The sequence below is a fragment of the Burkholderia sp. LS-044 genome (assembly GCF_004803625.1).
Taxonomy (GTDB): Bacteria; Pseudomonadota; Gammaproteobacteria; order Burkholderiales; family Burkholderiaceae; genus Burkholderia; species Burkholderia cepacia.
Genome location: NZ_SSWO01000002.1, coordinates 340,965 through 570,960 on the forward strand (window position 1 = coordinate 340,965; position 229,996 = coordinate 570,960).

Sequence of the window (229,996 nt, forward strand, 5' to 3'; positions counted from 1 at the left end):
CCGATACGGCCCATGCAATCGGCATGGCCGCTGCGCACGTCGCACACCCCACATCGGAATATCGGAGACACCTTCATCATGCAGACGAACCTGAAGATTGCGATCGTCGGCGCCGGGATCGGCGGGCTGACGCTCGCGCTCGCGCTGCGCGAGCACGGCATCGACGCGCAGATCTACGAACAGACGGAGGTGCTGCGCGAAGTCGGCGCGGCCGTCGCGCTGTCGGCCAATGCGACGCGCTTCTACGAACGCATGGGCCTGCGTGCGGCCTTCGACGCGGTGTGCGCGGACATCCCGGGGCTCGTCTATCGCGACGGCCGCAGCGGTGCGGTGATCGGCCATCATCGCGGCGAGCCCGACTATCGCCGGCAATTCGGCGGCGCGTACTGGGGCGTGCATCGCGCGGATCTGCAGGCCCTGCTGTCGAAGGCGGTCGGCCTCGACAGCATCCATCTCGGCCACCGGTTGACCGATCTCGTGCAGCACGCCGATCGCGTCACGCTGGCGTTCGACAACGGCGTGCGCATCGACGCCGATCTCGTGATCGGCGCGGACGGCGCGCGCTCGATCACGCGGCGCTGGATGCTCGGCTACGACGATGCGCTGTATTCGGGCTGTTCGGGTTTTCGCGGCGTGGTGCCGGCCGCGCGGCTGAGCCTGCTGCCCGATCCCGAAACGCTGCAGTACTGGATCGGGCCGCACGGGCACCTGCTGCACTATCCGATCGGCGACGGCGGCGACCAGAATTTCCTGCTGGTCGAGCGTCATCCGTCACCGTGGCCGTCGCGCGACTGGGTGATGCCGTCGGAAGAGGGCGAGCAACTGCGTGTATTCAGGGACTGGCATCCGGCGGTGGTGCAGATGATCACCGCGGTGCCGATCAGCCAGCGCTGGGGCTTGTTCCATCGGCCGCCGCTCGGCCGCTGGAGCCGCGGGCGCGTGACGCTGATCGGCGACGCCGCGCATGCGCTGGTGCCGCACCACGGGCAGGGCGCGAACCAGTCGATCGAGGATGCGGTGGTGCTGGCGGCGCAACTGGCGAAGGCCGGGCCGGGCAACTGGCGAGAGGCGCAGGAAGCGTACGAGCGGCTGCGTCGCGGCCGCACGCGCAAGGTGCAGTACGCGTCGATTTCCGTGGCCGATGTGCTGCATCTGCCCGACGGGCCGGCCGCGCAGGCGCGCAATGCGCGTCTGGCCGAGCGCGACAGCGTGCTGCATCACCTGGACTGGATTCACGATTTCGATGCGCTCGCCGGGGAGCCGGACGAGCGCCAGGGCGGCACGTGGCTTTGAGCCCGCCGTCAGGCCCGGGCGCGCCGGGACGGCGTGCGCAGCGCATGGGACGGGGCGACGGCCTGCGGCCGGCCGGTCACCGTCGCGCCGGGTGAAGACGGGCGGGGTAGCGCCCGCCCGCCGTCACTTCACGCACTCGAGCGCGTACTTCAGTCCCGTCCCGAGCAGCCCGCGCCATACGTCCCACGTATGCCCGCCGTCGACGATGCGCAGTTCGGCCGGGTTCTGCGCGCGGCGCAGGTGCGTGTACAGCACGCTCGATTCGGCCTGGATGGTCAGGTCGTCGTCGCCGGCCGCGATGAACATCGGGATTCGCCAGCTGCGCGCGAAATAGCCGCGCATCAGCGCCGGGTAGTTGAGTTCGTGCCACACGCGCGGGTCGAACTGCCGGTCGCCGAACACGCCGACGTAGCGCGCGGCGGAATTGAGCGGCGGCTCGTTCGCGTAGATCGCGGGGCTCAGCAGCATCGCGCCGCAGAACAGCCCCGGTTCGAGCAGCGAGAAGCGCAGCGCGCCGAACCCGCCCATCGACACGCCGCCGATCGCACGGCCCGCGCGCTGGTTCGACACCGCGAAGTGCGCTTCGACTTCGGGCAGCAGGTCGTTGAGAAACGCGCTCTGCATCTTCTCCTTGCGGTCGACGTACCAGTCGGTGCCGCCCTGCGGCATCACGATCACGACGGGCGGAATCTCGCGGCGCTCGATCAGCGTGTCGGCGGTGGCCTGCAGCCGGCCCTGCGTGACCCAGTCGTTCGCGTTGCCGGCATTGCCGTGCAGCAGGTACATCACCGGGTAGCGCGCGCCTTCCGGGTTGTAGCCGGGCGGCAGGTAGACCGTGTACGACCAGTCGCGCTTCAGCGACGCCGACCGGAACGTGCGCAGCACGACGCTGCTGCCCGGATTGAGCGCGGGCTCCTGGGCGGCCGACGGGGTCGTCGCGGTCTGGACGGCCGGCGGCGGCGCGGGCGATACCGCGGGCGCGGGCGGCGTGGCGCGGGCGGTGGCGATGGAGCCGGCGATCAGGGCGAGGGCGAACGGAAGGGCGAGTCGGCGCATGTCGAATCGTTTCAGGAGAGGCGCCGGCTATCGTAGCAGCGGCGCATGACGGCGCGGCGCGTCATCGCCGCGATCGGAACGGCAGCCGCGCGACGAGCGGCCCGTAGAGTTTGGCGACGAGATACAGCAGGCCGATCGCGACGACGTCGGCGGTCAGCCCGAGTTTCACGTCGAGATAGCCCTCGGTCGCCTGGTAAAGCAGCGAATCGACCGCGAGCGAGATGCCGGTGCCCGCGACGAAGCACAGCAGCCCCTGCCGGCCGATCGTGCCGATCCACGGCATCGCGTGCGCGACCTTCTTCATCCAGCCGAGGTGGACGAGCTTGGCCGCGAGCCACGCGATCGCGAGGAAGTTCGCGAGCCGCAGCGCGCCGAGGTTCTGCTTGATCGACGGATCGGTCGGGAACGGTTCGATGCGCAGCCGGTAGTACGCGCCGGCCGCGACGATCGCGAGCGACACGGCCGTCAGCAGCCAGCCCTGCGGCTTGGGCGCGAGCGTCTGGTAGACGGGCTGGCAGCGCGCGATCACGCCGAGCACGAACAGGAACTGCCACGCGAACGGGTTGAAGTCCCACGGCGCGCCTTCGACGGTCGGCAGGAAGCGCGCGACATGCGGCGCCGCGAACCACAGCGAGCCGCTGAACGCGAGCAGCAGCCACGGCTGCGTGCGTGCGAGCGGCAGCGTGAGCGGGACGAGCAGCGCGAAGAACGCGTACATCGGCAGCACCGACGCGAGGTACGGCTGGCGGCGGAACAGCAGGATGTCGCGCAGCGCGGCGAGCGGCTTGTGGAGCAGGCCGTCGAGGTCGTTGGTCGGCATGTTCGGGCCGTCGATCGCGAACGCGTTCAGCACGGCCGTGATCAGCAGCATCAGGCCGGCCGTCACGAGGAACGCGCGGTAGATCTCGAACGCGCGCCGGATGAAGCGCTGGCGCGCGGCGGCTTCGTCGTGCCGCTCGGCGAGCGAGTTGTACGCGATCGCGGTCGCGAAGCCGCCAAGGAACACGAACACCTCGGCTGCGTCGCACAGCGCGTACGCGTGCAGCGTCACGCGCGACAGGATGCTGCCGCCGATGTGGTCGACGACGATGACGAGCAGCACGAGGCCGCGAAAGAAATCGAGCTCGGCGTAGCGGCCGGCCCGGGCCGGCGCGGTCATCGGGCCGCCTTCCGGCGCGGGCCGCGTGCGCGGCCGGCACACGCCGCGCATGAATCGGGGTGAAGCATGAATTCGTGAAGAAATGACGAACGGATGCGCATTGTGCCACCGATGCGCCAGGGCTCGGGTTTACGCGGATGGCGGCGCGTCCCGCCGCTGCCGATAAGCCGGGTCAGGCCGTCCGCGCGACGGGGCAGTTGGACGAGCGCAACGTTTTGCGCAGGGTTCACATGCCCCGATGGACGGACGGTTTGCGACGTGACACCATTTTGTCCTCACGCGGCCGCACACCGCGTCGTCCGCCCTGCGGGCCACACCTACAACAGATCGAACAATCGCCGGGCGCGACACGCCCGGCCCCGGCTCCGGAGATTCGTCATGAAGAAGCACGTCTTTTTTACCGCTGCGCTGGCTGCTTTCGCCGCGCCGGTCTTCGCCCAGAACAGCGTGACGCTGTACGGTGTGATCGACGAAGGCTTCAACTACACGAACAACGTGAATGTGAATGGGGTCGGAAAGTCGAATTACCAGCTCGCGAGCGGCTATGCGCAGGGCAGCCGCTGGGGCCTGAAGGGCAGCGAGGATCTCGGCGGCGGGCTGAAGGCGATCTTCACGCTGGAAAACGGTTTTGACGTCAACAACGGCCGGCTCGGGCAGGGCGGCCGCATGTTCGGCCGCCAGGCGTTCGTCGGGCTCTCCGAGTCGCGTTTCGGCACGCTGACCTTCGGCCGCCAGTACGACTCGGTCGTCGATTATCTGGCGCCGCTCACGGCCAACGGCAACTGGGGCGGCACGCTGTTCTCGCACCCGTTCGACAACGACAACACGGACAACTCGTTCCGCGTCAACAACACGGTCAAGTATGCGAGCGCCGACTGGAACGGCCTGACGTTCGGCGGCACGTACAGCTTCAGCAACAGCACCGGCTTCTCGAACAACCGGCAGTACAGCCTCGGTGCGCAGTATTCGCTGGCCGGGCTGCAGGTCGCGGCTGCGTACCTGCAGGCGAACAACCCGGGTGTCGGCAGCGCGGGCGCGATCACCGCGGATGACGCGAACTTCGTCGCCGACCGCCTGCGGATCTTCGGCGGCGGCGTCAACTACACGTTCGGCCCGGCCACGGTCGGTTTCGTCTACACGAAGACGGACGTGAAGAATCCGGTATCGACGGTCTACCTGCCTGCTTCGACGTTCGCCGGCCTCGGGCTGACCGCGACGAAGTTCCAGAACTTCGAGATCAACGGCAAGTACCAGCTCACGCCCGACTTCTATCTCGGCGCGCAGTACGTGTACACGGACGGCAAGTTCGATGCCGCGGCCGGATCGTTCAAGCCGAAGTACCACACGGTCGGCCTGATGGCCGACTACAGCCTGTCGAAGCGCACCGACGTCTACCTGCAGGGCGCATGGCAGAAGGTTGCCGGCGACAAGACCGGCACCGCGGCCGACGGCGGCTACGTGGTCGGGACGGACGGCCCGTCGGCGTCGTCGAACCAGTTCGCGGTGCGCGCCGCGATCCGCCACAAGTTCTGAGCGTTTCGACCGGCTGGGGCCGGTGCCCCGGCCCCAGCCCGCGTCAGCCCGCCCGGTACGGGCCGCCGAGCGTCTCCGCGAGCCAGTCGACGAAAATCCGCACGCGCGGCGCGAGATGCCGCCCGGTCGGAAACACCACGGACACGGGCAGCGGCTCGGCATTCCATTCCGGCAGCACCTCGACCAGCGAGCCGTCCGCCAGCAGCGGCCCGAGCCCTTCGCGCGGCGCCTGGATCAGCCCGAGGCCCGCAAGACAGCACGCGAGATACGCCTGCGAGCTGTTGACCGACACGACGCTGCGCATCTTGACCGCATGCAGTTCGCCCGTATCCATGTCCGCATATTCCCAGTCCAGCTCACGGCCCGTTCGGCTCGAGAAATAGCCGACCGCGACGTGGTCCGGCAGCTCGTCCGGCGAGCGCGGCGTGCCGTGGCGCGCCAGATACGCGGGCGCCGCGCAGTTGATCTGCGCCAGCTCGCCGATGCGCCGCGCGACGAGCGACGTGTCGGACATCGTGCCGACCCGCACCGCGCAGTCGATGCCGTCGGCGACGAGGTCGACGAAGCGGTCGGTCGTGCCGATCACGACGCGCAGGTCGGGGTAACGTGCGTGGAAATCCGGTAGCGCCGGAATCATCTGGTTCACCGCGAAGCGCTCGGGCAGGTCGACGCGGATCGCGCCGCGCGGCGTCGCGCCGGCGTCCTCGAACAGCGTTTCCGCATCGTCGAGATCGGCCAGCAACCGCATGCAGCGCTCGTAGTAGGTCGCCCCCTCGGCCGTCAGCGCGACGCGCCGCGTCGTGCGCTGCAGCAGGCGGACCTTCAGGTGCTTTTCCAGATACTGGACGGCGTTGCTGACCGTCGGGCGCGGCAGTTGCAACTGCTCGGCCGCTTTCGTGAAGCTGCCGAGATGGGCGACGCGCGCAAAGATGCGCATTGCATGCAGATGATCCATGCGGGGCGGGGGTGTGGGCGGATGGACAGGCTCCATTGTTAATCAGCGTCGAATGGTTTGGTGGAGTGTTTCGCATTTATCGCGCGTCGCGATGCGCCCAGAATCCGGCCTGTCGATTCATCACTCGAGGAAACGGACATGGAGATGCGTGAACTGGGCCGGTCGGGCCCGCGGGTATCGGCGCTCGCGCTGGGCTGCATGGGGATGTCGGACTTCTACGGGCCGGCCGATCGCGCCGAGAGCATCGCGACGCTGCACGCGGCGCTCGACCACGGCATCACGATGCTCGACACCGGCGATTTCTACGGAATGGGCGACAACGAGATGCTGATCCGCGATGCGCTGCGCGGCCGGGCACGCGATCAGGTGCTGATCAGCGTGAAATTCGGCGCGCTGCGCGATCCGGCCGGCGGGTTTGCGGGCTACGACGCGCGGCCGGCGGCGATCCGCAACTTCGTCGCGTACTCGCTGAAACGGCTCGGCACCGACTACATCGACATCTACCGGCCGGCGCGCGTCGATCCGGCGGTGCCGATCGAGGAGACGATCGGCGCGATCGCCGATCTCGTGAAGGCCGGGTACGTGCGCCATGTCGGCCTGTCGGAAGCCGGCGTCGACACGATCCGCCGCGCGGCGGCCGTCGCGCCGATCTCCGACCTGCAGATCGAATATTCGCTGCTGTCGCGCGGTATCGAGGCCGGGATCCTGCCCGCGTGCCGCGAACTCGGGATCGGCGTGACGGCCTACGGCGTGCTGTCGCGCGGGCTGCTCGGCGGGCGCTGGAGCACGGCGCGGCAGGGCGAGCGCGATTTCCGCGCGGCGAGCCCGCGCTTCCAGGGCGAGAACCTCGCGCACAACCTCGCGCTCGTCGACGCGCTGCGTGCCATCGCCGACGAGAAGGGCAGCAATCCCGCGCAGGTCGCGATCGCGTGGGTGCTGTCGCGCGGCGGCGATATCGTGCCGCTGATCGGCGCGCGCAAGCGCACGCAGCTTCAGGACGCGCTGCAGGCGGCTGAAATGCAACTAACGGTCGATGACATCGCGCGCATCGAAGCGGCGGTTCCCGCCGGGGCGGCTGCCGGTGAGCGTTATCCGGCCGCGCAGATGGCTCACCTCGACAGCGAGCAGGGACGGGGGACATTTCACGGGGACTGATCGACCCGGCCGGTAGCCGGCGCACGCGACCTGCGTTGAACGAAGGCAGGCGTGCGCCGGACGGCGGCGGCGCGGTGTGCGAATGTGCGCGCGCGCCGGCCGCGCCGGTTCCGCGCGGCAGGCCCGAGCCAGCCTCAGGCAAAGCCAGATGGCGGGCGGCGCGATCGGGGTTCACGATCGGCGCCGTACTCATCCGGACGGAATGCCTTTCATGCACATTGATACGCTGACGATCGTCGCGGTGGTTTTCCTGCTGGCCGGCGCGGTCAAGGGAATGATCGGGCTCGGCCTGCCGACCATCGCGATGGGCTTGCTGACGCTCGCGATGCCGCCGTCGGCCGCCGCGAGCCTGCTGCTTGTGCCGTCGTTCATCACCAACGTGTGGCAGTTGTGGCTCGGCCCGTCGTTCGGGCCGCTGCTGCGCCGGCTGTGGCCGCTGCTCGCCGGTCTGACGATCGGCACGCTGACGGGCGGGCTGCCCGCGCTCGCGGCCGGCAGCACCTGGACGCATGCGGCGCTCGGCGTGGTGCTGATCCTCTATGGGCTGTGGGGGCTCGCCGCCGCGCGGCTGCCCGCGCCGGGGCGCCACGAAAAATGGCTGTCGGCCGTGGTCGGCTACCTGACGGGTGTCGTGACGGCCGCGACCGGCGTGTTCGTCGTGCCGGCCGTGCCGTACCTGCAGGCGCTGCGGCTGTCGAAGGACGACCTGATCCAGGCGCTCGGGCTGTCGTTCACCGCGTCGACGATCGTGCTCGGCCTGCAGTTGCGCGTGACGGGTGCGCTGGAGACGGTCGATCTCGGCGTGTCGGCGCTCGCGCTCGTGCCGGCGCTGGCGGGTATGGCCGGCGGGCAGTATGCGCGGCGCGTGATGAGCGAAAAGGCGTTCAAGCGCTGCTTCTTCGTCGGGCTGATCGCGCTCGGCGCGTACATGGCGGTTTCGGGGTGGCGGTGAGCGGGCATCGCCGGCGAGCGTGATGCCCGCTGTCCGTGACGATCCCGAAGCCGGTCGTCGAAACCGGCTTCGGGCGCATTCACCGGGCGCGGGCCACCCCGCTCAGGCCGGATCGGCGTACTTCAGCGTCCACCCGAACGTACGGGTCGCGCCCGCGCCGAGTGCGAACGGCTTCGTCGTGCACGCGAAGTTCGAATGCAACTGGCCGATCGGCGTCGTCGACAGCGGATTCGTCGTGCCGTTCACCGTATCGAAGGCGGACAGCGCGCAGGTGTCGAACCCGGTCGCCGCATAGCCGGTCGCGGGGCTGTTCGCGTACGTGACCGACACGCCGTCGCCGTTGGCCTGCGTCGAGGCGAAATCCGCGAACGACGTGAAGTCCGTTTCGACCGACAGGTTGCCGGTGAGCGTGCCGGTGCTCAGCGTGTCGCTGCGCGCCACCGAGCCGTGCGCGAACGTCAGCACCGTGTGCACCTGGAGGTCGAGATCCGTCGTGTACGCCGCGTTTTTCGATGCGAGCCGGAACTTCGCGGTATCGAACGACACGATCACCTGCCCGTTGCCTTGCTGGACATTCAGGTTCCTGTAGTACGTGACGGGAATGTAGGTCTTGCCGTTGTGCGACACCTGCGGAATCAGCAATGCGTAGCCGAGATCGGTCGTGCCGTAGGTCAGCTTGTCGGAGGACGGCACCGGGTAGTACGGCGTGAACGAGTTGTAGTCGGGCGCCTGGCTGAGGTTCAGGTTGATCACGCGCCGGCCGTCGCGCACGGTCACCAGCGCCGCGCTGTATGGATGCGCGGGGTCGTTCGGCCGGTTGTACCAGGTGAGCGTGTAGCGCGGGAGCGCGTCGAGCCATGCGTTGTAGTCGGCGTCGGCCATCGGTGCCTTGCCGCCGAAGCCGAGCTTGTTCCACCACGCGTTCACGTACAGGTACTGGTGCAGCAGGCTGAAGTTCTCGCCCATCACGCGCGGCTTGCCGCGATACGCGTCCGTGCCGCGACCCTTGACCCACATGTTCACCGAGGGCGTCGGCAGCGACGGGTCGTACCAGAATGTGTCGAAGCGATGCGCCGCCTTCGTGATGAACGTGTATGCGACCTGCTTTTCCTGGTCGGACAGCACGCCGGCGTTGGCCGCGGCCGTCAGCACTTCCATGAACGCGGAATCGCCGTACGGGCCGATCGAGCGGCCGTAGTTGAAGCCTTCGCCGTCGCCGTTCAGCTGCGGCAGGATCAGGTCGACGGACTTGCGCAGATACCCCTTCAGTTCCGGCGTGAAATTCGCTTCGTTGCCCATCTCGAACGTGCGCTCGGTCACTTCGCCGATCAGCAGCGTGCTGTAGCGGTCGAAGCGCGCCTGATCGTAGTAGGTCGTGTGCGTGTTCGACGCTTCGTCCGAGAACCCGCCCGACGAGTCGTTGCGGATATGGTTCGTGAGCGTGTACAGCAGCGCGTCGCGCGCGTCCATCGTCGCGACCGACGGATCGGTTTTCGACGCGAACGACGGGCTGCTCCAGCCGAGCTTCTGGCGCAGCCCGGCGATTCCGTAGGACACCGCATAGTAGTTCTGCGCGGTGTTGAGCGACGCGATGTCGATCGGCGTGCCGGCGGCCGGGCACGTGTCGACCTTGCCGCTCGCGTCGGGGCCGAACATGTCGCAGAACCGCAGCCGCTGCTGCAGCGTCGCGAGCATCGCGTCGCTGAAGACTTCGTTGAGCATCCCGTGCGCCTGCAGGTTGTTCAGCGCGACGAGATAGTAGTACTCGCCCCACGACGTGTTCGCATACGTATAGTTGCCGCCCGACTGCGCCATCATCGCGGTCGTGATCTTCTGGTAGGTCGCGAGGTAGCTCGCGTATTGCGGATCGTTCTTCGACTTCATGTCGATCAGGATGTACGACAGGCCGAGCGCGAGCTTGCCGGGCAGGAATTTGTCGCCGGTGTTCGTGTCGAGCACGTGGACGGGCGTGCCGTCGCCGAGATCCATCACGACCTGCGTGAAGTCGGGCGACTTCCGGATCAGGTCGAACAGCGCGCGCATCTGGCCCATCATCGTGATCGGCGTATCCGTGCCGGCCGGCACGCGCGTGTCGGCCGCGCCGTAGACGAGCGCCTGCAGCGAGTTCGCCGCGAGCGCGGAGGCGGGCGGCGACGTCGGCGTCGAGTTCGACGGCGGGGACGACGAAGACGGCGGATCGGTGATGTCGTTGCCGCCGCAGGCACTGACGAACAGGACGGAAAGGGCGCTGAGCGCGGCGCCGAGCGCGAATCTGCTGCGCGGATGCATTGTGTCTCCAGTCTTGAATAGTGATGAGGGACGGGCGGGGGTGGCCGTCGCCGCGCTCGATGCCCGTGCCTGGCCGCCGCCTTGCAACCCTGATCCCTGAAGACGGACGGCCTGAATCACCATTCGAGCGGGCAAGCGTTCTCCCTGCGCGGGCCGTGGCCGGCGTCGCGCGGATGCATTGGAAAACGTTTTCCAAATTTAGGCATCGAGCGGCGTGATGTCAATGAACTTTCACGTCGAACGCGCCGGGAAAAACCCGGATGGCGGGGTACGAGGAAATGGAGCGACAGATTGGAATGCCGCAAAAATTACGGGGATTTCTTTCGGTCGTGACGAGGTGACGCGCGGGAGGTCGATGCGGACGCGGCGAGCAGAGAGACTATCCGGCGACATCTGCGCGCCGGATTTCGAGAGAAAACGTTATCCATAAGAATCGAAGCGAATCGTGCATGCATCGCGGCATCGACCGCGATCGACGCGCGTCACCTCGGCGCGGTTTCGCCGGACAGGAACGCGACGAATTCGCGCGTGTACTTCGGCAGCGCGTCGAACGACCGCGCGCACAGCTTCAGGCGACGGTGGCTCCACGGATCGGACAGCTCGACGAGCCGCACGTCCATCGTCTGCATCGCACGTTCGGCCGCATGGCGCGACACGATGCCGATGCCCACGCCGCTGGCGATCACGCGGCAGATCGCATCGAAGCTCTTCAACTGCACGCGGTAGCGGATCCGCTTGCCGAGCGCGCGCGCCTGGTCGGCGAGATGCACCTGCAGTGCGCTGCCGTCGGTGAGGCCGATGAAGTCGGCGTCGGCGATCGTGTCGAATGCGACCTTGTCGTGTGACGCGAGCGGATGCGCGGCCGGCACGACGACGATCAGCCAGTCCTCGCGGAACGGCTTCTGTTCGAGCCCGCCGAGCCCGACCGAATCGGCGACGATGCCGACCTCGGCCGTCTTGTTGCGGATCGCATGCACGATCTCCTGGCTCGAGCGCTCCTCGACGCTGATCGACAGCTTCGGATGATGCGGCAGGTAGTCGGCCAGCGCATCGGGCAGGTATTCGCTCAGCGACGCCGTGTTGCACAGCAGCCGGATATGCCCGCGCAGCCCCTGGCCGTATTGCTGCAGTTCGCCGCGCATGTGGTCGATCTGCTGCAGCACGGTGCGCGCGTGGTGTTCGAGCGCGCGGCCTGCGTCGGTGGCCTGCGCGCCCGACTTGGTCCGGTGCAGCAGCGGTACGCCGAGCTCGTCCTCCATGCCGCGGATGCGCTCGCTCGCGGCCTGCAGCGTGATGTGGGTCCGCTCGGCGCCGCTCGTGATCGTGCCGGCCTCGCAGATGTTCAGGAAGAGCCGCAGGTCGGTCAGGTCGAAGCGCATGATGGGTGGGGGCGATCGCGTTGGAATGGCCGATAAGTTAGCAGGGAACCGCGGCCGGGGTCTCAGGCTTAGCCTGAGGCCCGATTCGCCGGTTCCGTATTTTCGGGGCGCGATCGATGACGGATCATGGCCGCACATCAACCGGGGGAGCCTGTCATGCGGATCGATCCGTCGTGGGGCGTGTCGTTCAAGATCGCGCTGCACGTGCTGTTCCTGTGCATCGGCATCGCGTGGGCCTGTTCCGAACTCGCCGCGTGGCTGCGTTGAGCGTCGCGGCGCGCAGCAGTGGCAGGCTGCGACGCCTATCAAAACGAGTTCGTCATAGTTTTACGAAACGAAAATTCTTCCGTTTTCGCGCGAAAAAACCATCAAGTTTTTCCGAATCGGACCGTATTACCGGTAGCGAATGCCGGCCGGCATCCGGTTCGTGATCGTTTGTCATCATTGTTTTCATCCGGTTACACGTCGGCCGTTCCGTTTTTGAGATGCTTGAAAGATTGTCAAACCGGAGTCGGATCGTCCATGAAATCGCACGAGATTCACCGTCACGCGGCGTGGCTGCCGGGCCTGGCCGCCGTGCTCGTCATGGCCGGTTGTGCAAGCACGCAGTCCGTTCCGCCGAGCGACACGCTGGCGGCACAGTCATTACCGTCGAGCCCGCCGGCCGTTGCGCCGGCGGCCGCCACCCCGCCTCCCGCGCCGATTCTCGTCGCGCAGAAGTACGTCGTGAAGCGCGGTGACACGCTGACGAGCATCGCGTCCGCGAACGGCTGCAGCATTGCCGACCTGCGCACCTGGAACAAGCTGGGCGCGAACGGCAGGCTGCGCATGGGGCAGGTGCTGCGCATCGTCAGGCAGCAGCCGTTGCCGCCGCCGGGCGCGGCCGGCGTGCAGGTGGCCGCCTCGTCGGCTGCGAGCAATGGCGCGGGGAGCAGCCTCGCATCGGCGCAGGCCACCGCGTCGACCGCGAGCGACCGTCAGGTCGTCAAGGAAACGAAGCGGCATGCAGGCGGCGTCGCGCTCAAGTGGCCCGCCAACGGCAAGATCGTCGACGGGTTCCGGCCGGGGCAGAACCGCGGCATCCAGATCGCCGGCCGGCCGGGCGACCCGGTCCGCGCCGCGGCCGACGGCCGCGTGATGTACGCCGGCACCGGCCTGAACGATTACGGCAGCCTGATCATCGTCCAGCACAACGCGGATTTCCTGACCGCCTATGCGCACAACCGCAAGCTGCTCGTGAAGACGGGCGACATCGTGCGCCAGGGCGACGAGATCGCCGAGATGGGCGACCTCGACAACTCGCGCGTCGCGTTGCTGTTCGAAGTGCGGCGCGACGGCAAGCCGGTCAATCCGATGCCGTACCTGCCTTCGTCGCAAGGGTGAGGCCGGGTCGTTTCGCTGGAACGTGGCGGCGGTCGCTGCTACGCTAGGGCCTGTTCATGCGAGTCCCGTGCTTCGCGCGGGGCCGACGGCCGTCTTTCGGGGATGCGCGGTGAATGCCGTCGCGGGCCGGCCGCCGGCGCGAACGGGGGCGCTTCGTCAAGGCGTGCCCGCGTCGCTTCGTGCCACCGTTTCCGACAGAAGACAGAACACACCTCATCCATGGAACACTCTCCGACACGCCGCTCGCTGTTGCTTGCCGCCGTGGCCGCGCCGTTCGTCGCCGCGTGCACGTCCGCGCCGGTCGCCGACCAGGGGCGCGCCCACGCCGCCCAGGCCGAATTGACCGCGCTCGAGAAGGCGTCGAATGGCCGGCTCGGTGTCGCCGCGCTCGATACGTCGAACGGCGTGCGCATCGCTCACCATGCGCGCGAGCGCTTCCCGCTGTGCGGCACGTATGCGGTCGTCGCGGCTGCCGCGATGCTCGCGCGCGGCTCGCTCGACGCGTCGCTGCTGCCGCGCCGGATTCTTTACCGTCGCTATGAAATCGTGTCGGGCTCGCCGGTCACGGAAAGCCACGTCGACACGGGCATGACGATCGAGCAGCTGTGCGTGGCGATGCTGCAGTCGGGCGACAAGGGGGCCGGCAACCTGCTGATGGGCGTGCTGGGCGGCCCGCAGGCCGTCACGTCGTTCGCGCGCGCGAGCGGCGACACGTCGTTCCGCCTCGATCACTGGGAACCCGAACTGAATCACGCGGCGCCCGGCGACGAGCGGGACACGTCGACACCGGTCGCGATGATCGACACACTGCAGCGGCTGCTGCTCGGCAATACGCTGCCCGAACCGCAGCGTGCGCAGCTGACGGAATGGATGGTCGGCGGCGCGCGCGGCGCGACCGGCATCGCGGCGGGCGTGCCGCCGGGCTGGCGCATCGCGGACAAGGCCGGCACGGGCGGTTACGGCACGACGGCCGACGTCGCCGTGCTGTGGCCGCCGTCGCGTGCGCCGATCGTGATGGCCGTGTCGTTCACGCAGCCGCAAGCCGCGGCGGCGGCCCGCGCGGACGTCGTCGCGTCGGCGGCGCGCATCGTGGCGGGCGCGCTCACCGCGACGGCCTAGGGCCAGCGCAAGCCCGTTATTAGCGTGAACAGGCCCTAACGCCTCGCGCCTCGCGCAAAACCGGCGTTTGGCTTATCGTGTCGGACAGCGCGCGCCGGAGCCGGCGCGCGGCCCTTTCGCGCCGTTTTTGCGTTTGCCTTCTTCATGCACCGACTTCCGCCCCTGCACGCACTGCAGATCTTCTCGACGGTGGCCCGCCACCGCAGCTTCACCCGCGCGGCCGAGCAGCTGTGCGTCACGCAAGGGGCGGTGAGCCGGCAGATCCAGACGCTCGAGGCGCATTACGGCTTTCCGCTGTTCAAGCGGCATGCGAAGGGCCTCACGCTGACGGCGGAAGGCGAGCAGTTGCTGCCGGTCGTCAACGAGAGCTTTGCGCGGATCGAGGACATCTCGATGAAGCTCACGCGGCAGCGCACCGATCTCGCGCTGAAAGTGCCGACCTGCGTGATGCGCTGGATGCTGCCGCGCATCATGCGCTTCCAGGACGAGCATCCCGATCTCCACGTGCAGATCACGACCGCGTGGCAGCACGTCGTCGATTTCTCGACCGAGCCGTTCGACGCGGCGATCGTCTACGGCACGTCGCCGGGCGCGGGCGTGTTCGCGCTGCCGCTGTTCGACGAGCGGCTGACGCCCGTCTGCGCGCCCGAATTGCGGCAGACGTCGCCGCTCGACTCGGTCGGCGACCTGGTGCGTCACACGTTGCTGCATCCGACCCGCGACCATCGCGACTGGCGCGCCTGGCTCGATTACGCGGGCGAGCGCGGCGTCGATCCCGCGCGCGGGCCGACGTTCGACACGCTCGATCTCGCGACGAACGCGGCGATGCAGGGCTTGGGCGTCGCGGTCGGCGACGTGACGCTCGTCGACGACGACGTCAGCGCGCGCCGGCTCGAACGACCGTTCGACCTCGTGCTCGAGACGGGCGCGCGCTACTTCTTCGTCTATCCCGAGAACATCGGCAACCAGCAGAAGATCCGCGCGTTCAGCGACTGGATCGCGCGCCACCGCGACTGAGCGGCGCCGCGCGCGTTCACCGAACCGGCGTGCGGAACCCGTCCGGCGTCGCGCCGGCGAGCGGCTTTACTGGTATGTCACGACCGCGATCATCGGTGCGTGATTGTTGCCGGGACGGCTCGGTAAAACGATTGCGCGCGAGGCCTGAGTAAAGGTCGTGGTCTTGATCGCCTGCTGGCTCGCCGCGTCGACGAACGCGATCTGGCCGGTTGCCGGGCGCGGACAGTCGGCGCGTACGCGCCCATTGGCGAGATCGGGCGTATCGAGCGCGAACGAGCAGGGCGGCTCGACGATCATGCCGGAGAAGTGGATGATGCCGGACGCGCCGGCGGCGAAGGACGAGGAAGTGGCCAGAAGCGAGGCAGCCAGGGCGAACGAGGCGGCGATATGGCGGTGCTTCATGACAGGCTCCATATAGGAAGCGCGTCGCAGCGGGGCCGCTCGGGTGGCAGTCCGTCAACGCCGCGATGCTGTATGCGTAAACGGCAAAACCATTGGGCCTCTTGAATGAAAAAATCGAAATAATGACTATAGGCAAACGATTGCGAATTGCTTGAATCAATGTAGGCCGAATCTGCGCAATCGCAAGTCAGGGAAAAGCCGGGGGGATAAGATCGAACGGCGAACGGTCGTCGCGACCGTTGTGCGGGCAACGGGCTCGCGCCGTCCGGAATGCAAAAACGCCGCTCGTCTCGAGCGGCGTTTTGCGTTGGGGCGAAGGTGCGCCGTTCAGTTCATGCGCTTGCGAACCGCGCCGACGATCACGAGCAGCACGATCGCGCCGACGATCGACGCGATCCAGCCCGCGCCCTGGCCCGGCGAGTACCAGCCGGCGGCGCGGCCGACGTAGCCGGCGATCAGCGAGCCGACGATGCCGAGCACGGCGGTCATCAGGATGCCCATCTTGTCGTCGCCGGGCTTGAGCGCGCGGGCGAGGAGGCCGACGATGAGCCCGACGACCAGGGTTTCGATGAATTGCAGCATGAACGCCTCCCTATTGCGGTTGAGCTGTTGACGAAACGAAGTTGACCCGTGCGGCGCACAAGGGTTCCATGCGGCGGCAAGCCGGCGCGTGGCGTGCCGAGTATCGCATGGCGGCGCGACGTGCGGATGTCACGCGGCCGGCGCGCCCGGCGCAGGCTCGAGACGACGATAGCCTTCGGTTGCATTCAGCAGCGTGCGCGTGTAGTCGCGCGCCACCTGCCCGGCGCGCACGTCCTCGATCCGCAACTGCTCGACGATCTCGCCCTGCTGCATCACGGCGACGCGCTGGCACAGGAAGCCGATCACCGCGAGGTTGTGGCTGACGAGGATCATCGTCAGGTTGCGTTCGCGATGCAGGCGGCGCAGCAGGTTCAGGATCTCGGCCTGCACCGACACGTCGAGCGCGGACGTCGGTTCGTCGAGCAGCAGCACGCGCGGCTCGACGATCAGCGCGCGCGCGATCGCGACGCGCTGCCGCTGGCCGCCCGACAACTGGTGCGGATAACGAAACCGGAACGTGGGGCCGAGGCCGACCTCGGACAGCGCGCGGGCGATGCGCGCATCGGTGTCGCTCATGCCGTGGATCGACAGCGGTTCGCGCAGCGTCTGGTCGACCGTGAAGCGCGGATGCAGCGACGCGTACGGGTCCTGGAACACCATCTGCACGTGGCGGCGAAATGCACGATCGGGCGTGCCGCCGACCGGCCGGCCGTCGATCGACAGGCTGCCGGACGCGAGCGGCACGAGGCCCGTCAGCGCGCGCAGCAGCGTCGACTTGCCGGAACCCGATTCGCCGACGAGCCCGAACACCTCGCCGTCGCGCACCGCGAAGCTCGCGTCGCGCACGGCGTCGACGTGACCCGTGCGGGTCGGGAAACGGATCGATGCGTGATCGACGTCGATCATCGTGCGGCCTCCTGTCGATCGGCGGGCGGCGCGGGTTCGAGCCACGCCGGATCGCGCCGCAGCACGGGCAGTTCGTCCGGCGGGTTCGCGAGCGGCGGGTTCGCCGCGAGCAGCCCGCGCGTATAGGGATGGGAAGCGTTGCGCAGGTCGCGCGCGGCGCAGGTTTCGACCACGCGGCCCGCGTACATCACCGCGACGCGATCGCAGAACGACATCACGAGCGGCAGGTCGTGGCTGATGAACATCAGGCCCGTGTCGTGGCGCGCGATCATCGCGTCGAGCACCGCGAGCACCTGCATCGACACGGCGACGTCGAGCGCGGAGGTCGGCTCGTCGGCGATCAGCAGGCGCGGGCCGGTCGACACCATCATCGCGATCATCACGCGCTGGCCCATGCCGCCCGACAGCTCGTGCGGATACGCATCGGCGACGCGCGCCGGGTCGCGGATCTGCACGGCCGCGAGTGCATCGACGATCCGCTCGCGCAGCGCGCGGCCGCGCAGCCCGGGCTCGTGCAGCCGGAACGCTTCGCCCATCTGCTTGGCGACCGTCATCACCGGGTTCAGCGAATATTTCGGGTCCTGCAGGATCATGCCCATCTGGCTGCCGCACAGCCGCCGGCGTTCGCGCGGCGACATCGCGAGCAGGTCGTGGCCCGCGAAGCGCATCGTGCGCGCCGACCAGCGCGCGGCGTCGGGCAGCAGGCCGAGCAGTGCGCGGCCCGTCAGCGATTTGCCGGAGCCCGATTCGCCGACGATGCCGAGGCGTTCGCCGGGCGCGAGCGTCAGCGACAGGTCGCGCACGGCATCGGTGACGGTGCCGTCGTGCCCGCGAAAGCCGATCTTCAGGCCGTCGATCTCGCACAGCGGCGCGGGCGTGGGGGCGGGGTTCATCGGCATGTCACGCTCCATGACGGGGATCGAAGACATCGCGCAGCCCGTCGCCGAGCAGGTTGAACGCGAGGCTCACGAGCAGGATCGCGCAGCCGGGCAGCGTCGCGACCCACCACGCGTCGAGCAGCACGTTGCGGCCCGACGCGACCATGAAGCCCCACTCGGGGCTCGGCGGCTGTGCGCCGAGGCCGAGGAAGCCGAGGCCCGCGACGGTCAGGATGATGCCGGCCATGTCGAGCGTCGCGCGCACGATCACCGACGACATGCACAGCGGCACGATGTAGCGCAGCAGGATGCGCGGGCCCGACGCGCCCTGCAGGCGGGCGGCGTGGATGAAGTCGGCCTGCGCGATGCGGATCGTCTCCGCGCGCGCGAGCCGCGCATACGCGGGCCACGCGGTGATCGAGATCGCGACGACCGCGTTGATCACGCCGGGCCCGAGCGCGGCCGCGAATGCGAGCGCGAGCACGATCTTCGGGAACGCGAGCGCGATGTCGGTGATGCGCATCAGCACGCTGTCGACGAAGCCGCCGCAATAGCCGGCCGTCGTGCCGATCGCGAGGCCGATCGGCACGACGATCACGACGACGAGCAGCGCAATGCCGAGCGTGAGACGCGAACCGGCGATCAGCCGCGAAAGGATGTCGCGGCCGAGCTGGTCGGTGCCGAGCCAGTGCGACGGCGAGCCGGGCGGCAGTAGCCGGTCGGACAGCACCTGGCGCAGCGGATCGTGCGGCATGATCAGCGGGCCGACGATCGCGACGACGATCAGCGCGACGAGGATCGCGAGCCCGAACAGGTTGAGCGGGTTGCCGGCGAAACGGCGCCAGCGGCGATACGCGAGGCCGAGTGCGGCCTGCGAGCGCGAGGCGGGCGCGTCGGACAGCAGCCACGCGCGCAGCGTGAGACGCTCGGCGTTCATGGTTGGACAACCTTCGGCATGGGCGATGAAAGAAGCAGGGTGGAAGCGGTCATGTCGTGTCGGCGCGTCAGCGCGCGCGCGGATCGAACACGCGGTACAGCGCGTCGGTCAGCAGGTTGACGGTGATGAACATCGCGCCGATCACGAGCGTCGCGCCGAGCACCGCGTTCATGTCGGCGTTCAGCAGCGCGCCGGTCAGGTACGAGCCGAGCCCCGGCCACGCGAACACGATCTCGGTCAGCACCGAGCCTTCGAGCAGGTTGCTGTAGGTGAGCGCGATCACGGTGAGCAGCGGCACCGCGATGTTGCCGAACGCATGCCGCCAGATCACGCGGCGCTCCGGCAAGCCCTTCGCGCGCGCGGTGACGATGTATTCCTGGCTCAACTGGTCGAGCATGAACGAGCGCGTCATGCGGCTGAGATACGCGACCGAGTAGTAGCCGAGGATCGCGGCGGGCAGCGCGATGTGCGATACCGCGTTGCGAAACACGTCCCATTCACCCGCGAGCGCCGCGTCGATCAGCAGGCTGCCGGTGCGCGGGTCGACCATTCCGTCGTACACCGGATCGAGCCGGCCCGGCCCGCCGACCCAGTGCAGCCGCGCATAGAACAGCAGCAGCCCCATCAGCCCGAGCCAGAACACCGGCACCGAATTGCCGATCAGCCCGACGAAGCGCGCGATGTGATCGATCGGACGGTTGTGCTTCACGGCGGCCGCGACGCCGAGCGGCACGCCGATCGCGATGCCGATCAGCGTCGCGATCGTCGCCAGTTCGAGCGTGGCCGGGAATACGCGCTTGATGTCGTCGAGCACGGGGTTCGCGGTCAGCAGCGACATGCCGAGATGGCCGTGCAGCACGTCGCGCGCATAGATCAGGAATTGCGTGACGAGCGGCTTGTCGAGCCCGAGCGCGATGCGTTCGGCCGCATACGCCTCGGCCGACGCGCGATCGCCGAGGATCGCGAGCACGGGGTCGATCGGCACCTTGCGGCCGATCACGAACGTCAGCGCGAGCAGCCCCGCGAACGTGACGGCGAGCGTGAGCGTCCAGCGCAGCACGCGCAGTGCCCAGCGCACGGCCGGGCGCCGCGCGGGCAGCGTGCGCAGGGCTTCGAGGGAGGAGGCGGGAGTCGACATGCGGTGAATCTTATTGCTTCTTCAGGTTGCGGTACGACACGAGATCGTTGATCGGCCCGACTTCGAGCCCGCTCACGCCGGGCCGCGTCGCGACCTGCGCGACCTTCTCGAACATGATCACGAACGGCGAGCGCGCGAGCATCTCCTTCTGCATCGCCTGATACCGTTGCGCGCGTTTCGCGGCGGTCGGCTCGGCGAGCGCGGCGTCGGTTTCCTTCGTCAGTTGCGGAATGTCCCAGCTGTTGCGCCAGGCCAGCATTTTATAGCTCGACTTGTCGGAATTGTCGGGGTTCCACGCAAAACCCTGCGCGTTGCTGTGCGGATCGATGTAGTCGGCCGACCATTCGCCGATGTAGATGTCGTGCTGGCGCGCGCGGTATTTCGCGAGCGTCTGCTTGTTGTCGCCGGGGATCAGCTGCACCTTGATGCCCGCCTGCGCGAAGTTCGCCTGCACGGCCTGCGCGATTTCGGTGTACGGATAATCGTTGCGCACGTCCATCGTCACCGAGAACCCGTTCGGCACGCCGGCCTTCGCGAGCAGCGCCTTCGCCTTCGCGACGTCGAGCCGGTACGGGTTCGCGTTCAGCGTGCCGAGGAAACCTTCGGGCAGGAAGGTCTGGTGGACCTTGTAGGTCGTCTTCACCACGTTGCCCTGGATGCCCGCATAGTCGACGAGCCACTTCAGCGCTTCCTGCACGTCGGGCTTCGCGAGCGTCGCATTCTTCGTGTTCAGGCCGAGATACAGCAGCGTCGCCTGCGGCGATGCCGACACCTTCGCCTTGCCGGATTTCACGACGGACGCCAGATCGTCGGGGCTCAGGTCGCGTGCCGCATCGACGTCGCCGTTCTCCAGCAGCAGGCGCTGGCTCGCGGCTTCGGGCACGTGGCGCAGCACGATGCGCTTCATCGCGAGCGGCAGCCGGTAGCCGTCGAAGCGCTGCAGCACGACGCTGTCGCCGGCGGTCCACTTGACCAGCTTGTACGCGCCGGAGCCGGCCTCGTTGGTCTTCAGCCACGCGTTGCCGAAGTCGCTGCCCTGCTGGTGCGACAGCAGCAGCTTCCTGTCGAGCACCGAGGCGGGCCAGGAGCCCAGCACGTTCAGGACGAAGGTCGGCGCGTACTTCTGGTCGGTCGTGACCGACACCGTCAGGTCGTCGAGCTTCTTCACGTTGGCGACGACGTTCGCCTTCGTGAGCCCGATGCCGGTCAGCACGGCCGCGGGCCCCTTGTCGAGCAGCACCGCGCGCTGGATCGACCACGCGACGTCGTCGGCCGTCAGCGGGTTGCCCGAGTGGAACTTGAGGCCGGGGCGCAGCTTGAACGTGTAGGTCAGCCCGTCGGTGCTCACCGTCCACGACTGCGCGACGTCGCCGTTGAATTTCGACGGATCGCGCAGGTCGACGCGCACGAGCCGGTCGTACGTGTTCGCGACGTATTCCTCCGGCACCAGCTCGTAGACCTCGCCCGGGTCCAGCGTCGTGAATTCGTCGAGCAGCGTGGCCATCACGAACATGTCCTTCGGCGTCTCCGCATGCGCGGCGGACAGCGGAACGGCGGCGAGAACGGATGCGGCGGCCAGCGCCGCGACGAGCCGGGATGTCAGGGGTTTCATCTGCGCTCCATGTGTCGTTGAAGTCGTTGAACGTGAACGGTGGGGAGAATGCGTCGGGCCATCACATCAGGCGCCACGGGCCGCTTGCCGCATTGTCGATCTGGGGCAGCGCATGCGAGCCGGGCAGTTCGTAGTGCCACCATTCGCTGTCGATGTGCGCGAAGCCGGCCGCGTGCATCACGCCGAGCAGCAGCAGGCGGTTGCGCTGCACGGCTTCGGGCAGCCCCGCGTGGAAGTGGCCGGATGCGGCGACCATCTCGTCGAAGCCGGTGCCCATGTCGAGCGGCTCGCCATCCGCGCCGACGAGCGTCAGGTCGAGCGCGGTGCCGCGGCTGTGATTCGAGCCGCGGCCGAGATCGGCGACGAAGTTCGGGTCGGGCAGGAAATCCCACAGCACCTGCTGCGCCTGCGGCGGCCGGTACGCATCGTAGATGCGCAGCGTGAAGCCGGCCTGCGCGGCGACGTTCACCGCGCGACGCAACGCGGCCTCGGCCGGCGCCAGCAGCAGGCAGTGCGCGCGGCGGTAGATCGGCTTGCCGGTCAGGTTGCGGTCGGTCGCGTAGACGAGGTCGATGTCGACGCGATGGGTGGCGGGCGTGATCTCGACGAGGCGGTGGTCGTTCATTGGCGGTTCGGGTTCGGTCGGGCTCGCTCAGGATTCGAATTGGTCGAACGTGTGCTGCAGTTCGCGGTTGCGCGCGACGCGCCGGTCGATCGCGGGGCCGAGGCGGTCGACCACGGCCGTGATCAGCAGGTTGAACAGGCAGGTGAGCGGTGCGAGCGAATCCCAGAACTGGCCGACGTCGGTCTTCACCTGCAGCAGGTCGGCCGGCCAGTCGCGCGCCCACGGGCACGAGAGGTCGGTGACCAGCGCAAACGGCTGCCCGCGCTCGGCGGCCGCCTGGCAATAGCGGCGCGCGCTGCGCGAATACGCGCGGGTGTCGGTGACGATGCAGTACGGCCGCTCGAATTCGGAGTTCAGCGAATCGACGTACGAGCCCGACTGGCCGTCGGAATAGAACACGCGCGGGCGCAGGTATTCGAGGTAGCTGCTGAACGCGTTGCTGATCCCGCGCGTCGACTGGATGCCGAGGATGAATACCGCGTCCGCATGCGCGATCCGGTCGGCCACCTGCGCGAACACCGGGCCTTCGGCGAGGCGGTACACGTGGCGGATCGCGTCGAGCTCGCGCTCGAGCGACGATGCGAGCGGGCTGTTGCCGGCATCGCCGTTTCCGTTGCCGTTTCCGTTTCCGTGGGCCGGTTGCGTACCCGCGACGCGGCGGTATTCGTCGAGCCGGTCGGTGATCATCCACGGGCGATCGCCTCCGCCGCGCAGCTCGCGCTTCAGGTCGTCGAGATTGCGGTAGCCGACGCTGCGCAGGAAGCGCCCGACCGAGATGCCGCTCGTGCCGGCCTGCTGCGCGATCTGGTCGGCCGTTTCGAGCCCGAGCCGGTCGAGGTTCGCGAGCATGTAGCTCGCGATGCGCTTCGCGGTCGGCGTGAGCTCGGCGTAGCGGGATTCGACGGTACGGGCGAACGCGCAGGTCATCGGCTGTTAGATCGTTGTCGTCTGATGATCGAATGTCATCCATCTAACGAAGCCAAAATCATTCGCGCCAGCGGATAAAAACTATGGTGTGAGGATAGGTGATAGGGTCGGAAGTGCGTTCGACGGTGGGGCGGTCCGCGCTGGAAAGGGGCTTGGTTTTATCTCTGTCAGGAATAATTTGCGTTTATGCCTGATAGAGATAATTTGCGTTTATGTCGGTCAGTCATGTTGACCGAATCGAACCGCGATCGTCCGCTACGTGCCTCCATCTCGTCTTGCCGTCATTCGCACTTCACGACCGGGCTCATCGGACCTGACCGATTTGCCGCCCTCGATCGTCGCCCGCCATCCCGCTGCACCGCAATAATTACAAAATTAAAGTCGATCAGCTTAAATCATTAATTCAGGTTAATAATTCATTTAAATTATTCGTCGAATTGTATTTAACTTGCGTGACGGGATGTTCGATTTTCGATAATCCGAAAAACGGCATGTGTTCCGTAATGGGAATTCACTTGATCGCAAGAATGAAGGAGAAGTCATGACGAATCTTTCTCGACGCAGAATGCTGGCGAATACGGCCGGCGCCATTGCTGCCGCCGGTATTGCGGTATCGGCGAAGGCCGCCTCGTTCGGCAATCCGGACAGTCCGCCGGAAGGCGCGGTCAATGCGCGCAACCGCCAGAGCCTGACCGATCCGGGGCCCAAAAATCCGGCTATCGCCAACCAGTTTCCGTCCTTTCAGGATCCGCCGGCCACCGATATCAACGGCATGCCGTTATTCTGGGCCTCGTTCAATAATGCGCATAAAAGAATTCAAAATGGCGGATGGGCGCGTGAAGTCACCCAGGACGATTTTGCGATTTCCGAAACCATTTCCGGCGTCAACATGCGCCTGACGCGCGGCGGCATTCGCGAGATGCACTGGCACCAGCAGGCCGAGTGGGCCATCATGCTCGACGGCCGGTGCCGGATCACGGTGCTCGACGAACTCGGGCGGCCATCGGTGCAGGACGTGAAAACCGGCGATCTCTGGTATTTCCCGCCCGGCCTGCCGCATTCGCTGCAGGGCCTCGGCACCGACGGCGCCGAATTCCTGCTCGCGTTCGATAACGGCCGCGCGTCCGAATTCAACACGCTGCTGCTGACCGACTGGGTTGCGCACACGCCGCCCGACGTGCTCGCGCTCAACTTCGGCGTGCCGGCCGACGCATTCCGGAACATCCCGCTCGACAACCTGTGGATCTTCCAGGGCGACGAACCGGGCCCGCTCGCGGAAGCCCAGCGCGCATCGGCATCGGCGGCAGGGGCGCCGCCGCATCCGTTCATCTTCTCGCTCGGCGACATGAAACCGGTCAGGAAGACCCGCGGCGGCGAAGTGCGGATCGCGGACAGCACGAACTTCAACGTGTCGACGACCGTCGCGGCGGCGCTCGTCACCGTGCATCCGGGCGGCATGCGGGAGCTGCACTGGCACCCGAACGCGGATGAATGGCAGTACTACCTGCAGGGCGAGGCTCGGATGACCGTGTTCGACACGGGGCCGAAGGCGCAGACGGCCGACTTCCGCGCGGGCGACGTCGGCTACGTGAAGAAAAGCCTCGGGCACTACGTGCAGAACACCGGCAACACCGATCTGGTGTTCCTCGAGATCTTCAAGACCGACCGTTATGCGGAAGTGTCGCTGTCCGACTGGCTCGCGCATACGCCGCCGAAGCTCGTCGAAGCGCACCTGAACGTCGCGCCGGACGTGATCGCGCAGTTTCCGCGCAACCGTCCCGACGTCGTGCCGCTGTAACGCCGCCGCTGCCGCCGCGGCCGGCAGCCGACATGCCGGCCGCGGCGCCTGACCTTCAGGAATCCTGCTTCATTCGAACGGAACACCACCATGATTCCCGTCACGAACAAACCTGCCGGCAGCTTCGCGCTGCCGAGTCTGCCTGCCGGGCACACCGGCCACACCGGCCACACCGACGGCGCGGCGCGTGCCGCGCTGGAAGGGCGCCGCACCGGCGTCGCCGCGCTGCTGCCGTTCGTCGGCCCGGCCGTGATCGCGTCGATTGGCTATATGGACCCCGGCAACTTCGCGACCAACATCCAGGCCGGTGCCGCGTACGGCTACCGGCTGCTGTGGGTCGTGCTGGCCGCGAACGCGATCGCGATGCTGTTCCAGGCGATGTCGGCGAAGCTCGGCATTGTGACCGGCCGCAATCTCGCGGAGCTGTGCCGCGACCGGTTTCCCGCGCCGGTCGTATGGGGGATGTGGGTCGCGTCCGAGATCGCCGCGATGGCGACCGATCTCGCCGAATTCCTCGGCGGCGCGCTCGCATTCGGGCTGTTGTGCCACCTGTCGCTGTTCGCGGGGATGATCGCGACGGCGTTCGCGACCTGCGCGATCCTCGCGCTCGAAAAGCGCGGCTTCCGGCCGCTGGAAGCCGCGATCGCGGCGCTGGTCGGCGTGATCGGCGCGTGCTATCTCGGCGAACTGCTGATCGCGCCGCAGGACTGGCATGCGGCCGCGTTCCACCTGGTCGTTCCGCAGATTCCGGATCGCGCGGCGCTGACGATCGCAGTCGGGATCATCGGCGCGACGATCATGCCGCACACGCTGTATCTGCATTCGGGGCTCACGCAGGATCGCACCGCGCCGCGCGACGATACGGAGCGCCGGCGGCTCGTGCGCTTCTCGAATCGCGAGGTGGTCGTCGCGCTCGGGCTGGCCGGGTTCGTGAATCTCGCGATGGTGATGATGGCGTCGTCGGCGTTTCACGCGAGCGCGCCGGGCATGACCGACATCGGCGACGCGTATCACACGCTGATCCCGGTGCTCGGGCCGGCGGCCGGCGCGCTGTTTCTCGTCGCGCTGCTGACCTCGGGCGTGTCGAGTTCGGTGGTCGGCACGATGGCCGGGCAGGTCGTGATGCAGGGCTTCATCCACCGCCGCATGCCGGTCTGGGTGCGGCGCGCGGTGACGGTCGTGCCCGCGTTCGCAGTGGTCGCGCTCGGCTGCGACGTCACGCGCGCGATGGTCGCGAGCCAGGTGGTGCTGAGTTTCGTGCTGCCGATGCCGATGATCGCGCTGCTGATGCTGTCGGCGCGCGCGGACGTGATGGGCGCTTACGCGATGCGGATGCCGCTGCGGATCGTCGCCGGCGCGGCGACGGTCGTGATCGTCGGGTTGAATGCGTACCTGGTGTGGGCGGCATTCAATTGACCGGCGGCGGGCCGCCGCCCGCTGCCTACTGCTGCATGTCCGGCGCCTCGCGCAGCCGCCAGATCGCATTGCACTGCTGGCCGCCGAGGCTCGTCGAGCGCAGCGTGACGACGGTGCCGGGCGCGATCCGGTACGTGAAATGCGCCGTCAGCTCGGTGCCTTTCCGCTGCGGCTGCCCGTCGACCAGCACTTCGCACAGCAGCGGCGACGGCGACCCGGACGGGTGCGTGACATAGACGTTCAGCCGCGCGATGTCGCGTGTCGCGGTGAACACGACTTCGTGGTTCCCGCTGCCGATCAGCATCGTGCCGCCGGGTTCGTCGATCGCCTGCAGGTAGGCGCCCGCGCTTGTCTCGATCGTTGCGGCCGCAACGGTCAGCCCGGCCGAGCGCACGTAGTCGGTTGCCGCGATGCGCGCGGCGACCGCGTCGGACTGTGCCGGCCTGCCGTCCGACAACGCGAACGGCACGCCGTCGCGCAGCGCGGCGTCGACGTGGTTCGCGTAGTAGCGCCAGCGGTCGAGGAAGCGGATGTCGCCGGTCATGTGCAGCGCGCGGATCGGCTCGCCGTGATACCGGAGCGTCGTCGTGCCGGTGCCGGCATCGAACGCTTCGTGAATGCCGTACTTGCTGACGAAGTTCTGGACCGGATCGAGCAGCGCCGTTTCGCCCTGGGCGCTCCACAGGTGCAGGAACGTCGTATCGATCCCGAAGCATTCCTGGAAATCGGTGCCGATGCGGGCGGTGCAGTCGCGCAGGTGGCCGGCGTAGCGTGCCCACGCGTCGGCGGTCCCGGCAACGAGCCCGGCCTGCAACGCGCTGCCGTGGCGTGCGGAGACTTCGTCGACGACGAGGCGCCAGTGATGGTCGCGCCGCTCGCCGATCAGCGGCGTGACGACGAACGTGCAGAACAGCGGGTCGGGGCACGCGTGGAGCCGGTCGTCGCCGATCTGCGAGAACAGGTCGAACGGCGGCGCGCAGAACCAGATGTCGGCGTCGTACAGCGCGAGCTTGCGGATCTGCGGGTTGCGTGCGCAATACTCGGCGGCCTCGATGAAGCGGCCGACCGGCAGCGCATACGCGCTCGACGCGTCGATCACGTCGACCGACTGGCTCGCGAGGATCTGCCGCTTGCGGTCGGACAGCCCGTAGCCGATCACCGCGATCCGGCCGTCGTAGCCGGTGTGCCGCAGCGACAGCAGGAACGGCACGAGCATCTCGTACCACGCGCGGTTGTTGTCGTTGATCGCCACGCAGACCGCGTGTTCGCTCGATTGCATGTTCGCCCCCCGTTGCGCGCGCCCGGCTCAGTAGCCGACGTGGCGCTCGCAGACGACCGCGCCGCAACCGCGGCTGTCGTGATACGTAATATGAAACTGCTTGTTGTCCCACAGCCACTGGAACACCGCCTGGTACACGCCGGCCACGGTCATGTCGTGCAGCACGATCTTCTTGCGCGCCAGCGGGCCGAAACGGTTCAGTTCGGCGAGCGTCTGCTCGTACGTATGGGTGGTGTCGATGAACAGCAGGTCGGCGGCGAGCGGCTCCATCGCGAGATCGTCGGCGATCCGGAATTCGAAGTCGATCGACAGGTCTTTCGCCGCCTGCTCCAGTTCGGGCCGGATCTGGAAATACTCGTCGGAGATGTCGACCGACACGAGGCGCTTCGGCTGCGCGAGCAGGAAGGCCGTCGTGGTCAGCCCGGTGAACACGCCGAGCTCCAGGATGGTGTCGCATCCGGCGGCCGTTTGCGTATAGAAGTCGAAGCGGGAGGGGCTGTCGCCGAGCCAGCCGATCGGCTCGATCTTGTACTGAAGGAACTCCATTCGCAGTTGTTGTAGCGTGCGCATCCTGTTTTCCTTGGCGAAGCGGATTGGCGGATTCGATGGTCCCGATCGTCGCCGGTCGCGGCCGGCGTCCGTGGCGTCGCGCATTGTAGATCGCCCGCGCCGCACGGCATAGCACCGCCACGGCGGCTCGCGGCGATTACCCGCGCGCCGGCAGGGCCGGGCGCGCGGGCGGGCGCCATTATTTCGCGAGCGTGCGGTATGACACGAGGTCGTTGATCGGCCCGATTTCCGGCCCGGTCACGCCGGGGCGCGTCGCGACCTGCACGACCTTCTCGAACATGATGATGAACGGCGAGTTCGCGAGCACGGCCTTCTGCAGCGCTTCGTAACGCTGCGCGCGCTTCGCGGGCGACGGCTCGACGAGCGCGGCCTCGGTGTCCTTCGTCAGTTGCGGAATGTCCCAGCTGTTGCGCCACGCGAGCATCTTCGTCGGCGACTGGTCGGAGTTGTCCGGATTCCACGCGAAGCCGCGCGCATTGCTGTTCGGGTCCATGTAGTCGGGCGACCATTCGCCGACGAAGATGTCGTGCTGGCGCGCGCGATACTTGCCGATCGCCTGCTTCGCATCGCCCGGAATCAGCTTCACGCGGATGCCGCCCAGCGCGAAGTTCGCCTGCAGCGCCTGCGCGATCTCGAGGTACGGATAGTCGTTCGGCATGTCCATCGTCACGTCGAAGCCGTTCGGCAGGCCGGCCTTGGCGAGCAGCGCCTTCGCCTTCGCGACGTCCTGCCTGTACGGCCGCGCGTTCGACGCGCCGAGGAAGCCTTCGGGCAGGAAGGTTTCATGCACCTTGTACGTCGTGCTGACGATGTTGCGCTGGATGCCGTCATAGTCGACCAGCCATTTCATCGCCTGCTGCACCTCGGGTTTCGCGAGGTTCGGGTTCTTCGTGTTCAGGCTCAGGTACAGCAGCGCGGACACCGGCCATGATGCGACCTTGATCTTGCCGGCCTTCGTCAGCGCGGTGAGGCTGTCGGGGCTCAGGTTGCGCGCGGCGTCGGCGTCGCCGTTCTCCAGCAGCAACCGTTGCGCGGACGCTTCGGGCACGTGGCGCAGGACGACGCGCTTCATCGGGTAGGGCGTGCGGTATTTCTCGAAACGCTGCAGCACGATGGTCTCGTTGGGCGTCCACTTGACGAGCTGGTACGGGCCCGAGCCAGCGTCGTTGGTCCGGAGCCAGCCGCTGCCGAAATCGTTGCCCTGCTGGTGCGACAGCAGCAGCTTCTTGTCGAAGACCGATGCCGGGCATGCGCTCAGCACGTTGAGCACGAAGCTCGGTGCGTACTTGCGGTCGGTTTCGAGCACGACGGTCTGCGGATCGACCACGCGCACCTTCTGTGTCACGTTCGCCTTCGTGAGGCCGAGGTCGGCGAGCACGCCGGCCGGCCCCTTGTCGAGCAGGATGGTGCGCTGCAGCGACCACGCGACGTCGTCGGCGGTGACCGGGTTGCCGGAATGGAACGTGAGGCCGGGGCGCAGCTTGAACGTGTAGGTCACGCCGTCGGTGCCGACCGTCCACGATTGCGCGATCTGCCCGTCGAAGCGTGTCGGGTCCTTCAGGTCGACGCGCACGAGCCGTTCGTAGGTATTCGCGACGTACTCCGACGGCACCAGTTCGTAAATCCCGCTCGGGTCGAGGGTCGTGAATTCGCCGAGCTGCGTGGCGACGACGAAGATGCCGGGCGGCGTGGCCGCCTGCGCCGGCAGCGCCGGAACAAGCGCGACGAGCGCGGCGCTGACGAACAGCCGGGACAGCAGGTGCTTCATGCGGGCTCCGTTGAAAGGGAATCGTGGGTGCGATTCTCTCATCGACGGCCACCCGGATGAAAATATTCAGCGTGCGCGCCGACGGGCCGGCGCGCAGGCGCGAGCCGGGCGGGCGCCCGGCGTCGGCGGGGTTCGGATCAGATCAGATCAGGCAGCGTGCGAGCGCGAAGCGCATCGTTTCCTCGGGCGGCTCGCTGCCCGAGCCGCGCACGACCTTGACGACCGAACCGTTGCCCGACGGCGTCAGCGTGACGAAGTACGAGTTCGAGCCGACGGCGATATCGGTCACGCCGTTGTGCTGCGATTGCTCGGTGCCCGGCAGGCGGCTGTCGAGGCAGTTGGCGATCGCGTAGGCCGGACGTTGCGACGACACGTACATCATCGGCGCCGCGCCGGACGAGGCGGCCGAGTCGGACGACGGCGCGGAACCGCAGGCGGCGAGCAGGGCGGCGGGAAGGAGCAGCAGGAATCGTTTCATGGTGGGTCGTCGTGGGTCTCGTATCGAGGCTGGGGCGCGGGGTAGGCGAAACGCGAAGCTTCGCGACGAAACCGCCCGGAATCGGGCCATTTTTGACGGACGACGATGCGGCAGGCGGCTGACGACGGAGTATACCCGCAGCATTTGACGCCGTTGACGCGTTGAAACGATTCGATACACAACAAGCACCCGCTGCCGCGCGGCGGCAGCGGGCGTTTCAGGGGGGGGCGAATGGGCACCTGCCGGTGTTGTCGATCTTATTGGCCGATCTGGTGGCTGACCGCATTTTCCTGCTGGTTCAGCACGTGCTTTTCGCTCTTCGTGATGTGGCTGCGATCCCGCGCAGCCATGTCCCGCTCTTCCCGGCGGATCTTGCGGTCGTCACGGTGCAGGCGCGCGGCCTGTGCGTGCGACATCTCGCCTTCCTTCACTTCGTGACGGATCCGGCGATTCTGGTTTGCGAGGCGCTGGTTGACCGCTTCGCGGCGCGGATGCGCCTGTTGCCACGGCGTGTCGGCGAACGCGGTGCCGGTCAGTACCGACATCAGCGTGGCGGCGATCGCGAGATGGCGGGTCAGGGCTCGCATGGTGTTTTCTCCCGTCGTTGCGCGCTTGAATCGTGGGCGCTTGTCCAGAAAACGCGGCGCGGGCACCGGCTGTTGACGTTTCCGCCTGTATCGATTGCAAGTCTTTATTACGTCGGCGCGTGGCGGCGCGGGGCCCGGCCGCCGCGCATGCGGATCAATGCGCGCCGGCCGCCGCCGCGTCGGCATCGCCGCCGCCCGAGCGCGACGGTTTCGTGATCCAGATCAGCGGAATGATCGCGACGAAGATGATCGCCGATACATAGAAGATGTCGTTCAGCCCCATCACGGCCGCTTGCGAATCGACCGACGAGTTGAAGAGGGCGAGCGCCGAATCGGGGCTCAGGTGCAGCAGCGAGCGCGTCGTGTCGACGTGTTGCGCGAAGGTCGGGTTGTCGATGCTCGCCTGTTCGGTGAGCCGCGCATGATGCAGGATCGTGCGGTCGTTCCAGGCGTTGCTGATCAGCGACGTGCCGACGGCGCCGCAGAACGTGCGGCCGAAATTCGACAGGCCGGCAGCGGCCGGGATCTTTTCCGGCGGCAGCCCGGACAGGATGATCGACGTCAGCGGCACGAAGAACATCGCCATCGGGATGCCTTGCAGCAGCGTCGGCAGCACGAGGTCCCAGCGCGACACGTCGGTGTAGAAGGTCGTGCGCATCATGAACACGACCGCGAAGCCGACGAACGCGAGCGTGGCGATGTAGCGCGGATCGGTGCGCGGCAGCAGGCGCCCCATGACCGGCGTGAGCAGGATCGCGAACACCCCGAGCGGCGCGGTGGCGAGCCCCGAGTCGACCGCGCGGTAGCCGAGATAGCCCTGCATCCACTGCGGCAGCAGCACGAGCGTGCCGAAGAACATGCCGTACGCGACCGAGATCGCGATCGTGCCGCCCGCGAAATTGCGCTGCGTGAAGAGCCGCAGGTCGACGATCGGGTTGGCCTCGTGCAGTTCCCACACGAGGAAAAACGCGAAGCCGATCAGCGCGACGATGCCGAGCGCGACGACGACGGGCGAGTTGAACCAGTCGAGATCCTTGCCCTTGTCGAGCATGATCTGCAGCGACGCGACCCACAGCACGAGCAGCAGCAGGCCGACCGTATCGATCGGCAGGCGGCGCGTGGCCGATTCGCGATCCCGGAACACGATCCACGTGACGGCGGCCGCGAAGAAGCCGACCGGGATGTTGATGTAGAAGATCCACGACCAGTTGTAGTCGTACGTGATCCAGCCGCCGAGCGACGGCCCCGCGATCGGGCCGACGAGCGCCGTCATCGACCACAGCGCCAGCGCGCTCGACGATTTCTGCCGCGGCCACGCGCCGAGCAGCAGCGCCTGCGACAGCGGCGCGAGCGGCCCGGCGACCGCGCCCTGCAGGATCCGCGCGGCGAGCAGCGTCGGCAGGTTCGGCGCGATCCCGCACAGCCACGACGCGAACACGAACAGCAGGATCGACGTGACGAACAGGCGTACCTGGCCGAAGCGCTGCGTGAGCCAGCCCGTCAACGGAATCGACACCGCGTTCGCGGCCGCAAAGATCGTGATGACCCACGTGCCTTCGTCGACCGACACGCCGAGGTCGCCCGAGATGGTCGGAATGGCGACGTTCGCGATCGACGAGTCGAGCACGTTCATGAACATCGCGAGCGATACCGCGATCGTGCCGATCGCGAGCTTGCCGCCCGACAGCGGGGCTGGAGATGACGGAGTGGACATGGGTTTCCTGCGTAAGAAGCGTAAGGTGCTTGACGGTTGCGGCCCGTCGCGGCGGGCACGCGCCACCGCGCACGCACGCGCGCGAAGGCGACGCAGGCGCGGCGCGGCCGCTGAACGGAAAGGCGCACGGCGCGCGACGCGGCCCGGTAGCCGGGGCCGACGCGTGCGATGTGCGGCTCGATCGGATGCACGAAGCCGTGACGGGCTTCGGAAGGCGGGATGCTGCCGGTCAGGAAGGCGGGACGCGCGTGACGCGTCTGCGGGCAGCGGTCAGGCGGCTGGCGTCGCCGGTGGAGTCGTTGTGCATCGCGACAGGCTAACGATGCGGCGAGCCGTCATCAACACGGGCCGGCTCATTAATCGATTTCGCGCCGCGCAATAATCGGTGTGCGAACCGTGCCGAACCGAGCCGGTTACGGTGCGGTTCGCCATGCGGTGAACAGTTCCGCGAGGAAATCGACGAACGCGCGCACCTTGCTGTCGAGCGTCGCGCGCCGCGGGTACAGCACGTGCAGCTCGACGTCGTCGGCCCGGTGCCAGTCGGGCAGCACGATTTCGAGTTCGTTCCGTTCGAGCCGGCGGGCCGTGTAGTGCGTCGAGGCCAGCGCGATGCCGCCGCCGCTCGCGGCCTGGCGCAGCACCGTCACCGATTCGTTGGTGATCAGCACCGGCCGCACCGGCACGTCGGCGACTTCGCCGGCCGTATTGGTGAGCCGCAGCGTCAGGCCGGGCGCGTCGCGGCCGACGAGCAGCAGGTCGTGCTGCGCGAGATCCTGCGGCGTGGCGGGCCGGCCGACGCGGTCGAGATAGGCGGGGCTCGCGGCGAGCTTCGCCTGCGACCAGCCGAGCGAGCGTGCGATGTAGCTGGAGTCGGTCAGCACGCCCGCGCGCAGCGCGACGTCGAAGCCGTGCTCGACGAGATCGAGCGGGTTGTTGTCGTAGATCAGCACGAGCTGGACGAGCGGGTAGCGCCGGCGAAACTCGGCGAGCGCCGGCTCCAGTTCGAACAGGCCGATCGAGTAGGGCACCAGCACGCGCAGCGTGCCCTCCGGCGCCATGCGCAGCGCGCGGGCCTGGCGGTCCGCGTCGAGCAGGATGTCCTCGGCGCGCAGGCAGCGCTCGTAGTAGTCGCGTCCGGCCTCGGTGACGGACACGCGGCGCGTGGTCCGGTACAGCAGCTGGACGCCGAGATCGTCCTCGAGCTGCTTGACCTTGCGGCTCACGCGGCTGAGCGGCATGTCGAGTTGCGTGGCGGCGGCGGTGAAGTTGCCGCGCTCGACCACGCGCAGGAATATGCGGATGCTTTCGAAGTTCATACGGGGTGCTTCCGTGTTCGACCTGCGCGCATCTTACCTTCGCCGGCCGGATCGCTCCGTGCGGCGGCGATTATCCTGCCCGGTGCAATAACGCATCCTGTCCGCGCCTCTTAGTGGCGGCGGCGCGCCCCCGTATGCTCGCCGCATGAAATTCGCCTTGCCCGATCTGCCGCCGCGCGCGGCCTTCCTCACCGTGCTGCGCGACGCACGGCCCACGCTGCCGCCCGGTGCGCTCGCCTTCGCGTTGCGCAACACGGCCGCGTCGCTGCTCGCGCTCTACATTGCCTTCCGGATGAATCTCGACGACCCGAAATGGGCCGCATCGACGGTGTGGATCGTCGCGCAGGGCAGCCGCGGGATGGGCTTGTCGAAGAGCCAGTACCGGATTCTCGGCACCGCGATCGGCGCGCTCGTCGCGCTCGTGCTGACCGGTGCATTCGCGCAGACCCCCGAACTGTTCCTGCCGGCGCTCGCCGCCTGGATCGGCCTGTGTGCGGGCGTCGCGACGTTCCAGCGGAATTTCCGCGCCTATGCGGCGGTGCTCGCCGGCTACACGGCCGCGATCGTCGCGATGGATGCGGTATCCGCGCCGTTGCACGCGTTCGACATCGCGGTCGCGCGGTTCCTCTACGTGGTGGTCGGCATCCTGTGCGGCGCGCTGTTCGATACGGTCTTCGCGCCGGGCGCGCCGCTGGACGATGTCCGTACGCGCCTCAAGCGCTATCTCGACCGCGCGGCGGCGGTCGGCGCGGGTGCGCTGCGCCGCGAGCCGAACGTCGCGGCCGTGCACCGGCTGTTCGCGGATGCGCTCGAACTCGACACGGCGGCCGAATATGCGGCCACCGGCGCGCCGCCGGTGCGCAACGCGATCGGCCATCTGCGCACGGCGGTGCTGGGCGTGCTGTCCGCGCAGGCCGCGGGGCAGGCGCTGCACGATCACGCGGCGCGCAGCGGCGGCACGCCGGACCCGCTGGTCGCCGATGCCGCGCAGGTGCTCGACGGCGTGGCGGCGTCGGGCGAAGCGGGCGCCGCGCTCACCGCATTGCGGGCGCGCGTGGACGACGCGGTGCGCGCCGAGGCCGCGGAGCCGTCCGGCTCGGACCCGTCGCGCCTGCTCACGCTCGACCGGCTGGCGGCGCTGCTTGCCGGGTTCGACGCCGCCTTTGCGGGCAAGGCGCGGCTGGACCTGCCGAATCCGCCGGCGTCGCGGGTGCGCTATGCGTTCCACCACGATCCGGTGCTCGCGTGGCACAACGGGATGCGCGCGTTCATCGCGGTGCTGATCGCCGCGGCGTTCTGGATCGTGACGGCGTGGCCGTCGGGCGCCGGGTTCGTCGCGATCACGGGGGTGGTCTGCGCGCTGTTCTCGACGCGCCCGAACTCGGTGGGCGCCACCGTCGGCTTCCTGAAAGGAGCCGCCTGCGCGGCGGTCGCGGGCGCCCTTTGCAACTTCGTGCTGCTGCCGGCGGTGTCGGGCTTCGAGATGCTCGCGTACATCCTCGGCGTGTTCACGATCGGCGCGGGCATCGCGATGCGCCATCCGCGCGCGGCCGGCATCGGCAGCGGCTTCTCGATCTTCTTCTGGAATTTCACGTCGCCGGACAATACGGCGCGCATCGGCGACGCCGCCTTTCTCAATTCGGCGCTTGCCACGCTGCTCGGCATCGCGTTCGGCGCGATGGTGTTCGCGCTCGTGTTCCCCGGCGATCCCGGCGCGAGCCGGCGGCGCCTGCATTGCGCGGTGCGCGCCGACCTCGCACGCATCGCACGCAATCCACGGGCGTGGCCGGCGAGCGCGTGGCTGAGCCGCACGGCCGACCGTCTCGGGCGCGAGCTCGGCTTCGCGGGCCGTCTGCCGGCCACCCTCATCGAGCGCGACCTGCGCGACTTGCTCGCGGCCTGGACGATCGGCGACAGCCTGTTGGCGCTGGCCGAACTGGCGGCGCGCGAGCCGGCGGCGCGCCGTGCGGTCGCGTTGGTGCGGGGGCGGGTCGGGCTCGCGGATTTCGCCCGGCTCGAGCGGGCTTGCGGCGCGGCGGCCCGCGTGCTGCTGCGGCGCGTGACCGAGGTCGACAGCGACGACGGGCGCGCGCTGCTGCGCGGTGTCGTGCTGCTGCGGACGATCGCGGAGACGGCGGCCGCGCATGACGGCTTTCTGCGCGGCCGTCGGGATTGAGGGATTGAGGGATTGAGGGATTGAGGGGCTGAGGGACTGAGGGGCTGAGGGACTGAGGGGCTGAGAGGCGGAGGGCGGAGGGCGGAGGGGCGCGCGAGCGGCGGCCCGCGCGTCAACTGAGGCGATAGGCCTTGCCGGGCGTCACTTCCGCCGGTAGCGGCTCGCAGTTCAGTTCGAGCAGCGTGCGCTCGATTGTCCGCGTCATGGCATCGAGCGCGAGATGGTTCGGCCCGTCGCCGAACGGTTCGGCGATCGCGTGCGCGATCGCGTCGAGCGCGATCAGCGTATAGGCGACGAACACGGTGACGAACGGCGTTGCCGCGCCGATCGAATCGACGAGGCCGAACGGCAGCAGCACGCAGTACGCATAGATCGTCCGGTGCAGCAGCACGTCGTACGAGAACGGGATCGGCGTCGACGCGATGCGCTCGCAGCCGCTCACCATCGCGACGAGATCGTCGAGGCGTGCGTCGAGCATCCACAGTCGCGTATCGGCGAGACGCCCGGCGTCGGCGCGCGCGGCGAATGCTTCGCGCAGTTCGTGAACGATCGCGACCGGCGCATACCGGGCGGCGGCGATGCGCGTACAGGCGGCGCCGTCGAGCAGCGTGCGCAGGTCGGCCGACGGATCGGTGCCGCGCAGCTGATGCTTCAGCGCGTAGACGAACGCGACGACCTTGCGCACGAACGCCTGCCGTGACGCGTCGTCATCGTCGATCGCGCCGTAGCAGAGCGCCTGCGATACCAGCGTGCGCGTGGCGGTCAGCACGCCGCCCCACAGCTGACGGCCCTCGCGGTAGCGTTCGTAGCTCGCATTGTTGCGAAACCCGGCGAAGATCGCGAGCGTGAGGCCGATCAGCGTGAACGGCGTCGGGTTCAGCGGCACCTTCTCGCCGAGCACGCGGCCGCCGCCCCACACCGCGACGACGCTGATCGCGAGCGTCAGCACGAGTTGCGGCAGGATGGTCGGCAGCACCGACCCGTTCCAGACGAGCAGCATCCGCAGCCAGTGCTCGCGCGGACGAACGATCATCGCCGTGCTCCGTCAGGCGGCGATCGATGCCGGCGCGGCCGCGCGATGCAGCAGCACGGGTACCGACTTCGACGTCGGCGTGTTGCACACGTCGCCGACGCTGTCGAGCGGCACCAGCGGGTTGGTTTCCGGGTAGTACGCGCCGATGCAGCCGCGCGGGATGTCGTACTCGACGAGCAGGAAGCCGTCCGCGCGCCGCTCGATGCCGTCGTGCCACACGGTTTCCATGTCGACCCATTCGCCGGCCTTCAGGCCGAGCATCGCGAGATCGTCGCGGTTGGCGAACACCACGCGGCGCTGGCCGAACACGCCGCGATAGCGGTCGTCGAGCCCGTAGACGGTCGTGTTGTACTGGTCGTGCGAGCGCGTCGTCATCAGCGTCATCAGGCGTTCGCCGTGCAGCGCACGGGCGCGCTGGATCGGCGTGTCGGCGGGCAGCGGGTGTGCGAAGAAGTTCGCCTTGCCGGTCGGCGTGAGCCATTCGCGGTCGCGCGACGCGACGCGCAGGTGGAAGCCGCCCGGCCGCGCGATGCGCGTGTTGTAGTCGTAGAAGCCGTCGAGGGTGGCCTCGATCGCGTCGCGGATCTTCGCGTAATCGTCCTTGTAGGCGAGCCAGTCGATCTTGCCGCTGCCGAACAGCGCATGACCGATGTGCGCGACGATCGCGGGCTCCGACATCAGGTTCGGCGAGGCCGGCTTGTTCATCCCGTACGACACGTGGACCATGCTCATCGAATCCTCGACCGTCACGCCTTGCGCGACGTTGTCCTGCAGGTCGATCTCGGTGCGGCCGAGCGTCGGCAGGATCAGCGCGTCGCGGCCGTGGATCAGGTGGCTGCGGTTCAGCTTCGTCGTGATGTGCACGGAAAGATCGCAGCGGCGCATGCCTTCCCACGTGCGCGGCGTGTCGGGCGTCGCCATCGCGAAGTTGCCGCCGAGGCCGATCAGCACCTTCACGTGGCCTTCGAGCATGCCTTCGATCGTCTCGACGACGTCGTAGCCGTGGTGGCGCGGCGGTTCGAAATCGAACACGTGGCCGAGCCGGTCGAGGAACGCCTGCGACGGCTTTTCCTCGATCCCGACCGTGCGGTTGCCCTGCACGTTCGAGTGGCCGCGCACCGGGCACAGGCCGGCGCCGGGACGGCCGATGTTGCCGCGCATCAGCATCAGGTTCGTCAGCATCTGCACGGTCGCGACCGAATGCTTGTGCTGCGTGATGCCCATCCCCCACGTCGCGATCACGCGTTCGCTGCGCGCGTAGAGCTGCCCGAGGCTGTCGATCTGTTCGTACGGTACGCCGCTTTCGGCGGTCAGCGCGGACCAGCTTTCGTTGCGAAGATCGTCGGCAAACGCGTCGAAGCCGGCCGTGTGCTCGCCGATGAACGCGGTGTCGAGCACGCGCGGCGTACCGGCGGCGCGCGCGGCGTCGTCGAGTTCGAGCACGCGCTTCGCGATCCCCTTGATCAGCGCGAAATCGCCGCCGATCGTCGGCTGGATGAACGTCGATGCGATCTTCGTGCCCGACATCGTCAGCATCTCGATCGGGCTTTGCGGATCGGCGAAGCGTTCGAGGCCGCGCTCCTTGAGCGGGTTGATCGACACGATCGTCGCGCCGCGCTTCGCGCATTCGCGCAGCTCGCCCATCATCCGCGGGTGGTTGGTGGCCGGGTTCTGGCCGAAGATCAGCAGCGTGTCGGCGTGCTCGAAATCGTCGAGCGTGACGGTGCCCTTGCCGACGCCGACCGACGGCGGCAGCCCGCGGCTCGTCGCCTCGTGGCACATGTTCGAGCAGTCGGGAAAGTTGTTCGTGCCGTACAGCCGCACGAGCAGCTGGTACAGGAACGCCGCTTCGTTGCTCGCGCGCCCGGACGTGTAGAACGCGGCCTGGTTCGGATCGGGCAGCGCGCGCAGGTGGCGCGCGATCAGCTCGAACGCGTCGTCCCACGCGATCGGCACGTAGCGGTCGGTCTGCGCGTCGTACACCATCGGGTCGGTGAGCCGGCCGTGCTGCTCGAGTTCGAAGTCCGTCTGTTCGAGCAGCTCGGTGACCGTGTGCGCGGCGAAGAATTCGGGCGTCACGCGCTTGCTGGTCGCTTCGGCGGCCACGGCCTTCACGCCGTTTTCGCAGAATTCGAACGTCGATGCGTGCTGGCGGTCGGGCCATGCGCAGCCGGGGCAGTCGAAGCCGTCCGGCTGGTTCTGGCGCAGCAGCGTGCGGTAGTTGCCGCCGGTGACCTTTTCCTTGATCAGGTTGATCGTGACGGCCTTCAGCGCCCCCCAGCCGGCGGCCGGGTGGGTGTACGGTTCGATGCGCGCGGTAGCGGATTTCTTTTTCATGATGCAACGGGTGTCGGGGTCGATGGCCGCAGAGTACGCGCGGGCCCTGTTCGGCTGTGTGTACACCTGTTCGCTTCAAAAAAGAGTACAGTTTCGGCCATTCAGGCAGTGCGGATCGCAACTGTGTTGTTGAAGGGAAGCTGAAAGGGAGGCGCGTGAAGCGTTACGAACAACTGGCCGACGATCTCCAGGCGCAGATCGAGCGTGGCGTATACCGGCCCGGCGAGCGGATTCCATCGGTGCGGCAGGCGAGCCGGCAGCAGCAGCTCAGTGTCACGACCGTGCTGCGCGCGTACCTCGTGCTGGAAAGCCGCGGCCTGATCGAGAGCCGGCCGCAATCGGGCTACTTCGTCCGCGCGCGCGCGTCGGCGCCCGCCGAGGCCGAGCTGCACATGTCGGCGCCGGCCGCGGAACCGTCGGCCGTGGACGTGAGCCGGCTCGTGCTGTCGACGCTGCGTTCGATCGCGCGCGACGACGCGGTGCCGCTCGGCTCGCCGTATCCCGATGCGTCGCAGTTTCCGGTGCAGCGTCTCGCGCGCTATGCGCAGACGATCGGCCGCCGCCGCACCCGCTGGGGCGTGATCGACGATCTGCCGCCCGGCAACCAGGAGCTGATCCGCCAGATCGCGCGGCGCTACGCGGAGCGCGGGATCGCAGTCGAACCTGGCGAGATCGTGGTGACGATCGGCGCGACCGAGGCGATCAACCTGTGCCTGCAGGCCGTCGCGCGGCCGGGCGACACGATCGCGGTGGAGTCGCCGACGTTCTACGCGATGCTGCACGCGATCGAGCGGATGGGCATGCGTGCGCTGGAAGTCGCGACGCACCCGGGTGACGGCATCGATCTCGACGCGCTCGAACGAATCCTCGAACGCGAGCGCATCACCGCGTGCATGGTGATGCCGAATTTCCAGAATCCGCTCGGCTTCCAGATGCCCGACGCGCGCAAGCGCGCGCTCGTCGAGCTGTTGGCGAAGCACGACGTGCCGGCGATCGAGAGCGATGTCTATCACGAGCTGCATTTCGGCGACACGACACCGAGCGCACTGAAGTCGTTCGACCGCGACGGGCTCGTGCTGCATTGCGCGTCGTTCACGAAGAGCCTGTCGCCGCGCTACCGGATCGGCTGGGCGATGCCGGGCCGCTACCGCGACCAGGTCGAGAAGCTGAAATTCCTGAACACGCTCGCGACGCCCGCGATCGAGCAGCTCGCGATCGCCGAGTACCTGAAACACGACGGCTACGACTTTCACCTGCGGCGCATGCGCAAGCTGTATGCGCAGCAGGCGAGCCTGATGAGCGCGATGGTGCGGCGCTTCTTTCCGGAGGGCACGCGGCTGTCGCAGCCGCAGGGCGGGTATGTGCTGTGGGTCGAGCTGCCGAAGCAGGTCGACGCGATGAAGCTGTATGCACTGGCCCTCGCGGAGCGGATCACGGTCGGGCCCGGGCACATGTTCTCGGCCGGCACCGATTACCGGCATTTCATCCGGCTCAACTACAGCTATCCATGGTCGCGGCAGATCGAGGATGCGCTGAAGGTGCTCGGGCGGCTCGCGTCGGAGTGCGCGGCGCGGTGAGTGCCGCCATGCCCGGCGGCAGGCGGCCGATGGCCGGCAGCCGTGTCGTGCGTTAGCCCGCGTGCGGCGCCTGCAGCCCGGCTTGCACGACGCCGGCCATCTGCCGCATGTCGAAGCCCGACGGGTGCTGGTACACGCGCAGCCCGAATTCCGGCAGCACCGCGATCAGGTGATCGAACAGGTCGGACTGGATGGCTTCATAGTCGACCCAGGTCGTCGTGTCGGTGAAGCAGTACAGTTCGAGCGGAATGCCTTCGGCCGTGAGCGGCAGTTGCCGCGCCATGCAGGTCATGTCGCGGCGGATGCGCGGATGGCCCTTCAGGTAGTTCGCGACATACGCGCGGAACGTGCCGAGATTCGTCAGCTGGCGGCGGTTCGCCGGGCAGTCGCCGGCCGCGCCGAGCGTGCCGTTCCATTGCTCGATCGCGTCGACCTTGTCCTCGAGATAGTCCTTCAGCAGCGTCAGGCGTTCGAGCCGTTCGATCTCGTCGTTCGAAAGAAAACGCACGCTCGTCGCGTCGACGAACAGCGCGCGCTTGATGCGGCGCCCGCCTGCCTCGGTCATCCCGCGCCAGTTCTGGTAGCTCTCGGTGATCAGTTTCCACGTGGGCACCGTGATGATCGTGTGATCGAAGTTCGCGACCTTGACGGTGTTCAGCGTGATGTCGATGACCGTGCCGTCCGCGCCGGCCGACGGCATCGTGATCCAGTCGCCGATCCGCAGCATGTCGTTCGACGACAGCTGAACGCCCGCGACGAGGCCGAGCAGCGTGTCCTTGAAGATCAGCATCAGCACCGCCGACATCGCACCGATGCCGGACAGCAGCAGGCCGATCTGCTTGCCGGTTGCGTCGCCGATCACGACAAGCGCGGCCGTGATGAACATCACGAGCTTGACGAGTTGCATCGCGCCTTTCAGCGACAGGCGCGGCTGGTCGCGCTGGTACGTGCGATGCGCGTGTTCGAGCGCCGAAAGCGTCGCGCTCACGGTCATCGTCACGAGGAACACGATCAGCGCGAACAGCACCTTGTCGGCGACCTGCGCGGCCGTATCGGGAATGCCGGGCACCGCGCCGAGCCCGAGCTTGATCACGACGAACGGGACGATGCGGTTCAGCCACTTGAATGCGCCGAACTCGAACAGCGCGTCGTCGACGCGCGTGGCGGAAAGCCGCGCGAGCCGCGCGACCACGCGGAACAGCAGGAAATGGACGACGGCGGTGATCGCGCCGGCGGCGGCGAGCAGGATGAGGATGCCGACGAGCGGCGCAAACCAGGATTCGTTCAGGGTCATAGGGGCAAACAGGGGCCTTCTCGTGCGTTGAACCGGCGCCGCGGCGCGGCGCGCGCCCGGTGAAGGGCGCATGAAAGGGACCGTGATTGTGCCATCGGGTTCCAGGCACGTCGCCGTGAACGCGCGGCGCGCGGCTCCCGGATCGGCTCACCATTGCGCAGGTCTCCTCTGCAATCGGGTGAGGGCGGATGACGAAAGCGCGTCACCGCAAGCCGGTGCGCGCGCGGCTTGCCGGATGCGCCGCCGGTTCGTCCGGAATCGGCGCGACGCCGCTGCGGCGGGCCTGCGCGCTTCAATGCGCGTGCACGGCGATCCATGCAATCATGCGGGCGTCGCAGGGTTGTCGACGTGCAGTTCGCCGTTGCGCGCGGGCCATCCGTCGACGGTGAGCGACACGTGCCGCCTTCGCGCACTTGCCATGCGATGCCTGCCGGGGGCACGATGCGCGAACGACTTCGCGAACCACGTCACCCCGTATTCACGCACTTCACGCATGCAAGATTCCAACGAAAGCCGCCCGTCAGGCGTGCGGCTGCTGAAAGGCATCCTCCCGATCCGCCGTGGCGGGGCCGTCCGCGACATTCTCGCGGGCATTTCGCTCGCATCGATGGACATCCCGCAGGTGCTCGGCTACGCGCGCATCGCCGGCATGCCGGCCGTCACCGGCCTCTACACGGTGTGCCTGCCGCTCGTCGCGTTCGCGATCTTCGGCGCGTCGCGGCATCTGGTGGTGGCCGCCGATTCCGCGACCGCGACGATCTTCGCGAGCCGGCTGTCGTCGATGGCGCCGGCCGGCAGCGCCGAATACGCGGCGCTGGCCGGCATGGTCGCGCTGCTGACCGCCGCGATGCTGCTGCTCGCGCGCATCTTCAAGCTCGGTTTTCTCGCCGATTTCCTGTCGCGCACGGTGCTGGTCGGCTTTCTCGCCGGCGTCGGCGTGCAGGTGTCGATCGCGATGCTCGGCGACATGCTAGGGCTGGCCGTACCGTACCCGGCGTCGCGCAGCCTGGCGCAGCTCGACTACGTCGTCACGCATCTCGTCCACACGAACCGGCCGACGTTCGCGCTCGCGGCGCTCGTCGTCGTCGCGATTCTCGCCGGCAAGCGGTTCCTGCCGCGCGTGCCGATGCCGATGATCGCGGTCGCGGGCAGCATCGCGGCGAGCGGCACGTTCGGATTCGCCGCGCACGGCATCGCGGTGCTCGGGCCGGTCGCGGGCGGGCTGCCGCCGCTGCGCTGGCCGTCCGTCACGTGGCAGCAGTTCCTCGATCTCGTGCCGGTCGCCGCGTCGTGTTTCGTGATGATCATTGCGCAGAGCGCGGCCGCCGCGCGCGTGTTCGCGCAGCAGTATCGCGAGGACGTCGATACCAATGCCGACATCCTCGGCCTTGCGGCCGCGAACGCGGCGGCGGCGGTGGGCGGCGCGTTCGTCGTCAACGGCAGCCCGACGCAGACGGCGATGGCCGACGGCGCGGGCGTGCGCAGCCAGATCGGGCATCTCGCGTTTGCGGCCGTGGTGGCGGTGGTCCTGCTGTTCTTCAGCACGACGCTGCAGTATCTGCCGCATGCGGTGCTGGCCGGCATCGTGTTCACGATCGCGCTTGGGTTGATCAACGTGCGCAGCCTTGCCGCGATCCGCAGGGAAAGCCCCGGCGAGTTCACGCTTGCGCTGGTCACGGCCGTGGCCGTCGTGACGGTCGGCGTCGAGCACGGCATCCTGCTGGCCGTCGCGCTGTCGCTGATGCGGCACGTGCGCCACAGCTACCAGCCGCACACGATGGTGCTCGAACCGGTCGAAGGGAACGGCAGGTGGCAGCCGGTGCCCACGCGGCGGGGTGCGATGACGGCACCGGGGCTGATCGTCTACCGGTTCGGCTCCGACCTGTTTTTCGCGAACGATCACCTGTTCGCCGCCGAAGTGACCGAGCTCGTCGATGCGGCGCCGGTGCCGGCGCGCTGGTTCGTCATCGATGCGGGGGCGGTCACCGACATCGATTATTCGGCCGCGCGCACGCTGACCGATCTCGTCAGGATGCTGCACGCGCGCGGGATCGGCGTGCTGTTTGGGCGTGTCAACCGCTACCTGCGCGCGGACATGGATCGCCACCGGATCACGGAGATCGTCGGCGCGTCGTGCATCTTCCCGACGCTGCACCAGGCGCTCGAGGCCGCCGGCACGACGCCGGCGCCGCAGGAGCCGGGCACCGTGTAGCGTCGGCCCTATGCGGCCGCGCGCAGGCGCGCGAAGCCGTTGCGCAGGTGGCGGGCGAGTTCCGTCGCGGCCGGCGTGTGCTGGCCGCGCGGCAGATGAAGGTTGATCGCGAAGTTCGGCAGCGCGGGCAGGCCGCTGCCGGCCGGCAGGATGTCGAGGTCGGCCGGCACGGTCGACGCGAGCCAGGCGGTGACGGCGAGGTCGGAGCGCACGGTCGCGGTGGTGGCGTCGATGCTGCCGTTCTCGAACACGGTGCGCCACGCGCGATCGCAGCCGCGCAGCGCGTCGAGCACCGTCGGGCGGAACGCGCAGGTCGGCGCGACCATCGATACGGGCAGCGGCGTGTTCCGGTACGCGATGCCGCCTTTCGCACCGACCCAGACCAGGCGGTCGACGGCGATGCACTCGCCGCGTGACGGCCCGACCGGCGCCTCGATCAGCGCGACGTCGAGTTCGCCCTGCGCGAGCCCCCGGTGCAGCTCCGGCGACGCCTCACACACGAGCGTGAGCGCGACCTGCGGATGCGCCTGCGCATAACCCTTCAGGATCGGCGCGAGACAGGTGCCGACGAGATCCTGCGGCGCGCCGAGGCGCACGGGGCCGTCGACCGCGCCGGCCGTCATGTCGGCCAGCAGCGCATCATGCACGGCGAGCAGCCGGCGCGCCTGCCCGAGCAGCCGCTCGCCGTCCGCCGTGAGCAGCAGGTTGCGGTGCTCGCGGACGAACAGCGGGCCGGACAGCGTTTCGAGCCGCGCGACCTGCTGGCTGATCGCGCCTTGCGTCAGGTGCAGCGCGCGGCTGGCCGCCGTCATGCTGCGATGATCGGCGACCGTGACGAAGGCGCGCAGCAGCGCGATGTCGAGATGACGTGCCATGCGGCGCATTATGAACGCTAATGACAGGCATAAAAAGCTTTCGCTGTCGTAATGGCGGGATCGCGCGTAAAACAGGGCTTCGACGACGCCAACCGGGAGCTTCCGTGCCGTTCCGAGACTACCTGCCGCTGATGCTGTTCGTGATCGTGTCCACCGTGACGCCGGGCGGCGCGACGACGCTCGCCACTGCGTCGGGCGCGCATTTCGGCTATCGGCGTTCGCTGCCGATGATGGCGGGCATCGCGGCCGGCCTGGCGTCGATGGCCGCGGCGGCGGCGGCCGGGCTCGGCGGCGTGCTGCTTGCGCTGCCCGCGTTGCAACTCGTGATGAAGGCGGTCGGTTCGGTGTACCTCGTGTGGCTGGCCGTGCGCATCGGGCGCGGCGGCAAGCCGCGGCTGGATGCCGAGGTGCACCGCCCGCAGGGTTTCCTCAGCGGCGTCTGGATGCTCTGGCACAACCCGAAAGGCTGGGCGATGACGCTCGGCGCGGCCGCGTCGTTCGCCGCGCTCGCGTCCGGCCCGGCCCGGCTCGGCATATTGCTCGGGCTGGCGTTCGGCGTGGCCGCGATGGCGTCGCTGTCGCTCTGGTGTTTCGCCGGGCTGCTGTTCGCGCGGGTGTTGCGCACGGAGCGGCAGTGGCACTGCCTGAATGCGGCGCTCGGCGTGCTGCTCGTGATCTCGATCGTGCCGATGTGGCTGCCGTAGCGGGTCGGCCGCACGTGTCGTGCGGCCGACCGAAGGTCAGCGCGAACCGGCGCGCGCGGTGCCGGCCGGCTGCCCGCCCGCACCGGCCGACCACAACGGCAGGCGCAGCGTCGTGACGACGCTTGCCGCGTGCAGCACGCAAAGCAGGCCGAACGCCCACGCATACGCGTTCGCCGGCGTGCCGCCGCCCGCCGCCGATTCGACCTGCAGCCGCCATGCGAGGAACAGCGTGCACACGGTGGTGAACGTCGGGCCGCCGAGACGCTGCACGATATTGAGCGAGGTCGTCGCCATCGGCAGGTTGCGGCGCTCGACCGACGCATACGCGGCGGCGATCGACGGCGCGCCGATCGCGCTCTGGCCCATGCCGCGCAGGAACAGCGCCGGCACGAGCAGGTAAGGATCGTAGCCAGTCAGCGCGAGGAACACGAGCGGCAGCGTCGCGAGGAGTGCGAGCAACGCGCCGGCCGAGGCCAGCCGGCGCACGCCGAACCGGCTCGTCAGCGCGCCCATCGACGGATACGTGACGAGCATGCCGAGGCCCATCGGCGCGAGCAGCCAGCCCATTTCGCCGGGCGTGCGCCCGCACGCCTGGATCAGGAACACCGGAATCAGCATCTGGCCCGCGAACAGCGCGCCGTTCGACAGGAACTGCGTCGACGCGGCCGCGCCGAACACCTTGCCGCGGAACAGCGCAAGGTCGATCAGCGCATCGTCACCGTTGCGCGTCTCGGCCCGCAGGAACGCGGCGAGCAACAGCGCCGACACGACGATCGCCGCGATGCCGGGCGCTTCGTTGATCCGCTCGATGCCGTACAGGAACAGCACGAGCCCCGGCGACAGCAGCGCGAGGCCGACCCAGTCGAGCGTGCGCCGTTGCGCGTCGTCGCGGTCGGCCGGCAGGAACCGCGCGGCCAGCGCGAGCGCCAACACGCCGACGGGCAGGTTCACGAGAAACAGCCAGCGCCACGACGCGTGTTGCAGGATCGCGCCGGCCACGACCGGGCCGAGGATCGGCGCGAGCAGCACGGGCACGGCCGCGTAGCCGATCACGCGCGCCATCTGCTGGCCGGCGACACGCGCGATCATCATCTGCGCCATCGGCGCGAGCAGCCCGCCGCTGACCCCTTGCAGCACGCGGAAGGCGATCAGCGACGGCGCGGACCATGCGAGCCCGCACAGGGCGGACGTGAGCGTGAACGCCGAGAAGCACCACAGATACAGCGCCTTTGCGCCGATCCGGTCGACGAGCCAGCCGTTCAGCGGCAGCACCAGCGTCAGCGCGAGCAGGTAGCCGCTCGTCACCCACTGGATCGTCGCGAGGCTCGCGTGCAGGTCGGTCGCGAGGCTCGACAGCGACACGTTGACGATCGTCGCGTCGAGCTGCGACAGCAGCGAGCCGAGCGTGGCGACCGCGCCGACCTTCCAGATCGACGGATCGAGCCGGCCGGCCGCGCGGCCCGGCGCCGGCTGCGCGCGTTCGCCGCTCACGCGCCGCGCCGGTCGAGCAGCGCGACGATGTCCTGCGTCGTGCCCGTCTCGCCGAGGCGCGGGAACAGGCGCTCGACGCTGTTCGCATGCGCGTCCGCGTTGAGGTCGGTCATCGCGTCGATGGCGAGCGTGACGTTGTAGCCGAGTTCGTGCGCCTGCCGTGCGGTCGACTCGACGCCGATGCTCGTCGCGACGCCGGCCAGCACGATCTGCGTGACGCCGGCCGCCTTCAGGTGCGCGTCGAGGCCGGTGCCGGTAAACGCGCCCCAGGTTTTCTTCGTCACGACGTGGTCGCCGGGCTGACGGTTCAGTTCGGGGACGAGCTCGGTCCAGTCGGGGGGCAGCGCACCGGTGCGCGCCTGCTGCTGCGTGCGGCCCGGCGCAACGCCGGCGACGTTGACGAGCACGACCGGCAGGCCGCGGCCGCGGAATGCGTCGAGCAGCGCGCGGCTGTGTGCGACCACCGGTTCGACCGGGTGCGCGGTGGGGAGGGCGACGATGCCTTTCTGCAGGTCGATGACGACGAGTGCCGTGTTCGTGTCGAGACGGGTTGCGCTCATGATGGGGGCTCCGTGGAAGGGACGAGGAAAGCCGTGCGCGCGAATGCGGCGAGGCGCGCGGGCCGGGTTCACTGCTCGCCGATGCGGCGGATCAGCGGGATTGCGGCGGCGAGCGTGTCGATGTCTGCGGGGTCGAGCTGCTCGATCGCGGCGCCGAGCCACTTGTGCTTGGCGGCGTTGCGCTTGAGCCGCGCGTCGAGGCCGGCCGCGGTCAGCCGGAACAGGATCTGGCGGCCGTCGGTCGGATGCGGTTCGCGCTCGACGAGACCGTCTTCCTCGAGGCTCGCGAGAATCGCCTTCATCGATTGAGGCTTCATCGCTTCGGCGCGCGCGAGATCGGCGGTCGTCATCGGCCCGTGCCGCTGGAGTCGCGCGAGCGCGCTCGTCTGGGACATGCCGAGCCCGTCGGATTCGATCTCGGAGCGGAGCCGGCGGACCAGCTGGCCGACCGCGAGGGTCAGGTCGGCCGCGACGATATCGGCGGAAACGCCGGATTTGCGTGGAGGGTTCATGCGGCGGATCATAGAACACGACAGCTAAACTTGCAAGTTTAGCTGTCGAATTGACCGCCGGTTCGAGGTACGGCCGGGTGTGCGGTTACGCGCGGCGAAGCGGGACCGGTACGACCTCGTTGTATCTCGGGGTCGCGCTCTCGTGCAGCAGGTCGCCGAGGTATTGCGCGAGTTCGTCGGCGGCGAGCGCGGACGGAATGTGCAGGTTGGCCGCGCGTCGCTTGCCTTCGGTGCCGAGATCGAACACGGCCCAGCGGTCGTCCTTGCGCACGACGGCGAGTAGACGGCCAAATGCGTTGAAGCGGTATTCGTCCTGCATGGCTGCGCTCCCGTAGGTGACTGCGCCGGCCGCCCGCGCGCTCACTGGATCGAGCAGGACAGCCAGCGATGGATCTTGATGGCATCGCTCGAGACGCCTGCACGCGTCGGTGCGCCGAGCAGCACGACCGTTTCGCGGCGGCCCTTCACACGCATGCGCATCACGACGCCGTGCCCCGACTCGTTGATGAAGCCGGTTTTCTGCAGCCGGATCGGCAGGCGGCGGTAGCGGACGAGCGGGTCGGAATTCACGTACACCAGCTCGCCGTCGCCGGGGCGCACGGTGGTCGACGTATCCGTCGAGAAATAGCGGATCAGCGGGTCCTGCGCCGCCGCGCCGACGAGCTTCGCGAGATCCTCGGCCGTCGACACGTTGTGCGGCGACAGGCCGGTCGGCTCGCGGAAGTGCGTATGGTGCATGCCGAGCCGGCGCGCTTCGCGATTCATCGCGTTGACGAACGCGGTGCGCCCGCCCGGATAGTCGCGGCTCAGCGCGGCGGCCGCACGGTTTTCCGACGACATCAGCGCGATATGGAACATCTCGCGGCGCGACAGTTCCGAACCCACCTGCAGGCGCGACCCGGTGAACTTGATCGTGTCGCGGTCGCGCGCGGTGACGCGCAGCACGCCGTTCAGCGGACGGTCGGCGTCGCGCGCGACGACGGCCGTCATCAGCTTCGAGATCGACGCGATCGGCCGCACCGAACGTGCGTTGCGCGCCAGCAGCGGCGTGCCGGAGTCGACGTCGAGCACGTAGGCCGCGCGTGAATGCAGGGCATTGACCGCGCGTGGGGTGTAGCCGCAGCTTGCCATCAGGCGCGGTTTCGCGGCGGCCGGGCGCGGGCGGACGGCGGTCGTGCGCTTCGCGCGGCGATGCGGGGCCGGGGCGGCGTGACGCTTGATCGTCTGATGCCTCGCACTCGGGCGACGATGCTTGACCGCCTTGTGCTTGCGGTGGGGTTTCTTCTTGACGGCTTTCTTGTGCGGATGCGCGTGGGCCTGCGCGGTGCGATGCGGCTGCGCGCGCTGCGCGGACGCGTTCGCGGCGAACGCGAGCAGCAGGAACGAGAGAGCGAGGATCAGCGTGGTCCGGGCGCGAGGCACGCGCGCGATGAGGCCGGTCAAGCGAAAGTCTCCTTTCCACGCGCGAGGTGGCGGCGCGGAATGCATGGGCGGTCAGCGGGTGCGGGAAATTATAAGGTCGATCGCGGGAGGATGACGATAGCAGCCGGCCGTCGGCGCGCTGTTTTGCCGGCTGCCGTTGCGGTGTGCCGCGTTTTGCGTCGATATGTCGCGCCGGCGTGACAAACGATGGTACGGCCGGCAAGATGGCGAGCCCATCGTCAGGAGAACCCATGTCCCGCCAACCGCACGCGCTGCCCGTGCTGCCGCTTGCATCGATCGGCAGCCTGTCCGCGACAGGTGAACTCGTTGCCTTCAACGTCGGCGCGGACGATGTGTTGTACACGGCATTTGCACTGGAACCGCTCGACGACCGGACACGCTCCGACGGCGCTTCGTTCGCGATCACGACACCGTCGGCTGCGCGGCGCTATCGCTTGATTGCGTGGCGGGACGGCGAAACGCTGCTCGATCTCGTCGTCGACAACGAACCGTTCGATATTCACGAGATCCAGCCGGTGGGAGACGATCTGCTGCTGGTTTGCTGTCGATCCTGCTATCGCGGGCCGGACGACTTCGACCTGAACGGTCGCCTCTATCGCCGCGACGGCACGCGTTGCGGAGAAATACTGCTGGGCGACGGCATCCGGTCTGTGCAGGTCACGGGCACGGGAGAAATCTGGACGTCCTATTTCGACGAAGGTGTCTTCGGCAATTTCGGCTGGGGGGCGCCGGTCGGGGCGTCCGGACTGGTCGCCTGGAGCCGGCGCGGCGAGCTGCTTCATGCGTTCTCGCCGCCCGAGGGGCTGGGTCCGATCGACGATTGTTATGCGCTCAACGTTCAAGGTGACCACGACGTCTGGCTGTATTACTACAGCGAATTCGCGCTCGTCCACTTGCGCGACCGGCTGCCTGTTGCGTCATGGCGTATTCCGGTCAAGGGCAGTCACGCGTTCGCGGTGATGGACGACCAAGCGCGACACGGCGGGTTCGTGGCGCTGTTGTGCGGGGCATACGGCGATCGCGACGTGTTGCAGCTCGTGCGTCCGGGCGCCGATGGCCAGGTACGGGTGGTACGCGCGTATCGCATGCTGAATGGTGACTCGGCGCCTGTGGGTGTGGCACGCGCGGTCGGCCGTGGTCGTGCGCTGTACGTTGTCGGCACGGACGGCAACGTGTATCGGATCGACATGACGGGGCTTTGCGCGGCCGATACCGCTTAACGCGGCCAGTTCCGCCGCGACACGACCGCGAAACTGATCGCGATCGACCCCGTTACCACGCGCGGCGGCGGATCGTCGAGCGCGTCGCCGAAGCGAAAACGGCGGCTGCGTCCGTCGCTGCGTTCGGCACGACGTTTCGGTGCACGCGTATCGGCCGCGGCGGCGCGTTCGTTTGCGACGGCCGTATCGCACGGCTGGTCGGCCACGCAGTCGGCGGCATGATCGAGGGGCATGACAGTCGGTTCCGGGAAGGGCATGCCCGTATTGAACGTCATTGCGTTCGATCGGTAAAATGAATGTTTCAATCGTTACGATTCCTTTTAAGAATGGAATTGAAACTGCTGCGTACGTTCCTGACCGTCACCGAGCTGTGCCATTTCAGCCGCGCGGCCGATACGCTGCACATGAGCCAGCCGGCACTGAGCAAGCAGATCGGCGCGCTGGAGGCGAGCCTCGGCGGCAAGCTGTTCGAGCGCGGGCGGCACGGCGCGGAGCTGACGCCGTTCGGTGAGCGTTTCCTGCCCGACGCGCAGGCGCTCGTGCGCGATGCCGACGAGATCCTCGCGCGCGCACGGGAGGCGACCAGCGGGCAGCGCGGGCATCTGCGGCTCGGCATTTGCCTGTCGGTGCTGACGATCGTGCCGAAGCGGGTCGCGGAGTTTCGTCGCCGCAATCCGGGCATTGCGGTCACGTTGAGCGACCTGTCGTCGTCCGAGCAGACACGCCGGCTGCGCGCGGGCAAGCTCGATGCCGGGTTTCTGCGCCTGCCGGCCGACGAAGGTTTGTCGTCGTTCAAGGTGGTCGACGAGGGGCTCGCGCTGGCGGTGCCGCCGCATCTCGGCTTCAAGCGCGTGCCGGCCGATCTCGACGTGCTCAACGAGATCGGCTTCATCGCGCTGCAGCGTGCGCGGGGCCCGGGGCTCGCCGCGCAGATCGATCGATGGTGCGTCGAGCGCCGCTTCGTGCCGCACGTGACACAGCAGGCCGAGGACGTGCAGTCGGTGCTGACGTCGGTCGCGGCCGGTGTCGGCGTCGCGTTCATTCCGTCGCGCGCGCAGTACCTGCTGCGCGATGCGACGGTGCTGCCGCTCGATGGCCGGGACGCAAAGTGGCGCGTCGGGCTGGCGTGGCTGTCGGATCGCGACGATCCCGTGACCACGCGCTTCGTGTCGTTCATGCGTGCCGCGATCAAGGACGCCTGACGGGCGAAGCGATATAGTCTCCGCAATCGGCGCTGAATGCGCGAATGAATACCTGTCTGCTACGGACCGAACCGATGACCTCAGAATCCGACGAATCCCCGCTCGATCCCGCACTCGTCGCGACGCTCGCAACGCTGAACGACGCCGCGAGCGATCCGGCCGGCAAGACCTGGTCGTTGCCGAAGATCGCGAAACGCACGCAACTGCCGATGAGCACGCTGCGCCGCGTGCTGACGCAGCTCGACGCCGCGGGCCTGAGTGCGACGACGCTGAACGAAGACGGCACCGGCAGCGCTGCGCTGACCGACGAAGGGCGCGCCGTGTGCGCGCAACTGTTCGGCGCGAACGACACGCAATGAAAAACGGGCCGCTGGAAGCGGCCCGTCGTCTGGCGGTTCGGTATGCGGTTCGATGCCGCACACCTGCGTGTCACCACCGCACCGTGACGCCGCCCATCACCGAATGATCGTAGGTCTGGTCGTTCAGCCCGCGCCGATAGCCGATGTCGAGATCGAGCCACGGCTTTGGCGAATAGATCGCGCCCGCGATCGCGAATGCGGGATTCGCGCCGGCGCCGCGCTCCGTGTTGCGCGACGTGCCGATGTCGGCCACGATCTGCAGCTTGTCGGTCGCCTTGTAGATCGCCGCGCCCGACACGGCCCAGATCGACGTCAGGTCGCCCTGGCGATTCGGCTGGTACGTCATGCCCGCATTCGCGAGGAACGAAAATCGCGCGACGTCGAGCTGTGCGAGCAGCGTTGCGCCGGCACCCGCGCGGCCGGTGCCGAGCCCGCGCCGGTCGTTGCCGGTCGGCGTCGTCAGTTTCGGCTTCAGCGCGATCGACAGCGGGCCGCGTTCGACGAACCGCCATTTCATGCCGATCTCGACATCGCCGATTCCCGCACCGTTCTCGTCGGTCCGCGTTTGCAGATGCGTGTAAGGCACGTTCACGTAGAGATCGACGCGTTCGCCGAACCCGCGCGTGAGCGTCGCGTTCCACAGCTGGTGGCGGCCGTTTTCTTCCTGTTTCGAGGTTTCCTCGGCGTTGAACTCGAACTGCCAGTTCGCGTTGCCCTGCGTGCCCGTGTCGTCGCTGACGAGCGGATGGGTGGCGAGGGCCTCGAACGGCGCCAGGAGGGCGCTCGCGGCTGCGAGCGGAAGCATTCTCTTCATTGCATCACCTGTGTCGTGCATGGCGAGCCGGCCGGCCCACGGCGCAGCGCGCGGGCCGGCCGGCTTCAGGCCGGGACCATCAGAACCACTGCTTGTAGCGGCGCACGTAGATCGTCTTGACGATCTGCGCGAGCAGGATATAGCCGACCATCGTCGCGGCGAGCCACAGCCAGAAGGTGCCCGGCAGGTGCATGAAGCCGAGCGACTCCGCGAACGGCGAGAACGGCAGCCAGCAGCCGATCGCGATCGCGGTGAACGTCGACAGCAGCACCGGCAGCGCGGCCGTGCTCTGCAGGAACGGGATCTTCTGCGTGCGCAGCAGGTGCACGACGAGCGTCTGCGACACGAGGCTCTCGATGAACCAGCCCGAGTTCATCACGATCTGGCCGCCCGCACCGCCGTTCAGGTGATACATCGCACCCGCGCCGAATACCGTCCACATCAGGATGTACGTCGTGATGTCGAACACCGACGACGTCGGCCCGACCCACAGCATGAAGCGGCTGATGTTGCCGGCTTCCCACTTGCGCGGCTTCTTCAGGAACTCGGGGTCCATCTTGTCCCACGGCAGCAGCATCTGCGACGTGTCGTAGATCAGGTTCAGCACGAGCAGCTGCGTCGCGAGCATCGGCTCCCACGGCAGGAATGCGCTCGCGACGAGCACCGAGAACACGTTGCCGAAGTTCGAGCTCGCGGTCATGTTCAGGTACTTCAGGATGTTGCCGAACGTCTCGCGGCCCTTGATCACGCCTTCCTCGAGCACCATCAGGCTCTTTTCGAGCAGGATGATGTCGGCGGTTTCCTTCGCGATGTCGGCGCCGCTGTCGACCGAGATGCCGACGTCGGCGTCGCGCAGCGCGGGGGCGTCGTTGATGCCGTCGCCGAGGAAGCCGACCGTGTGGCCGTTCGCCTGCAGCGCCTTGACGATGCGTGCCTTCTGCAGCGGCGTCAGTTTCGCGAACACGGTCGTGCGTTCGACGACCTGCGCGAGCGTCGCGTCGTCGAGCGCTTCGATCTCCGTGCCGAGGATCGGCTTGCCGGGTTCGAGGCCGACCTGGCGGCACACCTTCATCGTGACGATCGGGTTGTCGCCCGTCAGCACCTTCACGGCGACACCGTTTTCGCGCAGCGCGGCGAGCGCCGGCGCGGCCGATTCCTTCGGCGGGTCGAGGAAGGTCAGGAAGCCGCGCACGACGAGGTCGTGTTCGTCGGCGGTGCGGTACTGTTGGCGCTCGTCGCCGCGCGGGATCGTGCGCGTCGCGAGCACGAGCACGCGGAAGCCGTCCTCGTTGTACGCGCTCGCCTGTTCGAGCAGCCGCTTGCGCGCGACGAAGTCGAGCGGACGCACGCCGTCTTCATCCTGCACGTGCGTGGAGACGGCCAGCATCTCCTCGACCGCGCCCTTGCAGATCAGCAGGTGCGTGCCGTGGGTATCCTCGACGACGACCGACAGGCGGCGCCGGACGAAGTCGAACGGCAGTTCGTCGATCTTCTTGTAGCCCTGCGGCTTCACGCGCTCGCCGATCTCGTCGGCGCGTGCGACGACCGCGATGTCGATCAGGTTCTTCTGCCCGCTCTGGTGGAAGCTGTTCAGCCAGCCGAGCCGCAGGATGTCCTCGTTCTTGTGGCCCGACAGGTCGAGGTGATGCTCGAGGATGATCTTGTCCTGCGTGAGCGTGCCGGTCTTGTCGGTGCACAGCACGTCCATCGCGCCGAAGTTCTGCACCGAATTCAGGCGTTTCACGACGACCTTGCGGCGCGCCATCGCGACCGCGCCGCGCGCGAGGTTCGCGCTGACGATCATCGGCAGCATCTCGGGCGTGAGGCCCACGGCCACCGCGAGCGCGAACGTGAGCGCGCTCAGCCAGTCTCCCTTGGTCAGACCGTTGATCATGAATACGATCGGCACCATCACGAACATGAACTTGATCAGCAGCCAGCTCACGCTCGCGACGCCGCGGTCGAAGCTCGTCTCGATGCGCTTGTGGCTCACGACGTTGCGCGCGAGCGAGCCGAAGTAGGTGTCCTCGCCGGTCGCGACGACGACGGCCGTCGCCGTGCCGCTGACGACGTTGGTGCCCATGAAGCAGACGTTCTCGAGATCGAGCAACGATGCCGACGTATCGGTTGCCGCACCGGCCGCGCGCGTGCCGGCGGATTTGCCCGCGACCGCGCCGAGCGTGTCGTACTTCTCGACCGGCAGCGCCTCGCCGGTCAGCACGGCCTGACTGATGAACAGGTCGCGCGACGCGAGCAGGCGCACGTCCGCCGGGATCATGTCGCCGGCCGACAGGTGCACGATGTCGCCGGTCACGACTTCGCGCATCGGCACCTCGCGGCGGGACGGCTCGGACGTGTCGGTCACCGCGCGCTGCACGGTCGCGGTCGTGCGGACCATCGCCTTCAGCTTCTCGGCCGCGCGCAGCGAGCGGAATTCCTGCACGAAACGCAGCAGCGCGCTGATCGTGACCATCGTCAGCAGGATCGTCATGCCGACGTAGTCGCGATCGTCGGGTGCGGCGAACCAGACGTCGGTGAAGAAGCTGATGGCGGCCAGCACCAGCAGCACGTAGACGAACGGGTTGTGGAACGAGAACAGCAACTGGCGGGTCCAGTGCGGCGGCTTGTCGTGCGCGATTTCGTTCGGGCCGTCGTGCTGCAGGCGGCCGGCGGCCTGGTCGTAGGTGAGGCCGCGCGTGCTGGTGTTCAGCGACTTCAGCGTGTCTTCGAGCGGACGGGCCGCTTCCTGCGCGGCGCGCATGATGCGCGGTTCGTTCTGCGGGCCGGCGCCGGCCTTGATGAAGCCGCGTTGTTTCTTGTGCGAGGTGTTGTGTCGTGTTGTCATGAGTCGCTCCTTGCGCACGAGGCGGCGGGCGGGGAGCGACCGTGACGTTATCGACGCACGAGCGCTCCCCGCCGCGTCGCGTCAGGCGCGATCGGCTGTGGATCGGTGATGGCGGGAACGCTCGCCGGCGCGTGCGGTGCGGCCGGAGGGGCGATGCGCGGCGTCGCACCGGCGAGCGGTAATCGACTACTGTCGTCCGAGTTCATCTGCACTCCTGTCGGTTGCGGGTAATCGGCACGGGCGATCGAAGGCGACGCGCGCACGAAGGCGCGCGGCCGGACGGCACGCGAACGGAAGGCGCGCGCGGCTGACGCTGCGCGCAACACGAACGCACGCGCGCGACGGCGCGGCGCGTGCGTTCGACAACATCGAAAATTCGGCGGGAGATCTGGCCGGTCAGGCCGGAAGGGCGCCGCATCCTGCTTCCCGGGATGCGGCAGAAGACGAGGCTCTGCGCGTTTTCCTCAGGCAGCAGTCAAGTTGGTCAGGCACCAACTACAACTCGCATCGGTGTTCACAGAACACTCCATGTAATTAGACGGGAGCGATGGTAATGGGTCGCTGTGCGAAGCGTCAACCCTTTTGTCGGTCGTTATTTCGGGAAACATGATCGGGGTGATGTGTGCGTGGCGCAGCCCCGGATTGCCGCGAATGAAACGGCCGCGCGCATGCGTGATCGGCATGCGCGCGGCCGCGTGGAAGCAGGGGCGGGTTACTGGCCGGCTGCCGCGATGGCGGCCCCTGCGTCGACAATGCCCGAGCCTGCCGGCATCGCGGTGCACGACGTGCCGGCCGCGAGCTTGGTCGTGCGCGCGCCGCCTTGCAGCTTCTGCTGGATCTGCGCGGGCGTGAGGGTGCCGTTCACCGACAGCATCAGCGCGGCGACGCCCGACACCTGCGGCGTCGCAAGGCTGGTGCCGTTCGCGAGGCCGTAGGTGTCCGAGCCCGGCGTCGTGGTGCCGGTGTTCGACGTCGACAGGATGTTGACGCCCGGCGCGCTCAGCGAGACATCGGCGCCGAAGTTGCTGAACGAGGCACGGCGGCCGGTCGCGTCGGTGGCGCCGACGCTGATCACGCCGCGGCAGTTCGCAGGCTGGTCGAGCCCGGTCGACAGGCCGTCGTTGCCGGCTGCGACGACGACGGTCACACCCTTCGCGGTCACGTCGTCGATGGCCTGCTGGAACGTCGTGCTGCACGCGCCGACACCGCCGAGGCTCAGGTTGATGACCTTCGCGGGGCGCGGGTTCGTCGGCACGCCGTTCACCGGGATGCCGGCTGCCCAGCGCATCCCGTCGGCGATGTCGCTCGTCACGCCGCCGCACTTGCCGAGCACGCGCACCGGCAGGATCTGGCTGAGCCACGACACGCCGGCGATGCCGGTGCCGTTGTTGGCGGTCGCGCCGATCACGCCCATCACGCGCGTGCCGTGCCAGCTGCTGTCGCTCGGTTGGCTCGCGCAGTGATAGTACGGGCCGTTTGCGTTGTCGAGTTCCTGTTGCGTGACCCAGTCGCCCGGATCGGTTGCGTCAGGGTTGCGCGTCAGGCCGTTGTTGCTGGTGTTGACGTTGCTGATGAAGCTGTATCCGGACAGCACGTTGCCCATGAGGTCGGCATGCGGCCGGTAGCCGGTGTCGAGCACGGCCGTGACGACGGTCGGCGAACCCTTGGTCACGTTCCATGCGGGCGGCAGGTCGATGCCGGCGGTCGGGTCGGACAGGTACCACTGCTGGTTGTAGAGCGGATCGCTCGGCGTGTCGCGGATCTGCATCGGGTGATCCGGTTCCGCGTAGTCGACGTCCGAATCGGCCGCGAACGCCTGCGCGAGCGCGGCTGCGTCGGTGGCTGCCATGCGCTGGCCGAGCGACAGCACGGCCGCGCCGTTCGAGATCGTCCGTTCGACCTGCACGTTCACCGGGGCTTGCCCGACCGTGCTCGCATAGGCACGTGCACTGCCGGCGACCGGTGCCGTCCAGCGCGTCATCGAGCGCTGGATGACCGCGTCGAGCCGCGTTCCGTTGTCGATGGCCGCCATCGCGCGCGTGGCCGTCAGCGTCTTCAGCTTGACGATCAGGTGATCGATCGGCGCTTCTGCCGGCGCGGCCTGCGCCGCCATCTGCACGGCGGCCTGCTGCGTCGCGCATGCATTGTTGCCGGCCGAGGCGGGCGGGGTCGTCGGAGTGCCGGGAGCGGGCGTCGGGGCGGGGGCAGGTGCAGGTGCCGGTGCCGGCGCCGGTGCCGGCGCCGCGTTGGAAGAAGACGGGTTGCTGCCGTCGCCGCCGCCTCCGCCGCCGCAACCGGCGAGGGGCAGGAGGGCGGCGGCGGACAGCATGCCGGCGAGCATGCGCGCATGTGCGGAGCGCGCCAGCGCAAGATTGAAACGCTTGGTTCTCATGTTGAAACTCGATCCTCGTAGATAACCGTCGTGCCGGCGGTGGCGCTGGTCCGGCTGACCCGGACCTTGTCGTTTTTGTCTGGCGGCCGCGGCAAGCTTGCTGCGACGCGCCATGCACTGGGTAACGGCTGGCGCGGCGGCTTCTTGAGTGCGTTTCACGAGAAAAACCGGGGCTGGCGCAAACGATTACGTTGCTGCGCCGCAGCACGAACACGTGTTTGGAACGTATGGCACAGAAGGCGGGGTGAGCCCGCGTGCGGCCGGTCGGGCGAAATGTGCGGCGGGGGCCGGTTTGCGCGGCACGGCAAACGTCTTTCAATGCACGGCCACGGTGGAAGGTTGCTTACGCTTTCCCTGATGCGACGCGAATTTTGTCGGGCGTAGGATCGCGATTCGATCAACGTTTCGTCAGGAGAAAAGCATGGATCGCCGCTTATGCTGGCTGGCCGTCGCGCTGTCCTGTGCGCTGGCGGGTACCGCGCACGCGCAGGCCCTCACCGGCACGCTGAAGAAGATCAAGGACACGGGCGTCGTGTCGCTCGGCATTCGCGAATCGTCGGTGCCGTTCTCGTATTCGGACAACCAGCAGAAGAACATCGGCTATTCGCGCGACATCGCATCGCGCATCGTCGACCAGCTGAAGACGGAATTGAACCTGCCGAACCTCTCGGTGAAGGAGATCCCGATCACGTCGCAGAACCGGATTCCGCTGCTGCAGAACGGGACGATCGATTTCGAATGCGGATCGACGACGAACACGCTCGAACGGCAGAAGCAGGCCGCGTTCTCGAACAGCATCTTTCTCTACGGCATCCGCTTCAGCACGCGCAAGGATTCGGGCGTGAAGGATTTCGCGGACCTGGCCGGCAAGACGGTCGCGACGACGGCCGGCACGTCGGACGAGCGCCTGCTGCGCAAGCTCAACGAAGAGAAGGCGATGAACATGACGATCATCAGCGCCAAGGATCACGCCGAAGCGTTCATGAACGTCACGACCGGGCGCGCGGTGGCGTTCGTGATGGACGAGCCGTTGCTGTACGGCGAGATCGCAAAGGATCGCAACCCGGGCGCGTATACGGTGACGGGCACGCCGCTGGTTCACGAGAATTACGCGTGCATGATGCGCAGGGACGATCCGGCGTTCAAGCGCGTGGTCGACGGCGTGATTGCGAAGATGCAGACGTCGGGCGCGGCCGAGAAACTCTACGACCAATGGTTCACGCAGCCGATCCCGCCGAAGGGCGTGAGCCTCAACTATCCGCTGTCGGCGGAGATGAAGCAGCTGTTCAGGAATCCGACGGATCAGGCGCAGTATTGACCGGATGCGGTGCTGATCGACATTCGGTAATGCAAAACCGCCGGTGCGTGCCGGCGGTTGCGGTGTGGAAGGCAAGTGGCTGGAACAGCATCAGGTCTTGAGCTCCGGGCCACGCGCGACCGGTATCGCCAGGGACGCTCGAGGTACCGGCCCAAGTCAGGATTCGAGCGGCCGAAGCGGCCCGAAGCGGCTGCTGCAATGCCCGTAGCGGATTTCCGCGTATGCCGCAATCGGCATTCAACCTCGTCCGTGCCAGGGGAATCCGGCGGCATGACGCGACAACAGGCACAATACGGTATTCGACATGACGCACGGGTGTTCGCGGTTCGAACATCGCACGACCGCGTCACCGCTGTCCGACATCCTCCCCAGTCGTCATGAACGCCACGCTCACTCCCGCGCGCGAGTCGAACTCGCCGCGTTTCCTGTTGTTCCTGATCTGCCTGTTCGCGTCCGCGGGCCAGCTCGCAATCGACATCTACGTGCCTGCGCTGCCCGACATGGCACGGTCGTTCGCGACCACGCCGCAGGCGATCCAGTCGAGCGTGTCCGGCTACATGGCCGCCTACGCGCTCGGCCAGCTCATCTTCGGGCCGGTCGCCGACGCATACGGGCGCAAGCGCGTGCTGGCGTTCGGGCTCGTGATCTACACGATCGGCTGTCTGCTGTCGCTCGGCGCGCAGAACCTGGAGACGTTCGTGCTGGCGCGCTGCCTGCAGGGTTTCGGGATCGCGACCACCAACCTGCTCGCGAAGGCGATCATCACCGATTCGTTCTCCGGCCAGGCGCTGATGCACGCGTTCACGTACATGTCGATCGCGTGGGGGCTCGCGCCGATCATCGCGCCGGTGATCGGCGCGCACCTGCAGGAATGGTTCGGCTGGCGCGCGTGCCTCGTGTTCCTGCTGGTGTACTCGCTCGTGATGTGGGCGCTGCTGTGGCGATACCGCGAAACCTTGCCGAAGCCGGTGCATCTCGAGCCGCGCACGCTGATGACGAACGCGGGCAAGGTGCTGGCGAGCCCGGTGTTCCAGAGCTGCTTCCTCGCACAGGGGCTGTGCTACAGCATCCTGCTGGTGTTCAACATCGTCGGGCCGTTCATGGTGCAGACCACGCTGCACAAGCCGCCGACCTTCTTCGGCTATCTCGCGCTCGGCATCGGGCTCATGTATTTCCTCGGCGGGCTGTCGAACCGCATTCACGGGCGCGGGCTGCCGAGTGCCGAGCAACGGCTGCGTATCGGCGCGCGCGTGATGGCAGGGGCGTCGGTCGCGATGCTGGTGCTGGCGCTGACCGTCGGGCTGCGCGTGTGGACGCTCGCGACGCCGGTGCTCGTGATGGGTTTCTGCGCGGGCGCGATGTACCCGACGCTGATGGCCAAGGGCAATTCGCTGTTTCCGCATATCGCCGGCCTGACGAGCGCGATCCTCGGATGCGCGCTGCTGCTCGTGTCGTCCGCGATGATGGGGCTGGCCGGTTTCGTGTCGATCCATGTCCTGACGCCGCTCGCGGTCTTCTTCGTGGCGCTGTCCTGCATCGTCGTGTGGATGGTCACCAAGCTGCTGCGGTACCTGTCGCAGCAGCAGGCCGAGGCCGCGCCCGTCGCGTGCGGGCGTGGGGAGGCCGCGTAAATGCCGCCTGTCGACCGCCTCATGAACCCGATCCTGCTGAACCGCATCGCCCGAACCGACGCCGCCGACCTGATCGCCGCCAATCGCGCGAGCCGGAGCCATCATCTGCCGTGGGTCGACTCGTTCACCGACCAGGCGGGATTCGACCAGTGGTTCGGCCGCTGCCTGACGGGGCCGAACGTCGGATTCGTCGCGCGCGAGCGCACGTCCGGGGCGGTGGTCGGCGTGGTGAACCTCAACGAGATCGTCGGCGGCGTGTTCCAGAGCGCGTATCTCGGGTACTACGGGATGGTGGCGTTCAGCCGCAAGGGGCTGATGACCGACGCCATGCGCGCGGCGATCGGTGTCGCGTTCGGCGAACTCGGGCTGCATCGGCTCGAAGCGAACATCCAGCCGGGCAACCATGCGTCGATTGCGCTGGTTCGGCGGCTCGGCTTCACGAAAGAGGGATTTTCTCCGCGCTATCTGCGTATCGGCGGCGAATGGCGCGACCACGAACGGTGGGCGCTGCTGGCCGACGACGCGCCCGAAGCGCGCGCCTGACGCGCGATGCCAGGCAATAACGGGCGACGTTCTTCCCGCCGCCGGCCGCTTGTCAAAGCGGATGCGTCGCGCCGGCCTGCGTGAGCAGCGAAACCGCAGCCGGATCCGGCATCCCGTTCGCGTCGATCGCGCCGGCTTTCGCGAGCGCGACGAGATCGCTGTCGACACCCGGTTGCCCGACCGTGAACGACGTGGTCAGGAACGCCGGCGCCGTGAGCGTGACCGAATAGCGCTGCTGCAGGTTCGTCACCACGGCCGATTGCGCGGCCTGTACGGTGTTCGCGCTGTTCATCGCCTGCTGGTAGCGCGGATTGCCCTGGAAATTGCCGATCAATGCGGCGGTGTTCGTGCCGAGCTGGGCGGCGAGATAGGCCAGCATCAGCTCGGTCTCGGGCGTCGTATTGAACGTGCCGCCCGCGTACGCGAGCGAATGCAGGCTCGTGCCGCCCGACGTCACGGTGACGACGCACGGCAGCGCGGCATTGACCGTCACGCGGTAGTTGCCGCCGCCGTCCGTCAGCGTCGTCGCCGAGCCCGTCACGCAGCTGACCGTCACCTGCGCGCTCGCGAGCGCGTCGCCCGTCGCGGCCGTGCCCGACAGCGCGACGGTTTGCGTGTTGTTGTTGTTGAAGCAGACATCCACGCCGAAGCAGGCATCGCCGTTGCACGCCTGAAGCGTTGCGAGGGTGGCGAGGCAGAGCGTGCCCAGCGCGGGGCGGATGAAACGCCTGGGGTGCAGGTTCATGGTCGCTGGCCTTGAGGAGAGTGGGGCAACCGGTAGGCGCCGACGGTGCGGTGCCGTTCACATTCTATGTCCCGAAGCCGGGCGCTGCTTGCCCGTTTCGGTCGTCTGGCCGGCCTGCGGCCGGACGCGGCCTGACGACGAGCGCGTCGTGCAGCGGCACGCTGAAATGACGAGATCCGGAAGTCGGCCGGAAACCTTTCAGTTCCTTTCACAATTGGTTATGCTGCGGGACGATTAAAAACGACGAGAGAACGTGCCGTTCCCGATGGAGCCGGCGCGCCGTTTCCGACATGAATTCGAAACGACAGACGGGCCGGCCGTGCGCGCCGGGCGGCGAAGGCGATCCGGCATCGCGGGCAGGCACGGCCCGAACCGGCATTCGGCACCCACGCGGCACCAGGGGCGTGACCGGCAGGTCCGGCTTCCGGAAGGCCGCTTCCTTGCTCGCGGGCGCGATCTTGCTGTTCGGCGGCACGGCCATCGCGGCGTCGGCCGAAGATGGCAGCGTCGCCGTCGCGGCGTCCATGGCCGCCACGCTTGCCACCCCGGCCCGGTCGGCGTGCACACACGTGGCCGCCGCGGCAGCCTATCCGGTTGCCCCGAAGCCGGAAGCCGCACCGCCGTTGAAAGGCCGCGTGACGGACACGACGGGCGTGCTGAGCGCGGCCTGCGCCTCCGAGCTGACCGACCGCCTCGCCGCGCTCGAACAACGGCTCGGCGTACAGGTCGCGATCCTGCTGGTCGGGTCGACCGGGCAATCGACGATCGAACAGTTTGCGACCACCGTGTTCGACCAATGGAAACTCGGCAAGGCCGAGGTCAACAACGGCCTGCTGCTCGTCGCCGCGCTCAACGACCATACCGTGCGGATCGAAGTCGGCTACGGGCTCGAAGGCACGATTCCGGACATCGTCGCGGGCCGGATCATTCGCGAGCGGATCATGCCGGCATTCCGCGAGAACCGCATTGAAGCCGGCATCAGCGATGCGCTGGACGCGCTGACGCACGAAATGATGCCGGCCGACGTCGCCGCGCCGGAGCAGCCCGCACCCGCCACGGCGTTCGGCGGGCGCGACGAAGCATACGAAACGGCCGCGGCGACCGCGACGGATGCCGCGAACCCGCCGCCCCGCGACGCGCGAGCCGGCGGCGAAAAATACCAGTCGAACGGCCTGCCCGAGCGGAAACGCACGAACACGGGCGGCGTGAGGTTCTGGTTCCTGCTCGGGGTCGCCAACGTCGTGCTCGGCGTGGTCGCGCAGTGGCGCAAGCTGCGCCGCCGGGTGGCGCTCCTGGCCGCCTGGCTCGTGGCGGCCGTCGTGCCGGTCGTGATGCTGCCGGTCGGCGCGATCTTCAACGGCAATCTCGAAGCCATGCTGGGCGCCGCGGCGTTCGTTCCGGCGGCCGCCGGTGTCGGGCCGTGCCTGCTCGGCATCAACCTGTACCTGTCGGCGCGCGTGCGCAAAATCACCGCGATCGTGGGCGGGACGCTGTTCATGATCGTCGCGATCGGGCGCGAAATGGACTATTCGGTCGGGGAAGTGCTGTCCGGCATCTTCGGCGTGCTGTGCGTACTCGCCGTGATCTGGGCGAAGCTGACGGGCAGCGGCTCGTCTTCGTCGTCATCCTCGTCCGGCTCCCGGTCGCAATCGGGTTCCGATTCGTTTCGCGGCGGCGGCGGGTCGAGCGGCGGTGGCGGCGCATCGGGCCGCTGGTAGCGTCCGCGCGCAGCCTGCCTGCGCGCCTGATTCCATTCACCTGCCGCTCCACCCGGAGCGTTCAACCGGAAACAACCCATGATGAAATGGTTTCGAATCCTGCTCGTGTGCTGCGTGCTGGCCCCGCTCGCGGGGTGCGGCTACAACGCGATCCAGTCGTCCGACGAGGACATCAATGCCGCATGGTCCGAAGTGCTGAACCAGTATCAGCGCCGCGCGGACCTCGTGCCGAATCTCGCCGCGTCGGTGAAGGGCTACGCGTCGCACGAGGCGCGCGTGCTGACCGAGGTGGCATCGGCCCGTGCGCGCGTGGGCAGCGTGCAGATGACGCCGGCGATGGCGAAGGACCCGGCCGCGCTCGCGGCGTTCGACCAGCGGCAGGGCGAGCTGTCCGGGGCGCTGAGCCGGCTGATGGTGGTGTCCGAGCGTTATCCGGAGCTGAAGGCGAACGAAGCGTTCCGCGACCTGCAGACCCAGCTCGAAGGCACGGAAAACCGCATTGCGGTCGCGCGCGGCCGCTACATCAAGACGGTGCAGCACTACAACGTGCAGATCCGCCAGTTCCCGGGCGTCGTGATCGCGAAGATCTTCGGCTACCAGCCGCGCCCGAATTTCAGCGTCGCGAACGAAGCGGCGGTTTCGACCGCGCCGGCACTCGATTTCTCCGCGCAGTCGCAGCCGGCGAAGGCAAACGCGGCCGGCGAGTAAGGCCGGAGCGTCAGGTCGAAACGTCCGACCGAAGCGCGCATTCAGGGCTTGCGCGCGGCCGCCTTCGCGAACGCGCCGCGCACCTCGAAGCCGATCGCGTCGGCAACATTGCCGCGCGCATCGACGAGTTCGAGCCGGTGCCGGCCCGGCCACGGCATCCACGCGATGCGGTCGGCATGCCCGATCACCTTGTCGTCGAGCCGCCACGCGAACTTCGCGGCGTGCCCGGCCGAGCGCTCGAACCAGATCCGCTGATTCTTCGGCGGAATGTCCGGGTCGATCGCGAAGATCGTGCCGTCGGTCGGCGTGCCGATCGTCAGCGGCGCGCGCGCGCCGTCCTTGCCCGGCGTGACGGGCGCGGCGAGCCGGATCGTGTCGACCGCCGTGCCCGCGACGAACCATTCGTTGCGTGACGGTTCGATGTCGCGCTCGAAGGTGATGCGGCGCGTCTCGACGCCGGCCGGCGCACGCGGCGCGCGGCTCGGCACGTCGCGGTGCAGGTAGCCGACGACGGCCGACCACACCGGCGACGCGCCCGTGACGCCCGACACGTCCCACATCGGCGAGCCGTCCGCATTGCCGACCCACACGCCGACCGTATAGCGCGACGTGAATCCGACGGTCCAGTTGTCGCGCATGTCCTTGCTCGTGCCGGTCTTGACTGCCGAGAAGAAGCGCGTCGCGAGCGGATTGTCGAAGCCGAACGTGCGCACGCGCGCGTTGTTGTCGGAAAGGATGTCGGTCACGACGAAGCTGGCCGCCTCGCTGAACACGCGCGTACCGTCGGCCGTGCGGGCGGGCGAGGCTGCCGATGCGCCGGATGCCGGTGCCGGTGCTGGCCGGTCGACGACCTGACGGGCGACGCCGCCGTTCGCGAGCGCGCGGTACGCGTTGGTCAGCGACAGCAGCGTGACGTCCGCACTGCCGAGCGCGAGGCTGAAGCCGTAGTAGTCGCCTTCCTGCGAGAGCGGCAGGCCGAGCGCGGTCAGCGTGCGCGCGAAGCGGTGCGGCGTGACGAGCACGAGCGTGCGCACGGCCGGCACGTTCAACGAGCCGCCGAGCGCGCTGCGCACGCTCACCCAGCCCTTGAAATCCTTGTCGTAGTTCTGCGGGATGTACAGGCCGCCGCCGGCGGCGAGGTTGATCGGCGCGTCGTCGAGCAGCGACGCGGCCGTCAGCCGTTTCTCGTCGATCGCCTGCGCGTACAGGAACGGCTTGAGCGTCGAGCCAGCCTGGCGCGGCGCGAGCACGGCATCGACGTCGCGCGCGCTCGACAGCGCGCCGGACGAGCCGACCCACGCACGAATCTCGCCGGTCGCGTTGTCGATCACGACGACCGCACCGTCCTGCACGTTGCGCCGGTGCGCGGGCGCGTTGAGTTCGGTCAGCGCGCGCATCAGCGTGTCGCGCGCGAAGCGCTGCAGCGGCGCATCGAGCGTCGTGCGCACCTGCGCGCCGGCCGCCGGCCGGACCTCGGCCGCGATGCGTCGCGCGAAGTGCGGGGCGAGGGCGGCGCCGTCGTCGCGCGCGGCGCTGGCCGGCCGCGCGGTGACCAGCTGCACGTAGCCGTCGAGCGAAGCACAGGCCGGCTCCGCGTGCATGTCGCGCAGGATCCGGCACGCGCGCTCGGCAACCTTCGCGGGCGTGGCGTTGGGCGCACGCACGAGCGCGGCCGCGATCGCGGCTTCGCGTGCGTCGAGGCCCGACGGTGCCTTGCCGAACAGCACCTGAGACAGCGCGGCGAGGCCGATCGTCTCGCCGCGGAACGGCACGAGGTTCAGGTATGCCTCGAGCACCTGGTCCTTGCGCCAGCCGCGTTCGAGCAGCAGCGCGTTGACGGCCTGCGAGGCCTTCTGCGGCAGCGAGCGCTGGCCCGACCGGCGCGGCGAATCGCTGAGCAGCCCGGCGAGCTGCATCGTGACAGTCGATGCGCCGCGCGTGCGTTCGTTCCACAGGTTGCCCCACGCGGCGCCGGCGATGCCGCGCCAGTCGACCCCGCTGTGTTCGTAAAAGCGCTTGTCTTCCGACACGACGATCGCCTCGCGAAACGCGGGCGACACGTCCGCGAGCGACACCCAGTCGCCGCGCCGTTCGGTGAGGTCGACGCGCGTGCGCTGCAGCGGCGTGCCGTCGCGCGCGAGCAGCACCCAGTCGGAGCTGCGCCAGTTGCGGCGCACTTCGTCGTAGCCCGGCAGCGCATGCGCGACGAGTGGCGCGGCCAGCACGACGGCGACGAATACGCGGCCGGCGAAACGCGCCGGCCGCGGCAATACCTGATCGATCATCGCGTACTCGTTACTTGCCCGCGTCGGCCGGCTTCACGGTCATCGGCGGGTTCGGCCACAGGCCGTACACGGACGGCGCGTACAGCGCCTCGACACGCGTCGGCGGCAGCCCGAACGTGCCGACGTTGTTCAGCCGCACCGTGTACTCGACCGAGAATTTGCCCTTCGGCAGATAGTCGTAGTACGCACGGTAGCCGTCGAAGTCGCGTTCGATGAACGCCGGCCAGGCGCCGTCCGGCGTCTTCTCGCCCTGCGTCGCGGCTTCGGAGTCGCGGCCGAGGCCCGAACCGAGGATCGTCGAACCGGCCGGAACCGGATCGTTGACGACGACCCACGTCATGTCGCTCTGCGCGTCGATGTCGAGATGCACGCGCACGACGTCGCCGCGCGTCAGCACGCCCTTGACGGCGGGCGACACCGGCGTGACGGTCTTCGTGATCCGGTAGCCGGCCGCGAACGGCGAACGCAGCGGCACGGCCGCGAGGCTTTCGATCGTGGCCCACGGGCGGCCGGTGCCGTCTTGCGTGACGGACAGCGTGGCCGGTGCCTGCGACGCGCGCGGCCACGGCAGCATCACGCTGCGGGCCGCGGCGGCGCGGGTGGCCGGGGTGGCTGGCGTGGTCGATGCAGCCGGGTCGGCGGGCACGGGTGCCGGCGCCTGCGACCACGAGATCGTGCGCTCGTCGCCGCCGAGCGCGACCTTCGTCGCGCCGGCAACCGGCGTGCTCTCGTAGGTGCGCGAGAAGCGCTCGACCGCGAGCAGGCCGAGCGCGTTCGACGTGGTCGTCTGCCATGCGCCCTGGCGCTGCAGGGCGAGCAGGCCGGCCGTCACGCGCGGCATCTCGTCCTTCCACGCCGGATCGCCGGCGAATTCCAGCGCGAGGCGGGCCGCGTTGGTCTCGTTGCTGGTCATCAGCCACCACAGGTCGTCGTCGCGCGCGGTCGAGAACACGAGCTGCGTGCCCTGGTACGTGAGGCGTGCCCGCAGGATCTGCTCGACCTGCGCGCGTTTCTCGTCGCGTTGCGGGATGTCCTTCACGCGCGTGAGGATCGCGTGATAGTCGATCACCGCCGACGTCGGCCACTGGTTCGGCGCGATCTCGATCGAGCCGAGCATGCGGCCCTGCGCGGCACCGTAGCGCGACAGCGCTTCGATCGCGGCGAGCTTGCGGAGGTCGCGATCCTGGCGCGGCGCCCACGTGTTGCGCTCGAGGCGGCCGTCGACGAAGCGCGCGAGCCCGGCTTCGAGCTGCGTGCGAAGGTCTTCCGGCAGCGCGAAGCGCGGGTCGAGACGGCTCGCCTCGTCGGACACCACGAGCAGGTACGACGACAGCGTCGCGCTGCCGGCGTGCGAATCGTCGGACGACGGCGGGAAGTAGCTCGCGAGCCCGTCGCTGTCGAGATAGACGGGCATGCGGGCGATCAGCGCCTGCCATTGCGCGGGATCGCGCAGGCCGATCGCGCGCGACGTCTGCTGTTCGAGGCAGCGGTACGGATAGCGCTCGAACCAGCGCTTCACGCCGGGCAGTCCGTCGGCGAGTTTCGACTGCAGCGACACGGCGATGCCGCCGCGCGGCAAGCCTTGCGCGTTGTTCGCGGCGCCGGCCGGGGAGGCCACCGGCACCGTCAGCGTGCCGTCGACCTGCGCGAGCGTCGCCTGCTGTACCGTGACCGGCAGCGCGGGCACGACCTTCTGCGCGACCGCCAGCGCGTCGGACGCGCGCTTGCCGCCTTGTTCGGCCGCTTCGATGCGCCAGTTCAGCGCACCGGCCGCGTCGAGCGCCTGCTCGGGCACGGTGATCGTCCATGCGACTTCGGTTGCCGTATTGGCCGCCAGCGACACGGTTTGCGGTGCGACATCGAGGCCCGTCACGCGCGGCGTCACGACGACCTGCATCGCGCGGTCGGTCGTGTTGCGCAGCGTGACCTGCGCGCGGAACGCGTCGCCTTCGCGCACGAGCGGCGGCAGGCCGGAGATCAGCTGTAGATCCTGCGTACTGCGGATCGACGTGCTGCCGGTGCCGAAGCGGTCGGGGCCGACCGCCGCGATCGCGACGATCCGGAAGCGCGTGAGCGCGTCGTTCAGCGGCACCTCGACGGTCGCGCTGCCGTTGGCGTCCAGCGTCACGCGCGGATTCCACAGCAGCAGCGTGTCGAACAGCTCACGCGTCGGCGCGCTGCCGCCGCCGCCGCCGGCCGGCACGGCCTTGCGGCCGAAGTGGCGGCGGCCGACGATTTCCATCTGCGCGGTGGCCGTCTCGACGCCGTACGCGCGTCGCCGCAGCATCGCGTCGAGCAGGTCCCAGCTGTTGTTCGGCATCAGTTCGAGCAGCGCCTCGTCGACGGCCGCGACCGCGATCTGCGTGCCGGCCGGCGCGGGCTGGCCGTTCGGCAGCGTGACCTTCACGTGCGCCTGCGCCTTGCTGCGCACGGTGTAGCGCGTCGCGTCGGTCGTCACGGTCACGCCGAGACGGTGCACGCCGGTGCCGACCTTGATCTCGCCGAGGCCGTAGCGGAACGCGGGTTTCGACAGGTCGACGAACGCGGTCGGCGCTTCATAGTGACGGCCCTCGCGCCAGAATGCGCGTGCCCATTCGACCGGTGCCTTCCAGCCCCACGTGAAAAACGAGTACCACGGCACCTCGCGAATCCGGCCGCGCAGCGCGAGCACCGACACATAGACGTTCGGCCCCCACGTGTCGCCGACCTTCAGGTCGACCGTCGGGTTCTTGCCGTTCAGTTCGACGATGTGCGTTTCCATCACGCCGCCGCGCTCGACCGCCACCAGCGCGGTCGCGTAGCGGAACGGCATGCGCACCTGGAAGCGGGCGGTTTCGCCCGGTTCGTACGAGGTTTTCTCGGGGATCACGTCGATCCGGTCGGTGTTGTCGCCGCCGAACCAGAGTTCGTCTTCGCGCGTGACCCATACCGAGGTCGACGCGTTCGACGTGCGGCCGTCGCCGTCCTTGGCCACCGCGATCAGCTGCACGTTGCCGGCCTGTTCGAGCGTCGCGTCGCAGGCCATGCGGCCCTTGTCGTCGGTCTTGCCCGAGCACAGCACGCCGAGGTCGCGGGTGTCGCTCTTGTTGTCGTACGCATAGAAACCGCCGACCATCCGCTTGCGCGACGACGTCGTGATGCGCGCGACGCCCTTGATCTCGATCGGCACGGACGCGCGCGGCTTGCCTTGCAGGTCGACCGCCAGCGCCTGCACGGGCACGCGCTGACCGACGGAGACCCAGCGACCCGCCTTGATGCCGGCCACCACCGCGGCCGGCCACAGGATCGTGTCGCCGCGAATCGTCTGCACTTCGCCGTTCGGGTCCGCGAACGTCGCTTCGAGCGCGATGCGCTTCGGTGCGTCGACGTCGGGCAGGCCCTTCAGCGTGACCGAGCCCGCACCGTTGCGGTCGAGCGTCAGCGGCAGCTTGTCGGCGATCAGCTTCGTCGCGTCGGGATCGTTGTTCGACGACGACGCGTTGTCGCCGTCCTGCGAATCGTCGTCGGCATTGCCGTCGCTCGTGTCGGGGCGATACGGCGTGAAGCTGAAATCCTCGAAGCGATCGGCGAACGGCGGCGATGCCCACTTCATCAGCGCCGACACCTGCACGGGCAGGTTCGATGCGCCACCGCCCGACACGTAGTCGATCTGCACCGCGAGCGGCGCTTCCTTCACGGCGACGAGCGGGCTCTTCTGCGCGTCGCGCGCGCCGATCGATCCCTTCAGCACCGGCAGGCGGAACGCCTCGACGCGGAAGCTGCCGCTGTAGTAGGTGGACGTGGGCGAGTCTTCCGGGCCGCCTTCGAGCTCGACGCTGTATTCACCGAGCTTCGCGGCGGCCGGCAGCGTGAACTGCGAGTCCGCGCTGTGATCGGCCGCCCATGTGAGCGGCAGCTTGTAGGTCTGGCCCGTGCCGAGATGGCGGATCGTCACGCGCGTCGGGTATTGCGACGGGAACGCGAGGCTCTGCAGCGTCTCGGATCGGATGAAGTGCTTCATCGACACGGTTTCGCCCGCGCGCAGCAGCGTGCGGTCGAACACCGTATGCGCGCGCACGGTCCGGGCGCTGTCGGTATCGGTCGGCACGTTGAAGCGCCACGATTCGATCCCGCGGTTCCAGCCCGAGCTGACGAACGCCATGTCGGGGCCCGTCTTCGGATCGTTCACGCGGGCCGACACGAAGTAGTCGTCGAAGCGTTGTTCCGAGTCGGACGAGTTGCAAGCGCGCTTCGATTCGAACGCGCCGTCGATCTTCAGCAGCCCCTGCGCATCGGTCGTGCCGGATGCGATTTCGTCGCCGTTGCAGTCCGACACGCGGATCTGCGCGTTCGGCACGGGCTTGCCCTTGTCGAGCGTCGTGACCCACACGAGGTTGTTTTCGCGGCCCTGTTTCAGGTGCACGCCGAGGTTGGTGACGAGCACCGTGGTGCGCACGTACATGCTCGACGGCTTCGCGAGCAGCGAGCGGCCGAGCGCGGGCGACGCGAGTTCGAGCACGTAGAAGCCGGGCTTGTCGATCGGCACGCCGACGACCTCGAACGGGCGCAGCGCCTTCGGGTCCGCCTTCGGCAGCGTCAGCGCCTGCACGCCGGGCTGGCCCTTGAGCAGGGTCAGCGAGCGCACGTCGATGCGGCGATCCTTCGGTGCGGGCGCCTTCTCGCCGGCCTCGCGCGGCACGTAGACGGGGTGCTGGCCCTTGCGTTCGAGCAGGCCGGGAATCTGGCTGTCGATCGAGCCGGCCGTCATCGACCAGTTGTCGAAGCGGTCGACGGTGCGCATCCACTGACGAATCGCGGTGTCGTCGTCGACCTTCAGGTTCGAGAACTGCGCGCCCTGGGTGTTGAGGCCGTCGATATGCAGGTCGGCCTCGACGTTGCGCAGCGTGACGGGCACGAGCGCGGGCGTATCGGGTTCGGCGAAGCGCTCGACGATCCCGAAGGTGCCCGACGAGAACTTCGCGAGCGGCGGCATCGGCGCGGTGCGCGTCGCGAGCGGGAACAGGTCGGCGTTCGACAGCGGCCGGTCGGTCACGTCGCGCAGGCCCGACGGCAATTCGACCGTCAGGCCGGCCTGCTCGGGCAGCGGCGGGTTGAACGTGACGGTGGTGACTTCCTCGCTCTTGTCGTCGGCCGCGAAGGTCGGCGACAGCGAACCGTCAGGGCCGCGCAGCTTGATCGCCTCGGCGTTCTTGCGCGAGATCGGCGCGTTGAACGACAGCGTGAGCGGGCGCAGCGGCGTGCAGGGCGCCTTCGCGTTCTCGCGTTCGCACGAGAAGCTCGCGGCGAACGGTGCGCGCACGGTGAAATCGAAGCGCCGTTCCGTTTCGTTCGGGATCCCGCTCGGGCTCGTGACGCCCTTGCCGTACACGAGCTGCATCTTTGCGCTCGCCGGCAGCGCCTGCGCGCACGACAGCGTCAGCACGCGCGCGGCATCCTTCTTCAGCCCGAAGTGATCGAGCAGCGCGTTGCGCGCATCGTCGTCGGCGGCCGTGACGGGAATGCGGTTGCCGATGCCGGCCGCTTCGCACCAGATGTTCGCGAGCGCCGAACGCGGTTCGGCCGGGCCGTTCAGCTTCAGCACGAATACCTGGTGTTCCTCGATCTCGCGCGAGCCGGGGCGGACGTTCACCGGGAACGGGCCGCCCGTCTGGAACGTGAAGCGGCGCGGGCCGCTGGCCGCATTGCCGGCGACCGAACGCAACGCGTCGTTGAGCGCGACCGAGCAGCGCACGCCGGGCGGCAGGTCGTTTTCGAAATCGTAAACCCAGGTCTTGTCGTCGAGCCAGTGACCCTGGCCGCGCGCGGCCGCGGAATCGTTGCAGGTGACGCGCGCGGGATTCGGCGCGGACGCCGAGCCGAACGCGACCATCGGTTCGTCGAACTTGACGACGCTCTGCCGGACTTCGGTGACGGTGCCTTGCGGCGAGACGCTCACCGTGCGGGCCGCGCCGGCATGCAGCGACAGTGCCGTGGCGCCGCCGAGCGCCGCGACGGCGCCAAGGCGCCAGAGCAGCCGGGTGGTGTGGTGGATGTGTTCCGTTTTGTTCTGTTTGTCGTGCTGCTTCATCGCTCGATCGCCCTCGGAGGGAAGCTTTCTGTTTGATTGCACGCGATTCTAACCGACCGACATGCGCCTGCATCGTCGCGCGCAGTCAGTGTGTCGCCGGTGTACGACATGGGTGCGTCGGCCGCAACTTTGTCGCGCCGACGATACAAAAAAGCAGCGAAATGTCGATTGTCTCGGATTGCGGAACATTTAATGGACTATAAAAAGATTGTTCGATCCGATTTGTGCGCGTACATTTCAGGTCCGCGCCAATGTTTGAGAAATATCAAGCGTGGTTTTCCCGAATCCGGTGTTCGAGAGAAAAGGAAACATGCACAACGACAACACTCCCCACTCGCGTCGCACTGGCGACGCAGCCGTAACAGGCATCACTCGGCGTCAATGGCTGCAGGGCGCACTGGCGCTGACGGCGGCGGGCCTCACGGGCTCGCTGGCGTTGCGGGCCCTCGCCGACGATCCCGGCACCGCGCCGCTCGATACGTTCATGACGCTCTCCGAAGCATTGACAGGCAAGAAGGGGCTGAGCCGCGTGCTCGGCCAGCGCTTCCTGCAGGCCTTGCAGAAGGGTTCGTTCAAGACCGCCGACAGCCTGCCGCAACTCGCCGGCGCACTCGCGTCCGGTTCGCTGAATCCCGATCAGGAAACACTCGCGCTGAAGATTCTTGAAGCGTGGTATCTCGGCATCGTCGACAACGTCGTGATTACCTACGAAGAAGCATTAATGTTCAGCGTCGTGTCCGATACGCTCGTGATCCCGTCGTATTGCCCCAACAAACCCGGCTTCTGGGCCGACAAACCGATCGAGAGGCAAGCCTGATGGCCGATACCGATACGCAAAAGGCCGACGTCGTCGTCGTCGGCTCGGGTGTCGCAGGCGCGATCGTCGCGCACCAGCTCGCGATGGCGGGCAAGTCCGTGATCCTGCTGGAAGCCGGCCCGCGCATGCCGCGCTGGGAAATCGTCGAGCGCTTCCGCAACCAGGTCGACAAGACCGACTTCATGGCCCCGTACCCGTCGAGCGCGTGGGCGCCGCATCCGGAATACGGCCCGCCGAACGACTACCTGATCCTGAAGGGCGAGCACAAGTTCAACTCGCAGTACATCCGTGCGGTGGGCGGCACGACGTGGCACTGGGCCGCGTCGGCGTGGCGCTTCATCCCGAACGACTTCAAGATGAAGACCGTGTACGGTGTCGGCCGCGACTGGCCGATTCAGTACGACGACATCGAGCATTGGTACCAGCGCGCCGAAGAGGAACTCGGCGTGTGGGGCCCGGGCCCCGAGGAAGACCTGTACTCGCCGCGCAAGGAGCCGTACCCGATGCCGCCGCTGCCGTTGTCGTTCAACGAGCAGACGATCAAGAGCGCGCTCAACGGCTATGACCCGAAGTTCCACGTGGTGACCGAGCCGGTCGCGCGCAACAGCCGCCCGTACGACGGCCGGCCCACTTGTTGCGGGAACAACAACTGCATGCCGATCTGCCCGATCGGCGCGATGTACAACGGCATCGTGCACGTCGAGAAGGCCGAGCAGGCCGGCGCGAAGCTGATCGACAGCGCGGTCGTCTACAAGCTCGAGACCGGGCCGGACAAGCGCATCACCGCCGCGGTCTACAAGGACAAGACGGGTGCCGACCATCGCGTCGAAGGCAAGTACTTCGTGATTGCCGCGAACGGCATCGAGACGCCGAAGATCCTGCTGATGTCCGCGAACCGCGATTTCCCGAACGGTGTCGCGAACAGCTCGGACATGGTCGGCCGCAACCTGATGGACCACCCGGGCACCGGCGTGTCGTTCTACGCGAACGAGAAGCTGTGGCCGGGCCGCGGCCCGCAGGAGATGACGTCGCTGATCGGCTTCCGCGACGGCCCGTTCCGCGCGACCGAAGCCGCGAAGAAGATCCACCTGTCGAACATGTCGCGCATCAACCAGGAGACGCAGAAGATCTTCAAGGCCGGCAAACTGATGAAGCCCGAGGAGCTCGACGCGCAGATCCGCGATCGTTCCGCGCGCTACGTGCAGTTCGACTGCTTCCACGAAATCCTGCCGCAGCCCGAGAACCGCATCGTGCCGAGCAAGACGGCCACCGACGCGGTCGGCATCCCGCGCCCGGAGATCACCTATGCGATCGACGACTACGTGAAGCGCGGCGCCGTCCACACGCGCGAGGTCTACGCGACGGCCGCGAAGGTGCTGGGCGGCACCGAAGTCGTCTTCAACGACGAGTTCGCGCCGAACAACCACATCACGGGCGCGACGATCATGGGCGCGGATGCACGCGACTCGGTCGTCGACAAGGACTGCCGCACGTTCGACCATCCGAACCTGTTCATCTCGAGCAGCTCGACGATGCCGACCGTCGGTACGGTGAACGTGACGCTGACGATCGCGGCGCTTGCGCTGCGGATGTCGGACACGCTGAAGAAGGAAGTCTGACCGTGCGGAAATCTACTCTCACCTTCCTCCTCGCCGGCTGCCTCGCGCTGCCGGGCCTCGCACGCGCGGCCGATCCGGCCGATCCGGCGCTGGTCAAGCGCGGCGAATACCTCGCGGTCGCGGGCGACTGCATGGCCTGCCACACCGCGAAGGGCGGCAAGCCGTTCGCGGGCGGTCTCGGCATGCCGATCCCGATGCTCGGCAAGATCTATACGAGCAACATCACGCCCGATCCCGAGACGGGCATCGGCAACTGGTCGGCCGAGGACTTCGAGCGCGCGGTGCGCCACGGGGTGTCGAAGAACGGCGACAACCTGTATCCGGCGATGCCGTACGTGTCGTACGCGAAGATCAACGACGACGACGTGCAGGCGCTGTATGCGTACTTCATGCACGGCGTCGAGCCGGTCAAGCAGGCGCCGCCGAAGAACGAGATTCCCGCGCTGCTGAGCATGCGCTGGCCGCTGAAGATCTGGAACTGGCTGTTCCTGAAGGACGGTGCGTACGAGCCGAAGCCGGCGCAGAGCGCCGAGTGGAACCGCGGCGCGTATCTCGTGCAGGGCCTCGCGCACTGCAGCACGTGCCACACGCCGCGCGGCATCGCGATGCAGGAGAAGTCGCTCGACGAGACGGGCGGCAGCTTCCTGTCGGGTTCGGTGCTGGCGGGCTGGGACGGCTACAACATCACGTCCGACCCGAACTCGGGGATCGGCGGCTGGACGCAGCAGCAGCTCGTCCAGTACCTGCGCACCGGCACCGTGCCGGGTCTCGCGCAGGCGGCCGGGCCGATGGCCGAGGCGATCGAGCACAGTTTCTCGAAGATGACCGAAGCCGACATCGGCGCGATCTCGACGTACATTCGCACGGTGCCGGCAGTTGCCAGCGGCGACGCGAAGCAGTCGCGCTCGTCGTGGGGCAAGCCGGCCGAGGACGGCCTGACGCTGCGCGGCGCCGCACTCGCGTCGTCGGGCATCGATCCGGCGCGGCTGTATCTCGGCAACTGCGCGACCTGCCACCAGATGCAGGGCAAGGGCACGCCGGACGGTTATTACCCGCCGCTGTTCCACAACTCGACAGTGGGCGCACCGAATCCGACCAACCTCGTGCAGGTGATCCTGAACGGCGTGCAGCGCAAGGCCGGCAGCGAGGACGTCGGGATGCCGGCGTTCCGCCACGAGCTGTCGGATGCGCAGATCGCCGCGCTGACGAACTACCTGACCGGGCAGTTCGGCAATCCGGCTGCGAAGGTGACCGAGCAGGACGTCGCGAAGCTGCGCTGATGCGGCGCGCGACGAAGCAGGGCGATAACTGACAAGAGGAGGAGCACAGCACATCGGGTTGTTGCCCGATGCCGGTTGTTGCAGAGCGGGACGGGCGGCGCAGGCGGCCGCCCGTCCTGGTTCATTCGCAATCCGGTGCGCCGGGCGTATTTGCGCCATGCGCATCGCTTTCGTTGATCGACACCATGACACCGAATCAACCGTTTCTCGCGTCCCAGCGCGATGTGCTGCTGCTGCTTGCCCGGATCCTGCTCGTGATCCTGTTCGTGATGTTCGGCTGGAAGAAGATCGTCGACTTCCCCGGTACCATCGCGTTCATGGGTTCGGAAGGCGCGCCCGCGCCGATCATTTCCGCCGCGATCTCCGTCGTGATGGAGCTGTTCGTCGGGGTCGCGATCCTGGTCGGCTTCCAGACGCGCGCGCTCGCGCTGCTGCTGGCGCTCTATACGATCGGCACCGGCATCATCGGCCACCACTACTGGACGATGACGGGCGGCGAGCAGATCAACAACATGATTCATTTCTACAAGAACATCGCGATCTCCGGCGGCCTGCTGGCGCTTTGCGCGGCGGGCCCCGGACGTTTCTCGATCGATCGCGGATAAACGGACCCGGGGCGCGCGCATGGGGCGCGCGCTGGAAGGTCGAGACTCCGAGGGGGCATCATTTTGCGACTCAAACATTTCGCATGGCTGATCGCGGCCGCCACACCGGCGGCCGCTTTTGCTCAGACGAGCGTGATGCTGTACGGCCGCATCGACGGCGGCATCGAATACCTGAACCACATCGCGCAGCCGAACGGCGGCAGCGCGACCCGCTGGAGTGCCGAAGGCGGCGACTGGGGCACCAGCATGTTCGGCTTGAAGGGCTTCGAGGATCTCGGCGGCGGGCTGTCGACGGTCTTCAACCTGGAGACCGCGTTCCAGGTGATGAACGGCACGACGGGCGGCGGGCGCATGTGGTCGCGGCGCGCGTATGTCGGGCTGAAGAGCGACACGTGGGGCCAGCTGCAGGCCGGCCGAAACCTGTTCATCGACAGCGACGGGGTGTGGGAATTCGACCCGTTCGTCCAGCAGGCGTTTTCGTCGGCATCGCTCGTGCGCGGTCGCAACTGGCAGCAGACCAGCAACAACATCGAATATCACAGCCCCGTGATCGGCGGCTTCGACGTGCAGGCGCAATATGCGTTCGGCAACCAGTCGCGCGGCTTCAACTATGGAGCGGCCGACGATTTCGGCCGCTCGGACGGGATCATGATCTCGTACCACTCGCCGTTGCTAGACGTACGCGGCATCTACGATGAACTGCGCGACAACAACGGCAAGTTCAGCAACATCTTCACCGCGTCGCGCGAGTATTTCGTCGGTGCGAACGTCAAGGTGTCGAAGTTCAAGATCCAGGGCGCGTATACGCACTACCAGGCGCCGGACAGCCCGGCCGGGGTGGCCGATCGCGCCGATCACTACTGGCTCGGTGCGACCTACACCGCGACGCCGCAATGGGCCGTGACGGGCGGCGGTTACTACGTGAAGGTGGGCGACGGCGGCGGCGACGCGTCGCACGATCCGTCGGGGCACGCGATGATGTACGTGCTCGGCACCACGTACAACCTGTCGAAGCGCACGTTCCTGTACGGCACGGTCGCGTATGTGCGCAACGGCGGCAACTCGAATTTCTCGCTGCTCGCGACGCCGCGCGACGCGACGTCGGGGACGAGCCCGATGACGGGCGAGTCGCAGACGGGGGCGTATGTGGGGATGATGCATACGTTCTGAGCGGCGAAGGTAGACGCCTTGCACGCAACAACGCACGGGCGGTTGCCGTCCGTGCGTTGTTGCGTTGACGGTGTGACCGGTGCCGGTCAGAACGCGCATGCCTCGGTCGTGGTGAGCGTCGCGAACGGGCCCCCAAGCGTTGCGTTGTGATGCGCGACGATCCGCTCGGCCGGCAGTTCGGGCGTATCCATGCAGGTGTGCGCATCGGTCACGAGCACCGCGCGAAAACCGAGATCGCCGGCCGCACGACACGCCGTGTCGACGCAGTACTGCGTCTTCATCCCCGCAATCACGATCTCGCCGATGCCGGCCGCATGCAGCCATGCGGCGAGCGGCGTGCCGGTGAAGCAGCTCGACTGCGTCTTGGCGAACACGGTATCGCGTGCGGCATCGATTGCGAGTTCAGGCAGCAGTGCGGTCAGCGGCGAGTCGGGCGTGATCGGCGAACCGGCGGGGCCGGTGTGTCGCACCGCGAATACCGGTGCACCGGCTTCATGCGCGCGACCGATCAACCGGTTGATGTTCGCGAGCACACGTTCGCCGTCGTACGGACGCTCGGGGCCGTGATACAGGCCGACCTGCATGTCGACGACGAGCAGGGCGCGTTTCGGGGAAGAGACTTCGGGCATGGCGTTTCTCCTGAGTGACCGATACGGACGGAGAAACGACAAGACCCCGTCCGGAACCGGCGGGGCCTGTGAGGAATCGTGGCGCTACGACCTTGCGCGCACTCGCCGCACGAGCCCGCCGAAGGCGGTCGTGCGTGTCGTGGTCGAGGAGGTGGTCGTGGTGTGGCGCATGGAGCGATCATGCCCGATACGCACGCACTGCGTCAATCGCGCATCCGGCATCGCCCGCCGGTCAGTCGAGTGCCTTCCCGGCTTTTTCGTCCATGCAGCGAATCGCGAGCAGCGTGAACGCACCGCAACCAATCGCATACCACGCCGGCGCATTCGGATTCCCGGTTGCCGCGATCAGCCACGTGACGAAAAACTGCGCGAAGCCGCCGAAGATCGCGACGCCCACGCTGTACACGAGTGCGCCGCCCGTCGCACGCACCGCACGCGGGAACAGCTCGCCGAGCATCGCCCCCGTCGCGCCGATGTTGATCGCATGCACGATCGACAGCGCGGCGATGATCGACAGCAGCGATGCGGCGCCCGGCCAGCGGTTCAGCGCGATGAACGCCGGGTAGATCGCGGCCATCAGCGCGATGCGCGTCCACCAGACGATCCGGTTGCGCCCGTAGACGTCGGACAGGTGGCCGCCGATCGGCGTCACGAGCATCAGGATCGCGCCCGCGACGCAGCCGGCCGTCATCGACAGCCAGGTCGGCAGATGCAACACCTGCACGCCGTAGATCGCCATGTAGAACACGATGATGTAGTGGATCGACGTGCCGCCGATCGTTACGCCGAGGCCCGCGAATACGGCCTTGCCGTGATGGCGCAGCACGTCGGCGAGCGGCAGCGATGCGACCGGCTCGTCGTGCGTGGCGGCGGGCGCGGCGGCCGGCACTTCCTCGACGGTGCGGCGCAGCCAGTAGCCGAGCGGCACGAACAGCGTGCCGATGATGAACGGGACGCGCCAGCCCCAGCTTTCGAGCTGCGCGGCATTGAGCGTCGACGTCAGCGCGACGCCGGTCAGCGCACCGGCGAGCGCGGCGAGTCCCTGGCTCGAGAACTGGAACGATGCGTAGAAGCCGCGACGATGCTGCGGCGCCTGTTCGAGCAGCAGCGTCGTCGACGCGCCGACTTCGCCGCCCGACGCGAACCCTTGCAGCAGGCGCGCGAGCACGAGCAGCAGCGGGGCGGCGAGGCCGATCTGCGCGAAGGTCGGCGCGACGGCGATCGTCGCGGTGCCGAGCGCCATCAGCAGCAGCGTGAGGATCATCGCCTTCTTGCGGCCGGCGCGGTCGGCATACATGCCGATCACGAGCCCGCCGAGCGGGCGCGTGACGAAGCCGACACCGAAGCTCGCGACCGCGAGCATCAATTGCCCGAACGACGAATGCACGGGAAAGAACAGCTTGCCGATCAGGATCGCGAAGAAGCTGTAGACCGTGAAGTCGTAGAACTCGAGCGCGTTGCCGACGGCGGCGGCCGCGATCAGCCGGCGTTTCTTCGCGGCGGCACGAGCATCGACCGGCGTGCCGGCGAGCGAAAGGGCGGACGTTTCCATGTGGGGTTCCCCCGGTTGGCGCGAAACGATGGGATGAAGGGCCGTCAGGCCGCGAGCCAGGCTTCGGCGATGCGAACCCAGTAGCTCGCGCCGATCGCGAGAATGTCGTCGTTGAAGTCGTAGCCGGGGTTGTGCACCATGCAGCCGCCCTTGCTGCCGATCCCGTTGCCGATGAATGCGTAGCAGCCGGGGCGCGCTTCGAGCATGAACGCGAAATCCTCGCTGCCCATCAGCGGCGCGGCGTCGGTTTCGACGCGCTCGGCGCCGAGCATCTGGCGTGCGATGTCGGCCGCGAATGCAGTCGGCTCCGCGTGATTGACGAGCACCGGGTAGCCGTAGTCGTAGTCGACTTCCGCCGTGACGCCGAAGCTCTCCGCCTGGCCTTTCGCGAGCCCTTCGATGCGGCGCGCGAGCAGTGCGCGCACGTCGGCGTTCAGTGCGCGCACCGACAGCTTCATCACGACGGTTTCGGGAATGATGTTGAAGGTCTCGCCGGCCTGCACGCTGCCGACCGTGATCACGGCCGCATGCTGCGCATCGACCTCGCGCGCGACGATCGTCTGCAGCGCGACCATGATGCTGCCCGCGGCCGACATCGGATCGCGCGCGAAATGCGGCATCGCGCCGTGGCCGCCGACACCGCGCAGCGTGATCGTCACACGGTCGGCCGATGCCATCGCGGCGCCGGTGCGGAAGGCCATGTCGCCGGCCGCGCGGCCCGGCATGTTGTGGATCGCGAAGATCGCGTCGCACGGGAAACGGTCGAACAGGCCGTCGTCCATCATCGCCTTCGCGCCGCCGAAGTTTTCCTCGGCCGGCTGGAAGATCAGGTTCAGCGTGCCGGAGAACTGGCGCGTTGCCGCGAGGTGGCGCGCCGCGCACAGCAGCATCGCGGTGTGGCCGTCGTGGCCGCACGCATGCATCTTGTTCGCATGGCGGCTCGCGTACGGCAGGCCGGTAGCCTCCGCGAGCGGCAGTGCATCCATGTCGGCACGCAGCCCGACCGTGCGTGTGCCTTGCCCTTCGCGCAGCACGCCGACCACGCCCGTCTTGCCGATGCCGCGATGCACGTCGTAACCCCAGCCGGCGAGCAGCTCGGCGACGAGGTCGCTCGTGAGCGTTTCCTCGAATGCGAGTTCGGGGTGAGCGTGGATGCGGCGGCGCACCTCGACCAGCTCGGGCGCGATCGCGGCGATACCGGGGATGACGGGGTTCACGGCTTGCAGCATGGTCTCTCCTGTGGGGCGGCTGGGGCGTTTGACGCACATATGACGAGCAAGCATATAAATTTCTTTTGCGTACCAGAAGCTGATAAATTGCTTTGGTGCTCACCACCGGTTGCCGCTCGGGAATACCCTGAGCCGGTGTGTGCCGTGCAGCACAGGGTTTCCACGGATCACGCGTCGCCGCCATGAAATACCATCAGCTGAAAGCGTTCGTCACCGTCGCGGAAGAGGGGAGCATTCGCGCGGCCGCGCGGCGCCTGAACGTGTCGCCGGCGGCACTGACGAAGGCGGTCAAGGAACTGGAGATCGCGCTCGGCGTGTCGCTCGTCGTGCGCACCGCGCGCGGCGTCCAGCTCACCGCGTTCGGCCAGCAGTTGCAGGTGCGCGCGCGGCTGATCGTCGCCGAAATGCAGCGCGCCCGCGACGACATCGAGCAGGCGCAAGGGGCGATGACGGGCTCCGTCGCGGCGGCGGTCACGCCGGCCGCCGCGGTGACGATCCTGCCCGATGCGTTTCGCGCGTTCCGGCGGCGTTTCCCGGTGGCGCGCGTCAGTATCGTCGAGGGGTTTCCGGGCGTCGCGCTGCCGCGGCTTCACGACGGCTCGCTCGATTTCGCGGTGGCCGTCGTCGTGCCCGAACTGCTGGCCGCCGAGTTCGATCACGCCGAACTGTATTCGAGCCGTTCGCTGATCGTCGCGCGCAAGGGGCATCCGCTCGCATCGGCCACGTCGCTCGCCGATCTCGTCGAAGCCGACTGGCTGATGAATCCGTCGCCCGAAAGCTCGACGCAGGTGCTGTTCAATTCGTTCGTCGCCTACGGGTTGCCGGTGCCGGCGCGCGTCGTCGAATGCCCGAGCTTCGGGCTCGCGCGCAGCCTGATGATGGGCTGCGACCTGATTGCGTCGATGCCCGAGCAGCTGCTGCAGGGCGAGTGGGCGCGCGACCAGTTCGCGGTCCTGCCGATCCGCGAGCGGTTGCCGGCCGTCTCGGTGCAGGTCATCACGCGTCGCGACAGCCCGCTGACGCCGGCAGCGGCGATGTTGCTCGATTGCCTGCGCGATTCCGCGAGGCGCAAGGGGCTGATGTGAACCTGCACCCGCGGGCAGCGACCGTCGTTGCGTCGTTATCCTGACGATCGGGCGTGCGGCGTTGCCGTCGCCCGGCGGGCACGTGGCTTGCGCAGCGGGCACGTCATTGCGGCGTCTGCCGCGCGAGCCGGTATCATAGCGGCCGGCCCGCCGCTCCGGCCGGCCTCCAACCACATCGCCATCCGGCATCCAGCAATCAGAGGCATTTCATGACCAGTGCAACCCAATTCGACAACGTATCGGTCGTCAAGCGCGCGAACGTCTATTTCGACGGCAAGTGCGTGTCGCATACCGTGCTCTTCCCGGACGGCACGCGCAAGACGCTCGGCGTGATCCTGCCGTGCGCGCTCAACTTCGGCACCGATGCGCCCGAATTGATGGAAGTGCAGGCCGGCAAGTGCCGCGTGAAGCTCGACGGCAGCAGCGAATGGCAGACCTACGGCGCCGGCGAATCGTTCTCGGTGCCGGGCAAGAGCCGTTTCGACATCGAAGTGCTCGAGACGCTCGATTACGTCTGCAGCTACCTGTAAGACGCGCGCAGCAAAAGAAAAGCCCCGCCGAAGCGGGGCTCGTCACAAGCGGATGGCGCAAGGCCATCCGGAGCGCCTGTTCTCTTACAGGCAGGCGTTGATGTCGCCGGCCGACGATGCGTCGCCGCCGCGGAAGCCAACCCACGTCTTTGCATTCGCGGCGTTGGCCGGGCGCACGACAGCCGCGGCGCCGTTCGGCGGCTGCTGGCCCGGCGCATACACGGCCATGGCGAGGCCGTTCGCGAGTTCATACTGCGACGTCACTTGTTGCTGCGACTTGTCGGCCCAGGTCTTGGCGATGCATTGCGCGACCTGATCGGCGGGTTTCTGGCTTTGTCCCACGTTTTGGAGGGCAGAATCGGCTGCATGAGCAGAAAATGCCACGGTCAATGCGATGAGCGGTAAGTATTTCGCGTTCACGTTATCTCCCTCGAGTCGTGATTGATTGAGTGGGATGCGCAGCAGGACTGCGTGCAAGTGAGATCGCATCGAACAAGCACGGTTCCGGCTATTCCGAAACAAGTTGTTAACGCGCTTGCCAAATGGCGACTCCGATGCTGTGCACTTTGCTGCGGCACGGCATGCATCGTGTGCGGTTCGACGTCATGCGCGGCGTGGTCGGCGCGCTGCCCGGTCGTGTGGTGAAGTGATGGTCGCGGCGAGCGGCATGCATGTGCATGCCGTGCCGCAACTCTTTATTTGATCGCGCAGTGGAATGGCTGATTGATGGCCCCGTCGCATGGGCACCATGATGACAAACTTTCGGCCGTCGAATTGTTAACCAACTTTAAACAGGGGGCGCGACGGAGTGCGAGGCGGCACGCGACGGGCGTGACGCGTCGTGCGCAGAGGTGACGCGAGCGGGTCGTGCGCGGCGAGGTTGCCGCGCGGCACGGTGGGTCAGCCGGCCTTGCGCGTGCCGATGTCGCGCAGGTTGGCCGGGACGATCGGGCGGAAGCGCTCGCGTTTCTGTTCGTCGTCGAAGTGCTGCAACGCGGGCTTGATGAGGTCGCTGCGCGACACGATGCCCGTGATGCGCATCGATTGCTCGTCGGCGACGACGGGCAGGCGCTCGAGCCCGAGCATCGCGAGTCGCGATGCGACGACGCGGCACGATTCGTGCGCTTGGGCAACCGCCGGCGCACGATTGGCGAACGCGCGCGCGATCGGCGTGTCGGCTGCAGCCTGTGCGCGCTGCGCATCGAGCGTCGCGCGATCGACGAGACCGAGCAGGCGGCCGTTCTGCACGACCGGGTACGCGCGGTGCGTCTGCTTCGCGCCGAAGTACTGTGACTCGACGGCATCGAGCGTCGCCGCGCCGTCGATCGCGACGAGCAGGTCGGCGGACGTCATCACTTCGCCGATGTCGTGCCGCTCGAGCGGATCGACGCCGTATTCGCGATAGATGTGATAGCCGCGGCGTGCGATCTTTTCCGTCATGATCGAGCGTTTCATCACGATGGTTGCGAAGCCGTGCGCGACGAGCGTCGCCGCGAGCAGCGGCAGCAACGCGTTCGCGTCATGCGTGAGGCCGAACGCGAACACGATCGCAGTGAGCGGGGCGCCGAGCGTTGCGCCGAGGGTCGCGGCCATGCACACGAGCGGCCACAGTGTCGGGTCGCCGCCCGGCAGCATCGGCGACAGCACGGTGCCGAGGCCGGCGCCGAGCATCAGCAGCGGAGCGAGTACGCCACCCGACGTGCCCGAGCCGAGCGCGATCACCCACGTCACGGCTTTCACGATCAGCAGCGCGAGCGCGATCTTCAAGGCGATGTGCTGGTGCAGCAGGTCGCCGATCACGTCGTAGCCGACGCCGAGCGCGCGCGGCTCGAGCCAGCCGCCGATGCCGATCACGATCGCGCCGAGCGCGGGCCACCACATCCAGTGCACCGGCAGCTTCGCGAAGGTGTCCTCGACGCGGTACAGCGCGGCCGACAGCCCGCATGCGAGCAAGCCCGACAGCAGGCCCGCGACGATGCACGACAGCAGCGCGACGGGCGTCGGCGCGGCCGTCGTCAGCGGAAACAGCGGATCGACGCCGAAGAACATGGCCCGGGCGAAACCCGCCACCGCGCATGCCAGTGCGACCGGCAGGAAACTGCGCGGACGCCATTCGAACAGCAGCAGTTCGACCGCGAGCAGCACGGCGGCGACCGGCGTGCCGAACACGGCCGTCATGCCGGCGGCCGCGCCGGCGACGAGCAGCGTCTTGCGCTCGGCGGCAGTGACGTGCACGCACTGCGCGATCAGCGAACCGAGCGCGCCGCCCGTCATGATGATCGGGCCTTCGGCGCCGAACGGGCCGCCGCTGCCGATCACGACGCCGGACGACAGCGGCTTGAGGATCGCGACCTTCGGCGACATGCGGCTCTTGCCGAACAGGATCGCCTCGATCGCTTCCGGAATGCCGTGGCCGCGGATTTTTTCCGAACCGAAGCGCGCCATCAACCCCACGATCAGCCCGCCGATCACCGGCACCACGATCACCCACGCGCCCAGCGTGTTGTTCGCGGGCGAGCGGTCGACGAACGAGAACTGCTGGAAGAAGAACAGGTTCGTGAACAGATGGATCAGGCTCAACAGCACGAACGCGGCAAGCGTGCCGAGCAGGCCGATCCCGGCGGCAAGCAACGCGATCCTGGGCAGGCGTTCGTTGGTCGAGAAATCGCGTTTGTGTGGTGCGTTCATCGGCGTGGAAAAAGCATGGGTCAGTAATCGATCTGCGGAACCTGGAACGCGTCCTTGAGCGACTTCAGCTCGGCGCGATGCATGGCCGCGAGGCGGGCGAGCAGCGTCTCGCCGGCCGGCTCGAGGTGAACCTCGACCTGCCGGCGATCCGCTTCGCTCGTCTTGCGCTTCACGAGGCCGAGCGCTTCGCAGCGCGTGACCAGCGCGACGACTCCGTGATGCTGCGCCTGCAGGCGTTCCGCGAGTTCGCCGATGGTCGCCCATTCGCGATGCGGGTAGCCCTTGATGTGCAGCAACAGCAGGTATTGCAGCGGCGTCACGCCCTCACTTTGCGCGGCGCGCTCGGAGAAGCGCTCGAAGCGGCGCATCTGGTAGCGGAACTCGGACAGTTGCTGGAAATCGCTTTTCGTCAGCGCGCGTCGGGTATCGTTCATCGGGGGCGGTCGATCAGTCGGTTACGGTAGCGTGAAATATATCACAACATGATATAAGTGGCCGAATTCGCGCGAATAGGGTGCACGCCTCGTAGCACCGGCCGCTACATGGCGTTACGAGCGCGGCATACGTCAGGCAGCCTCGAGCATTTGCGTCTGCCGATAAAGGCCCGTGACGAGATCCGTCTGGGTAATGATCCCGACGAGCCGGTGCGATTCATCGACGACCGGAATGTGGTGGTGGCCCGAATGCGTCAACAGCGGGACGAGCGCGGTGATCGGCATCGTTTCCGGCACGCACGCGACGTCGCGCGTCATCACGGAGGCGACGCTCGCCGGCTGGCCGCCGAACGATTGCGGCAGCCGCGCGGACAGGCGTTGCCACCACGGGGTCGGGCGGCGCAGCGGGCGCGTGAGGTCGGCGCGCGTGACGATGCCGGTCAGGCGGCCTTCGCCGTCGACGACGGGCAGCGCCTTCACGCGATGGCGGTCGAGCAGCGTGAGCGCGGCCATTACCGATGTCGACGGCGCGACTTCGATCGCATCCTTCGTCATCAGGTCGGCGCACGAGAGCTGGCCGAACGTGCGTGTGTAGGCCTGCATCTCGGTTTCGCGCAGCAGCGCTTCCAGGTCGTCCGGATCGACGTCGAGCCATTCGCTGCGGCGCTTGAGCACCGCGTCGAGGTCGCCGCGTGTGAAGCGGCCGCGCGCCGGTGCGGCGCCGCCCGCCTGCGGTTTCGCTTCGGGGCGCACGCCGCCGTGCGGGTAGCGGTGCCCGGTCAGCGTGTGATAGGCGAGTGCGGCGGACAGCAGGATGGCCGATTGCAGCGCGATCGGCTCCAGCACGAAGCTGAACCCGAGCGAATGGATCGCGGGGCCGCCGACCACGGCCGTGAGTGCGACGGCGCCCGACGGCGGGTGCACGCAGCGCAGCGCGAACATGCCGCCGATCGCGCACGCGATCGCGACCGCGGCGGCCGTGATCGGATCGGCGATCCATTGTGCGCAGGCGACACCGACCGTCGCCGCGACCAGATTGCCGCCGATGATCGACCACGGCTGCGCGAGCGGACTCGCCGGCACCGCGAACAGCAGCACGGCCGACGCGCCCATCGGCGCGACGAGCAGCGGCACGAGGCCCGGTACGCCAGACAGCACGCGCATGGTCACGCCGACGGTCGCGATGCCGACGAGCGCGCCCGTGCACGAACGCAGGCGCTCGCGCCAGCCCAGCGACATCGGCTGGGGAATGAAGCTGTGCAGCCATTGCCGCAACGTGCGGCGCGACGAAGGGGAGCCTGACGACATGGACGGTAAGCGGTAAAGATGACAGCGCGGGCCCGCGCAGCGACGAGCCGCGAATTATATCGTGTTGTGATATAAATTGTCGCGCCGCATCAAGGCGGTGCATGTGCGCGACACGCATGTCTTGCAAAAACCTTTCATCCGATGAAAGTTTATGGTCGTGGCAATAGCGCAAATTTGTCTGTAGCGGCGTACAATTCGGGCCACTGAATCCCCCCTTCATGCCAGAACCACGTACGCGATGCCCGCTCTCCCGCCTTTCTCCCGGCACGGTGATCGATTCGACGTGGTTCGCGGCTGCGTTCCGTTCCCCACCTGACGCGAGCGCTGCCGACGCCTCCCCACTGACTCTCCCCAAGCTAATTCAATGGACATGCTCGAAAACATGCGCCTGTTCGTGCGCGTTGTCGAAGCCGGCAGTTTTACTGCGGTCGCGAAGGAAATCGACGCGACCACCGCGCAGGTGTCGCGCGCGGTTTCGAACCTCGAAGCGCACGTACAGACGCGCCTGCTGCATCGCACGACGCGCCACCTCGGCCTCACCGAAAGCGGCGAACGCTATTTCGAGCGCGCGAAATCGATCCTCGCGGAAATCGACTACGCGAACGCGGAGGCGCGCAACGCACTGCTGCGGCCGAGCGGCAAGATGCGCATTCACGCGATGACGGGGCTCGGGCAGAGTCATGTCGTGTCGTCGATCGTCCGCTACCAGGAGGACAACCCCGACGTGTCGGTCGAGCTGACGCTCGCGCAGCGGATGCCGAATCTCGTCGAGGAGGGCTATGACGTATCGATCGTGACGGCGTCGCAACTGCCCGATTCGGGCTACGTCGCGCAGACCTGCGGCACGAGCTGCAGCGTGCTCGTCGCGTCGCGCGAATACCTGGCGCGCCACGGCACGCCACAGACGCCCGACGAATTGCCGAACCACGTTTGCCTGCGCCTCGACACGCCCGCATCGCCGGCCGGCGAATGGCGGCTCGAGCGCAGCGATGGCGAGGAGGCCATCTACGAGCTGCAGCCCGCGCCGTTTCAGGTCAACGTGCCGGACGCGCTGTGTGTCGCGGTGCGCGCCGGGCGCGGGATCGCGTGCGTCGCGCTGTATACGGTGCTCGACGACATCCGCGAAGGGCGGCTGATCCGCGTGCTGCCCGAGTATCGGCTGCAGACGGTGAGCGTGTATGCCGTCTACGCGACGCGTCGTTATCTCGATGCGAAGATCCGCACGTTCCTCGACCACCTGCGCACGACGCTCACGCCCGCGCTGGAGGACGACCTGCGCGAACTCGACCGGCTGACCACCGAACAGTCGCCCGGCGGCCGCAAGCGCGCTTGACGTCCTGCGCGGCCTGGGCCGCGCATCGGGTGCAATCGAGTATGGAAATCGTATCGATATCGGTCTAACATCCAGAGACTATCGATCGATTCAAGAATTGCATGATTGAACTGCACCAGCTTCGCTGCTTCGTCGCGGTCGCCGAGGAACTGCATTTCGGTCGCGCGGCCCGGCGGCTCTTCATGACCCAGCCGCCGCTCAGCCGGCAGATCCAGCTGCTCGAGCATGCGCTCGGCATCGCGCTGCTCGAACGCAGCAGCCGGCAGGTCAGCCTGACCGCGGCCGGCGAGCGGTTCCTGCGCGACGCGCGGCACATTCTCGAATTCTCCGCACGGGCCGAGCAGGCCGCGCAGCGAGTCGCGCATGGCGGCGCCGGCCGCATCACGCTCGGCTTCACGGCGGTCAGCGCGTACCGGATGATCCCGATGCTGCTGGCGCATGCCGCGCACGCGCTGCCGGACGTCGACGTCGAATTGCGAGAGATGGTGTCGACCGTGCAGATCGACGCGCTGGCGTCACGGATGCTCGACGCGGGCTTCGTGCGCCAGCGGGCCGCCCGCCAGCCGCTCGAATACCGGCTCGTGCAGCGCGAACCGATGCTGGTCGCGGTCGCTGAGGGGGCGCCGCTCGCCGCGTGCGAGCGCATCGGCCCCGACGATCTCGACCGGCAGCCGTTCATCGCGTATTCGCCGAACGAGGGGAAATACTTCCACGACCTGATCTCGGGCCTATTCGCGAACGCGGGGCGGCTGCCGAACTACCTGCATTACGTCGGGCAGACGCATACGATCCTGGGCCTCGTGCGCGCGGGCCTGGGCGCCGCACTCGTGCCGGCGTCGGCGCGCGAACTGCATGTCGACGGCGTGGTGTTCCGGCCGCTGGCGGGTACCGACGTGGCGGCCGAGCTGTATCTCGCATGGCGCACGGACAACGACAATCCTGCGTTGCCGGTGTTCAACGCGATGGTCGAGCGGTTTCTCGCGCAGGAGCAGGGCGGCGCGGTGACGTGATGTGCCGGGAAATCCGCCCGGGCGATGTGACAAGCTTTCAGTCCGGAAGGAGGTGCATGCGATGACAAGCAATCCTGACCGAGCACGACGGGTCGCAGTCCTGCGAATCCTTACCGTACTGAAAGCCGTTTCGCTGCCGGTGTTCCAGCGGAGGAACGCAGCGCTTCGCTGCACTGCGACAACTGCTTGACGCTGCATGCCGGTCGGCGCAGGATACGTCCGTGCATTTGGAGCGGGACGCGCCGGCCGCGCGGTTCCTGCACCCGCGATACGCAGAAGAACAACGATGAGCCTTTACGCACTCGTACCGGAATACCGGCCCCGCGTCTGTCGGCCCGCCGGAACCACGCTTCTCCCGACGCCCGCCGCGTCACGTATCCGTCATCCCGTTTCGTACCGTGCCTCGGTACGCTTTCCCGTTCGCGCGCGAGCCGCGACGATGAACGGCGCCCGTCCGGCGCGCCGTATCGCGGCACCGTCCGCCATCCTTCATTACCGCATCCTGAACGGCGCCTACACCGGCGTCTCGTGACGCCCGTCGCGCCCGTCCTTGTATTGCGCCGCCGGCTTTGCCTGGCTGCCCGGCGGCACCGAAGTCCGAAGCATTTCGATTGAGCTTGAAAGAGCACACGCAAGCAGTTCGGTTCGAGGTTCAAGGAGAAAAACTCATGTCGCAGCTTTCGAATGAAGAAGCAAACGGCAGTTCGGGGAGTGGCAAGGTCAAGCTGGTCAAGTGGGCGATCATCATCGCCGGCGTCGCGATCGCGGCACCGGCCGCGCTGTTCATCCTGAAGGGAGTGATCGCGCTGGTCACGGCGGGCGTGATCGGTCTCGGCGCGATCTACTTGGCGCCGGTCGTCGCGATGAAGTTCGCGAACCAGAAGGTGAAGATGATCGTCGAGGAGGCGCAGGCGAATCCAATCGAGACGCTGATCAACCAGCTCGCGGAAAAGCGCCAGGCGGCACAGAAATTCGCGGACAGCATCACCGCGTTCCGTACCGAGGTGAAGAACTTCGAGAACAAGACGGAACTGTTCGAGAAGCAGTATCCGGACGACGCGCCGCGCTTCAGGCAGCAGCTCGACACGATGAAGCAACTGCTCTCGTTCCGCGAGGGGCGCTACAAGCAGGTGCAGGCCGAGCTGAAGAACTTCGCGTCGGCGATCGACCGCGCGAAGGCGATGTGGGACATGTCGCAGGCGGCGCAGCAGATGAACAAGCTCGCGGGCCGGCAGGCGTCCGACACGTTCGAGCAGATCAAGACCGACGTGGCCGTCGATTCGGTGATGCGCTCGGTCAACAAGGCATTCTCCGAAATGGAGACGTCGCTGATGGATAACCCCGAGGTCAAGCAGGCGCAGCAGCAGGCGGTGGTGAACGCCCCGCACACGCCCGGGCTCGATGCGGCGAACCCCGCGCAACTGCCGTCGAAACAACAATAACTTCCTGCAGGCACGCAACCATGAAAAAACTGCTTGGCGCCATCGCGTTTCTGGTAGTGCTCGTCGGCGTATGGATCGTTCATCAGGGCGGCCTGTCGACGCTGATTCCCGCGCATGACGCGGCCCCGGCCTCGACATCCGCGCAAAACGGCGACAGCGGCCAGTCGGCGCAGACGCCGCCGTCGGCCAGCGTGCTGCCGGCCGGCTTCACGCCGCAGGCCAGCACGCTGAAATCGATCGCGGAAAACGGCATCGTGCGGATCTCGGTGCAGAACCCGAGCGAACCGTTCTTCGGCGAGGACAAGGGCTCGCCGCACGGCTTCAACGTCGAGTTCGCGCGGCTGCTGTTCGCGGACCCGTCGTTCTCGCACGGGGGCAAGCCGGTCGTCGTCGATACCCGCCACGAGGTCGACACGTACCCCGGCGTGCCGAAACAACTGCTCGATACCGACGCGAAGGGGAACCACGTGGTCGACGTGGCGATGGACGGGCTGACGTTCCCGGACAACACGCCGGCAGGCGTCGTCTATTCGGTGCCGTACGTCGACGATTTCGGCTATTCGCTGATCGTGCGGCAAGGCTCCGCCATCCGCTCGACCGACGATCTCACGGGCAAGACGGTCGGCATCCTGAAGGGCGACCCGGACGTGCGTGCGTTCGTCACGCGCCAGTATCCGAACGTGAAGTTCGTCGAAGTCGACGATTCCGATCCGGCATTCATCGCGAAGAGCATCGACGGCCATACGGTCGATGCGTTCATCTACGACTATCCGTTCGCGGTCAGCTCGATCAAGGGCACCGACCTGAAATTCGCGGTGACCAAGCTCGACGGCTCGAACATCGCGTACAAGATCGGCGTGCGCGCGGATGACCAGGATCTGCTGATCTACCTGAACGCCGCGATCGCGAAGCTCAAGCAGTCGCCGCAGTATCTCGAGCTGCTGCGCAAGTACTTCGTCAGCGACCAGGCGGTGACGACCGCGGCCGCGTCGGGCGAACACACGTACGTGGTGAAGGCGGGCGACACGCTGAACATGATCGCGGCGAGCAAGCTCGGCAGCGGCCAGCGCTATCGCGAGATTCAACGCCGCAACAACCTCGCGAACCCGAACCTGATCCTGGCGGGCCAGCATCTCGTGATTCCGGTGCGCTGACGGCGGCGTGAAGTGAACGAAAAGGAAGGGACGTGAAGGACGGCGCGCGGCCCGGCGGAGGTGATTCGCCGGGCCGCGCGCAGGTGGGCGTCAGTGGGTGATCGACAGGAACAGGTAGGCGGCGAACAGCGACAGGTGCACGACGCCGTGCAGCACCGTCGTGCGGCCCTGGCTGAGCGTCAGCGTGCTGACGAGCAGCGTCAGTGCCAGCAGCACGGTTTCCATCGGGCCGATGCCGAGCGTGAGCGGCTGGCCGACCCAGATGAACACGGCCGCGACGGTCGGGATCGTGAGCCCGATACTCGCGAGCGCCGACCCGAGCGCAAGGTTCATGCTGGTCTGCAGGCGATTCGCGCGTGCGGCGGTGACGGCCGCGAGCCCTTCCGGCAGCAGCACGAGCGCGGCGATCACGATACCGACCGCGGCTTCGGGCGCACCGAGCCGCAATACGGCATGCTCGACGGCCGGCGACAGCAGCTTCGCGAGCAGCACGACCGCGACGAGGCTCGCGAACAGCAGCAGCAGGCTGATCAGCGCGGTGCGGCTGCTCGGCGGCGCCGCGTGCACCGATTCGTTCGCGCTGTCGTGCGCGGTGAGGAAGTAGTCGCGGTGACGCACGGTCTGCACGAACACGAATGCACCGTACAGCACGAGCGACGACACGCCGGCGAACGCGAGCTGCGATTTCGAAAAGAACGGGCCCGGTGCGGCGTTCAGGTAGTTCGGCATCACGAGCGACAGCACGGACAGGGAAGCCAGCACCGCGAGCGCCTTGCTCGCGCCGCGCCCCTGGAAGTCCTGCTCGCCGTGCTTCCATGCGCCGACCAGCAGGCAGATGCCGACGATACCGTTGCAGATGATCATCACGGCGGCGAACACGGTGTCGCGTGCGAGGCCCGATTTCTCGGGGCCGGCGCCGAGCATCACCGACACGATCAGCGCGACTTCGATGACGGTCACGGCGACTGCGAGCACGAGCGTGCCGAACGGCTCGCCGACCCGATGGGCGACGACTTCGGCGTGGTGGACGGCGGCGAACACGGCGCCGGCGAGTGCGGCGGCGAACACCGCGATGACGAGGCCTTCGGCCGGCACGACGCGCGACAGCGCGAGGACCAGCCATGCGGCAAGCGGGGCCACGAGGGTCCAGCGCGGGAGCTGGTTGGACGAGAGCGGCATGGAGGGTTTCCTTATGCGAGTGGCGGCGCGCGACGCGCCGTCACGGGTTGACGAAGCCCGGCCGTACTATCCGCCGAACGAGGATGATGAAACCGGAAGATGGCAGCACGCAACGGTGCTGCCCTGGGTTCGCCGCCGCGAGGCAGCGAGGGGCGCGGGCGGGCCGGAGCCCGTCGCGGGATGAAACGATTCGATGCGCCCGCCGCAAACCGCGAGGCGGGCGCGTGAGACGACACGCGTGCCGGAGGCTCGGTTCCGACCCCGGAAGGGCGGCCGGCAATGGACGGCAGTGGCGGCGTGACACGCGGTTTCCCCCTGAAATCCGGTGGTTTGCCGGATTTTATCAGGCGTTCGGGGGTCGCTATCTCATATTCGAACGCTTTCATTGACCTTTCGGTTTGCAAAAAGTGCCCCGAACGTTCGAATTTTTTGTCTTTGCAGTTTCCGTAACGGTCTCTTGCACGACAAATTCGGGCACGCCCTGACATAAATCTACCGACCGGTCGGTTTATAATCGCTCGCACTTCCACTTCATGACGGATCGCAAGCGATGGCTGTTTCTTCTGCACATTCGGTGAACCCGGGCGCGCTGGCGCCGTCGGCCGTCGTCGGCGTGATCGGTGCCGGCGCGATGGGCGCGGGCATTGCGCAGGTCGCGGCGGCGGCCGGCCATACGGTGCTGCTGTACGACCTGAACGAAGCCGCTTGCGACAAGGCGCTGGCCGGCATCCGCTCGCAGTTCGCGCGGCTCGCGGAGAAGGGCCGGCTCGAACCGGCACAGGCTGATGCGGCAGGCAGCCGGCTCCGCGCGGTGCGTGCGCTGGCCGATTTCGCAGGTGCCGCGCTGATCGTCGAGGCGGCCGCCGAGCGGCTCGACGTGAAGCGCGAGATCTTCGCGACGCTCGAGCGCCATGTCAACGACGCGTGCCTGCTGGCGACCAACACGTCGTCGATCTCGATCACGTCGATCGCGGCCGGGCTGCGCGCGCCGCAGCGCGTCGCCGGCCTGCATTTCTTCAACCCGGCGCCGCTGATGGCGCTCGTCGAGGTGGTCAGCGGGCTCGCGACCGCGCCCGAAGTCGCACAGGTGCTGGTTGCGACCGCCGCCGCGTGGGGCAAGCAGCCCGTGATGGCCAAATCGACGCCGGGCTTCATCGTGAACCGCGTCGCGCGGCCGTATTACGCGGAGGCGCTGCGCGTGCTGAACGAACAGGGTGGTGCGCCGGCGTCGATCGACGCGGTGATGCGCGAGGCCGGTGGCTTCCGGATGGGGCCGTTCGAGCTGATGGACCTGATCGGTCACGACGTGAACTTCGCGGTGACCGAATCGGTGTTCCGCGCGTACTTCAACGACCCGCGCTACACGCCGTCGCTGATCCAGCAGGAACTCGTGAACGCGGGTTTCCTCGGGCGCAAGTCGGGGCGCGGTTTCTACTCGTATGCGGATGGCGCGACGCCGCCCGCGCCCGATCTCGAAGCCCCGAGCGTCGCGCCGGCCGACGTCGCGCTGTTTGCTCAGGACGGCCCGGCCGCCGCGCTGCATACGCGCTTCACCGAACGCATCGCGGGCGCCCGGCAGGCCGGCACGCATGCCGACGACCTGCTCGCGACGGCCGGCCGCGCGTCGATCGCGCTGACCGACGGCCGCACCGCGACCGCGCGCGCCGCGCAGACGGGCGTGGCCGATCTCGTGCTGGTCGACCTCGCGCGCGATTACACGCAGGCCGGGCTCGTCGCGCTGACGCGTGCGCTCCAGTGCAGCGACGCGGCCTATGCGGACGCGGTCGGCCTGTTCCAGCAGGCGGGTTTTCGCGTCGTCGGCATCGCGGACGTGCCGGGCATGGTCGCGATGCGCACCGTCGCGATGCTCGCGAACGAGGCGGCCGACACGGTGAACCAGGGCGTGTGCTCGCCCGCCGATCTCGATCTCGCGATGGAGAAGGGCGTGAACTACCCGTGCGGCCCGCTCGCGTGGGCCGATGCGATCGGCATCGGCCGCGTGTTTCGCGTGCTGTCGAACCTCGCGGCGAGCTACGGCGAGGACCGCTATCGCGTGTCGCCGCGCATCGCCGCACTGAATGCGGCCGGCCGCACGTTCCGGTCGTAACGCCGGCTTCGTCACCTCGAACACGATAACGACATCACTCCATTGGAGGAGCACCCCGATGACCCACCCGACGCATCCCGCCGCCGCCCTCGAGCCGATCGAGACCGCCAGCCGCGACGAACTGCAGGCACTGCAGCTCGAGCGCATGAAGTGGTCGCTGCGCCACGCGTACGACAACGTCCCGCACTATCGCCGCACGTTCGATGCGGCCGGCGTGCACCCGGACGACCTGAAGTCGCTCGCCGATCTCGCGAAGTTTCCGTTCTCGACCAAGAACGATTTGCGCGACAACTATCCGTTCGGGCTGTTCGCGGTGCCGCGCGAGCAGGTCGTGCGCGTGCACGCGTCGAGCGGCACGACGGGCAAGCCGACGGTGGTCGGCTACACCGCGCGCGACATCGATACCTGGGCGAACGTGACCGCACGCTCGATCCGCGCGGCCGGCGGCCGCCCGGGCGACACGCTGCACAACGCGTTCGGCTATGGCCTCTTCACGGGCGGCCTCGGGATTCACTATGGTGCGGAACGGCTCGGCTGCATGGTCGTGCCGATGTCGGGCGGGCAGACCGAGAAGCAGGTGCAACTGATCCGCGATTTCGAGCCGAAGATCATCCTCGTCACGCCGTCGTACATGCTGAACCTGATCGACGAAATGGTGCGGCAGGGGATGGACCCGGCCGAGTCGTCGCTGAAGATCGGCATCTTCGGCGCCGAGCCGTGGACGCAGGCGCTGCGCGAGGAAGTGGAGACGCGCGTGGGCATCGACGCGCTGGACATCTACGGGCTGTCGGAAGTGATGGGCCCGGGCGTCGCGTGCGAATGCGTCGAGACGAAGGACGGCCCGGTAATCTGGGAAGACCATTTCTATCCGGAGATCATCGATCCCGTCACGGGCGAAGTGCTGCCCGACGGCAGCCAGGGCGAGCTCGTGTTCACGTCGCTGACGAAGGAAGCGATGCCGGTGATCCGCTACCGCACGCGCGACCTCACCGCGCTGCTGCCGCCGACCGCGCGCGCGATGCGCCGTCTCGCGAAGATCACCGGCCGCTCCGACGACATGCTGATCGTGCGCGGCGTGAACGTGTTCCCGAGCCAGATCGAGGAGATCGTCGTCGCGCTGCCGCAGCTGTCGGGCCAGTTCCAGATCACGCTGTCGCGCGACGGTCACATGGACCGGCTCGACCTCGCGGTCGAACTGCGCTCCGAAGCGGCCGCGTCCGTCACCGAAAGCGATCGCGCGGCGCTCGCGCGCGAGCTGCAGCACCGGATCAAGACGATGGTCGGCGTGTCGTCCGGCGTGACGGTGCTGGCGGCGGGCGGCATTCCCGCGACCGCGACCGGCAAGGCCCGGCGCGTGATCGACCGCCGCCAGGCCGCGTAATTCCGATGTTTGCCGTTCTACCCGAGGAAACCTGTTCGATGGATGGATTGAAGACCCTGGCCGTCACGGTCGATGCGCGCGGCATCGCAACCGTCGCGTTGCAGCGCGGCGACGTGCTCAACGCGTTCGACGAGACGATGATCGCCGAACTGACCGACGCGTTCACCACGCTCGGCTCACGTGACGACGTGCGCGCGATCGTGCTGCGTTCGGACGGCCGCGCGTTCTGCGCCGGCGCCGACCTGCAGTGGATGCAGCGCGCGAGCGCGAACGACGCGGCCGCGAACCTGCGCGATGCGGAGCGGTTCGCCGCGATGATGCGCGCGATCCGGCAATGCCCGAAGCCGACGGTGGCGCGCGTGCAAGGTCACGCGTTCGGCGGCGGCGTCGGCCTGTGCGCGGCGTGCGACATCGTGATTGCGAGCGATCACGCACGCTTCTCGGTCAGCGAGGCACGCTTCGGGATCCTGCCGGCCGTGATCGGGCCGTATCTGGTCGAGGCGGTCGGCCAGCGCCAGGCGCGGCGGCTTGCGCTCACCGCGACGCAGCTCGCCGCCGGCGAGGCGGTCGCGATCGGCCTGATCCACCAGGCCGTGCCGCTCGAGTCGCTCGACGAAGCGCTCGACCGGACGCTCGCTGAACTCGGCCGGAACGGCCCGAACGCGCTGATGGAGATCAAGCGCTTCTTCGACACGATCGGCGAGTATCCGTCGTCCGACGAGCGCGCGGCGTTCACCGCGCAGACGATCTCCCGCGTGCGGGCGACGCCGGAAGCGAAGGAAGGCTTCGCCGCGTTCTTCGCGAAGCGGCCGCCGGCATGGGAGGCGGGCGCCGAATAAGCGCAAGCGGAGACGATCGGCGGCGCAACGGGCGAGCCCGCATTTTGCGCCGCGGGCGCTTGCTCTACAATGCGTGACCCCCGGCGCCCCGCCGGCCCAGCCCCGACCGATTCTTCATCCGATGATCGTCAACCGCCTTATCTCCGAGATCCTGTTCGGCTTCACCGGCCTGATCGGCATCATCAACCCGATCGGCATCGCGTTCCTGTTTCTCGAACGGACCGAGGCGCTCACCGAACACGAGCGGGACCTGCTCGCCCGGAAGGTCGCGTTCAACTCGTTCATCGTGCTGCTGGTCGCGTTTTTCGCCGGCACGCCGGTGCTGCATTTCTTCGGGATTTCCATGGAAGCGCTGCGGATCGGCGGCGGCTTCGCGGTTGCCGTGGCCGGCTGGCAGATGCTGAACGAACCCGACGGGCCGGGCGGCGGCGACACGCCGGTCAAGCCGATCGACGCGAACGCGATCATGACGCGCGCGTTCTTCCCGCTGACCGTGCCGCTGACGGTCGGCCCCGGCTCGATCGCGACCGCGATCGCGCTGAACGCGAACCGCACGCACAAGCTGTCGGAGTTCATGCTGTCGAGCATCGTGTCGATCGCCGTGTCCGTGCTGGTCGCGGTCGTGATCTGGCAGGTCTACAGCCGCTCCGCGCTGCTGTCGCGCTACCTCGGCAGCGAAGGCACCAAGGTCGCGAAGCGCGTGTCGGCGTTCCTGCTGCTGTGCATCGGCGTGCAGATCATGCTGACCGGCTTTTCCGCGTTCCTGCAGCCGATCGCCGACCAGGCCAAGTAAGCGGCCCGCGCAGCCGGCGCCCCGCGCGGCCTCGCGACCTCGCGCCGGCGAACGCCCCTTCGTCCGATGCGGCGACGCCGCACGTCTTTTTGCCGCCCGGGATACCATGCGACGGTCCGGCCGATGCGCGGCGCGCATCCGGCCGTCAGCTCAACTTCAATGGCGAGGCGTGCAATGGAATACGTGAAATTCGGATCGACAGGGCTGGAAGTGTCCAGCCTGGTGCTGGGTTGCATGACGTTCGGCGAACCGTCGCGCGGCTCGCACCCGTGGACGCTGCCGGAAGCGGAGAGCCGCCCGATCATCCAGCGGGCGGTCGAAGCCGGCATCAACTTCTTCGATACCGCGAACATCTATTCGGACGGCACGTCGGAGGAGATCGTCGGCCGCGCGCTGCGCGATTTCGCGAAACGCGACGAGATCGTGATCGCGACCAAGGTGTTCTACCGGATGCGGCCGGGGCCGAACGGCGCGGGGTTGTCGCGCAAGGCGATCATGACCGACATCGACCAGAGCCTGAAGCGGCTCGGCACCGATTACGTCGATCTCTACCAGATTCACCGCTGGGATTACGGTACGCCGATCGAGGAGACACTCGAGGCGCTGCACGACGTCGTGAAGGCCGGCAAGGCGCGTTATATCGGCGCGTCGTCGATGTCCGCGTGGCAGTTCGCGAAGGCGCTGCATACGTCGAAGCAGCACGGCTGGACCCGCTTCGTCAGCATGCAGAACCACCTGAACCTGCTGTATCGGGAAGAAGAGCGGGAAATGCTGCCGCTGTGCGCAGACGAGGGGATCGCGGTGATTCCATGGAGCCCGCTCGCGCGCGGCCGCCTGACGCGCAACTGGGACGAGTCGACCGAGCGGCAGCAGAGCGACGCGGTCGGCCAGCGGCTTTACGACGCGACGGCGGAGTCGGACAGGGCGGTCGTCGACGCCGTTGCGACGATCGCGGCCGCACGAAACGTGCCGCGTGCGCAGGTGGCGCTCGCGTGGGTCGCGCAGAAGGCCGGAGTCACCGCGCCGATCGTCGGTATTTCGAAGCCGCGGCAACTGGACGACGCACTGGCCGCGCTCGAACTGAAACTGACCGACGACGAGATCGCCACGCTCGAGCGCCCGTACGTGCCGCACGCGGTCGCCGGGTTCGATTGAGCGGCGCCGCCGCGCGGCCGTCAGCGCGCGGCGGCGAGCATCGGGTAGGTGAACAGTCCGAAATGGACGACGTTGAGCCCCGCATGCGCGAGCGCGGACGCGAGCAGTCCGCCGCGCCGCCATGCGAGGCCGTAGCCGACGCCGGCCACCGTGCCGAGCACGATCCATGACCAGCCGCCGGCCGCATGCGCGGCGCCGAACAGCACCGCGCCGATCGCCAGCGCGGCCCATGGCCCCCACGCGAACGCACCGAACGCGCGCGTCAGCCCGCCCTGCACGTAGCCGCGGAACAGCGCCTCCTCGGCGAGCGTCACGAGCAGCAGGTTATTGACGAGCCACAGCCAGCCCGACGCCGGCCACTTGGGCGCCCAGCCGACCATGCCGAACGCGAGCGCGCCGGCCAGGCACGCGGCCGCCGTGGCGACGGCCGCCACCGCGCCGGTGCGCAGCGCGCGCGACAGCGGGACGTCCGGGGCGACCCAAGGCAGCACCCACACCAGCCACAGGCCGACGAGCGGCTTGTCCAGGTTCAGGTACATCGTGAACGGGACGGCATCCGGCGTGAAGCGCGTCGGGGCGATCACGAGGGGATTGTGGAAGCCGGGAAGCAGGTGCAGGCTGAGCGCGACCGCGAGTGCGGCGAAGACGGCGTGCGCGGCGATGCGCACCGCGTGCGGGCGCCCGGGTATCACGCCCCAGGCGGCCGCGGCCAGCAACGCGAGCGGCGCCAGCGCGAGCGGCGCGAGCTTGCCGAACGCCAGCGCGCACGCACAACCGAGCGCGGCAAGGCCGACGCTCAGCCCGTGCTGCGGGCGATGCCATGCAAACGCGGCGGCCGCGAACAGGGCGAGCCAGATCGTGGCGGATGGAAGGAGCGAGAGGGACATGACAGGAGCGGCATTCGTCGGACGAGACGCCGCGCATCATACAGCAGCCTTCCGGTCATGCCGGCCGGGAGCCGTCAGCGGCCGGCGGTTTCGGTGACGCCGTCGCGGCCCGGGATGTGGACGCTGTTGCGCACGCGCATCCGCCGCCGGTACCAGAACGTCCACGTCAGCAGACAGCCGAACACGGTATAGCCGATGATCGGCGACACGACCAGCACGCGTTCGACCGGCCAGGTCACGACCATCCAGCAGCGCAGCAGCATTTCCAGTGTCATGAACCCGCCCCAGACGAAGGTCATGCGCCGGAGCATCTGCCGCAGCCCCGGCTGCGCGTTCCAGACCGCTTCGAAATGCGCGGCACCGCCATCCATCTCGCGGGCGATGGTGGCGCGCGCGAGATAGAAGATCAGCGGGCGTTCGCGGAACAGCGACAGCAGGAACACGACGCCGATCGTGCCCGACGCGAGCGATTCGCGCATCAGCAGCGTGCGTGCGCTGCCGCCGAACGCCATCCCGATGATCGACAGCGCGATGCCGAGCAGCACGATGGCCGCCACCGCATCGACGCGGCGCGAGCGAATGAATTCGACGATCGACCAGATGACCGGCGGGACCGCCGACGCGTACAGCGCGCCGGTTTCGCCGAAATACGGCTGCGCGGCCCGGTAGGCAACCCAGGGCAGCACCAGGTTGACGAAGAGTTCGAGAATCAGTCCGGCTCGCGGTTTCACGGTGAGCAATTCCACGCAGGTTGGGGCGAACGCGCAATGGGTGTGGTGGCCACCGGTTGCCCCGAAAAGGGTTCGGTCCAGTATATCGAAGAATCGCGCGGGGCTGCGGCACGGCTTCGGCCGCTTTCCGCCGGCACCGGCGGCACCGTCGTCATGGCGCCGCCGCGGCCGGCAGCGTGATCGTGATGGTGGTGCCCTGCAGCACGACGCTGTGCACGTGGATGTGGCCTCCGTGCCGTTCGACGACGGCCTTGACGAATGCCATGCCGAGCCCGACGCCGCTGGTTTCCGGCTGGCCGGCGGTGCGGAAGCGCCGGTAGCGCTCGAACAGCCGCGTCTGGTCCGCGCTGCTGATTCCGCACCCGCTGTCGCGGATCGTGCAGCGCACGGTCTTGCCGTCGGCGCCCGGCTCGACCTTGCATTCGATGCTCGTCAGCGGCGGGCTGTACTTGATGGCGTTGTCCAGCAGGTTGATCAGCGCGCGCGACAGCAGCGCCGGGTCGCCCGGCACGATCGTGTCGTCGCGCCGCGGCACGTCGTCGATCGACATGGATTTCCGGTGCGCGAGCGGCCACACCGCATCGCGTGCCTCGTTCATCAGGTCGGCGAGGTTGACCGGCACGCGTTCGTATTCGCTCGCCTCCGCACGCGACAGCTGCGCGAAACCGTCGGCCATCGCCAGCGTGTGCCGCGCCAGCCTGGCGATTCTCGCGAACTGCTGCTTCATCTGCGCGTCGCCCGCCCGCTGCGCCTGCGTGTCGATCAGGATGATCAGCGATGTCAGCGGGGCGCGCATGTCGTGCGAAAACAGCGTCAGCATGTCGTTGCGCTGGCGCTCGAGCATGTCGCGGCGGACGGTCGCGTTGCGCAACGTTTCCAGCGAGTCGTGGATCCGCGCGATCTCGGGCCCGACGCCGCGCGGCATCGCGACGTGCGACGTATCGCCTTCGCTGAGCGCGACGATCCGGCGGCCGAGCACATCGAGCGGCTTCGACAGCAGCCGCTGCATGCCGCGCGCGAGCGAGGCCAGGATCGCGATGCACAGCGTCGTGGCGAACGCCGACACCCCGACCCTGATCCGGGCGGCGTTCCGGTCGCCGATCGCGCGATGCCGGGCAAGGTCGATCACGCGGTCGCGCAGCAGCTCGCTCGGCCGGAAATGCGGCACGATCGCGCGGGAAAAATCGGCGGCGCTCATGGCATACGCGCCGTCCCGGCCGCCGGCGACGGTCGCGTCGACGAGCGGCAGGATGTGCGCGTCGAAGGCCGCGTTGAGCTGCGCATATTCGCGTGCGACGTCGGGGTCGTCGAGCTGCGTGCCGATCGCGCCGTCGATCAGCGCGCGCAATTGCTCGATGCGGCCGCGCATCCGCATGATGTCCGCGAGCTGCGCGCGATCGAGCGCCTGCCGCGCGAACATCGGCGCGATCAGCAGCGAACCCGTGCGCCCCGCGTATTCCCGAAGATCGCCGAGGAGCCGCGCGAGCAGGATCGCACCGGACGTGCGCGGGTCGCGCATCGCCGTGTCGCTCATCGCGCCGTCGATCAGCAGCGACAGCGTGTCGACGATCCGGAACAGGCGCGCCTGCGCGTGCTGGATATCGTGAACGCTGCGTGACGCGAGCGGCCGCGCGTCGAGCGCATCGACTTCGGCACGCGCATCGGCAAGCGTCATCCGGACGGAGTCGAGTGCATGCAGCAGGTTGCCGCGCTCGCGGTCGTCGAGCACGGCTGCCTGCGCGATGCCGGCGCGAAAACGGTCGAGCGCGTTGTCGGAACGCGCGCGCGCGGCGAGCAGGTTGCGGATCTCGGCGGCGCCGTCGTCCTGCAGGCGCACCAGCAGGTCGTTCGTCGGGCCGCGTTCGGCCGAGATCACGTTGGCGGCGCTCATCGCGCCGCGGACGAATTCGAAGCTCTGCAGGTCGGCGTTTTCCTGCCGGTATTGCCGGAAACTCCCCCAGATGATGGTGCCGCAGAGCAAGGCCAGCAGCGTGGTGACGAGCGCGAAGCCGATATGCGTCTTCTGCAGGATCGTCAGCGATCGAATGTTGTATGCGTGGTCCCGGCTAAACGAGAATGAACGATTCATGACACACCATGTTTGCAAGCTGTCCCGGGTGGGCCCGTATTCTCGGCCTGTCGGCGCCGTGACGCCGTAAGGTTTTGTGGGGGGGCGGCCACCTTCACGGGGCGGCCGCGATCCCGGCCGGGAGGCCGGATCTCGCGTTGCACAGGATCGCCTTGCGTCAGTGCCCTGTCGACATCGGGCGAATCGCGCTTGATCCGGAGAAACCCTGATCGCGTATCGAACCCGTGGCGCGCTACGGCAGATGGTTTGGATTACGAATATTATTGATCCGCGCGTCTGTCGTGAAGTGCGGCATCAAGTCCGCTTCGGACGACGGCGGCAAAGAGGGGGCTGGACGGGAATGGCAGGCAGGTGCGCCGCCCGTGTACGGGCGACGCTTCAGGACGATGCTGCAGCAGGCGTGCCGCGGCGCGAATCGGTGCCGCGGCCGCGCGAGCGGTCAGGCGACGGCGGGCCGAACGATGATCTTCACATTACGGTCCTTGTGATTGACCAGTTCCTCGAAGCCGTGCGAGACGATGTCGCCGAGCGCGATGCGCCCGGTGATGAGCGGCTGCACGTCGATGCGGCCGTCCGCGATGAAGCGGATCACGTCCGCGAACTCGCCGTTGTACGCGAGCGAGCCGATCACTTCCTTTTCGGTCGACACGATGTCGAAGAAGTTGAACGGTGCCGGCTCCTCGAAGATGCCGACCATCACCGACTTGCCGGCCTTGCGGATCACGTCGATCGCGAGCTTCGCCGTGGCCGTGTGCCCGATGCACTCGAACGACACGTCGGCGCCGTAGCCGTCGGTCAGCGCCTTGACTTCGGCGATCGCGTCGGACGTCTTCGGATCGATGACGACGCTCGCGCCGACCTCAAGCGCCTTCTGCTTGCGCGCGGCCGACATCTCCAGCGCGATCACGCGCCCGGCGCCCGCGGCCTTCGCGCACATGATCGTGCACAGGCCGATCGTGCCCGCGCCGACCACGACGACGGTCTGCCCGACGATGTTGCCGGCCTTCTTGACCGCATGCAGCCCGACCGCGAGCGGCTCGATCAGCGCGCCGGCCTCGGTCGGGAAACCGTCGGGCAGCTTGTACAGCAACTCGGCCGGCACGTTCACGTATTCGGCGAACGCACCGTTGTTCATCAGCCCGGTGAACGCGAGGTTCTCGCAGATGTTGTACAGCCCGTGCCGGCAATACCAGCAGGTGCCGCAATGCTGGCATGCGTCGGCCGTCACGCGGTCGCCGACCGCGAAGCCGGTCACGCCCGCGCCGAGCTCGGCGATCTCGCCGCTGAACTCGTGGCCGAGGATGCACTGGCCCTTCAGGCCCGTCAGCGGATGCGGCGCGTCGACCGGGATGAAGACGGGGCCCGCGACGTATTCGTGCAGGTCGGAGCCGCAGATCCCGCACCAGTGCACGCGAATCGTGACCCAGCCGGCCGGCGGGCGCGCCGGAACGGGAACCTGTTCGACGCGGATGTCGTGGCGGCCGTGCCAGACGGCGGCCTTCATGCTGGGGGCGGTGGTCGATGCCGGTGTACTCACGTTGCTGTCTCCGTCAGGTTGTCGTCGGGCACGCGGCATGGTTGGCCGGTGCGCCCGTTGCGCGATTGCGCGATCGACCGGTATGCAGGAACGGGGCCAGCTCGAGCGGGTACGCCGGATGGCGATTCAACGGAACGTGCGTGATGCGATGCACCATTCGCTTGTTCCGTTGACAGGAAATGATTCGACGGGGGAGGCGCGCGAAATTTGCTGCAACTGCTGAACGGCACGCCGGTGAGACGCTGGGACGTTTGTCTCAGTGCAATGAGACGAATCGCGAGACGCGCGGCGCCGTTCGACGCGCGGTCAGGCGACGATTTCGTCGACGGCGACCGGTGCGAGCCGCGTGAATCCGGCGGCGCGGTACAGCGGCAGGCCGGCCTCGGTCGACACGAGCCACACGCGCTGCGCGCCGCGTTGCCGTGCGTGCGCGACGATCGCGGCGAGCGACTGCATCGCGAGCCCCCGGCGGCGGTACGCATCTGCCGTCGCGACGCGGTCGACGACGATGTCGTGCGCCGACGCAAATCCGTAGCGTGCGGTGGCGGCGATCTGCCCGTCCAGGCGATGCGCGAACAGGAACGCGGCCGGATTCGGCTGGAATGGCGGGAACGGGGCGTCCGCATTGAACGCTTCGATGTCGCGCGGCGTGTGGCATCCGAGCGCCTGCGCGAGTGCATCGTCGCCGGACAGCGTGTCGATATCGGCGGCCATGAAATGCTCGTCCGACAACCGGCGTGTCCTGCCTTCCAGTGCGGGCGGCAGCGGCGCGGCGCCGTAGCGCGTGATCCACGCGCCGACGGTGAACGGGCCGTCGCCGTACGCGGGCGCGCCCTCGATCACGAAGTGCTCGAAAGGCCGCCCCATGCCGGCGTCGAACCGCACGACCTGGCCGTCCGGGCCGTCTTGCAGCGGCGCATCGCGCCGGTCGCGTGCGGCGCAGTAGCCGGCGACGAAGATGCGCACGGCGGCCTTGCGGCGGGGGAAGGTCGACCAGGCTGCGTCGAGCGGAAGCGGGGCGTCGGGAGCGGGATAGGCGGTCGGCATGCGGGCGCAACGTGGTCGGGGCGAAGCCGACAGCTTAAATCAGGCGGCCGCTCGCCGCCGCGCGGGCCCATTGCCGCGATCGGCGAAACGGATCGTTGCGCGCGATACCCCTTTACTTGAAGTTAACTTCAATTTGTATCATGTGCGCCAGTCCGATCGCGGACGCGTGACGCACCCCGTTGCACGCGGCCGCTCCAACGGAGGTGGAGATGACCGAATCGCCTGTCGCGGCCGATGCCGCGACGCTGCCGTCGCGCAGCTACCGGGCCGCCGTCGCGAACGTCGTGCTGGCGAGCATCGTGTCCGCGCTGCACGTCGGCAAGGCGACGATCGCGTTGCCGTCGCTGCAGCACGAGTTCGGCGGCTCGCTCGCTTCGCTGAGCGGGATCATGTCGGTGTTTCCGTTCGTCGGCGTGTTCGGCGGCATCGCGGCCGGCCTGCTGGTACGGCGCTGGGGCGACCGGCGGATGCTGATCGCGGGCCTGGTGATCCTCGGCCTGTCGAGTGTCGCCGGCGCGTCGGCCGGCAGTTTCGCGCTGCTGCTCGCCACGCGCTTCGCCGAGGGGCTCGGTTTCGTGATCGTGGTGGTCGCCGCGCCGGCCGTGCTGAATCGCGTGACGCCGCCCGAGCGGCGCAATCTCGCGTTCGGGCTGTGGAGCACGTTCATGCCGGCCGGCATGGCGTTGTCGATGCTGGTCGGGCCGCTGCTCGGCGGCTGGCGCAACGGCTGGCTCGCGGCTTCGGCGCTGACGCTCGCCGCGGCCGCCGCGGTGCCCGTCACGACGTCCGCCGGTGCGCCGGCTCGGCAGGCCGCGGCGCCGCGCATCGGGCCCGCGCTGCGCGACGTGCTCGCGTCGCGGTCGACCACGCTGCTCGCGCTGGGCTTCGCCACCTACAACGTGCAGTTCTTCGCGGCGATGACGTTCCTGCCGGTTTTCCTGATGCAGCGCCTCGGCGTCGCGGTCGGCGCGGCGGGGCTGATCAGCGCGGCGATCGTCGCCGCGTGCGTGATCGGCAACCTGACGGCCGGCTGGTTGCTGTCGCGCGGCGCACGGCCGGGGATCGTCATGGCTGCGACGTCGGTCGCGATCGGCGCGGCGGGCGCGGGGCTCTTCAGCGCGGCCACACCGGCACCGCTCGCGGTCGCGCTGGGTTTCGCGTTCTCGGCGATCGCGGGGATGCTGCCGGCGACGATCCTCGCGTGCGCGCCGGGCTCCGCGCCGACGCCGTCGCTGGCGCCGCTGAGCATCGGCTGGGTCGTGCAGGGCAACTATCTCGGACAGGTGATCGGGCCGCTGGCGATCGGCTCGATCGTCGGTGCATTCGGCTGGTCGGGCGGCATCGGACTGATGCTCGCGGCCGCCGTCACCGGCGCGGCGATCGGCCTGTCGCTGCTGCGCGAACCGATGGGCCGGCGCTGAGCGCGGCGCCGTTCAACCTGCACGGAAATCCGTCAAGCATGCTCAACACCATGGAAAGCCTGATTTGCGAAGAAGACGTGCCGTGCGATGCGCCGGCACGGGTCGAACACGATGCGATGCCGCCGCGCGGCGGCGCCGCGCATCCGCTCGCGACGCTCGGCGGAGCGCCTGCTCCCGAGCATGCCGCTGCGGCCGTCTCGCCGTTGCGTCCGCAACTGTTCGTCACGGTGCTGGAGGCCGGCGACGACGCGCTGCTGGTTCGCTGGGTCGAGAGCGGCCGTTGCCATTACGGCGAACAGCGCTGGCGCTTGCGCGTCGCGTTGCAGCCGGGCCGTTGCGCGATCTCGGGGCAGCCGATCGAGCCGGGCGAGCCGGTGTTCCGGCCGGTGCGGCGGCCCGTGCCGGCCAATGGCGACGAGATGATCCGCCCGGCGTCGGTGCCCGGTGCAACCGGCGCGGCGTGTGGCGTCACGGTGGACGGTGACGACGCATACGCCCCGGCCGACGTTCGCGGCTGAACGCCGGCCGGCCGCGGCATCACGTCATTTCTTTACGTCGTGCCGGTACTGGATGAACCCGGCGTTGTTCGCGAGCTTGTCGTACAGCGCGCGCGCGGTCGTGTTGGTTTCGTGCGTGAGCCAGTACACGCGGCTCGCGCCGGCTTCGCGGGCATGGTCGTACACGGCCTCGATCAGCGCACCGCCTGCGCCTTGCCCGCGTGCGTCGGGCGCGGTGTACAGGTCCTGCAGATAGCAGTACGGCCCTTCGGTCCAGCACGAGCGGTGGTAGATCGAATGCACGATCCCGACCAGCGCCCCCGATGCGTCGAATGCGCCGAGCACGAACATCGGCTCGGCAGGATCCATCAGGCGGGCCCACGTCGTCGCGAACACCGCGTCGCTCAGCGCGGTGTCGTAAAACTTCTGATAACCCTGCCACAGCGGGCGCCACGCGGCTTCGTCGGCGGCGACGAGCGGGCGCACCGTGACGCGCGTCGCGTCGTGCGCGCGGCCGGCCGCATCGCGCGCGCTCGCCTGCGCGTGGCGGATCGCGGTGAGCGACTGGCGCTGCTTGCCCTGCGCATCGAAGTTTTCCGGTGCGAGCCACGCGTCGAACGCGGCGCGGACATCCGGCCATTCGCCGTCGATGATCGAGAACCACGCGGTGTCGCGATTGCGGCCGCGGTAGATGATCGCCTGCCGGAACGTGCCTTCGTAGCGGAAGCCGAGCCGTGCGGCGGCCTTGCGCGACGGCACGTTCAGGTCGTCGCATTTCCATTCGTAGCGCCGGTAGCCGAGCGTGTCGAACGCGTACTTCATCAGCAGGAACTGCGCTTCGGTCGAGACGGGCGTGCGCTTGAGCAGCGGCGAGAACGTGACGGAGCCGACCTCGATCACGCCGTTGGCCGGATCGATGCGCATCAGCGCGAGCGTGCCGACCGCGCGGCCCGTGGCAAGGTCGATCACCGTGTAGTGCAGCGGATCCGCGCTCGCCTGCGCGCCGCGCGCGTAGTCGCGGTAGCTCGACTCTTCGGTGTACGGGCCGTGTGCGAGATAGGTCCAGTCGCTGCCGTCCGGCGCCTGGGCGTAGGCGGCGTACAGGTCGGCCGCGTGGCGCTCGGCGTCGAGCGGTTCGAGCCGGCAGTAGCGGCCTTCGAGCACGATGCGCTCCGGGCGCGGGCGCGCGGACCAGTCGGGAACGGGGTGGCCGATGGATTGCTGGAAAGCGTTGGTGAGCGTGGACAAGGTCGATCTCGCTTCGGTTGGCGGCCGGCGACATGCCGGCATGCAGACGATCGTAGTCGTGGCGAGGTACCATGAGAAGCGCCAGGGATCGGCAAATTTATGGTGCCACGAGCCGTGCGCCGCTGGCCGTGCGCAACCGGCCGTGCGCAACTAGCCGTCCGCCACGTTCCGACATTTTCACGCTGCGATATTCCGATGACGACAATCCTGCCTTCCGGCGACGCGCCGTTGCTGCCGCTCGACGCGCCGCTGGCGCGCACGCCGGGCGCGCCCTCGCTGCAGCGTCAGTTGCTGCGCCGCGTGCGCGACGCGATTCTCGGCGGCGCGATGCCGGCCGGCACCCGGCTGCCCGGCACGCGTGCGCTGGCCGAGATGCTCGGCGTGTCGCGCAATACGACGGCCGCCGTCTACGAGCAGCTCGTCGCCGAAGGCTTCCTGCAGTCCGACCGCCGCGGCACGCGTGTCGTCGGGTTGTCGCGGCCGGCGCCGCCGCGCCGGCGTGCCGCGCCGCCGGCCGTCGCGCAGCGGCTCGGCCGCATTCGCCCGAGCCGCATCGGCACCGGCGAAACGGAGGGTTTCCGGCCGGGCGTGCCCGCGCTGACGCACTTCCCGGTGGACGCGTGGCGCCACGCGATCGACCGAGCGCTGCGCCGCAGCGGCCGCGACCTGCTCGGCTACGGCGATCCGCTCGGCGAGCGCGCGCTGCGCGAATCGATCGCGCGCCACCTGGCCGTGACGCGCGGCGTGCGCTGTGATCCCGAGCAGATCGTGATCACGGAGGGCGCGCAGGGGGCGATCTCGTTGTGTGCGCAGCTGCTGACGAACCCGGGCGACACGGTGTGGGTCGAGGAGCCCGGCTATCGCGGCGCGCGCACCGCGATGCAGGCGGCCGACCTCGACGTCGTGCCGATGCCGGTCGACGCGGAAGGGATGCGCGCCGAAGCGGACGACTGGCGCGAGCGGACGCCGCGCCTCGTCTATACGACGCCGTCGAACCAGTTCCCGACCGGCGCCGTGCTGTCGATCTCGCGCCGGCTCGCGCTGATCGATGCCGCGCGCCGGCATCGCGCGTGGATCATCGAGGACGACTACGACAGCGAATTCCGTCACACCGGCGAGCCGATCGGCGCGATGCACGGGCTCGCGCCCGATTCGCCCGTCGTCTATCTCGGCTCGTTCAGCAAGACGATGTTTCCGGCGCTGCGCATCGGTTTTCTCGTGCTGCCCGACGCGCTGCTGGCCGCGGTGCGGCCGGTGCTGCCGGAGATGCTGCGCGGCGGCACGCGCCACGTGCAGCTCGCGCTGGCGGATTTCATCGAGACGGGCGAGTACGGCCGGCATCTCGGCCGCATGCGCCGGCTGTACCGCGACCGGCGGCGGTTGCTGCTCGCCGCGCTCGACGGCAGCCTGAGCGTGCCGCACCAGATCGAGGGCGGCCCGTGCGGGCTGCATCTCGCGCTGCGGATGCCTGCGCGCTACCGCGATCGCGCGATCGTCGACGCGGCGCGCGCCCACGGCATCGGGCCGTTCCCGCTGTCGGGCTTTTCGATCGATGCGGCATCGGCAGGCAACGGGCTGGTGCTCGGTTTCGGCAATACGTCGGCCGACGCGTTCGAGCCGATGTTGCGGATGCTGTCGGCGATCGCGGAGCGGGTGGGCGGGGCGTGACGTGCGTACGCGTTGCCTGAGCCGGCGGCGCGGCGACCAGGTGCAGGAAGCCGCCGACCTTTGACTCGATACCGCTTCTCGGCGGTCGGCAGCAGCAAGTTCACCGCTGTCAGCGGGCCGTTTTTCGTCCATCGACCGGATGCAGCCGCCGGGTTCGGCTCCGCATACCGGCACAAACCGCCCACCGCCGCACACGACAATCGGACTTGTGCGGATTGACGAACCGCGCACTTTGTTCGAAACGAACGCCGTCGCGGCTCCGCGCCCGCCGTGCCGCCCGGCATACGGGTTTCGATTCGTATGTTCGAACAGGCCGCGTGGACTATAAATGGATGCGTGTACCGGTGCTTGTCAGGCGCCTGCGCGTCTCGCGCATGTCGGCGCCGCGACTCCCGGGGGAGGTGCACCGTGGTTCGCCAGACGCTTGCTCGCGCCGTGCTTCGCACCGCGTTGATCGGGGGCGTGTTTGCCGGCTGTTTGCTGCCTTCGCCGGCCGCCGTTTCCGGAACCCTCTCGCCATCCGCCACGCCACCCGCGACGAAGCAAAGGCCGGGTGCGATGCCTTATGCGATGCCGGTCGATTTTCCGGCGATCGTCGACCGCTACGGCCCGGCGGTCGTGACCGTCACGACCGCCGCACCCGACCAGCAGGCCGGTGTCCAGTCGTTCACGATCCTCGATCCCGACGATCCGCTCGCCGCATTCTTCCGGCGCGGCGCGCCGCCTCCCGCGCAGGGCCCGCAGACGCCGGCACCCGACACGGCGCCGCGTGCGGTATCGGGCACCGGCTCGGGTTTCATCGTCAGCGCCGACGGCCTGATCCTCACCTCCGCGCACGTGGTCGACGATGCGACCGACGTGACCGTGCGGCTCACGGACCGCCGCGAATTCAAGGCGACCGTGCTGGCCGTCGATCCGCAAAGCGACGTCGCCGTGCTGCGCGTTACCGCGACGAAACTGCCGTTCGTGCGCATCGGCGATTCGGCGAAGGTACGCGCGGGCGAACCGGTGATGACGATCGGCGCGCCGGACGGATCGGGCAATACGGTCACGGCCGGCATCGTCAGCGCGACGTCGCACCGGCTGCCGGACGGCAGCACGTTTCCGTTCTTCGAAACCGACATCGCCCCGAACCCCGACAACTCGGGCGGCCCCGTATTCAATCGCGCGGGCGACGTGATCGGCATTGCGGTGCAGGTGTATACGGGCACCGACCGCTACGCGAGCATGACGTTCGCGATTCCGATCGCGTTTGCCGCAAAGGTGCGTGCACAACTGCAGAAGCAGATGCAGGCGCAGCAGTCCCAGGAGCCGGGCGATCCATCGTCCGGCAACGCGCTTGGCGTCGACGTGCAGGATGTCGGCATCGGGCTGGCCGCCGCGTTCGGGCTGCCGCGTCCGGCGGGCGCGCTCGTCAACGGCGTCGCGCCCGGCTCGCCGGCCGCCGCGGCCGGCGTGAGGCCCGGCGACGTGATCGTCAAGCTGGGCGACAAGACGATCGGCCGTTCGGCCGAGCTGAACGACCTGGCGGCCGCGCTGCCGCCAGGCCAGAAGACGCCGCTGCGCGTGATCCGCAATCGTGCGCCGGTGAGGCTGACGATCACGGGCGCCGACGAGGCCGCCGGCAACGCGGGCACGACCGTCGGCATGGCCGCGCCGAAGGCGGCCGCACGACCGGGGCCGGGAGCGGGAGCGAGTGCGGGCGCGGGCGCGGGCGACGGCGGCGACCGCCTCGGGCTGACGATGCACGCGCTGAGCGACGACGAGCGCCGCTCGACCGGGCTCGCGGTCGGGATGATGGTGGACGCGGTGCACGGCCCGGCGGCGAACGCGGGCATCCGGCCGGGCGACGTCGTGCTGGAGCTCAACGACACGCTGCTCGAGACGCCGGACGACGTGCAGTCGCTCGAAGCGAACGGCGGCAGCGTGATCGCGGTGCTGATCCAGCGGAACAACGCGCGGAGGTTCGTGTCGGTGCGTGCGCGTTAGGGCGTTGACGCGGTCGGTATCGTCCGCCTACCATCGTCCGGTATCGTCCGACATCGCACCAAGCCAGCCAGGCAACCAGGAGCCATCCGGCATGAAAGCAGCAACCTTCATCGTAGTCGTACACAGGCGCAGGGTCCGGTAGCGGCACCGCGCCGGCATCCCTGCGCCCCCGACTCGTTCGGGGGCTTTTTTTTTGCATTGCGCACGGCCGTGCGGCACGTGCGCGGAGGACATCCGCTTGCAACCGAACCTGCCGATCGCTTCCGAACGGGCGTCGCCGAGGCACGCGACGCTGATCCTGCTGTGCGCGTGCTCGGTGCTGCCGCTGAGCCTGTTCCTGCCGTCGCTGCCGGCAATCGCACGCGACCTGCGCGCCGACTATGCGCTCGTCGCGCTTTCACTCGGCGGCTACGCGGCGGTGGCCGCGTCGCTGGAGTTCGTGATGGGGCCGCTGTCGGACCGGTTCGGGCGGCGGCCGGTCGTGCTGGCGAGCGTCGGCATCTTCGCGCTCGGCTCGCTCGGCTGTGCGATGGCGACCGATATCCGGGTGTTTCTGGCATGCCGGCTGATGCAGGCGGCGATCACGTCGGTTTATCCGGTGTCGATGGCGACGATCCGGGATACCGGCGGCGGTGCGCGCGCGGCGAGCCGGATCGGCTATGCGGCGATGGCGGCCGCGTTCGCGCCGATGCTCGGCCCGACGCTCGGCGGCGCGCTCGACCAGACGGCGGGCTGGCGCGCGAGCTTCTGGCTGCTCGGCGCGGCGGGCGTCGCGCTGTTCGTCTGGTGCGGGTTCAATTTCGTCGAAACCCATGCGAACCGGTCGTCGAGCCTCGGGCAGCAGCTTCGCGCGTATCCGGCGCTGCTGCGCGCGCGCCGTTTCTGGGCCTACGCGCTGTGCATGGCGTTTTCGACCGGCTCGTTCTACGCGTTCCTGGCCGGCGCGCCGCTGGCCGCGCAAACGGTGTTCGGCATCGCGCCCGCGGAGATCGGCTTCTACATGGGAACCATCACGGCCGGCTTCGTGTGCGGCAGCTTCCTGGCCGCGCGTTACGCGCGCCGCTTCGCGCTGGCCACGACGATCCTGTGCGGTCGGATCGTTGCATGCGCGGGACCGTTGATCGGCCTCGCGTCGATGTTCGGCGGCGCGACGCATGCGATCGCGTGGTTCGGGCCGTGCGTGCTGGTCGGCATCGGCAACGGACTGACGAATCCCGGTGCCCATGCCGGCGCGGTGTCGGTGCGTCCGGCGCTGGCCGGGAGCGCGTCGGGGCTGGCCGGTGCGATGACGATCGCCGGCGGCGCCGCGCTTTCATCGCTGACGGGGGCGGTACTGACGCCCGGCAACGCGGGTTATGCGCCGCTGGCGATGATGCTGCTGTCGGCCGCGATCGCGCTGGCGGCGGCCGTCTGCGTGCGGGTGTTCGACGCGCGGGACGCCGGGCGGTGAACGCGAATACGCAGCATCGCCGCGCCGGATCGGGCATCGGTGCGGGCATGGGTGCGGGCACCGCTACCGTGCCGCTGGCGATTGGCGGACAATCGATCGCATATCGGGAGACGACGAACCCGCCGCGCGCCAAGCATGCTCCGGCGCGCGAAGGGCGGTTGGACGAGGGAGCGATGAGCGACTTTTCTGATTTCCAGCGAGACATTGCCGACGCCGCGAGAGCGACATTCAGGGCGCTGCACCCGGACGAGCATTTCTACGCGTTCGCGCTGTACACCGACAGCGGCGCGATGACGGTGGTGCCGGCCGCCAATTCGGTCGAGGGGCTGCGCCGGGTCCGCGAGCAGCAGGCCGTCGCGGATGACGACCCGTGGTATGCGTGGGGCTTTTCGGAATGGGCGTATGCGGCGGCGGAAGCGTCGCCGTTCAATGCGATCTGCGGCAAGCTCGCCGACGACGTGCTGAGCCCGCAGTTTGTCCGGTCGAGATTCCCGGAATTTTCGCGGCAACTGCACGCCGACATGATCGGTGCGTTGCGCCTGCTCGACCGCGAGGGCCTGTTCGGCACCGGCGACGAACGGGCGGCGATCACGCTGTTCGTGTCGATCAGCGACGACGACGCGGCCGAAGCGCTGGAAAACGAATCGGCGAAAGCGCTGAACCCGCCGGCCGTCGTCGACGCATTCCTGCGCCGCTACGACTGACCGAAATCGGGATATCGCACGGCGGCCCCGCGCGGGCGGCCGCCGTGCTTGCTGCGTCACGGCTTATGGCTTACGGCTTCGCGCCCACGACGAACTCGAACGTCGCGACGCCGTCGACGCCGCCCGTCACGCGGTCGCCCGGTTGCAGCGCGCCGACGCCGGCCGGCGTGCCCGTGAAGATCAAATCGCCGGCCTTCAATTCGACCGAGCGCGACACGTACGCGATGACATCGGGCACGGCCCAGATCATGTCGGCCAGGTCGCCTTGCTGGCGCGTGTCGCCGTTGACCGCGAGCCAGATGCGGCCCTTGGCCGGATGACCGGTGGCCGACGCCGCCCGCAGCGCGGTCACGGGGCCCGACGCGTCGAAGCCTTTCGCCCAGTCCCACGGACGGCTCAGTTTCTTCGCTTCGGCCTGCAGGTCGCGGCGCGTGAGGTCGACGCCGACGCCGTAGCCCCATACGTGCGACAGCGCGTCGGCCGGGTCGATCGACCGCCCGTCCTTGCCGATCGCGACGACCAGCTCGATTTCGTGATGGAGGTCGTTCGTCAGCGGCGGATAGGGGACGGTGCCGCTGGCCGGGACGATCGCGTCGGCAGGCTTCGTGAAGAAGAACGGCGGTTCGCGGTCGGGATCGGCGCCCATTTCGCGCGCGTGGTCGGCGTAGTTGCGGCCGACGCAGAAGACGCGGCGCACCGGAAAGCGCGCGGACGACTGGTCGACTTCGACGGAAGGACGCTCGGCAGCGTCGATGACATAGGCGGACATCGGATGGCCTCGTTCGGTGGGAAGACGGATGCCGCGCCCGTGCGGCGCACGGGCCGGCATGCGTGCAACGATACCCGACGCCCGTGCGGCCGGATGCGACGCAACTGCGTTTTACCGGGACAAAACTACGCGTCGGGCGCTGCCGGCGTGTCGTCGCCGTCCGGCAGCGCGGCATTCGCGTCGCGGTACGCCTTCGGCGACACGCCGACCCGCGCGCGGAAGCGCCGCGCGAAATACCCTTCGTCGCGGAAGCCGACCGAGCGGGCGATGTCCGCGATGCGCCGGCTCGTGTGGGCCAGCAGCGACTGCGCGAGCGCGATCCGGCGCTCCGTCACGAGATCGGTGAAGGTGCTGCCGGTTTCCTTGCGAACCAGGTGCGCGAGGTAGTTGGGCGACAGGAACGCGGCTTCGGCGGTCGCGGCGAGCGTCAGGTCCTCGCGGGTGAGGTTGGCGCGGACGTGCCGCAGCACGCGCGCGAGCGCATCGCGCCGGCCGGCGCGCTGGGCGCCGCGCTGCGCGAGCTTGTCGAGCGCGCCCGCGTACTGCGTGCAGACGAGCCCGATCAGCTGCAGCAGGTAGCCGCGCAGCAACGTGGTCGAGCCGAACGTGCGCACGCGATCGGTGTCGAGCATGCACAGCGCGAGGCGGCGTGCTTCGTCGTAGGTGTCGCCGGTCAGGATGAAGTCGAGGTGTTCCTGGAAGCGGAACGGCGTCAGCTCGGGAAAGCGGTGGGCGGGCACGTCCTCCAGGTCGAGCGGGTCGACGTCGAGATCGGCGCGCAGGAACGCCTGGCTGAAGTTGATCACGATGAAGTGCGCGCCTTCCGGATGCGGGATCAGGTGCTCGCGGTGCGGCAGCACGAACGCGAGCGCGCCGCGCGGAAACGGCCGCGTGACGCCGCCGATCCGCTGCTCGGTGTCGCCGCCGAGATTGAACTGGATCTGGAAATACGCGTGCCGGTGCGGCTCGGTGATCGCCTGGCGCGACGCCTGGTCGCGGATGTAGAAGTCGAGCCGGTCGCTGCGTTCGGGCATCCCGTACAGGCGCGGCGGGGCGGTGGAGGGCATGAAGGATTCTGCTGGTCGTGACGCGGTTGAGCCGCGATGGTACAGCGAACCGGGCGCGACGGCGATCCGTGCCACCTTGCGGCCTGGCCCGGAACCGCTCGCGGCGTGCCGCGCGGCGGTCATTCGTCCGGGTGGAAACCGAGGTAGCGGGCGTGCGGGCTGTCGCCGCCGGCGCGCCGGCTTGCCCCGCCGACCGATGCGAGCGCGTCCACCGTCGTCGCGCGGTTCGAGATCAGCGTCCAGGCGGTGGTGGCGTCGGCGCCGGCCGGTGCGGACTCCGATGTGCGCAGATCCGTCAGCGCGGCGAGCAGCGTGGCGGCCGGCGGCGCGTGGATCGCGAACCCTTCGTTGGCCACGGCCGCGGTGTCGATCCCCAGCCTCTCGCACAACCGTGCCCGCAGCGGCGTTTCGGCTTCGCTCGCCGCGCGCGAGCGCGCGATGTTCTCGTGGGTGGCCGCGTCGACGATCGTGCCGCCGCGGACGAACGGCGTTTGCTGCCACGCGTCGGGCGAGCATTGCTTGCCGGCCGGTGCCAGCGGCACGAACGGATTCACTTCGGCCGGGTAGATCCGGCACACGAGCGGTCGCTCGTCGTAGATCGCGCACCGCAGGTCGTCGCGCAGGTTCGGGCACGGCCCCGCGTGGGACGCCGTGAGCATGACCGTCACGCGGACGGGCAGCGAGCCGCTGAGCGCGGCGGTCGAGCGTGCGCGTTTGTACGCGGCGAACGCGTTGTCGGGCTCGGGCTCGACGAGCCACGGCATCGCGTCGCACAGCAGCTCCACGTGGCCGCCGCGTTGCAGCCACGCGGTGGCCTCGTCGATCGTCAGCGGAATGCGCAGGTCGCGGCAGCATCCGCCGCAGCCGTTGCAGGCAAAGTCGAGGTCGGTAGGGGTGTCGTTCATGCTTGATTCGATACGGATGACGGGGTGTCGCGAAGCGTCGCGACACGGCGGTGATTTCGTTTACCGGGCGACCAGCGGCGCGACCCGGCGCCGCAGCTCGGGCACGACGTCGGCGTCGAACCAGGGGTGGTGCTTGAACCACGCCTGGTTGCGCGGCGACGGATGCGGCAGCGGCAGCACGTCGGGGCCATAGTTGCGCCACGCGTGTACGGTGTCCGTCAGCGTGGCCTTGCGCGCGTCGCGCAGGAAATGCCGCTGCGCATACTGGCCGATCAGCAGCGTGAGCCGGATCGACGGCAACCCGGCGAGCAGCCGGTCGATCCACAGCGGCGCGCATTCGGGGCGCGGCGGGTTGTCGCCGCTCGTGCCGCGGCCCGGGTAGCAGAAGCCCATCGGCACGATTGCGAAGCGGGTTTCGTCGTAGAACGTGTCGGCGTCGACGTCGAGCCAGCCGCGCAGCCGCTTGCCGCTCGCATCGTCCCACGGGATGCCGCTCGCATGGACGCGTGCGCCCGGCGCCTGCCCGACGATCAGGACGCGCGCGTCGCGATGGGCACGCACGACCGGGCGCGGGCCGAGCGGCAGGTCGGCTTCGCAGGCACGGCACGCGCGGATTTCAGTGAGCAGCGCGTCGAGCGGCGCGCGCGTGGGTTTCGGCATCGAATCGGATCGGATCGGGGACGGAGGGGTCGTGCGGCGCCCCGGGGGCGCGTGCCGGGCGCCGACAGGCGGCCCGGGCAGGCGTGGCGCGGGAGCGCGCGGCGCCTGCATTACGCGGCGCGCCTCACGCCCGCGACGGGCCCGGTGCGCCGCTTTCGGCGACGGCAGCATCATACAACGCGGTTTGCGCGATCGCGCGGGCGATCGCCGCGTCGTCGTGCGAACCGTCGAGCATGCCCCAGCGCCGGTATTGGGACAGGAACCACTCGCCTTCGCGCGGATCGGGGCGGTTCACGGCGCCGCCGTCGTGGAAGCGGATCGGCAGCGGCGGCACGGCGAACGGCCCCGATCCGTAGTCGCCGAGCAGGCGCGGCGCGATCAGCCGGGCCGGCACGCCGAGCGCGTCGGGCGACGCGAGCCAGCCGGCCGCCTCGCGACGGTGCGTGGCGCTGTCGAGCCACGCGCAGGCATCGACGAGCGTGCGGATCAGCGCGCGCGCGGTGGCCGGATACAGCGCGACGAAATCGCGCCGGGCCGCGAGCACCTTCTCCGGATGATCGGGCCAGATCTCGCTCGTGACGGCGACGGTCCGCCCCGCGTCGCAGGCCTCGGCCACGGCATGCCACGGTTCGCCGGCGCAGAAGCCGTCGAGTTCGCCGCCGGCGAGCGCGGCCACCATCTCGGGCGGCGGGATCACGACGCTGCGCACGTCGCGCAGCGGATCGACGCCGTGCGACGCGAGCCAGTGGTTCAGCCACATCGCGTGCGTGCCGGTCGGGAACGTCTGCGCGAGGAGCGGCTTGCGGCCGAGCGTCGCGAACGCGTCGCGCACGCTGCCGCTGTTGCGGTACGCGTCGGCGAGGCCGCGCGACAACGAGATCGCCTGGCCGTTGCGGTTCAGCACCATCAGCGCGGCCATGTCGGCCTGCGGGCCGCCGATCCCGAGCTGCAGCCCGCAGACCAGCCCGTACAACGCGTGCGCGGCGTCGAGCTCGCCGCTCAGCAGCTTGTCGCGGACGGCGGCCCACGACGGCTGGCGGCTGAGTTCGAGCGTGAGGCCGTGCCGCGCACCGAGGTTCAGGTGCTGTGCGACGATCAGCGGGGCCGCGTCGCTCAGCGCGACGAACCCGAGGCGAAGATGCGCGCGTTCCGGCGCGACGGGAGAGGTGGTATCCATGGCGGTCATGACTGGGGTGACGCGTCGAGCAGTTGCCGCGCGACGTCGACGATGCGCAGGCCCTGGTCCATCGCGCGCTTGCGCAGCGCCGCATACGCGTCGTGTTCGGACAGCCTGCGCTGGTCCATCAGCATCCGCTTCGCGCGGTCGATCAGCTTGCGTTCGGCGAGTTCGCGTTCGACATCGGCGAGCCGGCGGCGCAGCGCATCGTCGTGCGAGAAGCGCGCGAGCGCGACTTCGAGAATCGGTGCAAGGCGTTCGGCCGACAGCCCTTCGACGAGATACGCGCTGACGCCCGCGCCGACCGCCGCGCGGATCAGCGACTGGTTGGCGTCGTGGCTGAACATCAGCACGGGGCGCGGCGCGGTCGCATGCATGACCGCGAGCTGCTCGAGCGTGTCGCGCGACGGCGAATCGGTATCGATGATCACGACGTCGGGATGCTGCTCCTCGACGGCGGCGGGCAGGCGCGCGGGCGTCGCGACGTCGTTCAGCATGTCGTAGCCGAGCTGCGCAAGCGCGTCGCCGAGCTCGCCGATCGGCTTGTCGGTATCGGTGACGAGCAGCACGCGCAGGCGGGGGGAGGAAGCGGGCGCACTCATGATGCGAACGGCGGCGTCGAAATCGTGGCGCGATGCGCGGATCGGAGGCGGCCCCGCGCGCATGTCGTGCCGGTGCCGCGCGCGGCGACCCGGCAGCCGGTGCGAACGGCGCCGCTGTTTTCATGACAGGTGGGCGGCCGGTGCCGCGTGGTGTCGCGCATGCTACGCGGCCCGGGAGAAGGCCGTGTCGATCGCGGCCCCGGCTGTGCCCGCGTCCGGCACCTCCGCCACGGCCGTTTCGCCGACTGCGCCGCCGACGAGGATCACGGCCGGACTGCCGAGCCGTGCTGCGTCGATGCCGTGCGCGAGATCGCCGAGCGTGCCGGTCCAGCGGCGTTCGTCGGGCGTGCCGGCCCATTGCACGGCCGCGGCCGGCGTCGATGCCGGCAGCACGGCGAGCAGGCCGGCGGCGATGCTGTCGACGCGGCTCATGCCCATGTAGATCGCGAGCGTGGTGCCGGTCGCGGCGAGACGCGCCCAGTCGGGTTCGCCGTGGTCCTGGCGATGGGCGGTGACGAACGTGACGCCGTGGCAATGCGCGCGGTGCGTGAGCGAGATGCCGAGGCTCGCGGCGGCGGCGAACCCCGACGAGATGCCGTTGACGATCTCGACCGGAATCGCGGCGGCGCGCAGCGTCGCGAGTTCTTCGCCGGCGCGCCCGAACAGCAGCGCCTCGCCGCCTTTCACGCGCACCACGTGCGCGCCGCGCAGCGCGTAACGGCGCATCAGCCTCTCGATGAATGCCTGCGGCGTGGAGCGGCAACCGCCGCGCTTGCCGACCCGGATGACGCGCGCCTGCGGCGCGAGTTCGACGATGCCGGGCGCGACGAGATCGTCGAGCAGCAGCACGTCGGCAGCGGCCAGCGCTTTCACGGCCTTGAGCGTGAGGAGATCGGGATCGCCGGGGCCGGCGCCCAGCAGGGTGACTTTGCCTGTCGTCATGTCGTGTTCCAGTGCCGCCTGCATGCGGCGGCCGATAGCGCGTTGTTGCGCGGCGGCGGCGGGCGGTCGACGTATCGGCATCCGGCCGTGCCGCGCACGGGGGGACGCCGTTGTCCTGGGCGGCCCGCCTGCACGACGGGCCCGGTTTTGAGGGGACTGCCCACCGGCGCCGTTGCCGGTGTCATGCAGCGGGTTCAGCAATATCCGGGCCAACCGGTGTCGCCCGTCGCGCCCGCGCGGCGGGAACGGCGCGTATCGCGCCGCGCGATGGCCAAGTGCGGGCGAAATGCGGGCCTAGTATGGGCCGAATACGGGCCAATTGCGGGCCAAGTACGGCCCCCGTGCCCACAGGCGGCCGCCGCGCGCCGGCCGCCGCAATGCCGCATCGGCGTGCATCGTGCCCCGCCCGCGCGCACCGCGATGTCGCACGGCGACAGTGCTGCATCGCACCACATCTGTGCCTCGCTGCATCACCGCGCATCGTGTGCCGGCTGTCGCCGGGCGCCGCACGACGCCGGACGAGCCTTGCGCGGCGGCGCTGCGGGCCCGATTCGCGGCGACATGGCATGGCGTTTGCGTAAGCCGGTTCGGGCGAATCAATGGCGATTCGTCCGGCAGTACCGATTACAGACGCGCCCGGCAACGGGCTTCATGGGCAACGGCGTCCTACGCATCGGGTCTCGACGAGACCGGGTGCGCAGGACGCCGTTTTTCGTTTGGCGGATGACATGACCGACAAAGCTACCCGTATCGATCTCTTCAGCCTCCGCACCGCGCCGATGCGCGCGTTCCACCTGACGTGGATGGCGTTCTTCGTGTGCTTCTTCGCGTGGTTCGCGTGCGCGCCGCTGATGCCGCTGATCGCACGCGAATTCCACCTGAGCGCGGCGCAGGTCGCCAACATCAACATCGCGGCCGTGGCCGCGACGATCGCCGTGCGGCTGCTGGTCGGCCCGCTGTGCGACCGCTTCGGCCCGCGCCGCGTGTACGTCGGCCTGCTGCTGCTCGGCGCGATCCCCGTGTTCGCGGTGTCGTTCACGCACGACTACCTGTCGTTCCTGATCTGCCGGCTCGGCATCGGCGCGATCGGCGCGGGCTTCGTGATCACGCAGTACCACACGTCGGTGATGTTCGCGCCGAACGTCGTCGGCACCGCGAACGCGACGACGGCCGGCTGGGGCAATGCCGGCGCGGGCGCGACGCAGGCGCTGATGCCGCTGCTCGTCGCCGCCGGCCTGATGCTCGGCTTCGGCGAGGATTCGTCGTGGCGTATCGCGCTGGTCGTGCCGGGCGTCGCGATGCTCGCGATGGCCTGGGCGTACTGGCGCTTCACGCAGGATTGCCCGCAAGGCGACTTCGTCGCGCTGCGCAAGGAAGGCGTGACGGTCGACAGCGGCAAGAAGGGCGGCTGGGCGAGCTTCTTCGCGGCCTGCGGTAACTATCGCGTGTGGATGCTGTTCATCACGTACGGCGCGTGCTTCGGCGTCGAGGTGTTCATCCACAACATCGCCGCGCTGTACTACGTCGATCACTTCAGCCTGTCGCTGAAGGACGCCGGTTTCGCGGTCGGCATGTTCGGGCTGCTCGCCCTGTTTGCACGTGCGCTCGGCGGCTGGCTGTCCGACAAGGTCGCCGCGCGCCGCAGCCTCGACGTGCGCGCGATGCTGCTGTGCGCGCTGATCGTCGGCGAAGGGCTCGGGCTGATCTGGTTCTCGCATGCGCAAAGCGTCGGCATCGCACTCGTCGCGATGCTCGCGTTCGGCCTCTTCACGCACATGGCGTGCGGCGCGACCTACGCGCTGGTGCCCTTCATCGACCGCAAGGCACTCGGCGGCGTCGCGGGGATCGTCGGCGCGGGCGGCAACGTCGGCGCGGTCGCCGCGAGCTTCCTGCTCAAAGGCGTCGGCGACGTGCAGCACACGCTCGGCCTGCTCGGCCTTGCCGTCACCGCGACCGCGCTGTGCGCGATGGCCGTGCGCTTCAGCGAAGAACACAAGGCGCGCGAAGCCGAGCTGCGCGACCGCGCGCTGGCTGCCGGCAGCGTCGCGAACTGATCGACCGAGGGAAACGTCATCATGAAACTCATCGTCATCGGCCACGGGATGGTCGGCCACAAGCTGCTCGAGTGCGTCGCGGCGGAAGCGGGCGCGTCGGCGGCGCTGCAGGTCACCGTGCTCGGCGAGGAACCGCGCCCGGCCTACGACCGCGTGCACCTGTCCGAGTTCTTCGCGGGCAAGTCGGCGGACGACCTGTCGCTCGTCGAACCCGGTTTCTTCGAGCGTCATCCGCAGTTCGACCTGCGCCTGAATGCGCGCGTCGCGTCGATCGACCGCGCCGCGCATACGGTCACGCTCGCGTCCGGGGAAACGCTCGCGTACGACAAGCTGGTGCTGGCGACGGGTTCGCGCCCATTCGTGCCGCCGATGCCGGGGCACGATCGTGAGGGCTGCTTCGTGTACCGGACGATCGAGGATCTCGAGGCGATGCAGGCGTGCGGCACGCACGCGAAGCGCGGCGTCGTGGTCGGCGGCGGGCTGCTCGGCCTCGAATGCGCGAAGGCGCTGCGCGACATGGGGCTCGACACGCACGTCGTCGAATTCGCGCCGCGGCTGATGGCCGTGCAGGTCGACGACGGCGGCGGCCGGATGCTGCGCGCGAAGATCGAGGCGCTCGGCGTGACCGTGCATACGGGCAAGAACACGCTCGAGATCGTCGACGGCGAAGAGGGCACGCACCGGATGGCGTTCGCCGACGGCTCCCATCTCGACGCCGACATGATCGTGTTTTCGGCCGGCATTCGCGCACGCGACGAGCTGGCGCGTGCGTGCGGCCTGGAAATCGGCCCGCGCGGCGGCGTCGCGATCGACGACGCATGCCGCACGAGCGACGCCGACATCTACGCGATCGGCGAATGCGCGGCCTGGAACGGCATGGTGTACGGCCTCGTCGCCCCCGGCTACGACATGGCGCGCGTGGTCGCGAAGCAGCTGGGCGGCGACACGAACGACGCACCTGCGTTCGCGGGCGCCGACATGAGCACGAAGCTGAAGCTGATGGGCGTCGACGTCGCGAGCATCGGCGACGCGCACGGCACGACGGCCGGCAGCCGCACCTACCAGTACGCGGACGAGCGCCGCCAGGTCTACAAGAAGCTCGTCGTGTCCGACTGCGGGAAGTTCCTGCACGGTGCGGTGATGGTCGGCGACGCGGCCGAATACGGCACGCTGCTGCAGATGATGCTGAACCGCATCGAGCTGCCCGAGTCGCCGGAATTCCTGATCCTGCCGTCGTCGGACGGCGTCGCGAAGCCGGCGCTCGGCGTCGACGCGCTGCCTGACGGCGCCCAGATCTGCTCGTGCAACAACGTGTCGAAGTCGCAGATCTGCACGGCGGTCGCCGGCGGCGCGACGAGCCTCGGCGCGCTGAAGTCGTGCACGGGCGCGGGCACGTCGTGCGGCGGCTGCGTGCCGCTCGTCACGCAGATCATGAAGGCCGAGATGAAGAAGCAGGGCCTCGCGGTCAACAACCATATCTGCGAGCACTTCCCGTATTCGCGCCAGGAGCTGTTCCACCTGATCCGCGTCGAGCGCATCACGACCTTCGACGCGCTGCTCGCGAAGCACGGCCATGGCCTCGGCTGCGACGTGTGCAAGCCGGCGGTGGCGGGCATCCTCGCGTCGTGCTTCAACGAATTCGTGCTGAAGAAGGAACACGCGGGGCTGCAGGATTCGAACGACTACTACCTCGCGAACATCCAGCGCGACGGCACGTATTCGGTCGTGCCGCGCATGCCGGGCGGCGAGGTCACGCCGGAAGGGCTGATCGCGGTCGGCCAGGTCGCGAAGAAGTACGGGCTCTACACGAAGATCACCGGCGGCCAGCGCGTCGACCTGTTCGGTGCGCGCGTCGAGCAGCTGCCGTCGATCTGGGAGGAACTGATCGCGGCCGGTTTCGAATCGGGCCACGCATACGGCAAGGCGCTGCGCACCGTGAAGTCGTGTGTCGGCTCGACGTGGTGCCGTTACGGCGTCGACGATTCGGTCGGCCTCGCGATCGACCTCGAGAATCGCTACAAGGGGCTGCGCGCGCCGCACAAGATCAAGTTCGGCGTGTCCGGCTGCACGCGCGAGTGCGCGGAAGCGCAGGGCAAGGACGTCGGCATCATCGCGACCGAGAAGGGCTGGAACCTGTACGTATGCGGCAACGGCGGGATGAAGCCGCGCCACGCGGAACTGCTCGCGTCCGACCTCGACCGCGCGACGCTGGTCCGCTACATCGACCGTTTGCTGATGTTCTACGTGCGCACGGCCGACCGGCTGCAGCGCACGAGCGTGTGGCGCGACAACCTCGAAGGCGGCCTCGACTACCTGATCGACGTTGTTGTGCACGACCGGCTCGGGATCGGCGCCGAACTCGAAGCCGACATGCAGCACGTGGTCGACACCTACGAGTGCGAGTGGAAGCGGGCCGTCACCGATCCCGACACGCGCAGGCGCTTCCGTCACTTCGTGAACAGCGATGCGCCGGACACGACCATCGAATTCGTCGAGACGCGCGGCCAGATCCGGCCCGCGACGCCCGGCGAACGGGCGGGCGGCAAGCCCGTTTCGATTCCCGTCGTCGCCGAAGGCGTGACGCAAGCCGCAACCGAACCCTCCACCGTTTGACCCTGACCGACACCCGTGTCTTTTCGAAGGAGCTCATCATGAACGATCGTCTGCCGCCGTCCTGGACCCGCGTGTGCGCGCTCGACGACATCGTGCCGAACACTGGCGTGTGTGCGCTCGTCAACGGCGAGCAGGTCGCGGTCTTTCACGTCGCGCATGCCGAGGAAGGCGGCGTGTTCGCGATCGGCAACGTCGATCCCGTGTCGCGGGCGGCCGTGATGTCGCGCGGGCTGATCGGCAGCCTCGGCGAGCGCATCGTCGTCGCGTCGCCGCTGTACAAGCAGCATTTCGACCTGCGCACCGGCGAATGCCTGGAGGCACCCGAGCAGTCGGTGAGCACGTATCCGTCGCGGGTCGAGGACGGCTTCGTGTGGATCGCGGCCTGACCGCCCCGGAGCGCGCATGACCGCCACCCCCGTCAAGAGCGTGTGCCCGTACTGCGGCGTCGGTTGCGGGATGGTGCTGCACGTCGAGGAAGGCGAAGTCGTCAAGGTGTCCGGCGACGCCGACCATCCGGCCAACTTCGGGCGGCTGTGTACGAAGGGCTCGTCGGCGCACGTCGCGCTGCGCCGCTCGGGGCGGCTCGACCGCGCGTTCGTGCGCCGCGCGCGCGAGGACGACCTCGTGCCGCTGCCGGCGCGCGACGCGATCGCCGACACCGCGCGCCGCCTGCGCGCGGTGCTCGATACGCACGGGCCGGACGCGCTGTCGTTCTACGTGTCGGGGCAGATGTCGATCGAGGCGCAATACCTCGTCAACAAGCTCGCGAAGGGTTTCGTCGGCACCCACAACATCGAGTCGAACTCGCGCCTCTGCATGGCGAGCGCGAGCACCGGCTACAAGCAGTCGCTCGGCGCGGACGGCCCGCCCGGGTCGTACCAGGACTTCGATCGCGCGAACCTGTTCTTCGTGATCGGCGCGAACATGGCCGACTGCCATCCGATCCTGTTCCTGCGGATGATGGACCGCGTAAAGGCCGGCGCGAAGCTGATCGTCGTCGATCCTCGCCGCACCGGCACCGCCGACAAGGCCGACCTGTTCCTGCAGATCCGGCCGGGCACCGATCTCGCGCTGACCAACGGGCTGCTGCACCTGCTGCATGCGAACGGCCGCACCGACGGCGCGTTCATCGACGCGTACACCGAAGGCTGGGACGCGATGCCCGCGTTCCTCGCCGACTACACGCCCGGGCGCGTGGCTGAAATCACGGGGCTCGCGGAAGCCGACCTGCGCACGGCTGCGCAATGGATCGGCGACGCGCAGGAATGGATGAGCTGCTGGACGATGGGGCTCAACCAGAGCACGCACGGCGTGTGGAACACCAACGCGATCTGCAACCTGCATCTCGCGACGGGCAGGATCTGCCGCGCCGGCAGCGGGCCGTTCTCGCTGACCGGCCAGCCGAACGCGATGGGCGGGCGCGAGATGGGCTACATGGGCCCCGGCCTGCCGGGCCAGCGCTCGGTGGCGTCCGACGACGATCGCCGTTTCGTCGAGCAGCTGTGGCGCGTGCCGGCCGGCACGCTGCGCAAGGAAACCGGCAACGGCACCGTCGACCTGTTCGAGCGGATGGCGGCCGGCGACATCAAGGCATGCTGGATCATCTGCACGAACCCGGTCGCCACGGTGCCGAACCGGCAGAACGTGATCGCCGGATTGCAGGCCGCGGAACTCGTGATCGCACAGGACGCGTTCCTCGATACCGAGACCAACCGCTACGCGGACATCCTCCTGCCCGGCGCGCTGTGGGCCGAGGGCGACGGCGTGATGATCAACTCCGAGCGCAACATGACGCTGATGCGCGCGGCGGTCGCGCCGCCGGGCGACGCGCTGCCCGACTGGCGCATCGTCGCGGAAGTCGCGCGCGCGATGGGGTTCGGCGATGCGTTCGACTATGCGTCGGCGGCCGACGTGTTCGACGAGATCGTCCGCTTCTCGAATCCGGCGACGGGCTACGACCTGCGCGGCGCGAGCCATGCGGCGCTGCGCGACGGGCCCGTGCAGTGGCCGGTCGCGCCGGGCACCGCGCGCGAGCGGCACCCGATCCGCTACCTGAACGACGGCGTGAGCCAGCCGCTGCGCCCGGCCGCCGACGGCGACGACGCGCCGCGCATCGCGTTCCCGACGCCGTCGGGCAAGGCGCGCTTCTTCGCCCGGCCGCACGTCGATCCGGCCGAATTGCCCGACGACACGTTCCCGATCGTGCTGAACACGGGGCGGCTGCAGCATCAGTGGCACACGATGACGAAGACGGGCAAGGTCGCGATGCTGAACAAGCTGAACCCGCGCCCGTTCGTCGAGCTGCATCCGGACGACGCGAGCGCGCTCGGCATCGCCGCGAAGGACAGCGTCGAGATCCGCTCGGCGCGCGGCCGCGCGGTGCTGCCGGCCGTCGTGACCGAGCGCGTGCGGCGCGGCGACTGCTTCGCGCCGATGCACTGGAACGACGTGTACGGCGACGACCTGTGCATCAACGCGGTGACGAACGACGCGATCGATCCCGAATCGCAGCAACCCGAACTGAAATACTGCGCGGTCGCGCTGCGGCGCGTCGAGACCGCTGCGTTCGCGTCCGCCGACGACCAGACGGCGCAACCCGATGCCCGCGCCGACGACGCACGGCCCGCGCCGGCGACGGTGCAGGCGACTGCTTCACAGGAATCCGACATGGCAGACATCGACACTTTCGCGGCCGCGCTCGGCGTCGCCGACTTCGCGCCGCCGCCGTTGACGGACACCGAACGGCTGTATGTGGCCGGGTTCGTCAGCGGGCTGAAGGCAAGCGCCGGCCGGCCCGAGGGCGGCGTGCCGGTGCTGCCGGCCGGCGCGCCGCTCACGCCGCCGGTGCGGTTCTGGCTCGACGGGATGCTCGCGGGGTTGTTCAGCCGCTCGCTGCCGGCGAGCTTGCCCGACGCCGCGGCCCCCGCGCTGCCGGCCGATGCCGCCGCGTCCGGCGGCGTGCGGATCGTGCGCACGCGGCCGAAGGTCGTGCTGCTGTGGGCGTCGCAGACCGGCAACATCGAATCGTTGACCGAGGATTACGCGACGCAGCTGATGAACGCGGGCTTCGAGATCCGCACCGCGTGCATGTCCGACTATCCGGTGGCGTCGCTCGCCGGTGCGCAATACGTGCTGCTGATGACGAGCACGTTCGGCGACGGCGACGCGCCCGACAACGGCAGCGAGTTCTGGGAAGCGCTGCAGGCCGGCGGCGCTGCGCGCCTCGACGGCGTGCACTTCGCGGTGCTCGCGTTCGGCGACCGCAACTACGACCAGTTCTGCGGCCATGGCCGCCGGCTCGACGCGCGGCTCGCGGAACTCGGCGCGGCACGCCTGTGCGCGCGCGTCGATTGCGACGTCGAATTCCAGCGCGACGCCGACCAGTGGCTCGAACGCGTCGTCGCGCGGATCAAGGAGGCCGATGCCGCGCTGCACGCGGTGCCGTCCGGCGGCCAGGGCCCGTCGGGGCTGCTGCCGACGAAGGCGCATCCGGCGCCGTCGAAGCTCGTCGCGAACCTGCGGCTCAACCGTCCGGGCGCGGCGAAGGACACGCGTTACGTGTCGCTGTCGACCGAAGGCGCGAACCTCGAATACGAAACCGGCGACGCGCTCGGCGTGTGGCCGACCAACTGCCCGGAACTGGTCGACGAGCTGCTGTCCGTCACCGCGCTGAAGGCCGATGCACCCGTGTCGGTGGCGGGTGTCGGCGACATGCGCCTCGGCGACGCACTCGCGCGTCATTTCGACATCACGCGCCCGCATCCGGACACGCTCACGTTCATCGCGTCGCGCAGCGCGAACGGCGCGCTGAAGTCGCTGCTCGGCGACGACCGCAAGGGCGACCTGAAGCAATGGTTGTGGGGGCAACAACTCGCGGACGTGCTGCACGAGTTTCCGGTCGAGCTGTCGGGCAACGAACTCGTCGGGATGCTGAAGCGCATGCAGCCGCGTCTTTATTCGATTGCGTCGAGCCCGAGCGCGCACCCGGGCGAGATCCACCTGACCGTGTCGGCCGTGCGTTATCACAACGGCCGGCGCGCGCGCAAAGGTGTCGCATCGACGTTCCTCGCCGATCGCGCGGACGACGGCCGCGTACCCGTGTTCGTGCAGAAATCCGCGCATTTCCGGCCGCCGGTGAACGGCGACGTGCCGATCGTGATGGTTGGCCCCGGCACCGGCGTCGCGCCGTTCCGCGGCTTTCTGCACGAGCGGCAGGCGCGCGGCGCGCGCGGGCGCAACTGGCTGTTCTTCGGCGAACAGCATGCGCAGACGGACTTCTACTACGGCGACGAGCTGGGCGCGATGCGCGACAGCGGTTTCCTGACGCGGCTCGATCTCGCGTTCTCGCGCGACCAGGCCGACAAGATCTACGTGCAGGACCGGATGCGCGAGCAGGGCGCCGAGCTGTTCGCGTGGCTGGAGGAAGGCGCGCACTTCTACGTGTGCGGCGACGCCGCGCGGATGGCGAAGGACGTCGATGCCGCGCTGAAGGCCGTCGTCGCCGAGCACGGCGGCATGTCGGACGAAGCCGCGAACGACTACGTCGCGCGGCTCGCGAAGGCGCGCCGCTACATGCGGGACGTGTACTGACCGCGAACGGTGTGGCGCGACGCGGCCCGCCGGTTTGCGGGCCCGGCGCCGGGCGACGCGTCGGCCTGCGACGAGCCGCGCCGGGCCGTCCGTCGGGAAGGCCGTCGACGGCGAACGTCGCACGCGACAGGCCGGGCGGCGGGCACGGCGTTCCTGCATGAACCGCCGGCCGCCGCCGGTTTGCGTTACTGCTGACGCTCCCACGCGCGCGCCTGTTCGGCACGGACGAACGTTTCCGACGACCGCGGCAGCAGGTTGCGGAACGCGCCGCCGTCGCTGTCGATCACGTCGACCATCTTCGCGATCATCTCTTCAGGATCGTGCTGTTCGAGCGGGAACGTCAGCCGCTCGGGCGTCACCGTGTGAACGGCCGGATCGTGCCAGCGCCGCGTCGTCTCCATCATCCGGTCGTTGAAACCCGTGCTGTACGGGCCGGGGTTCACGACCGCGACACGGATTCCGTGCGGCGCCAGCTCCGCGTGCATCGCCTCCGCGATCGATTCGACCGCGTGCTTCGACGCGCAATAGGCGCCCGTGAACGGCCCGGTGATCAGGCCCGCGATCGACGACACGAACACGATCTTGCCGTGCCGGCGCGCGAGCATCCCGCGCGCGATGTGCTGCGTGAGTTCGAGCGGCCCGAACACGTTGACGTCGAACAGGTCGCGGACGATCCCGACCGGCAGGTCGACGAGCGCGCCGGCTTCGCCGACGCCCGCGTTGTTCACGAGCACGTCGACGTCCAGCTCGGCCGCGCGGGCGCGATCGTCGGCCGACGTGACATCGAGCTTGATGGCGCGCAGCGTGGTGCCGCGTTGCGCGGCGGCGTCCGTCAGTGCGTCGATCTCGACGGTGACGCGCACGCCGGCCGTCACGTCGTGGCCGCGTTCGGCGAGCCGCAGCGCCACTTCACGGCCGAAGCCGGTGCCTGCGCCGGTAATGAGGATGCGTTTCCGTGCCATGTGCTTACCTTGTGGTGGGAAGGGTTGCCTGAAAGCGGTCGCGGCCGTGCCGGGCGATCGCGGTGTCTTCGTCGACGCTGCCGCCCGATACGCCGATTGCGCCGACGCAGCGTCCGCCGCCGTCGACGAGCGGTTCGCCGCCGCCGAACGTGACGAGCCCGCAGTGGCTGTGCTCGATTCCGCGCAGCGGCCCGTCGCCCGACATCGCACCGAGCGCGCCGGTCGATATGCGGAAGCGGACCGCCGTCAGCGCCTTGCGCTGCGCGAGATCGATCGCGCCGAGGAAGCAGTCGTCGGTGCGCGCGAACGCGAGCAGGTTCGCGCCGGCATCGACGATTGCGATGGCGACGCCGGCGACCTGCAGCGACGCGGCATGCGCGAGTGCTGCGTCGATCGTACGGCGGGCGGCTGCGAGCGGCAGCGCGGCGGTGAGCGGGTCCATGCGAAGCTCCAGTGGGACGACAGGCCTCAGTGTAGGCAGGTGCGGTATATGGGAGAATCCGCATTCCGCTCGAAAGAGTTTCAAGTTTTTCTAATGATGAGCCGACGCGATCCGATGGCCGGGCTGCACGTGTTCATGACGGTCGCGACGGCCGGCAACTTCACGCGGGCGGCTGCCGCGCTCGGCCTGACGCCGGCTGCCGTCAGCCTCGCGATCGGGCAGCTCGAGGGCGAGCTGAACGTGAAGCTGTTCAATCGCAGCACGCGCGGCGTGAGCCTGACGGAGGCCGGGCAGCACTACTGGCGGCAGACCGAGCCCGCGTACCGGCAGGTCGTGCATGCGCGCGACGCGCTGAGGGATGCGCGCAGCGAGCCGAGCGGCGTGTTGCGCGTCACCGCGCTGCCGCTGGCGCGCACGCTCGTGATCGCGCCGGTGCTGGCCGTATTCCGCGAGCGTTATCCGAAAGTGCGGCTCGAGATCCGCTACGAGAACGAACTCGTCGACATCGCGAAGGACGGGTTCGATGCGGGGATTCGCCTCGCCGACCGGCTGCAGCCGGGGACGATCGGCGTGCGGATCGCGCCGGCGCTTTCGTGTGCGCTGGTCGCGTCGCCCGGTTATCTGGCGCGGTACGGCACGCCGGCGTCGATCGCGGCGCTCGAACGTCATGCATGTATCCGCTTCCGGTTTTCGGAGAGCGGGCGGCTGCACAAATGGCTGCTGCACGACGGGCGCCGCGATGTCGATCTCGATCCGGAAGGCGTATTCGTGACGAACGATGCCGATGCGGTGATCGACGCGGCGCGTGCCGGTGTCGGGATCGCGTTTGCGTTCATGCGCGAGCGCATCGAACAGGACTTGCGCGACGGCACGCTCGTCGAGGTGTTGCCGGGCGCGTGCCGGACGCTGCCGCCGATGTGGCTGTATTACGTGAATCGCAAGCACGTGCCGGCGAAGCTGCGCGCATTCATCGACGTGCTGCGGGAGCGCGACGGCGCACGCGCGGCGTAAGCGTTGCGCCGGCTGCCTGCGGCGATTTGCCCGGCAGCGCATGATGGCGGCTCCAGCCACGAAACGATGGAGTCGCGTCATGACGGTATCTCTTCATTTTCCGGTTCGTACTTTGGCCATTGCCGCGGCGCTGGTGGCGGCCGTGACCTGCAGCGCGCCGGCCATCGGCCAGACATCGACCGTACCCGCTGGTTCGGCTGCGGCGACGCCCGACAATGCGGTGCTGCTCACCGTCTTCCTGAAACACGATCAGTCGCGCCCGCTCGCCGAGCTGAACGCGCAATTGGCGAAGCAGGGGTTCTACAAGGCGTTTCCGCCGCCGGGCGTCGAAGTGGTGAGCTGGACCGTGACGATGGGGATCGGGCAGATCGTCGTGTTGCGGTTGCCGGCATCGCGGGTGCGCGAGGTCAATCGGGTGCTCGAAGATACGGCGTGGGGTGCGTATCGGACGGAGTTCTATCCGACTTACGACTACAAGGCGATCGGGTTGGGGGAGCATGAGCGGGCGAAGTGACCGTACGCCGTACGATTCCGTAACGGCGCAAAGCGGGTGCGAGCGCACCGAATCAACCTGTCCCCATTCCTGAAACGCCCCGCGCCATCATGTTTTCGTCCTCGCCTTTCGCGCTCCGCCCGGCAGATTTCTCCCAAATGCATCACAAGTCATTCATCCGATGAAAAATCCCCGCCGGTTCCCGGTATGATGCGCACCTTGCGTTTGTCGAACGCACTATTTTTGATGCAATTTTGATGGGCGAGGCCCCACAAAACCGCACAATCCGAAGCTGAAAGATTCTGTAATATAAATTCCGTATACTCGTAAGTTCTGATCCAGGCGCCGCCTGCCATTTCCTTCGGCCGACCGCCCACGCAGAACAACCAGATACGTCGCCGCCTGGCCGTCTTGCGCCGCGACACGCTATGCACCACCACTGAACATCTATGTCTTCCCGCCACTCTGGTTCGCCCGGCCGCGCCGCGGCGGTGATCGCCCGTGTCCGGGCGCTGATCCGCAACGAGCGTGTGCTGTCGCCGCTGCTCGCGCTCGGCATCGGCCTGCTGCTGATCGTGGTTTTCCAGCACCTGTCGGAATCCGTCGACTACCGGTCGGTGATCCGCGAGTTGCGTCACATGTCCGTCGGCGAGTGGGGCGCATCGCTGGCCGCGACGGCCCTCAGCTATCTCGCGCTCGTCGCCCGCGATGCGGTCGGCCTGCGTTATGTCGCCGCGAAGGTGCCGCGCGTCGCGTTGTGGATCGGCGCGATCGCCGGGTCCGCGCTCGGTAACGCGACCGGCTTCGGCGCACTGACGGGCGGCGCGGTCCGCGCACGCGTGTACGGCGTGTCGGGCGTCACGCCCGCGCAGATCGGCCGGATGACGGTGTTCACGAGCGGCACGCTGGCGCTCGCCATGGTGTTGATGACGGCGGTCGGCATGGTCTGCGTGCCGGAGGCGCTCGCCGCGATGCTGCACGTCGCGCCCGGCGTGCTGACGTGGACCGGCGCCGCGCTGCTCGTGGTGCTGGCCGCGATGGTCGCGATGTGCGGCAGCACGGCGCGCCCGGTCGTCACGCGTTTCAAGTGGCTGTCGTTCGACGTGCCGGCGCGGCGCGATCTCGTCGCGCAGGTCGTCTATGCGATCCTCGACGTCGCCGCCGCGGGCCTGACGCTGTGGGTGCTGCTGCCGGCCGCGCCGGTCGGCTTCCCGACCTTCATCACGGTGTATGCGGCCGCGCTGCTGCTCGGGATGATCGGCCATACGCCGGGCGGGATCGGCGTGTTCGAAGCCGCGATGGTCTTCACGCTCGGTCGCGAAGTGCCCCCGCACGCGATGGTCGCCGCGCTCATCGCGTATCGCGCAATCTATTTCGGCGTGCCGCTCGTGCTGTCGGCCGGCCTGCTGGCCGGTTTCGAGGGCCGCGCGCTGCGCCGCCGGCTCGTCACGCGGCAGGCCGTGCGCGTGTCGCAGCTCGCGCCGGTGTTCCTGAGCCTCGTGACGTTCGCGGTCGGTAGCATGCTGGTGATCTCGAGCGCGACGCCCGCGTTCTGGCACCGGATCGCGATCCTGCGCCACCTCGTGCCGCTGTGGGTGCTCGAAGGCTCGCAGGTGATCTGCAGCGTGCTCGGCGTCGCGCTGCTGTTCGTCGCGCGCGGGCTGCTGCGCCGCCTCGACGGTGCGTGGTGGATGACCTTCGCGCTGACGCTCGCAAGCCTCGCGCTGTCGCTCGCGAAAGGCCTCGCGTTCGTCGAGGCCGGCGTGCTCGGCACGCTGCTGGTGCTGCTGCTCGTCAGCCGCCGCCGCTTCAACCGCCATTCGTCGCTGCTCGCGGAGCGCTTCACGGTGAGCTGGTTCGTGTCGGTGGCGATGGTGCTGATGCTGGCCGTGTGGGTGCTGTTCTTCGCGTTCCGCGACGTGCCGTACACGCGCGAGCTGTGGTCGCACTTCTCGTTCGACGCGCGTGCGCCGCGTGCGCTGCGCGCGACGCTCGCAGCCGGCGTGTTCGTCGCGCTGTTCGCGCTGTGGCAACTGCTGCGCCCGGCGCCCGGCCGTTTCGTGAAGCCCGCGGCGCAGGACCTGTCGGATGCCGAACGGATCATCCGCGCGCAGGAATGCAGCGATGCGGGCCTCGCGCTGATGGGCGACAAGTCGTTCCTGTTCTCCGAATCGCGCCAGGCGTTCCTGATGTACGCGAAGTACGGCCGCACGTGGGCCGCGCTGCACGACCCGGTCGGGCCGCGCGAGGAATGGCCTGCGCTGATCGGCAAGTTCATCGCGCTCGCGCACGCGCACAGCGGTCGTGCGGCGTTCTACCAGGTGCGCGCCAACGCGCTGCCGCTGTATCTCGACGCGGGGCTCACGCTGATGAAGCTCGGCGAGGAAGCGCATATCGCGCTCGACCAGTTCGACCTGAAGGGTTCGAACCGGTCGCACCTGCGCTACGCGCTGCGCCGTGGCGACAAGGATGCGCTGACGGTCGAGGTGATCGCACCGCCGGACGTGCCGGCCACGCTGCCGGCCTTGCGCGACATCTCCGACGGCTGGCTCGACAGCCGCGACGCGCGTGAGAAGAGCTTCTCGGTGGCGGCGTTCCACGACGGCTATCTGGCGACGCAGTCGGTGATGCTCGTGCGGCAGGCCGACAAGCCGATCGCATTCGTCACGTTCATGACGACCGACCTCAACACCGAGGCGACGGTCGGCGTGATGCGGCACCTGCCGGACGCATCGCCGTACGCGATGGAATATCTGTTTACGCAGCTCGCGCTGCATCTGAAGGAAGCGGGCTTCCGCAAGCTGAGCCTGGGCATCGCGCCGTTCTCGGGGATGGGGGCGGCGAAGATGCCGTCGCCGTGGCACCGGGTCGGCCTGATGGTCTGGCGCTTCGGCGGCCGCTTCTACAACTTCCGCGGCTTGCGCGCATTCAAGAGCAAGTTCGAACCGCACTGGGAGCCGCGTTATCTCGCGGCCTCGGGCTCGGTCGGCGTGTTCGTCACGCTCGCGGACCTGTCATTGCTGGCTGGAGGTCGGCGTTCATGATGTTGAAGAAGGGAATCGCGCGGGCGGCAGCCGCCTGCGCGGGAATGATGCTGGCCGGCGCCGCGTGCGCCACGCAGCCGGCCGCGGTGAAAGCCGAAACCGTATCGGGCGGCCGCTACGGGCCCGTGACCGTGACCAAGCCCGGCGGGCCGCTGCGCGGCTTCGTCGTGCTGTTCTCGCGCGAGGCCGGCTGGAGCGCGGCCGACCAGCAGGCCGCCGATGCGCTCGCGAAAGCCGGTGCGATGACGGTCGGCGTCGATTCGGAGCGTTACGCGACGAATCTCGCCGCGAAGCAGGAGACCTGCCACCACCTCGACGGCGACGCCGAAGCGGTCAGCCACCAGCTCGAACGCCTCGCGCAATCGTCGCGCTATTTCACGCCGATCGTCGCGGGCGTGGGCCAGGGCGGCGCGATCGCGAAGCAGATCCTGTCGATGGCGCCGGAGAACACGATCGCCGGCGTCGTATCGGTCGGTCCGGCGGCCAGGCTCGATCCGCGCTTCAAGCCGTGCCCGCCCGATCCGACGATCGTGCGCCGCGCGATGCCGGGTTTCGTCGAAACGGCGGCCGCGGGCGATTCCGCGAAGCTCGTGTCGCTCGTCACGTCGCACCTGCGGGACACCACCAGCAGCGACGAACTCGACGTGTCGGATCTGCCGCTCGTCGAGCTGCCGGCCAAGGGCGGCAACGGCCAGCTCGCGATCGTGATCTCGGGCGACGGCGGCTGGCGCGATCTCGACAAGACGATCGCCGAGGCGCTGCAGCGCGACGGCGTGTCGGTGGTCGGCATCGACAGCCTGCGCTATTTCTGGAGCGAGAAGCCGCCGGCGCAGGTGAGCCGCGATCTCGCGCGCGTGATGCGCACCTACATGGCGCGCTGGCATGCGAATCGCGTGGCGCTGGTCGGCTACTCGTTCGGTGCCGACGTGATGCCGTTCGCGTACAACCGGCTGCCGGCCGACCTGCGCGACAAGGTCGCCGTGATGTCGCTGCTCGGCTTCGCGCCGGCCGCCGATTTCCAGATCCGCGTGACGGGCTGGCTCGGCATGCCCGCGAGCGACAAGGCGCTGAAGGTCGCGCCGGAAATCGCGAAGGTGCCGCCGCAGCTCGTGCAGTGCTTCTACGGCGCGGAGGAGAAGGACACGATGTGTCCGGCGCTCGTGAACACGGGCGCCGACGTGATCAAGACGCAGGGCGATCACCACTTCGGCCGCGACTACATCGCGCTCGAGAAGAAGATTCTCGGCGCGTTCGGCAAGCCGGTGGCGGCGCGCTGAACGCCGGCGCCCGCTTCGCGGCGGGCGCCGGCCGGACCTTTCCGGTTCTTCGTACGGGCGGCCAGCGTGCCGCCCGTTTCATTTTGCGGCGGGCGTTGCCGCGTTCTGCTGCGGCATCGTCGTTCTCGCATCGCGCTGATAAAAGCCCGGGAACCGGTCGAGCTGCCGCCGCGCGGCCGTGATGTCCGTGCCGTCGCCGAGCACCGCGCTCGAAAACCCGGTGCGCTCCATCAGCAGCAACTGGTCGACCAGCACCTCGCCGGTCGCGCGCAGGTCGCCGGCGAAGCCGTAGCGCTTGCGCAGCAGGTACGCCTGGCTGTATGCGCGGCCGTCGGTGAACGACGGGAACTGCAGGTCGATGCGCGCGGCCTGTGCGATTTGCGCGGCAAGCGGCGGCAGTTCCTCGTCGTTGCCGATCGTCAGCGTCGCGGCGTCGTGCCGCTGCGTATCGGCGGCATGTTCGACCGGCGTCAGCAGCCGGATGCGTTCGGTGGGATGTTCTGGCTTCATGCGGGCTCCACCTGATGGCGCGCGTTGTTCGCCGCGGCCTTGAAGGGTTCCGTGCCGATGCGGCGGACGGTGTCGATGAACCGTTCGCTGCGGCCGTCGCTGTCGATCCGCGCGTCGAGGTACGCGTTGACGATCGCTTCGACGACATCGACGATCTCGTCCGCCGAAAACGACGGGCCGATCACCTTGCCCGGCCGCGCCGGGCCGCTCGCGGTCGAGCCGTCCGAGCCGCCGAGCGTGACCTGGTACCACTCGGCGCCGTCCTTGTCGACGCCGAGGATGCCGAGGTGGCCGCTGTGATGATGGCCGCACGAGTTGATGCAGCCGCTGATGTGCAGGTCGATGTCGCCGACGTCGTGCAGCATGTCGAGATCCTGGAAGCGCTCGGCGATCGCGTCGGCGATCGGGATCGAGCGTGCGTTCGCCAGCGCGCAGAAGTCACCGCCGGGGCACGCGATCATGTCCGTCAGGAGTCCGACGTTCGCGCTGGCAAGCCCGATCGCGCGGGCGTTTTCCCACAGCAGGAACAGGTCGTCGACATGCACCCACGGCAGCACGACGTTCTGCGTGTGCGTGACGCGCGCCTCGCCGGCCGAGAAACGGTCGGCGAGATCGGCGAGCGCATCGAGCTGGTCCGGCGATGCGTCGCCCGGTGCCTGCAGGCGGCGCTTGAACGACAGCGTGACGATGCGCAGCGCCGGGTCGCGGTGATCGGCGACATTGCGTGCGAGCCAGCGCGCGAAGGCCGGATGGTGTGCTGCCTGGGCCGACACGCGCAGGTTCGCGTCGCGCAGGCTGACCGTGCGCGGCTTGAGGCACGGCGCGACGAATGACGCGGCGACGCGGTCGAACTCGACCTGGGAGATCGTGTGCAGCCCGCCGTCGTGTTCGACGATCTGGCGGAACTCTTCCTCGACGTCGTCGATGTAGCGTTGCCCCTCGGTCTTCACGAGGATCTTGATGCGCGCCTTGTACTTGTTGTCGCGCCGTCCGTAGCGGTTGTACACGCGGACGATCGCCTCGATGTAGTTCATCACGTGCTGCCACGGCAGGAACGCGCGCAGCAGCGTCGCGATCGTCGGCGTACGGCCCATCCCGCCGCCCACGCTCACGCGAAAGCCGAGTGCGCCCGTGTCGTCGCGCACGAGCTTGAGGCCGACGTCGTGCCAGTCGGTCGCGGCACGATCCTCGGCCGCCCCGGTGATCGCGATCTTGAACTTGCGCGGCAGGAACGCGAATTCGGGGTGCAGCGTCGTCCACTGGCGCATCACCTCGGCGAACGGGCGCGGATCGGCGATCTCGTCCGGCGCGACGCCGGCGCGCTCGTCGCACGAAATATTGCGGATGCAGTTGCCGCTCGTCTGGATGCCGTGCATGTCGACGGTCGCGAGCAGGTCCATCACGTCGGCGGCCCTGGCGAGCGGAATCCAGTTGAACTGCACGTTGGTGCGCGTCGTGAAATGCGCGCTGCGGGTCGGCAGGCGCAGCGTGCCGAGCAGGGCCTGCGCGTCGCATGCGGCGCGGTAGGTGGCGTCGTCGGGCACATCGTAGTCGCGCGCGATCCGCGCGAGCACGCGCAGCTGCGCGCTGGACAGTTCGCCATAGGGCACGGCCACGCGCAGCATCGGCGCGTGGCGCTGCACGTACCAGCCGTTCTGCAGGCGCAGCGGCCGGAACGCGTCTTCGCTCAGCGTGCCGAGCTGCCAGCGCTCGAGCTGGTCGCGAAACTGGGCGGCGCGGCTGTGCACGAGCGCCCGGTCGAAAACGGTATATCGATACATGACGTGATACGCGAGAGGAGCCACGGCACGATGCGCACGGCTCGGGAGGGCGTTGCGACGGGTGTCAGGCAACCGGAGACAGCGTAGGGAACGCGGGGCGGCGGGACAAGCAGCAGATCGGGACGAAAAGGGCGCAGCAGATGGCCGGCGAAAGGCCGGTGCGGGCCGGTGCGGGCCGGTGCCGGCCGGCGCGGGCCGGGCATGCGTGCATGCCCGTGACGGGTGCTTACGCGTCGGCGTCGACGACGAGCGCCGGATCGAGCGCGCGGATGCGCTGGTCGATGAAGTAGCCGCCGCCTTCCTGGTAGCGCAGGAACAGCCGGCCGCACGTGCGGCAGCGGCTCACGGTGCAGCGGTTGTACGGGAAATGGCGCAGTGCGATCGGCGCGTCGTCCGACGCGTAGCGCGTGCCGGCCGGATGATATTCGGCGTAGGTCGGCTCAGCCTCGCCGGGCGGCGTGAGCGTGGCGACTTCGGTCAGTTGCGCGTCCTGCAGCGACAGCGGCAAGGTCGTCCATCCGGCGAGCGGCGTTTTCGTGCAGGTGCACGGCTGCGTGACGTGCGCTGCTTCGGTGGCCAGTTTCAACAGCGCGTCGTGATCGAGGTAGGGCAGTTGACTCATGGGAAGTCATGAAGAGGCGGCGGGATCAGCACTGTAACCCGCGCACGGGTTGCGTGCAGGGTCGTGACGCAGGCGGCGCACCGTGCGCGCTTCAAGCGCCCTTGCGGACCGACGGCTGCGCGACCAGCTCGCCGAGCACGCGGATCGCGCGTTCGATGTCGCGGCTCCACGGATGGCCGAAGTTCACGCGCACGCAACGTTCGAAGCCGTGCGCGGCCGAAAACAGCGGCCCCGGCGCGAAACTGATCCCGCGTGCGATCGCCTGGCGATGCAGCTCCATCGCGTCGATCGCGTCGGGAAACGCGAGCCACAGAAAATAGCCGCCTTCGGGCCGCACCCACTCGACGCCGGCCGGCAGCCAGCGGCGCAGCGCGTCGTCCATCCGGTCGAGTTGCGCGTGCAGCGCGCCGCGCAGCTTGCGCAAGTGCCGGTCGTAGCCGCCGTGCTCGAGATAGTTCGCGATGCCGGCCTGCGCGGGAATGCTGGCCGACAGCGTCGTCATCAGCTTGAGCCGCTGCACCTTCTCCGCGAACCGGCCGGCGGCGGCCCAGCCGATCCGGTAGCCGGGCGCGAGCGTCTTCGAGAACGAGCTGCAGTGCATCACGAGTCCGTGCCGATCGAACGCGCGCGCGGGCAGCGGGTAGTCGGGGCCGAAATGCAGCTCGCCGTATACGTCGTCCTCGATCAGCGGCACGTCGCGTGCGGCGAGCATTTCGACGAGCGCACGCTTTTTTTCGGTGGACAGCGTGACGCCGGTCGGATTCTGGAAATTGGTCATGAACCAGCACGCGCGGATGTCGTGCCGGTCGAGCGCGTTCGCGAGCGCATCGAGATCGAGGCCCGTGCGCGGATCGACCGGAATCTCGACCGCGCGCAGGTCGAGCCGTTCGATCGCCTGCAGCGCCGCATAGAAGCCGGGCGCTTCGACGGCCACGACGTCGCCGGGCCGCGTGACGGCCATCAGGCACAGGTTCAGCGCCTCGAGCGCACCGTTCGTGACGACGATCTCGTCGATGGGCTGCGAGATGCCCGTCGCGAGATAGCGCCGGGCGATCTGCTGGCGCAGCGCCTCGTTGCCGGGCGGCAGGTCGACGACCGCGCTCCACGGGCTGACGAGCCGCGTGGCCTGCGCGAGCGATTTCGCGAGGCGCGGCAACGGAAACAGTTGCGGCGACGGGAATGCGGAGCCGAGCGGCACGATGCCGGGCTGCGTGGCCGCGTCGAGGACGGAGAACACGAGGCTGCTGATGTCGACCTTGCGCGTGGCGCCGGCCCGTTTCGCGCGGCGTGTGGGCGACGGGCCCGCCTCCGGCGTTGCGCCCGGCGCGACGTAGTAGCCCGAGCGTTCGCGCGCACGGATCAGCCCCCACTGTTCGAGCAGGTAGTACGCGCGAAACACCGTCGACTGGCTCACGCCGTGCTGCGCGATGATCTGCCGCAGCGACGGCAGGCGCGTGCCGACGGCGAGGTTGCCGTTGCGGATGTCGTCGGCGATCGTGTGGGCGAGGGTTTCGTAGCGTTTCATCGGCGAGGGTGGCGCGCGCCGTCGCCACGCGCGGGCCGGACTGGCGCCGCGCCGGCGGGCGCGGCTCATTGTCCGATGCGCGGCCCGAAAAGGAAAGTGCACGCGTGCCGACCGCGCGTTCTTGCCGCGTCAGGCCGCGTTCGGCTCCACGTTCCGCCGGTTCGCACCGCCGCGCAGCGGCGGCAGCGGCTCGACCTTACCGACGATGAACAGGTACGACAGCGCGCCGACCACGCACAACGCACCGGCCACCGCGAGCGGCACGACGAACGAGCCCTTCGTGATCGACAGCATCACGCCCGTGAACGTCGTGATGAAGATCCCCGCGAGATTGCCCGCGAAATTCTGGATGCCGCCGAGCGACGCGACATGCGCCGGCGTCGGCGCGACTTCGCCGACGAGCGTCCATACGTTGGCGCCCGCGAACGACAGGCTGGCATACGCGAGCGCGAACAGCGCAAGGCACGCCCAGACGTTCTCGACAAAGGCCGACAGCGCGATCGACGAAGACAGCAGCATCCCGAGCACGAGGCAGGTCTTGCGCGCGGCGGTCGCGCTCCAGCCGCGGCGGAACAGGCTGTCCGACACGTAGCCGCCGAGCCAGCCGCCCGGAATCGCGAGCAGCGCGGGCAGCATGCCCCACGTGCCGAGCGACGCGAGCGAGAAGCCGCGCGACTGCAGCAGGTAGCTCGGGAACCACGTGATGAAGAAGTAGATCGCGAAGTTCAGGCAGAACAGGCCGATCATCATGCCCCACACGGTGCGATAGCGGAACAGGTCGAGCCACGACACCTTCGGGCCGTCGGTTGCGGCCGCAACGGCCGGTGCGCCGCGCTGCGCGAGCAGGGCATCGACGGCGTCAGGCGCGATCGCGCGATAGCGTTCCGGGTCGCGATAGACGAACCACCACGCCAGCGCCCACACGATGCCGATGCCGCCCGTGATCACGAACGACCCGCGCCAGCCGACGATCGAGATCAGCCACGCGACGAGCGGCAGCGACAGCGCGGAGCCGACGCGCGAGCCGCTGTCGAAGATGCTGCTCGCGAGCCCGCGTTCGCTGCGCGGGAACCAGTTGAACGCGACCTTCGCGAACGACGGGATCGCAGCCGCTTCGCCGACGCCGAGCATCAGCCGCACGCCGACGAGTTGCGCGAGGCCGCGCGCGGCGCCCGTCGCGACGGTGAACACCGACCACCAGCCGACCGCGAGCGCGAGGCTCACGCGCACGCCGACCTTGTCGATGAACCAGCCGGCCGGCAACTGAAGGAACGCGTAGGTCCAGAAGAACGCGCTCAGCACGAGCCCCATGCCGACCGCGTCGAGGCCGAGGTCGGCGCGGATGCTGGGCGCCGCGATCGCGAGGTTCGCGCGATCGATGAAGTTGATGACGTTGGCCAGGAAGCACATCAGGATCATGGCCCATCGGATGCGTGGCATGGGGTGTCTCCGCGCGGAATGTCGTGACGGGCGGCCGGCGATCCGCTGCGCCGGCCGCCGCGATGGGCGGGTTATCGGGTGACTGGCGACGGCGTGCGGTCGAACTTCGCGAGCGCTTCCCACAGGCCGTTCAGGTAGACCGCGCCGAGCGCGCGGTCGTAGAGGCCGTAGCCGGGCTTGCCCGTCTCGCCCCAGATCATGCGGCCGTGGTCGGGGCGCACGTAGCCGGTGAAGCCGGTGTCGTGGTACGCCTTCACGATCGCGGCGATGTCGAGCGAGCCGCAGCTCGACAGGTGCGCCGTTTCCTCGAAATCGCCGTTCGCGTCGACCTTCACGTTGCGGATATGCGCGAAGTGGATGCGGCCCATCGCGCCGAATTCGCGCACGAGCGCCTCGACGTCGTTCTGCGGGCCCGCGCCGAGCGAGCCCGAGCACAGCGTCAGCCCGTTCGCGGGCGTGTCGACGATGCGCACGATCCGTGCGAGATCGTCGCGGTTCTTCACGATGCGCGGCAGCCCGAAGATCGGGCGCGGCGGATCGTCGGGGTGGATCGCCATCTTCACGCCGGCTTCCTCGGCGACCGGGACGATCGCCTTCAGGAAGTATTCGAGGTTCGCCCACAGCGCCGCCTCGTCGACGTCGCGATACTCGGCGAGCAGCGCCCGCAACTGTTCGGGCTGGTAGCTCGAATCCCAGCCCGGCAGCGCGATGCCGTCGTCCGGATCGATCCGGTCGACCGCATCGGTGCTGAACGCGAGGCAGGTCGAGCCGTCGTCGAGCGTCTTCGACAGCTCGGTGCGCGTCCAGTCGAACACGGGCATGAAGTTGTAGCAGATGACGCGGATGCCGGCCGCGCCCAGATGGCGGATCGTCTGCCGGTAGTGGTCGATCAGGCGGTCGCGGCCCGGTTTGCCGAGCTTGATGTCCTCGTGAACGGGCACCGATTCGACGACTTCGAACTGCAGGCCGGCGCGTTCGATCGTCGCCTTCAGCGTGTCGATCTTGTGCGCGGGCCAGACTTCGCCCACCGGTTCGTCGTAGATCGCGGACACGATATGCGTGACGCCCGGAATCTGGCGGATGTATTGCAGCGAGACCGGATCGGACTCGCCGTACCAACGGAAAGACATCTTCACTGGAGCGGCTCCTGGCTGGCGGTTCATGCATCGGGCGACCGGGCGGCAGTGTGCCGGCCCGTCGTCGGTGTGCGGATTATGATTGGTATGCCAGTTGTGTGGGATAGTGGTTTACCAGTTGTCCGATTCAGGATTGGCCGGAACGACGCTTCCGGGAGCGTCCAGTCGAGCTGGCCGACAGGCCGAACCGGATGCGGGCCGGAATTGGTGTACCATTTTGGCGATCCGGCGCCGCGACGGCGCCGGCCAGCTTGTTGAGAGCCTTTCGATGACCGATCTTTCCAGCCTGCCCGCCAACCGCGACACCGATGCCGCGGACCGCTCCTATATCGGCCTTGCGCGGCAGATTCACGCGATGGTGGCCGCCGGCGCGTTCGAAGCCGGCGCGCGGCTGCCGTCGGAGCGCAGCCTGGCCGACCAGTTCGGCGTGAGCCGCACGCAGGTGCGCGAGGCGATCATCGCGCTCGAAGTGCAGGGGATCGTCGAGGTGCGGATCGGTTCGGGCATCTACGTGTCGGCGGCCGATGCCGCGCGGCCGGTGACGTTCGAGGTGCCGCGCGGCCCGGGGCCGATCGAGACGCTGCGCGCGCGCGGGCTGATCGAGGCGGAGGTTGCCGCGCTCGCGGCGACCGAGCGCAAGGATGCCGATCTCGATCGCCTGTTTTTCTCGCTGACGACGATGCGCGAGCAGATGGACGACAAGGCTGCATACGACGCGGCCGATCGCCAGTTCCACCTGCGGATCGCGGAATCGACCGGCAACACGGTGCTGCTGCACATGGTCACCGCGATGTGGGACTGCGCGCGCAGCGATCCGCTGTGGGACAAGATCGAGGAGCACTTTCACTCGACCGCGCTGCGCGAGGCGTCGCAGGAGGATCACCAGCGGATCTTCGCGGCGATCATGGCGCGCGATGCGGGAGGGGCCCGCGACGCGATGCGCGCGCACCTGTCGCGCGTGATCGCGGAGTTCACGCAAGCGTGGCGCTAGCGCGCCGGCAGCAGGCGAGCGGTGCGACAGGCCCGCTGCCGCGGGCCGCGTTTCAGGCCGCCGCTACCACCATCAAAGCCCTTCGAACAACGCGACATGCTCGTCATACGCGCGCTGCTGCCGTGCGTACGCATCGTCGAGATGCTCGTGCAGTGCGCGCTCGGCCGCATCGGCGTCGTGCCGCTCGAGCGCGTCGAGCACTTTCTGATGCTGCGCAAGCGTGACCTCGCCGACGATCGGATCGCGCACGGTCACGTGCCGCACACGGTCGATCGGCGCGCGCACGATCTCGACGAGCTGCTGCACGCGCGGTAGCCGGGCGGCCGCGCTGACGGTTGCATGAAACGCGTTGTCGCACGCGATCGCCGCGACCGCGTTGCCGCGTTCGATCGCGCGCCGGTGCGCATCCTGGATGTCGTGGAGCTGTTCGAGCTCGCGCGCGCTGATGACTTCGGCCGCGCGGCGGATCGCGGCCGTTTCCAGCACCTTGCGGATCAGCGCGCTCTCGACGAACTGCTCGCGCTTCACGGGCGCGACGAAGGTGCCCGATTGCGCGGCGATCAGCACGAGCTCCTCGCGTGCAAGCTGCAGCAGCGCCTCGCGCACGGGCGTGCGCGACACGCCGAGCGCCTCCGCGATCGCGCGCTCGTAGATCACGTCGTTCGGAAGCAGCGTCATCGTCACGATCGCGTCGCGCAACAGCGCGTGAATCTGCACGGACAGGGCCTGCGAGCGGTCCAGCGTGAATTCGGCTGGGATCAGGCGGGCGATGAAGGTGTCCTGGGTGGTGCGTTCTGACTTCATGAATGGGCTAGAGGGTGGCAGGCGACCGGCGTCCTCGGTGGGTGCCGGTCGATCAGTATATTAGTGCGCATACCGATTTCGGCGGATCGGTGGCGGATTCTCGATCGATCGATTCCGGGGTTTACCCCCGTATCGGCACCGGAAGGTATCTCTATAATCGCCAACTAATATATTAGTTGGCCAACGCTTCGAAGAAAGCGTGACCGGCGACCCATTCCCACTGGAGACACGTATGCACCTCGAAGACTCAGCCGGACCCCGCCCGACGGCCCATGCCTCGACCGCCGCGCCGACGGCCGTGCGCTGGCGGATTTTCTGGCTGCTGTTGTTGCTGTCGTCGATCAACTACATCGACCGCGCGTCGCTGTCCGTCGCGCTGCCGATCATCTCGACCGAATTCAGCCTGTCGCCCGCGATGGAAGGCGTGCTGCTCAGCGCGTTCTTCTGGACGTACGCGCTGATGCAGATCCCGAGCGGGCTGCTGGTCGACCGCTTCAAGGCGCGCACCATCGTCGGCCTCGCGACGATCGGCTGGGGCGCATGTCAGGCCGTCGCGGCCGCGTGCTTCAGTTGGGTGCCGCTGCTGCTGACGCGGCTCGGACTCGGCATCGCCGAATCGCCGATCATGCCGGCCGGCGCGAAGCTCGCGGGTACGTGGCTCACGCCGGCCGAGCGCGGCCGCGGCGCCGCGCTGCTCGACGGCGGCGCGCCGCTCGGCTCGGCGTGCGGTGCGATCATCATCACCGCGCTGATCGCGGGCCTCGGCTCGTGGCGGCTCGCGTTCGTCGTCGCGGGCGCGGGCACGATCGTCGTCGGCATCTTCGCGTGGTGGTACATCCGCAACCATCCGTCCGAGCATGCCGGCGTGAACGCGGCCGAGCTCGAGCACGTGACCGCGCATGCGGCCGCGGCCCGCGCGGGCGAGCCGAAGGGCAGCGTGCCGTTTCGCGAACTGCTGCGCGACCGTTCCGTGCTGTTCATGTTCGCGAGCTGGGCCTGCTACAACAGCGTGTTCTACGGGCTGATGACGTGGATGCCCAGCTACCTGCACAAGGCGCACGGCTTCGACCTCAAGCAGATGGGCGGCGCGACCTTCATCATCTTCATGTGCGGCTTCGTCGGCGAGCTGTTCGGCGGCTGGCTCGCCGACAAGTGGCGTGCGGCCGGCGGCGCGCCGAACCGCGTGATGCGCGCGATGTTCTCGGTCGCGGGCCTCGCGTCCGCCGCGGCGATCCTCGCGGTGAGCTTCGCGACGGGGCTCGTCAGCGTCGTCGTGCTGCTGTCGGTCGCGTTGTTCTTCATCCGCTGGTGCGGGATGTTCTGGGGCGTGCCGGCGGCGCTCGGCGGCCAGTCCCGGGCGGGCCTGCTCGCGGGCGCGATGAACTTCGGCGGCAACATCGTCGGCGTCATCGTGCCGATCCTGATCGGCCTCATCGTGCAGTTCACCGGCACCTATTTCCTTGCGCTGATGTTCTTCGTCGTCGCGGCATTCGGCCTGGCCGTCTGCGCGAGCCTCATCGATTACCGCGACCGGGGCCTCGACTGAAGCCCGTCGCCCGATTCAACCGGAACCGAACCATGTCGTCACTTCCCACCGAAACCCGGCAGCCGCCGGCCGCGTCGCGCACGCGCGCGATCCGGCTCGATCCCGCCGACGATGTCGTCATCGCCGTCGAGCAGCTCGTCAGCGGCACGCGCCTCGACGACGAAGGCGTGAGCGTCGCGGGGCTGATCCCGCCCGGTCACAAGATTGCGACGCGCGCGATCGACGCCGGCGCGCCCGTGCGCCGCTACGGCCAGATCATCGGCTTCGCGAGTCAGCCGATCCGGCCCGGCCAGCACGTCCACACGCACAACCTCGACATGGGCGAGTTCGCGCGCGATTACGCGTTCGGCGAAGGCACCCGCGATACCGCGTTCGTGCCCGAGGCGCAGCGCGCGACGTTCGACGGCATCGTGCGCGCCGACGGCCGGGTCGCGACGCGCAACTACATCGGCATCCTGACGTCGGTGAACTGCTCGGCGACGGTCGCGCGCGCTGTCGCCGATCATTTCCGCCGCGACATCCACCCCGACGCGCTCGCCGCGTATCCGAACGTCGACGGCGTGGTGGCGCTGACGCACGGCGTCGGCTGCGCGGTCGACCCCGACGGCGACGCCCTCGCGATCCTGCAGCGCACGCTCGGCGGCTATGCGTGCCATCCGAATTTCGCGGCCGTGCTGGTGATCGGGCTCGGTTGCGAAACCAACCAGATTCCGCGCCTGCTCGAAACCCAGGGGCTGACGGAGCACGCGCGGCTGCGCACGTTCACGATCCAGGACAGCGGCGGCACGCGCAAGACGATCGAGAAGGGCATCGCGCTCGTCGAGTCGATGCTGGCCGCCGCGAACGACGTGCGGCGCGAGCCCGTCGATGCGAGCCACCTGACGGTCGGCCTGCAATGCGGCGGCTCCGACGGCTATTCGGGCATCACCGCGAACCCCGTGCTCGGCGCGGCGGTCGACCTGCTGGTGAAGCACGGCGGCACCGCGATCCTGTCCGAAACGCCGGAGATCTACGGCGCCGAGCATTTGCTCACGCGCCGCGCGGAGTCGCGCGACGTCGGCGAGAAGCTGGTCGCGCGGATCCGCTGGTGGGAGGACTATTGCGCGCGCCATCACGCGGCGATGAACAACAACCCGTCGGCCGGCAACAAGGCGGGCGGTCTCACGACCGTGCTGGAGAAATCGCTCGGCGGCATCGCGAAGGCCGGCAGCACGAATCTCGTCGACGTCTACGAATACGCGATGCCCGTTCGCGCGAAAGGGCTCGTGTTCATGGATACGCCAGGCTACGACCCGATCTCCGCGACCGGGCAGGTCGCGGGCGGTGCGAACCTGATCTGCTTCACGACGGGGCGCGGCTCCGCATACGGCTGCGCGCCGACGCCGTCGCTGAAGCTCGCGACCAACAGCGCGCTGTGGCGGCGGCAGGCCGACGACATCGACCTGAACTGCGGCGATGTGCTCGACGGCGGCGCGCGCATCGACGCGCTCGGCGCGACGCTGTTCCGGATGATGCTCGACGCGGCGTCCGGCCACGCGACGCGCAGCGAGCTGCACGGCTACGGGCAGAACGAATTCGTGCCGTGGCAGATCGGCGCGATCACCTGATTTGAATCCTCTGCGGCAAGGAGTGCCACTGATGCAACCGAACATTTCATCCGCGCGCTTTCGTGGCGTGTTTCCCGTCGTGCCGACGATCTTCACCGACGACGGCCGTCTCGACCTCGACGGACAACGCCGCTGCGTCGACTTCATGATCGATGCGGGATCGAACGGCCTGTGCGTGCTCGCGAATTTCTCCGAGCAGTTCTCGCTCGCCGACGACGAGCGCGATGCGGTGATGCACTGTGTGCTCGAGCACGTCGCCGGCCGCGTGCCGGTGATCGTCACCACATCGCATTTCGGCACGACCGTGTGCGCGCAGCGCAGCCGCCGCGCGCAGGACGCGGGCGCCGCGATGGTGATGGTGATGCCGCCGTATCACGGTGCGACGTTTCGCGCGGGCGAGGCGGCGATCGTCGAGTTCTTCCGCAGCGTCTCCGATGCGATCGACATCCCGATCATGATCCAGGACGCGCCGGCGAGCGGCACGCACCTGCCTGCCGCGCTGCTCGCGCGGATGGCGATCGAGATTCCGAACGTGTCGTACTTCAAGATCGAGGTGCCGCAGGCGGCCGCGAAGCTGCGCGAGCTGATCGCGCTCGGCGGCGACGCGATCGTCGGGCCGTGGGACGGCGAGGAGGCGATCACGCTGATGGCCGATCTCGAAGCAGGCGCGACGGGGGCCATGACGGGCGGCGCGTATCCGGACGGGATCCGCCGGATCGTCGACGCATGGGCGGCCGGCCGTGCGGACGAAGCCGAGCGCGAGTACGGGCGCTGGCTGCCGCTCATCAATCACGAGAACCGCCAAGGCGGCATCGCGACCGCGAAGGTGCTGATGAAGGCGGGCGGCGTGATCGCGTCGGACGCCGTGCGTCATCCGCTGCCGTCGATGCATCCCGACACGCGCGCGAGCCTGCTGCGGATCGCCGGCTCGCTCGATCCGCTTGTGCTGCGCTGGGGCCGCTGAGCGCTGCGCGCGACGGCACGGTTCAACGATTTCACGATTCAACGATGTTCAACGAGGACGATTTATGCAGATTTCTGGCGCTTCCCTGATCGGTCGACGCAGCGCGGCCGGCGCCGCGGGATTCCAGGCGATCGACCCGGCGACCGGCGCGGTACTTGCCCCCGTGTTCGGCCGCGCATCGGCGCAGGACGTCGACGCAGCCTGCGTGCTGGCCGCACAGGCATTCGACGCGTATTCGCATACGTCGCTGCACGCGCGCGCGGCGTTTCTCGACACGATCGCCGAGAGGCTGCTCGCGCTCGGGGATTCACTGGTCGAGCGCTGCGTCGCGGAAAGCGGTCTGCCGCGCGCGCGCATCGAAGGCGAGCGCGCCCGCACCGTCGCGCAGCTTCGGATGTTCGCGCAGGTCGTGCGGGCGGGCGACTTTGTCGGCGTGCGCATCGATCCCGCGCAGCCGGCGCGTCAGCCGCTGCCGCGCGTCGACCTGCGCGTACAGCACGTCGCGCTGGGCCCCGTCGCCGTGTTCGGTGCGAGCAATTTCCCGCTGGCATTCTCGGTCGCGGGCGGCGACACGGCGTCGGCGCTGGCGGCCGGCTGCCCGGTGATCGTGAAGGCGCATCCCGCGCATCCGGGCACGTCGGCGCTCGTCGGTCGCGCGATTCAGCAAGCCGTGGAGGCATGTGCGATGCCGGATGGCACGTTCTCGCTGCTGTTCGACGACGGTTACGAGGTGGGTGCCGCGCTCGTGCGCGATCCACGCATCCAGGCGGTGGGCTTTACGGGCTCGCGCGGCGGCGGCGTCGCGCTGATGGCGCTCGCGGCTGCGCGACCGCAGCCGATACCCGTCTACGCGGAGATGAGCAGCGTGAATCCCGTGCTGCTGTTTGCGCATGCGCTCGACGCGCGCGCGGAGGCGATCGGCCGCGCATTTGCGGCGGCGCTGACGCTCGGCGTCGGTCAGTTCTGCACGAATCCGGGCCTGATTCTCGGCGTCGACGGCCCCGCGCTGCGGCGCTTCGAGGCCGCCGCCGCCGCCACGCTGGCCGATCTGCCCGCGGCTGCGATGCTTACGCCCGGCATTCACCGCGCGTACGACGAGGCGGTCGTGCGCCTTGGTGCGCAGGCCGGTGTCGAATTGCTTGCGCGCGGCGCGGCGGCCGATGACGGGATCCGTCATGCGGGCCGCGCGGCGCTGTTCGCGACGCAGGCCGACCGGTTCGCGCATCAGCCCGGGTTGCACGACGAAGTGTTCGGCCCCGCATCGCTCGTCGTGCGCTGCCCGGATCTCGACACGATGCATGCGCTCGTCGAGCGGCTCGACGGGCAGCTCACGACAGCGCTGCATGTCGACGACGGCGATCACGACGCGGCGCGTGCATTCATGCCGCTGCTCGAACGGCGCGCGGGGCGCATTCTCGTGAACGGCTTCGGCACGGGTGTCGAGGTCGCGCATGCGATGGTGCACGGCGGTCCGTATCCGGCGACGTCGGACGGCCGCTCGACATCGGTGGGCAGCCTCGCGATCGGCCGCTTCCTGCGCCCGGTCTGCTATCAGGACGTGCCCGATGCGCTGCTGCCCGATGCGCTGCGCGATGCGAATCCGCTGGGCGTGCCGCGCGCCATCGACGGACATCGCGATGCGCAAGCGTGACGGGCCGGTTCCCGAACCGGTGAAGCGACGACGGCGCGCTTTCGACTGATCATTGGCCGCTCGCCCGACGGCGTTTCATGCGTGTGCGGCGATGTGCCGGCGAAGCGGCGCCGTCGTCGCCGCGCACGCGCTGCGTGCGGCTTCTGCCGATTGCGCGGCGATGCGTTTTATGGTCTCGTTGCGGGATATCGCATCGACTCGAAAAAGGACGTCGAATGCAGCCGGGCGATTCACACGGGGTCCGATTAGTCAGGGGAATCGGCGCACGTACGCGCGCCCGCGGCGCCGTGCGCAGGCTGCTCATCATATTGACACTGGGCTTGCTCGCGCCCGGCCTGCCGGCTTTCGCCGCCTCTCCCGAAGCCGTCAACGACAACGTGCTGCGCGTGCTCGCATGGCCCGGTTATGCGGACAGCGATGTCGTCAGCGCATTCGAGGCGCAATTTCACGTACGCGTCGAAGTGACGTTCGTCGACTCCGACGAAGCGTTGTGGACGCGGATGCACAGCGCGGCGCCGCCGCCGTACGACGTGCTGGCCGCAAACACGGCCGAGATCCAGCGCTACGCGCACGAACGTCTGCTCGCGCCGATCGACCTGTCGCGCATCCCGAACCGGCGGCGGCAGTTGCCGAACTTCCAGCAACTCGCGATGATCGACGGGCTCGTGGAAGAGGGGGCTGCCCGTGCGATCCCGTTTACGTATTCGTCGATGGGGCTGATCTACGACCGCAGGCAGGTTTCCGCCGCACCGCGCTCGATGCGGGAGCTGTGGAATCCGCGCTACCGCGGCAAGGTGCTCGACTTCAACAGCGCGCAGCACAATTTTTCGTTCACGGCGCTGGCGCTCGGCTATCCCGATCCGTTCCGCCTGTCGCCCGCGCAGACGCTCGCCGTCGCGCACAAGCTGATCGACCTGCGCCGCAACCTGCTGACGTACTACACGCTTCCTGAAGAGGCGACCGCGCTGTTCGTCGAGCATCGCGCGGCGCTGATGTTCGGCAATTACGGCACGCAGCAGGTGGAACTGCTGCGGCGCGCCGGCGCGGACGTCGGCTACGTGATCCCGGACGAAGGCGCGCTCGCGTGGCTCGACTGCTGGGCCGTCACGCGCGGCGCGCAGCATCCCGAGCTCGCGTTCGCGTGGATCAACTACATGCTGGAACCGGCGATCGGCGCGCTGCTGACCGAGCGCCAGGGCCTCGCGAACACGCTCGCGCCGCCGCCGGGCCTCGACACCGGGCACCAGCATCTCGTCTGGCTCCAGCCCGTCGAGGACATCGCGCGACGCGAATCGCTGTGGAGCCGCATCGTGTCGGGCGACCGTCCGGAGCGGTTCGGAAAATGATCCGGCTCGGGCTCACATCGAAACTGTCGGTGCTGTTCGCATGCATCGGCGTGATCGCGTCCGGCACGACCGGCTATTACGCATATCGCGCGAACCGCGCGATGCTCGTGCAGGAGGCACAGCACAGCCTGCTGATGTCGACGCAACTGCTCGGGCAACGCTTCACCACCGCGCTGTCCGACGTCGCGGACGATGCGCTCGTGCTCGCGCAGATGCCGTCGTGCGCGCTGGTCTCGGGCGGCGACAACCGGGATGGCGCGTCACGCGCGCGGCTCGAGCTCGAGCAGGTGTTCTACAGCTTCATGAGAAATCACCCGGAATACCTGCAGGTTCGCCTGATCGCGCGCGGGGATTTCGGGATCGAACGCATTCGCGTCGATCGCGATGCGCACGGCATCGTCGTGCTGCCGGACAGCGCGTTCCAGGAGAAAGGACAGTTTTCCTACGTATTCGATACGCTCGCGACGGCACCGGGTCATATCTACCTGTCGCCGATCGTGATCAACCACGAGACGGGAACGCACGCGGCCGAGGGGCTGCCGATCCTGCGCGTGGGCACGCCGGTCGTCGACGCGTCGGGCCAGACGGTCGGCGCACTCGTCGTCGATGTCGAACTGTCGCGCGTGTTCGACCGGCTCGAGCGCGATCTGCCGGAAGACTACGCGGTGTATCTCGCGAACGAGTGGGGCGATTTCCTCGTGCACCCCGATCCGTCGCAGACGTTCGGCTTCGATCGCGGACGGCGCGTGCTGATGCAGGACCGCTTCGCCGTCACGCGCGCGCTGTTCGACAGCGCCCGCACGAACGTTACCCTCAACGGCCTGACCGATCCCGCCGATGCGCCGGGGCAGATGTTCGCGTTCGCGCGTACGCCGTTCGGGCACGACGAGGGCAACCGCTTCGTCGTGCTCGGGATGGGGCGCCCGCTGGCCGACGTGCTGGCGCCGGCCGGCGTGCTCGGCGAACGGATCATCCGGATGGTGCTCGTGTCGAGCCTGATGGCGGTCATCCTCGCGATCCTGTTCGCGCGTGCGATCACGCGGCCGCTGCAGACGCTCGCGCGCGCGGCGACGCACGTGTTCGACGATCCGGCCGCCGAGCAGTTGCCGGTCGGGCGCGCCGACGAGATCGGCGTGCTCGCGCGCTGTTTCGACAGCATGCGCGTCGAGATCCGCACGCAGGTCGCGATGCTGCGCGCGAAGCAGCTGGAGCTCACGCACCTCGCCGGCCACGATGCGCTGACCGCGCTGCCGAACCGCCTGCTGTTCATGGAGCAGCTCGATGCCGCGATCCGGCGTGCGGCCGCGATGCATGAGGGGCTGGCCGTGATGTTCGTCGATCTCGACCGCTTCAAGCAGATCAACGACCAGCACGGGCACTCGGCCGGCGACCGCGCGCTCGTCGCGGTCGCCAAGCGGTTGAGCCTCGTGCTGCGCGGCGGCGACATGGTCGCGCGGCTCGGCGGCGACGAATTCATCGTGCTGATTGCGGACGTGCGCTCACCGGCGGTGATCGGCGACGTCGCGTCGCGCATCCAGCTCGTGATGGCTGAAGAACTGGAGTTCGGCGACCGGCGCATGGCCGTCGGCGCGAGCATCGGCGTCAGCGAGTTTCCGGCCGACGGCGCGTCCGCCGAGGAACTGCTCGTCAAGGCCGACGCGGCGATGTACGCGGCGAAGGCGTCTGCGCAATGTGCATACGTGCGCTACCAGGAACTGGTCGGCAGCGGGAGTGCCGCCGGCGGCGGCGCGGACGAAGCGGCCGGCCGCGTCGCGTCGGGCGAAAGCCGGTGACGGCCGGCCGCACGATACGTGCGATGCAAACGCAACGAGCCCGTCGCGGGACGGGCTCGTTGATGGTGCAGGCTGCGCGCGAAGGCGCGCGGCGGCAGGCTTAGTGGCCGAAGTAGACCGAGTCGCGCGGGTTCTGCACCTTGACGACCGGTGCGCCACCCTGGACGGTCGCGGCCGGTTGCGCACCGTAGCCGCTGTTGTCGGCGCCGCGCACGCGGGCTTGCGCGGCTTCGATGTCGGCCGGGTAGTGCGGGCTCGCCTGGCTCGGCTTGTAGCCGGCTTGTTCGAGCTGAACCAGTTCGTTCTTCACTTGCGCGCGGGTGACGGTGCTTTGGGCGAATGCGCCGAACGATGCGGACAGGGCGACAGCGGCAACGACTGCGGAAACGAGCGATTTCATGATGACCTCCGATGTTTATTGGCTTTCCGCGTTCGACACCATGTCGTAAGCGGTTGATTACATCGTAGGCGCCGGTCGACCTAGGGTAAACGTGAGTTTTGGTGAAAGATCGTTGTCGCTGGAGTAATAATTCCGGGATATGCGCGTTCCGTCCCTATTCGATGTTGCCGGATTTGCAAGGGAGCGGAGCGAATGCGCGCGACGCGGATGGCGTACACGGACGGGTGCCCGACGGCGAATGCGCGGGTGGAGAGGCGGCCGACAGGCGGCGTTGCCGACGGGTCAGACGTCGTCGTCGATTTCCTTGCGTTCCCGGCGTTCCTCGTTGCCGCGCCGCGCGCGCAGGCGCTGGCGCGACAGCACGGCGATCACCTGCTGGGTCGGCGCGCCGGACGGCAGTTCGTTGCGGATGCGATCGGGCACCATGGGCAGGCCCGCGCGCTGCCGGCGCAGCGCCTTGGCGATTGCCCGGCGGCATTCGTCACCGTGGCAATCCCATTCATCGCGGATTCTCTGGCAATAACGGCATTGTTCCATCCGGACAGTCTAACGCGTCTTCGGGAACGGGGCTGGACGCACCGGCCTGAGTGGATCACGCGCCGGGCGCGGCACCGGCGAGCGCGTTTGCATGAGACTGGAAGCGGCGATGTTCTTCCGGCGGCACGAGCGAGCCGCCCGTTGCCCAGATGACGTGCGTCGCCCGGCGCAGGTCGATCGCGTGGCGATGCACGTAGTCCTTTCCGGCCGGGGAGTGCGTCAGCCAGCCGGGGCCGCCGACGGCAGCGGCGGCCGACGGCTCGAGTTCCACGCCCGTCGCGCGCCGGACCGCGAGCAACTGCGCGTAAAGCTGCGCGTCGCTGACGGTGAAGACGCCCGACAGCTGGGACGCCATCAGCGGGCTGACGAGGTGCGACGCCTGCGCGACTGCCAGGCCATCGGCCTCGGTCCGGTTGTCGAGCCCCGCGTCGTAGACGGATACGGGCTTCCCGGGGCCGGCGGCCAGCTGGACCAGCATGCACGGCGAAGCGACGGGTTCCGCGAAAAAGCAATGCACGTGCTCGCCGAACAGCGCCTTGAGACCATAGGCGATGCCGCCCGGCGCGCCGCCGACGCCGCACGGGATATGGACGAAGAGCGGATGCGCCGCATCCACGCTGCGGCCCGCCCCGGCGAGCTGCGCGGCGAGATGCCGGGCACCGGCCGCGTAGCCGAGGAACAGCATCAGCGAGCCTTCGTCGTCGACGAAGTGGCTGCGCGGCTGATGGCGTGCCTGCGAGCGTCCCGCCGCGACGGCTTGCGCGTAGTCGCCGTCATGTTCGATCACGCGAACGCCGCGTGCTCTCAGGCGCGCCTTCTTCCACGGCTTCGCGTCGGTCGACATGTGAACGACCGACTCGAACCCCAGCGCGGCGGCCATCACGCCGATGCTCAGGCCGAGATTGCCGGTGCTGCCCACGATGACGGTGTGCGCGGCAAACAGTTCGCGTGCGGCGGTCGAGGCGAGGAGCCGACGGTCGCCCGCGGGTTCGAGCAGGCCGTGTTCGATCGCGATCGACTCCGCGAGCGCGAGCACTTCGTGAAAGCCGCCGCGCGCCTTGATCGAGCCGGCGACCGGCAGTGCGTCGTCGCGCTTGATGAACCACACGCCGTGTTCGTCTTCCGGGAGCGACAAGCTGCGCTGCAGGCTGTCTGCCGGCATCAGCGGCGATTCGATTTTTCCCGCGCTCGCCGCGAGTTCGGGAAACAGCTCGGCCATCAGCGGTTCGCAGCGCGCCAGCCGTGCTTCGGCCATTGCAATGGCGTCGATCGCCGGTGCGTCGTGCGGCAGCGGGCTGCCGGCGTGGGGGTTCAGCCACAGCAGCGGGTGGCGGGATTGCAGCTTGGCTAATAGATCGGAAGGCTGGAGCGTGAAGGTCATGGATCGGTCTTGCGTCGGATGAACGGCGAATCAGGCTTGAATGCTACGATTCGAACCGGTTGCGCAAAAGCGCCGATTTCTAATGAATGCATTAGCCTGACTTATAACGATGCGACTCGATGGTTCGATCCTTGGTGCGTTGCTGTGCTTTGAAACGGCCGGCCGGTTGCTGAGCTTCACGAAGACGGCGCAGGCGTTCAACCTGACGCAAAGCGCCGTGAGCCAGCAGATCCGGAACCTGGAGGACCGGCTGGGTTACCCGCTGTTCGTGCGTCAGGCGCGCGGGCTGAAGTTGACCGAGAAGGGCGCGACCCTGCTCGGAACGATGTCGAGCGCGTTCGGCGACATCCATCGCACGCTTCAGGCGCTCGGCATGCCGGACGCGCCACTGCAGGTGAGCTGTCTGCCGTCGCTCGCGCTGCAATGGCTGATGCCGCGCCTGTCCGAATTTCATCGGCTGCAACCGGACGTGCCGGTTCGCGTGAAGGCCGAGTTTCAGGTGCTGGATCGTCAGGCCATGGAGACCGACGACATCGACGTGGCGGTGCGCTACGACCCGGTGCAATACGGGCGGCTGCATGCCGAGGCCATCCTCGACGAAATCCTGTTTCCGGTCGCCACGCCCGCGTATCTGGCGCAGCATCCGTCCTTTGCCGGCGGGGAGTCGCTGGACGGCGTCGTCCTGCTGCACGACGCGGCTCCGTGGGGCGGCGCACCCGAGTTCGTGGAGTGGCGCACGTGGCTGGACGCGGTGCGTCCCGCGTGGACGGCGCATCTTGACGGCCCGCAGTTCAATTTCTCCAGCCTGGCAATCACGGCCGCGCTGAACCATCAGGGCGTCGCGATGGGGCGCGCCGCGCTGGTACATGACGAGATCGCGAGCGGACGGCTCGTGGATGTTTTCGGCAGGCATGTGCGTGCGCCGGCGCGCTACATGCTGTTGTCACGCAATCCCGACGATCCGCGCATCACGGTTTTTTCGGACTGGCTCAAGGCCGAGTGCGCACGCTTCGATGCGGCTCGGTCACGCTTGCTTTCGAACGGAAGCCGGCACGGGTAGCCGAAGTTGCCGGATGGCCGGGTCGGAGTGCGAAGGAGTTGAGAAATGAGCGCCGCACACTACGATTTCGCGTCCGTCTCCATACGGAATGCTTGCGCACGGACGCGGCTGGCGAGCGTTACTTGAGTTGCCAGATACCCCAGATGGCGATCAACAGGCCAAGGCCGAATCCGCAGCCGAGCAACACGTAGGTTTCCATTGCAGGTCTCTGAAAGCGTGGCAGCGCCGATGCGGACATCGGCGTGCGAGCAGGACAGTCGGTGACGTATCGTTCGCATCGTCGGGCGCGGCGATACGCCGGGTCCGCGAATACTACGCTCGGCAGCTTTCAGAACGCATGCGGGATCGATGGCAATCCGCCGCCCGTCAGTGCGTGCCCGCGTGCGTGTTGTCCATCTGGGTAACGTGCGATTCGCCGTGCCGGAACACGCCCGATTTCCAGATCATCTGCGATGCCGCGACGAGCACGAAGAGCAGCACGACCATCCTGAAGCAGCGGGGCGACATCTTGTCCCGCAGCGGGCGAACGAGCCACATGCCTGCAATGGCCGGCAGGCTGGCCGCCGCCGAGATCGCGAGGTCGGCGGCGCTCGCGTGCGCGGCGCCGCTGAACGTCGTGAGCAGCGTGACGATCGACACCACGAGGATGATCGCGATCTGCTTCGTGAAGGCGCGCCCGGTCGCGCCGGACGAAATCAGGTAGGTGGCGAGCAGCGGGCCGGGAACCGACGCGATGCTTTCCATCAGCGCGGCGCCGAAGCCGAGTGTGAAGCCGACGGGTTTCTGCCACGCGGGAGGCAGGTTGAGCTTCGGCGCGGCGAGCATCAGCGTCGCGGCGACGATCAGCAGCGCGCCGGACGCCGCCTGCGCATGACCCGGATTGAGCGAGAGCAGGATCGCGACACCGACGATGTTGCCGATCACGGTGCCCGCGATCGGTGCGGCGATCTTGCGTGCCGTCGCCAGCACCTGGCCGCCTTCCAGCGCCTGCGGAATGTTGCCGAGGATGATCGGCATCGACAGCAGCAGCACCGCATGCCGGATCGGCAGGAACTGGCTGAGTATCGGCATCGCGATCAGCGGCACGCCTATGCCGGTGATCCCCTTGGCCATGCCGCCCAGCAGCAGCGCGACGGCGATGCCGGCCAGATCGAACGCGCCGAGCCCCTGCAGGCTGGAAACCAGCACACCTTCAGTCAGATTGAAATGCATCATGGAATGGCTTGTCGCGGCATATCCGGCAGCGAGCGCTGTCGAAGGAGCCCGTTGCGGCGCGTGCGTGTTGCACGCATGTGTTCTGGATCGGTTTGGCCGGGCGTCGATCGCACGGCGCCGCATCGTTGCGCGGCCGCGTCCGCAGGCAATCGACGCGCGGTTCGAGGATGCATCTTACCCGAGCGTTGCGGAGGGCATTCGGCGCGGGGCGCGGCGTGCCGTCGGTATCGTCGGCGCGATCATGTACGCGGTTCAATATAATTCATAACCGTGTATCGCCTCATGCGCGATATGCATCTACTGGAACAAGGAGACCCGATGACCCTTGCGCAGTTGCAGGCCCTGGCGGCCGTGGTCGAACTCGGCTCGCTCACGGCCGCGGCCGACCGGCTGAGCCGCAGTCAATCCGCGATCAGTCATGCGCTGACCGAGCTGGAAGACGTCACGGAGGTCAAGCTGCTCTGGCGCGACCGGCAGCCGGTCGTCCTGACGGCGGCGGGCGAACGCCTGTGGCCGCACATCCAGAACGTGGTGCGCGAAGCGCAGTTGCTGCGCCAGCAGTTCAGCCTGTCGCGCGGCAAGCTCGAAGGGAAGCTGGTGGTCGCGTCGCTGCCAAGCGTGTCGCTGGCATTCGTCGTGCCGGCACTCGAGGCGCTGAAGGAGATGCACCAGGGCGTGTCGGCGGTGCTGCTCGAAGGCACGGACAGCGAAGTCGAAGGGTGGATCGAGGACGGTACCGCCGACGTCGGCGTGGTGGCCGGCACGAAGACCTTCGCGCACACGCTGCCGCTGCTCGACGAGGACTTCGTCGCGGTGGCGGCGGATGGCATGTTCACGGGCCGCAAGAGCGTGTCGGCGAAGCAGTTGTCCGCGGCCCCGTTCATTTTCTCGAAGGCAGGATGCGGGCCGGTGATCGCGGATTACTTCGCGCGCAGCGGCACGCCGCTGCACGCCGCGTTCAACGTGGTCGAGATGCGCACCATCCTGTCGATGGCGGAGGCCGGCATGGGCGTGTCGATCGTTCCGCGCATCACGCTCACGTACACCCCGTTCGGCGGCCGCGTGCTGGCGCTTTCGCCGCGGCTGCATCGTTCCGTCCGGCTGTCGTGGAACACGTCCGGCAATGCGATCGCCGATGCGTTCGTGCGGCTCGTCGACGCGCAACGCGCGAAGGCGGCGAAGGCGATTCACGCGCGCGCGAAAAGGAGCCGGTAACGAACGGCCGGTGCGATGAAAAGCGCTCATGGGCGGCTTGCAGTTTATTCATGCTGATGGTGATCGAGATGCAATACATTGAGCGAACTCGCCCCTGACTGCTTCGCCCCGAAGGAGATTACCGTGCCGGCCTTGCCCACCTTGCTTGCATTCGGACTCGTGTCGCTCGGCATGGTGCTGACGCCCGGGCCGAACATGATCTACCTGGTGTCGCGCTCGATCTGCCAGGGCCGCCGTGCCGGGCTGGTGTCGCTCGGCGGCGTCGCGCTGGGGTTCGTCTTCTACATGGTGTGCGCGGCGCTGGGCATCACCGCGCTGGTGTTGGCCGTGCCGTATGCGTACGACGTGCTGCGCTTTGCCGGCGCGCTTTATCTGGCGTACCTGGCGTGGCAGGCGCTGAAGCCGGGCGGCCGCTCGGCGTTCCAGGTCAGGCAACTGCCGCACGATAGCCGCGCCAGGCTCTTCACGATGGGCTTCGTCACGAACCTCGCGAATCCGAAGATCGCGGTGATGTATCTGTCGCTGCTGCCGCAGTTCATTTCGCCGGGGCACGGCAGCGTGCTCGCGCAATCACTGGCGCTCGGCAGCGTGCAGATCGCGGTGAGCGTCAGCGTGAATGCGCTGATTGCCTGCATGGCCGGCGCCATCGCGGGTTTCCTGGCGGGGCGGCCGGTGTGGGCGTCGGTTCAGCGCTGGTTGATGGGCACGGTGCTGGCGGGACTCGCCGTGCGTATCGCACTGGAGTCGCGCAGCTGACGCGAGTGAGTGGCCGACGGGTTGCGGGATCGCAGGGTGCTTCCGAGTTGCATCGTGACGGACGCGCCCGGTTTCGTCAGCCCTGTCTGTTGCCCTGCGCTTCGTTGCCGACCCGCACGGGCGCGGCTTTTGCGTTGCGCCGGCCGCGCGTCGCGAGCCAGCACAGGATCGACCCGCCGCATACCATCGACGCGCCTTGCCAGAATTCGATCGACAGCGGCGCATGCAGCAGCGTCGCGGCGAGCATGGCGGCGAGTACCGGGGTGAAATACGATGCGCCGACGATGATCGTCACGTTGCCGTGCATGATGCCGGTGTTCCAGGCCGCATAGCCGAACCCCAGCGCCGATGCCGCCAGCACGATGTAGATGGCCGCTTGCAGGCTGAACGTCATGCCCCCGCCGCCTTCGACCGCGAACTTGATCCAGAGCGCGAGCGCAACCAGCATGAAGAACGGCGTGACGCCGTTCTTGCCGTCCGCGATGCGCGCCGTCACCGTGCAATAGCCGGCCCAGATCAGCGCGCCGAAGAACGCGAGGCCGTAGCTCAGTGGATTGTCCGTGACGTTGTGCAGCATGCCGGCCGGATCGAGCCCCTGGTCGCCGCCGAGGACCCGGCAGATTCCGAGCATCGACAGCAGGACGCCGGGCACGACCAGCAGGTTGGCGCGCTGCTTGTTGAACACGATTGCCGCGACCAGCGTGAAGCTCGGCCACAGATAGTTGACCATCGCGACTTCGATCGCCTGCCGGCCGTTGCTGGCATAGCCGATCGACAGCGACAGGCACACCTCGTACGAGACGAACAGCAGCCCGCCCCAGAGCAGATAGTTTTTCGGGAACCGGCTCAGGTCGGGGAAACCGACCGAGAACAGCAGAAGCACGGAGGCCACCGTATAGATCATCGCTGCGCCGCCGGTCGCGCCGAGGCTTTCGCTGACTCCACGAACGAGGGCGACCACGGAGGCCCACAACAACACCGCGCCGAGCCCGGCGAGCGTTGCCTTATTCTTGCGCTTCATGCGTCCTGCCTGTTTCAACATTCAAATTCGCTATCGGATGATTCGGTTCCGCCTGCGCGGAATCCACGGGTACGTCGATCCGGATGGTCTCGATCCCGGTGTGCTGGTCGCGCACCGGGATCGGCGTGTCACGGCCGCCGACCCCGGACGCCTCGTCGTCGCCGAACGGCGTCGTCCCGTCGTCTTCGTCGAAGCAGTTGACGGTCGCGAACGCCCCGCTCATGGCGGAGTACGAGGCGCGCAGTCTACCGCGTGTCGTCGCGCAATGGCTTGTGATGGGCGTACAACAAGTCCCCGTGCGCCATCGCGGTATAGTCGCGCGGCAGATTCGCATCGAGCAGTTGGTCCGGTTTTCGTTGAAGCCAGTCGCCCGTATCGCGCTTTCAGGGAGGGGAGCCATGAAGGAAGTGCCGTATTTCTCGCAGTGGGAATCGATGCACCTGGTTTCGCGGTTCGTGTCCCGCGAATTGCGCGCGGAGGACGACCCGTTGTGGCATCGCTCCGGCGCAAGCACGCCCGAAGAATACGCGCAGTGGAGCCCGAACATCTGCGGTATCGCGTGCCTGAAGATGCTGCTCGCATACCGATCGAACACGATCGTGCCGATGCTCGAACTGGTACGCGAGGCCGTCGGGTTCGGCGTCTACCGGCCCGAACTCGGCGACACGGGCAAGCGTCTGCATTACCGGCCCTTCGTGCACTGGGTGCGCGAGCGCTACGGATCGATGGCGATGTGGTGGAAGGGATCGATTCGGCCGCGCTCGAACCGAAGCTGCATGACGGGCACATGCTGATGGCGTCGGTGCATCCCGGCATCCGGCACGACGGCTTCGAGCCGCCGTCGCGGGGCGGGCACCTGGTGCTCGTGTTCGGCGCGAACCGCGACACCGGCGACTGGCTGTTCCACAACCCGTCCGGGTTCGACGTGCGCACGCAGCGCAACGTGGCGATGCCGCGCGCCACGTTCGACCGCTATTTCGCGAACCGCGGCATCCTGATTGCCCCATGACGTTGCGCATGCAACGAATCCCGCGCGCACGGCGTCAGGCGCCCGTCGCAACGGGCGCCTGACCGATCACCGGTCGTTGCGCTTCTTGCTCAGCTCGATCGTCTCGAACAGCGTGTAGTCGGCGGTCGGGTGCTGGTCGGCGCCCGGTGCGTGGTAGTAGCGCATCGTGATCGTCGTATGCCCGCCCGGCTTGCCCGGGTCGTGGTCGAACACGGCAATCCCGTAGCCGGTGCCCGTATCGCGACGCGCGGACCAGATCGCATCCTCGAGCGCATCGGCCGGCTGGCGCACGAACGTATTCGGCGCCGTGCCCGGCACCGGCCGGTTGGGCTTCGTGAACACCTTCGCCTGTGCAAAGCCGGTCGCCGGGTTCTCGCCGTATACGTCGAGCGGCGCGCTGGTGCCGCCGCCGCCCAGGATCAGGTGGATCGTGCCGTGGCTCGTATCGAACGTCGTGCGGTCCGGGTCGTTCGATCCGACCGGGCGCGGCTGCAGCGTCTCGACCACTTCGCCGGTCGTCGCATCGACGCCCGCGCGGTGATTGCAGCCGCGTACCGGGTAGCTGCGCTCGTAGTCGTGATCGTGGCCGCACAGCACGAGGTCGACGCCGTAACGGTCGAACAGCGGCAGCCACGCTTCGCGAATGCCCTTGTCGGAACCGTTGCCCGTCTTCGACGAACTGAGCGCGTCCTGGTGCATCTGCACGACGATCCAGTCGATGTCGTCGTCGTGCGCGGCATGACGCAGCGTGTGTTCGAGCCAGCGCGTCTGCTCGCCGTTGCTGTAGCCGCGCACGTAGAACGACGTGCCGGGCTCGATCGGCGGGCGGCCCGTGCTCGCGGCCGGCACGAGCGGCGCGGGGCCGCCGACGAACGCGGCGGCATCCTGGTACACGACGTCGTCGGCGTCGAGCGACACGAACAGCACCGAGCTCACGCGGAAGCTGTACCAGCGCCCCGGGAAGCGCGTGCCGTTCTCCGGCAGCGTATAGCGCGCGAGATACGAATCGAGCCCCTGCGGACCATTGTTGAACTCGATCTCATGGTTGCCGGGGCAGGGCATCCACGGACGATTCGCGGCCGACGTCTGGTTGTTGTTGCCGAAATCGCGCCACACCTCGGGCTGGTGCGCGGGGTTTAGGTTCGCGTAGCAGAGGTCGCCGTTCAGCAGGTGGAACAGCGGCTGGAACTGCTCGACGGCCTGCACCGCGAAGCGGCTCTGCGGCGACGACAGCACCCAGGCACCGTTCGGCGTCGCAAGGTCGCCGTAGCTCGTGAAGCGGAACGGCGCGCGGCCGCGCGGTGCGGTCGAGAAATGCGCGGAGAACGGCTGCGCGGCATTGCTGTCGTTGTCGGCCGTGATCTCGTAGCGGTAACGCGTATTCGGCTTCAGCCCGTGCACGCGCGCGTGGTACGCGAACACGGTCTCGCCGTTCAGGCCGTCGGTGTACAGGCGCTGGACGCCATGCACGGTGCGCGGCGGCTCGCCGTCGGCGACGATGCGCGCGCGCGGATTGACGGCCGACGCGAGCGACGCCCACGAGATCACGACTTCCGACGTCGGGTCGTTGCCCCACGTCAGGTGGACCTGTTCGGGCGTGCCGTCCGGGGTCGACGCGGCGGCCCGGGCTGCCGCGAGGCCACCGGCGGCGGTGGCGAGGCCGGATACGCCGGCGAGTTTCAGGAAGCCGCGGCGCGAGACGGATGCGGCGGGCTCGTTCGGCTGGATCGGGGAGTTGTCCTGGTTCGACATGGTCGGTGTTTTCGTGGATGGAGACGCGAGATGCGGAACCGCCCGGCCGTGCGTAAGCGTGGCCGGGGCGTGGGCCGGAAACGAGCGGGATCCCGGTGCCGGACATTGTCGAAGCGCAGTTTTGCCGGGTTGTGACAGCACGGCAACCCCGCGGGAGCGCCGGCGCCTGCCGAGCTTGCGGATCGGGGCATCCGGCCCGCGCCGGCGCGCGTCCGCTTCGGCCGATATTTATTTGCCGACGTCGCGACGGATTCTGATCACCTGCACCGTTTAACGCATGAACGGCCGCTTCCGGTCGATACCTGCTACGTCGGAGTCTTTCATGAAGCTTTCCATCCCGTTGCGGTTTGCCACGGCATGCGTGGCCGCGCTCGCTGCGTCCGCTGCGTTCGCGCAGGCCGTCATCGTCGCGCCTTACGCGCCGCCGCCGCCTCGCGTCGAAGTGATGCCGGCGCCGCGCGCGGGCTACGTGTGGGACCAGGGCCACTGGCACTGGCGCCAGGGCCGCTATGTCTGGATTCCAGGCCACTGGCAAGTGGTTCGCGTCGGTTATCACTGGGTGCCGGGCCACTGGGCCGCGCGCGGCCCGGCGTGGCGCTGGGTTCCGGGTCACTGGGCCTGATGCGCATGCCGCCGCACGGCACGTGGTGCCGGCGCGGCGGCGCCTTCCCGCAACGTCATGAGTCGCAGCGATGCCCTTTCGAACCGTGGTGATACTGGCAGCCGCAGCCATCGTGCTGGCCGGCTGCGTCGTGGTGCCGGCGCGTCCGGCCTATTACCGGCCCGCGCCGGTCGTCGTATATTGAGCGCGCCGGCCGCCGCTCGCGCGACCGGGCGGCCGGCATCCGATCGAACCGATCGACACGATCGCCATGCGGCCTGAAACCGATGCCGATGAAACGGACCTTGCCGATGCCGCGCGCGATGCGTGCGGCGATCCCGAACCGCCGGTGTTGCGGGGCCGGGTAATGGCGCGGCGCATGCAAGGAGAGCACGACGATGAGCTTCGGTCTGCCGGCGGGCGCATTCACGAGCGCGCCGCGGCACAGACGCGCGATGCGCTGGAGCGCCCCGCGTTGAGCGACGGCGATCCGGACGCCGCGCTGGTGGCACGGGTCGGCGCGCGCGACGCGTCGGCCGTGCGCGTGCTCGTCGCGCGCAAGCTGCCGCGGCTGCTCGCACTCGCGACGCGCATGCTCGGCGACCGCACGGAAGCCGAGGACGTCGCACAGGAGACGTTCTTGCGGATCTGGAAACAGGCGCCGGGCTGGCGTGAGGGCGAGGCACGGTTCGACACGTGGCTGCATCGTGTGGTGCTGAACCTGTGCTACGACCGCTTGCGCGGCCGCCGCGAGGAACCGGTCGACGTGTTGCCCGACGTGCCCGATCCGCAACCGGAGCCGGCCACCCGCGCGGAGACCCGCTCGCGCGACGCGCGCGTGCGGCAGGCGCTCGCGGCGTTGCCGGCGCGGCAGCGCGAAGCGCTCGTGCTCCAGTACTATCAGGACATGTCGAACGTGGAGGCGGCCGACCTGATGGGCATTACCGTCGACGCGCTGGAAAGCCTGCTCGCGCGCGCGCGGCGAAACTTGCGCGCGCAACTGGCCGGCGATTCACCTAGCGAGGACATCCGATGACACCCGAACGATTTCGTACCATCGTCGCCGCGTACGGCTCGGATGCGCGGCGCTGGCCGGACGGCGAACGCGCGGCCGCCGAGGCATGGGCCCGCGCGCATCCGGGCGACGCGTTGGCGGCGCTGGACGATGCCGCCGAACTCGACGCGTGGCTCGCCAGCGATACGGTCGCACCGCCCGCGCCGGCGCTCGTCGAGCGCATCGTCGCGACGGCGCCCGCCCCGCGGCGCACGCGGCGGCGGGGCACCGTGTGGTGGTCGGGCGCGGCATTCGCGGGCGTGGGCCTGGCCGGCGCGCTCGCGGGCGCGGTGGCCGTGTCGATGCTGATGCTCGGGAGCGTGCCGCCTGCGCACGAGCAGGGCTATCTGACAACGACGTTCGGCGGACCGAGCGTGGACTGGAGTGATGAATGAGTGAGCGTGGCTGGAAATTCGTCCTCGTCGGTTCGGTCGTGCTGAACGTATTCATGCTCGGCGCGATCGGCGGCGGCGCGTATCAGTGGTTCTCGACGCATCGCGACCTGCGGGCCGCGGGCGCGCCTGCGTCGCGCACCGCATTGCGTTTCGCCGCGGACGAGTTGCCGGACACACGCCGGCAGGAATTCGCCGCCGCGCTGAAGGCGGCACGCAAGGACGGACGCGATTTCGCGCGGGAAGGGCGCGACGACCGGATCACCGTGCTGGATCTGCTCGCCGCGCCGCAACTCGATCGCACGGCGATCGACGCCGCGCTCGACCGCACGCGCGCGGCCGATACCGCGCTGCGTGCGCAGGTGGAGCGCAGCGTCGTCGATTTCGCGGCGACGCTGACGCCGGACGAGCGCGCGAAGTTCGTCGACGGGTTGCGGCATAGCGGCAACTGGCGGTTGCCGCCGAGGTTGCAGAAGAAGCAGGGCGAGGCGGGGAGTCAGTAAGGAAACGCGGCGCGGGAGACGTGCGGCGGCGCGCCTTTCCTGCGCTGTGCAACGCCTACGCGGAACACCGGTCGGCAATGCTTTCAGGCACGCTTTCGCGAACGATCGCAACGCGACCACGGCCACGACCACGTGACGCGGCGGATACGTTCAACGTGCCAGCATCCAGGCGGAGATCGCGTCGACCACGCCGCTCTCCAGGCCATTGAAGCCGTGATAGGCGAACGCTTCGCATGGATCGCCCCGGGACGTGCCGCCCGACACGATCATCCGTTCGGCCTTCGGCGATGCCTCCAGCTTCTTCAACAGCGTATCCGTTTCGGACACGGGGCAATGCTTGCAGCCGTCGTTCTGGTGATGAACGACGAGCACCGGAATCCTGAGGCTGGCCAGGTTCATGTCGGTGACCGCGGTACCGCCTCGATCTTCACGGAGGATCGTGGACGTCAGCACGATACCGTCCGGCCCGCCGCCGCCGGCCAGCGCGATCGCAACGGCAGCGGCGGACTGGGTGCCGCGGCTCGTCCCGACCAGCCAGACCGGCACGTGCAGTTGCTCCCTCAACCACGCGATCACGGCACGCGCGTCGTCGGCGTGTTCCTTCGAGAGTCGAAAGCCGTTGAGGTAGGGCGCGGATTGCCGGTCGCTCGGTGCATCGATGACCGCGACAGCGATACCGTCATTCACGAACAGCTGCCTGGTGCGCACGAGAAAGTTGCCTGCGCCCCATCCGAACCGGCCGGACGGGTCCAGTTGCAGCCCGCCGTGTCCGCCGGCGTAAAGGATGGCCGCGGCTTTCGGCGCGTCCGGCGCGATGAAGAGAAACCGCTGGGTGACCCCGGGACGGGTCGGGACGTCGACGACCCTCGGCTGGCCCTGCGCGTGAGCGGGATAACCGTGCAGCGCCAACGCCGCGGCGAGCAGCCACGCGCGTGCCCGGCGCATGGCCGGACGCTTCGCACCGAAGCAACGAAACCGCGCGTGCAAGCTGACGGGAAGTGGGTTCATCGTAGCGGTGGCCGGCGCATTCCGCCGTGGCCGGCCGGAGTGCGCAGCTTCTCCTGTTCAATGTAGCGGCGCCACGTCGACGCGAGTGTGCCGGGCCGTGGCTGCCTGAACCGTCGTGTTCCACCGGACGCGCGGCGTTCAAGGCGATTCGGCAACCTGAACGATTTCGCCGATGTAGCGCCTGAGGTCGCGCGCGTCGTCCTTCATGCGAATAGATCGGCAAAGGCGTCAACGTGATCCGGCAGCAGGATGGCGAGCAGCGTGGTCACGGCCGATCTCCGGTTGCGTCGAATTCTTGCTCCGGGGCGGGGCGACGATACCTCCGTGACCCGGAGCGATACATTCCATTGAGTCTAGGCCGCTTTCCGGGAACGGCAAGCGCCGGGCGGATATCGGCGACAAGGCGGCATTCGACCCGTCCAGGGTTTCGGACGACGCACGTTCCGGCCGGGTCCATGCCGGTCAGGCGGGCGAAAGTCTGTCGGCCGAATGTCGAAGCGTGCCCGTCCCTCGGCGGGGCACGGGGCAGCGTTGCGGCGGCTGAGCGATCCGTCGATGCGCTGCCACCGCCGGTCGAATCCGCGCTGGAAACTCGAACGGCGACACACACGTTTTCAAGCCCGCGCGCCAAACCCGAAATATTCGTCTTCCCGGCGACGGATTTCCCGCCGGCCGACGTTTAACACGGGTACGCATCGCAAGAGCCCCGTCATGGACCACCCGAACGACATCACCCCGGCCGCCATCGCGCTGAACCGCTTCGGTCTCGGCGCGCGGGCCGACGAAGCGCCGCCTGCCGACCCGAAGGCGGCGCTCGTCGCGCAATTCGACCGTTACGAAGCGCGGCCGGCCGCATGGGCCGGCGAGCCCGACGCGGTGGCGCTCGCCACGCGCTTCGCGAACGCGCGCAATGCGATGACCGGCGACGATCCCGCAACGAAGCGCGCGACCGAGCAGTCGATCCGGCGTGACGGCAACGACACGTATCGCAGCGCCGTCGTCGCGCGGGTCAACAGCGCGTTGAACACGCCCGCGCCGTTCGTCGAGCGTCTCGTGCATTTCTGGGCGAACCATTTCGCGGTATCGGTCGACAAGGGGCCGGTGGCGGCCTACGCGGGCGCGTTCGAACGCGACGCGATCCGCCCGCACGTGCTCGGCCGTTTCGAGGACATGCTGGTTGCCGTCGAGCAGCATCCCGCGATGCAGCTGTTCCTCGACCAGGCGCGCTCGGTCGGCCCCGACAGCCCGGCCGCGCTGCGTGCCGAAGCGCGCAATCCGTCGGGCAGGCGCGGGCTCAACGAGAATCTCGCGCGCGAAATCATGGAGCTGCACACGCTTGGCGTACGCACGGGTTATACGCAAGCCGACGTGACGGAATTCGCGCGCGCGCTGACCGGCTGGAGCATCGCCGGCGGGCGCGGCCCGCAGCCCGGCGATGCGGCGCCCGGCGCGTTCGTGTTTCGCCCGAAACTGCACGAGCCCGGCGTGCGGACCGTGATGGGGCGCAGCTACGACCAGCCCGGCGAATCGCAGGCCCGCGCGATCCTGCACGACCTCGCGCATTCGGAGGCGACCGGTCGGCATATCGCGTTCCAGCTCGCCCGTCATTTCGTCGCCGACAATCCGCCGCCCGCGCTGACCGACCGGCTGGCTCGCGCATTCGACGCGAGCGGCGGCGATTTGCCGACCGTCTATCGCGCGCTCGTCGACGCGCCCGATGCGTGGTCGCCGGTCAACCGCAAGTTCAAGACGCCGTGGGAGTGGGCCGTTTCTTCGCTGCGCGGGCTCGGCTGGCACGACACGGGCGACCTGAAGGCCGCGCCGCTGCTCGCGCAGCTCGGCCAGCCGGTGTGGCGGCCGGGCTCGCCGGCCGGCTACGACGACGTGGCCGCGAGCTGGGCCGCGCCCGATGCGCTCGTGCGCCGCGTCGAGCTCGCACAGCGGCTGGCCGCGCGCACGGGCGACCGGCTCGATCCGCGCACGCTCGGCAACACGCTGCTCGCGGGTTCGTTGAGCGCGCCGACGGCGACCGCGTTGTCGCGTGCCGAAAGCGCGACCACGTCGCTCGCCTTGCTGCTCGTATCGCCCGATTTCCAACGGAGATGACCATGGCACTGTCCCGCCGACAATTCCTGCGCGTGGCGGCCGCCGGCGCCGGCGCGATGCTCGTCGCGCCGCGGATCGTATTCGCGAACGTCGAGACCGACCGGCGCTTCGTGTTCGTGATCCAGCGCGGCGCGGCCGACGGCCTGAACACGCTGGTGCCGTATGCCGAACCCGCGTATGCGTCGCTGCGCGGCCCGCTGGCGATCGACACGGCGGCCGCGACGCGGCTCGACGGCACGTTCGCGTTGCATCCGTCGCTCGTGCAGACCGCGCAGTTGTACCGCGACGGGCAGGCGCTGTTCGTTCATGCGATCGCGTCGCCGTATCGCGACCGCTCGCATTTCGACGGCCAGAACGTGCTCGAGACGGGCGGCCGCGCGCCGTACCAGGTGAAGGACGGGTGGCTGAACCGGCTCGCCGCGCTGCTGCCGGCGACGCGCGAAAGCGCGATCGCGTTCGCACCGACCGTGCCGCTCGCGCTGCGCGGCACCGTGCAGGCGGCGTCGTACGCGCCGTCCGGTTTGCCGGCCGCGCCGGACGACCTGCTCGCGCGCGTGTCGGCGCTCTACGAGGCCGACGCGCAGCTCGGCCCGTTGTGGCAATCGGCGATGGATGCGCGCGGCCTCGCCGGCGATGCGCATGCGCGGCAGGATCCGGCGGGTGTCGGCAAGCTCGCCGCGACGTTTCTCGCGCGCGACGACGGCCCGCGCATCGCGATGATCGAAACGGGCGGCTGGGACACGCACAGCGCGCAGAACGCACGGCTCGCGAATCAGCTGAAAGCGCTCGACACGATGCTCGCCGCGCTGCGCGACGGCCTCGGGCCCGCATGGCAGCAGACCACGGTGCTGGTGGCGACCGAGTTCGGCCGCACGGCCGCCGCGAACGGCACGGGCGGCACCGATCACGGGCAGGCGTCGGTCGCGATGCTCGCGGGCGGCGCGGTCGCGGGCGGCCGCGTGATCGCCGACTGGCCGGGGTTGCGGCCGGGCGACCTGTACGAAGGGCGCGACCTGAAGCCGACCGCGTCGCTCGACGCGCTGATCTCGGGCGCCGCCGCCGAAAGCCTGCGGCTCGATCCGCACCGCACCGCGTCCGCGCTGTTCGCCGAAAGCGGCGCGATGCGGCCGATGAGCGGGCTGATTCGCGGCACGGCGTGATGCGCGCCGATTCATTCACGACACAAAAGGGAGAATGCAAGATGATGAAGATCCGCTCCGTTTCGCTCACCGTGCTGGTAGCGGCCAGTGCGACGCTGATGTCCGCCTGTGTGGTCGAGCCCGTGCGGCCGCCGCAGCCGGCACCGGTCGTCGAGACGCCGCCGCCGATGCCCGCGCCGGGCTATCGCTGGGCGAAGGGGCATTACCGGTGGGCCGGCAATCACTGGGCGTGGGTGCCCGGGCACTGGGTGGGCGTGTACTGATCGGGCGTGACGTGCCGCGCGGCGTGCGGCGAGGGTGTGGGGAAGCGGCATCGTGTATTGAACTGCGATGCACGTTGCCCTAAGCTGCCGGATCCCGGCGACGGGCTTCCGGCGACGGGCATTCCCGTTCGTTCGCCACGGCGAGCCGATCCGCGGCCGCCGATTTCTTCGTTACGGCACCCACATGAAAGCATGGCTCGTTGCGCTGGCCGTCGTCGCCGGCATGACCGGCGCGCACGCCGCGTCGTTCAACTGCACGAAGGCGTCCACGTTCGTGGAGCGTGAAATCTGCGCCAATCCGACGTTGTCGCGTCTCGACGATGCGCTCAACGCGGATTTCCAGCACATGCTCTACGACTTCAGCAACTATCCGGTCGAGGATCCGCCCGAGTACGAGCAGTTCATGGCGACGCAGAGGGCGTGGCTGAAGACGCGTAACCGCTGCACGACGACGCAGTGCCTGATCGACAGCTACCGCAAGCGCATCGACGTGCTGTGCGGCCAGATCGACGTGCCGGCGAAAAGCGACCGCGCGAAATGCCGCAGCAACGGCGGCCTGGGCGGGCTCGAACTCGATCACTGAGCGCCGACGCGGCGTGCGAGCCGGGAGCCGTCAGGCCGGTGCGCGCCTACCACCCGATCCGGTGCTTCTCCTCCGTCTCGCGATGCCGCCAGTCGTCGTCCGCATGCAGGTACTGGCTCGTCGTCGTGAGCGACACGTGGCCGAGGTTGTCGCGCACGAGCCGCAGGTCGACGCGGCCGTCGGCCATGTGCGAGCCCGCGCTGTGGCGCAGCCAGTGCGCGGATGCCTGTTCGAGCACGCGTGCCTGCTGCTCGCCGGCTTCGCCGTTCGCGCGCAGCCGGTCGGCCGCGTGCCGGAACACCTGCTTCACGACCCGGTGCAGCGCCGCGCGCGTGAGCGGCTTGCGTGCCTGGCCGACCGGCAGCACGAGCGGTGTGGACTCGCCGTCGGACGGCAACGCGGGCAGGCCGTGCGCGCGCCGGTAGCGCGACAGCTCGGCCATCATTTCGTCGGTGGCCGGCACGAGCCGCTGCCGGCCGCCTTTGCCCGTCACGTCGAGCCACCAGCGGTCGCGCCCGTCCGCGTCGCGCCGGCAGAAGAACTGGCCCATCGTCGTGTCGGCCGCTTCGGTGATGCGCAGCCCGCCGAGATACAGCAGCGTGAACAGCCACCGCGCGCGGTCCGCATGGAAGCCCGCCCGCGCGTCGTCGCGCGGCATCGCGGCGATCGCTTCCTTGACCGACTGCCACAGCGGTTGCCCGAGATGGCGTGTGACGCGCGGTGCGGGCCGACGCTGCCGCTGGCGCGACAACGCGAGCGGATTGCCGGCCAGGTAACCGGCCTGCACGAGCCACGAGAACATCACGTTCAGGATCACCAGCGCCTGCCGCTGGCTGGCCGCCGACAGCGGCCCGTAGAACGGCCGCCAGCGCGGATCGTCGCGCGGATGCTTGCGTCCGCCGTTCGCGCACCACAGCTCGGCCGGCGCGGGCGCGAGCAGGAACTGCCGGTAGACGATCAGATCTTCGTGCGTGAGCGACGACAGCGGCTTGCCGCACGCGATCACGGCCCACAGCAGCAGGCGCTCGGCTTCCTTGCGGTAATTCTGGAACGTGGTCGGTGTGTCGACGAAGCGCGCGAGCCAGGCGCGCACCGCGTCGAGGTCGTTGGTCGCGGCAATCTGCGGATGCGTGCCGGTCGAGCGGTTGGTGCCCGTGCGTCCGTCGAGCGCGGCCGGCACGGTCAGCGCATCGAGCGGCAGCGGGCGCAGCGCCGCGTCGGACGGAACGGGTGAGGTCATGCGAAGCGGGGTGTGCTGAGCGGATCGTACGCGTGGAGGCGGCCGGACGAACGCAGCGCGATCAGGCCAGTCGGGAAGCGTCGATGGTACACGATCATCACACGGCGAACCCGCCGTCGACGGCGATCGCCTGACCGGTAATGAAGCGCGCGGCGGGCGAGCACAGCCACGTCATCGTTTTCGCGACGAGGCGGTGACTCGCCGAGCCGCGCCATCCGCGTGGCCGGTGTGCGTTGCGCCTTGTCGTCGCGGTTTTCCGGGCGGCCGGTGCTCGCCGAACGGGCGATGCCGCCGGGGCACACGCGGAAACCGCACTCGATTCCGTCGGGCGTGCGCAGGCCCACGCTGGGCGAGATACGGCGGCAGGGCCGCGGGCGCCGTGGTCATTCGGGTTGTCTCCTGTTGCTGGCACCGGCCCGGCAGGGCTGAACAGGCCGCGCCGCCCGGCGTGCACGTGCGAGCCGCCGGCGGCGATGCGCGCGGCTGAACCGGATCACGGTAACGGACCGGTGCGCGCGACATCCCACGAATGAAGGTGGCGGCCCGATTTCTGTAAGGTGTTTGTGAACTTTCCCGCGGCGAGGATTTCTAATCGGCCCTCCAACGCTTCCTGAGGAACATCAGATGATTCGCCAATCCAGAACGCTGCTCGGCGCGGCCGTCATTGCCGGCAGCACGCTCCTCGCCGGATGCCAGACCGACGCGATCGCCACGGCGCCGAACGCGGTGCGCCCGGCCGACGGCAAGCCGGTGACCAGGACCGTCCAGGTCGCGCCGCAATCCGCGCGATGCACGGGCGTCGCGCCGATGGAGTGCCTGCAGGTGCGAAACGGCCCGAACGAGCCGTGGAGCCTGTGGTACGCGGGCATCGAAGGCTTCGCTTACCAGCCCGGATACCAGTACACGCTTGAAATCGACGAATACCGCGTGGCTCGGCCGCCGGCCGACGGCTCGTCGATTCGCTGGGTGCTCAAGCGCGTTGTCGAGCGCCGTCAGGTGAACTGACGGCCGCGCTCACGCGGACGGGCGCGCTGCGGCACCGGCCGGCGGCGCGGCCGTATCGATCCGCCGGAACACGACGGACGACAGCAGCGTCACCCCACCCATGCACGCGAACGACAGCATGAATCCGTGCGCCATCGAGCCCCGATAGGCGGCAAACAGGTTGACGAGGCCGCCGCCGATCGACACGCCGAGCCCCATCGCCAGCATCTGCATCATCGTGAACAGGCTGTTGCCGCTGCCGGCGTCGGCATGCGACAGCCCCTTGAGCGTCACGCCGTTCATCGCCGCGAACTGCATCGAGTTCGCGGTGCCGAACACGATCAGCAGCACGCTTTCCAGTAGCGGCGCGGGCCGCACCGACACCAGCGCGAACCCCGCGATCGCGCACCCGACGATCCCCGTATTCACCACCAGGAACGCCGCATAGCCGAAGCGCTTCACGAGCGGCGCGATCCAGCGTTTCGCGATGACCCCCGCGATCGCGGCCGGCAGCATCATCAGCCCCGATTGCAGCGGCGTATAGCCGAGCTGCACCTGCATCAGCAGCGGCAGCATGAACGGCACCGAACTCGTGCCGATCCGGCACAGCAGGTTGCCGAGCAGCCCCGAACCGAAATTCGGCTCGCGGAACAGCCCGAGCCGGAACAGCGGCTGCGCGCGGCGCCGCGCGTACGGCAGGTACGCGAGCGCGCTCGCCAGCCCGAGCGCCGCGAGCCCGGCCGCCCATGCGGCGCGATGCGCGGGCATCGGCGGGTCGATCGCGAGCGACAGCGCGATCATCGCGACCGACAGCAGCGCACAGCCGACGAAATCGAAGGGCGGCGGTTGTGTCGCCTGGTCGTGCGGCAGGTAGCGCTGCACGGCGAGGAAGCCGACCACGCCGACCGGCACGTTGACGATGAACACCCAGTGCCACGAAATCGCCTGCGTGAGCCAGCCGCCGAGCGTCGGCCCGACGATCGGGCCGAGCTGGCCGGCGGTCGACACGAACGCGATCGCCGCGACGTACTGTTCGCCCGGCACGCGGCGCAGCACGGCGAGCCGCCCGATCGGCAGCAGCATCGAGCCGCCGATGCCCTGCAGCGCGCGCGCGGCGACGAGCTGGCCGAGCGTATGCGACGCCGCGCAGCCGATCGATGCGAGCACGAACACGAGAATCGCAATCGAGAACACGCGGCGCGTGCCGAACCGGTCGGCCAGCCAGCCGGACGCCGGCGTGAGCATCGCCATCGTCAGCGTATAGACGACCACGACGGGCTGCATCGCGAGCGGCGACGCGTTCAGGCTTTGCGCGATCGAAGGCAGGGCGGTGTTGACGATCGTCGTGTCGAGCGACTGCATGAAGAACGCAGCGGCGACGATCCAGAGCAGCGCGGAGTGTGTGGGTTCCCGGGACATGGCGGATTCGATGGTGCGAAGGCCGGCGCGGGCGGCGCGTCGGCACGGCGCCAGCCGGTCTTCAAGCGCACGATGGTACCGATTCCGATGGTCATCGGGAAGCAGCCTGATGACGTTGACTGTCATCGGAAACAACGATGACAATGCGGGATGCTCAATCCCGTCTGGCTCAAGACGTTCGCGACCGTCACGAACTGCCGCAGCTTCACCGAAGCGGGCCGGCAGCTCGGGCTCAACCAGTCGAGCGTCAGCGAACACATCCGTCGTCTCGAAGAAAGCGTCGGGCGGCGGCTGTTCGTGCGCGACACCCATTCGATCGCGATGACGGCCGACGGCGAGGCGCTGCTCGTGCATGCGAACGTGATCCTGCAGGCGCTGAACCGCGCGGAATCGCAATTCCGCAAGCCGAGGCTGCAGGGCCTGGTGCGGCTCGGCGCGCCGGACGATCTTGCGCTCGTCGCGTTGCCGGACGTGCTGGCCGGGTTTCGCGCCGCGCACCCGGACGTCGCGCTGGAGATCACCACCGGCATGACGAGCCGGCTCTACGAAGGGCTGGACGCGGGGGCGCTCGACCTGATGATCGGCAAGCGGCGGCTCGGCGAGCGGCGCGGCACGCCGCTCCTGCGCACGCGGCTCGAGTGGGTCGCGCGGCCCGGCACCGTCGTCGATCCGGAGCGGCCGCTGCCGCTCGTGCTGGTTGCCGAGCCGAGCGTGACGCGCGCGATCGTCCTGAACGCGCTCGCCGAGAAGGGCATCGGCTGGGAAGTCGTGTGCTCGAGCAGCAGCCAGCCGGGCTGCATCGCGGCCGCGCGCGCGGGGCTCGGCTTGACCGCGACGTCGCACTATTTGTCGACGGGCGGGCTGGCGCCGCTGGTCAACGGCGGCGCGCTGCCCGAGCTGCCCGACATCGAATTCATCGCGCTGGCCGCGAAGCGGCTCAGCCAGCCGGCGCGCACGCTGCTCGAATTGCTGGAAGCGAGCGACCTGAGCACACCGGGCGCGAACGCGTAACGGGCTCGCCACGCGCGACGCGCCCGGATCCGGCGCCCGCGCAACGCGATGTGACGCGCTCCGTCATGCGACCATCATGCGACCGTCATGCAGCCCGCTTCTGCGAAATCACCAGCAGCGCGCCGTTCTTGTCCTCCAGCACCGCGCGGTATTCGTGCGGCCCGGCCTGCACGGGCACGCGCACCGACGCGCCGGCCTTCACGACCCGCGCCATCGCCGCATACAGGTCGTCGTCCTCGTCGACGCGCAGCGTGAGCGCCGCGCGCTCGACGATCTGCTCGTCGCCCGCGACCAGCGCGATCGTCAGCGGGCCGCCGTCGAGCGCGCAATAACGGTCGCCGTCGCGGAACTTCACGTTCAGGCCCAGCCCGTCGACGAACAGCGGCAGCGCCGTGTCGATGTCGTCGACGGGATACAGCAGCATCGAAACCTTCATCCCGGATCTCCCTTGTCTTGATGTGGGCGGCGTGCAACGTGCCGCCGTTCGATGCTAGCGCGCCGTTCGCGCGCTCACGCAGTCCGATCGGATGACCGTGAAACCCCTCTGTCCCCGCATGCGTGCCGATACTCCGAACAGACGATGCCCGCGCCCGGCCGCGCGCCGACACTCCCATCCGTGGACCGTCGCTATTCGTCCGTATCGTGCGGGCGGGCTGCGCGACCCCGACTCGTCCAACATACATGGAGACGCACGCAATGAAGTTTTCCCTCATCTACGAAGCCCAGACCACCGACGCATCGCGCGAGGGCGACCACCGGGTGTTCAAGGAGACGGTCGAACAGGCGCTGCTCGCCGAGCAGGTCGGCTTCGACACGATCTGGTGCGTCGAGCACACGTCGCTGACCAACTATGCGCACATGAGCGCGCCGGAAACCTTCCTTGCGTACCTGGCCGGCCGCACGACGCGCATCGGCCTCGGCCACGGCGTCGTGTGCCTGCCGCCCGCGATGAACCACCCGATCAAGGTCGCCGAGCGCGTCGCGCTGCTCGACATCCTGTCGGGCGGCCGCGTGCACTTCGGCGTCGGCAAGGGCGGGAGCCAGCAGGAAGCCGGCGCGTTCGGCTACGACCTCAACGAGCTGCAGCCGATGATCGACGAATCGATGTACCTCGTGCCGAAGATGTTCGTACAGGACGAGATCGAGCACGACGGCAAGTACATCAAGATCCCGAAGCGTCCGATCCACCCGAAGCCGTTCCAGGACCCGCACCCGCCGATGTACCTCGCGTGCACCAACACCGACGCGCTGCTGCGCGCCGGCCAGCGCGGGATGGGCGCGCTGGTGCTCGGCTTCGGCGGCCCCGATGAAGTCGCGAAGAAGAACGCCGTGTATCGCGAAGCGTGGGCGAACCGCAAGCCGGAAGACCAGGTCGGCTTCCGCCCGACCCAGCACCTCGCGGCGCTGTGCCCGACGGTCGTGATGGCCGACGGCCAGGCCGCCCGCAAGATCGGCATCCGCGGCCAGCGCTACTTCATGGAATCGCTCGCGTACTGGTACACGGGCGGCGAGCGTCCGGACCCGGCGAAGTGGGGCGACGACCTCGTGCAGGCCGACACCGGCGAGATGGTGATCCGCTCGCGCTTCGCGTCGGAGGAAGTCGTCGTGAACTTCGCCGATCCGGCGCTCGCGATGATGAACCCGAACCACGCGTACGGCACGGTGGACGACTGCATCGGTTATGTCGGCCGCCTGCAGGAAGCCGGCGTCGACGAAGTGCTGTTCCTGTGCCAGATGGGGACGGTGCCGCACGAAGCGCAGATGGAGACGATCCGCAATATCGGCGAGCACGTGATCCCGTTCTTCAACAAGGAGAAGGAGCGTGCCTGCGCGTAAGGCGGGTCGGGCCGCGCCCGTCGTCCCGTCCGGTCGGACGATGCGGCGCGGTCGCGCGAAGCCGACCATCGGTGGTGGCGAGCATCGCCCGCGGCCAGGCCGCGCCGGACAACTTTGAACGAGAGCGGGGCGGGCGCCGCGGCGCAGCCCCCGTTCCACAGGAGACATTCGTGCATCGCGACAACGATTCGAACGCATTGGCCGCCACGCTGATCGCCCGGGCCGAGGCGCTGGCGCCGACGCTGGCCGGCCGCGCCGCGCAGGCGGAAGCGCAGGGCCGCATCCCGGCCGAGACGATCGCCGACATGCAGGCCGCCGGTTTCTTCAAGGTGCTGCAGCCGAAGCGCTACGGCGGCTACGAACTCGATCCGCAGGCGTTCTTCGACATCCAGATGGCACTCGCGCGCGGCTGCATGTCGACCGCGTGGGTGTACGGCGTCGTCGGCGTGCACAACTGGCAGCTCGCGCTGTTCGACGAGCGCGCGCAGCAGGACGTGTGGGGCAACGACCCGGCGACACTGATCGCGTCGACCTACATGCCGGTCGGCCGCGTCACGCCGGTCGACGGCGGCTTCCGCCTGTCGGGCCACTGGAAGTTCTCGAGCGGCAGCGAACTGTGCGAATGGGTGTTCCTCGGTGCGCTGGTGCCGCCAGCCGAGGCCGGCCAGCCGCCCGAATACCGCACCTTCCTGCTGCCGAAATCCGATTACCGGATCCAGCAGGACTGGGACGTGCTCGGCCTGCGCGCGACGGGCAGCCACGACATCGTCGTCGACGACGTGTTCGTGCCCGCGTACCGCACGCACAAGGCGATCGACGGGATGATGGGCACGAGCCCGGGCCTTGCCGTCAACGACGCGCCGCTGTTCAGGCTGCCGTTCGCGCAGATCTTCGTGCGCGCCGTGTGCACGTCGTGCATCGGCGCGCTGCAGGGCGCGCTCGACGATTTCACCGGTTATGCGGCCACGCGCGTATCGGCCAACAGCGGCGCGAAGACGACCGACGATCCGGGCGCGCAGAACGCGTGCGCGAACGCGGCCGTCGCGATCGACGAGATGAAGGTGCTGCTCAAGCGCAATTTCGCGGAACTGATGGCGTCGGTGAAGGGCGGGCCGGCCGTGTCGATCGAGCGCCGCGTGCATTTCCGCTACCAGTCCGCGCAGGTCGCCGAGCGCTGCGCGCAGGCGGCGAACGCGCTGCTGCGCTACGCGGGCGGCAACGGCATCTATCACCGCAATCCGCTGGTGCGCCGCTTCCTCGACCTGCATGCGGCCCGCGCGCATTACGCGAACAACGTCGACCGTTTCGGCCAGAACCTCGGCGCCGTGATGCTCGGCCGCGAGAACACCGACTTCTTCATCTGACGGAGACGCGATGAACGACCCGCAAGCACAGCAATACGTGTTCGACGTGGTGGTCGTCGGTTCGGGCGCGGGTGCGCTGCTCGCCGCGTGCCGTGCGGCCGACCGCGGCCTGTCCGTCGTCGTGATCGAGAAGACGGCGCTGTACGGCGGCACGTCGGCCGTGTCGGGCGGCGGGATCTGGGTGCCGTGCAACCACCACATCGCCGAATTGGGCGCGACCGATTCGCGCGAGGCCGCGCGCGGCTACATCGAAGCCTGCGTGGCCGGCGCGTCGACGCCCGAGAAGCTCGACGCGTATCTCGACCGCGCGCCGGAGATGCTGCGCTACCTCGAATCGAAGACCCCGGTGCGCTACCAGTCGCTGCCGAAGTACGCGGACTATTTCCAGAAGGTGCCGGGCGCGATGCCGGGTTATCGCGCGCTCGATCCGCTGCCGTTCGACGGCGGCCTGCTCGGCGACGAGCTCGACCGGCTGCGTCCGCCGTCGCCCGGCACGCTGATCGGCGGGCGCGTGGCGGTGACGTCGAAGGAAGCGCACACGCTGTTCTCGCGCGGACCCGGCTTCATGAGGCTCGCGATTGCACAGTTCGGCCGTTACTGGCTCGATATCGGCATGCGCCGCCGCACGCGGCGCGACCGGCGCCTGACGCTCGGCAACGCGCTGATCGGCGGGCTGCGCCGCGCGCTGCTCGAGCGCAACGTGCCGGTGTGGCTCGACACGCCGATGCGCGACCTGCTCGACGTGGACGGCCGCGTGACGGGCGTGCGCGCGCAGCGCTTCGGGCAGCCCGTGACGATCGCCGCGCGACGCGGCGTGATCCTCGGCGCGGGCGGTTTCGAGCGCAACCAACCGATGCGCGAACGCTACCTGCCGCAGCCGACGCAGGCGCAGTGGAGCGCGACGCCGCCGGCCAACACCGGCGATGCGATCGCCGAAGGCCATCGGCTCGGCGGCGCGCTGGCGCTGATGGAGCACGTGTGGGGCGCACCGACGGTCGGGGTCGCCAGCGAGGAGAAACAGCGCGCGCTGTTCGTCGAACGCAACCTGCCGGGCTGCGTGATCGTCAACGGCCTCGGCAAGCGCTTCGTCAACGAAGCCGCGCCGTATTCCGAATTCGTGCCGGCGATGTATCGCGACCACGCGCGCACCGGCACGAGCGTGCCCGCATGGATGGTGTTCGACGCGCGGTTTCGCCGCAAGTATCCGTGCGGGCCGATCATGCCGGCGTCGATGATGCCCGATGCGCGGATTCCGGCGGCGTTTCGCGACGTGCTCGTGAAGGCCGACACGATCGACGCGCTTGCGGCGCGCATCGGCGTCGACGCGGCCGGGCTGCACGACACGCTGCGCGACATGGCGCGCTACGCGGCGACCGGAATCGACGAGGCGTTCGGCAAGGGCGACAACGCGTTCGATACGTATTACGGCGATCCGCGGAACGAGCCGAACCCGTGCCTCGGGCCGGTCGACCAGGCGCCGTTCTACGCGGTGCGGATCGACGCGGGCGACATCGGCACGAAGGGCGGGCTCGTCACCGATGCACTGGCCCGCGTGCTGCGCGCCGACGGCGAACCGATCGCCGGCCTTTACGCGATCGGCAATACCAGCGCGTCGATGATGGGCGCGAGTTACCCCGGCGCGGGCTCGACGCTCGGCCCGGCTATGACCTTCGGTTTCATCGCCGCCGATCACCTGGCCGCGCACGCGGCCGACGCCGGCGGCCGGCCGGCCCGGCCATCCACGACTGAACTTGACGGAGTCCAATGATGAGCGATCTCACCCCCCATCCGCTGCGCACCGACATGCTGCTCGCGATGCGCCGCCTCGCGCGCTCCGTCACGGTCATCAGCAGCGCGCACGACGGACGGCGCTACTCGATGTCCGCGACGGCGGTCGACTCGCTGTCGACCGATCCGCCTTCGCTGCTGATCTGCATCAACCGCACCGCGTCGCTGTATCCGCCGCTCGATGCGGGCGCCCCGTTCTGCGTGAACGTGCTGTCGGCCCGCCACGAAGGCATCGCGATCGACTGCAGCGGCCGGCTGAAGGGCGAAGCGCGCTTCACGACCGGCGACTGGCACACGTCGCCGCACGGCGTGCCCTATCTGCGTGATTCGCAGGCGAGCCTCGTTTGCGAGCAGGACGGCCGCTTCGAATACGGCACGCATACGGTGTTCATCGGGCGCATTCGCGAGGTGCTGATGTGCGGCGACGTCGATCCGCTCGTCTATCTCGACGGCGCCTACACGACGCCCGGCGCGCCGGTGGCCCGTGCGGCCGCGTGACGTGAGGAGCCGGCGATGAGCGATTCGCGCTTCCATCGGCTGACCGTTGCCGAAGTGATTGCCGAAAGCGACGACGCGTGCTCGTTCGTGTTCGACGTGCCGGCCGCGTTGCGCGACGCATTCGCGTACCGGCCCGGGCAGTTCCTGACGCTGAACGTGCCGTGCGCGGCCGCGGCCGTTGCGCGCTGCTATTCGCTGTCGAGCGCGCCCGGCATCGACGCCGCGCCGAAGATCACCGTCAAGCGCGTGCGCGACGGCCGGGCGTCGAACTGGCTGTGCGACCGCGTGCGGGCGGGCGACACGCTCGAGGTGCTGCCGCCGGCCGGCGTGTTCACGCCGCGCGCGCTCGACGGCGACCTGCTGCTGTTCGCGGGCGGCAGCGGCATCACGCCCGTGCTGTCGATCCTGAAATCCGCGCTCGTGCACGGGCGCGGGATGCTGACGCTGATCTACGCGAACCGCGACGAACGCTCGGTGATTTTCCGCGACGAACTTCAGCAGCTCGCGCAGCGCCATCCCGGGCGCGTGCGCGTGATCCACTGGCTCGACAGCGTGCAGGGCATTCCGCAGCAGCGCCATCTCGAGGAACTCGCGCGACCGTTCAGCCGGCAGGAGACGTTCATCTGCGGGCCCGCGCTGTTCATGGAGAACGCGCTGGCCGCGATGCTCGGCCTCGGGCTGCCGCGTGCGCGCGTGCATGTCGAGCGGTTCGCGTCGTTGCCCGATGCGCCGGCGCCGGCCGGTACCGCGGCGCAGGCCGTGACAACGGCGATTACGGCGACAACGTCGGCGCCCGGCGACGGTGCGGCGATCGAGACGGTGCTCGACGGCGACGCGTTCGCGTTCGACAGCGCGCCCGGCGAAACGCTGCTCGACGCGATGCTGCGCGCGGGTGTGCCGGCGCCGAATTCCTGCCGGATGGGGCAATGCGGCGCGTGCATGTGCCGGATCGAGCGCGGCGAGGTCGCGCTCGATAGCAACCACGTGCTCGACGACGACGAGATCGCGGCCGGCTGGACGCTCGCCTGTTGCGCACGGCCCGCGAGCGATGCACTGCGCGTGGTGTTTCCCGACTGAGCCGACGCGCGCCGGCGGCGCGCGCGGCCACCCTGATCTATGACGATGGACAACGAAATCCTGACCACGCCCGCGCTGATCGCACGGGCAGCCGCGCGCCACGGCGCGCATCCGGCGATCGAGTCGGAGCACGGCCGGCTGACCTACGCGGAACTCGACACGGCCCGCCTCGACGCGGCCCGCGCGCTGCTCGCGAGCGGCATCGAGGCCGGCGACCGCATCGCGGTGTGGGCGCCGAACCTGCCGCAATGGATCGTCGCGGCGCTGGCGATCCACACCGTCGGCGCGATCCTCGTGCCGGTCAATACGCGGATGAAGGGGATGGAGGTCGGCGGCATCCTGCACGACGGCGGCGCGCGGCTGCTGTTCTGCTGCGGCACGTTCCTCGGCGAATCCTATCCGGCGATGCTCGCGCCGCATCGGCCGGCGACGCTCGAGCGCGTCGTCGTGTTCGATGGCGAACCGCCGTCCGGCGCGCACGACGAGACGTGGAACGCGTTCCTCGCGCGCGGCGCCGAGGTGCCGCTGGACGCGGTGCGCGAACGCGAGGCACAGGTGACGCCCGACACCGTGATGGACCTGATGTTCACGTCCGGCACGACGGGCCGCCCGAAGGGCGTGATGACCGCACACGGCCAGAACCTGCGCGCCGCGCAGGCGTGGGCGGCGATCGCCGGCGTGCGACCTGACGATCGCTACCTGATCGTCAATCCGTTCTTCCACACGTTCGGCTACAAGGCGGGCTGGCTCGCCGCGCTGTCGAGCGGCGCGACCGTGCTGCCGCATCTCGTGTTCCAGCCGGCCGACGTGCTGCGGCGCGTTGCCGACGACCGCATATCGGTGCTGCCCGGCCCGCCGACGCTGTACTACGCGCTGCTCGACGCGCCTGATCGCGCGACGCACGACCTGTCGTCGCTGCGGATCGCGGTCACAGGCGCGGCGGCGATCGCCCCGAGCCTGATCGAACGGATGCGCGCCGAGCTCGGCTTCGAGACGGTGCTGACCGGCTACGGGCTGACCGAATCGTGCGGCTTCGCGACGCTGTGCCGTCAAGGCGACGATGCGCAGACGGTCGCCTGTACGTCCGGCCGGCCGATGCCGGATGTCGAATTGCGCATCGCGGGGCCGGGCGGCGCGCCGCTCGGGCCGGACGAGACCGGCGAAATCTGGGTGCGCGGCTACAACGTGATGCGCGGCTATTTCAACCAGCCGGACGCGACGCGCGAAACCGTCGATCCCGATGGCTGGCTGCATACGGGCGATCTCGGCTGCGTCGACGCGAACGGCAACCTGAAGATCACCGACCGCATCAAGGACATGTTCATCGTCGGCGGCTTCAACTGCTATCCGGCCGAGATCGAGCGGCTGCTCGCCGCGCATCCGGCGATCGCGCAGGTCGCGCTGGTCGGCGTGCCCGATACGCGGCTCGGCGAGGTCGGGCACGCGTATGTCGTGCTGCGGCCGGGCGCGCATGCCGACGCCGACGAACTGAACGACTGGGCGCGCCGCAACATGGCGAACTACAAGGTGCCGCGTTATTTCACGTTCGTCGAGCAACTGCCGACGAGTGCGGCCGGGAAGGTGCTGAAGTACCGCTTGCGGGCGGGGACCGAGGCGGCGGCCTGAGCGCCGCCGCCGTACACGAACGGGATGAACGCATGAACGACAACGGGTTTCCGCAGGGTGCGGTGCTGGTGTTCGGCGGCAGCGGCGGGATCGGGCAGGGTGTCGCGCTCGAGTTCGCGCGGGCCGGCGTGCCGGTCGCGGTGGGCTACCGCAGCAAGGCCGACGTGGCCGAGCGTGTCGCGCGCGACATTCGCGGCGAGGGTGTCGCGGCCACCACGCACTGCGTGGACGTGACCGATCCCGCACAGGTCGACGCCGCGCTCGCGGCCGCGATCGGCGCGCATGGCCGCGTGCACACGGTGGTCTGGGCGGCCGGGCCGTTCGTGAACCAGCGTCATATCGGCGACATGACACACGACGACTGGCGCCGCGCGATCGACGTCGAGACGATCGGCTTCTTCGTGGCGGCGAAGGCCGCGCTGCCGCACTTCCGTGCATCGGGCGGCGGATCGTTCGTGACGCTCGGGTCGGCCGGGCACCTGCGCTGGCCCGAGCGCGACGGGCTGTCGGTCGCACCGAAGGCGGCGAACGAGGCGCTGGTGAAAGGGCTGGCGCGCGAGGAAGGGCGCTACGACATTCGCGCGAATTCGATCCTGGTCGGCGTGATCGAGGCCGGGATGTTTCCGGTGCTGCTCGAACAGGGGCAGTTCGACCAGGCGTGGATCGACGAGACGCAGAAGATGCTTGCGCTCAAGCGCTGGGGGAAGGCGCACGATGTCGGGCGGGCGGCGGTGTTTCTGGCGTCGGATCGGGCTGGTTATATTACCGGGCAGCAGTTGAATGTTTCGGGGGGGTATGGGTTGTAGCGGGTGAAAAAAGCCTGCCCGGACGAGCAGGCTTTAGCGTCGCGCGAGTCGTATCAATTGTCTTGAACGTTGACATCGCCGGTTTGGGCGATCTTCGTGAGGACGCGCTTCTGGTACGCATACCACGATGTCAGACAGTCCTTGTCGCGGCAATTCTTCTCGCGAAAATTCCACTGTTTGCGTGTCCGCTCAACAAAGGCGGCCTTGTCGATGACGGCATCCTTCGCTTGTTGGTATGTCGCGGCAAGATCCCGATCTGAAGCCGCGAGATCCGGATCGTGACAGATCAGAAATTCCGGAATGGACTTGGCTTTGGCACAGTCGAAGCTTGTTTGTTGCAGCGGCGAAGCCGCCGCGTCGCTTGCGGGTTGAGTTGCCACCGGCTGAGCAACAGGCAAGTTTGCTTGTGTCGAGGGTGCCGTAGCTGCTGATTGTTGAGATTGGGTCAACGTTGACGTGTGTTGACCGTAGGGTGTCAGTTGCCCTGACATCGCGTCTTCGATCATCGCGCCGATCAGGGAATTAGGTACAACCCGTACGGTTTCAGTTTTTAGAATCGAATCACCGGCCATGGTTTGCGACTTGGCGAAATTGCAAGGGGCCGAACAGGTAATGCGATTCGAAATATTCGGATTGTCTTCATCGACGAGAAGCAGAATATAGCTGCCATCCCTGAGGCCAACATAGCGCATCATGACAAGCGCCTTCGTGGCTTTTCCTGCTCTCACATCATCTTCACTAAGCGCAGGCTCGTAACCATACGTGCCATCCTGACTCATTGCGTAGTTGTGGGAAGGGGGCGGAGGTGCAGGAGCTACCACTGGAGGCGGTTGCTGTGGCGTGGAGTTATCGCTTGACGTTCCAGGACTCGTCGCTGACGACTGAGCGCTAGTGTTGGATTGTTTCGAATCGCAACCAGCAACAATGGCTGCAACCAACAAAAGAATTGCGATGTGTTTCACAGTTTCCCCGCTAGTCGATTGGTCTTATAAATTGCCGAAGGTGGGTACGGATATTCCAGGCGGGATGCCTCGTCTGCAATTTTCCGGTTGCCGGATTGACTTATATGAATCGGCTTGGTCTTGGTCGATGGATTGTACCAAGCTGCTCCATTCGGATGGCGATCTCCAGCGGCTTTAAAGCAGCGCGTCGTCATTGCATTCAAATGAGAGACACGCGCCGGCATCCGTATTCACCCTGCATCGCCACGCGCGGCAGCGCATTGCGCCATCGGCGCGAGGTCGCACCGTTGCAACGTTTCTTCCATGCATTCCGCCGCACGCGCTCGACGGCACCGACCATTCCCCAACGCTGAAGTCCATCCCGCCTCGTTCGGCAGGCATTTGCGATATCGATTCGTGGCACGCCGGATCGCATGCTCCGGCATCGTCTGCCGAATAAGGATGCGTTCCTGAAACATTTCCTCCGATTACAACCGGCGTGAGCGTCCGTGCTTTGAGGCGACCCTTGTCCCGCTTCGATTTGCGCCGCATGGCACGTGCCTTGCGGTTGACCCGGTGCCGCCGGCGCAAACGAATTTCGCGAGAACGACGAACGCGTCGGCGGCATGCAACGACATCGAAACAAACGGGGAATCGGATCGGGCCGCGGGCGTCGTCTGTCGCGACGTACCTGCCGCGCATGTCGTATCGGTCATGCGCGTGGGCAACGTGTTCCCGATCCGTCGAACAGCAAGCGTGCTTGCAAGGTGTCGTGCCGGGGTTCGCATCACGCATGGCGACGCAGGCCGCATGCGTTGGCGAGGCGCGCCCGGCACATGTCGGGGGAGGCGCCCGTGAAAACGACAGTGAACCAATGGGCATTCGTCGCGGTGGTGTTCGCCGCGAGTGCGCATGCGCAGGAAATCTACCTGCAGGGCGGCACGCAGGGCGTGGGCATCGGCGCGGCCGTGAGCTTCAATTCGATGCTCGGTGCGCATGCGGATTTCAATGCGATCGATCTTTCGCATGACTTCACGGTGGCCGGCAATCGCTACCAGGACGACCTGAAGCTGCGCCAGGGCGGCTTGTACGCGGACATCTTTCCGTGGCGAGGCAGCGGCTTCCGCGCGACGCTCGGGCTACGCTTCAACGACGACGAGCTTCGCGGCGTATCGGTGCCGACTAATGGCACTTACGTGTTCGGCGGCAAGCGTTATCCGGCGCGGCCGGGGATGTACGCGGTGGCCGAAGCGCGCTATCCGACCGTGATGCCGTACTTCGGGATCGGCTACGGGCACCGGCCGGCGTCGAAAGGGCTGGGATTCGTCGCCGACCTCGGCGTTGCGTACGGGATACCGAAATGCTCGTACACGCTGTCGCCGGAGCTGGCGGCCGCGGCCGGGCCCGTGAAGAGCCAGATCCTGGCCGCGAGCGGGCTGGATTCGCTGCGGCAGGTGATGTCGCGCTACCGGTGGTATCCGGTGTTGCAGATCGGGATTTCGTATCGGTTCTGAGCGGCGAGGCGTCGTTGCGTGTGCCGGGCGAGGAATGGCCGGCATCGCCGGTACGGGCGGGCCAATGGATGTTGGCACGGGAGGGCCGACGACCCTCGCGAGCACCGCACGCGGAATCGGTGAATGCAGCCGTCCCGCATCGATCGGCGCGCGCCCGCGCAGGCCGTTCAGCCGTGAATAGCCGATCGGCCGTCTTTCCCGCCGTTCCGATCCGGCTTACCTTTTCAAACAGCAGTTCGACGTGTCGGGCGAGCGGCGCATGCCGAAAGGGTTCATGCGGCCCGTTGCCGTTCGCTGACGCCAACCACCGTCCTTCTTCCGTTGTTGGCGATGATAGCAATGATTGCAATTCCCGGTCATGGCGCTATCATTGATATCAATCTGGATGGAGGGAACCATGGCAAATCTACTGGTGCGTAACGTGGATGACAATATCGTTCAGAGCCTGCGCGAGCGGGCTGCGGCAAATGGCCGGAGTGCCGAGGCCGAACATCGGGCCATTCTGGCCGATGCGCTCGGCCGGCCGAAGCGAAAGACATTTGCGCAAGTGCTGATGAGCATGCCCGATGTCGGCGAAGACGCGGATTTTCAACGTATTCAGGATTCCGGCGAGGCCAGGCGTGTATTTGATTGATACCAACGTCATCAGTGAAATCAGGAAGGGCAAGCGAACCAACCGTGGCGTGCGGGCGTTCTTCAGGCAGGCCGCGGCGGACGCCAGCCCGCTTTACCTGTCCGTCGTGACAGTTGCTGAACTTCGCCGCGGCGTCGACCTGATCCGTCATCGCGGCGATCACCCCCAGGCGTCGGCGCTCGAGGCGTGGGTGGCAACCATCCTGGCCGGCTATGCACCGAACATCCTGCCGGTCGACATCGAGATCAGCCAGACGTGGGGGCATTTGCGCGTGCCCGATCCGACGCACGAACTCGACAAGCTGATCGCGGCCACCGCGCTGATCAACGATCTCACCGTGGTGACGCGCAACGTCGCGGATTTCGCCCGCACCGGCGTCAGGTTGCTGAACCCGTTCGACTGATCCGGGTTGCCGCGTCGCGGCAACCTGTACCGGCTCTCCGTCTCCTTCCGCAGGCATGGCCCGTTCCGCCGGGCTGCCGCGCGCGTCCGCGCCGCTCCGATTCCCCGCCGCCTCTCGTCCCAACAGACGATGTAACACCACCTCCGACCGGCCAGAATCCTTTCACGAACAACGGATTCTGAACCAGGAGGAGGCCGACATGATCGATGTCCGTGCGCTTGGCTATGTCGTCGTCGAGGCGACGCGCGTCGATGCGTGGCGCCGCTACGCGGAAGACGTGCTGGGCATGCAGGCGCTCGACGCGCCCGACGGCGCGTTGTACCTGAAGATGGACGAGCGCGATTTCCGCTACGTGATCGTCCCCGGCGCGGCCGACCGCTATTTCGCGTCGGGCTGGGAGCTGCCCGACGGCGCCGCGTTCGACGCCGCGCTGGCGGTGCTGCAGCGGGCAGGCGTCGAGCCGATCCGCGCGACGTCCGCCGAAGCCGCGCTGCGCCGCGTGCAGGCGATGGCGTGGTGCACCGACCCGTCCGGCAACCGTCACGAGCTGTATTGGGGGGCGCGCTGCGATTTCCGCCGTTTCGTGTCGCCGCTGGGCGTTGCGCACTTCGTCACCGGCGACATGGGGCTCGGCCACGCGGTGCTTCCCGCGCCGCAGTTCGACGCGACCGACGCGTTCGTGCGCGGCGTGCTCGGCTTCGAGCTGTCCGACATCTATCGCGTGAAATTCACGCCCGATCCCGCCGAACCCGAAAAGCGCATCCACTTCATGCACTGCCGCAACGCGCGCCATCACAGCCTCGCGCTGTTCGAGATGGCCGTGCCGTCGGGCTGCGTGCACGTGATGGCCGAAGTCGACTCGATGGACGAAGTCGGCCGCGCGCTCGACCGCGTGGCCGCGCACGACGTGAAGATGTCCGCGACGCTCGGGCGCCACTGCAACGACCAGATGATCTCTTTCTACATGAAGACCCCCGGCGGCTTCGATCTCGAATACGGCTTCGGCGGCCTCACGGTCGACTGGTCGAAGCACGCGGTGTTCGAGGCCACGAAGGTGAGCCAGTGGGGCCACGATTTCAGCATCGGATACCGGTAAGCCAGCAGGATGACGATGAAACCTCTCGACAAGACGATGTCCGCGCGCGACGTGGTCGCGCAACTCGCCGACGGCATGACGATCGGCATCGGCGGATGGGGGCCGCGGCGCAAGCCGATGGCGCTGGTGCGCGAAATCGCGCGCTCGAACCTGAAGGACCTGACGATCGTCGCGTACGGCGGCGCCGATGTCGGGCTGCTGTGCGCGGCCGGCAAGGTACGCAAGGTGGTGTTCGGCTTCGTGTCGCTCGACGTGATCCCGCTCGAACCGCAATTCCGTCGTGCGCGTGAACAGGGCCGCATCGACGTGCTGGAACTCGACGAAGGGATGCTGCAGCTCGGCCTGCGCGCGGCGGCCGCCCGGCTGCCGTTCCTGCCGACGCGTGCCGGGCTCGGCACCGCGCTGCTCGATCACGCGCCGCAACTGCGCACGGTGCAGTCGCCGTACGACGACGGCGAAACGCTGCTCGCGATGCCGGCGATCGACCTCGACGTCGCGCTGCTGCACGTGAACGCGGCCGACCGGATGGGCAACACGCGTATCGACGGCCCCGATCCGTTCTTCGACGCGTGGATGGCACGCGCCGCGCAGCGTTGCTACGTGTCGGCGGAAACGGTCGACGCGTCGCTCGCGAGCGAAGACCTCGACGCAGCGAAACGCAATCCGTTCGAGCGCTCGCTCGTCACCGGCGTCGTGCACGCGCCGGGCGGCGCACACCCGACGTCGTGCGGGCCGGCCTACGGCTGGGACCTGCCGCACCTGCGCGCGTACTGCGCCAGTGCGGAAGACGATGCGAAGACGGCGGCGTACCTGCGCGACGTGGTCGGCCAGGACGAACGCCAGTACCTCGAAGGCGTCGGCGGGCTGTCGCACGTGACGACGCTGCCGTTGCCGATTCTGTAAAGGAGCGCCTGTGAGCGAATCTCTCGACCATTCCCTCGCGGAACTGATGATCGTCGCGTCCGCGCGACTCTGGCGCGACGACGGCGAAGTGCTGGCGACCGGCATCGGCACGGGCCCGCGGCTCGCGGCCGGCCTCGCGCGGCTTGCGTACAACAACAGGCTGATGCTGACCGACGGCGAAGCGTATCTCGTCGAGGAGCCGGTGCCGCTCGGCCCGCGCCCCGACGGCTACCGCGTGAAGGCGAGCGGCTGGATGACCTACGAACGCGTGTTCGACTGCCTGTGGCACGGCCGCCGCCATGCGCTCGTGATGCCGACGCAGATCGACCGTTTCGGCCAGGCCAACATCTCGTGGCTCGGCGACGACTACGCGCGCCCCAAAACCCAGCTGCTCGGCGCGCGCGGCTTCCCCGGCAACACGACGAACCACGCGAACTCGTTCTTCGTCAGCGGCCACGGCAAGCGCACGTTCGTCGAAGGCGAAGTCGACATGGTGTGCACGGTCGGCCACAACCCGGCGCGCCGGCTGCCCGGGATGAAAACCTTCGTCGACCTGCGCAGCATCGTCACCGACCTGTGCGTGATGGATTTCGGCGGACCCGACCACGCGATCCGCGTGCGCTCGCTGCATCCGGGCGTGAGCTTCGACGAGGTGCAGGACGCGACGGGCTTCCCGTTGATCGCGCATCCGGAGCTCGGCACGACGGCCGCGCCGACCGCGGAAGACCTGCGCATCGTGCGCGCGCTCGATCCGCACAACCTGCGCGCGACGATCGTGCGCAACAATCCGGCGCCGCGCCGGGGATGAGGTCCGACATGGAAGCGACCCAGATGACGTTCGGCGACGGTGTCGTCGACTACGCGGTCGACGGCGGCATCGCGACGATCACGATGAACCGCCCCGAGTATCACAACGCGCAGAACTCGAAGATGACGTATGCGCTCGACGCGGCGTTCCGGCGCGCGGCGCACGACGACGCGGTGAAGGCGATCGTGCTCGCGGGCGCCGGCAAGCATTTTTCGGCGGGCCACGATATCGGCACGCCGGGCCGCGACATCCACGAGTCGTTCGATCGCGCATCGCTGTGGTACGACCACGTCGACAAGGACGGCGGCGAATTCCTCTATGCACGCGAGCAGGAGGTCTACCTCGGGATGTGCCGGCGCTGGCGCGACCTGCCGAAGCCGACGGTCGCGATGGTGCAGGGCGCATGCATTGCGGGCGGGCTGATGCTCGCGTGGGTGTGCGACCTGATCGTCGCGTCCGAGGATGCGTTTTTTGCCGATCCGGTCGTGCGGATGGGGATTCCGGGCGTCGAGTATTTCGCGCACGCGTACGAACTGAACCCGCGCATCGCGAAGGAATTCCTGTTCCTCGGCGAACGGATGCCGGCCGAGCGTGCGTACCAGATGGGGATGGTCAACCGCGTCGTGCCGCGCGAACGGCTGCACGACGCGACCTATGCGATTGCCGCGAAGATCGCGACGATGCCGCGCCTCGGGCTCGCGCTGACCAAGCAGGCACTGAATCACGTCGAGGAACTGCAGGGCAAGCGCGCGGCGATGGATGCGGCGTTCGCGTGGCATCACTTCGCGCATGCGCACAACGAGCTCGTGAGCGGCGACCGTCTCGGCGGCTACGACGCGCGCAGCATGGCCAGTTCGCAGCGTCAGCCGAACGGCGTTGATCGCGGCGACGCGCCCGCACCGGTCGCCGTCAACGGAGCGGCCGCATGAGCACGACGCTTCAGACGCTTCAAGGCCCGCTGCATACGCCTCTGTGCGACCTGCTCGGCTGCCGCTATCCGATCGTGCAGACCGCGATGGGCTGGGTGGCCGATGCGCGGCTCGTCGCGGCGACCGCCAACGCCGGCGGCTTCGGCTTCCTGGCCGGCGCGACGCTCGAACCCGAGCAGGTCGAGGCCGAGATCCTGAAAGTGAAGTCGCTGACGGACAAGCCGTTCGGCATCAATTTCCACATGTTCCAGAAGAACGCGCAGCAGGTCGTCGAGCTGGCGATCCGGCACCGGCTGCGCGCGGTGAGCTACGGCCGCGGGCCGGATGCAAAGACGATCCGCCGCTTCAAGGACGCCGGCATCGTCTGCATGCCGACCGTCGGCGCACCGAAGCATGCGGTGAAGGCGGTCGAGCTCGGCGCGGACATCGTGACTGTGCAGGGCGCGGAAGGCGGCGGCCACACGGGCTCCGTGCCGACCACGCTGCTGCTGCCGAAGGTGCTCGACGCGGTGCGGGTGCCGGTGGTCGCGGCCGGCGGGTTCTTCGACGGGCGCGGGCTGGCTGCCGCGCTCGCGTACGGCGCGGCCGGCATCGCGATGGGCACGCGCTTCCTGATGAGCGCCGAATCGCCGGTGCCGCGCGAGACGCTCGAACGCTACGTCGCGGTAGGCGACCCGGCGCGCATCCGCGTGTCGGACGCGCTCGACGGGCTGCCGCAACGGATGATCGACAACTCCTACCTGCTGAAGCTCGAGCGCTTCGGCCCGCTGCGCCGCACGCTGTTCGCGCTGAAGACGGCCGACGCATGGCGGCGCCAGAACGGCCTGAGCACGGGCGACATGCTCGGCCTCGCGATCAAGGCGCTGCGCTCGCACGACTACACGGCGAGCCAGACGCTGATGGCGGCGAACGCGCCGTTCCTGATCCAGCGCGCTATCGTCGAGGGCCGCCCCGATGAAGGCGTGCTGCCGAGCGGCCAGGCGGCCGCGATGATCGGCGCGATCGAACCGTGCGACGCGCTGATCGCACGGATCGTCGCGGAAGCCGGCGAGCGACTCGACGCACTGGCCGCGCTGCGCGGCACGGCGGCAGCGCAGGCCGCATGAACAACATCACAGGGAGGCAATGGAGATGACAGGATCCAACCAACCGGCCGGCGCGATGCCGTTCCGGATCGATCGCGCCGACGGCATCGCCGAGCTGGTGATCGCCCATCCGCCCGTGAACGCGCTCGACGCGCAGGGCTGGCATGCGCTCTCCCGCGCGCTCGATGCGCTCGGCGAGGAGGACGAGGTCCGCGTGATCGTCGTGCGCGGCGAAGGCCGCGGCTTCTGCGCGGGCGTCGACATCAAGGAGCTGGCCGCCCATCCGGAGCGGATCGTGGCGGTCAACGCGGGCAATTACGAGACGTTCCGCGCGGTGCACCGCAACCCGAAGCCGGTGATCGCGGCCGTGCACGGTTTCGTGCTCGGCGGCGGGATCGGCATCTGCGGCGCGGCGGACATCGTCGTCGCGGCCGACTGCGCGCGCTTCGGCGTGCCCGAGATCGACCGTGGCGCGATGGGCGGCGGCGCGCACCTGCAGCGGCTGTTCGGCGTGCAGAAGGTGCGCGCGATGTACTTCACGGGCGAGATGATCGACGCGGCCGAAGCGTACCGGCTCGGTGCGGTCGAGCCGGTCGTGACGCGCGACACGCTGCGCGATGCGGCGCTCGCGCTCGCCCGCAAGATCGCGGACAAGAGCCCGGCGATGGTGCGGCTCGCGAAGGAGGCGCTGAACGGCGTCGAGGACGGCGATCTCGAGGACAAGTACCGCTGGGAGCAGGGCTTCACGCTGCAGGCGTACATGACGAACGATTCGACCGAAGCGCGCGCTGCATTCGTCGAGAAGCGCGACGCGCGTTTCGATGTGCAGGCCACCGTCGAGGAGGCACGCGCATGAACCTGACCTACACGCCGCAGCAACAGGCGTTTCGCGCGGAGATCCGCGAATGGCTCGCCGCGCACGTGCCGCGCGAGCGGCTGCCGAGCTTCGACACCGAGGAAGGCTTCGCCGCGCACCGCGAATGGGAGCGCACGCTGCACTCGGGCCGCTGGAGCATGGTCACGTGGCCGCGCGAGCTGGGCGGGCGCGGCTGCGACCTGATCGAGTGGCTGATCTTCGAGGAAGAGTACTGGCGTGCCGACGCGCCGATGCGCGTGAACCAGAACGGCATCTTCCTGCTCGGCCCGACGCTGATGGATTTCGGCACCGCGGAGCAGAAGGCGCGTTTCCTGCCCGCGATGGCGGCCGGCGAGCACGTATGGGCACAGGGCTGGTCGGAGCCGAATGCGGGTTCCGACATGGCCGCGATCCGCACGACGGCCGCCCGGATCGGCGACGAATACGTGTTGAACGGCCAGAAGATCTGGTCGACGCGCGCGGTGTGGGCCGACTGGCTGTTCGGGCTGTTCCGCAGCGACCCGGAATCGTCACGCCACCACGGGCTCACGTTCCTGATGGTGTCGCTGTCCGCGCCGGGCATCACGGTGCGGCCGATCCGCCAGCTGAACGGGCAGACGGGCTTCGCGGAAATCTTCTTCGACGACGTGCGCGTGCCGGTCGAGAACCGGCTCGCGGCCGAAGGCGCGGGCTGGCAGGTCGCGATGGCGACGGCCGGCTTCGAGCGCGGGCTGATGCTGCGTTCGCCCGCGCGCTTCCAGCGCACCGCGCAGGCCCTGCGCGACCTGTATCTCGCCCACCGCGACAGCGCGGATCGCGATCCGACGCTGCGCGAGCGCGTGGTGCAGGCGTGGATGGATGCGCAGGCGTATGCGCTGTCGACCTACGCGACCGCGAGCCGGCTGCTGAAGGGCGGCCATATCGGCGCGGAGTCGAGCACCAACAAGGTGTTCTGGTCGGAACTCGACCTGCGCATGCACCAGACCGCGCTCGACATTCTCGGCGCGCACGGCGAGGTCGTCCCGCAGACGGCCGCGCAGCACGCGACGCTCGGCCACTGGCTCGACGGCTTCCTGTTCGCGCAGGCCGGCACGATCTACGCGGGCACCAACGAGATCCAGCGCAACATCGTCGCCGAACGGATGCTCGGCATGCCGCGCGCATGACGGCGCCGGCGCCACCCTCACTGAACGGACATCGTATGGATTTCGTATTCGATGAAGACCAGGAAGCGCTCGCGGACAGCGTGAAGCGCCTGCTGATGACCGAGATGACGCCCGAGCTGATCCGCGAGCTCTGGGCCACGCCGACCGGGCGTTCGGACGACCTGTGGGCGCTGTTCGCGTCGCAGGGGCTGACCGCCGTGTCGGTGCCCGAGGCGCACGGCGGCCTCGGCCTGAGCGAAGCGGAATGGGCGCTGCTCGCGCAGACCTACGGTTACTTCGGCAGCCCCGAGCCGCTGCTCGACACGGCGCTCGTCTCGGCCGGCGTGCTCGCGCGGCTGCCGGCGAGCGACTGGCGCGACGCGCTGCTGCGCGACATCGCCGAAGGGCGCGCGCGCGTCGCGCTCGTGCATCCGGCGAACCCGTATGCGGCCGACGTGCACGTCGCGCAAACGCTCCTGTGCGAGCACCGTGGCGAGCTGCACCGCGTCGATCCCGCGCAGTGCGCATGGCGCGCGGTGGACAGCGTCGACCCGTCGCGGCGGCTGTTCACGCTCGACTGGGAGCCGTCGGCGGCCACGCGCATCGCAAGCGCCGACGAAGCCGCGCCGCTGCTGGACCGTGCGCTCGACCACGGCGCGTTCGCGGTCGCCGCGCAACTGCTCGGCCTCACGCAGCGCGTGCTCGACGTCGCGATCGACTACAGCGCGCAGCGCAAGCAGTTCGGCAAGGCGATCGGGTCGTACCAGGCGCTCAAGCATCTGCTTGCCGATGTCGCGATCCGCTACGAGTTCGCGCGGCCGGTGGTCGCGCGCGCCGCGCAGGCGATCGCCGACGATCACCCGCAGCGCGCGGTGTTCGTGTCCCACGCGAAGCTCGCGGCGACGTCGGCCGCGCAGCTCGCCGCGCGTCACTCGATGCAGGTGCACGGGGCGATCGGCTACACGTGGGAGCTCGACCTGCAGATCTTCATGAAGCGCATCTGGGCGCTCTCCGGCAGCTGGGGCGACAGCGCGTTCCACAAGGCCCGCGTGGCCGACGCGATCCTCGGCGACGCGTTGCCGATCGGCCCCGCGCAGACCTTCGACCTCGAGGAAACCCGTCAATGAAACAAGCCTATATCGTCGACGCGCTGCGCACGCCGACCGGCCGCCGCAAGGGCGGGCTCGCGCACGTGCATGCAGCCGACCTCGGCGGCTTCGTGCTGAAGACGCTCGTCGAGCGCAACGCGATTCCCGCCGACGAATACGACGACGTGGTGTTCGGCTGCGTCGACACGATCGGCCCGCTCGCGGGCAACATCGCGCGCACCTGCTGGCTCGCGGCCGGGTTGCCGCTGCAGGTGCCGGGCGTGACGGTCGACCGCCAGTGCGGCTCGTCGCAGCAGGCCCTGCATTTCGCCGCACAGGCCGTGATGAGCGGCGTGCAGGACGTGGTGGTCGCGGGCGGCGTGCAGACGATGACGCAGATCCCGATCTCGTCCGCGATGACCTGCGCGGCGCCGCTCGGCTTCGACGACCCGTTCTCGGGCAGCACCGGCTGGCGCGCGCGCTTCGGCGACGCGCCGGTGTCGCAGTTCGTCGCCGCGCAGCGGATCGCCGATCACTGGAACCTGTCGCGCAACGCGATGGAGCGCTATGCGCTCGAAAGCCACCGCCGTGCGGTCGCCGCGATCGAGGCCGGGCATTTCAAGCGGGAAATCGTGCCGCTCGAAGGCGTGCTGCACGACGAGACGCCGCGCCCCGACACGTCGCTGGAAAAGATGGCGACGCTCGAACCGCTGACGCCGGGCGGCTCGCTGACGGCCGCCGTCGCGAGCCAGACCTGCGACGCGGCCGCGGCGCTGCTGATCGTGTCGGAGGACGCGTTGAAGCGCTACGGTCTCACGCCGCGCGCGCGCATCCATCACCTGAGCGTGCTCGGCGACGATCCGCTGTGGATGCTGACCGCGCCGATCCCGGCGACGAAGGCCGCGTTGAAGAAGAGCGGGCTCGACTGGTCGCAGATCGACGTCGTCGAGATGAACGAGGCGTTTGCGTCGGTCGCACAGGCGTGGCTGGCCGATACGCGTTTCCCGCATGAAAGGACCAACCCGAACGGCGGCGGCATCGCGCTCGGCCATCCGCTCGGCGCGACCGGTGCGCGGCTGATGACGACGCTGCTGCACGAACTGGAACGCACCGGCGGCCGGTACGGATTGCAGACGATGTGCGAAGGCGGCGGCCTCGCGAACGTCACGATCATCGAGCGCCTGTGAGCGCGTCACTTTCACGATCTCACGATCCAAGAGGCACCAGCATGGGAATCTGTAACGGACGCACCGTCATCATCACCGGCGCGGGCGGCGGGCTCGGGCGCGAATATGCGCTCGCGTTCGCGGCCGAAGGCGCGGCGGTCGTCGTCAACGACATCCGGCACGAGGCCGCGCAGGCCGTGTGCGACGAGATCGCACGACACGGCGGCAACGCGCTTGCGAATGCGGACGACATCACGCGCGTCGAAACGGCGCAGCGGATCGTCGACGCGGCCCGCGAAGCGTTCGGCGATGTGCACGTGCTCGTCAACAACGCGGGCATCTGCCGCGACAAGATGTTCACGAGCATGACCGAAACCGACTGGGACGACGTGATGCGCGTGCATCTGCGCGGCCACTTCTGCCTGTCGAGCGTGCTGGCGCGCGTGTGGCGCGATGCCGCGAAGGCCGGCCACGCGGTCGACGCGCGGATCGTCAACACGAGTTCGGGCGCCGGGTTGCAAGGCTCGATCGGCCAGTCGAACTACGGCGCGGCGAAGGCCGGCATCGCCGCGCTCACGCTGATGCAGGCGGCCGAGCTGCAGCGCTACGGCGTGCGCGTGAACGCACTCGCGCCGGCCGCGCGCACGTCGATGACCGAAGGCGTGTTCGCCGACATGATGAAGAAGCCCGAGGACGGCGGCTTCGACTATTTCGACCCGGCCAACGTCGCGCCGCTCGTCGTGTGGCTCGGCAGCGCGCTGTCGGCCGACGTGACGGGCCAGGTGTTCGAGGTCGCAGGCGGGATGATCGCGGTCGCGGAAGGCTGGCGCACGGGCCCGAGCGTCGACCGCGGCGCGCGCTGGGCGGCGGCCGAGGTCGGCCCGGCGGTCGCGCGGCTGCTCGCCGAGACGCGGCCCGCGCAGCGCGTGTACGGGAGCTGAGCATGGATCTGGCGCTCACCGACGAACAGGCGATGATCCGCGACGCGGCGGCCGACGTGCTCGCCGAACGCAGCGCGTCCGCCGACGTGCGCCGCGCACTCGAGCTGATGGCCGGCCGCGACGATGCGCTGTGGGCTGCATTGGCGGGCGAACTCGGCTGGAACGCGCTCGCGCTGCCGGAGGCGGCGGGCGGGCTCGGGCTCGGCGCGGTCGAGCAGGCGGTGCTGATGGAACAGCTTGGCCGGCGCATCGCGTGCGTGCCGTATTTTTCGACCGCGTGCCTCGCGGCGACCGCGCTCGCGGGCTGCACTGACAATCCGCTGGCGATGGACTCGCTCGCGAAGATCGCCGAAGGCGCGTGCAGCGCGACGCTGGCGCTGCCGTTCGACTGGCCGTTCGGCGAGCCAGGTGGCGCGCGGGTCGGCCGGCCATATGGCCGGCCGGGTGCCAATGCGTTCGGCGCATCTTTCGGCGAATCGTTCGACGAACCGGCCAGTGCGCGACCGCTTCCGTTCATCGCGGAAGAAACCGCGGCCGGCTTCGCATTGTCCGGCGTCGCAGCGCAAGTGCTCGACGGTGCGCGCGCCGACCTGCTGCTGGTTCCGGCGCGGATCGCGAACGAAGGGCAGTCGGTCGGCCTGTTCGCGATCGACATGACTACCGGCGCAGCCGGCGTTGCGGTGACGCCGCTCGACACGCTCGACGCGACGAGGCCGCTCGCACGGATTGCGCTCGACGACGTGCGCGTGAGCCGCGACGCGCTGATTGCGGGCCGCGACGCGGCGCAGGTGCTCGAACGTGCCGCATGGTTCGCGGCGCTCGCGCTGGCCGCCGAACAACTCGGCGGCGCACAGCAATGCCTCGACCTGACGCTCGACTACACGAGCCAGCGCGTGCAGTTCGGCCGCGCGATCGCGTCGTTCCAGGCCGTCAAGCACCGTTGCGCGCAGATGATGGTGCTGATCGAATCGGCGCGCTCGGCCGTGCTCGGTGCGGCCCATGCGTGGGACGCGGAAGCCGGCAGCGTGGTGCCGGGCAACGCATTGCGTGTCGACATCGCCGCGGCGAAATCCGCCGCGAACGACGCGTATGCGTTCTGCGCACAGGAAGCGATCCAGTTGCACGGCGGCGTCGGCTTTACGTGGGAATACGACCCGCATCTCTACTTCAAGCGCGCGCAGGCGTCGGGCGCGCAGTTCGGCAGCACGCCGCAACTGCTCGAATGGATCGCGTCCCATGCGATCGACGGCGGCGCATCGCAGCGTGGCGAAGCATTCGAGCCATCGGCGGCAGCCGCATCACGCCCGTCCGCCGCACGCGCAGGAGCCCTTCAATGAACAGCGAAACGCGCGAACAGCAATTGCGGCACGAAGTGGCCGACTGGGTGCAATCGCACCTGACCGGCGAATTCGCGTGCCTGAAATACCGCGGCGGCCCCGGCGACGAGGAAGCGTTTCCCGACCTGCGCAAGGCATGGGAGCGGGAACTGGCGCAGGGCGGCTGGACCGGCCTCGGCTGGCCGACCGCCGCCGGCGGGCGCGGCTTCTCGGTGGCCGAACAGGTGATCTTCCACGAGGAATACGCGCGCGCCGGAGGCCCGGGAAGGATGGGCCACATCGGCGAAGGGCTGCTCGGGCCGACGCTCGTCGCATGCGGCACCGACGACCAGCGCGCGCGCTTCCTGCCCGGCATTCTCGCCGGCACGCAGTTCTGGTGCCAGGGCTATTCGGAGCCGGGCGCGGGTTCGGATCTGGCGAATGTCCGCACGCGTGCCGAACAGGATGCGGACGGTACGTGGCGCGTCTACGGCCAGAAGGTCTGGACGTCGCTTGCACACGATTCCGACTGGATCTTCGTGCTCGCACGCACCGATCCCGCGTCGAAGGGCAACAAGGGGCTGTCGTTTCTGCTGATGCCGCTCGACCAGCCGGGCATCGAGATCCGGCCGATCAGGCAGCTCAACGGCGGCGCGGAATTCAACGAAGTGTTCTTCGACGGCGCGCGCGCGGAAGCACGCGATCTCGTCGGCGCGCCCGGCGACGGCTGGCGGATCGCGATGACGCTGCTCGGTTTCGAACGCGGGATGTCGACGCTCGGCCAGCAGATGCAGTTCGTCCGCGAGCTCGAATGGGTGATCGACGCCGCGCGCGAATCGGGCGCGGACCGCGACCCGGTGCTTCGGCAGCGGATCGGCCGCGCGTGGGCCGGGCTGCGCGTGATGCGCTACAACGCGCTGCGCATGCTGTCCGGCGCCGACGACGCCGATGGCGGTGCCACCGCGCCGCTGCGCCGCGAGGCATTGATCTACAAGTATTTCTGGTCGAACTGGCACCGCGACCTCGGCCAGCTCGCGATGGACGCGCTCGGGCCCCGCGCGAACGTGATCGATCCGGCCGACGAAAAGCTCACCCATCTGCAGCGCGTATTCCTGTTCTCCCGCGCGGACACGATCTACGCGGGTACCAACGAAATCCAGCTCAACATCATGGCCGAGCGCGGGCTCGGCATGCCCAGGGAACCACGAGGCACCGCATGACCGAACCCCAGATCCAGAAAGCGCCGGCCTACGTGCCGGGCCACCAGCTGCTCGCCGGCAAATCGGTGCTGATCACGGCCGCCGCCGGCGCCGGCATCGGCTTCGCGGCCGCGCGCCGCTGCGCGGAGGAAGGCTGCCGCGCGCTGTTCATCTCCGACATCCACGAAAAGCGCCTCGAACAGGCGGTTCAGACACTGCGCGCCGAAACGGGGCTGCAACAGGTCTATGGCCGCCTGTGCAACGTCGCGGTCGAGGCCGACGTGCAGGCACTCGTTGCCGACGCCCAGGACAAGCTCGACGGCGTCGACGTGCTGATCAACAACGCGGGGCTCGGCGGGTCGACCCGCATCGTCGATATGGACGATGCCGAATGGTCGCGCGTGATCGACATTAGCCTCACCGGGACGTTCCGGATGACGCGCGCGATGCTGCCGCACATGCAGGCCCGCGGCCGCGGCGCGATCGTCAACAACGCATCGGTGCTCGGCTGGCGCGCGCAGGCGGAACAGGCGCACTACGCGGCCGCGAAGGCGGGCGTGATGGCGCTCACGCGCTGCGCGGCGCTCGAGGCGTCGCCGTACGGCGTGCGCATCAACGCGGTCGCGCCGAGCATCGCGATGCACGATTTTCTGAAGAAGTCGGCCCCGGCCGACCTGCTGAATCAACTGGCGTCGCGCGAAGCCTTCGGGCGCGCCGCCGAAGTCTGGGAGGTCGCGAACGTGATGGTGTTCCTTGCAAGCGATTACGCGTCGTACATGACGGGCGAAGTGCTGTCGGTCAGCAGCCAGCACGCATGATGAGCACGACCCTCGACCCCGTGCGCGCGACGCCCCGCGTGTTCGCGCATCCCGGCGAACTCGCGGCGGCCGTCGGCGACACGCTCGGCGCGAGCGCGTGGCTCGCGATCGGCCAGATCCGCATCGACGGTTTCGCCGACGCGACCGGCGATCACCAGTGGGTGCACGTCGACCCGGTGCGCGCGAAGGACGGCCCGTTCGGCGCGTGCATCGCGCACGGCTACCTGACGCTGTCGCTCGTCAATCATTTCCTGCCGCAGATCGTGCGTTTCGACGGCGCGCGGCTCGGCGTCAACTACGGCTGCGACAGGATCCGTTTCCCCGCGCCGGTGAAGGTCGGCGCGCGCGTGCGCGGCGTCGGCGAGCTGCTGCGCGTCGAGCCGCTCGACGGCGGTGTGCAGGCATGGATTCGCGTGACCGTCGAGATCGAAGGTGAAGCGAAACCCGGCTGCGTGGCCGACACGATCAGCCGTTACTACTTCTAGATTCAGAGAGCCAGCCCATGGAAGACGCAGTCATCGTTTCCGTCGCACGCACGCCGATCGGCAAGGCGTTTCGCGGCATGTTCAACGACACCGAGGCGCCCGCGCTGGGCGGCCACGTGGTGCGCACCGCGCTCGGGCGCGCGGGCGTCGCGCCGGCCGACGTCGACGACGTGCTGATCGGCTGCGCCGCGCAGCAGGGCACGCAGGGCTACAACATCGGCCGCCTGTCGGCGGCGGCGGCCGGGCTGCCGGCTTCGGTGCCCGGCATGGCGATCGACCGCATGTGCTCGTCGGGCCTGATGTCGATCGCGAGCGCCGCGCGCAGCATCGGCGCGGGCGATGCGCGGATCGTCGTCGCGGGCGGCGTCGAGTCGATCTCGCTCACGCAGAACAAGCACAAGAACGCGTATCGCGCGCGTTCGCAGGCCGTGCTCGACCACCAGCCGGCCGCCTACATGGCGATGATGGAAACGGCCGAGATCGTGTCGCGCCGCTACGGGATCTCGCGTGCGGCGCAGGACGAATTCGCGCTGCAGAGCCACCAGCGCACGGCCGCCGCCCAGGCGGCCGGCCGCTTCGATGCGGAAATCGCGCCGCTCGACGTGCGGCGCGCGCTGTTCGACAAGGAAGGCAACCCGGCCGGCCACGAGGATCTGCGTGCGGCGCGCGACGAAGGCGTGCGCGCCGACACGACGGCCGAACGGCTCGCGGGGCTGAAGCCGTCGTGGAGCGGCGGCAAGGTCGTCGAGCAGGGCGAGTTCGTGACGGCCGGCAATGCGTCGCAGCTGTCGGACGGCGCGGCGGCCGTGGTCGTGATGTCGCGCAGCGAGGCGCTACGCCGCGGGCTGACGCCGCTCGGCGCGTTTCGCGGCCTCGCGGTGGCCGGCTGCGAGCCCGACGAGATGGGCATCGGCCCGGTGTTCGCGATTCCGAAGCTGCTCGCGCGCTTCGGGATGACCGTCGGCGACATCGGGCTGTGGGAGCTGAACGAGGCGTTCGCGTGCCAGGCGCTGTACTGCCGCGACACGCTCGGCATTCCCGACGCCCGGCTGAACGTCGACGGCGGTGCGATCGCGCTCGGCCATCCGTTCGGGATGTCGGGTACGCGGATGACGATGCACGCACTGCTCGAAGGCGCGCGGCGCAGCGTACGGCACGCGGTCGTGACGATGTGCATCGGCGGCGGGATGGGTGCCGCCGCGCTGTTCGAGGTCGGCGCATAGGGCACGTCGCGGACATAGCGGCACGTAGCGGACGTAGCGGCACGCGGATGGGCCGCGCCGCACACGCGGCGAACCATTCACGAACGACGATTCGAGGCCGCGGCCATGACCGGCGGCCCGGAGACTTGCAGGCGACGGTCGTCGGCGCGCACGCGCCAACGGCCGTCGAACGCAGAAACAGGAGACAAGCCATGAAACGAACCTTGCCCGGACTCGCGATGTCGGCGCTCGTGCTCGGCGCCGCGCTGTTCGCGTTTTCGCCGCGCCCGCTGCCGGCGTTCCCGGTCACCGCGATCCATGCGGACCGGCTGCAGATCAACGGGCTCGCCCGGGCCGGCACGCGCATCGTCGCGGTCGGCGAACGCGGCGTGATCCTGCTGAGCGACGATTCGGGCGCCCGCTGGCGGCCGGCGTCGGTCACGCCCGACCAGGCATCGACGCTCACGCAGGTGCGTTTCATCACGCCGACGCTCGGGATCGCGGTCGGCCACGACGGCCGGATCGTCCGCAGCGACGATGCCGGCATGCACTGGCGTGAAGTGCACATCGACCATGAGCATTCCGATCCGCTGCTGTCCGTGTGGGGTGCGGCGAGCGGCCCGCTGTTCGCGGCCGGCAGCTTCGGCCAGCTGCTGCGTTCGGACGACGCGGGCCTCACGTGGCAGCCGCTGAAGACGCCGGCCGGCGACCGTCACCTCAACGCGATCGTCGGCGACGGCCACGGCAACCTGCTGGTCGCGGGCGAGAGCGGCACGCTGCTGCGCTCGACCGACAACGGTGCGACGTGGGACAAGCTGCCGTCGCCGTACGCCGGTTCGCTGTTCGGCGCGCTGATGCTCGCGAACGGCGACTGGGTCGCATACGGGATGCGCGGCAACGTGGTGCGCAGCACCGATCGCGGCGCGACCTGGACGCATGTGGACAGCCACGTGCCGGTGTCGTACTTCGGCGCGACCCAGCTCACCGGCGGCGAACTCGTGCTGGTGGGGCAGGGCGGCGCGATCGTCGCATCGCGCGACGGCGGGCTGACCTTCGACGTGCGCAAGCTCGGCGGCGTGCAGAGCCTCGCGGCCGTGCTCGACATGGGCCACGGCGCGCTGCTGCTCGGCGGCGAGGCCGGCGTCGCGCCGCTGGCCGGCGCGCTTGCGTCGACGCCGTCGCCGTCCTGACGCCGGCCGCCCGCAGCGCCGCCTTCCGTTCGTTTCGCATCGTCCGTCCCGACCCGAGAATTCCATGAACGACCTGTCACGTCCTCCTGAAGCCGTTTCCGCGTCGCGTCTCGCCGCGTTCGTCGAGCGCTGCGCCGACACGATCATCCGCCGGCGCAAGCTGCTGATGCTGCTGTGCGTCGCGGTGACGCTCGCGCTCGGCTTGTCGGCCACGCGCCTGAAGCTCGATCCGGGCTTCAACAAGATGATCCCGATGCAGCACCCGTACATGCAGGTGTTCGAGCGCTATGCGGGTGCGTTCCCCGGCGCGAACACGATCCTCGTGAGCCTGCGCTGGAAGGGCGACGGCGACATCTACAACCAGACGTTCATGGACGCGCTGCGCCACGCGACCGACGACGTCTTCTTCATCCCCGGCGTGAACCGCTCGCGCGTGTTCTCGCTGTTCACGCCGAACGTCCACTACACGGAAGTGACCGAGGCCGGCTTTCGCGGCGACGTGGTCGTGCCCGGCCAGTTCTCGAGCGCGAACCCGGACGATCTCGCGAAGGTGCGCCGCAACGTCGCGCGTTCCGGGCAGATCGGCCGCCTCGTCGGCAACGACCTGAAATCGGCGCTGATCCGCGCGGAACTGCGCGAGACCGACCCGGCCACCGGCAAGCGGCTCGACTACAGCGCGGTCGCGCGCCAGCTCGAGGAAATCCGCGCGCGTTATGCGAAGCAGGGCATCGACGTGAACATCATCGGCTTCGCGAAGTTGGTGGGCGACGTCGAGAGCGGCATCGCGGGCGTGATGGCGTTCTTCGCGCTCGCGTTCCTCGTGACGGCCGCGCTGCTGTTTGCCTACACGCGCTCGCTGAAGACCACCGCGCTGGCGCTCGTCGTCGCGCTGCTGCCGGTCGTGTGGCTGCTCGGCGCGCTGCCGCTGCTCGGGCTCGGCATCGACCCGATGTCGATCCTCGTGCCGTTCCTGATCTTCTCGATCGGCGTGTCGCACGCGGTGCAGATGACCAACGCATGGAAGCAGGCGCTGGTGCGCGGCGCGTCGCCCGTCGACGCCGCGCGCGACGCGTTCCGCAAGCTGTTCGTGCCGGGCACCGTCGCGCTGCTGACCAACGCGCTCGGCTTCATGGTCATCATGCGGATCAGGATCGACATCGTGCGCGAGCTCGGCATTACCGCGTGCCTCGGCGTGCTGCTGATGATCGTCACCAACAAGGTGTTCCTGCCGATCCTGCTGTCGTACACGCGCCTCGAACGCGGCACGCTGGCGCGCGCGCAGCGCACGGCGGCGGCCGGCGGCAGCGGGCGGTGGTCGCGCTTCGCGGTATTCGCGCGGCCGATGCCCGCGCTCGGCGTGTTCGCGGTGGCGCTGGCGCTGCTCGCGTACGGCACGCTCGAATCGCGCAAGCTGGAGATCGGCGACATCGGCACCGGCGCGCCGGAGCTGCGCGCGAACTCGCGCTACAACATCGACAACGCGGCGATCACGCACCAGTACAACATCGGCGTGGACGTGCTGTCGGTGATCGTCGAGACGACCGGCTTCGACGACGCGTGCCTGCATTACCCGGTGATGAGCGCGATCGAGCGGTTCGAGATGAACATGCGCGGCGTGGCCGGCGTGCAGTCGGTGACGAGCGTGTCGTCGCAGGGCAAGGTGTTCATCGCCGCATTCAACGAGGGCAACCCGCGCTGGGCCGCGCTGCCGCGCTCGAGCGACGGGCTCACGCAAGGCTCCAACGCGTTCGACCCCGACAACGGGATGAACACCGCGAACTGCAAGGCGATTCAGGTCCTGATCTACACGAAGAACCACGAAGGCACGACCATCGCGCATATCGTCGACGAGATCAGGCGTTTCGCGGCCGAGAACCCGACGCCGAACGTCGCGTTCCGGCTCGCGGGCGGCAACGTCGGCGTGATGGCGGCGACCAACGAGGCGGTCGGCGACGCGGAGATCGCGATGCTGCTGTCGATCTTCGGCGCGATCGCGCTGCTCTGCGCGGTCACGTTCCGCTCGTGGCGCGCGGTGCTGTGCATCGTCGTGCCGCTCACGCTCGTGTCGATCCTGTGCAACGCGGTGATGGCGCTTCTCGGCATCGGGCTGAAGGTCGCGACGCTGCCGGTGATCACGCTCGGCGTGGGCGTGGGCGTCGACTACGGGATCTACCTGTACGAACGCCTGCAGCACGACCTCCGCCACGGCGCGACGCTGCCTGACGCATTCGCCGACGCGATGCGCCAGCGCGGCACGGCCGCGCTGTTCACGGCCGTCACGATGTTCATCGGCGTCGGCACGTGGGCGTTTTCCGCGCTGAAGTTCCAGGTCGACATGGGCGTGCTGCTCGCGTTCATGTTCCTCGTGAACCTGTTCGGCGCCGTGTTCCTGCTGCCCGCGCTCGCCGCGTGGCTCGGCGTCGAGCGTGCCGAGCGCCGCGTGCAGCAGGCGCACGCGCAGCCGTCGCCGGCGGCCCCGGCAACGCTGAAACCGTCGCCCGCGCTCGAACCCGGCAACCCGGTGCGCTGACCGGCGCGCCCCATTTCCCCCGCGCGCGGCCGGCCGCCGCGCGTTGTCCACAAGAGGAGTCAACCCACATGTCCGCACGCCCTTACAAGATCGAAGCCCAGCCGCTCGCGCAGCGCTATGCGCGCGGCTGGCACTGCCTCGGGCTCGCCCGCGACTACAAGGACGGCAAGCCGCACACGCTGAACGCCTTCGGCCGCAAGCTCGCCGTGTTCGCCGATTCGACCGGCAAGGTCAACGTCGTCGACGCGTACTGCCCGCACATGGGCGCCGACCTGAGCCTCGGCACGGTGCAGGGCGACAACCTCGTGTGCCCGTTCCACGGCTGGGCGTGGAGCGGCGAAGGGCAGTGCGCATCGATTCCGTACTGCAAGCGGATCCCGCCGAAGGCGCGCATCGGCGCATGGCCGACCTGCGAGGAAAACAACCTGCTGTTCGTCTGGAACGACCCGGAAGGCAACGCACCGCCGCCCGAAGTCGCGATTCCGCGCCTCGACGTGTGCTTCTCCGACGAATGGTCGGACTGGGTCGTCGACAAGATGGTGATCCAGGCCAACTGCCGCGAACTGGTCGACAACATCTCGGACGTCGCGCACTTCGCGACCGTGCACCGCGCGCCGATCGACTATTTCGCGAACCTGTTCGAGGATCACAAGGCGACGCAGCTGATGGTCGGCCGCAGCGAGAAGCTCGGCGGCGACGCCCTGACCGCGCTGTCGACGTATTTCGGGCCCGCCGTGCACATCACGCAGATGACGGGGCAGAGCGGCGGGCAGCCGATCCACTCGGTGCTGCTGAACTGCCACGTGCCGATCGACATGAACAGCTTCGAGCTGCGCTACGGCGTGATCGTGAAGAAGGTGGCCGGGCTGTCCGACGAGCAGAACACGGAGATCGCGAACGCGTACGTGAAGGAAGCGCAGCGCGCGTTCTACGAGGACGTCGACATCTGGCACAGCAAGACGCGGATCGACAACCCGCTGCTGTGCGAGGGCGACGGGCCGCTGTACCAGATGCGCGACTGGTATTCGCAGTTCTACCTGGACGTGGCGGACGTGCGGCCGGCGAGCGTCGCGCGCAAGGCGTTCGAGATGCGGATTCGCGAAGGCGATGCGCCGCCGGCGCTGCATCACGTGTTCGAGCCGCAGTAAGAACCGGCGGGCCGTCCGCCGGCCGGAAAGCGGGGGCGCATCGAAATGCGTCCCGTCGGCCGGCAACACCCGCCGCGCAAGGCGCACGCGGCGGGTGTGCTTGTGCGCCGCATCAAAATGACTTGACGAAACGGCCGCTACCGCGTAGTGTCCATGGCCGAAGTGTTCAAGAAGTTCGATTGCTCATCATTGGCCGCACTCCGTGCGGCGGTCGTTGGTCTCTCCCTCTTTTGAGTCTTTCTGTGCCCGTTGCGGGCGCATGTTCAATTATTCGTATTAAGGAAGTATTTGTGGATACCGGTACCGTCAAGTGGTTCAACGAAACCAAGGGCTTTGGTTTCATCTCCCCGGACAACGGCGGCGACGATCTGTTCGCCCATTTCTCTGAAATTCGCGGCACGGGCTTCAAGACCCTGGCCGAAGGCCAGAAGGTCAGCTTCGAAGTGAAGCGCGGCCCGAAGGGTCTGCAAGCGTCGAACATCACGCCGCAGTAAGCCGCATCGGCAGCGGCCGCCAAACGGTGGCCGCCGCCGGACGGATTGGCGCGCACGGCGCCGCTTCGGCGGCAGCCGGCGCGTTTCCGATGCGCACGACCGATGCATCGCGACATTCACGATGCATCGGTCGTGTCGCCTCCCTCATCGCATGCCTGAACGGCGTGCGACGCAACGCCCTCGCGAAGCGCCCGCCGCTTCGCCAGCGCATCACCGCTTCAACGCATCAACCCGAGCAGACCGCCGCCATGCCTTGCCGGCGCGGTCCCGACTTGCGCGGCGCTTTATGCGCCGCCGCCACCGACCGCCTGAACGCCGCAACGCGCCGGGCTCCGATCGCAAGACAGGCCCACGGCCCGTCTGAACGAACCGATCCCCGGCAGCCTGCCGGCCGCCGTCCCGTTGCGGGACACGGCGCCGGGCAGATCGCCGCGGCTGCGGTCAATTACCTTGTCTGGAGGAATTGGTTTGGCAAAAGAAGAACTGCTGGAACTGGACGGAATCGTCGACGAAGTGCTGCCGGACAGCAAATACCGTGTCACGCTGGAAAACGGCGTCGTGGTGGGCGCGTACGCGTCGGGCCGCATGCGCAAGAACCACATCCGCATTCTCGCGGGCGACCGCGTGACGCTGGAACTGTCGGTCTATGACCTCACCAAGGGCCGCATCAACTTCCGGCACAAGGACGCGAATTCGCCGCGTCCGCAGCGCACCGGCGGGCCGCGTCGTTAAGCGGCAACGATCGGCGCGCAACCGCGTGCCGATCGAATCCCGTCCGGCCTCCACGGCCGGACGAACCGGATGAACGGCCCGTTGCTTGCCGTTTACCGGCCGCCGGCGGCGTCGTCATGCCGCAGCGGCCCACATCGCCTTCGCCGGCCGCTGCTTGTGCGCAACGCTCAGGCAGCCGCGTCCCGCAGGAAATCCTCGATGACCATCGCGAAATACGGCGGGCACTCCTGCATCGGGTAATGCCCGCTATTCGGTATCGTCGCGAGCCGCGCGTTCGGGTGCCACGCGAGGAACGTCGCCTGCATCGCCGCTTCGTCGAGCCCCGGATCCTTGTCGCCGACGATCACCAGGAAGCGCGTCTCGAGCCCGCGGACATCGTCGACGAAATCCGTTCCGGTCAGCATGTCGAGATACGCGAGCCGGCAGGCCGGCGCCACGCGCTCGCGGTTCTGCCGCAGCTTCAGGTCGGCCCAGCGCGCCGACAATCCACCCGTCACGAATCGCATGAGCCGGCGAAACGCATCGTCATCGACGGCCGTGCTCGCGAAGAACGCGCGTGCGTCGTCGTTCAGGCGGTTGCCGGCGGCCGACACCGGGCACACGGCGATCGCGCTCTTGATGCGGGCGGGCGCATCGGCGGCGAGCCGTTGTGTCGCCATGCCCGTCATCGAATGGCCGATCACGTGAAAGCGCGGCCAGCCGAGACGGTCCGCGAGCGCCAGGCAGTCGGCCGAGATCTCGTCGACGGTACAGGTGCCGCGCAGGTGGATGGATTCGCCGTAGCCGCGCAGGTCGACGAACACGTACGTGAATGCCGATTCGTCGAGATACGGGAGCAGCGCCGCGTAGTTCGTATGGTCGCCGAGCCAGTCGTGCAGGACCATCACGCATTCGGGGCCGGTACCGTGCCGCAGGTAGCCGAGGCCGTCGTGGTCGGCGTTCGGCCCGGAGGAGAGGGCGTCGATACGGTTCATTTCAAGGGGTTTCCTTTTGGTGGGTGAACCAAAACGAAACGCCCTCCCGGCGGACCGGGAGGGCGTCTTGAAAGTGCATCGATCGTATCGGGCCGACCGGCGAAAGTCAACGTTCGACGTGCCATCCCGCCCGACACGTCGATGCGGGGCGCATTGGCGGTTGTCGTCCGACGGCCGCAACGCGATCGTCAGCCCGATGTCGTGACGCGGAAAACCGCGCCGGCCGGCGGCTGACCGCACGCGCGACGACGCCGTTCGCGTGCGGTTCGCGTGCGGCTTTACGTGCGGGCCGGCGCGGTCGTACACTCGTCGGCAATTCGCGGCCCGCGCCGCGCGTGCGGCTTTCAATTCCTTCAGCGTCTTTCAGCGGGCCAACGGCCGTGCCAGCCGGACTTTCGTCGCGCGACGCCAGGAGGCGCCATGAGTGCAGACGCAGCCCCCGCATCCCCGTCGGTTCAGGACCGCATCCGGCACGTGTTCGTGCTGATGCTCGAGAACCGCTCCTTCGACCACCTGTTCGCGCTGTCGGGCTACCCCGGCATCGTCGCCGCGTCGCCGGGCAACAGCAACGCGTATGGCGGCGCGGTCTATCCGTTCGGCGGCGGCGCGCCCGACCGGATGCCGACCGATCCGTGCCACGAATTCACCGACGTGCTCGAGCAGCTCTGCGGCGCGGGCGTGCCGTTCGTGAAAGGGCAGGCCTATCCGCCGGTCCGCAATACCGGATTCGTGTCGAACTACGCGACGTCGCGTTCCGAAGGCAAGCCGCCCCAGCCGGCCGACGCGGGCAAGATCATGCAGGGCGTCGACATCGCGACGCAGGCTCCGTCGCTGCACACGCTCGCGAACGCGTTCGTGCTGTGCGACGCGTGGCACGCATCGATGCCGGGGCCGACCTGGCCGAATCGCTTTTTCCTGCACGGTGCGTCGTCGGCCGGGCTCGACCATTCGCCGACCAGGGAGGAAATGGCCGGGTGGGACGCGTTCGACGGTTTCCCGTATCCGAAGGGTTCGATCTTTGCCGCGCTCGGCGACGACAACTGGCGCATCTACCAGGACCAGACGGGCAATCCGGTCGGCCACGTGCCGCAGGTCGCGTCGCTGAAGGGCATCAGCTTCTTCGACATCGACGACCTCGCGCATTTCGAGGCCGATCTCGCGGCGGGCCATACGGCGCGCTATACGTTCATCGAGCCCGGTTACGGCGACATCGTGCACGGCACCTACCAGAACGGCAGCTCGCAGCATCCGATGGACGGCCTCGCCGGCGGCGACCAGCTCGCCGCGCGCGTGTACAACGCGATCCGCAATTCGCCGGTGTGGAACAGCAGCCTGCTCGTGATCTGCTACGACGAGCACGGCGGCTTCTACGATTCGGTCGGGCCGGGCGCTGCGCCGCCGCCGAACGATGGCGCGGCGGCGACGCTGAACGCGAGCGGCTTCGGGTTCGACGTGTACGGCGTGCGGGTGCCGGCGATCGTGATTTCGCCGTGGGTCGCGGCCGGGCGGGTCGACCATACGGTGTACGACCATGCGTCGGTCGCCGCGACGCTCGAGCGGCTGTTCGGCCTGGCGCCGCTGACCGACCGCGACCGTCTCGCGAACGACCTGCTGGGGCTCGTGACGACTACGTGCCGGACGGATTGTCCGCAAAGGATCGGAACATGAGTACGACACCGGACCCGCGCGATGCGCTGCCCGTGCGCGACGGCACGAGCCTGATCGCGTACCTGCACATCCTGAAGAAAGCGCATGCGGCGCTGGTCGGCCATGACAAGGCCCATCGGCGCTTCAGCGAGATCGTGACGCGAGGGCAGGCGCGGCAATACATCGAGGAACTGATGCCGTCGCTGCTGCAGGCGCGCGAAGCGCATCGGCAGCGCAGGCACGGCGGGAAGCATCGGTGATGCGGCGAGCGGCACCGATACCGAAGGCGCGAGCGCGCACAGCAGCGACGCGACGGTGAAGGGAGCCGTGCCCGCGATGAAGATGCGGCGTCGGCCGTGCAAATCGGCGAGCAGCCGGCCCGTCGGCAGCAGAAGCGAGGTTGCCGCGTTGCCGACGCCCCGTTGCACTGCGCCGACGCCCGCGTTCGCTTACGCCGCCACCTCCCGCGCCCGCACCATCGTCAGCGCCGCGTCCTCGATCATGTCCTCCTGCCCGCCGACGAGCCGCTGCCGGCCCAGTTCGACGAGGATGTCGCGTGCGGGAATCCCGTACTTCGCTTCCGCGCGCTTCGCGAACAGCAGGAACGACGAGTAGACGCCCGCATAGCCGAGCGTCAGCGCGTCGCGGTCGAGGCGGATCGGCGAATCCATGATCGGCACGACGAGATCCTCGGCGACGTCCGAGATCGCGAACACGTCGACGCCCGTCTCGATCCCCATCCGGTCGCATACCGCGACGAACACTTCCATCGGCGTGTTGCCCGCGCCGGCGCCGAGGCCGGCCGCGGCCGCATCGATCCGGTTCGCACCGGCCGCCACGGCCGCGACCGAGTTCGCGACGCCCATCGCGAGGTTGTGATGGCCGTGGAAGCCGAGCTCCGTCTCCGGCTTCAGCGCATCGCGCACCTGGCCGATCCGCGCGGTCACGTCGTCGGGCAGCATGTGGCCGGCCGAATCGGTGATGTAGATGCAGTTCGCGCCGTACGATTCCATCAGCTTCGCCTGCACGATGAGCTGCGCCGGCGACGACATGTGCGCCATCATCAGGAATCCGACCGTATCGAGGCCGAGCGTGCGCGCGAGGCCGATGTGCTGTTCCGATACGTCCGCTTCGGTGCAGTGCGTCGCGACGCGGATCGTGCCGACGCCGAGTTCGTGCGCCATGCGCAGATGCTCGACGGTGCCGATGCCGGGCAGCAGCAGCGCCGACACCTTCGCCTGCTTCAGCTCCGGGATCACGGCGCCCAGGTACGCCTCGTCGGTGTGCGCGGGGAAACCGTAGTTGACCGAGGCGCCGCCGAGCCCGTCGCCGTGCGTGACCTCGATCAGCGGCACGCCGGCCGCGTCGAGCCCGCGCGCGATGTTGCGCATCTGGTCGAGCGTGATCTGGTGGCGCTTCGGGTGCATGCCGTCGCGCAGCGACATGTCGTGGACGGTGATCTTCTTGCCTGCAAGTGACATCGTGTGACTCCTCGACTCAAGCGGTGGCGGCCGTCGCGGCCAGCATCTGTTCGGCGAAACGCTCGGCCGTGGCGGCCGCGGCGGCGGTCATGATGTCGAGGTTGCCCGCGTACTTCGGCAGGTAGTCGCCGAGCCCTTCGACCTCCATGAACACCGACACGCGATTGCCGTCGAACACCGGGCCGTTCTTCAGCGTGTAGCCGGGCACGTAGCGTTGCACTTCCTTGACCATCGCGTGCACGGACGCGGTGATCGCGTCGACGTCGGGCGGGCCGTCGGTCAGGCAGTGGATCGTGTCGCGCATGATCAGCGGCGGCTCGGCCGGGTTGATCACGATGATCGCCTTGCCCTTGCGTGCGCCGCCGACCTGTTCGATCGCGCCGGACGTCGTGCGCGTGAATTCGTCGATGTTCTTGCGCGTGCCGGGGCCGACCGAGCGCGACGATACCGTTGCGACGATCTCGCCGTACGCGACCGGCTGCACGCGCGACACCGCATACACCATCGGGATCGTCGCCTGGCCGCCGCAGGTCACCATGTTCACGTTCGCCTGCGCGCTGTCGAGATGCGCGTCGAGGTTCACCGGCGGCACGCAGTACGGCCCGATCGCGGCGGGCGTCAGGTCGATCATCTTCACGCCGAGCGCGGTGAGCTTGTCGGAGTTGTCGCGGTGCACGTAGGCCGACGTCGCGTCGAACGCGATGCGGATCTCGTCGGCGGCGACGTGCGGCAGCAGCCCGTCGACGCCCTTGTCGGTGGTCTTCAGGCCGAACTCGCGTGCCCGCGCGAGGCCGTCGGAGGCCGGATCGATGCCGACCATCCACACCGGTTCGAGCACCGGCGAGCGGCGCAGCTTGACCAGCAGGTCGGTGCCGATGTTGCCGGGCCCGATCAGTGCGCATTTGATTTTCTTCATCAGGATGGTTCCTTTAGATAAAGCGGACGTCGCAACTGCCGATGCCGGAGATATGCATCGACAGTGTGTCGCCGGCCGTGACCGGGATCAGTTTCGCGAGCGAGCCGGACAGCACGATCTCGCCGGCGAGCAGCGGCACGTCGTACGCGGCGAGCGTGTTCGCGAGCCACGCGACCGCGTCGGCGGGATGGCCGAGCGCCGCGTCGCCGCGGCCTTGCGCGACGGGCTCGCCGTTCTTCTCGATCGTCATCTCGCACACGGCGAGATCGAGCGTGCGCGGGTCGACGCGCGTTTCGCCGAGCACGTACACGCCGCACGACGCGTTGTCGGCGACGGTGTCCTCAATGCGGATCGCCCAGTCGCGGATGCGCGAGTCGACGATCTCGAAGCAGGGCGCGACGGCGGCCGTCGCGGCGATCACGTCGGTGCGGTCGATGCCGGGGCCGCGCAGGTCGCGCGCGAGGATGAACGCGATCTCGCCCTCGGCGCGCGGCGCGATCAGCGAATCGGCGGCGATCGCCTCGCCGGCCGCGTAGTGCATGCCCGACAGCAGGATGCCGAAATCGGGCTGGCGCACGTTCAGCATGTCCTGCACGGCCTGGCTCGTCACGCCGATCTTCTTGCCGACGACCGCCTCGCCGTGTTCGACGCGGCGTTCGATGAAGCGCTGCTGGATGCGGTACGCGTCGTCGAGCGACAGGCGGCGCGCCCGGCCCGACAGCGGCGCGACCGGTGTGCGCGCGTGCCATGCGGCGTACAGCTCGTCGCCGAGCGTCGTATGCAGGCGGGAAGACATGAAAGGTCCCTCGAATGGAAATGGCCGCCGTCACGGGCGGCGTCGTGCGCCGGAGCGGGGCTCCGGCGCGTGGGTCGCGGGCATGCCGCGTCGGTCGGTCGATCAGTTGCCCGAACTGCGGATCGCGTCAGGCGAGAAATACGCCTCGTTGAACTGCGGGCTGTTGTCGAGCTTCGGCATCGGGCCTTCGTTCGTCAGGCGGTCGGCCATGTACGCGCCGGAGATCAGGTCGTGGAAGAACACCGCGCTCGGGTAGAACACCTTCGCGTCGTAGGCGTACAGCGACGTCGCGACATTGGTGCGCCACAGCTGGCCGCGCGCGTCGTAGTTGTCCGCGAGCAGCGATTGCCACGAATCCTCGTCGATGTACAGCACGCGCTTCGCGTACTGGTGACGGTAGCCGCTCTTCAGCGTGGCCTGCAGCACCCACACGCGATGCAGTTCGTAGCGGATGTAGCTCGGGTTCTCGTGGCCCTTGGTCAGCAGTTCGCCGTACTTCACCGCGCTGTCCATCACCTTGTAGTTGTTGTACGGCACGTAGATCTCGCGCTTGCCGACGATCTTCCAGTCGTAGCGATCGCCGGGGCCGTTGTACAGGCGGTCGTCGTCGACCGTGCGGAAGCCGCCCGGGCCCTGCGGCTGGTCGTAGCCGTATTCAGGCGCCTGGCGCACGCGCCGCGTGCCGGGGTTGTACATCCACGTGCGCGACGAGTTGTCCGCGCCGGCCTTGTCCCAGTTCGTGAAGCCGACGATCAGCGAGCCGCGGTCGGACAGCGGCAGCTCCGTCGCGTTGCGGTAGTACGTGCGGTTGTTCAGGTCGCTCTTCACGTCGTACTTGCCGACGTTGCGCGGCGAGTAGATGTCGTAGCGCACCTTGCCCCACGCGATGTTGCCGTCGGAGTAGACGACCGCCTGGTCGTAGGTGGCCTGCTCGGTGCCGATCGACGACGAGAAGCGCTGGTTCCACAGCAATTCGGCGGCGGTCTTCGGGATCGGATAGGGCACCGTCGGCGGCGCGTTCGTGAGGCCGTTCGCGTCGGACGTCATCGTCGAATCCGGCGCGTACGTGCGAATGTCCTTGTAGACGGAATCCGGATAGCGGAAGTCTCGGTGGGTCGGGTAGACGATGATCTTGAACGTGGCCGGATAGCGCTTGAACATCGCCTTCTGGCCGTCGGTCAGGTGCTCCGCGTACTGCGCCATGTTCTCCGCGGTGATCGTCGCGACCGGCTTCTCGCTCGCGTACGGATCGGGGTAACGGCTGCCGCGCTTGTACTGCACGTCCGGCGGCGTGCCGAGCCACTTGCCCGACCACTCGGGCACGCCGTTGTCCTTGCTCGCGGCGCGCACGGCGCCCATCGGGGTCAACTGGCCGTCGAGCGCCTTCAGGTCGTCCGGCGTGACCTTCGGGTACGACGCCGTCGCGGCGAGTGCGCACGCGGCGATCACCGACGCGCGCAGGAGGGGGAGACGAATTCGCTTCATGACAAATCCTCTTGCTGAGTGACGAGCGGCCGGGCCGCTCAGAAGTGGTAGGTCGCCGTGGCCAGCACGTAGTCGCGATCCGCGAGCGGGCGCGTGACCGGGTTCGGCGAGCCGAGGAACTTCGCGTAGACGAGCGACAGCTGCAGGTTGCTCAGGCGCGTGAACGTCACGCCGGCCGTCACGCGGTGGTCGCCCTGGCCCGTCAGCGAGCCGAGCGCGCCGGCGAGCGGCGACGTGCCCGTCAGGTCGTGCGTGTAGGTCAGCGGCACGTCGAGATCCCAGCCGTTGAACACGTTCTTGTAGCTGAGCGTCCACGCGATCTCCATCGCGAGCGCGTTGCGCGAGTTGGCGAGCGTGGTCGACCCGTCGAGCTCGGAGATGCTGCCCGCATGCACGTACGTCAGTTCGCCGATCAGCGACTGCGAATTCGCGAGGAAGCTCGGCCCGATCGAGTAGATGCCGGACAGGTTGGTCTGCAGCACGTTCGCGCGCGTCGACTGCGGGCCCGTCGGCGTATTGACGAGCACCGCCGCGCCCTGGCGGTACGACACTTCGCCCGCGACGTTCACCGGGCCGACCTGCGTCGAGAAGCTCGCGCCGGTCAGCTTGATGTTGCTGAAGTAGGTCTGCTGGTACTGGAGCGTCGGGAAGTACGTGGTGACGACACTCGGGTTCATGTCGTTGTAGTGCAGGTGGTACAGGCCCAGCTCGGTGTCGCCGAGCACGCGAAAGCGCGCGCCGATCCCCCACTGGTTACGTGCGCTCGGCTTGTCGTCGGGGCCGCGCGGAATGATCATCCCGCCCGGGCCGATGATGAACTGCGCGCCCGGGCCGGTCACGTCGGAGTAGCTCCAGTACGTGCCGGGCGCGGTCAGCCGGTTCTGCTGGTACGAGAACTGGTAGTAGCCGAGCAGGCTGAAGTTCGGCGTGATCTGCCACTGCGTCGAGATCTGCGGCACCGGCAGCAGGATGTCCTTCACCTCGGCGCCGGCCATGTACGACTTGGTTGCGTCGGACGGCCCCTGTGCACCCGCGATGTTCGGGAAGAACAGGCTTTCGCCCCACGCGACCACTTGATCGCCGACCTTCACGTTCAGGCTCGTCGAACCGATGTGGAACGTGTTGTATGCATACGCGGCGAGCAGCGTCGTGTGGCCGCCCGACCAGTAGCGCGCGTCGCTCGTGAAATTGTTGTACTGGCCCGACTGGTTCACGGTGCCCGGCGCGTCGTTGTAGTTCGGGCGGCGATAGGCCTGGTCGTAGAACGTGTCGGCACGCACGAACACACCCCAGTCGTCGTGCTTCAGGTTCACTTCGCCGAGCAGGCTGACCTGGTTCTCGATCAGCTTGTTCTTCGCGAAGTTGCGGTCGCCGTCGTCGCCGTTGATGTTCGCCGGCGTGAGGAGATTGCCGCTCGGTGCGCGGGTGCGCATGCCGAGGCCGTAACTGAGCGTGAACGTGTAGTCCAGCGTCGTGTCGGCGCCCAGCTCGATCGTGCTGCCGGCGTGCGCGCCGGGAACGGCGCACGTCAGCAGCGCGGCGGCCAGCGTCGACAGCGTGGCGGTGGCCCGCTTGTCGGTACGGCGCGAAATCCGTTGATGCATGGTGTCTCCTCTTGGGGGTATCGACGACGGTCGACTATGTGTTGTCGTGAGAGGCAGAGTAGGGAGATCGCGGTAGCAGGGAATCGTCAAAATGAACTAGATGACTTCCCTAGGACTGGCAACGATCGCGCGACGCCGCGTGCTCGACGCGTGTCATCGCGCGTTCGCCTGTGCCGCCGACAGGAACGCGGGCCGTTCGCCGCCGCCGTCGAGCCGCAGGTTCGCCCCCGACGTGTACGACGCGTCGGGCGACGCGAGAAAGAGGCACGCGGAGGCAACGTCGTCGGGTGTCGCGAGGCGGCCGGCGGGAATCGTCGCGCGGATCGCGTCGAGTGCATCGTCGCCGCCGTAGTGGCCTTCGGTGGCTGATTCCGTCTGCACGAGGCTCGGGCTGATCGCGCACACGCGCACCCGCGGCGCCCACTCGACCGCGAGCGACGTGACCGCGTTGACGAGGCCCGCTTTCGCGGCGCCGTACGCGGCCGTGCCGGGCGACGGCCGCGATGCGCTGACGCTCGCGATGAACAGCATCACGCCGCCTTCGGGCTGCGGCTGCATGATCGCGTTCACGCGCTGCGCGAGCTGCAGCGGCGCGATCAGGTTCAGCCGCACGATCGATTCGGTGAAGCGCGGTGACGCATCGGCCGCAAGCGCGAACGGCGAGCCGCCCGCGTTGTTGACGAGCACGTCGAGGCCGCCGGCCTCCGCGCGGAGGGTTGCGAGCATCGCGTCGACCTGCTCGATGTCGCGCAGGTCGGCCGCGACGAATGCCGCCTCGCGGCCGCCGGCCGCGGGCGGCGTGTCGGGCGCGCTGCGTCCGCAGACGAACACGCGCGCACTCGCCGCGAGAAACCGTTCGGCGATGCGCCGCCCGATGCCCTTGGTGCCGCCCGTCACGAGCACCGTCTTGCCGCTGTAATCGAATCCGTTCATCGTCTGCCTCCGTTTCGGTGGGCCGATGATAGGAAGAAGCGCGCGCGGCTTCGTAGTCTGAAAGGATGATGCCGGCCGGCGCCGGCGACGCAATCATCGTGGTCAGGCATCCATCGAACGACGAAGGAGACAACCCGCGATGACGATCCCCACGACGCCGCCGGCCGGCATCTTCACCGACGTGCCGGGCGGCCTGCGCCTGCACCACTACGAGGCGGGCGAAGGCCGGCCCGTGGTGTTCATCCACGGCAGCGGCCCGGGCGCCAGCGGTTTCAGCAACTTCAAGCACAACGTGCCCGCGTTCGCGGCGGCCGGCCATCGCGCGATCGTCGTCGACCTGCCGGGCTACGGGCAGTCGTCGAAGCCGTCCGACGTCGCCTATATGCTCGATTTCTTCGTCGGCGCGCTGCATGCGCAACTGGACGCGCTCGGGATCGGGCCGGCCGTGCTGCTCGGCAATTCGCTCGGCGGCGCGATCGCGCTCAAGTACGCGCTCGATTACCCGGACGAAGTCGACGGGCTGATCATGATGGCGCCGGGCGGCGTCGAGGATCGCGACACCTATTTCCGGATGGAAGGCATCCAGCGGATGGTGAAGCTGTTCACCAATCGCCAGATGAATGACGACACGATGCGCGAGCTGCTGACGCTGCTCGTGCACGATCCGGCGATCGTCACCGACGCGCTCGTGGCTGAGCGGATGAAGGTGTGCGTCGAGCAGCCGACCGAAGTGCTCTCGACGATGAGCGTGCCGAACCTGACCGGTGCGCTCGGCGACCTGCGCTGCCCGGTGCTGGGTTTCTGGGGAACGGACGACCGTTTCAATCCGGTCGGCGGCGCGCTGAAGTTCCTCGAACGCTGCCGCGACGCGCGTTTCGTGCTGATGAACCGGTGCGGCCACTGGGTGATGGTGGAACACGCCGACTACTTCAATCGGGAATGCCTCGATTTTCTTGCGGCGCGGAATACGCGATAACGCCGGATGCCCGCGAGGGCCTGCCCCGATGCGGGCGGGCCGTCTGATCACATACATGGAGACGACATGAAGCTCATCGAAGACCTGTTCGACCTGCGCGGCAAGGTGGCCGCGATCACCGGCGGCGCGCGCGGCATCGGCGCGGAGACCGCGCGCACGCTGGCCGCGGCCGGTGCGAGCGTCGCGATTCTCGACGTGCTGTCGCAACCGGCGGAAGCGCTCGTCGAGGAGATCCGCGCGCAGGGCGGCCAGGCCGCGTTCTGGTCGCTCGACGTGACGCAGGAAGCCGACGTGGCACGCGTGTTCGGCGAGATCGTCGCGCGCTTCGGGCGCCTCGACGTGCTCGTGAACAACGCGGGCATCGAAGGCCACAACGTGCCGACGCACGAGCTCACGCTCGCGCAGTGGCAGCGCGTGCAGGACGTGAACGTGAACGGTGTGTTCCTGTGCACGCGCGCCGCGATTCCGCATATCGACGCGGCCGGCGGCGGCTCGATCGTGAACCTGTCGTCGATGTACGGGATCGTCGGCGGGCCCGACGTGCCCGCGTATCACGCGTCGAAGGCCGCGGTGCGGATGATGGCGAAGGTCGACGCGATGCTGTACGCGGCGAAGAACATCCGCGCGAACTCGGTACACCCCGGCTATATCCGTACGCCGATGCTCGAGGAAGCGTTCCGCCAGATGGGGCAGGACCCGGACAACGTGTTCGGTTATCTGCAGACGCACGTGCCGATGGCGAAGATCGGCAGCCCGCGCGACATCGCGGCCGGCATCCTGTATCTCGTGTCGCCGGCCGGCCGTTATGTGACGGGCGCGGAGCTCGTGATCGACGGCGGTTATACCGCGCGCTGACGCGGCGATCGCACCACAAGGGAGACGCGCAGTTGAAAGTGCTCGTGGCAGTGAAACGCGTGGTCGACGCGAACGTGAAGGTCGGCGTGAAATCCGACCGGACGGGCGTCGACATCGCGAACGTGAAGATGTCGATGAACCCGTTCGACGAGATTGCGGTGGAGGAGGCCGTGCGGTTGAAGGAGGCCGGTGTCGTGACCGAAGTGATAGCCGTGTCGGTCGGCGTCGCGCAGGCGCAGGAAACGCTGCGCACGGCGCTCGCGATCGGCGCGGATCGCGCGATCCTCGTCGAATCGAACGACAGCGTCGAACCGCTGGGCGTCGCGAAGGTGTTGAAGGCGCTGCTCGACAAGGAACAGCCGTCGCTCGTGATCCTCGGCAAGCAGGCGATCGACGACGATTCGAATCAGACCGGGCAGATGCTGGCCGCGCTGGCGGGTTTGCCGCAGGCGACGTTTGCATCGAAGGTGGGGGTGGCCGACGGGCGTGCGACGGTTGCGCGCGAAGTCGACGGCGGCGCGGAAACGCTGTCGCTTCAACTGCCGGCCGTGGTGACCACCGACCTGCGTTTGAACGAGCCGCGCTACGTGACCTTGCCGAACATCATGAAGGCGAAGAAGAAGCCGCTCGAGATCGTGCAGCCCGGCGACCTTGGCGTGGATGTGACGCCGCGTTTGAAAGTGCTCAACGTGAACGAGCCGCCGAAGCGCGCAGCCGGTGTGAAGGTGCCGGACGTGCGGACGCTGGTCGCGAAGCTGAAGACCGAAGCCAGGGTGCTGTAACAGGGAACGCAACGAAATGACGATTCTGGTAATTGCGGAACACGACAACGCATCGATCAAGGCCGCGACGCTCAATGCGGTGGCGGCTGCGCAGGCGCTCGGCGCGGCAGGCGGCGGTGACGTGCATGTTCTGGTCGCGGGCCACAACGCGCAAGCGGCGGCCGACGCGGCCGCGAAGATCGCGGGGGTATCGAAGGTGCTGCTGGCCGATGCGCCGCAACTCGAAGCAGGTCTCGCGGAAAACGTCGAAGCGACCGCGCTGAACATCGCGAAGGACTATTCGCACATCCTCGCGCCGGCGACTGCTTACGGCAAGAACATCGCGCCGCGTATCGCCGCGAAGCTGGACGTCGCGCAGATCTCGGACATCACGGCGGTTGACAGTGCCGACACGTTCGAGCGCCCGATCTACGCGGGCAACGCGATCGCGACGGTGCAGTCGAGCGACCCGATCAAGGTCATCACGGTGCGTGCGACCGGTTTCGATCCGGTGGCGGCGGAAGGCGGCAGCGCGTCGGTCGAGAAGATCGACGCAGCGGCAGACACTGGCAAGTCGCAGTTCGTGAGCCGTGAAGTGACGAAGCTGGACCGTCCGGAGCTGACGAGCGCGAAGATCATCGTGTCGGGCGGCCGTGGTCTGGGCAGCGGCGAGAACTACACGAAGGTGCTGGAGCCGCTGGCCGACAAGTTGAGCGCGGCACTCGGCGCATCGCGCGCGGCAGTCGACGCCGGCTACGTGCCGAACGACTACCAGGTCGGCCAGACCGGCAAGATCGTCGCGCCGCAGCTGTACATCGCGGTGGGCATCTCGGGTGCGATCCAGCATCTGGCCGGCATGAAGGATTCGAAGGTGATCGTCGCGATCAACAAGGATCCGGAAGCGCCGATCTTCAGCGTGGCCGACTACGGCGTGGTCGGCGACCTGTTCACGCTCGTGCCGGAAGCGGTCGCGGCGCTCTGACGATGCCGCTGTTCGAATTCAACGGGATGCGGCCGCGCGTCGATCCGTCCGCGTACGTCGACCCGAGCGCGGTCGTGATCGGCGACGTGACGATCGGCGCGATCGTCGTCGAAGACGGCAGCAACGTGCAGGATGGCTGCGTGCTGCACGTCGGGATCGGCGAGACGTGCCGGCTCGGCGTCAACAGCCACATCGGCCACGGCGCGATCGTGCATGGCGCGACGCTCGAACCCGACACGATGATCGGAATGAATGCGGTCGTGATGGACGGCGCGACCATCGGCGCCACGACGATCGTCGCCGCGTGCGCATTCGTGAAGGCCGGCTACGACGTGCCGCGCGGCGTGCTGCTCGCGGGCATGCCGGGGCGCGTCGTGCGTCGGCTGAGCGACGCGGAGATCGACGCGAAGGCGAACGGCACGCGGATTTATCAGCAGCTGGCGGCGGATTGCCTGAGGACGATCAGGCGGATCGACGCGTGAGCGAAGGGCATCCGGGGGCAGGATGCGACGGATTGCCGGGCAGGTTGTCGTTGCCGTAAGATCGGCACTGGCTTTCCACCGGCATTCGCGTCACATGAAAAAGAACGTCCGTTTGCGGCTCACGGTCATCGCGTCGGCTTTTGCTGTCTACAGCGTTTATATGCACATCCAGCAGTTCGTCAGCGGCTGCGTGTGGGTCAGGGGCCATCAGCGCTGCAGCTTCGAAAACAGCGCGAATTTCGAAGGCTGGATGGATCTCGACCTGATGATCGCCTGTTGCTGGGTCGCTGCGGCGGTGGTGGGCTGGATTTCCGTCGTGCAGGCCACGAAGAAGCCGGGCTGAAGCCGGGCTGAAGCCGGGCTGAAGGCGGGCACTTCTGTCGCGCGAATCCGGGTTCTGTCAATCCGTGACAACGATCATCGGCGCCGTGCCGTCCGCGATCGACACGCATGTGCGGCTGCTCGAGGAGGCGATCGGCGAATCGTCGCTCGAGCGCGCGCCGCGGCTGACGCCGGCCGGCAAGATCCCGCGGGCACCCCCTGTGCAAGACGCCGCCGGAATGCCGGCAGGTCGACCCCGTGTTCCGCCCCCATTCGATCGGGACGATGAAGCGCGTTGCCGGCGCAAGCGAAAGCATCGCGATCCTGAGCAAGTTCGATATCACCGCGTAGTACCGTCGGAGATTCCGATTTTCCGGTCGATCCGCGATGCCGCGTTTCGCCGCGACGTGCTTGCGCTCGCGCGCCGCGAACGGCACGGCCTGCTGCCGGCCGGCGTTGTGCTTTTCCCCTCCGCGCCGGGATAATGATCCGGCGTCGCGCGCGATGCGCGAGGGGAGGCTCCCATGCAATTTCCGACGGGTTCGGTGGTCGCGCTCAGTTCGGCCGCCGCGACGATGTTTTCGATGGGCATGCTGTTTCTCGGCTACTGGGGATTGCACGAGCCGTTGCCCTGGCGGTTCGGCGATTACGTCGTGATCGTGCTCGCGCTCGCGGGTTTCGCGTGCCTCGCCAGCGTGCCGTTCCTCGCGACTTCGCCGATGAAGACCGCCGGCGACGAGTCGCGGATGCTCGTCGCGCGGCGCGTGTTTCTGTGCGGCGCAAGTGCCGTGTGGTGTGCGATCGTCGCGTCGCTGGTCGTGTGACGAGCGGGCGTGACGTCTCGACCCGAGCGGCCGTCCGCGAGCCGGTCGACGCGTCATGCGCGACACCGGAATTCGCGGGTTTCCCCCGTCGTATCGGTCATCCGCTCCCGCTTTGATTTCCCCGATGCCGTGCACTAGATTCGAAGCATTCATGTGTGTTACAGCGCGCGAGGTGAAGCCATGACGCCGTGGGAGATTCAGGGCACCGAAATGATGAGCTGCAATTGCTCATACGGATGCCCTTGCCAGTTCAATGCACCGCCGACCCACGGCGGATGCGAAGCAATGGGTGCGATTTCGATCGACAGCGGCCACTACGGCGACGTGGTGCTCGACGGCGTCAGGATCGCGGTCGTGTTTCAGTGGCCGGGGGCGGTCCACGAAGGCCGTGGCAAGTGCCAGCCGATCGTCGACGAGCGCGCGAGTCCGGCGCAGCGCGAAGCGGTGCTGAAGATCATGACCGGTCAGGATACCGATCCGTTTGCGACGATGTTCGCGGTATTCGCGTCGACGCTCGAGCACGCGTTCGAGCCGATCTTCACGAAGATCGATTTCGACGTCGATGTCGATGCGCGGCACGGCCGGATTCATGTCGACGGCGTGTTCGACGTCGCGGGCGATCCGATCCGCAACCCGGTGACGGGCGCCGAGCATCGCGCGCGGATCGACCTGCCGAACGGTTTCGAGTACGAACTCGCCGAGATCGGTTCGGGCACCGGGCGCTCGCAAGGCAACATCGTGCTGAACCTCGACGGAACCTATGCGCAGTTCGCGCGGCTGCACCTGAACAACCACGGGCTGATCCGGCATCGCGCGGCGGCATGACTCCGTTCGACATCTGGCTCGGGCGCGAGCGCGTCGTCACGCTGCTCGGCATGGCCGCGCTCGTCGGCGTGTGCTGGTTCTACCTGTGGACCGGCGCGGGCACCGGCATGTCGGCGCTGCAGATGACGGCGGTCGCGCTCTTTCCGCATCGGCTGGCGGGCGACATGGGCAGCATGGATCCGTCGCTGCCGACCGTGATCGCGATGTGGTGGGTGATGATGATCGCGATGATGACGCCCAGCGCGGCGCCGCTCGTGATGCTGTACCGGCGCGTGCTCAGGCATCGCGGCGCGGACGGCGCAGCGGCTGCGTTGACGTCGATGTCGCTGCTGGCCGGCTATCTGGCCGCATGGTTCGCGTTCTCGGTCGGCGCGGCGTTGCTCCAGGAACTGCTGCAGCCGGCCGGGCTGATCTCCGCGATGATGCTGTGGTCGAAGAGTGCGGTGCTTTCCGCGGCCGTGCTCGCGCTGGCCGGGCTCTATCAATTCTCGCCGCTGAAACGTGCATGCCTTCGGCAATGCCGCGCGCCGGCCGCTTTTCTGGTTGCGCACTGGCGTCCAGGCATCGCCGGCAGCTTCCTGCTCGGTGCGCGACACGGGATGTATTGCGTCGGGTGCTGCGGGTTGCTGAT

At 68.5% G+C, this 229,996-nt stretch carries 205 protein-coding genes and 1 pseudogene (1 of these 206 running past the window's edge); 116 read left to right on the forward strand and 90 right to left on the reverse strand.

Annotated features, from left to right (window positions below; genetic code table 11):
- The first annotated feature begins 78 nt into the window (after nt 1–78).
- Entirely contained in the window at nt 79–1,293 is a 1,215-nt protein-coding gene (locus tag E9536_RS06685) for an FAD-dependent monooxygenase (RefSeq protein ID WP_136469536.1), read from the forward strand.
- Between the two features lie 123 nt (nt 1,294–1,416).
- Here E9536_RS06685 and E9536_RS06690 read toward each other — a convergent pair whose 3' ends face one another.
- Entirely contained in the window at nt 1,417–2,349 is a 933-nt protein-coding gene (locus E9536_RS06690; protein ID WP_059707176.1) for an alpha/beta hydrolase-fold protein, read from the reverse strand.
- A 61-nt stretch (nt 2,350–2,410) separates the two neighbouring features.
- Entirely contained in the window at nt 2,411–3,508 is a 1,098-nt protein-coding gene (locus E9536_RS06695; RefSeq protein ID WP_027791907.1) for an OpgC domain-containing protein, read from the reverse strand.
- A gap of 378 nt (nt 3,509–3,886) precedes the next feature.
- On the opposite strand from E9536_RS06695, the gene E9536_RS06700 reads away from it, so the two are divergent.
- Nucleotides 3,887–5,041: a porin gene (locus tag E9536_RS06700; RefSeq protein ID WP_059697457.1), complete on the forward strand. Its 1,155-nt coding sequence runs from the start codon at nt 3,887–3,889 to the stop codon at nt 5,039–5,041.
- Nucleotides 5,042–5,084: 43 nt separating this feature from the next.
- Here the strand turns inward: E9536_RS06700 and E9536_RS06705 are convergent, their stop codons facing one another.
- On the reverse strand, nt 5,085–5,996 hold the full coding sequence (locus tag E9536_RS06705) for a LysR family transcriptional regulator (protein ID WP_048022506.1): 912 nt from the start codon (nt 5,994–5,996) through the stop codon (nt 5,085–5,087).
- A 138-nt stretch (nt 5,997–6,134) separates the two neighbouring features.
- Here E9536_RS06705 and E9536_RS06710 point away from each other — a divergent pair, with 138 nt between their 5' ends.
- Together E9536_RS06710 and E9536_RS06715 are read left to right on the forward strand one after the other, a co-directional pair.
- On the forward strand, nt 6,135–7,151 hold the full coding sequence (locus E9536_RS06710) for an aldo/keto reductase (protein ID WP_136469537.1): 1,017 nt from the start codon (nt 6,135–6,137) through the stop codon (nt 7,149–7,151).
- A 211-nt stretch (nt 7,152–7,362) separates the two neighbouring features.
- Nucleotides 7,363–8,103, forward strand: coding sequence for a sulfite exporter TauE/SafE family protein (locus tag E9536_RS06715; protein ID WP_175861454.1), 741 nt, complete (start codon nt 7,363–7,365; stop codon nt 8,101–8,103).
- A gap of 102 nt (nt 8,104–8,205) precedes the next feature.
- Here E9536_RS06715 and E9536_RS06720 read toward each other — a convergent pair whose 3' ends face one another.
- Both E9536_RS06720 and E9536_RS06725 read right to left on the reverse strand, forming a co-directional pair.
- Nucleotides 8,206–10,392: a hypothetical protein gene (locus E9536_RS06720; protein WP_136469538.1), complete on the reverse strand. Its 2,187-nt coding sequence runs from the start codon at nt 10,390–10,392 to the stop codon at nt 8,206–8,208.
- A gap of 482 nt (nt 10,393–10,874) precedes the next feature.
- Nucleotides 10,875–11,771: a LysR substrate-binding domain-containing protein gene (locus tag E9536_RS06725; protein WP_027791901.1), complete on the reverse strand. Its 897-nt coding sequence runs from the start codon at nt 11,769–11,771 to the stop codon at nt 10,875–10,877.
- 126 nt (nt 11,772–11,897) lie between these two features.
- On the opposite strand from E9536_RS06725, the gene E9536_RS41340 reads away from it, so the two are divergent.
- From E9536_RS41340 to E9536_RS06740, 4 genes are all read left to right on the forward strand, one after another.
- Entirely contained in the window at nt 11,898–12,038 is a 141-nt protein-coding gene (locus E9536_RS41340) for a hypothetical protein (RefSeq protein WP_155522853.1), read from the forward strand.
- Nucleotides 12,039–12,293: 255 nt separating this feature from the next.
- Nucleotides 12,294–13,154 (forward strand): peptidoglycan DD-metalloendopeptidase family protein, encoded by an 861-nt coding sequence (locus E9536_RS06730; protein WP_136469539.1) that lies wholly within the window; start codon nt 12,294–12,296, stop codon nt 13,152–13,154.
- 219 nt (nt 13,155–13,373) lie between these two features.
- Nucleotides 13,374–14,273: a class A beta-lactamase gene (gene bla, locus E9536_RS06735; RefSeq protein ID WP_059697449.1), complete on the forward strand. Its 900-nt coding sequence runs from the start codon at nt 13,374–13,376 to the stop codon at nt 14,271–14,273.
- Between the two features lie 144 nt (nt 14,274–14,417).
- Nucleotides 14,418–15,290 (forward strand): LysR substrate-binding domain-containing protein, encoded by an 873-nt coding sequence (locus tag E9536_RS06740; RefSeq protein ID WP_027791898.1) that lies wholly within the window; start codon nt 14,418–14,420, stop codon nt 15,288–15,290.
- 66 nt (nt 15,291–15,356) lie between these two features.
- On the opposite strand, the gene E9536_RS06745 is transcribed toward E9536_RS06740, so the two are convergent.
- The 9 genes from E9536_RS06745 to E9536_RS06785 all read right to left on the reverse strand — a co-directional run bounded on the left by E9536_RS06745 (nt 15,357) and on the right by E9536_RS06785 (nt 23,297).
- Nucleotides 15,357–15,692 (reverse strand): hypothetical protein, encoded by a 336-nt coding sequence (locus tag E9536_RS06745; RefSeq protein ID WP_027791897.1) that lies wholly within the window; start codon nt 15,690–15,692, stop codon nt 15,357–15,359.
- A gap of 327 nt (nt 15,693–16,019) precedes the next feature.
- Complete coding sequence (locus E9536_RS06750; protein WP_027791896.1) at nt 16,020–16,274, reverse strand: GlsB/YeaQ/YmgE family stress response membrane protein; 255 nt, start codon at nt 16,272–16,274, stop codon at nt 16,020–16,022.
- A 129-nt stretch (nt 16,275–16,403) separates the two neighbouring features.
- Nucleotides 16,404–17,180 carry an ABC transporter ATP-binding protein gene (locus tag E9536_RS06755; RefSeq protein WP_059697443.1) on the reverse strand — a complete coding sequence of 259 codons (777 nt, stop codon included), beginning with the start codon at nt 17,178–17,180 and terminating at the stop codon, nt 16,404–16,406.
- Nucleotides 17,177–18,079 (reverse strand): ABC transporter ATP-binding protein, encoded by a 903-nt coding sequence (locus E9536_RS06760; protein ID WP_124814584.1) that lies wholly within the window; start codon nt 18,077–18,079, stop codon nt 17,177–17,179. The genes E9536_RS06755 and E9536_RS06760 overlap by 4 nt, the downstream gene beginning before the upstream one ends.
- Nucleotide 18,080: 1 nt before the next feature.
- Nucleotides 18,081–18,995, reverse strand: coding sequence for a nickel transporter permease (nikC, locus tag E9536_RS06765; protein ID WP_027791893.1), 915 nt, complete (start codon nt 18,993–18,995; stop codon nt 18,081–18,083).
- Between the two features lie 67 nt (nt 18,996–19,062).
- Entirely contained in the window at nt 19,063–20,133 is a 1,071-nt protein-coding gene (locus E9536_RS06770; protein ID WP_027791892.1) for an ABC transporter permease, read from the reverse strand.
- Nucleotides 20,134–20,143: 10 nt separating this feature from the next.
- Nucleotides 20,144–21,745, reverse strand: coding sequence for an ABC transporter substrate-binding protein (locus E9536_RS06775; RefSeq protein ID WP_059496889.1), 1,602 nt, complete (start codon nt 21,743–21,745; stop codon nt 20,144–20,146).
- A 61-nt stretch (nt 21,746–21,806) separates the two neighbouring features.
- Nucleotides 21,807–22,370 carry a D-alanyl-D-alanine dipeptidase gene (ddpX, locus tag E9536_RS06780; protein ID WP_027791890.1) on the reverse strand — a complete coding sequence of 188 codons (564 nt, stop codon included), beginning with the start codon at nt 22,368–22,370 and terminating at the stop codon, nt 21,807–21,809.
- A gap of 27 nt (nt 22,371–22,397) precedes the next feature.
- Entirely contained in the window at nt 22,398–23,297 is a 900-nt protein-coding gene (locus tag E9536_RS06785) for a MurR/RpiR family transcriptional regulator (protein ID WP_136469540.1), read from the reverse strand.
- Nucleotides 23,298–23,838: 541 nt separating this feature from the next.
- Between E9536_RS06785 and E9536_RS06790 the strand changes: the two genes are divergently transcribed.
- Together E9536_RS06790 and E9536_RS06795 are read left to right on the forward strand one after the other, a co-directional pair.
- The gene (locus tag E9536_RS06790; RefSeq protein ID WP_060173419.1) at nt 23,839–25,095 is read left to right on the forward strand and encodes an oxalate decarboxylase family bicupin; all 1,257 of its coding nucleotides are present in this window, start codon (nt 23,839–23,841) and stop codon (nt 25,093–25,095) included.
- Nucleotides 25,096–25,185: 90 nt separating this feature from the next.
- Nucleotides 25,186–26,511, forward strand: coding sequence for an Nramp family divalent metal transporter (locus E9536_RS06795; protein WP_136469541.1), 1,326 nt, complete (start codon nt 25,186–25,188; stop codon nt 26,509–26,511).
- A 25-nt stretch (nt 26,512–26,536) separates the two neighbouring features.
- Here E9536_RS06795 and E9536_RS06800 read toward each other — a convergent pair whose 3' ends face one another.
- The 7 genes from E9536_RS06800 to E9536_RS06830 form a co-directional block, all read right to left on the reverse strand.
- Nucleotides 26,537–27,790, reverse strand: a complete 1,254-nt coding sequence (locus tag E9536_RS06800) for a hypothetical protein (RefSeq protein WP_136469542.1) — start codon at nt 27,788–27,790, stop codon at nt 26,537–26,539.
- Between the two features lie 27 nt (nt 27,791–27,817).
- Nucleotides 27,818–28,360 carry a class I SAM-dependent methyltransferase gene (locus E9536_RS06805; protein ID WP_021161346.1) on the reverse strand — a complete coding sequence of 181 codons (543 nt, stop codon included), beginning with the start codon at nt 28,358–28,360 and terminating at the stop codon, nt 27,818–27,820.
- A gap of 178 nt (nt 28,361–28,538) precedes the next feature.
- Entirely contained in the window at nt 28,539–30,128 is a 1,590-nt protein-coding gene (locus E9536_RS06810) for an ABC transporter substrate-binding protein (protein WP_136469543.1), read from the reverse strand.
- A gap of 142 nt (nt 30,129–30,270) precedes the next feature.
- The gene (locus E9536_RS06815; RefSeq protein ID WP_021161344.1) at nt 30,271–30,606 is read right to left on the reverse strand and encodes a hypothetical protein; all 336 of its coding nucleotides are present in this window, start codon (nt 30,604–30,606) and stop codon (nt 30,271–30,273) included.
- Nucleotides 30,607–30,863: 257 nt separating this feature from the next.
- A complete protein-coding gene (locus tag E9536_RS06820) occupies nt 30,864–31,193 on the reverse strand; it encodes a hypothetical protein (RefSeq protein WP_060085462.1) in 330 nt (109 codons plus the stop codon).
- Between the two features lie 154 nt (nt 31,194–31,347).
- A complete protein-coding gene (locus tag E9536_RS06825) occupies nt 31,348–32,907 on the reverse strand; it encodes a DHA2 family efflux MFS transporter permease subunit (protein WP_027791881.1) in 1,560 nt (519 codons plus the stop codon).
- Between the two features lie 413 nt (nt 32,908–33,320).
- Nucleotides 33,321–34,223 (reverse strand): LysR family transcriptional regulator, encoded by a 903-nt coding sequence (locus E9536_RS06830; RefSeq protein WP_136469544.1) that lies wholly within the window; start codon nt 34,221–34,223, stop codon nt 33,321–33,323.
- Nucleotides 34,224–34,368: 145 nt separating this feature from the next.
- Here E9536_RS06830 and E9536_RS06835 point away from each other — a divergent pair, with 145 nt between their 5' ends.
- Nucleotides 34,369–36,399 (forward strand): FUSC family protein, encoded by a 2,031-nt coding sequence (locus E9536_RS06835; RefSeq protein ID WP_136469545.1) that lies wholly within the window; start codon nt 34,369–34,371, stop codon nt 36,397–36,399.
- Nucleotides 36,400–36,511: 112 nt separating this feature from the next.
- Here E9536_RS06835 and E9536_RS06840 read toward each other — a convergent pair whose 3' ends face one another.
- Together E9536_RS06840 and E9536_RS06845 are read right to left on the reverse strand one after the other, a co-directional pair.
- Nucleotides 36,512–37,432 (reverse strand): bestrophin family ion channel, encoded by a 921-nt coding sequence (locus E9536_RS06840; protein ID WP_136469546.1) that lies wholly within the window; start codon nt 37,430–37,432, stop codon nt 36,512–36,514.
- Between the two features lie 12 nt (nt 37,433–37,444).
- Nucleotides 37,445–39,769, reverse strand: a complete 2,325-nt coding sequence (locus E9536_RS06845) for an FdhF/YdeP family oxidoreductase (RefSeq protein ID WP_059697416.1) — start codon at nt 39,767–39,769, stop codon at nt 37,445–37,447.
- A 155-nt stretch (nt 39,770–39,924) separates the two neighbouring features.
- Here E9536_RS06845 and E9536_RS06855 point away from each other — a divergent pair, with 155 nt between their 5' ends.
- A complete protein-coding gene (locus E9536_RS06855) occupies nt 39,925–41,346 on the forward strand; it encodes a PLP-dependent aminotransferase family protein (protein ID WP_136469547.1) in 1,422 nt (473 codons plus the stop codon).
- A 52-nt stretch (nt 41,347–41,398) separates the two neighbouring features.
- On the opposite strand, the gene E9536_RS06860 is transcribed toward E9536_RS06855, so the two are convergent.
- Nucleotides 41,399–42,640 carry a mechanosensitive ion channel family protein gene (locus E9536_RS06860; RefSeq protein ID WP_136469548.1) on the reverse strand — a complete coding sequence of 414 codons (1,242 nt, stop codon included), beginning with the start codon at nt 42,638–42,640 and terminating at the stop codon, nt 41,399–41,401.
- Between the two features lie 321 nt (nt 42,641–42,961).
- Entirely contained in the window at nt 42,962–43,135 is a 174-nt protein-coding gene (locus E9536_RS41345) for a hypothetical protein (RefSeq protein ID WP_168799504.1), read from the reverse strand.
- Here E9536_RS41345 and E9536_RS06865 point away from each other — a divergent pair.
- On the forward strand, nt 43,134–44,852 hold the full coding sequence (locus tag E9536_RS06865) for a SulP family inorganic anion transporter (RefSeq protein WP_060173410.1): 1,719 nt from the start codon (nt 43,134–43,136) through the stop codon (nt 44,850–44,852). The genes E9536_RS41345 and E9536_RS06865 overlap by 2 nt on opposite strands.
- A gap of 8 nt (nt 44,853–44,860) precedes the next feature.
- Here the strand turns inward: E9536_RS06865 and E9536_RS06870 are convergent, their stop codons facing one another.
- Nucleotides 44,861–45,736 carry a LysR substrate-binding domain-containing protein gene (locus E9536_RS06870; protein WP_136469549.1) on the reverse strand — a complete coding sequence of 292 codons (876 nt, stop codon included), beginning with the start codon at nt 45,734–45,736 and terminating at the stop codon, nt 44,861–44,863.
- Nucleotides 45,737–45,831: 95 nt separating this feature from the next.
- Here E9536_RS06870 and E9536_RS06875 point away from each other — a divergent pair, with 95 nt between their 5' ends.
- Complete coding sequence (locus tag E9536_RS06875) at nt 45,832–46,431, forward strand: LysE family transporter (RefSeq protein WP_081061174.1); 600 nt, start codon at nt 45,832–45,834, stop codon at nt 46,429–46,431.
- 36 nt (nt 46,432–46,467) lie between these two features.
- Here E9536_RS06875 and E9536_RS06880 read toward each other — a convergent pair whose 3' ends face one another.
- The 5 genes from E9536_RS06880 to E9536_RS06900 form a co-directional block, all read right to left on the reverse strand.
- Nucleotides 46,468–47,922 carry a DHA2 family efflux MFS transporter permease subunit gene (locus E9536_RS06880; protein WP_136469550.1) on the reverse strand — a complete coding sequence of 485 codons (1,455 nt, stop codon included), beginning with the start codon at nt 47,920–47,922 and terminating at the stop codon, nt 46,468–46,470.
- A complete protein-coding gene (locus E9536_RS06885) occupies nt 47,919–48,482 on the reverse strand; it encodes an isochorismatase family protein (protein ID WP_124814594.1) in 564 nt (187 codons plus the stop codon). Before E9536_RS06885 ends, E9536_RS06880 begins: the two co-directional genes overlap by 4 nt.
- A 68-nt stretch (nt 48,483–48,550) precedes the next feature.
- Entirely contained in the window at nt 48,551–49,006 is a 456-nt protein-coding gene (locus E9536_RS06890; RefSeq protein WP_027791868.1) for a MarR family transcriptional regulator, read from the reverse strand.
- A 73-nt stretch (nt 49,007–49,079) separates the two neighbouring features.
- A complete protein-coding gene (locus tag E9536_RS06895; protein WP_027791867.1) occupies nt 49,080–49,313 on the reverse strand; it encodes a hypothetical protein in 234 nt (77 codons plus the stop codon).
- Nucleotides 49,314–49,354: 41 nt separating this feature from the next.
- Entirely contained in the window at nt 49,355–50,437 is a 1,083-nt protein-coding gene (locus E9536_RS06900) for a serine hydrolase (protein ID WP_059697411.1), read from the reverse strand.
- Nucleotides 50,438–50,667: 230 nt separating this feature from the next.
- Between E9536_RS06900 and E9536_RS06905 the strand changes: the two genes are divergently transcribed.
- Nucleotides 50,668–51,657, forward strand: coding sequence for a hypothetical protein (locus tag E9536_RS06905; RefSeq protein ID WP_136469551.1), 990 nt, complete (start codon nt 50,668–50,670; stop codon nt 51,655–51,657).
- Here the strand turns inward: E9536_RS06905 and E9536_RS06910 are convergent.
- Complete coding sequence (locus E9536_RS06910) at nt 51,654–51,932, reverse strand: hypothetical protein (protein ID WP_060085452.1); 279 nt, start codon at nt 51,930–51,932, stop codon at nt 51,654–51,656. The two genes, E9536_RS06905 and E9536_RS06910, sit on opposite strands and share 4 nt — an antisense overlap.
- A gap of 51 nt (nt 51,933–51,983) precedes the next feature.
- Between E9536_RS06910 and E9536_RS06915 the strand changes: the two genes are divergently transcribed.
- Both E9536_RS06915 and E9536_RS06920 read left to right on the forward strand, forming a co-directional pair.
- On the forward strand, nt 51,984–52,859 hold the full coding sequence (locus E9536_RS06915) for a LysR substrate-binding domain-containing protein (protein ID WP_136469552.1): 876 nt from the start codon (nt 51,984–51,986) through the stop codon (nt 52,857–52,859).
- A gap of 74 nt (nt 52,860–52,933) precedes the next feature.
- The gene (locus tag E9536_RS06920) at nt 52,934–53,218 is read left to right on the forward strand and encodes a transcriptional regulator (RefSeq protein WP_113046845.1); all 285 of its coding nucleotides are present in this window, start codon (nt 52,934–52,936) and stop codon (nt 53,216–53,218) included.
- Nucleotides 53,219–53,288: 70 nt separating this feature from the next.
- Here the strand turns inward: E9536_RS06920 and E9536_RS06925 are convergent, their stop codons facing one another.
- From E9536_RS06925 to E9536_RS06945, 3 genes are all read right to left on the reverse strand, one after another.
- Entirely contained in the window at nt 53,289–54,032 is a 744-nt protein-coding gene (locus E9536_RS06925; protein ID WP_136469553.1) for a transporter, read from the reverse strand.
- Nucleotides 54,033–54,111: 79 nt separating this feature from the next.
- The gene (mgtA, locus tag E9536_RS06930) at nt 54,112–56,877 is read right to left on the reverse strand and encodes a magnesium-translocating P-type ATPase (RefSeq protein WP_136469554.1); all 2,766 of its coding nucleotides are present in this window, start codon (nt 56,875–56,877) and stop codon (nt 54,112–54,114) included.
- Between the two features lie 712 nt (nt 56,878–57,589).
- Nucleotides 57,590–59,269: a S8 family peptidase gene (locus E9536_RS06945; RefSeq protein ID WP_136469555.1), complete on the reverse strand. Its 1,680-nt coding sequence runs from the start codon at nt 59,267–59,269 to the stop codon at nt 57,590–57,592.
- Nucleotides 59,270–59,690: 421 nt separating this feature from the next.
- On the opposite strand from E9536_RS06945, the gene E9536_RS06950 reads away from it, so the two are divergent.
- The 3 genes from E9536_RS06950 (at nt 59,691) to E9536_RS06960 (ending at nt 62,761) form a co-directional block, all read left to right on the forward strand.
- Nucleotides 59,691–60,587 carry a glutamate/aspartate ABC transporter substrate-binding protein gene (locus E9536_RS06950; protein WP_049098212.1) on the forward strand — a complete coding sequence of 299 codons (897 nt, stop codon included), beginning with the start codon at nt 59,691–59,693 and terminating at the stop codon, nt 60,585–60,587.
- 377 nt (nt 60,588–60,964) lie between these two features.
- Nucleotides 60,965–62,218, forward strand: coding sequence for a multidrug effflux MFS transporter (locus E9536_RS06955; RefSeq protein WP_027791858.1), 1,254 nt, complete (start codon nt 60,965–60,967; stop codon nt 62,216–62,218).
- A 21-nt stretch (nt 62,219–62,239) separates the two neighbouring features.
- A complete protein-coding gene (locus E9536_RS06960; protein WP_136469556.1) occupies nt 62,240–62,761 on the forward strand; it encodes a GNAT family protein in 522 nt (173 codons plus the stop codon).
- A gap of 52 nt (nt 62,762–62,813) precedes the next feature.
- Here E9536_RS06960 and E9536_RS06965 read toward each other — a convergent pair whose 3' ends face one another.
- Both E9536_RS06965 and E9536_RS06970 read right to left on the reverse strand, forming a co-directional pair.
- Nucleotides 62,814–63,506 (reverse strand): hypothetical protein, encoded by a 693-nt coding sequence (locus tag E9536_RS06965; RefSeq protein ID WP_136469557.1) that lies wholly within the window; start codon nt 63,504–63,506, stop codon nt 62,814–62,816.
- 208 nt (nt 63,507–63,714) lie between these two features.
- Nucleotides 63,715–64,032 carry a hypothetical protein gene (locus tag E9536_RS06970; RefSeq protein ID WP_136469558.1) on the reverse strand — a complete coding sequence of 106 codons (318 nt, stop codon included), beginning with the start codon at nt 64,030–64,032 and terminating at the stop codon, nt 63,715–63,717.
- Between E9536_RS06970 and E9536_RS41350 the strand changes: the two genes are divergently transcribed.
- Entirely contained in the window at nt 64,031–65,224 is a 1,194-nt protein-coding gene (locus tag E9536_RS41350; RefSeq protein ID WP_168799505.1) for a TPM domain-containing protein, read from the forward strand. The genes E9536_RS06970 and E9536_RS41350 overlap by 2 nt on opposite strands.
- Before the next feature lie 81 nt (nt 65,225–65,305).
- The gene (locus tag E9536_RS06980) at nt 65,306–65,932 is read left to right on the forward strand and encodes a LemA family protein (RefSeq protein ID WP_136469698.1); all 627 of its coding nucleotides are present in this window, start codon (nt 65,306–65,308) and stop codon (nt 65,930–65,932) included.
- Between the two features lie 41 nt (nt 65,933–65,973).
- Here the strand turns inward: E9536_RS06980 and pbpC are convergent, their stop codons facing one another.
- Both pbpC and E9536_RS06990 read right to left on the reverse strand, forming a co-directional pair.
- Nucleotides 65,974–68,217: a penicillin-binding protein 1C gene (pbpC, locus tag E9536_RS06985; protein ID WP_136469559.1), complete on the reverse strand. Its 2,244-nt coding sequence runs from the start codon at nt 68,215–68,217 to the stop codon at nt 65,974–65,976.
- 10 nt (nt 68,218–68,227) lie between these two features.
- A complete protein-coding gene (locus tag E9536_RS06990) occupies nt 68,228–74,284 on the reverse strand; it encodes an MG2 domain-containing protein (RefSeq protein WP_136469560.1) in 6,057 nt (2,018 codons plus the stop codon).
- 310 nt (nt 74,285–74,594) lie between these two features.
- Here E9536_RS06990 and E9536_RS07000 point away from each other — a divergent pair, with 310 nt between their 5' ends.
- The 5 genes from E9536_RS07000 (at nt 74,595) to E9536_RS07020 (ending at nt 79,775) form a co-directional block, all read left to right on the forward strand.
- Nucleotides 74,595–75,101: a sugar dehydrogenase complex small subunit gene (locus E9536_RS07000; protein ID WP_027791852.1), complete on the forward strand. Its 507-nt coding sequence runs from the start codon at nt 74,595–74,597 to the stop codon at nt 75,099–75,101.
- Entirely contained in the window at nt 75,101–76,720 is a 1,620-nt protein-coding gene (locus E9536_RS07005; protein ID WP_027791851.1) for a GMC family oxidoreductase, read from the forward strand. Before E9536_RS07000 ends, E9536_RS07005 begins: the two co-directional genes overlap by 1 nt.
- Nucleotides 76,721–76,722: 2 nt before the next feature.
- On the forward strand, nt 76,723–78,000 hold the full coding sequence (locus E9536_RS07010; protein WP_136469561.1) for a cytochrome c: 1,278 nt from the start codon (nt 76,723–76,725) through the stop codon (nt 77,998–78,000).
- A gap of 185 nt (nt 78,001–78,185) precedes the next feature.
- Nucleotides 78,186–78,605: a DoxX family protein gene (locus E9536_RS07015; protein WP_027791849.1), complete on the forward strand. Its 420-nt coding sequence runs from the start codon at nt 78,186–78,188 to the stop codon at nt 78,603–78,605.
- Nucleotides 78,606–78,668: 63 nt separating this feature from the next.
- Entirely contained in the window at nt 78,669–79,775 is a 1,107-nt protein-coding gene (locus E9536_RS07020; RefSeq protein ID WP_059622741.1) for a porin, read from the forward strand.
- Between the two features lie 86 nt (nt 79,776–79,861).
- On the opposite strand, the gene E9536_RS07025 is transcribed toward E9536_RS07020, so the two are convergent.
- The 3 genes from E9536_RS07025 to E9536_RS07035 form a co-directional block, all read right to left on the reverse strand.
- The gene (locus E9536_RS07025; protein ID WP_136469562.1) at nt 79,862–80,404 is read right to left on the reverse strand and encodes a cysteine hydrolase family protein; all 543 of its coding nucleotides are present in this window, start codon (nt 80,402–80,404) and stop codon (nt 79,862–79,864) included.
- 232 nt (nt 80,405–80,636) lie between these two features.
- Entirely contained in the window at nt 80,637–81,956 is a 1,320-nt protein-coding gene (locus tag E9536_RS07030; RefSeq protein WP_059697395.1) for an MFS transporter, read from the reverse strand.
- Nucleotides 81,957–82,000: 44 nt separating this feature from the next.
- Entirely contained in the window at nt 82,001–83,185 is a 1,185-nt protein-coding gene (locus E9536_RS07035) for a M20 aminoacylase family protein (protein ID WP_124672240.1), read from the reverse strand.
- Between the two features lie 182 nt (nt 83,186–83,367).
- Between E9536_RS07035 and E9536_RS07040 the strand changes: the two genes are divergently transcribed.
- Complete coding sequence (locus E9536_RS07040; protein ID WP_059697393.1) at nt 83,368–84,270, forward strand: LysR substrate-binding domain-containing protein; 903 nt, start codon at nt 83,368–83,370, stop codon at nt 84,268–84,270.
- A 209-nt stretch (nt 84,271–84,479) separates the two neighbouring features.
- Nucleotides 84,480–84,800: a pyrimidine/purine nucleoside phosphorylase gene (locus tag E9536_RS07045; RefSeq protein ID WP_006478890.1), complete on the forward strand. Its 321-nt coding sequence runs from the start codon at nt 84,480–84,482 to the stop codon at nt 84,798–84,800.
- 84 nt (nt 84,801–84,884) lie between these two features.
- Here E9536_RS07045 and E9536_RS07050 read toward each other — a convergent pair whose 3' ends face one another.
- The 4 genes from E9536_RS07050 to E9536_RS07065 all read right to left on the reverse strand — a co-directional run bounded on the left by E9536_RS07050 (nt 84,885) and on the right by E9536_RS07065 (nt 89,230).
- A complete protein-coding gene (locus E9536_RS07050) occupies nt 84,885–85,220 on the reverse strand; it encodes a hypothetical protein (protein ID WP_021162025.1) in 336 nt (111 codons plus the stop codon).
- A 480-nt stretch (nt 85,221–85,700) separates the two neighbouring features.
- Nucleotides 85,701–87,488 (reverse strand): chloride channel protein, encoded by a 1,788-nt coding sequence (locus E9536_RS07055; protein WP_136469563.1) that lies wholly within the window; start codon nt 87,486–87,488, stop codon nt 85,701–85,703.
- Between the two features lie 20 nt (nt 87,489–87,508).
- Nucleotides 87,509–87,922 carry a helix-turn-helix domain-containing protein gene (locus E9536_RS07060; RefSeq protein ID WP_027791842.1) on the reverse strand — a complete coding sequence of 138 codons (414 nt, stop codon included), beginning with the start codon at nt 87,920–87,922 and terminating at the stop codon, nt 87,509–87,511.
- 132 nt (nt 87,923–88,054) lie between these two features.
- The gene (locus E9536_RS07065; RefSeq protein ID WP_136469564.1) at nt 88,055–89,230 is read right to left on the reverse strand and encodes an HPP family protein; all 1,176 of its coding nucleotides are present in this window, start codon (nt 89,228–89,230) and stop codon (nt 88,055–88,057) included.
- A gap of 364 nt (nt 89,231–89,594) precedes the next feature.
- Between E9536_RS07065 and E9536_RS07070 the strand changes: the two genes are divergently transcribed.
- The 4 genes from E9536_RS07070 to E9536_RS07090 all read left to right on the forward strand — a co-directional run bounded on the left by E9536_RS07070 (nt 89,595) and on the right by E9536_RS07090 (nt 94,169).
- Nucleotides 89,595–90,563 (forward strand): LysR family transcriptional regulator, encoded by a 969-nt coding sequence (locus E9536_RS07070; RefSeq protein ID WP_027791840.1) that lies wholly within the window; start codon nt 89,595–89,597, stop codon nt 90,561–90,563.
- 101 nt (nt 90,564–90,664) lie between these two features.
- The gene (locus E9536_RS07075) at nt 90,665–91,573 is read left to right on the forward strand and encodes a LysR substrate-binding domain-containing protein (RefSeq protein WP_027791839.1); all 909 of its coding nucleotides are present in this window, start codon (nt 90,665–90,667) and stop codon (nt 91,571–91,573) included.
- A 668-nt stretch (nt 91,574–92,241) separates the two neighbouring features.
- On the forward strand, nt 92,242–93,015 hold the full coding sequence (locus E9536_RS07085; protein WP_136469565.1) for a hypothetical protein: 774 nt from the start codon (nt 92,242–92,244) through the stop codon (nt 93,013–93,015).
- A gap of 20 nt (nt 93,016–93,035) precedes the next feature.
- The gene (locus tag E9536_RS07090; protein WP_060206724.1) at nt 93,036–94,169 is read left to right on the forward strand and encodes a transporter substrate-binding domain-containing protein; all 1,134 of its coding nucleotides are present in this window, start codon (nt 93,036–93,038) and stop codon (nt 94,167–94,169) included.
- A gap of 90 nt (nt 94,170–94,259) precedes the next feature.
- On the opposite strand, the gene E9536_RS07095 is transcribed toward E9536_RS07090, so the two are convergent.
- The gene (locus E9536_RS07095; RefSeq protein WP_021162015.1) at nt 94,260–95,348 is read right to left on the reverse strand and encodes a hypothetical protein; all 1,089 of its coding nucleotides are present in this window, start codon (nt 95,346–95,348) and stop codon (nt 94,260–94,262) included.
- Nucleotides 95,349–95,898: 550 nt separating this feature from the next.
- Here E9536_RS07095 and E9536_RS07100 point away from each other — a divergent pair.
- The 5 genes from E9536_RS07100 (at nt 95,899) to E9536_RS07120 (ending at nt 101,623) form a co-directional block, all read left to right on the forward strand.
- Nucleotides 95,899–97,455: a 3-hydroxyacyl-CoA dehydrogenase gene (locus E9536_RS07100; RefSeq protein ID WP_136469566.1), complete on the forward strand. Its 1,557-nt coding sequence runs from the start codon at nt 95,899–95,901 to the stop codon at nt 97,453–97,455.
- A 58-nt stretch (nt 97,456–97,513) separates the two neighbouring features.
- Nucleotides 97,514–98,836, forward strand: coding sequence for a phenylacetate--CoA ligase PaaK (paaK, locus tag E9536_RS07105; protein ID WP_027791834.1), 1,323 nt, complete (start codon nt 97,514–97,516; stop codon nt 98,834–98,836).
- Nucleotides 98,837–98,874: 38 nt separating this feature from the next.
- A complete protein-coding gene (locus E9536_RS07110; RefSeq protein WP_060195481.1) occupies nt 98,875–99,675 on the forward strand; it encodes an enoyl-CoA hydratase-related protein in 801 nt (266 codons plus the stop codon).
- 121 nt (nt 99,676–99,796) lie between these two features.
- Nucleotides 99,797–100,468 (forward strand): MarC family protein, encoded by a 672-nt coding sequence (locus E9536_RS07115; protein WP_021162011.1) that lies wholly within the window; start codon nt 99,797–99,799, stop codon nt 100,466–100,468.
- Between the two features lie 174 nt (nt 100,469–100,642).
- A complete protein-coding gene (locus E9536_RS07120) occupies nt 100,643–101,623 on the forward strand; it encodes an aldo/keto reductase (RefSeq protein WP_027791832.1) in 981 nt (326 codons plus the stop codon).
- Nucleotides 101,624–101,643: 20 nt separating this feature from the next.
- Here E9536_RS07120 and E9536_RS07125 read toward each other — a convergent pair whose 3' ends face one another.
- The 5 genes from E9536_RS07125 to E9536_RS07150 form a co-directional block, all read right to left on the reverse strand.
- Entirely contained in the window at nt 101,644–102,510 is an 867-nt protein-coding gene (locus tag E9536_RS07125; RefSeq protein WP_136469567.1) for a CPBP family intramembrane glutamic endopeptidase, read from the reverse strand.
- A gap of 74 nt (nt 102,511–102,584) precedes the next feature.
- Nucleotides 102,585–103,241, reverse strand: coding sequence for a VC0807 family protein (locus tag E9536_RS07130; RefSeq protein WP_027791830.1), 657 nt, complete (start codon nt 103,239–103,241; stop codon nt 102,585–102,587).
- A gap of 151 nt (nt 103,242–103,392) precedes the next feature.
- A complete protein-coding gene (locus E9536_RS07135) occupies nt 103,393–105,330 on the reverse strand; it encodes a HAMP domain-containing sensor histidine kinase (protein WP_136469568.1) in 1,938 nt (645 codons plus the stop codon).
- A 439-nt stretch (nt 105,331–105,769) separates the two neighbouring features.
- Nucleotides 105,770–106,834, reverse strand: coding sequence for a 2,3-butanediol dehydrogenase (locus E9536_RS07140; RefSeq protein WP_042978224.1), 1,065 nt, complete (start codon nt 106,832–106,834; stop codon nt 105,770–105,772).
- 339 nt (nt 106,835–107,173) lie between these two features.
- Nucleotides 107,174–107,914 (reverse strand): GNAT family N-acetyltransferase, encoded by a 741-nt coding sequence (locus E9536_RS07150; protein ID WP_136469569.1) that lies wholly within the window; start codon nt 107,912–107,914, stop codon nt 107,174–107,176.
- A 209-nt stretch (nt 107,915–108,123) separates the two neighbouring features.
- Here E9536_RS07150 and E9536_RS07155 point away from each other — a divergent pair, with 209 nt between their 5' ends.
- The gene (locus tag E9536_RS07155; protein ID WP_027791826.1) at nt 108,124–109,335 is read left to right on the forward strand and encodes an MFS transporter; all 1,212 of its coding nucleotides are present in this window, start codon (nt 108,124–108,126) and stop codon (nt 109,333–109,335) included.
- A 38-nt stretch (nt 109,336–109,373) separates the two neighbouring features.
- Nucleotides 109,374–109,853 (forward strand): DUF3331 domain-containing protein, encoded by a 480-nt coding sequence (locus E9536_RS07160; RefSeq protein WP_136469570.1) that lies wholly within the window; start codon nt 109,374–109,376, stop codon nt 109,851–109,853.
- A gap of 24 nt (nt 109,854–109,877) precedes the next feature.
- Here the strand turns inward: E9536_RS07160 and E9536_RS07165 are convergent, their stop codons facing one another.
- Nucleotides 109,878–111,080, reverse strand: coding sequence for a GNAT family N-acetyltransferase (locus E9536_RS07165; RefSeq protein ID WP_136469571.1), 1,203 nt, complete (start codon nt 111,078–111,080; stop codon nt 109,878–109,880).
- A gap of 195 nt (nt 111,081–111,275) precedes the next feature.
- On the opposite strand from E9536_RS07165, the gene E9536_RS07170 reads away from it, so the two are divergent.
- The 4 genes from E9536_RS07170 (at nt 111,276) to E9536_RS07185 (ending at nt 116,891) form a co-directional block, all read left to right on the forward strand.
- Entirely contained in the window at nt 111,276–112,748 is a 1,473-nt protein-coding gene (locus tag E9536_RS07170) for a PLP-dependent aminotransferase family protein (protein ID WP_060206707.1), read from the forward strand.
- A 408-nt stretch (nt 112,749–113,156) separates the two neighbouring features.
- Nucleotides 113,157–114,737, forward strand: coding sequence for a trypsin-like peptidase domain-containing protein (locus tag E9536_RS07175; RefSeq protein ID WP_136469572.1), 1,581 nt, complete (start codon nt 113,157–113,159; stop codon nt 114,735–114,737).
- 238 nt (nt 114,738–114,975) lie between these two features.
- Nucleotides 114,976–116,187: an MFS transporter gene (locus tag E9536_RS07180; RefSeq protein ID WP_136469573.1), complete on the forward strand. Its 1,212-nt coding sequence runs from the start codon at nt 114,976–114,978 to the stop codon at nt 116,185–116,187.
- Between the two features lie 173 nt (nt 116,188–116,360).
- Nucleotides 116,361–116,891 (forward strand): DUF4303 domain-containing protein, encoded by a 531-nt coding sequence (locus E9536_RS07185; protein WP_136469574.1) that lies wholly within the window; start codon nt 116,361–116,363, stop codon nt 116,889–116,891.
- 70 nt (nt 116,892–116,961) lie between these two features.
- On the opposite strand, the gene E9536_RS07190 is transcribed toward E9536_RS07185, so the two are convergent.
- The 7 genes from E9536_RS07190 to cobA form a co-directional block, all read right to left on the reverse strand.
- Entirely contained in the window at nt 116,962–117,660 is a 699-nt protein-coding gene (locus tag E9536_RS07190) for a fumarylacetoacetate hydrolase family protein (protein WP_059683801.1), read from the reverse strand.
- Nucleotides 117,661–117,785: 125 nt separating this feature from the next.
- Nucleotides 117,786–118,727 carry a helix-turn-helix transcriptional regulator gene (locus E9536_RS07195; protein WP_027791818.1) on the reverse strand — a complete coding sequence of 314 codons (942 nt, stop codon included), beginning with the start codon at nt 118,725–118,727 and terminating at the stop codon, nt 117,786–117,788.
- 119 nt (nt 118,728–118,846) lie between these two features.
- Nucleotides 118,847–119,632, reverse strand: coding sequence for a YkgJ family cysteine cluster protein (locus E9536_RS07200; protein ID WP_136469575.1), 786 nt, complete (start codon nt 119,630–119,632; stop codon nt 118,847–118,849).
- Nucleotides 119,633–119,692: 60 nt separating this feature from the next.
- Complete coding sequence (locus E9536_RS07205) at nt 119,693–120,292, reverse strand: uracil-DNA glycosylase family protein (RefSeq protein WP_136469576.1); 600 nt, start codon at nt 120,290–120,292, stop codon at nt 119,693–119,695.
- Nucleotides 120,293–120,416: 124 nt separating this feature from the next.
- Nucleotides 120,417–121,469, reverse strand: coding sequence for a CmpA/NrtA family ABC transporter substrate-binding protein (locus tag E9536_RS07210; protein WP_124544099.1), 1,053 nt, complete (start codon nt 121,467–121,469; stop codon nt 120,417–120,419).
- Nucleotides 121,470–121,474: 5 nt separating this feature from the next.
- Nucleotides 121,475–122,071 (reverse strand): ANTAR domain-containing protein, encoded by a 597-nt coding sequence (locus E9536_RS07215; protein ID WP_042977474.1) that lies wholly within the window; start codon nt 122,069–122,071, stop codon nt 121,475–121,477.
- Nucleotides 122,072–122,233: 162 nt separating this feature from the next.
- Nucleotides 122,234–123,013, reverse strand: a complete 780-nt coding sequence (cobA, locus tag E9536_RS07220) for a uroporphyrinogen-III C-methyltransferase (protein ID WP_136469577.1) — start codon at nt 123,011–123,013, stop codon at nt 122,234–122,236.
- 728 nt (nt 123,014–123,741) lie between these two features.
- On the opposite strand from cobA, the gene E9536_RS07230 reads away from it, so the two are divergent.
- The 4 genes from E9536_RS07230 to E9536_RS07245 are packed head-to-tail and all read left to right on the forward strand — an operon-like array spanning nt 123,742 to nt 132,270.
- Nucleotides 123,742–125,067: an MFS transporter gene (locus E9536_RS07230; RefSeq protein ID WP_027791812.1), complete on the forward strand. Its 1,326-nt coding sequence runs from the start codon at nt 123,742–123,744 to the stop codon at nt 125,065–125,067.
- Nucleotides 125,068–125,088: 21 nt separating this feature from the next.
- On the forward strand, nt 125,089–127,680 hold the full coding sequence (gene nirB, locus E9536_RS07235) for a nitrite reductase large subunit NirB (protein WP_136469578.1): 2,592 nt from the start codon (nt 125,089–125,091) through the stop codon (nt 127,678–127,680).
- 38 nt (nt 127,681–127,718) lie between these two features.
- Nucleotides 127,719–128,066, forward strand: a complete 348-nt coding sequence (gene nirD / locus E9536_RS07240) for a nitrite reductase small subunit NirD (protein ID WP_059697375.1) — start codon at nt 127,719–127,721, stop codon at nt 128,064–128,066.
- 16 nt (nt 128,067–128,082) lie between these two features.
- On the forward strand, nt 128,083–132,270 hold the full coding sequence (locus E9536_RS07245) for a bifunctional nitrate reductase/sulfite reductase flavoprotein subunit alpha (RefSeq protein ID WP_136469579.1): 4,188 nt from the start codon (nt 128,083–128,085) through the stop codon (nt 132,268–132,270).
- A 185-nt stretch (nt 132,271–132,455) separates the two neighbouring features.
- Here the strand turns inward: E9536_RS07245 and E9536_RS07250 are convergent, their stop codons facing one another.
- Nucleotides 132,456–133,232: an SDR family oxidoreductase gene (locus E9536_RS07250; RefSeq protein WP_060371885.1), complete on the reverse strand. Its 777-nt coding sequence runs from the start codon at nt 133,230–133,232 to the stop codon at nt 132,456–132,458.
- A gap of 4 nt (nt 133,233–133,236) precedes the next feature.
- A complete protein-coding gene (locus E9536_RS07255) occupies nt 133,237–133,674 on the reverse strand; it encodes a heme-binding protein (RefSeq protein ID WP_136469580.1) in 438 nt (145 codons plus the stop codon).
- 96 nt (nt 133,675–133,770) lie between these two features.
- Here E9536_RS07255 and E9536_RS07260 point away from each other — a divergent pair, with 96 nt between their 5' ends.
- The 4 genes from E9536_RS07260 to E9536_RS07280 all read left to right on the forward strand — a co-directional run bounded on the left by E9536_RS07260 (nt 133,771) and on the right by E9536_RS07280 (nt 139,499).
- Nucleotides 133,771–134,685 carry a LysR family transcriptional regulator gene (locus E9536_RS07260; RefSeq protein WP_136469699.1) on the forward strand — a complete coding sequence of 305 codons (915 nt, stop codon included), beginning with the start codon at nt 133,771–133,773 and terminating at the stop codon, nt 134,683–134,685.
- 79 nt (nt 134,686–134,764) lie between these two features.
- Nucleotides 134,765–135,199: a hypothetical protein gene (locus E9536_RS07265; RefSeq protein WP_021162920.1), complete on the forward strand. Its 435-nt coding sequence runs from the start codon at nt 134,765–134,767 to the stop codon at nt 135,197–135,199.
- A 428-nt stretch (nt 135,200–135,627) separates the two neighbouring features.
- On the forward strand, nt 135,628–138,222 hold the full coding sequence (gene mprF, locus E9536_RS07275; RefSeq protein ID WP_136469581.1) for a bifunctional lysylphosphatidylglycerol flippase/synthetase MprF: 2,595 nt from the start codon (nt 135,628–135,630) through the stop codon (nt 138,220–138,222).
- Nucleotides 138,219–139,499 carry an AcvB/VirJ family lysyl-phosphatidylglycerol hydrolase gene (locus E9536_RS07280; protein WP_059697369.1) on the forward strand — a complete coding sequence of 427 codons (1,281 nt, stop codon included), beginning with the start codon at nt 138,219–138,221 and terminating at the stop codon, nt 139,497–139,499. Before mprF ends, E9536_RS07280 begins: the two co-directional genes overlap by 4 nt.
- 78 nt (nt 139,500–139,577) lie before the next feature.
- Here E9536_RS07280 and E9536_RS07285 read toward each other — a convergent pair whose 3' ends face one another.
- From E9536_RS07285 to uxuA, 6 genes are all read right to left on the reverse strand, one after another.
- Nucleotides 139,578–140,009, reverse strand: coding sequence for a DUF934 domain-containing protein (locus tag E9536_RS07285; protein ID WP_136469582.1), 432 nt, complete (start codon nt 140,007–140,009; stop codon nt 139,578–139,580).
- A complete protein-coding gene (locus E9536_RS07290; RefSeq protein ID WP_059697367.1) occupies nt 140,006–141,790 on the reverse strand; it encodes a nitrite/sulfite reductase in 1,785 nt (594 codons plus the stop codon). The genes E9536_RS07285 and E9536_RS07290 overlap by 4 nt, the downstream gene beginning before the upstream one ends.
- A 226-nt stretch (nt 141,791–142,016) precedes the next feature.
- Nucleotides 142,017–142,412, reverse strand: coding sequence for a hypothetical protein (locus E9536_RS07295; RefSeq protein ID WP_060319655.1), 396 nt, complete (start codon nt 142,410–142,412; stop codon nt 142,017–142,019).
- 91 nt (nt 142,413–142,503) lie between these two features.
- On the reverse strand, nt 142,504–143,937 hold the full coding sequence (locus E9536_RS07300) for a PLP-dependent aminotransferase family protein (RefSeq protein ID WP_136469583.1): 1,434 nt from the start codon (nt 143,935–143,937) through the stop codon (nt 142,504–142,506).
- A 129-nt stretch (nt 143,938–144,066) separates the two neighbouring features.
- Entirely contained in the window at nt 144,067–145,377 is a 1,311-nt protein-coding gene (locus E9536_RS07305; RefSeq protein WP_027791793.1) for an MFS transporter, read from the reverse strand.
- Nucleotides 145,378–145,448: 71 nt separating this feature from the next.
- Nucleotides 145,449–146,513, reverse strand: a complete 1,065-nt coding sequence (gene uxuA / locus E9536_RS07310; protein ID WP_174413983.1) for a mannonate dehydratase — start codon at nt 146,511–146,513, stop codon at nt 145,449–145,451.
- A 268-nt stretch (nt 146,514–146,781) separates the two neighbouring features.
- Here uxuA and E9536_RS07315 point away from each other — a divergent pair, with 268 nt between their 5' ends.
- The gene (locus tag E9536_RS07315; RefSeq protein ID WP_059697364.1) at nt 146,782–147,504 is read left to right on the forward strand and encodes a FadR/GntR family transcriptional regulator; all 723 of its coding nucleotides are present in this window, start codon (nt 146,782–146,784) and stop codon (nt 147,502–147,504) included.
- A 72-nt stretch (nt 147,505–147,576) separates the two neighbouring features.
- On the opposite strand, the gene E9536_RS07320 is transcribed toward E9536_RS07315, so the two are convergent.
- Entirely contained in the window at nt 147,577–148,308 is a 732-nt protein-coding gene (locus E9536_RS07320) for a GntR family transcriptional regulator (RefSeq protein WP_059697363.1), read from the reverse strand.
- 232 nt (nt 148,309–148,540) lie between these two features.
- Here E9536_RS07320 and E9536_RS07325 point away from each other — a divergent pair, with 232 nt between their 5' ends.
- From E9536_RS07325 to E9536_RS07350, 6 genes are all read left to right on the forward strand, one after another.
- Nucleotides 148,541–149,854 carry an MFS transporter gene (locus E9536_RS07325; RefSeq protein WP_059683769.1) on the forward strand — a complete coding sequence of 438 codons (1,314 nt, stop codon included), beginning with the start codon at nt 148,541–148,543 and terminating at the stop codon, nt 149,852–149,854.
- Between the two features lie 32 nt (nt 149,855–149,886).
- The gene (locus tag E9536_RS07330) at nt 149,887–151,461 is read left to right on the forward strand and encodes an altronate dehydratase family protein (protein ID WP_059683767.1); all 1,575 of its coding nucleotides are present in this window, start codon (nt 149,887–149,889) and stop codon (nt 151,459–151,461) included.
- A 31-nt stretch (nt 151,462–151,492) separates the two neighbouring features.
- Nucleotides 151,493–152,425, forward strand: coding sequence for a dihydrodipicolinate synthase family protein (locus E9536_RS07335; protein ID WP_136469584.1), 933 nt, complete (start codon nt 151,493–151,495; stop codon nt 152,423–152,425).
- Nucleotides 152,426–152,489: 64 nt separating this feature from the next.
- Complete coding sequence (locus E9536_RS07340) at nt 152,490–154,076, forward strand: aldehyde dehydrogenase (NADP(+)) (protein WP_059683764.1); 1,587 nt, start codon at nt 152,490–152,492, stop codon at nt 154,074–154,076.
- A gap of 215 nt (nt 154,077–154,291) precedes the next feature.
- A complete protein-coding gene (locus E9536_RS07345) occupies nt 154,292–155,422 on the forward strand; it encodes an extracellular solute-binding protein (RefSeq protein WP_136469585.1) in 1,131 nt (376 codons plus the stop codon).
- The gene (locus E9536_RS07350; protein ID WP_027791789.1) at nt 155,419–157,215 is read left to right on the forward strand and encodes a GGDEF domain-containing protein; all 1,797 of its coding nucleotides are present in this window, start codon (nt 155,419–155,421) and stop codon (nt 157,213–157,215) included. Before E9536_RS07345 ends, E9536_RS07350 begins: the two co-directional genes overlap by 4 nt.
- 100 nt (nt 157,216–157,315) lie before the next feature.
- Here the strand turns inward: E9536_RS07350 and E9536_RS07355 are convergent, their stop codons facing one another.
- The 3 genes from E9536_RS07355 to E9536_RS07365 all read right to left on the reverse strand — a co-directional run bounded on the left by E9536_RS07355 (nt 157,316) and on the right by E9536_RS07365 (nt 159,533).
- Nucleotides 157,316–157,615, reverse strand: a complete 300-nt coding sequence (locus tag E9536_RS07355) for a DUF4148 domain-containing protein (protein WP_027791788.1) — start codon at nt 157,613–157,615, stop codon at nt 157,316–157,318.
- Nucleotides 157,616–157,897: 282 nt separating this feature from the next.
- Nucleotides 157,898–158,152 (reverse strand): hypothetical protein, encoded by a 255-nt coding sequence (locus E9536_RS07360; protein WP_027791787.1) that lies wholly within the window; start codon nt 158,150–158,152, stop codon nt 157,898–157,900.
- A gap of 55 nt (nt 158,153–158,207) precedes the next feature.
- Nucleotides 158,208–159,533, reverse strand: coding sequence for a D-serine ammonia-lyase (locus tag E9536_RS07365; RefSeq protein WP_136469586.1), 1,326 nt, complete (start codon nt 159,531–159,533; stop codon nt 158,208–158,210).
- 109 nt (nt 159,534–159,642) lie between these two features.
- On the opposite strand from E9536_RS07365, the gene E9536_RS07370 reads away from it, so the two are divergent.
- Nucleotides 159,643–160,593, forward strand: a complete 951-nt coding sequence (locus E9536_RS07370; RefSeq protein ID WP_136469587.1) for a LysR substrate-binding domain-containing protein — start codon at nt 159,643–159,645, stop codon at nt 160,591–160,593.
- Between the two features lie 366 nt (nt 160,594–160,959).
- Here E9536_RS07370 and E9536_RS07375 read toward each other — a convergent pair whose 3' ends face one another.
- Complete coding sequence (locus E9536_RS07375; protein ID WP_136469588.1) at nt 160,960–161,808, reverse strand: sulfite exporter TauE/SafE family protein; 849 nt, start codon at nt 161,806–161,808, stop codon at nt 160,960–160,962.
- Between the two features lie 318 nt (nt 161,809–162,126).
- Here E9536_RS07375 and E9536_RS07380 point away from each other — a divergent pair, with 318 nt between their 5' ends.
- On the forward strand, nt 162,127–163,023 hold the full coding sequence (locus tag E9536_RS07380) for a LysR family transcriptional regulator (RefSeq protein ID WP_060207149.1): 897 nt from the start codon (nt 162,127–162,129) through the stop codon (nt 163,021–163,023).
- A gap of 123 nt (nt 163,024–163,146) precedes the next feature.
- Nucleotides 163,147–163,779, forward strand: a complete 633-nt coding sequence (locus E9536_RS07385) for a LysE family translocator (RefSeq protein WP_059697771.1) — start codon at nt 163,147–163,149, stop codon at nt 163,777–163,779.
- Between the two features lie 76 nt (nt 163,780–163,855).
- Here E9536_RS07385 and yddG read toward each other — a convergent pair whose 3' ends face one another.
- Together yddG and E9536_RS07395 are read right to left on the reverse strand one after the other, a co-directional pair.
- Nucleotides 163,856–164,800 (reverse strand): aromatic amino acid DMT transporter YddG, encoded by a 945-nt coding sequence (gene yddG, locus E9536_RS07390; protein WP_136469589.1) that lies wholly within the window; start codon nt 164,798–164,800, stop codon nt 163,856–163,858.
- The gene (locus tag E9536_RS07395) at nt 164,784–165,023 is read right to left on the reverse strand and encodes a hypothetical protein (RefSeq protein ID WP_136469590.1); all 240 of its coding nucleotides are present in this window, start codon (nt 165,021–165,023) and stop codon (nt 164,784–164,786) included. Before E9536_RS07395 ends, yddG begins: the two co-directional genes overlap by 17 nt.
- A 175-nt stretch (nt 165,024–165,198) precedes the next feature.
- Between E9536_RS07395 and E9536_RS07400 the strand changes: the two genes are divergently transcribed.
- Together E9536_RS07400 and E9536_RS07405 are read left to right on the forward strand one after the other, a co-directional pair.
- Complete coding sequence (locus E9536_RS07400; RefSeq protein ID WP_136469591.1) at nt 165,199–165,594, forward strand: hypothetical protein; 396 nt, start codon at nt 165,199–165,201, stop codon at nt 165,592–165,594.
- Nucleotides 165,588–165,809 carry a hypothetical protein gene (locus E9536_RS07405; protein ID WP_136469592.1) on the forward strand — a complete coding sequence of 74 codons (222 nt, stop codon included), beginning with the start codon at nt 165,588–165,590 and terminating at the stop codon, nt 165,807–165,809. The genes E9536_RS07400 and E9536_RS07405 overlap by 7 nt, the downstream gene beginning before the upstream one ends.
- Nucleotides 165,810–165,875: 66 nt before the next feature.
- Here E9536_RS07405 and E9536_RS07410 read toward each other — a convergent pair whose 3' ends face one another.
- Entirely contained in the window at nt 165,876–167,561 is a 1,686-nt protein-coding gene (locus tag E9536_RS07410) for a metallophosphoesterase family protein (protein ID WP_136469593.1), read from the reverse strand.
- Nucleotides 167,562–167,883: 322 nt separating this feature from the next.
- Between E9536_RS07410 and E9536_RS07420 the strand changes: the two genes are divergently transcribed.
- From E9536_RS07420 to E9536_RS07435, 4 genes are all read left to right on the forward strand, one after another.
- On the forward strand, nt 167,884–168,183 hold the full coding sequence (locus E9536_RS07420; protein ID WP_027791779.1) for a YXWGXW repeat-containing protein: 300 nt from the start codon (nt 167,884–167,886) through the stop codon (nt 168,181–168,183).
- Between the two features lie 250 nt (nt 168,184–168,433).
- Nucleotides 168,434–169,198: an RNA polymerase sigma factor gene (locus tag E9536_RS07425; protein WP_136469594.1), complete on the forward strand. Its 765-nt coding sequence runs from the start codon at nt 168,434–168,436 to the stop codon at nt 169,196–169,198.
- A complete protein-coding gene (locus tag E9536_RS07430) occupies nt 169,195–169,611 on the forward strand; it encodes a hypothetical protein (RefSeq protein ID WP_027791777.1) in 417 nt (138 codons plus the stop codon). The genes E9536_RS07425 and E9536_RS07430 overlap by 4 nt, the downstream gene beginning before the upstream one ends.
- A complete protein-coding gene (locus tag E9536_RS07435; RefSeq protein ID WP_136469595.1) occupies nt 169,608–170,111 on the forward strand; it encodes a periplasmic heavy metal sensor in 504 nt (167 codons plus the stop codon). The genes E9536_RS07430 and E9536_RS07435 overlap by 4 nt, the downstream gene beginning before the upstream one ends.
- Nucleotides 170,112–170,261: 150 nt before the next feature.
- Here the strand turns inward: E9536_RS07435 and E9536_RS07440 are convergent, their stop codons facing one another.
- Nucleotides 170,262–171,119: an alpha/beta hydrolase gene (locus tag E9536_RS07440; RefSeq protein WP_315858249.1), complete on the reverse strand. Its 858-nt coding sequence runs from the start codon at nt 171,117–171,119 to the stop codon at nt 170,262–170,264.
- Nucleotides 171,120–171,830: 711 nt separating this feature from the next.
- Here E9536_RS07440 and E9536_RS07445 point away from each other — a divergent pair.
- The 4 genes from E9536_RS07445 (at nt 171,831) to E9536_RS07460 (ending at nt 175,231) form a co-directional block, all read left to right on the forward strand.
- The gene (locus E9536_RS07445; RefSeq protein ID WP_027791774.1) at nt 171,831–173,225 is read left to right on the forward strand and encodes a DUF1800 domain-containing protein; all 1,395 of its coding nucleotides are present in this window, start codon (nt 171,831–171,833) and stop codon (nt 173,223–173,225) included.
- Complete coding sequence (locus E9536_RS07450; protein WP_175852910.1) at nt 173,222–174,385, forward strand: DUF1501 domain-containing protein; 1,164 nt, start codon at nt 173,222–173,224, stop codon at nt 174,383–174,385. Before E9536_RS07445 ends, E9536_RS07450 begins: the two co-directional genes overlap by 4 nt.
- 44 nt (nt 174,386–174,429) lie before the next feature.
- Nucleotides 174,430–174,648, forward strand: coding sequence for a YXWGXW repeat-containing protein (locus E9536_RS07455; protein WP_060085532.1), 219 nt, complete (start codon nt 174,430–174,432; stop codon nt 174,646–174,648).
- 184 nt (nt 174,649–174,832) lie between these two features.
- Nucleotides 174,833–175,231 (forward strand): lysozyme inhibitor LprI family protein, encoded by a 399-nt coding sequence (locus tag E9536_RS07460; RefSeq protein WP_060207162.1) that lies wholly within the window; start codon nt 174,833–174,835, stop codon nt 175,229–175,231.
- A gap of 46 nt (nt 175,232–175,277) precedes the next feature.
- Here the strand turns inward: E9536_RS07460 and E9536_RS07465 are convergent, their stop codons facing one another.
- Nucleotides 175,278–176,471, reverse strand: a complete 1,194-nt coding sequence (locus E9536_RS07465; protein ID WP_136469597.1) for a tyrosine-type recombinase/integrase — start codon at nt 176,469–176,471, stop codon at nt 175,278–175,280.
- Nucleotides 176,468–176,815 carry a hypothetical protein gene (locus tag E9536_RS07470; RefSeq protein WP_247873421.1) on the reverse strand — a complete coding sequence of 116 codons (348 nt, stop codon included), beginning with the start codon at nt 176,813–176,815 and terminating at the stop codon, nt 176,468–176,470. The genes E9536_RS07465 and E9536_RS07470 overlap by 4 nt, the downstream gene beginning before the upstream one ends.
- Nucleotides 176,816–177,095: 280 nt before the next feature.
- Here E9536_RS07470 and E9536_RS07475 point away from each other — a divergent pair, with 280 nt between their 5' ends.
- Nucleotides 177,096–177,476, forward strand: coding sequence for a DUF4377 domain-containing protein (locus E9536_RS07475; RefSeq protein WP_136469598.1), 381 nt, complete (start codon nt 177,096–177,098; stop codon nt 177,474–177,476).
- A 9-nt stretch (nt 177,477–177,485) separates the two neighbouring features.
- Here the strand turns inward: E9536_RS07475 and E9536_RS07480 are convergent, their stop codons facing one another.
- Nucleotides 177,486–178,874 (reverse strand): DHA2 family efflux MFS transporter permease subunit, encoded by a 1,389-nt coding sequence (locus E9536_RS07480; protein ID WP_060085389.1) that lies wholly within the window; start codon nt 178,872–178,874, stop codon nt 177,486–177,488.
- Nucleotides 178,875–179,024: 150 nt separating this feature from the next.
- On the opposite strand from E9536_RS07480, the gene E9536_RS07485 reads away from it, so the two are divergent.
- Nucleotides 179,025–179,885 (forward strand): LysR family transcriptional regulator, encoded by an 861-nt coding sequence (locus E9536_RS07485; protein WP_027791767.1) that lies wholly within the window; start codon nt 179,025–179,027, stop codon nt 179,883–179,885.
- 85 nt (nt 179,886–179,970) lie between these two features.
- On the opposite strand, the gene E9536_RS07490 is transcribed toward E9536_RS07485, so the two are convergent.
- Nucleotides 179,971–180,321: a VOC family protein gene (locus E9536_RS07490; RefSeq protein ID WP_011355015.1), complete on the reverse strand. Its 351-nt coding sequence runs from the start codon at nt 180,319–180,321 to the stop codon at nt 179,971–179,973.
- A gap of 260 nt (nt 180,322–180,581) precedes the next feature.
- Here E9536_RS07490 and E9536_RS07495 point away from each other — a divergent pair, with 260 nt between their 5' ends.
- From E9536_RS07495 to E9536_RS07525, 7 genes are all read left to right on the forward strand, one after another.
- A complete protein-coding gene (locus E9536_RS07495; protein WP_011355016.1) occupies nt 180,582–181,721 on the forward strand; it encodes an LLM class flavin-dependent oxidoreductase in 1,140 nt (379 codons plus the stop codon).
- Nucleotides 181,722–181,891: 170 nt separating this feature from the next.
- A complete protein-coding gene (locus tag E9536_RS07500; RefSeq protein WP_136469599.1) occupies nt 181,892–183,085 on the forward strand; it encodes an acyl-CoA dehydrogenase family protein in 1,194 nt (397 codons plus the stop codon).
- A gap of 10 nt (nt 183,086–183,095) precedes the next feature.
- Nucleotides 183,096–184,853 (forward strand): FAD-dependent oxidoreductase, encoded by a 1,758-nt coding sequence (locus tag E9536_RS07505; protein WP_136469600.1) that lies wholly within the window; start codon nt 183,096–183,098, stop codon nt 184,851–184,853.
- The gene (locus E9536_RS07510) at nt 184,853–185,371 is read left to right on the forward strand and encodes a flavin reductase family protein (protein WP_021159417.1); all 519 of its coding nucleotides are present in this window, start codon (nt 184,853–184,855) and stop codon (nt 185,369–185,371) included. Before E9536_RS07505 ends, E9536_RS07510 begins: the two co-directional genes overlap by 1 nt.
- 15 nt (nt 185,372–185,386) lie before the next feature.
- Nucleotides 185,387–186,448: a ferredoxin--NADP reductase gene (locus E9536_RS07515; RefSeq protein ID WP_136469601.1), complete on the forward strand. Its 1,062-nt coding sequence runs from the start codon at nt 185,387–185,389 to the stop codon at nt 186,446–186,448.
- Between the two features lie 39 nt (nt 186,449–186,487).
- Nucleotides 186,488–188,074, forward strand: coding sequence for a FadD3 family acyl-CoA ligase (locus E9536_RS07520; RefSeq protein ID WP_136469602.1), 1,587 nt, complete (start codon nt 186,488–186,490; stop codon nt 188,072–188,074).
- Nucleotides 188,075–188,106: 32 nt separating this feature from the next.
- Nucleotides 188,107–188,880 (forward strand): SDR family oxidoreductase, encoded by a 774-nt coding sequence (locus tag E9536_RS07525; RefSeq protein ID WP_060085383.1) that lies wholly within the window; start codon nt 188,107–188,109, stop codon nt 188,878–188,880.
- A 53-nt stretch (nt 188,881–188,933) separates the two neighbouring features.
- Here E9536_RS07525 and E9536_RS07530 read toward each other — a convergent pair whose 3' ends face one another.
- Nucleotides 188,934–189,659, reverse strand: a complete 726-nt coding sequence (locus E9536_RS07530; RefSeq protein WP_175863280.1) for a hypothetical protein — start codon at nt 189,657–189,659, stop codon at nt 188,934–188,936.
- Nucleotides 189,660–190,657: 998 nt separating this feature from the next.
- Between E9536_RS07530 and E9536_RS07535 the strand changes: the two genes are divergently transcribed.
- The 23 genes from E9536_RS07535 to infA all read left to right on the forward strand — a co-directional run bounded on the left by E9536_RS07535 (nt 190,658) and on the right by infA (nt 213,503).
- Entirely contained in the window at nt 190,658–191,335 is a 678-nt protein-coding gene (locus tag E9536_RS07535; RefSeq protein ID WP_027791761.1) for a hypothetical protein, read from the forward strand.
- Nucleotides 191,336–191,732: 397 nt separating this feature from the next.
- Nucleotides 191,733–191,969 (forward strand): hypothetical protein, encoded by a 237-nt coding sequence (locus tag E9536_RS07540; protein WP_021159426.1) that lies wholly within the window; start codon nt 191,733–191,735, stop codon nt 191,967–191,969.
- Nucleotides 191,902–192,372: a type II toxin-antitoxin system VapC family toxin gene (locus E9536_RS07545; RefSeq protein ID WP_175755016.1), complete on the forward strand. Its 471-nt coding sequence runs from the start codon at nt 191,902–191,904 to the stop codon at nt 192,370–192,372. Before E9536_RS07540 ends, E9536_RS07545 begins: the two co-directional genes overlap by 68 nt.
- A gap of 199 nt (nt 192,373–192,571) precedes the next feature.
- Nucleotides 192,572–193,468, forward strand: coding sequence for a VOC family protein (locus E9536_RS07550; protein ID WP_059697342.1), 897 nt, complete (start codon nt 192,572–192,574; stop codon nt 193,466–193,468).
- 9 nt (nt 193,469–193,477) lie between these two features.
- Entirely contained in the window at nt 193,478–194,371 is an 894-nt protein-coding gene (locus E9536_RS07555) for a CoA-transferase (protein ID WP_059683718.1), read from the forward strand.
- Between the two features lie 10 nt (nt 194,372–194,381).
- Nucleotides 194,382–195,179 carry a ketoacid CoA transferase gene (locus tag E9536_RS07560; protein ID WP_136469603.1) on the forward strand — a complete coding sequence of 266 codons (798 nt, stop codon included), beginning with the start codon at nt 194,382–194,384 and terminating at the stop codon, nt 195,177–195,179.
- An 8-nt stretch (nt 195,180–195,187) separates the two neighbouring features.
- A complete protein-coding gene (locus tag E9536_RS07565) occupies nt 195,188–196,108 on the forward strand; it encodes an enoyl-CoA hydratase (RefSeq protein ID WP_060085380.1) in 921 nt (306 codons plus the stop codon).
- On the forward strand, nt 196,105–197,214 hold the full coding sequence (locus E9536_RS07570; RefSeq protein WP_136469604.1) for a nitronate monooxygenase: 1,110 nt from the start codon (nt 196,105–196,107) through the stop codon (nt 197,212–197,214). The genes E9536_RS07565 and E9536_RS07570 overlap by 4 nt, the downstream gene beginning before the upstream one ends.
- A gap of 19 nt (nt 197,215–197,233) precedes the next feature.
- Nucleotides 197,234–198,049, forward strand: coding sequence for an enoyl-CoA hydratase family protein (locus E9536_RS07575; protein WP_136469605.1), 816 nt, complete (start codon nt 197,234–197,236; stop codon nt 198,047–198,049).
- A complete protein-coding gene (locus E9536_RS07580) occupies nt 198,046–199,215 on the forward strand; it encodes an acyl-CoA dehydrogenase family protein (RefSeq protein WP_136469606.1) in 1,170 nt (389 codons plus the stop codon). The genes E9536_RS07575 and E9536_RS07580 overlap by 4 nt, the downstream gene beginning before the upstream one ends.
- 35 nt (nt 199,216–199,250) lie before the next feature.
- A complete protein-coding gene (locus E9536_RS07585; RefSeq protein WP_136469607.1) occupies nt 199,251–200,321 on the forward strand; it encodes an acyl-CoA dehydrogenase family protein in 1,071 nt (356 codons plus the stop codon).
- A complete protein-coding gene (locus tag E9536_RS07590) occupies nt 200,318–201,469 on the forward strand; it encodes an acetyl-CoA C-acetyltransferase (protein WP_136469608.1) in 1,152 nt (383 codons plus the stop codon). Before E9536_RS07585 ends, E9536_RS07590 begins: the two co-directional genes overlap by 4 nt.
- A 41-nt stretch (nt 201,470–201,510) precedes the next feature.
- A complete protein-coding gene (locus E9536_RS07595; RefSeq protein WP_136469609.1) occupies nt 201,511–202,389 on the forward strand; it encodes an SDR family oxidoreductase in 879 nt (292 codons plus the stop codon).
- Between the two features lie 2 nt (nt 202,390–202,391).
- A complete protein-coding gene (locus tag E9536_RS07600; protein WP_136469610.1) occupies nt 202,392–203,726 on the forward strand; it encodes an acyl-CoA dehydrogenase family protein in 1,335 nt (444 codons plus the stop codon).
- The gene (locus tag E9536_RS07605) at nt 203,723–204,925 is read left to right on the forward strand and encodes an acyl-CoA dehydrogenase family protein (protein ID WP_060371915.1); all 1,203 of its coding nucleotides are present in this window, start codon (nt 203,723–203,725) and stop codon (nt 204,923–204,925) included. The genes E9536_RS07600 and E9536_RS07605 overlap by 4 nt, the downstream gene beginning before the upstream one ends.
- The gene (locus E9536_RS07610) at nt 204,922–205,722 is read left to right on the forward strand and encodes an SDR family oxidoreductase (protein WP_048025095.1); all 801 of its coding nucleotides are present in this window, start codon (nt 204,922–204,924) and stop codon (nt 205,720–205,722) included. Before E9536_RS07605 ends, E9536_RS07610 begins: the two co-directional genes overlap by 4 nt.
- Nucleotides 205,722–206,207 carry a MaoC family dehydratase gene (locus tag E9536_RS07615; RefSeq protein ID WP_136469703.1) on the forward strand — a complete coding sequence of 162 codons (486 nt, stop codon included), beginning with the start codon at nt 205,722–205,724 and terminating at the stop codon, nt 206,205–206,207. Before E9536_RS07610 ends, E9536_RS07615 begins: the two co-directional genes overlap by 1 nt.
- Nucleotides 206,208–206,224: 17 nt before the next feature.
- Nucleotides 206,225–207,430: an acetyl-CoA C-acyltransferase gene (locus E9536_RS07620; protein WP_136469611.1), complete on the forward strand. Its 1,206-nt coding sequence runs from the start codon at nt 206,225–206,227 to the stop codon at nt 207,428–207,430.
- Nucleotides 207,431–207,621: 191 nt separating this feature from the next.
- Nucleotides 207,622–208,599, forward strand: a complete 978-nt coding sequence (locus E9536_RS07625; RefSeq protein ID WP_136469612.1) for a sialidase — start codon at nt 207,622–207,624, stop codon at nt 208,597–208,599.
- Nucleotides 208,600–208,663: 64 nt separating this feature from the next.
- Complete coding sequence (locus E9536_RS07630; RefSeq protein WP_136469613.1) at nt 208,664–211,129, forward strand: MMPL family transporter; 2,466 nt, start codon at nt 208,664–208,666, stop codon at nt 211,127–211,129.
- 68 nt (nt 211,130–211,197) lie between these two features.
- Nucleotides 211,198–212,277 carry a Rieske 2Fe-2S domain-containing protein gene (locus E9536_RS07635; RefSeq protein ID WP_136469614.1) on the forward strand — a complete coding sequence of 360 codons (1,080 nt, stop codon included), beginning with the start codon at nt 211,198–211,200 and terminating at the stop codon, nt 212,275–212,277.
- Nucleotides 212,278–212,567: 290 nt separating this feature from the next.
- Nucleotides 212,568–212,771, forward strand: coding sequence for a cold-shock protein (locus E9536_RS07640; RefSeq protein ID WP_006483056.1), 204 nt, complete (start codon nt 212,568–212,570; stop codon nt 212,769–212,771).
- Nucleotides 212,772–213,239: 468 nt separating this feature from the next.
- Nucleotides 213,240–213,503, forward strand: coding sequence for a translation initiation factor IF-1 (gene infA, locus E9536_RS07645; protein ID WP_027791717.1), 264 nt, complete (start codon nt 213,240–213,242; stop codon nt 213,501–213,503).
- Between the two features lie 167 nt (nt 213,504–213,670).
- Here the strand turns inward: infA and E9536_RS07650 are convergent, their stop codons facing one another.
- Entirely contained in the window at nt 213,671–214,477 is an 807-nt protein-coding gene (locus E9536_RS07650) for an alpha/beta hydrolase (protein WP_136469615.1), read from the reverse strand.
- A 420-nt stretch (nt 214,478–214,897) separates the two neighbouring features.
- On the opposite strand from E9536_RS07650, the gene E9536_RS07655 reads away from it, so the two are divergent.
- Together E9536_RS07655 and E9536_RS07660 are read left to right on the forward strand one after the other, a co-directional pair.
- Nucleotides 214,898–216,145: an alkaline phosphatase family protein gene (locus E9536_RS07655; protein WP_136469616.1), complete on the forward strand. Its 1,248-nt coding sequence runs from the start codon at nt 214,898–214,900 to the stop codon at nt 216,143–216,145.
- Complete coding sequence (locus E9536_RS07660; protein WP_136469617.1) at nt 216,142–216,384, forward strand: hypothetical protein; 243 nt, start codon at nt 216,142–216,144, stop codon at nt 216,382–216,384. Before E9536_RS07655 ends, E9536_RS07660 begins: the two co-directional genes overlap by 4 nt.
- On the opposite strand, the pseudogene E9536_RS42035 reads toward E9536_RS07660, so the two are convergent.
- From E9536_RS42035 to E9536_RS07695, 7 genes and pseudogenes are all read right to left on the reverse strand, one after another.
- A pseudogene (locus E9536_RS42035) lies at nt 216,385–216,570 on the reverse strand (MFS transporter); the annotation flags it as partial. It lies immediately after the preceding gene.
- 3 nt (nt 216,571–216,573) lie between these two features.
- On the reverse strand, nt 216,574–217,605 hold the full coding sequence (gene dmpG / locus E9536_RS07670) for a 4-hydroxy-2-oxovalerate aldolase (RefSeq protein ID WP_136469618.1): 1,032 nt from the start codon (nt 217,603–217,605) through the stop codon (nt 216,574–216,576).
- A 16-nt stretch (nt 217,606–217,621) separates the two neighbouring features.
- Complete coding sequence (locus tag E9536_RS07675) at nt 217,622–218,521, reverse strand: acetaldehyde dehydrogenase (acetylating) (RefSeq protein ID WP_027791711.1); 900 nt, start codon at nt 218,519–218,521, stop codon at nt 217,622–217,624.
- A 13-nt stretch (nt 218,522–218,534) separates the two neighbouring features.
- Nucleotides 218,535–219,317, reverse strand: a complete 783-nt coding sequence (dmpE, locus tag E9536_RS07680; RefSeq protein ID WP_136469619.1) for a 2-oxopent-4-enoate hydratase — start codon at nt 219,315–219,317, stop codon at nt 218,535–218,537.
- Between the two features lie 102 nt (nt 219,318–219,419).
- Entirely contained in the window at nt 219,420–220,802 is a 1,383-nt protein-coding gene (locus tag E9536_RS07685; RefSeq protein ID WP_059697322.1) for a DUF1329 domain-containing protein, read from the reverse strand.
- Between the two features lie 38 nt (nt 220,803–220,840).
- On the reverse strand, nt 220,841–222,406 hold the full coding sequence (locus E9536_RS07690; protein ID WP_119337647.1) for a DUF1302 family protein: 1,566 nt from the start codon (nt 222,404–222,406) through the stop codon (nt 220,841–220,843).
- Between the two features lie 153 nt (nt 222,407–222,559).
- Nucleotides 222,560–223,339, reverse strand: a complete 780-nt coding sequence (locus E9536_RS07695) for an SDR family oxidoreductase (RefSeq protein ID WP_136469620.1) — start codon at nt 223,337–223,339, stop codon at nt 222,560–222,562.
- Nucleotides 223,340–223,478: 139 nt separating this feature from the next.
- Between E9536_RS07695 and E9536_RS07700 the strand changes: the two genes are divergently transcribed.
- From E9536_RS07700 to E9536_RS07745, 10 genes are all read left to right on the forward strand, one after another.
- Nucleotides 223,479–224,315, forward strand: coding sequence for an alpha/beta hydrolase (locus E9536_RS07700; protein ID WP_136469621.1), 837 nt, complete (start codon nt 223,479–223,481; stop codon nt 224,313–224,315).
- A 66-nt stretch (nt 224,316–224,381) separates the two neighbouring features.
- Entirely contained in the window at nt 224,382–225,170 is a 789-nt protein-coding gene (locus E9536_RS07705; RefSeq protein WP_027791706.1) for a glucose 1-dehydrogenase, read from the forward strand.
- A 32-nt stretch (nt 225,171–225,202) separates the two neighbouring features.
- Nucleotides 225,203–225,952 (forward strand): electron transfer flavoprotein subunit beta/FixA family protein, encoded by a 750-nt coding sequence (locus E9536_RS07710; RefSeq protein ID WP_136469622.1) that lies wholly within the window; start codon nt 225,203–225,205, stop codon nt 225,950–225,952.
- Between the two features lie 16 nt (nt 225,953–225,968).
- Nucleotides 225,969–226,913 carry an electron transfer flavoprotein subunit alpha/FixB family protein gene (locus E9536_RS07715; RefSeq protein ID WP_136469623.1) on the forward strand — a complete coding sequence of 315 codons (945 nt, stop codon included), beginning with the start codon at nt 225,969–225,971 and terminating at the stop codon, nt 226,911–226,913.
- 2 nt (nt 226,914–226,915) lie between these two features.
- Nucleotides 226,916–227,395 (forward strand): phenylacetic acid degradation protein PaaY, encoded by a 480-nt coding sequence (locus tag E9536_RS07720; protein WP_136469624.1) that lies wholly within the window; start codon nt 226,916–226,918, stop codon nt 227,393–227,395.
- A 94-nt stretch (nt 227,396–227,489) separates the two neighbouring features.
- Nucleotides 227,490–227,738 (forward strand): hypothetical protein, encoded by a 249-nt coding sequence (locus tag E9536_RS07725; protein ID WP_136469625.1) that lies wholly within the window; start codon nt 227,490–227,492, stop codon nt 227,736–227,738.
- A 64-nt stretch (nt 227,739–227,802) separates the two neighbouring features.
- A complete protein-coding gene (locus tag E9536_RS07730) occupies nt 227,803–228,201 on the forward strand; it encodes a hypothetical protein (RefSeq protein WP_136469626.1) in 399 nt (132 codons plus the stop codon).
- A gap of 39 nt (nt 228,202–228,240) precedes the next feature.
- Complete coding sequence (locus tag E9536_RS07735) at nt 228,241–228,540, forward strand: hypothetical protein (protein WP_021164379.1); 300 nt, start codon at nt 228,241–228,243, stop codon at nt 228,538–228,540.
- A 180-nt stretch (nt 228,541–228,720) separates the two neighbouring features.
- The gene (locus E9536_RS07740; RefSeq protein ID WP_027791701.1) at nt 228,721–229,365 is read left to right on the forward strand and encodes a DUF1326 domain-containing protein; all 645 of its coding nucleotides are present in this window, start codon (nt 228,721–228,723) and stop codon (nt 229,363–229,365) included.
- On the forward strand, nt 229,362–229,996 hold the 5' portion of the coding sequence (locus tag E9536_RS07745; RefSeq protein WP_136469627.1) for a DUF2182 domain-containing protein. The gene runs 157 nt beyond the window's last position; only the first 635 of its 792 coding nucleotides appear in the window; the start codon lies at nt 229,362–229,364; its stop codon lies beyond the right edge, outside the window. The genes E9536_RS07740 and E9536_RS07745 overlap by 4 nt, the downstream gene beginning before the upstream one ends.

Coding starts and splice junctions, on each gene's coding strand:
- E9536_RS07535 (WP_027791761.1), top strand. CDS start 190,658: ATGTCGGGGGAGGCGCCCGTGAAAACGACAGTGAACCAATGGGCATTC.
- nirD (WP_059697375.1), top strand. CDS start 127,719: ATGAACGATCGTCTGCCGCCGTCCTGGACCCGCGTGTGCGCGCTCGAC.
- E9536_RS06730 (WP_136469539.1), top strand. CDS start 12,294: ATGAAATCGCACGAGATTCACCGTCACGCGGCGTGGCTGCCGGGCCTG.
- E9536_RS07000 (WP_027791852.1), top strand. CDS start 74,595: ATGCACAACGACAACACTCCCCACTCGCGTCGCACTGGCGACGCAGCC.
- E9536_RS07345 (WP_136469585.1), top strand. CDS start 154,292: ATGCAGCCGGGCGATTCACACGGGGTCCGATTAGTCAGGGGAATCGGC.
- E9536_RS06870 (WP_136469549.1), bottom strand. CDS start 45,736: ATGCGCCGCATGGCACGTCATCTCGACATCGCGCTGCTGCGCGCCTTC.
- E9536_RS06690 (WP_059707176.1), bottom strand. CDS start 2,349: ATGCGCCGACTCGCCCTTCCGTTCGCCCTCGCCCTGATCGCCGGCTCC.
- E9536_RS07295 (WP_060319655.1), bottom strand. CDS start 142,412: ATGAGTCAACTGCCCTACCTCGATCACGACGCGCTGTTGAAACTGGCC.
- E9536_RS06805 (WP_021161346.1), bottom strand. CDS start 28,360: ATGCGCACGCTACAACAACTGCGAATGGAGTTCCTTCAGTACAAGATC.
- E9536_RS07605 (WP_060371915.1), top strand. CDS start 203,723: ATGAACAGCGAAACGCGCGAACAGCAATTGCGGCACGAAGTGGCCGAC.
- E9536_RS06960 (WP_136469556.1), top strand. CDS start 62,240: ATGAACCCGATCCTGCTGAACCGCATCGCCCGAACCGACGCCGCCGAC.
- E9536_RS06715 (WP_175861454.1), top strand. CDS start 7,363: ATGCACATTGATACGCTGACGATCGTCGCGGTGGTTTTCCTGCTGGCC.
- E9536_RS07555 (WP_059683718.1), top strand. CDS start 193,478: ATGACGATGAAACCTCTCGACAAGACGATGTCCGCGCGCGACGTGGTC.
- E9536_RS07400 (WP_136469591.1), top strand. CDS start 165,199: ATGAAGGAAGTGCCGTATTTCTCGCAGTGGGAATCGATGCACCTGGTT.
- cobA (WP_136469577.1), bottom strand. CDS start 123,013: ATGACGACAGGCAAAGTCACCCTGCTGGGCGCCGGCCCCGGCGATCCC.
- dmpG (WP_136469618.1), bottom strand. CDS start 217,605: ATGTCACTTGCAGGCAAGAAGATCACCGTCCACGACATGTCGCTGCGC.
- E9536_RS07055 (WP_136469563.1), bottom strand. CDS start 87,488: ATGAACGCACCACACAAACGCGATTTCTCGACCAACGAACGCCTGCCC.
- E9536_RS07280 (WP_059697369.1), top strand. CDS start 138,219: ATGATGTTGAAGAAGGGAATCGCGCGGGCGGCAGCCGCCTGCGCGGGA.
- E9536_RS07285 (WP_136469582.1), bottom strand. CDS start 140,009: ATGAAGCCAGAACATCCCACCGAACGCATCCGGCTGCTGACGCCGGTC.
- E9536_RS06990 (WP_136469560.1), bottom strand. CDS start 74,284: ATGAAGCAGCACGACAAACAGAACAAAACGGAACACATCCACCACACC.
- E9536_RS07465 (WP_136469597.1), bottom strand. CDS start 176,471: ATGACCTCACCCGTTCCGTCCGACGCGGCGCTGCGCCCGCTGCCGCTC.
- E9536_RS07395 (WP_136469590.1), bottom strand. CDS start 165,023: ATGAGCGGGGCGTTCGCGACCGTCAACTGCTTCGACGAAGACGACGGG.
- E9536_RS07190 (WP_059683801.1), bottom strand. CDS start 117,660: ATGTCCGCCTATGTCATCGACGCTGCCGAGCGTCCTTCCGTCGAAGTC.
- E9536_RS07490 (WP_011355015.1), bottom strand. CDS start 180,321: ATGAAGGTTTCGATGCTGCTGTATCCCGTCGACGACATCGACACGGCG.
- E9536_RS07215 (WP_042977474.1), bottom strand. CDS start 122,071: ATGAGTGCGCCCGCTTCCTCCCCCCGCCTGCGCGTGCTGCTCGTCACC.
- E9536_RS07265 (WP_021162920.1), top strand. CDS start 134,765: ATGACGGTATCTCTTCATTTTCCGGTTCGTACTTTGGCCATTGCCGCG.
- E9536_RS07095 (WP_021162015.1), bottom strand. CDS start 95,348: ATGCCGCTCTCGTCCAACCAGCTCCCGCGCTGGACCCTCGTGGCCCCG.
- E9536_RS07420 (WP_027791779.1), top strand. CDS start 167,884: ATGAAGCTTTCCATCCCGTTGCGGTTTGCCACGGCATGCGTGGCCGCG.
- E9536_RS07320 (WP_059697363.1), bottom strand. CDS start 148,308: ATGAAGTCAGAACGCACCACCCAGGACACCTTCATCGCCCGCCTGATC.
- E9536_RS07445 (WP_027791774.1), top strand. CDS start 171,831: ATGGACCACCCGAACGACATCACCCCGGCCGCCATCGCGCTGAACCGC.
- E9536_RS07700 (WP_136469621.1), top strand. CDS start 223,479: ATGACGATCCCCACGACGCCGCCGGCCGGCATCTTCACCGACGTGCCG.
- E9536_RS07505 (WP_136469600.1), top strand. CDS start 183,096: ATGAACGACCCGCAAGCACAGCAATACGTGTTCGACGTGGTGGTCGTC.
- E9536_RS06800 (WP_136469542.1), bottom strand. CDS start 27,790: ATGCAATCGAGCGAACACGCGGTCTGCGTGGCGATCAACGACAACAAC.
- E9536_RS07355 (WP_027791788.1), bottom strand. CDS start 157,615: ATGAAATCGCTCGTTTCCGCAGTCGTTGCCGCTGTCGCCCTGTCCGCA.
- E9536_RS41350 (WP_168799505.1), top strand. CDS start 64,031: ATGGCCGCCACGCTTGCCACCCCGGCCCGGTCGGCGTGCACACACGTG.
- E9536_RS07040 (WP_059697393.1), top strand. CDS start 83,368: ATGAAATACCATCAGCTGAAAGCGTTCGTCACCGTCGCGGAAGAGGGG.
- E9536_RS07480 (WP_060085389.1), bottom strand. CDS start 178,874: ATGTCCCGGGAACCCACACACTCCGCGCTGCTCTGGATCGTCGCCGCT.
- E9536_RS07620 (WP_136469611.1), top strand. CDS start 206,225: ATGGAAGACGCAGTCATCGTTTCCGTCGCACGCACGCCGATCGGCAAG.
- E9536_RS07565 (WP_060085380.1), top strand. CDS start 195,188: ATGGAAGCGACCCAGATGACGTTCGGCGACGGTGTCGTCGACTACGCG.
- E9536_RS06910 (WP_060085452.1), bottom strand. CDS start 51,932: ATGACGTTCAATACGGGCATGCCCTTCCCGGAACCGACTGTCATGCCC.
- E9536_RS07575 (WP_136469605.1), top strand. CDS start 197,234: ATGGAGATGACAGGATCCAACCAACCGGCCGGCGCGATGCCGTTCCGG.
- dmpE (WP_136469619.1), bottom strand. CDS start 219,317: ATGTCTTCCCGCCTGCATACGACGCTCGGCGACGAGCTGTACGCCGCA.
- E9536_RS07590 (WP_136469608.1), top strand. CDS start 200,318: ATGAAACAAGCCTATATCGTCGACGCGCTGCGCACGCCGACCGGCCGC.
- E9536_RS07435 (WP_136469595.1), top strand. CDS start 169,608: ATGAGTGAGCGTGGCTGGAAATTCGTCCTCGTCGGTTCGGTCGTGCTG.
- E9536_RS06820 (WP_060085462.1), bottom strand. CDS start 31,193: ATGCGAGCCCTGACCCGCCATCTCGCGATCGCCGCCACGCTGATGTCG.
- E9536_RS07335 (WP_136469584.1), top strand. CDS start 151,493: ATGCAACCGAACATTTCATCCGCGCGCTTTCGTGGCGTGTTTCCCGTC.
- E9536_RS07540 (WP_021159426.1), top strand. CDS start 191,733: ATGGCAAATCTACTGGTGCGTAACGTGGATGACAATATCGTTCAGAGC.
- ddpX (WP_027791890.1), bottom strand. CDS start 22,370: ATGAACGACCACCGCCTCGTCGAGATCACGCCCGCCACCCATCGCGTC.
- E9536_RS07060 (WP_027791842.1), bottom strand. CDS start 87,922: ATGAACGATACCCGACGCGCGCTGACGAAAAGCGATTTCCAGCAACTG.
- E9536_RS06685 (WP_136469536.1), top strand. CDS start 79: ATGCAGACGAACCTGAAGATTGCGATCGTCGGCGCCGGGATCGGCGGG.
- E9536_RS07430 (WP_027791777.1), top strand. CDS start 169,195: ATGACACCCGAACGATTTCGTACCATCGTCGCCGCGTACGGCTCGGAT.
- E9536_RS07030 (WP_059697395.1), bottom strand. CDS start 81,956: ATGGAAACGTCCGCCCTTTCGCTCGCCGGCACGCCGGTCGATGCTCGT.
- E9536_RS07125 (WP_136469567.1), bottom strand. CDS start 102,510: ATGTCCCTCTCGCTCCTTCCATCCGCCACGATCTGGCTCGCCCTGTTC.
- E9536_RS07115 (WP_021162011.1), top strand. CDS start 99,797: ATGATCGTCAACCGCCTTATCTCCGAGATCCTGTTCGGCTTCACCGGC.
- pbpC (WP_136469559.1), bottom strand. CDS start 68,217: ATGATCGATCAGGTATTGCCGCGGCCGGCGCGTTTCGCCGGCCGCGTA.
- E9536_RS41345 (WP_168799504.1), bottom strand. CDS start 43,135: ATGCGTGAAGTGCGTGAATACGGGGTGACGTGGTTCGCGAAGTCGTTC.
- E9536_RS06775 (WP_059496889.1), bottom strand. CDS start 21,745: ATGAAACCCCTGACATCCCGGCTCGTCGCGGCGCTGGCCGCCGCATCC.
- E9536_RS07450 (WP_175852910.1), top strand. CDS start 173,222: ATGACCATGGCACTGTCCCGCCGACAATTCCTGCGCGTGGCGGCCGCC.
- E9536_RS06790 (WP_060173419.1), top strand. CDS start 23,839: ATGACGAATCTTTCTCGACGCAGAATGCTGGCGAATACGGCCGGCGCC.
- mprF (WP_136469581.1), top strand. CDS start 135,628: ATGTCTTCCCGCCACTCTGGTTCGCCCGGCCGCGCCGCGGCGGTGATC.
- E9536_RS07655 (WP_136469616.1), top strand. CDS start 214,898: ATGAGTGCAGACGCAGCCCCCGCATCCCCGTCGGTTCAGGACCGCATC.
- E9536_RS07210 (WP_124544099.1), bottom strand. CDS start 121,469: ATGGATACCACCTCTCCCGTCGCGCCGGAACGCGCGCATCTTCGCCTC.
- E9536_RS07580 (WP_136469606.1), top strand. CDS start 198,046: ATGAACCTGACCTACACGCCGCAGCAACAGGCGTTTCGCGCGGAGATC.
- E9536_RS07065 (WP_136469564.1), bottom strand. CDS start 89,230: ATGTCGTCAGGCTCCCCTTCGTCGCGCCGCACGTTGCGGCAATGGCTG.
- E9536_RS06885 (WP_124814594.1), bottom strand. CDS start 48,482: ATGAGCGCAACCCGTCTCGACACGAACACGGCACTCGTCGTCATCGAC.
- E9536_RS07740 (WP_027791701.1), top strand. CDS start 228,721: ATGACGCCGTGGGAGATTCAGGGCACCGAAATGATGAGCTGCAATTGC.
- E9536_RS07585 (WP_136469607.1), top strand. CDS start 199,251: ATGGATTTCGTATTCGATGAAGACCAGGAAGCGCTCGCGGACAGCGTG.
- E9536_RS07455 (WP_060085532.1), top strand. CDS start 174,430: ATGAAGATCCGCTCCGTTTCGCTCACCGTGCTGGTAGCGGCCAGTGCG.
- E9536_RS07035 (WP_124672240.1), bottom strand. CDS start 83,185: ATGCTGCAAGCCGTGAACCCCGTCATCCCCGGTATCGCCGCGATCGCG.
- E9536_RS07510 (WP_021159417.1), top strand. CDS start 184,853: ATGAGCGATCTCACCCCCCATCCGCTGCGCACCGACATGCTGCTCGCG.
- E9536_RS07140 (WP_042978224.1), bottom strand. CDS start 106,834: ATGAAGGCCGCCGTCTGGCACGGCCGCCACGACATCCGCGTCGAACAG.
- E9536_RS06950 (WP_049098212.1), top strand. CDS start 59,691: ATGGATCGCCGCTTATGCTGGCTGGCCGTCGCGCTGTCCTGTGCGCTG.
- E9536_RS07025 (WP_136469562.1), bottom strand. CDS start 80,404: ATGCCCGAAGTCTCTTCCCCGAAACGCGCCCTGCTCGTCGTCGACATG.
- E9536_RS07350 (WP_027791789.1), top strand. CDS start 155,419: ATGATCCGGCTCGGGCTCACATCGAAACTGTCGGTGCTGTTCGCATGC.
- E9536_RS06965 (WP_136469557.1), bottom strand. CDS start 63,506: ATGAACCTGCACCCCAGGCGTTTCATCCGCCCCGCGCTGGGCACGCTC.
- E9536_RS07720 (WP_136469624.1), top strand. CDS start 226,916: ATGCCGCTGTTCGAATTCAACGGGATGCGGCCGCGCGTCGATCCGTCC.
- E9536_RS06945 (WP_136469555.1), bottom strand. CDS start 59,269: ATGAGAACCAAGCGTTTCAATCTTGCGCTGGCGCGCTCCGCACATGCG.
- E9536_RS07715 (WP_136469623.1), top strand. CDS start 225,969: ATGACGATTCTGGTAATTGCGGAACACGACAACGCATCGATCAAGGCC.
- E9536_RS07100 (WP_136469566.1), top strand. CDS start 95,899: ATGGCTGTTTCTTCTGCACATTCGGTGAACCCGGGCGCGCTGGCGCCG.
- E9536_RS07425 (WP_136469594.1), top strand. CDS start 168,434: ATGCGGCCTGAAACCGATGCCGATGAAACGGACCTTGCCGATGCCGCG.
- E9536_RS07315 (WP_059697364.1), top strand. CDS start 146,782: ATGACCGATCTTTCCAGCCTGCCCGCCAACCGCGACACCGATGCCGCG.
- E9536_RS06795 (WP_136469541.1), top strand. CDS start 25,186: ATGATTCCCGTCACGAACAAACCTGCCGGCAGCTTCGCGCTGCCGAGT.
- E9536_RS07440 (WP_315858249.1), bottom strand. CDS start 171,119: ATGAACCCACTTCCCGTCAGCTTGCACGCGCGGTTTCGTTGCTTCGGT.
- E9536_RS07610 (WP_048025095.1), top strand. CDS start 204,922: ATGACCGAACCCCAGATCCAGAAAGCGCCGGCCTACGTGCCGGGCCAC.
- E9536_RS07660 (WP_136469617.1), top strand. CDS start 216,142: ATGAGTACGACACCGGACCCGCGCGATGCGCTGCCCGTGCGCGACGGC.
- nirB (WP_136469578.1), top strand. CDS start 125,089: ATGAAACTCATCGTCATCGGCCACGGGATGGTCGGCCACAAGCTGCTC.
- E9536_RS07205 (WP_136469576.1), bottom strand. CDS start 120,292: ATGCCGAAACCCACGCGCGCGCCGCTCGACGCGCTGCTCACTGAAATC.
- E9536_RS07135 (WP_136469568.1), bottom strand. CDS start 105,330: ATGAATCGTTCATTCTCGTTTAGCCGGGACCACGCATACAACATTCGA.
- E9536_RS06695 (WP_027791907.1), bottom strand. CDS start 3,508: ATGACCGCGCCGGCCCGGGCCGGCCGCTACGCCGAGCTCGATTTCTTT.
- E9536_RS06755 (WP_059697443.1), bottom strand. CDS start 17,180: ATGATCGACGTCGATCACGCATCGATCCGTTTCCCGACCCGCACGGGT.
- E9536_RS07525 (WP_060085383.1), top strand. CDS start 188,107: ATGAACGACAACGGGTTTCCGCAGGGTGCGGTGCTGGTGTTCGGCGGC.
- E9536_RS06840 (WP_136469546.1), bottom strand. CDS start 37,432: ATGATCGTTCGTCCGCGCGAGCACTGGCTGCGGATGCTGCTCGTCTGG.
- E9536_RS06895 (WP_027791867.1), bottom strand. CDS start 49,313: ATGCAGGACGAATACCGCTTCAACGCATTTGGCCGTCTACTCGCCGTC.
- E9536_RS06905 (WP_136469551.1), top strand. CDS start 50,668: ATGTCCCGCCAACCGCACGCGCTGCCCGTGCTGCCGCTTGCATCGATC.
- E9536_RS06750 (WP_027791896.1), bottom strand. CDS start 16,274: ATGCTGCAATTCATCGAAACCCTGGTCGTCGGGCTCATCGTCGGCCTC.
- E9536_RS06970 (WP_136469558.1), bottom strand. CDS start 64,032: ATGGACGCCGCGACGGCGACGCTGCCATCTTCGGCCGACGCCGCGATG.
- E9536_RS06860 (WP_136469548.1), bottom strand. CDS start 42,640: ATGACCCTGAACGAATCCTGGTTTGCGCCGCTCGTCGGCATCCTCATC.
- E9536_RS07045 (WP_006478890.1), top strand. CDS start 84,480: ATGACCAGTGCAACCCAATTCGACAACGTATCGGTCGTCAAGCGCGCG.
- E9536_RS06845 (WP_059697416.1), bottom strand. CDS start 39,769: ATGAAAAAGAAATCCGCTACCGCGCGCATCGAACCGTACACCCACCCG.
- E9536_RS07015 (WP_027791849.1), top strand. CDS start 78,186: ATGACACCGAATCAACCGTTTCTCGCGTCCCAGCGCGATGTGCTGCTG.
- E9536_RS06705 (WP_048022506.1), bottom strand. CDS start 5,996: ATGGATCATCTGCATGCAATGCGCATCTTTGCGCGCGTCGCCCATCTC.
- E9536_RS06815 (WP_021161344.1), bottom strand. CDS start 30,606: ATGAAACGATTCCTGCTGCTCCTTCCCGCCGCCCTGCTCGCCGCCTGC.
- E9536_RS07110 (WP_060195481.1), top strand. CDS start 98,875: ATGGATGGATTGAAGACCCTGGCCGTCACGGTCGATGCGCGCGGCATC.
- E9536_RS07545 (WP_175755016.1), top strand. CDS start 191,902: ATGTCGGCGAAGACGCGGATTTTCAACGTATTCAGGATTCCGGCGAGG.
- E9536_RS06915 (WP_136469552.1), top strand. CDS start 51,984: ATGGAATTGAAACTGCTGCGTACGTTCCTGACCGTCACCGAGCTGTGC.
- E9536_RS07735 (WP_021164379.1), top strand. CDS start 228,241: ATGCAATTTCCGACGGGTTCGGTGGTCGCGCTCAGTTCGGCCGCCGCG.
- E9536_RS06710 (WP_136469537.1), top strand. CDS start 6,135: ATGGAGATGCGTGAACTGGGCCGGTCGGGCCCGCGGGTATCGGCGCTC.
- E9536_RS07675 (WP_027791711.1), bottom strand. CDS start 218,521: ATGAAGAAAATCAAATGCGCACTGATCGGGCCCGGCAACATCGGCACC.
- E9536_RS07155 (WP_027791826.1), top strand. CDS start 108,124: ATGACCGAATCGCCTGTCGCGGCCGATGCCGCGACGCTGCCGTCGCGC.
- E9536_RS07485 (WP_027791767.1), top strand. CDS start 179,025: ATGCTCAATCCCGTCTGGCTCAAGACGTTCGCGACCGTCACGAACTGC.
- E9536_RS07550 (WP_059697342.1), top strand. CDS start 192,572: ATGATCGATGTCCGTGCGCTTGGCTATGTCGTCGTCGAGGCGACGCGC.
- E9536_RS06725 (WP_027791901.1), bottom strand. CDS start 11,771: ATGCGCTTCGACCTGACCGACCTGCGGCTCTTCCTGAACATCTGCGAG.
- E9536_RS06825 (WP_027791881.1), bottom strand. CDS start 32,907: ATGTCCACTCCGTCATCTCCAGCCCCGCTGTCGGGCGGCAAGCTCGCG.
- E9536_RS07260 (WP_136469699.1), top strand. CDS start 133,771: ATGAGCCGACGCGATCCGATGGCCGGGCTGCACGTGTTCATGACGGTC.
- E9536_RS07185 (WP_136469574.1), top strand. CDS start 116,361: ATGAGCGACTTTTCTGATTTCCAGCGAGACATTGCCGACGCCGCGAGA.
- E9536_RS06810 (WP_136469543.1), bottom strand. CDS start 30,128: ATGAAGCACCTGCTGTCCCGGCTGTTCGTCAGCGCCGCGCTCGTCGCG.
- E9536_RS07120 (WP_027791832.1), top strand. CDS start 100,643: ATGGAATACGTGAAATTCGGATCGACAGGGCTGGAAGTGTCCAGCCTG.
- E9536_RS06980 (WP_136469698.1), top strand. CDS start 65,306: ATGAAATGGTTTCGAATCCTGCTCGTGTGCTGCGTGCTGGCCCCGCTC.
- E9536_RS07245 (WP_136469579.1), top strand. CDS start 128,083: ATGACCGCCACCCCCGTCAAGAGCGTGTGCCCGTACTGCGGCGTCGGT.
- E9536_RS07520 (WP_136469602.1), top strand. CDS start 186,488: ATGACGATGGACAACGAAATCCTGACCACGCCCGCGCTGATCGCACGG.
- E9536_RS07475 (WP_136469598.1), top strand. CDS start 177,096: ATGATTCGCCAATCCAGAACGCTGCTCGGCGCGGCCGTCATTGCCGGC.
- E9536_RS07365 (WP_136469586.1), bottom strand. CDS start 159,533: ATGACCTTCACGCTCCAGCCTTCCGATCTATTAGCCAAGCTGCAATCC.
- E9536_RS07570 (WP_136469604.1), top strand. CDS start 196,105: ATGAGCACGACGCTTCAGACGCTTCAAGGCCCGCTGCATACGCCTCTG.
- E9536_RS06770 (WP_027791892.1), bottom strand. CDS start 20,133: ATGTCGACTCCCGCCTCCTCCCTCGAAGCCCTGCGCACGCTGCCCGCG.
- E9536_RS41340 (WP_155522853.1), top strand. CDS start 11,898: ATGGCCGCACATCAACCGGGGGAGCCTGTCATGCGGATCGATCCGTCG.
- bla (WP_059697449.1), top strand. CDS start 13,374: ATGGAACACTCTCCGACACGCCGCTCGCTGTTGCTTGCCGCCGTGGCC.
- E9536_RS06700 (WP_059697457.1), top strand. CDS start 3,887: ATGAAGAAGCACGTCTTTTTTACCGCTGCGCTGGCTGCTTTCGCCGCG.
- E9536_RS07380 (WP_060207149.1), top strand. CDS start 162,127: ATGACCCTTGCGCAGTTGCAGGCCCTGGCGGCCGTGGTCGAACTCGGC.
- E9536_RS07370 (WP_136469587.1), top strand. CDS start 159,643: ATGCGACTCGATGGTTCGATCCTTGGTGCGTTGCTGTGCTTTGAAACG.
- E9536_RS07075 (WP_027791839.1), top strand. CDS start 90,665: ATGATTGAACTGCACCAGCTTCGCTGCTTCGTCGCGGTCGCCGAGGAA.
- E9536_RS07250 (WP_060371885.1), bottom strand. CDS start 133,232: ATGGCACGGAAACGCATCCTCATTACCGGCGCAGGCACCGGCTTCGGC.
- E9536_RS07230 (WP_027791812.1), top strand. CDS start 123,742: ATGACCGACAAAGCTACCCGTATCGATCTCTTCAGCCTCCGCACCGCG.
- E9536_RS07690 (WP_119337647.1), bottom strand. CDS start 222,406: ATGCATCAACGGATTTCGCGCCGTACCGACAAGCGGGCCACCGCCACG.
- E9536_RS07300 (WP_136469583.1), bottom strand. CDS start 143,937: ATGAAACGCTACGAAACCCTCGCCCACACGATCGCCGACGACATCCGC.
- E9536_RS07630 (WP_136469613.1), top strand. CDS start 208,664: ATGAACGACCTGTCACGTCCTCCTGAAGCCGTTTCCGCGTCGCGTCTC.
- E9536_RS07460 (WP_060207162.1), top strand. CDS start 174,833: ATGAAAGCATGGCTCGTTGCGCTGGCCGTCGTCGCCGGCATGACCGGC.
- E9536_RS06720 (WP_136469538.1), bottom strand. CDS start 10,392: ATGCATCCGCGCAGCAGATTCGCGCTCGGCGCCGCGCTCAGCGCCCTT.
- E9536_RS06835 (WP_136469545.1), top strand. CDS start 34,369: ATGAAATTCGCCTTGCCCGATCTGCCGCCGCGCGCGGCCTTCCTCACC.
- E9536_RS07325 (WP_059683769.1), top strand. CDS start 148,541: ATGCACCTCGAAGACTCAGCCGGACCCCGCCCGACGGCCCATGCCTCG.
- E9536_RS07150 (WP_136469569.1), bottom strand. CDS start 107,914: ATGCCGACCGCCTATCCCGCTCCCGACGCCCCGCTTCCGCTCGACGCA.
- E9536_RS07705 (WP_027791706.1), top strand. CDS start 224,382: ATGAAGCTCATCGAAGACCTGTTCGACCTGCGCGGCAAGGTGGCCGCG.
- E9536_RS07625 (WP_136469612.1), top strand. CDS start 207,622: ATGAAACGAACCTTGCCCGGACTCGCGATGTCGGCGCTCGTGCTCGGC.
- E9536_RS07685 (WP_059697322.1), bottom strand. CDS start 220,802: ATGAAGCGAATTCGTCTCCCCCTCCTGCGCGCGTCGGTGATCGCCGCG.
- E9536_RS07005 (WP_027791851.1), top strand. CDS start 75,101: ATGGCCGATACCGATACGCAAAAGGCCGACGTCGTCGTCGTCGGCTCG.
- E9536_RS07070 (WP_027791840.1), top strand. CDS start 89,595: ATGGACATGCTCGAAAACATGCGCCTGTTCGTGCGCGTTGTCGAAGCC.
- E9536_RS06890 (WP_027791868.1), bottom strand. CDS start 49,006: ATGATCCGCCGCATGAACCCTCCACGCAAATCCGGCGTTTCCGCCGAT.
- nikC (WP_027791893.1), bottom strand. CDS start 18,995: ATGAACGCCGAGCGTCTCACGCTGCGCGCGTGGCTGCTGTCCGACGCG.
- E9536_RS07695 (WP_136469620.1), bottom strand. CDS start 223,339: ATGAACGGATTCGATTACAGCGGCAAGACGGTGCTCGTGACGGGCGGC.
- E9536_RS07530 (WP_175863280.1), bottom strand. CDS start 189,659: ATGAGTCAGGATGGCACGTATGGTTACGAGCCTGCGCTTAGTGAAGAT.
- E9536_RS07085 (WP_136469565.1), top strand. CDS start 92,242: ATGTCGCAGCTTTCGAATGAAGAAGCAAACGGCAGTTCGGGGAGTGGC.
- E9536_RS07170 (WP_060206707.1), top strand. CDS start 111,276: ATGACGACAATCCTGCCTTCCGGCGACGCGCCGTTGCTGCCGCTCGAC.
- E9536_RS07495 (WP_011355016.1), top strand. CDS start 180,582: ATGAAGTTTTCCCTCATCTACGAAGCCCAGACCACCGACGCATCGCGC.
- E9536_RS07410 (WP_136469593.1), bottom strand. CDS start 167,561: ATGTCGAACCAGGACAACTCCCCGATCCAGCCGAACGAGCCCGCCGCA.
- E9536_RS06740 (WP_027791898.1), top strand. CDS start 14,418: ATGCACCGACTTCCGCCCCTGCACGCACTGCAGATCTTCTCGACGGTG.
- E9536_RS06785 (WP_136469540.1), bottom strand. CDS start 23,297: ATGACCTGCGCGTTCGCCCGTACCGTCGAATCCCGCTACGCCGAGCTC.
- E9536_RS07195 (WP_027791818.1), bottom strand. CDS start 118,727: ATGCCCTCCACCGCCCCGCCGCGCCTGTACGGGATGCCCGAACGCAGC.
- E9536_RS07595 (WP_136469609.1), top strand. CDS start 201,511: ATGGGAATCTGTAACGGACGCACCGTCATCATCACCGGCGCGGGCGGC.
- E9536_RS07290 (WP_059697367.1), bottom strand. CDS start 141,790: ATGTATCGATATACCGTTTTCGACCGGGCGCTCGTGCACAGCCGCGCC.
- E9536_RS07330 (WP_059683767.1), top strand. CDS start 149,887: ATGTCGTCACTTCCCACCGAAACCCGGCAGCCGCCGGCCGCGTCGCGC.
- E9536_RS07360 (WP_027791787.1), bottom strand. CDS start 158,152: ATGGAACAATGCCGTTATTGCCAGAGAATCCGCGATGAATGGGATTGC.
- E9536_RS07635 (WP_136469614.1), top strand. CDS start 211,198: ATGTCCGCACGCCCTTACAAGATCGAAGCCCAGCCGCTCGCGCAGCGC.
- mgtA (WP_136469554.1), bottom strand. CDS start 56,877: ATGACAACACGACACAACACCTCGCACAAGAAACAACGCGGCTTCATC.
- E9536_RS07725 (WP_136469625.1), top strand. CDS start 227,490: ATGAAAAAGAACGTCCGTTTGCGGCTCACGGTCATCGCGTCGGCTTTT.
- E9536_RS06925 (WP_136469553.1), bottom strand. CDS start 54,032: ATGAAGAGAATGCTTCCGCTCGCAGCCGCGAGCGCCCTCCTGGCGCCG.
- E9536_RS07160 (WP_136469570.1), top strand. CDS start 109,374: ATGCTCAACACCATGGAAAGCCTGATTTGCGAAGAAGACGTGCCGTGC.
- E9536_RS07200 (WP_136469575.1), bottom strand. CDS start 119,632: ATGAACGACACCCCTACCGACCTCGACTTTGCCTGCAACGGCTGCGGC.
- E9536_RS06865 (WP_060173410.1), top strand. CDS start 43,134: ATGCAAGATTCCAACGAAAGCCGCCCGTCAGGCGTGCGGCTGCTGAAA.
- E9536_RS07340 (WP_059683764.1), top strand. CDS start 152,490: ATGCAGATTTCTGGCGCTTCCCTGATCGGTCGACGCAGCGCGGCCGGC.
- E9536_RS07375 (WP_136469588.1), bottom strand. CDS start 161,808: ATGATGCATTTCAATCTGACTGAAGGTGTGCTGGTTTCCAGCCTGCAG.
- E9536_RS06955 (WP_027791858.1), top strand. CDS start 60,965: ATGAACGCCACGCTCACTCCCGCGCGCGAGTCGAACTCGCCGCGTTTC.
- E9536_RS06745 (WP_027791897.1), bottom strand. CDS start 15,692: ATGAAGCACCGCCATATCGCCGCCTCGTTCGCCCTGGCTGCCTCGCTT.
- E9536_RS06760 (WP_124814584.1), bottom strand. CDS start 18,079: ATGCCGATGAACCCCGCCCCCACGCCCGCGCCGCTGTGCGAGATCGAC.
- E9536_RS07600 (WP_136469610.1), top strand. CDS start 202,392: ATGGATCTGGCGCTCACCGACGAACAGGCGATGATCCGCGACGCGGCG.
- E9536_RS07405 (WP_136469592.1), top strand. CDS start 165,588: ATGCTGATGGCGTCGGTGCATCCCGGCATCCGGCACGACGGCTTCGAG.
- E9536_RS07090 (WP_060206724.1), top strand. CDS start 93,036: ATGAAAAAACTGCTTGGCGCCATCGCGTTTCTGGTAGTGCTCGTCGGC.
- E9536_RS07305 (WP_027791793.1), bottom strand. CDS start 145,377: ATGCCACGCATCCGATGGGCCATGATCCTGATGTGCTTCCTGGCCAAC.
- E9536_RS06830 (WP_136469544.1), bottom strand. CDS start 34,223: ATGAACTTCGAAAGCATCCGCATATTCCTGCGCGTGGTCGAGCGCGGC.
- E9536_RS07615 (WP_136469703.1), top strand. CDS start 205,722: ATGAGCACGACCCTCGACCCCGTGCGCGCGACGCCCCGCGTGTTCGCG.
- E9536_RS07515 (WP_136469601.1), top strand. CDS start 185,387: ATGAGCGATTCGCGCTTCCATCGGCTGACCGTTGCCGAAGTGATTGCC.
- yddG (WP_136469589.1), bottom strand. CDS start 164,800: ATGAAGCGCAAGAATAAGGCAACGCTCGCCGGGCTCGGCGCGGTGTTG.
- E9536_RS07255 (WP_136469580.1), bottom strand. CDS start 133,674: ATGGACCCGCTCACCGCCGCGCTGCCGCTCGCAGCCGCCCGCCGTACG.
- E9536_RS06920 (WP_113046845.1), top strand. CDS start 52,934: ATGACCTCAGAATCCGACGAATCCCCGCTCGATCCCGCACTCGTCGCG.
- E9536_RS07650 (WP_136469615.1), bottom strand. CDS start 214,477: ATGAACCGTATCGACGCCCTCTCCTCCGGGCCGAACGCCGACCACGAC.
- paaK (WP_027791834.1), top strand. CDS start 97,514: ATGACCCACCCGACGCATCCCGCCGCCGCCCTCGAGCCGATCGAGACC.